General features: G+C 65.9%; 194 protein-coding genes, 2 tRNA genes, 3 pseudogenes and 2 riboswitches (1 of these 201 cut by a window edge). Of the genes and pseudogenes, 89 read left to right on the top strand and 110 right to left on the bottom strand.

Features of this window, described 5'->3' with window-relative positions; genetic code table 11:
• The 3 genes in view from amiB to PKB_RS25920 are tightly spaced (at most 26 nt apart) and all read right to left on the bottom strand, a layout consistent with a single transcriptional unit that may run on beyond the window.
• Positions 1-385 carry the 5' portion of an N-acetylmuramoyl-L-alanine amidase AmiB gene (gene amiB, locus PKB_RS25910; RefSeq protein WP_043255756.1) on the bottom strand. It extends 1,052 nt beyond the left edge of the window, so the window shows 385 of its 1,437 coding nt (coding positions 1-385); its start codon is at positions 383-385; its stop codon lies beyond the left edge, outside the window.
• A gap of 8 nt (positions 386-393) precedes the next feature.
• Complete coding sequence (tsaE, locus tag PKB_RS25915; protein ID WP_371370525.1) at positions 394-822, bottom strand: tRNA (adenosine(37)-N6)-threonylcarbamoyltransferase complex ATPase subunit type 1 TsaE; 429 nt, start codon at positions 820-822, stop codon at positions 394-396.
• 26 nt (positions 823-848) lie between these two features.
• On the bottom strand, positions 849-2,351 hold the full coding sequence (locus tag PKB_RS25920) for a bifunctional ADP-dependent NAD(P)H-hydrate dehydratase/NAD(P)H-hydrate epimerase (protein WP_043255760.1): 1,503 nt from the start codon (positions 2,349-2,351) through the stop codon (positions 849-851).
• Positions 2,352-2,433: 82 nt separating this feature from the next.
• Between PKB_RS25920 and queG the strand changes: the two genes are divergently transcribed.
• Complete coding sequence (gene queG / locus PKB_RS25925; RefSeq protein ID WP_043255763.1) at positions 2,434-3,501, top strand: tRNA epoxyqueuosine(34) reductase QueG; 1,068 nt, start codon at positions 2,434-2,436, stop codon at positions 3,499-3,501.
• Positions 3,502-3,575: 74 nt separating this feature from the next.
• Here queG and orn read toward each other — a convergent pair whose 3' ends face one another.
• Positions 3,576-4,118 carry an oligoribonuclease gene (orn, locus tag PKB_RS25930; protein ID WP_043255764.1) on the bottom strand — a complete coding sequence of 181 codons (543 nt, stop codon included), beginning with the start codon at positions 4,116-4,118 and terminating at the stop codon, positions 3,576-3,578.
• 90 nt (positions 4,119-4,208) lie between these two features.
• On the opposite strand from orn, the gene rsgA reads away from it, so the two are divergent.
• Positions 4,209-5,240, top strand: a complete 1,032-nt coding sequence (rsgA, locus tag PKB_RS25935) for a small ribosomal subunit biogenesis GTPase RsgA (protein WP_043255766.1) — start codon at positions 4,209-4,211, stop codon at positions 5,238-5,240.
• 12 nt (positions 5,241-5,252) lie between these two features.
• On the opposite strand, the gene motB is transcribed toward rsgA, so the two are convergent.
• Together motB and motA are read right to left on the bottom strand one after the other, a co-directional pair.
• The gene (gene motB / locus PKB_RS25940; protein WP_043255768.1) at positions 5,253-6,308 is read right to left on the bottom strand and encodes a flagellar motor protein MotB; all 1,056 of its coding nucleotides are present in this window, start codon (positions 6,306-6,308) and stop codon (positions 5,253-5,255) included.
• Between the two features lie 3 nt (positions 6,309-6,311).
• Positions 6,312-7,163, bottom strand: a complete 852-nt coding sequence (gene motA, locus PKB_RS25945; RefSeq protein ID WP_043255770.1) for a flagellar motor stator protein MotA — start codon at positions 7,161-7,163, stop codon at positions 6,312-6,314.
• Between the two features lie 120 nt (positions 7,164-7,283).
• Between motA and PKB_RS25950 the strand changes: the two genes are divergently transcribed.
• The 5 genes from PKB_RS25950 (at position 7,284) to PKB_RS25970 (ending at position 14,737) form a co-directional block, all read left to right on the top strand.
• A complete protein-coding gene (locus tag PKB_RS25950) occupies positions 7,284-8,813 on the top strand; it encodes an HDOD domain-containing protein (RefSeq protein ID WP_043255771.1) in 1,530 nt (509 codons plus the stop codon).
• 120 nt (positions 8,814-8,933) lie between these two features.
• Positions 8,934-9,749: a thiosulfate sulfurtransferase gene (gene rhdA / locus PKB_RS25955; RefSeq protein ID WP_043255773.1), complete on the top strand. Its 816-nt coding sequence runs from the start codon at positions 8,934-8,936 to the stop codon at positions 9,747-9,749.
• Positions 9,750-9,752: 3 nt separating this feature from the next.
• Positions 9,753-10,622, top strand: coding sequence for an archaetidylserine decarboxylase (asd, locus tag PKB_RS25960; RefSeq protein WP_043255774.1), 870 nt, complete (start codon positions 9,753-9,755; stop codon positions 10,620-10,622).
• A gap of 172 nt (positions 10,623-10,794) precedes the next feature.
• Positions 10,795-12,603, top strand: coding sequence for a hypothetical protein (locus PKB_RS25965; RefSeq protein WP_043255776.1), 1,809 nt, complete (start codon positions 10,795-10,797; stop codon positions 12,601-12,603).
• 61 nt (positions 12,604-12,664) lie between these two features.
• Positions 12,665-14,737 (top strand): GGDEF/EAL domain-containing response regulator, encoded by a 2,073-nt coding sequence (locus PKB_RS25970; protein ID WP_043255779.1) that lies wholly within the window; start codon positions 12,665-12,667, stop codon positions 14,735-14,737.
• Between the two features lie 69 nt (positions 14,738-14,806).
• On the opposite strand, the gene serB is transcribed toward PKB_RS25970, so the two are convergent.
• Complete coding sequence (gene serB, locus PKB_RS25975; protein WP_043255780.1) at positions 14,807-16,018, bottom strand: phosphoserine phosphatase SerB; 1,212 nt, start codon at positions 16,016-16,018, stop codon at positions 14,807-14,809.
• 203 nt (positions 16,019-16,221) lie between these two features.
• Here serB and PKB_RS25980 point away from each other — a divergent pair, with 203 nt between their 5' ends.
• On the top strand, positions 16,222-17,790 hold the full coding sequence (locus tag PKB_RS25980; protein ID WP_043255782.1) for an AhpA/YtjB family protein: 1,569 nt from the start codon (positions 16,222-16,224) through the stop codon (positions 17,788-17,790).
• A 67-nt stretch (positions 17,791-17,857) separates the two neighbouring features.
• On the opposite strand, the gene PKB_RS25985 is transcribed toward PKB_RS25980, so the two are convergent.
• From PKB_RS25985 to PKB_RS26035, 11 genes are all read right to left on the bottom strand, one after another.
• Positions 17,858-19,069: a metallophosphoesterase family protein gene (locus tag PKB_RS25985; protein ID WP_043255785.1), complete on the bottom strand. Its 1,212-nt coding sequence runs from the start codon at positions 19,067-19,069 to the stop codon at positions 17,858-17,860.
• 10 nt (positions 19,070-19,079) lie between these two features.
• Complete coding sequence (locus PKB_RS25990) at positions 19,080-20,738, bottom strand: ArnT family glycosyltransferase (RefSeq protein ID WP_422613518.1); 1,659 nt, start codon at positions 20,736-20,738, stop codon at positions 19,080-19,082.
• A 150-nt stretch (positions 20,739-20,888) separates the two neighbouring features.
• A complete protein-coding gene (locus tag PKB_RS25995; protein WP_043255786.1) occupies positions 20,889-21,605 on the bottom strand; it encodes a PqiC family protein in 717 nt (238 codons plus the stop codon).
• Between the two features lie 150 nt (positions 21,606-21,755).
• Positions 21,756-24,020, bottom strand: a complete 2,265-nt coding sequence (parC, locus tag PKB_RS26000; RefSeq protein WP_043255788.1) for a DNA topoisomerase IV subunit A — start codon at positions 24,018-24,020, stop codon at positions 21,756-21,758.
• 7 nt (positions 24,021-24,027) lie between these two features.
• Complete coding sequence (locus PKB_RS26005; RefSeq protein ID WP_043255790.1) at positions 24,028-24,552, bottom strand: retropepsin-like aspartic protease family protein; 525 nt, start codon at positions 24,550-24,552, stop codon at positions 24,028-24,030.
• Complete coding sequence (locus tag PKB_RS26010) at positions 24,549-25,550, bottom strand: esterase-like activity of phytase family protein (protein WP_043255792.1); 1,002 nt, start codon at positions 25,548-25,550, stop codon at positions 24,549-24,551. The genes PKB_RS26005 and PKB_RS26010 overlap by 4 nt, the downstream gene beginning before the upstream one ends.
• Entirely contained in the window at positions 25,550-27,448 is a 1,899-nt protein-coding gene (gene parE / locus PKB_RS26015; RefSeq protein WP_043255794.1) for a DNA topoisomerase IV subunit B, read from the bottom strand. Before parE ends, PKB_RS26010 begins: the two co-directional genes overlap by 1 nt.
• A gap of 24 nt (positions 27,449-27,472) precedes the next feature.
• Positions 27,473-28,081, bottom strand: a complete 609-nt coding sequence (locus PKB_RS26020; protein WP_043255796.1) for a YqiA/YcfP family alpha/beta fold hydrolase — start codon at positions 28,079-28,081, stop codon at positions 27,473-27,475.
• Positions 28,082-28,151: 70 nt separating this feature from the next.
• On the bottom strand, positions 28,152-28,964 hold the full coding sequence (gene cpdA / locus PKB_RS26025; RefSeq protein WP_043255797.1) for a 3',5'-cyclic-AMP phosphodiesterase: 813 nt from the start codon (positions 28,962-28,964) through the stop codon (positions 28,152-28,154).
• Positions 28,965-29,132: 168 nt separating this feature from the next.
• On the bottom strand, positions 29,133-29,591 hold the full coding sequence (locus PKB_RS26030) for a DUF1249 domain-containing protein (protein WP_043255798.1): 459 nt from the start codon (positions 29,589-29,591) through the stop codon (positions 29,133-29,135).
• Entirely contained in the window at positions 29,582-30,199 is a 618-nt protein-coding gene (locus PKB_RS26035; protein WP_043255800.1) for an NUDIX domain-containing protein, read from the bottom strand. Before PKB_RS26035 ends, PKB_RS26030 begins: the two co-directional genes overlap by 10 nt.
• A 197-nt stretch (positions 30,200-30,396) precedes the next feature.
• Between PKB_RS26035 and PKB_RS26040 the strand changes: the two genes are divergently transcribed.
• Positions 30,397-31,152, top strand: a complete 756-nt coding sequence (locus PKB_RS26040; RefSeq protein WP_043255803.1) for an RsiV family protein — start codon at positions 30,397-30,399, stop codon at positions 31,150-31,152.
• Between the two features lie 86 nt (positions 31,153-31,238).
• Here PKB_RS26040 and cytX read toward each other — a convergent pair whose 3' ends face one another.
• Positions 31,239-32,516: a putative hydroxymethylpyrimidine transporter CytX gene (gene cytX, locus PKB_RS26045; protein ID WP_043257816.1), complete on the bottom strand. Its 1,278-nt coding sequence runs from the start codon at positions 32,514-32,516 to the stop codon at positions 31,239-31,241.
• A 122-nt stretch (positions 32,517-32,638) separates the two neighbouring features.
• The gene (gene thiC, locus PKB_RS26050; RefSeq protein WP_043255804.1) at positions 32,639-34,519 is read right to left on the bottom strand and encodes a phosphomethylpyrimidine synthase ThiC; all 1,881 of its coding nucleotides are present in this window, start codon (positions 34,517-34,519) and stop codon (positions 32,639-32,641) included.
• 107 nt (positions 34,520-34,626) lie between these two features.
• Positions 34,627-34,734, bottom strand: a riboswitch (TPP riboswitch).
• A 182-nt stretch (positions 34,735-34,916) separates the two neighbouring features.
• On the opposite strand from thiC, the gene PKB_RS26055 reads away from it, so the two are divergent.
• Entirely contained in the window at positions 34,917-36,383 is a 1,467-nt protein-coding gene (locus tag PKB_RS26055; RefSeq protein ID WP_043255806.1) for a TolC family outer membrane protein, read from the top strand.
• A 168-nt stretch (positions 36,384-36,551) separates the two neighbouring features.
• On the opposite strand, the gene PKB_RS26060 is transcribed toward PKB_RS26055, so the two are convergent.
• Together PKB_RS26060 and PKB_RS26065 are read right to left on the bottom strand one after the other, a co-directional pair.
• Complete coding sequence (locus PKB_RS26060; protein WP_043255809.1) at positions 36,552-37,349, bottom strand: class II aldolase/adducin family protein; 798 nt, start codon at positions 37,347-37,349, stop codon at positions 36,552-36,554.
• Between the two features lie 77 nt (positions 37,350-37,426).
• Positions 37,427-38,470 (bottom strand): ABC transporter substrate-binding protein, encoded by a 1,044-nt coding sequence (locus PKB_RS26065; protein ID WP_043255810.1) that lies wholly within the window; start codon positions 38,468-38,470, stop codon positions 37,427-37,429.
• Positions 38,471-38,814: 344 nt separating this feature from the next.
• Here PKB_RS26065 and PKB_RS26070 point away from each other — a divergent pair, with 344 nt between their 5' ends.
• The 3 genes from PKB_RS26070 to PKB_RS26080 all read left to right on the top strand — a co-directional run bounded on the left by PKB_RS26070 (position 38,815) and on the right by PKB_RS26080 (position 41,908).
• Entirely contained in the window at positions 38,815-39,165 is a 351-nt protein-coding gene (locus PKB_RS26070; RefSeq protein WP_043255811.1) for an AraC family ligand binding domain-containing protein, read from the top strand.
• Between the two features lie 54 nt (positions 39,166-39,219).
• A complete protein-coding gene (locus tag PKB_RS26075; protein ID WP_043255813.1) occupies positions 39,220-41,169 on the top strand; it encodes an oxidoreductase in 1,950 nt (649 codons plus the stop codon).
• A gap of 145 nt (positions 41,170-41,314) precedes the next feature.
• Positions 41,315-41,908, top strand: a complete 594-nt coding sequence (locus PKB_RS26080; protein ID WP_043255815.1) for a helix-turn-helix domain-containing protein — start codon at positions 41,315-41,317, stop codon at positions 41,906-41,908.
• A 108-nt stretch (positions 41,909-42,016) separates the two neighbouring features.
• Here the strand turns inward: PKB_RS26080 and waaA are convergent, their stop codons facing one another.
• A complete protein-coding gene (waaA, locus tag PKB_RS26085) occupies positions 42,017-43,285 on the bottom strand; it encodes a lipid IV(A) 3-deoxy-D-manno-octulosonic acid transferase (RefSeq protein WP_043255817.1) in 1,269 nt (422 codons plus the stop codon).
• A 73-nt stretch (positions 43,286-43,358) separates the two neighbouring features.
• A complete protein-coding gene (locus PKB_RS26090) occupies positions 43,359-44,237 on the bottom strand; it encodes a LysR family transcriptional regulator (protein ID WP_043255820.1) in 879 nt (292 codons plus the stop codon).
• A gap of 109 nt (positions 44,238-44,346) precedes the next feature.
• On the opposite strand from PKB_RS26090, the gene PKB_RS26095 reads away from it, so the two are divergent.
• From PKB_RS26095 to PKB_RS26110, 4 genes are all read left to right on the top strand, one after another.
• Positions 44,347-44,679: a DMT family transporter gene (locus PKB_RS26095; RefSeq protein WP_043255821.1), complete on the top strand. Its 333-nt coding sequence runs from the start codon at positions 44,347-44,349 to the stop codon at positions 44,677-44,679.
• Between the two features lie 46 nt (positions 44,680-44,725).
• A complete protein-coding gene (locus PKB_RS26100) occupies positions 44,726-45,901 on the top strand; it encodes an NAD(P)/FAD-dependent oxidoreductase (protein ID WP_043255822.1) in 1,176 nt (391 codons plus the stop codon).
• Positions 45,898-46,701 (top strand): aldo/keto reductase, encoded by an 804-nt coding sequence (locus PKB_RS26105; protein ID WP_043255825.1) that lies wholly within the window; start codon positions 45,898-45,900, stop codon positions 46,699-46,701. The genes PKB_RS26100 and PKB_RS26105 overlap by 4 nt, the downstream gene beginning before the upstream one ends.
• 306 nt (positions 46,702-47,007) lie before the next feature.
• On the top strand, positions 47,008-47,913 hold the full coding sequence (locus PKB_RS26110) for a hypothetical protein (protein ID WP_043255827.1): 906 nt from the start codon (positions 47,008-47,010) through the stop codon (positions 47,911-47,913).
• A 70-nt stretch (positions 47,914-47,983) separates the two neighbouring features.
• Here PKB_RS26110 and PKB_RS26115 read toward each other — a convergent pair whose 3' ends face one another.
• From PKB_RS26115 to msbA, 6 genes are all read right to left on the bottom strand, one after another.
• On the bottom strand, positions 47,984-49,192 hold the full coding sequence (locus PKB_RS26115; protein WP_043255829.1) for an acyl-CoA dehydrogenase family protein: 1,209 nt from the start codon (positions 49,190-49,192) through the stop codon (positions 47,984-47,986).
• Positions 49,193-49,202: 10 nt separating this feature from the next.
• Positions 49,203-50,486 (bottom strand): acyl-CoA dehydrogenase family protein, encoded by a 1,284-nt coding sequence (locus tag PKB_RS26120; protein ID WP_043255831.1) that lies wholly within the window; start codon positions 50,484-50,486, stop codon positions 49,203-49,205.
• Between the two features lie 122 nt (positions 50,487-50,608).
• Positions 50,609-52,033, bottom strand: coding sequence for a bifunctional D-glycero-beta-D-manno-heptose-7-phosphate kinase/D-glycero-beta-D-manno-heptose 1-phosphate adenylyltransferase HldE (hldE, locus tag PKB_RS26125; RefSeq protein WP_043255833.1), 1,425 nt, complete (start codon positions 52,031-52,033; stop codon positions 50,609-50,611).
• A 75-nt stretch (positions 52,034-52,108) separates the two neighbouring features.
• Complete coding sequence (locus tag PKB_RS26130) at positions 52,109-53,524, bottom strand: PIG-L deacetylase family protein (protein WP_043255835.1); 1,416 nt, start codon at positions 53,522-53,524, stop codon at positions 52,109-52,111.
• Positions 53,525-53,583: 59 nt separating this feature from the next.
• The gene (locus PKB_RS26135; protein WP_408004208.1) at positions 53,584-54,486 is read right to left on the bottom strand and encodes a GNAT family N-acetyltransferase; all 903 of its coding nucleotides are present in this window, start codon (positions 54,484-54,486) and stop codon (positions 53,584-53,586) included.
• 2 nt (positions 54,487-54,488) lie between these two features.
• Positions 54,489-56,324: a lipid A export permease/ATP-binding protein MsbA gene (gene msbA / locus PKB_RS26140; protein WP_043255836.1), complete on the bottom strand. Its 1,836-nt coding sequence runs from the start codon at positions 56,322-56,324 to the stop codon at positions 54,489-54,491.
• A gap of 111 nt (positions 56,325-56,435) precedes the next feature.
• On the opposite strand from msbA, the gene PKB_RS26145 reads away from it, so the two are divergent.
• Positions 56,436-57,083 carry a lipopolysaccharide kinase InaA family protein gene (locus tag PKB_RS26145; protein WP_043255838.1) on the top strand — a complete coding sequence of 216 codons (648 nt, stop codon included), beginning with the start codon at positions 56,436-56,438 and terminating at the stop codon, positions 57,081-57,083.
• On the opposite strand, the gene PKB_RS26150 is transcribed toward PKB_RS26145, so the two are convergent.
• The 13 genes from PKB_RS26150 to glnE all read right to left on the bottom strand — a co-directional run bounded on the left by PKB_RS26150 (position 57,070) and on the right by glnE (position 73,745).
• Complete coding sequence (locus PKB_RS26150; protein WP_242411263.1) at positions 57,070-58,281, bottom strand: O-antigen ligase family protein; 1,212 nt, start codon at positions 58,279-58,281, stop codon at positions 57,070-57,072. The two genes, PKB_RS26145 and PKB_RS26150, sit on opposite strands and share 14 nt — an antisense overlap.
• Positions 58,282-58,295: 14 nt before the next feature.
• Entirely contained in the window at positions 58,296-59,159 is an 864-nt protein-coding gene (locus PKB_RS26155) for a glycosyltransferase family 2 protein (RefSeq protein WP_156958084.1), read from the bottom strand.
• A gap of 36 nt (positions 59,160-59,195) precedes the next feature.
• On the bottom strand, positions 59,196-60,152 hold the full coding sequence (locus PKB_RS26160; RefSeq protein WP_043255840.1) for a glycosyltransferase family protein: 957 nt from the start codon (positions 60,150-60,152) through the stop codon (positions 59,196-59,198).
• A 222-nt stretch (positions 60,153-60,374) separates the two neighbouring features.
• Complete coding sequence (locus PKB_RS26165; RefSeq protein WP_043255843.1) at positions 60,375-61,508, bottom strand: glycosyltransferase; 1,134 nt, start codon at positions 61,506-61,508, stop codon at positions 60,375-60,377.
• Complete coding sequence (locus PKB_RS26170; RefSeq protein ID WP_043255844.1) at positions 61,492-63,249, bottom strand: carbamoyltransferase family protein; 1,758 nt, start codon at positions 63,247-63,249, stop codon at positions 61,492-61,494. Before PKB_RS26170 ends, PKB_RS26165 begins: the two co-directional genes overlap by 17 nt.
• A gap of 78 nt (positions 63,250-63,327) precedes the next feature.
• Complete coding sequence (locus PKB_RS26175; protein ID WP_043255849.1) at positions 63,328-64,818, bottom strand: lipopolysaccharide kinase InaA family protein; 1,491 nt, start codon at positions 64,816-64,818, stop codon at positions 63,328-63,330.
• Positions 64,815-65,570, bottom strand: coding sequence for a lipopolysaccharide kinase InaA family protein (locus tag PKB_RS26180; RefSeq protein ID WP_043255863.1), 756 nt, complete (start codon positions 65,568-65,570; stop codon positions 64,815-64,817). Before PKB_RS26180 ends, PKB_RS26175 begins: the two co-directional genes overlap by 4 nt.
• Before the next feature lie 31 nt (positions 65,571-65,601).
• A complete protein-coding gene (rfaP, locus tag PKB_RS26185) occupies positions 65,602-66,408 on the bottom strand; it encodes a lipopolysaccharide core heptose(I) kinase RfaP (RefSeq protein ID WP_043255865.1) in 807 nt (268 codons plus the stop codon).
• A 105-nt stretch (positions 66,409-66,513) separates the two neighbouring features.
• A complete protein-coding gene (locus PKB_RS26190; RefSeq protein WP_043255867.1) occupies positions 66,514-67,635 on the bottom strand; it encodes a glycosyltransferase family 4 protein in 1,122 nt (373 codons plus the stop codon).
• The gene (waaC, locus tag PKB_RS26195; RefSeq protein WP_043255868.1) at positions 67,632-68,699 is read right to left on the bottom strand and encodes a lipopolysaccharide heptosyltransferase I; all 1,068 of its coding nucleotides are present in this window, start codon (positions 68,697-68,699) and stop codon (positions 67,632-67,634) included. Before waaC ends, PKB_RS26190 begins: the two co-directional genes overlap by 4 nt.
• Positions 68,696-69,730, bottom strand: a complete 1,035-nt coding sequence (waaF, locus tag PKB_RS26200) for a lipopolysaccharide heptosyltransferase II (RefSeq protein ID WP_043255869.1) — start codon at positions 69,728-69,730, stop codon at positions 68,696-68,698. Before waaF ends, waaC begins: the two co-directional genes overlap by 4 nt.
• A gap of 60 nt (positions 69,731-69,790) precedes the next feature.
• Positions 69,791-70,714 (bottom strand): branched-chain-amino-acid transaminase, encoded by a 924-nt coding sequence (ilvE, locus tag PKB_RS26205; protein WP_043255870.1) that lies wholly within the window; start codon positions 70,712-70,714, stop codon positions 69,791-69,793.
• 82 nt (positions 70,715-70,796) lie between these two features.
• Complete coding sequence (glnE, locus tag PKB_RS26210; protein WP_043255871.1) at positions 70,797-73,745, bottom strand: bifunctional [glutamate--ammonia ligase]-adenylyl-L-tyrosine phosphorylase/[glutamate--ammonia-ligase] adenylyltransferase; 2,949 nt, start codon at positions 73,743-73,745, stop codon at positions 70,797-70,799.
• 241 nt (positions 73,746-73,986) lie between these two features.
• Between glnE and aceE (PKB_RS30645) the strand changes: the two are divergent.
• The 5 genes and pseudogenes from aceE (PKB_RS30645) to msrA form a co-directional block, all read left to right on the top strand.
• Positions 73,987-74,838, top strand: a pseudogene (gene aceE / locus PKB_RS30645) (pyruvate dehydrogenase (acetyl-transferring), homodimeric type); the annotation flags it as partial.
• Between the two features lie 28 nt (positions 74,839-74,866).
• A pseudogene (gene aceE / locus PKB_RS26225) lies at positions 74,867-76,989 on the top strand (pyruvate dehydrogenase (acetyl-transferring), homodimeric type); the annotation flags it as partial.
• An 11-nt stretch (positions 76,990-77,000) separates the two neighbouring features.
• The gene (aceF, locus tag PKB_RS26230) at positions 77,001-78,641 is read left to right on the top strand and encodes a dihydrolipoyllysine-residue acetyltransferase (protein ID WP_043255874.1); all 1,641 of its coding nucleotides are present in this window, start codon (positions 77,001-77,003) and stop codon (positions 78,639-78,641) included.
• Positions 78,642-78,946: 305 nt separating this feature from the next.
• Complete coding sequence (locus PKB_RS26235) at positions 78,947-81,634, top strand: putative bifunctional diguanylate cyclase/phosphodiesterase (protein ID WP_043255876.1); 2,688 nt, start codon at positions 78,947-78,949, stop codon at positions 81,632-81,634.
• An 83-nt stretch (positions 81,635-81,717) separates the two neighbouring features.
• Positions 81,718-82,365, top strand: coding sequence for a peptide-methionine (S)-S-oxide reductase MsrA (gene msrA / locus PKB_RS26240; RefSeq protein ID WP_043255878.1), 648 nt, complete (start codon positions 81,718-81,720; stop codon positions 82,363-82,365).
• A gap of 137 nt (positions 82,366-82,502) precedes the next feature.
• On the opposite strand, the gene PKB_RS26245 is transcribed toward msrA, so the two are convergent.
• Positions 82,503-82,949 (bottom strand): MarR family winged helix-turn-helix transcriptional regulator, encoded by a 447-nt coding sequence (locus PKB_RS26245; protein WP_043255880.1) that lies wholly within the window; start codon positions 82,947-82,949, stop codon positions 82,503-82,505.
• A gap of 74 nt (positions 82,950-83,023) precedes the next feature.
• Between PKB_RS26245 and PKB_RS26250 the strand changes: the two genes are divergently transcribed.
• Positions 83,024-83,419, top strand: a complete 396-nt coding sequence (locus tag PKB_RS26250; protein ID WP_043255882.1) for a nuclear transport factor 2 family protein — start codon at positions 83,024-83,026, stop codon at positions 83,417-83,419.
• A gap of 94 nt (positions 83,420-83,513) precedes the next feature.
• Here PKB_RS26250 and PKB_RS26255 read toward each other — a convergent pair whose 3' ends face one another.
• A complete protein-coding gene (locus PKB_RS26255; RefSeq protein WP_043255883.1) occupies positions 83,514-84,356 on the bottom strand; it encodes a 23S rRNA (adenine(2030)-N(6))-methyltransferase RlmJ in 843 nt (280 codons plus the stop codon).
• A 132-nt stretch (positions 84,357-84,488) separates the two neighbouring features.
• Here PKB_RS26255 and PKB_RS26260 point away from each other — a divergent pair, with 132 nt between their 5' ends.
• From PKB_RS26260 to PKB_RS26295, 8 genes are all read left to right on the top strand, one after another.
• Entirely contained in the window at positions 84,489-86,306 is a 1,818-nt protein-coding gene (locus PKB_RS26260) for an acyl-CoA dehydrogenase (protein ID WP_043255884.1), read from the top strand.
• 250 nt (positions 86,307-86,556) lie between these two features.
• A complete protein-coding gene (locus tag PKB_RS26265; RefSeq protein WP_043255886.1) occupies positions 86,557-88,323 on the top strand; it encodes a potassium/proton antiporter in 1,767 nt (588 codons plus the stop codon).
• Between the two features lie 100 nt (positions 88,324-88,423).
• Positions 88,424-91,789 (top strand): mechanosensitive channel MscK, encoded by a 3,366-nt coding sequence (mscK, locus tag PKB_RS26270; RefSeq protein ID WP_043255888.1) that lies wholly within the window; start codon positions 88,424-88,426, stop codon positions 91,787-91,789.
• A gap of 55 nt (positions 91,790-91,844) precedes the next feature.
• The gene (gene selO, locus PKB_RS26275) at positions 91,845-93,305 is read left to right on the top strand and encodes a protein adenylyltransferase SelO (RefSeq protein ID WP_043255890.1); all 1,461 of its coding nucleotides are present in this window, start codon (positions 91,845-91,847) and stop codon (positions 93,303-93,305) included.
• 124 nt (positions 93,306-93,429) lie between these two features.
• The gene (locus PKB_RS26280; protein WP_043255891.1) at positions 93,430-94,707 is read left to right on the top strand and encodes a bifunctional O-acetylhomoserine aminocarboxypropyltransferase/cysteine synthase; all 1,278 of its coding nucleotides are present in this window, start codon (positions 93,430-93,432) and stop codon (positions 94,705-94,707) included.
• A gap of 52 nt (positions 94,708-94,759) precedes the next feature.
• Positions 94,760-95,194, top strand: a complete 435-nt coding sequence (gene trxC, locus PKB_RS26285) for a thioredoxin TrxC (protein WP_043255893.1) — start codon at positions 94,760-94,762, stop codon at positions 95,192-95,194.
• A 103-nt stretch (positions 95,195-95,297) separates the two neighbouring features.
• Positions 95,298-95,741 (top strand): YiiD C-terminal domain-containing protein, encoded by a 444-nt coding sequence (locus tag PKB_RS26290; RefSeq protein ID WP_043255895.1) that lies wholly within the window; start codon positions 95,298-95,300, stop codon positions 95,739-95,741.
• Positions 95,742-95,817: 76 nt separating this feature from the next.
• Positions 95,818-96,627 carry a universal stress protein gene (locus PKB_RS26295; protein WP_043255897.1) on the top strand — a complete coding sequence of 270 codons (810 nt, stop codon included), beginning with the start codon at positions 95,818-95,820 and terminating at the stop codon, positions 96,625-96,627.
• Between the two features lie 4 nt (positions 96,628-96,631).
• On the opposite strand, the gene PKB_RS26300 is transcribed toward PKB_RS26295, so the two are convergent.
• Both PKB_RS26300 and PKB_RS26305 read right to left on the bottom strand, forming a co-directional pair.
• Positions 96,632-97,399, bottom strand: a complete 768-nt coding sequence (locus tag PKB_RS26300) for a ParA family protein (RefSeq protein ID WP_043255899.1) — start codon at positions 97,397-97,399, stop codon at positions 96,632-96,634.
• 89 nt (positions 97,400-97,488) lie between these two features.
• Positions 97,489-98,382 carry a LysR family transcriptional regulator gene (locus tag PKB_RS26305; protein ID WP_043255918.1) on the bottom strand — a complete coding sequence of 298 codons (894 nt, stop codon included), beginning with the start codon at positions 98,380-98,382 and terminating at the stop codon, positions 97,489-97,491.
• A 182-nt stretch (positions 98,383-98,564) separates the two neighbouring features.
• Here PKB_RS26305 and PKB_RS26310 point away from each other — a divergent pair, with 182 nt between their 5' ends.
• A complete protein-coding gene (locus tag PKB_RS26310; RefSeq protein WP_043255920.1) occupies positions 98,565-99,887 on the top strand; it encodes an MFS transporter in 1,323 nt (440 codons plus the stop codon).
• A gap of 261 nt (positions 99,888-100,148) precedes the next feature.
• The gene (gene gabP, locus PKB_RS26315) at positions 100,149-101,543 is read left to right on the top strand and encodes a GABA permease (protein WP_043255922.1); all 1,395 of its coding nucleotides are present in this window, start codon (positions 100,149-100,151) and stop codon (positions 101,541-101,543) included.
• Between the two features lie 161 nt (positions 101,544-101,704).
• On the opposite strand, the gene hemE is transcribed toward gabP, so the two are convergent.
• The 11 genes from hemE to PKB_RS26370 form a co-directional block, all read right to left on the bottom strand.
• Positions 101,705-102,769 (bottom strand): uroporphyrinogen decarboxylase, encoded by a 1,065-nt coding sequence (gene hemE / locus PKB_RS26320; RefSeq protein WP_043255924.1) that lies wholly within the window; start codon positions 102,767-102,769, stop codon positions 101,705-101,707.
• Between the two features lie 111 nt (positions 102,770-102,880).
• On the bottom strand, positions 102,881-104,299 hold the full coding sequence (locus tag PKB_RS26325; protein ID WP_043255926.1) for an FAD-dependent oxidoreductase: 1,419 nt from the start codon (positions 104,297-104,299) through the stop codon (positions 102,881-102,883).
• Positions 104,300-104,326: 27 nt separating this feature from the next.
• The gene (gene gltB, locus PKB_RS26330; RefSeq protein ID WP_043255928.1) at positions 104,327-108,772 is read right to left on the bottom strand and encodes a glutamate synthase large subunit; all 4,446 of its coding nucleotides are present in this window, start codon (positions 108,770-108,772) and stop codon (positions 104,327-104,329) included.
• Positions 108,773-108,994: 222 nt separating this feature from the next.
• Positions 108,995-110,668: an AAA family ATPase gene (locus PKB_RS26335; protein WP_043255930.1), complete on the bottom strand. Its 1,674-nt coding sequence runs from the start codon at positions 110,666-110,668 to the stop codon at positions 108,995-108,997.
• A 6-nt stretch (positions 110,669-110,674) separates the two neighbouring features.
• Positions 110,675-111,781 carry a 3-dehydroquinate synthase gene (aroB, locus tag PKB_RS26340; protein ID WP_043255932.1) on the bottom strand — a complete coding sequence of 369 codons (1,107 nt, stop codon included), beginning with the start codon at positions 111,779-111,781 and terminating at the stop codon, positions 110,675-110,677.
• Between the two features lie 51 nt (positions 111,782-111,832).
• Entirely contained in the window at positions 111,833-112,351 is a 519-nt protein-coding gene (aroK, locus tag PKB_RS26345; RefSeq protein WP_043257824.1) for a shikimate kinase AroK, read from the bottom strand.
• A gap of 8 nt (positions 112,352-112,359) precedes the next feature.
• Entirely contained in the window at positions 112,360-114,447 is a 2,088-nt protein-coding gene (locus PKB_RS26350) for a type IV pilus secretin PilQ (RefSeq protein WP_043255934.1), read from the bottom strand.
• A 57-nt stretch (positions 114,448-114,504) separates the two neighbouring features.
• Positions 114,505-115,029 carry a type 4a pilus biogenesis lipoprotein PilP gene (gene pilP / locus PKB_RS26355; protein ID WP_043255936.1) on the bottom strand — a complete coding sequence of 175 codons (525 nt, stop codon included), beginning with the start codon at positions 115,027-115,029 and terminating at the stop codon, positions 114,505-114,507.
• Positions 115,026-115,706 carry a type 4a pilus biogenesis protein PilO gene (pilO, locus tag PKB_RS26360; protein WP_052355394.1) on the bottom strand — a complete coding sequence of 227 codons (681 nt, stop codon included), beginning with the start codon at positions 115,704-115,706 and terminating at the stop codon, positions 115,026-115,028. Before pilO ends, pilP begins: the two co-directional genes overlap by 4 nt.
• On the bottom strand, positions 115,703-116,302 hold the full coding sequence (gene pilN, locus PKB_RS26365; protein WP_043255938.1) for a type 4a pilus biogenesis protein PilN: 600 nt from the start codon (positions 116,300-116,302) through the stop codon (positions 115,703-115,705). The genes pilO and pilN overlap by 4 nt, the downstream gene beginning before the upstream one ends.
• Entirely contained in the window at positions 116,302-117,366 is a 1,065-nt protein-coding gene (locus PKB_RS26370; RefSeq protein WP_043255941.1) for a pilus assembly protein PilM, read from the bottom strand. The genes pilN and PKB_RS26370 overlap by 1 nt, the downstream gene beginning before the upstream one ends.
• Before the next feature lie 185 nt (positions 117,367-117,551).
• Here PKB_RS26370 and PKB_RS26375 point away from each other — a divergent pair, with 185 nt between their 5' ends.
• Positions 117,552-119,993, top strand: a complete 2,442-nt coding sequence (locus tag PKB_RS26375) for a penicillin-binding protein 1A (protein WP_043255943.1) — start codon at positions 117,552-117,554, stop codon at positions 119,991-119,993.
• Positions 119,994-120,184: 191 nt separating this feature from the next.
• On the opposite strand, the gene PKB_RS26380 is transcribed toward PKB_RS26375, so the two are convergent.
• From PKB_RS26380 to tkt, 8 genes are all read right to left on the bottom strand, one after another.
• Positions 120,185-120,676, bottom strand: a complete 492-nt coding sequence (locus tag PKB_RS26380) for a YgjP-like metallopeptidase domain-containing protein (protein WP_043257828.1) — start codon at positions 120,674-120,676, stop codon at positions 120,185-120,187.
• A gap of 63 nt (positions 120,677-120,739) precedes the next feature.
• Positions 120,740-121,510: a class I SAM-dependent methyltransferase gene (locus PKB_RS26385; protein WP_043255945.1), complete on the bottom strand. Its 771-nt coding sequence runs from the start codon at positions 121,508-121,510 to the stop codon at positions 120,740-120,742.
• A 41-nt stretch (positions 121,511-121,551) separates the two neighbouring features.
• Positions 121,552-121,977: a hypothetical protein gene (locus PKB_RS26390; protein ID WP_043255947.1), complete on the bottom strand. Its 426-nt coding sequence runs from the start codon at positions 121,975-121,977 to the stop codon at positions 121,552-121,554.
• A gap of 74 nt (positions 121,978-122,051) precedes the next feature.
• Complete coding sequence (fba, locus tag PKB_RS26395) at positions 122,052-123,116, bottom strand: class II fructose-bisphosphate aldolase (protein ID WP_043255948.1); 1,065 nt, start codon at positions 123,114-123,116, stop codon at positions 122,052-122,054.
• 91 nt (positions 123,117-123,207) lie between these two features.
• Positions 123,208-123,549 carry an MliC family protein gene (locus PKB_RS26400; RefSeq protein ID WP_043255949.1) on the bottom strand — a complete coding sequence of 114 codons (342 nt, stop codon included), beginning with the start codon at positions 123,547-123,549 and terminating at the stop codon, positions 123,208-123,210.
• Between the two features lie 99 nt (positions 123,550-123,648).
• Positions 123,649-124,812 carry a phosphoglycerate kinase gene (locus PKB_RS26405; RefSeq protein ID WP_043255951.1) on the bottom strand — a complete coding sequence of 388 codons (1,164 nt, stop codon included), beginning with the start codon at positions 124,810-124,812 and terminating at the stop codon, positions 123,649-123,651.
• Positions 124,813-124,846: 34 nt separating this feature from the next.
• Entirely contained in the window at positions 124,847-125,884 is a 1,038-nt protein-coding gene (gene epd, locus PKB_RS26410; protein WP_043255952.1) for an erythrose-4-phosphate dehydrogenase, read from the bottom strand.
• A 57-nt stretch (positions 125,885-125,941) separates the two neighbouring features.
• Positions 125,942-127,939, bottom strand: coding sequence for a transketolase (gene tkt, locus PKB_RS26415; RefSeq protein WP_043255953.1), 1,998 nt, complete (start codon positions 127,937-127,939; stop codon positions 125,942-125,944).
• Positions 127,940-128,024: 85 nt separating this feature from the next.
• Between tkt and PKB_RS30405 the strand changes: the two genes are divergently transcribed.
• The 5 genes from PKB_RS30405 (at position 128,025) to PKB_RS26435 (ending at position 133,015) form a co-directional block, all read left to right on the top strand.
• Positions 128,025-128,159, top strand: a complete 135-nt coding sequence (locus tag PKB_RS30405; RefSeq protein WP_277914511.1) for a hypothetical protein — start codon at positions 128,025-128,027, stop codon at positions 128,157-128,159.
• A gap of 46 nt (positions 128,160-128,205) precedes the next feature.
• Positions 128,206-129,207 carry an ArsR/SmtB family transcription factor gene (locus PKB_RS26420; RefSeq protein ID WP_043255955.1) on the top strand — a complete coding sequence of 334 codons (1,002 nt, stop codon included), beginning with the start codon at positions 128,206-128,208 and terminating at the stop codon, positions 129,205-129,207.
• A gap of 17 nt (positions 129,208-129,224) precedes the next feature.
• On the top strand, positions 129,225-130,415 hold the full coding sequence (metK, locus tag PKB_RS26425) for a methionine adenosyltransferase (protein WP_043255957.1): 1,191 nt from the start codon (positions 129,225-129,227) through the stop codon (positions 130,413-130,415).
• A gap of 142 nt (positions 130,416-130,557) precedes the next feature.
• Positions 130,558-132,219 (top strand): NAD-dependent DNA ligase LigB, encoded by a 1,662-nt coding sequence (gene ligB, locus PKB_RS26430; protein WP_043255959.1) that lies wholly within the window; start codon positions 130,558-130,560, stop codon positions 132,217-132,219.
• A gap of 52 nt (positions 132,220-132,271) precedes the next feature.
• Positions 132,272-133,015, top strand: coding sequence for a metallophosphoesterase (locus tag PKB_RS26435; protein WP_043255961.1), 744 nt, complete (start codon positions 132,272-132,274; stop codon positions 133,013-133,015).
• Here the strand turns inward: PKB_RS26435 and PKB_RS26440 are convergent.
• Complete coding sequence (locus tag PKB_RS26440) at positions 132,994-133,989, bottom strand: CE1 family esterase (protein ID WP_043255963.1); 996 nt, start codon at positions 133,987-133,989, stop codon at positions 132,994-132,996. The two genes, PKB_RS26435 and PKB_RS26440, sit on opposite strands and share 22 nt — an antisense overlap.
• Positions 133,990-134,171: 182 nt before the next feature.
• Between PKB_RS26440 and PKB_RS26445 the strand changes: the two genes are divergently transcribed.
• A complete protein-coding gene (locus PKB_RS26445; protein WP_242411265.1) occupies positions 134,172-134,525 on the top strand; it encodes a DUF1090 domain-containing protein in 354 nt (117 codons plus the stop codon).
• Positions 134,526-134,632: 107 nt separating this feature from the next.
• On the opposite strand, the gene PKB_RS26450 is transcribed toward PKB_RS26445, so the two are convergent.
• The 5 genes from PKB_RS26450 to PKB_RS26470 form a co-directional block, all read right to left on the bottom strand.
• A complete protein-coding gene (locus tag PKB_RS26450; RefSeq protein ID WP_043255966.1) occupies positions 134,633-135,091 on the bottom strand; it encodes a c-type cytochrome in 459 nt (152 codons plus the stop codon).
• Between the two features lie 135 nt (positions 135,092-135,226).
• A complete protein-coding gene (locus PKB_RS26455; RefSeq protein ID WP_043255968.1) occupies positions 135,227-135,613 on the bottom strand; it encodes an MAPEG family protein in 387 nt (128 codons plus the stop codon).
• Between the two features lie 97 nt (positions 135,614-135,710).
• Complete coding sequence (locus PKB_RS26460) at positions 135,711-136,541, bottom strand: EamA family transporter (RefSeq protein ID WP_043255969.1); 831 nt, start codon at positions 136,539-136,541, stop codon at positions 135,711-135,713.
• A 78-nt stretch (positions 136,542-136,619) separates the two neighbouring features.
• Positions 136,620-137,027: an acyl-CoA thioesterase gene (locus tag PKB_RS26465; RefSeq protein WP_043255972.1), complete on the bottom strand. Its 408-nt coding sequence runs from the start codon at positions 137,025-137,027 to the stop codon at positions 136,620-136,622.
• A gap of 104 nt (positions 137,028-137,131) precedes the next feature.
• Positions 137,132-138,040 (bottom strand): LysR family transcriptional regulator, encoded by a 909-nt coding sequence (locus tag PKB_RS26470; protein WP_043255974.1) that lies wholly within the window; start codon positions 138,038-138,040, stop codon positions 137,132-137,134.
• Between the two features lie 216 nt (positions 138,041-138,256).
• On the opposite strand from PKB_RS26470, the gene PKB_RS26475 reads away from it, so the two are divergent.
• The 6 genes from PKB_RS26475 to PKB_RS29770 all read left to right on the top strand — a co-directional run bounded on the left by PKB_RS26475 (position 138,257) and on the right by PKB_RS29770 (position 146,758).
• Positions 138,257-139,438 carry an acyl-CoA dehydrogenase gene (locus PKB_RS26475; protein ID WP_043255976.1) on the top strand — a complete coding sequence of 394 codons (1,182 nt, stop codon included), beginning with the start codon at positions 138,257-138,259 and terminating at the stop codon, positions 139,436-139,438.
• 68 nt (positions 139,439-139,506) lie between these two features.
• Entirely contained in the window at positions 139,507-140,730 is a 1,224-nt protein-coding gene (locus tag PKB_RS26480) for a CaiB/BaiF CoA transferase family protein (protein ID WP_043255978.1), read from the top strand.
• A gap of 159 nt (positions 140,731-140,889) precedes the next feature.
• Positions 140,890-140,994: riboswitch (S-adenosyl-L-homocysteine riboswitch) on the top strand.
• A 22-nt stretch (positions 140,995-141,016) separates the two neighbouring features.
• Positions 141,017-142,426, top strand: a complete 1,410-nt coding sequence (gene ahcY, locus PKB_RS26485; RefSeq protein WP_043255980.1) for an adenosylhomocysteinase — start codon at positions 141,017-141,019, stop codon at positions 142,424-142,426.
• A gap of 62 nt (positions 142,427-142,488) precedes the next feature.
• Positions 142,489-143,334, top strand: coding sequence for a methylenetetrahydrofolate reductase [NAD(P)H] (gene metF, locus PKB_RS26490; RefSeq protein WP_043255981.1), 846 nt, complete (start codon positions 142,489-142,491; stop codon positions 143,332-143,334).
• A 61-nt stretch (positions 143,335-143,395) separates the two neighbouring features.
• Positions 143,396-144,463 carry a hypothetical protein gene (locus PKB_RS26495; RefSeq protein ID WP_043255983.1) on the top strand — a complete coding sequence of 356 codons (1,068 nt, stop codon included), beginning with the start codon at positions 143,396-143,398 and terminating at the stop codon, positions 144,461-144,463.
• Between the two features lie 243 nt (positions 144,464-144,706).
• Entirely contained in the window at positions 144,707-146,758 is a 2,052-nt protein-coding gene (locus PKB_RS29770) for an RNA helicase RhlE2 (protein ID WP_043255984.1), read from the top strand.
• Between the two features lie 179 nt (positions 146,759-146,937).
• Here PKB_RS29770 and PKB_RS26505 read toward each other — a convergent pair whose 3' ends face one another.
• The 7 genes from PKB_RS26505 to pip all read right to left on the bottom strand — a co-directional run bounded on the left by PKB_RS26505 (position 146,938) and on the right by pip (position 155,496).
• Entirely contained in the window at positions 146,938-147,672 is a 735-nt protein-coding gene (locus PKB_RS26505) for an amino acid ABC transporter ATP-binding protein (RefSeq protein ID WP_043255986.1), read from the bottom strand.
• Positions 147,665-148,627, bottom strand: coding sequence for an amino acid ABC transporter permease (locus tag PKB_RS26510; protein ID WP_043255988.1), 963 nt, complete (start codon positions 148,625-148,627; stop codon positions 147,665-147,667). Before PKB_RS26510 ends, PKB_RS26505 begins: the two co-directional genes overlap by 8 nt.
• A gap of 72 nt (positions 148,628-148,699) precedes the next feature.
• Positions 148,700-149,497 carry a transporter substrate-binding domain-containing protein gene (locus PKB_RS26515; RefSeq protein WP_043255990.1) on the bottom strand — a complete coding sequence of 266 codons (798 nt, stop codon included), beginning with the start codon at positions 149,495-149,497 and terminating at the stop codon, positions 148,700-148,702.
• 228 nt (positions 149,498-149,725) lie between these two features.
• Positions 149,726-152,308: a glucans biosynthesis glucosyltransferase MdoH gene (gene mdoH / locus PKB_RS26520; protein WP_043255992.1), complete on the bottom strand. Its 2,583-nt coding sequence runs from the start codon at positions 152,306-152,308 to the stop codon at positions 149,726-149,728.
• Positions 152,301-153,875 (bottom strand): glucan biosynthesis protein G, encoded by a 1,575-nt coding sequence (locus tag PKB_RS26525; RefSeq protein ID WP_156958086.1) that lies wholly within the window; start codon positions 153,873-153,875, stop codon positions 152,301-152,303. Before PKB_RS26525 ends, mdoH begins: the two co-directional genes overlap by 8 nt.
• Positions 153,876-154,090: 215 nt before the next feature.
• Positions 154,091-154,528, bottom strand: a complete 438-nt coding sequence (dtd, locus tag PKB_RS26530; RefSeq protein ID WP_043255993.1) for a D-aminoacyl-tRNA deacylase — start codon at positions 154,526-154,528, stop codon at positions 154,091-154,093.
• On the bottom strand, positions 154,525-155,496 hold the full coding sequence (gene pip / locus PKB_RS26535; protein ID WP_043255995.1) for a prolyl aminopeptidase: 972 nt from the start codon (positions 155,494-155,496) through the stop codon (positions 154,525-154,527). The genes dtd and pip overlap by 4 nt, the downstream gene beginning before the upstream one ends.
• Before the next feature lie 109 nt (positions 155,497-155,605).
• Between pip and PKB_RS26540 the strand changes: the two genes are divergently transcribed.
• The 4 genes from PKB_RS26540 to PKB_RS26555 all read left to right on the top strand — a co-directional run bounded on the left by PKB_RS26540 (position 155,606) and on the right by PKB_RS26555 (position 158,284).
• Positions 155,606-156,040 (top strand): hypothetical protein, encoded by a 435-nt coding sequence (locus PKB_RS26540; protein WP_052355395.1) that lies wholly within the window; start codon positions 155,606-155,608, stop codon positions 156,038-156,040.
• Positions 156,037-156,510, top strand: coding sequence for an NUDIX domain-containing protein (locus PKB_RS26545; RefSeq protein WP_043255999.1), 474 nt, complete (start codon positions 156,037-156,039; stop codon positions 156,508-156,510). Before PKB_RS26540 ends, PKB_RS26545 begins: the two co-directional genes overlap by 4 nt.
• 47 nt (positions 156,511-156,557) lie before the next feature.
• Positions 156,558-157,019, top strand: coding sequence for a M23 family metallopeptidase (locus tag PKB_RS26550; RefSeq protein ID WP_084166843.1), 462 nt, complete (start codon positions 156,558-156,560; stop codon positions 157,017-157,019).
• A 314-nt stretch (positions 157,020-157,333) separates the two neighbouring features.
• Positions 157,334-158,284, top strand: coding sequence for an IS110 family transposase (locus PKB_RS26555; protein WP_043248478.1), 951 nt, complete (start codon positions 157,334-157,336; stop codon positions 158,282-158,284).
• Between the two features lie 22 nt (positions 158,285-158,306).
• On the opposite strand, the gene hutG is transcribed toward PKB_RS26555, so the two are convergent.
• The 6 genes from hutG to hutU form a co-directional block, all read right to left on the bottom strand.
• Positions 158,307-159,110, bottom strand: a complete 804-nt coding sequence (gene hutG, locus PKB_RS26560; RefSeq protein ID WP_043256003.1) for an N-formylglutamate deformylase — start codon at positions 159,108-159,110, stop codon at positions 158,307-158,309.
• Positions 159,103-160,311: an imidazolonepropionase gene (gene hutI / locus PKB_RS26565; protein WP_043256005.1), complete on the bottom strand. Its 1,209-nt coding sequence runs from the start codon at positions 160,309-160,311 to the stop codon at positions 159,103-159,105. Before hutI ends, hutG begins: the two co-directional genes overlap by 8 nt.
• Positions 160,312-160,326: 15 nt before the next feature.
• Positions 160,327-161,724 carry a purine-cytosine permease family protein gene (locus tag PKB_RS26570; protein ID WP_043256007.1) on the bottom strand — a complete coding sequence of 466 codons (1,398 nt, stop codon included), beginning with the start codon at positions 161,722-161,724 and terminating at the stop codon, positions 160,327-160,329.
• Between the two features lie 110 nt (positions 161,725-161,834).
• Positions 161,835-162,980 carry an acyl-CoA dehydrogenase family protein gene (locus tag PKB_RS26575; RefSeq protein WP_043256009.1) on the bottom strand — a complete coding sequence of 382 codons (1,146 nt, stop codon included), beginning with the start codon at positions 162,978-162,980 and terminating at the stop codon, positions 161,835-161,837.
• Positions 162,970-164,145, bottom strand: coding sequence for a CaiB/BaiF CoA transferase family protein (locus PKB_RS26580; RefSeq protein WP_043256011.1), 1,176 nt, complete (start codon positions 164,143-164,145; stop codon positions 162,970-162,972). Before PKB_RS26580 ends, PKB_RS26575 begins: the two co-directional genes overlap by 11 nt.
• 10 nt (positions 164,146-164,155) lie before the next feature.
• Positions 164,156-165,835, bottom strand: coding sequence for a urocanate hydratase (gene hutU / locus PKB_RS26585; RefSeq protein ID WP_043256026.1), 1,680 nt, complete (start codon positions 165,833-165,835; stop codon positions 164,156-164,158).
• A gap of 680 nt (positions 165,836-166,515) precedes the next feature.
• On the opposite strand from hutU, the gene hutH reads away from it, so the two are divergent.
• Positions 166,516-168,045 carry a histidine ammonia-lyase gene (gene hutH / locus PKB_RS26590; protein ID WP_043256028.1) on the top strand — a complete coding sequence of 510 codons (1,530 nt, stop codon included), beginning with the start codon at positions 166,516-166,518 and terminating at the stop codon, positions 168,043-168,045.
• 83 nt (positions 168,046-168,128) lie between these two features.
• Positions 168,129-168,872, top strand: coding sequence for a histidine utilization repressor (hutC, locus tag PKB_RS26595; protein WP_043256030.1), 744 nt, complete (start codon positions 168,129-168,131; stop codon positions 168,870-168,872).
• 189 nt (positions 168,873-169,061) lie between these two features.
• Here the strand turns inward: hutC (PKB_RS26595) and PKB_RS26600 are convergent, their stop codons facing one another.
• Entirely contained in the window at positions 169,062-169,649 is a 588-nt protein-coding gene (locus PKB_RS26600; protein ID WP_043256032.1) for a HutD/Ves family protein, read from the bottom strand.
• Positions 169,646-170,398: a histidine utilization repressor gene (hutC, locus tag PKB_RS26605; protein WP_043256033.1), complete on the bottom strand. Its 753-nt coding sequence runs from the start codon at positions 170,396-170,398 to the stop codon at positions 169,646-169,648. The genes PKB_RS26600 and hutC (PKB_RS26605) overlap by 4 nt, the downstream gene beginning before the upstream one ends.
• A 101-nt stretch (positions 170,399-170,499) precedes the next feature.
• Here hutC (PKB_RS26605) and PKB_RS26610 point away from each other — a divergent pair, with 101 nt between their 5' ends.
• A complete protein-coding gene (locus PKB_RS26610) occupies positions 170,500-171,864 on the top strand; it encodes a formimidoylglutamate deiminase (protein ID WP_043256035.1) in 1,365 nt (454 codons plus the stop codon).
• A 124-nt stretch (positions 171,865-171,988) separates the two neighbouring features.
• Here the strand turns inward: PKB_RS26610 and PKB_RS26615 are convergent, their stop codons facing one another.
• The 10 genes from PKB_RS26615 to thiI all read right to left on the bottom strand — a co-directional run bounded on the left by PKB_RS26615 (position 171,989) and on the right by thiI (position 185,885).
• The gene (locus tag PKB_RS26615) at positions 171,989-172,540 is read right to left on the bottom strand and encodes a lipocalin family protein (RefSeq protein ID WP_043256036.1); all 552 of its coding nucleotides are present in this window, start codon (positions 172,538-172,540) and stop codon (positions 171,989-171,991) included.
• A 1-nt stretch (position 172,541) separates the two neighbouring features.
• A complete protein-coding gene (gene bamE / locus PKB_RS26620) occupies positions 172,542-172,796 on the bottom strand; it encodes an outer membrane protein assembly factor BamE domain-containing protein (RefSeq protein WP_043256038.1) in 255 nt (84 codons plus the stop codon).
• A gap of 72 nt (positions 172,797-172,868) precedes the next feature.
• Complete coding sequence (locus PKB_RS26625; RefSeq protein WP_043256039.1) at positions 172,869-173,477, bottom strand: DUF924 family protein; 609 nt, start codon at positions 173,475-173,477, stop codon at positions 172,869-172,871.
• The gene (locus PKB_RS26630; protein ID WP_043256041.1) at positions 173,477-174,487 is read right to left on the bottom strand and encodes a class 1 fructose-bisphosphatase; all 1,011 of its coding nucleotides are present in this window, start codon (positions 174,485-174,487) and stop codon (positions 173,477-173,479) included. Before PKB_RS26630 ends, PKB_RS26625 begins: the two co-directional genes overlap by 1 nt.
• Positions 174,488-174,624: 137 nt before the next feature.
• On the bottom strand, positions 174,625-175,155 hold the full coding sequence (gene gloA / locus PKB_RS26635; protein ID WP_043256042.1) for a lactoylglutathione lyase: 531 nt from the start codon (positions 175,153-175,155) through the stop codon (positions 174,625-174,627).
• A 77-nt stretch (positions 175,156-175,232) separates the two neighbouring features.
• Positions 175,233-177,149 carry an esterase EstP gene (estP, locus tag PKB_RS26640; RefSeq protein ID WP_043256044.1) on the bottom strand — a complete coding sequence of 639 codons (1,917 nt, stop codon included), beginning with the start codon at positions 177,147-177,149 and terminating at the stop codon, positions 175,233-175,235.
• A 148-nt stretch (positions 177,150-177,297) separates the two neighbouring features.
• A complete protein-coding gene (locus tag PKB_RS26645; protein ID WP_043256045.1) occupies positions 177,298-178,665 on the bottom strand; it encodes a DUF3999 domain-containing protein in 1,368 nt (455 codons plus the stop codon).
• Positions 178,662-182,279 carry a DUF2339 domain-containing protein gene (locus PKB_RS26650; RefSeq protein WP_043256047.1) on the bottom strand — a complete coding sequence of 1,206 codons (3,618 nt, stop codon included), beginning with the start codon at positions 182,277-182,279 and terminating at the stop codon, positions 178,662-178,664. Before PKB_RS26650 ends, PKB_RS26645 begins: the two co-directional genes overlap by 4 nt.
• A gap of 164 nt (positions 182,280-182,443) precedes the next feature.
• The gene (gene typA, locus PKB_RS26655; protein ID WP_043256048.1) at positions 182,444-184,261 is read right to left on the bottom strand and encodes a translational GTPase TypA; all 1,818 of its coding nucleotides are present in this window, start codon (positions 184,259-184,261) and stop codon (positions 182,444-182,446) included.
• 169 nt (positions 184,262-184,430) lie between these two features.
• On the bottom strand, positions 184,431-185,885 hold the full coding sequence (gene thiI, locus PKB_RS26660) for a tRNA uracil 4-sulfurtransferase ThiI (protein ID WP_043256050.1): 1,455 nt from the start codon (positions 185,883-185,885) through the stop codon (positions 184,431-184,433).
• Between the two features lie 332 nt (positions 185,886-186,217).
• Here thiI and glnA point away from each other — a divergent pair, with 332 nt between their 5' ends.
• Positions 186,218-187,627: a glutamate--ammonia ligase gene (gene glnA / locus PKB_RS26665; RefSeq protein ID WP_043256051.1), complete on the top strand. Its 1,410-nt coding sequence runs from the start codon at positions 186,218-186,220 to the stop codon at positions 187,625-187,627.
• A 78-nt stretch (positions 187,628-187,705) separates the two neighbouring features.
• Here glnA and PKB_RS26670 read toward each other — a convergent pair whose 3' ends face one another.
• Positions 187,706-188,467 (bottom strand): bactofilin family protein, encoded by a 762-nt coding sequence (locus PKB_RS26670; RefSeq protein ID WP_043256053.1) that lies wholly within the window; start codon positions 188,465-188,467, stop codon positions 187,706-187,708.
• Between the two features lie 328 nt (positions 188,468-188,795).
• Here PKB_RS26670 and PKB_RS26675 point away from each other — a divergent pair, with 328 nt between their 5' ends.
• The 4 genes from PKB_RS26675 to ntrC all read left to right on the top strand — a co-directional run bounded on the left by PKB_RS26675 (position 188,796) and on the right by ntrC (position 192,591).
• Positions 188,796-189,338, top strand: coding sequence for a DUF4124 domain-containing protein (locus tag PKB_RS26675; protein ID WP_043256054.1), 543 nt, complete (start codon positions 188,796-188,798; stop codon positions 189,336-189,338).
• Positions 189,335-189,889, top strand: coding sequence for a DUF4124 domain-containing protein (locus PKB_RS26680; RefSeq protein WP_371364101.1), 555 nt, complete (start codon positions 189,335-189,337; stop codon positions 189,887-189,889). The genes PKB_RS26675 and PKB_RS26680 overlap by 4 nt, the downstream gene beginning before the upstream one ends.
• A gap of 191 nt (positions 189,890-190,080) precedes the next feature.
• A complete protein-coding gene (glnL, locus tag PKB_RS26685; RefSeq protein WP_043256056.1) occupies positions 190,081-191,157 on the top strand; it encodes a nitrogen regulation protein NR(II) in 1,077 nt (358 codons plus the stop codon).
• A 3-nt stretch (positions 191,158-191,160) separates the two neighbouring features.
• Entirely contained in the window at positions 191,161-192,591 is a 1,431-nt protein-coding gene (gene ntrC, locus PKB_RS26690; RefSeq protein ID WP_043256058.1) for a two-component system response regulator NtrC, read from the top strand.
• A 734-nt stretch (positions 192,592-193,325) separates the two neighbouring features.
• Here the strand turns inward: ntrC and trmL are convergent.
• Positions 193,326-193,787 (bottom strand): tRNA (uridine(34)/cytosine(34)/5-carboxymethylaminomethyluridine(34)-2'-O)-methyltransferase TrmL, encoded by a 462-nt coding sequence (gene trmL / locus PKB_RS26695; RefSeq protein ID WP_043256059.1) that lies wholly within the window; start codon positions 193,785-193,787, stop codon positions 193,326-193,328.
• On the opposite strand from trmL, the gene PKB_RS26700 reads away from it, so the two are divergent.
• Entirely contained in the window at positions 193,786-194,244 is a 459-nt protein-coding gene (locus tag PKB_RS26700; RefSeq protein WP_043256061.1) for a hypothetical protein, read from the top strand. The two genes, trmL and PKB_RS26700, sit on opposite strands and share 2 nt — an antisense overlap.
• Positions 194,245-195,022: 778 nt before the next feature.
• Here the strand turns inward: PKB_RS26700 and secB are convergent.
• Genes secB through PKB_RS26715 form a run of 3 tightly spaced genes read right to left on the bottom strand, consistent with a single transcriptional unit; the run spans position 195,023 to position 196,227 of the window.
• Positions 195,023-195,508 (bottom strand): protein-export chaperone SecB, encoded by a 486-nt coding sequence (gene secB, locus PKB_RS26705; protein WP_043256063.1) that lies wholly within the window; start codon positions 195,506-195,508, stop codon positions 195,023-195,025.
• Between the two features lie 40 nt (positions 195,509-195,548).
• Positions 195,549-195,803 (bottom strand): glutaredoxin 3, encoded by a 255-nt coding sequence (grxC, locus tag PKB_RS26710; RefSeq protein ID WP_043256065.1) that lies wholly within the window; start codon positions 195,801-195,803, stop codon positions 195,549-195,551.
• Between the two features lies 1 nt (position 195,804).
• On the bottom strand, positions 195,805-196,227 hold the full coding sequence (locus tag PKB_RS26715) for a rhodanese-like domain-containing protein (RefSeq protein ID WP_043256066.1): 423 nt from the start codon (positions 196,225-196,227) through the stop codon (positions 195,805-195,807).
• A gap of 146 nt (positions 196,228-196,373) precedes the next feature.
• Here PKB_RS26715 and gpmI point away from each other — a divergent pair, with 146 nt between their 5' ends.
• From gpmI to PKB_RS26735, 4 genes are all read left to right on the top strand, one after another.
• On the top strand, positions 196,374-197,909 hold the full coding sequence (gpmI, locus tag PKB_RS26720) for a 2,3-bisphosphoglycerate-independent phosphoglycerate mutase (protein ID WP_043256068.1): 1,536 nt from the start codon (positions 196,374-196,376) through the stop codon (positions 197,907-197,909).
• Positions 197,910-198,024: 115 nt separating this feature from the next.
• Positions 198,025-199,311: a murein hydrolase activator EnvC family protein gene (locus tag PKB_RS26725; protein WP_043256069.1), complete on the top strand. Its 1,287-nt coding sequence runs from the start codon at positions 198,025-198,027 to the stop codon at positions 199,309-199,311.
• 27 nt (positions 199,312-199,338) lie between these two features.
• A complete protein-coding gene (locus tag PKB_RS26730) occupies positions 199,339-200,646 on the top strand; it encodes a S41 family peptidase (RefSeq protein ID WP_043256071.1) in 1,308 nt (435 codons plus the stop codon).
• A gap of 3 nt (positions 200,647-200,649) precedes the next feature.
• Positions 200,650-201,414, top strand: a complete 765-nt coding sequence (locus PKB_RS26735; RefSeq protein WP_043256072.1) for a divergent polysaccharide deacetylase family protein — start codon at positions 200,650-200,652, stop codon at positions 201,412-201,414.
• Positions 201,415-201,510: 96 nt separating this feature from the next.
• Here the strand turns inward: PKB_RS26735 and PKB_RS26740 are convergent.
• The 7 genes and pseudogenes from PKB_RS26740 to hisB form a co-directional block, all read right to left on the bottom strand.
• Positions 201,511-202,268 (bottom strand): annotated as a pseudogene (locus PKB_RS26740) (substrate-binding periplasmic protein).
• 143 nt (positions 202,269-202,411) lie between these two features.
• A complete protein-coding gene (locus tag PKB_RS26745) occupies positions 202,412-203,158 on the bottom strand; it encodes a substrate-binding periplasmic protein (RefSeq protein ID WP_043256073.1) in 747 nt (248 codons plus the stop codon).
• A gap of 205 nt (positions 203,159-203,363) precedes the next feature.
• The gene (gene hisF / locus PKB_RS26750) at positions 203,364-204,134 is read right to left on the bottom strand and encodes an imidazole glycerol phosphate synthase subunit HisF (protein WP_043256076.1); all 771 of its coding nucleotides are present in this window, start codon (positions 204,132-204,134) and stop codon (positions 203,364-203,366) included.
• Positions 204,135-204,158: 24 nt separating this feature from the next.
• Positions 204,159-204,896: a 1-(5-phosphoribosyl)-5-[(5-phosphoribosylamino)methylideneamino]imidazole-4-carboxamide isomerase gene (gene hisA / locus PKB_RS26755; protein ID WP_043256078.1), complete on the bottom strand. Its 738-nt coding sequence runs from the start codon at positions 204,894-204,896 to the stop codon at positions 204,159-204,161.
• 41 nt (positions 204,897-204,937) lie between these two features.
• Complete coding sequence (locus tag PKB_RS26760; RefSeq protein WP_043256080.1) at positions 204,938-205,195, bottom strand: DUF2164 domain-containing protein; 258 nt, start codon at positions 205,193-205,195, stop codon at positions 204,938-204,940.
• A gap of 4 nt (positions 205,196-205,199) precedes the next feature.
• Positions 205,200-205,838 carry an imidazole glycerol phosphate synthase subunit HisH gene (hisH, locus tag PKB_RS26765; protein ID WP_043256082.1) on the bottom strand — a complete coding sequence of 213 codons (639 nt, stop codon included), beginning with the start codon at positions 205,836-205,838 and terminating at the stop codon, positions 205,200-205,202.
• Positions 205,838-206,431: an imidazoleglycerol-phosphate dehydratase HisB gene (hisB, locus tag PKB_RS26770; RefSeq protein ID WP_043256084.1), complete on the bottom strand. Its 594-nt coding sequence runs from the start codon at positions 206,429-206,431 to the stop codon at positions 205,838-205,840. Before hisB ends, hisH begins: the two co-directional genes overlap by 1 nt.
• A 150-nt stretch (positions 206,432-206,581) precedes the next feature.
• Between hisB and PKB_RS26775 the strand changes: the two genes are divergently transcribed.
• The 21 genes from PKB_RS26775 to PKB_RS26875 all read left to right on the top strand — a co-directional run bounded on the left by PKB_RS26775 (position 206,582) and on the right by PKB_RS26875 (position 227,645).
• Positions 206,582-206,980: an acetyl-CoA sensor PanZ family protein gene (locus PKB_RS26775; RefSeq protein WP_043256090.1), complete on the top strand. Its 399-nt coding sequence runs from the start codon at positions 206,582-206,584 to the stop codon at positions 206,978-206,980.
• 11 nt (positions 206,981-206,991) lie between these two features.
• Entirely contained in the window at positions 206,992-208,092 is a 1,101-nt protein-coding gene (locus PKB_RS26780; protein WP_043256091.1) for an NAD(P)/FAD-dependent oxidoreductase, read from the top strand.
• 61 nt (positions 208,093-208,153) lie between these two features.
• Entirely contained in the window at positions 208,154-210,385 is a 2,232-nt protein-coding gene (locus tag PKB_RS26785) for an AsmA family protein (RefSeq protein ID WP_043256093.1), read from the top strand.
• Positions 210,382-211,449, top strand: a complete 1,068-nt coding sequence (gene mutY, locus PKB_RS26790) for an A/G-specific adenine glycosylase (protein WP_043256095.1) — start codon at positions 210,382-210,384, stop codon at positions 211,447-211,449. The genes PKB_RS26785 and mutY overlap by 4 nt, the downstream gene beginning before the upstream one ends.
• The gene (locus tag PKB_RS26795) at positions 211,446-211,718 is read left to right on the top strand and encodes an oxidative damage protection protein (protein ID WP_043256096.1); all 273 of its coding nucleotides are present in this window, start codon (positions 211,446-211,448) and stop codon (positions 211,716-211,718) included. The genes mutY and PKB_RS26795 overlap by 4 nt, the downstream gene beginning before the upstream one ends.
• A 77-nt stretch (positions 211,719-211,795) precedes the next feature.
• Positions 211,796-211,871 (top strand) — tRNA-Phe (locus PKB_RS26800).
• Positions 211,872-212,174: 303 nt separating this feature from the next.
• Positions 212,175-214,499, top strand: a complete 2,325-nt coding sequence (locus tag PKB_RS26805; protein WP_043256097.1) for an LTA synthase family protein — start codon at positions 212,175-212,177, stop codon at positions 214,497-214,499.
• A 313-nt stretch (positions 214,500-214,812) separates the two neighbouring features.
• Complete coding sequence (locus PKB_RS26810) at positions 214,813-215,586, top strand: ABC transporter ATP-binding protein (protein WP_043256098.1); 774 nt, start codon at positions 214,813-214,815, stop codon at positions 215,584-215,586.
• A gap of 14 nt (positions 215,587-215,600) precedes the next feature.
• The gene (locus PKB_RS26815) at positions 215,601-216,353 is read left to right on the top strand and encodes an ABC transporter substrate-binding protein (RefSeq protein ID WP_043256100.1); all 753 of its coding nucleotides are present in this window, start codon (positions 215,601-215,603) and stop codon (positions 216,351-216,353) included.
• 57 nt (positions 216,354-216,410) lie between these two features.
• Positions 216,411-217,106: an ABC transporter permease gene (locus PKB_RS26820; RefSeq protein WP_043256102.1), complete on the top strand. Its 696-nt coding sequence runs from the start codon at positions 216,411-216,413 to the stop codon at positions 217,104-217,106.
• Positions 217,103-217,795 carry an ABC transporter permease gene (locus PKB_RS26825; RefSeq protein ID WP_043256105.1) on the top strand — a complete coding sequence of 231 codons (693 nt, stop codon included), beginning with the start codon at positions 217,103-217,105 and terminating at the stop codon, positions 217,793-217,795. Before PKB_RS26820 ends, PKB_RS26825 begins: the two co-directional genes overlap by 4 nt.
• A gap of 69 nt (positions 217,796-217,864) precedes the next feature.
• Positions 217,865-219,088, top strand: coding sequence for a methyltransferase (locus tag PKB_RS26830; RefSeq protein WP_084166740.1), 1,224 nt, complete (start codon positions 217,865-217,867; stop codon positions 219,086-219,088).
• Between the two features lie 404 nt (positions 219,089-219,492).
• Positions 219,493-219,963 carry a MarR family winged helix-turn-helix transcriptional regulator gene (locus tag PKB_RS26835; RefSeq protein ID WP_043256107.1) on the top strand — a complete coding sequence of 157 codons (471 nt, stop codon included), beginning with the start codon at positions 219,493-219,495 and terminating at the stop codon, positions 219,961-219,963.
• A 3-nt stretch (positions 219,964-219,966) separates the two neighbouring features.
• Positions 219,967-221,448, top strand: coding sequence for an efflux transporter outer membrane subunit (locus tag PKB_RS26840; protein WP_043256109.1), 1,482 nt, complete (start codon positions 219,967-219,969; stop codon positions 221,446-221,448).
• Positions 221,449-221,460: 12 nt separating this feature from the next.
• Positions 221,461-222,648, top strand: coding sequence for an HlyD/EmrA/EmrK family protein (locus PKB_RS26845; protein WP_043256111.1), 1,188 nt, complete (start codon positions 221,461-221,463; stop codon positions 222,646-222,648).
• A 13-nt stretch (positions 222,649-222,661) separates the two neighbouring features.
• Positions 222,662-224,197, top strand: coding sequence for a DHA2 family efflux MFS transporter permease subunit (locus tag PKB_RS26850; protein ID WP_043256113.1), 1,536 nt, complete (start codon positions 222,662-222,664; stop codon positions 224,195-224,197).
• A gap of 71 nt (positions 224,198-224,268) precedes the next feature.
• Positions 224,269-224,344, top strand: a tRNA-Thr gene (locus tag PKB_RS26855).
• Between the two features lie 166 nt (positions 224,345-224,510).
• Positions 224,511-225,683 (top strand): tyrosine-type recombinase/integrase, encoded by a 1,173-nt coding sequence (locus PKB_RS26860; RefSeq protein WP_043256114.1) that lies wholly within the window; start codon positions 224,511-224,513, stop codon positions 225,681-225,683.
• Positions 225,680-226,426 (top strand): hypothetical protein, encoded by a 747-nt coding sequence (locus PKB_RS26865; protein WP_043256116.1) that lies wholly within the window; start codon positions 225,680-225,682, stop codon positions 226,424-226,426. The genes PKB_RS26860 and PKB_RS26865 overlap by 4 nt, the downstream gene beginning before the upstream one ends.
• 107 nt (positions 226,427-226,533) lie before the next feature.
• Positions 226,534-226,749 (top strand): helix-turn-helix transcriptional regulator, encoded by a 216-nt coding sequence (locus tag PKB_RS29435; protein ID WP_043256118.1) that lies wholly within the window; start codon positions 226,534-226,536, stop codon positions 226,747-226,749.
• Entirely contained in the window at positions 226,749-227,645 is an 897-nt protein-coding gene (locus PKB_RS26875; RefSeq protein ID WP_242411197.1) for a hypothetical protein, read from the top strand. The genes PKB_RS29435 and PKB_RS26875 overlap by 1 nt, the downstream gene beginning before the upstream one ends.
• A gap of 252 nt (positions 227,646-227,897) precedes the next feature.
• On the opposite strand, the gene PKB_RS29775 is transcribed toward PKB_RS26875, so the two are convergent.
• Complete coding sequence (locus PKB_RS29775; protein WP_156958087.1) at positions 227,898-228,116, bottom strand: ribbon-helix-helix domain-containing protein; 219 nt, start codon at positions 228,114-228,116, stop codon at positions 227,898-227,900.
• A gap of 238 nt (positions 228,117-228,354) precedes the next feature.
• Here PKB_RS29775 and PKB_RS26880 point away from each other — a divergent pair, with 238 nt between their 5' ends.
• From PKB_RS26880 to PKB_RS30650, 4 genes are all read left to right on the top strand, one after another.
• Positions 228,355-228,570 carry a hypothetical protein gene (locus PKB_RS26880; RefSeq protein ID WP_043256123.1) on the top strand — a complete coding sequence of 72 codons (216 nt, stop codon included), beginning with the start codon at positions 228,355-228,357 and terminating at the stop codon, positions 228,568-228,570.
• A 25-nt stretch (positions 228,571-228,595) separates the two neighbouring features.
• Positions 228,596-228,964 carry a hypothetical protein gene (locus PKB_RS26885; RefSeq protein ID WP_043256125.1) on the top strand — a complete coding sequence of 123 codons (369 nt, stop codon included), beginning with the start codon at positions 228,596-228,598 and terminating at the stop codon, positions 228,962-228,964.
• 43 nt (positions 228,965-229,007) lie between these two features.
• Entirely contained in the window at positions 229,008-230,123 is a 1,116-nt protein-coding gene (locus PKB_RS26890) for a hypothetical protein (protein WP_043256128.1), read from the top strand.
• A gap of 108 nt (positions 230,124-230,231) precedes the next feature.
• Positions 230,232-230,570, top strand: coding sequence for an Nmad2 family putative nucleotide modification protein (locus PKB_RS30650; protein WP_422613519.1), 339 nt, complete (start codon positions 230,232-230,234; stop codon positions 230,568-230,570).
• The last annotated feature ends 116 nt before the right edge of the window (positions 230,571-230,686 follow it).

The following is a 230,686-nucleotide window of genomic DNA, read 5'->3' on the forward strand; positions in this document are numbered from 1 at the left end:
CGTACTGCTGGTTCGGCGGCAGCACGAAGCTTTTCGGCGTTACCTGAGCGGACAGGTCCAGCACCAGGCGCAGGTCGCTCGGCGAGCGTTGCGCGGTGCGCACCGAAGTAATCGGGGTGTTCTTCAGCTTGAGCGGATTGAGCGCACCGTTCAGGTGGGCGCCTGTGAGGTCGATGACGATGCGATTCGGCGCGCTGAGAGTGAACAGGCTGTGCTGTACCGGGCCCGACAGATCGAACACCAGGCGGGTGTTATCCGGGGCGCGCCACAAGCGCACGCTCTTGACCTGTGTGATTTGCGCGGCGGCAAGAACCTCGCCAGCACTAAACGCCAGCAGGACGAAAAGCCCGGCCAACAGCGCCCGCAGGCGCAACCCCCAACCCATGTTTTTTCTCATGCTCCGTTAGCCAGGACAGCGCACCATGCTTCGCCCCGCACCCCGTGCGGTTCGAGGCGCAGCACGCGGCCGCCCGCTTGCGGTGTAATGGTAATGTCCAGGTCTGCCTTTGGCAAAACGCCCGTACCGCGCTCGGCCCACTCGATCAGGCAAAGCGCGCCGCCCTCGAAGTAGTCGCGAATGCCGAGATATTCCAGTTCCTCGGGATCGGCCAGGCGGTAAAGATCGAAATGGTATGCGCGCTTCTCACCTATTTCATAGGGCTCGACCAGCGTAAAGGTAGGGCTTTTCACCGCACCGGAATGGCCAAGGCCGCGCAGGATGCCACGCGACAGCGTGGTCTTGCCCGCCCCCAGGTCACCATGCAGGTATATGACCCCCTCCCCCGCACTCACCTGGGCGATGCGAGCCCCCAGTTCGTACATGGCTTCCTCGCCATCGGCGAACAACTTCAGTTCAGGCACGGACTGATCTCCTCGAGCAACTGACGAACGGCAGACGACAAATCACTGGCCGCCAGGCCTCTCCCCTCGGCTCCCAAAGTTTCCCCAGCACGAGCGTGCAACCAGACGGCCAGGCAGGCGGCGTCGAAAGCGTCCATCCCTTGCGCCAGCAGCGCCCCAACGATGCCGGAAAGCACATCGCCCAACCCGGCGCCCGCCATTGCCGGATGGCCATGGGAGCACAGTGCCAAACGCCCATCGGGCGCAGCCACCAGACTGCCAACGCCCTTGAGCACGGCGACGGCGTTGTAGCGACGGGACAGTTCACGCGCAGCAGCAGGTCGATCGGCCTGCACCTGCGCAGTGGAGCAGCCGAGCAAACGTGCCGCCTCGGCGGGATGCGGGGTGATCAGCAGCGCTCCAGATGGCCGCCTTACTTGCCCTTCGGCCAGCAGGTTGAGCGCATCGGCGTCCCAGACCTGGGGCAATGCGAGACTTGCCGCCGCGCTCAGCAGGCAGCGCCCCCAAGCGTTGCGGCCGATACCAGGGCCAACCACCAGTACGCTGGCACGCTCGGCGGCGCGCAGCACTTCGGCGGAGGAAGACACGCCATGCGTCATCAACTCCGGGCGCCGGGCCAGCGCAGCCGGCACATGCTCCCGTCGAGTGACGAGGGAAACCAGGCCAGCACCGCAGCGCAGGGCCGACTCACCAGCGAGCAGCGCTGCGCCGCCCATGCCGTGTTCACCACCGAGCACCAGCACGTGGCCGAACAGCCCCTTGTGTGCGGCCTTGGCGCGCGGCGCCAGCTTCGCCAGGGAAACAGGCGCTAGCCGCGTGGCTTGAGAACTTGCGGGGAGCTGCTGCGGATCCGCATCAAGATCGTCGAAAATCAACTGACCGCAGTGGTCCGCTCCATCAGCAGTGAACAGGCCGAGCTTGAGGCCGATGAATGTCACCGTCAGGTCCGCACGCACCGCCACACCCAGCACCTGGCCGGTGTCGGCGCTTAGGCCGGAAGGGATGTCCACCGCCAGCACCGGCAGGCCGCTGTCATTGATGCGCCGGATCGCCTCGGCGTAGGGCGCGCGCACCTCGCCACCGAGACCGGTGCCGAGTAGCGCGTCGACCAGCACGCCATGCAATTCGGCATGCTCGTGCCAGGGCAGGATAGGTACGCCGGCGGCGAGCGCTTCCGCGTGAGCCAACGCAGCATCGCCGCCCAGGCGCGCCGGATCGCCAACTGCAAGTACGCGCACGTTCCAGCCAGCACGCTGTGCCAGCGCGGCGATCAGGTAACCGTCGCCGGCATTGTTGCCATGCCCGGCGAGCACGGTCGCCCGCGCGGCATCCGGCCAGCGTCGGCGCAGGGCACGCCAGGCGGCGTGGGCGGCACGCTGCATGAGTTCGAAGCCGGGCGTGCCGGCTGCGATCAGGCGCGCGTCCAGGTCGCGCACCTGCTGGGCGCTGTAAAGCGCGGTCGGCAGATTGTCGTGAGGGTGCGAGTTCATCGGGTATCCGCGGAGGATCGGGCGCCGGTCGGCGAGGTCTGGCAGAATTATACGCACCCCGTTCCCGCTTTCCCGCCCCCGCATGCACGATTCCAATCCTGACTACAGCGCCATTGCCGAACGCATCAAGGCCTGGGGCCGCGAGCTCGGCTTCCAGCAGGTGGGCATCAGCGGCCTGGACCTGGAAAGCCACGGCGAGCACCTGCAGCGCTGGCTGGCGGCCGGCTACCACGGCGAGATGGACTACATGGGCGCCCACGGCAGCAAGCGCTGGCGACCGGAAGAGCTGGTGCCCGGCACCCTGCGGGTGATCTCCCTGCGCATGGATTACCTGCCCGGCGACACGCAGATGGCGAAGGTTCTCGGCGAACCGCAGAAAGCCTACGTCTCCCGCTACGCCCTTGGTCGCGATTACCACAAGCTGATCCGCAAGCGCCTGCAGCAACTGGCCGAGCGCATCCAGCAGGAAGTTGGAACCTTCGGCTACCGCGCATTCGTCGACAGCGCCCCGGTGCTCGAGAAAGCCGTCGGCGAACAGGCTGGCCTTGGCTGGATCGGCAAGAACACCCTTCTGCTAAACCGCAAGGCCGGCAGCTATTTCTTCCTCGGCGAGCTCTTCACCGATCTCCCCCTGCCGGTGGACGAAGCCCACGGCACAGAGCATTGCGGACGCTGCACAGCCTGCCTGGATATCTGCCCGACCAACGCCTTCATCGGCCCGTACGTGCTGGACGCGCGGCGCTGCATCTCCTACCTGACCATCGAGCTCAAGGGCCCAATCCCGGAAGACCTGCGCGCCGGCATGGGCAACCGGGTGTTCGGCTGCGACGACTGCCAGATGGTCTGCCCGTGGAACCGCTTCGCTCGCCCCACCGAACAGGGCGACTTCCAGCCGCGCCATGGACTGGATAACGCCGAGCTGGCTGAACTTTTCCTGTGGAGCGAGGAGGAATTCCTCTCCCGTACCGAAGGCTCGCCGCTACGCCGCGCCGGCTACGAGCGCTGGCTGCGCAATCTGGCGGTTGGGCTGGGGAACGCGCCGTCGAGCATTCCGGTGATCGAGGCATTGAAAGCGCGCCGCGAATACCCGTCCGAACTGGTGCGCGAGCATGTCGAGTGGGCGCTTCGCCGACATGGAGTGGATCTGTAGATGCGACCTTGCTCACGAACGGCACCGCGATGTGGCAGTTCGCGAGCAAGCTCGCTCCTACGAATGACAGCGGTTCAGACCTTGATGAAGGTCTCGCGGTAGTAGCGCAGCTCGGCGATGGACTCGCGAATGTCGTCCAGCGCCAGGTGGGTGTTGCCCTTCTTGAAGCCGTCACGCAGCTGCGGTGCCCAGCGCGCGGCCAGTTCCTTGAGCGTGGAGACGTCGAGGTTGCGGTAGTGGAAGTAGGCTTCCAGCTTCGGCATGTGGCGGTAGAGGAAGCGGCGATCCTGGCAGATGCTGTTGCCGCAGATCGGCGAGGAGCGCTTGGGCACCCACTTCTCCAGGAACGCCAGGGTCTGCGCTTCGGCTTCGGCGGCGCTGATGGTGCTTTCGCGCACGCGCTGGGTCAGGCCCGACTGGCCATGCTGGCGAGTGTTCCACTCGTCCATGCCGGCGAGGACTTCCTCGCTCTGGTGGACGGCGATCACCGGACCTTCCTCGAGGATGTTGAGGTCGCTGTCGGTGACGATGGTGGCCATTTCGATGATCACGTCCCGGTCCGGGTCAAGGCCGGTCATCTCCAGGTCGATCCAGATCAGGTTCTGTGCGTTCTGCATGGTGCGGCTCCTTGGCTCAAGCCCCCTAGTTTAGCGGGAAGCGCTCGGACGCATGCTAAACTCGCCGGCGATTTTTCCCGTGGACTCAATATGGCCAAGCGTCATCTCACCCGCCGGCAGAGCTGGCGCATCGAAAAGATCCAGGAAGAGCGCGCCGCACGTGCCGCCAAGCGCGAGTCGCGCGCCATCGAGGAGCTCGAAGGTGGCGACCTCGGCCCGGAGCAGAACGGTCTGGTGATCGCCCACTTCGGTGTCCAGGTGGAAGTCGAGGCACTGGAAGGCGAGCATGCCGGCGAAGTGCTGCGCTGCCACCTGCGCGCCAACCTGCCGACACTGGTGACCGGCGACCGCGTGGTCTGGCGCCCGGGCAACCAGGGCATCGGCGTGATCGTTGCGCAGCTGCCGCGTACTTCCGAGCTGTGCCGCCCGGACATGCGCGGCGTGCTCAAGCCGGTGGCTTCCAATGTCGATCGCATCGTCATTGTCTTCGCCCCGCGCCCCGAGCCCCACGCCAACCTGATCGACCGCTACCTGGTGGCGGCCGAGCATGCCGGCATCAAGCCGCTGCTGCTGCTGAACAAGGCCGACCTGATCGACGAGCAGAACGCCGAACAGATCGACTCGCTGCTTAGCATCTATCGCGACCTGGGCTATCCGCTGCTGGAAGTATCGGCATTCAACGGCTTGGCGATGGACGCCCTGCGCGCCGCGCTGAATGAGCACGTCAGCGTGTTCGTCGGGCAATCCGGGGTGGGCAAGTCGTCGCTGGTCAACGCGCTGCTGCCGGGCGTCGACACGCGGGTCGGCGACCTTTCGGAGGTCACCGGCAAGGGGACCCACACCACCACCACGGCGCGGCTGTTCCACTTCCCCGCGGGTGGCGACCTGATCGACTCGCCCGGTATCCGCGAATTCGGCCTGGTTCACGTGAGCCGGGACGACGTCGAGGCGGGCTTCATCGAGTTCCACGACCTGCTCGGGCATTGCCGCTTCCGCGACTGCAAGCATGATCGCGAGCCGGGTTGTGCGCTGCTCAAGGCGCTGGAGGAAGGTCGGATCAGCGAACAGCGCATGGCCAGCTACCGGCACATCCTGGCCAGCCTGCCGACCGAGGAATACTGAGGTCGGCCCGGCTTACTGCTTCTTCAGCTCTTCGAGCTTGAGCTTGCCGCCGCCGTCGAACAGGTTGAGCTTTTCCTGCAGCTGCTGATCCGGCAGCGGTTCCGCTGCAGCCCCGGGCTGAGCCGGCGCCGCTGGCGTTGTTGGCGTTGCTGAGGGCGCGGCATTCGGCGCCGAACCTTCCGGCGCCTGCTGATCGCCGCCGCCCTGGCCTTCGATGGCGCGTTGCGCCCGCTTGGTCAGGACGATGATGTCGATGCGCCGGTTGACCGGGTTGAGCGGGTCCTTGCGATCGTACAGCTGCGAAGACGCGTAGCCGACCACCCGGGCGATCTGTCCATCCGGATAACCGCCGGCAACCAGCGCGCGACGCGCCGCGTTGGCGCGGTTGGCCGACAGCTCCCAGTTGCCGAACTCGTCGCCGGCGTAGGGCTTGGCGTCGGTGTGGCCGCTGACGCTGATCTTGTTCGGCACCTGCTTGATGGTCTCGGCCATGGCCAGCAGGATGTCTTCGAAATACGGCTGCAGACGCGCGCTGCCGAGATCGAACATCGGCCGGTTGGCGGCGTCGACGATCTGGATGCGCAGGCCGTCGCGGGTGATCTGGAACAGGATCTGGTCCTTGAACGGCTTCAGCTCAGGATTCGCATCGACCTTGTCCTGCAACTCCTTGAGCAACAGTTCCAGGCGCTCCTGCTCGATCTGCTCGGCCTGGCGCTCGGCGTCGGCAGGGTTGATCTCCTTTTCCGCCTGCGGGCTGATGCGCGTCTCGTCCGCTTCCGGCTGCGCCTGGATCTGCGGATTGAGGGTCTTGTCCGGCGCTGGTGTCGGCGTACCGCCCAGGTCGATCACGTATGGGCTGGCGCTCTCGGTGAAGCCGATCGGGTCCTGGAAGTAGCCAGAAATCGCCTTCTTCTGCTCGGGGGTCGCCGAGGACAGCAGCCAAAGCACCAGGAAGAACGCCATCATCGCCGTGGCGAAGTCGGCGAAGGCGATCTTCCAGCCGCCGCCGTGGTGGCCGGCGGCGTAGCGCTTGATGCGCTTGACGATGATCGGCTGGTTGTTATCCATTCCTTAGCGCCCGCGCACGGCCTGTTCCAGTTCAGAGAAGCTCGGACGGTGCGCCGGCAGCAGCACCTTGCGGCCGAATTCCACGGCCAGCGACGGCGGCATGCCGGAAGCCGAAGCCACCAGGCAGGCCTTGATCGATTCGTAGAGGTTCAGTTCTTCCTTGGCGTCGTGCTCGAGGGCATTGGCCAGCGGGCCGACGAAGCCGTAGGCGGCGAGAATACCGAGGAAGGTCCCCACCAGCGCGGCGGCGACGTGGTGGCCGATCTCCGCCTGGCTGCCCTGACCGAGCAGGGCCATGGTGATCACGATGCCGAGTACCGCGGCGACGATACCGAAGCCCGGCAGGCCGTCGGCAACGCGGGTCACCGCATGGGAGGGGTGCTCGAGTTCTTCCTTCAGGCTGCCCAGTTCCATGTCGAACAGGCCTTCCAGCTCGTGCGGCGCCATGTTGCCGGAGGACATGATGCGCAGGTAGTCGCAGACGTAGGCCGTCATGCGGTCGTCCTTCAGGACGGCCGGGTACTTGCTGAAGATCGGGCTGGCGGCGGGCTCTTCGAGGTCGGCCTCGATGGCCATCATGCCCTCGCGGCGGCTCTTGTTGAGGATCTCGTAGAGCATCCCCAGCACCTCCAGGTAGAAGGTGTGGGTGAAGCGGTTGCTGAACATCTTCGGCGCCTTCTTCAGCACCGTCATGAAGGTGCTGCCCGGGTTCGCCTGCAGGAATGCACCCAGCGCCGCGCCCCCGATGATCAGCAACTCGAAGGGCTGCACGATGGCCATGATCTTGCCGCCGGAAAGCAGGTACCCGCCGAGGACGCTGCCCAGAAGAACGAAGATGCCGATGATTTTTGCCATGGGTGACCGACTGGAACAGTGAACGGGACGAAGGCGCTCTCGCACGCCTCGCTGTTGTTATCGGAAAATCCGCGCAAGACTATAGGCTGACAACACTAAAAACCAGTTTGGCGCCTCCGCATGTCCTTGCAGACTCCCGATCCAGCCGTCCTCGATACCTGGCTCAAGCAACTGGAAGAGTTGCCGCTCCCGGTTCCCGCCGAGCAGCACGAACGCATTCGCCGGGCGCTGGGCGACAACCGCCGCTCGCTGCGCGATATCGCCGATCTGCTGCAGGACTGTCCGACCCTCGCGCTGGCCATCCTGCGCGAGGCCAACCGCGCCCGCATGGCCCAGGACAATCCGGCCGAAAGCCTGGAAGTCGCCCTCAGCCGCCTCGGCCTGACCCGCGCCCTGGGACTGCTGGAGCGCCTACCGCAGGTGCCTCGGGCGCAGATGCCGCCGGTTCTCGGGCAATTGCTGGTGATCAGCCGCCACGCCATGCAGCAGGCTGCCGGCCTGTTCGCCGTGCGCCTGGCTCGGCTCTGGCAGGAAATCCACTGGGGCAGCCTGTTCATCCTCTCTCCGCTGTGGGCACTGGGCGTCGCGCGCCCGGACCTGGTCGAGCAGTGGCAGCAACAGGTGCTCGTCGAAGGGCGGCCGACCGCCGAAGTGGAGCAGGAGCTGCTGGGCATGCGCCTGCTGCCGCTGTGCCGCGCACTGGCCGAACGCTGGCGCCTGCCGGACTGGATCGTCCAGGGCCTGCGCCTGCTCGGCGAGGACCATGAGCTGCTGGCCCGCGCCCTGCACCTGGCGCATGCCGAAAGCACGCCGCTGGCCCAGCAACAGCGCCTGGATGCCGACCCGGAACTGTCGCGCTGGCTGACCCGCCCAGCCAATACCATTCTCCTCGCCAACAGCCTGGCCATGGCCGCCCACCAGTCCTGGGGCGATGCGCACATGCAACGCTGGGAGCGCCTGACCGCCCTCTACCTGCAGATCCCCCTGGAAGACCTGCAGCAGCAGGTCCACGCACTCGCCGCCCAAAGCGCCCGACGCGACGCCGACCCACGCTTCTGGCATCCGGCCCAGGCCCTGCTATGGCCCTGGGACAGCCAGCGCTGGCGGGTCCACAAACCAGCACCTGCGCAGATCGCGGCGCGCCCTGGCAATGCCGAGCAGTGGAAACGCCTGTGCGCCGAACTGCTGCGCGCGCCATCGCCCTTCGGCAACCTGCTGCAACTGCTCGACACCGCCGCCGAGGCCATCAGCCTATGCGGCTTCGACCGCGGTGCCCTGCTGCTCGCCGATCGCCAGCAATCCGTCCTGCAGGCACGGCGCAGTTTCGGCCTAGCCCCAGCGGTCGAGAACCTGCAACTGCAGACAACCAGCAGCCAGCTGCTGCGCAAGCTGCTGGAGCGCCCAGCGCGCCTGCAATTGACGCCGACCAACATGGCCGACTACTCGGCCGTGCTGCCCGGCAAACTGAAGGAAGCGCTGCCCAGCGAACACCTGCTGCTGCGCTCGCTCGGCAGCCCTCAGCGCGTGCTGATGCTGGTGATTGCCGATCGCCAGGGCCAGCCCATCGGCGACACCCAGGCCCAGGCCTTCGACAAGACCTGCCAGTGCATCGAGCGCAGCCTCCAGCAGTTCATAGGCAATCGCGGCTGATGCGCCCAAGCACGGGAAAACCGCCCGCGCCACGCGCTTTCCGTTAAACTGCGGCGTTCCGCCGGCCGCAGCGGGCCCCTGCCCCGCCGCGACCGGCCAGCCCATTACGGAGACGCCGAGATGTCCGCCTTTTCCGCCCTGCCCCTGGTGATCGAGCCGGCCGAACTGGCTGCCCGCCTGAACGCCCCCGAGCTCATCCTGGTCGACCTGACCAGCCCGGCACGCTATGCCGAAGGCCACCTGCCCGGCGCGCGCTTCGTCGATCCCAAGCGCACCCAGTGGGGCCAGCCGCCGGCGCCCGGCCTGCTGCCGGCGAAAACCGATCTCGAGGCACTGTTCGGCGAACTGGGGCACAACCCCGATGCCGTCTACGTGGTCTACGACGACGAAGGCGGCGGCTGGGCCGGCCGCTTCATCTGGCTGCTCGACGTCATCGGCCACTCGGCCTACCACTACCTCGACGGCGGCCTGCACGCCTGGCTGGCCGATGGCCGCGAACTGAGCCGGGACATCCCCGCGCCCGTCGGCGGCCCGCTGCCGCTGACCCTGCACGACGAACCCACCGCCACCCGCGAATACATCCAGAGCCGCATCGGCGCCGCCGACCTGGCCATCTGGGACGCGCGCAACCCCAGTGAATACAGCGGCCAGAAAGTCCTGGCGGCCAAGGGCGGGCACATCCCCGGCGCGGTCAACTTCGAGTGGACCGCCGGCATGGACCCGGCCCGCGCCCTGCGCATCCGCACTGACATGCAAGAGATCCTGACGAGCCTGGGCATCACCCCGGACAAGGAAGTGATCACTCACTGCCAGACCCACCACCGTTCCGGCTTCACCTACCTGGTGGCCAAGGCCCTCGGCTATCCGCGGGTCAAGGGCTATGCCGGGTCCTGGTCGGAATGGGGCAACCACCCCGACACCCCTGTAGAGGTTTGAGGAATGTCGTTCAAAGACCGTTTGTTCATCCTGGCCCAGTACCTGCTGCCGCATCACCTGCTGTCGCGCCTGATCGGCTGCGCCGCCGAGTGCCGCGCGGCCTGGTTCAAGGACCGCCTGATTCCCTGGTTCGCTCGCCGTTACCAGGTCGACATGCGCGAAGCGCAAGTCGAAGACCTGCGTGCCTACGAGCACTTCAATGCGTTCTTCACCCGCGCCCTGAAAGACGGCGCGCGGCCGCTGGATGAAACCCCGGCCGGCGTGCTCTGCCCGGCCGACGGCGCGATCAGCCAGCTCGGCCCGATCGAACACGGCCGCGTCTTCCAGGCCAAGGGCCACAGCTTCAGCCTGACCGAACTGCTGGGCGGCGACGCCGAGCGCGCCGCGCCCTTCATGGGCGGCGAGTTCGCCACCGTCTACCTGTCGCCGAAGGACTACCACCGCGTGCACATGCCGCTGGCCGGCACCCTGCGCGAGATGGTCTACGTGCCCGGCCGGCTGTTCTCGGTGAACCAGCTGACCGCCGAGCAGGTACCCGAGCTTTTTGCTCGAAACGAGCGCGTCGTCTGCCTGTTCGATACCGAACGTGGTCCAATGGCCGTGGTGCTGGTCGGTGCCATGATCGTCGCCTCGATCGAAACCGTCTGGGCCGGCCTGGTCACGCCGCCGAAGCGCGAGCTGAAGGCCTTCGCCTACGACGAAGCGGCACGCGCGCCCATCCACCTGGAGAAAGGCGCCGAGCTGGGCCGCTTCAAGCTCGGCTCCACCGCCATCGTCCTGTTCGGACCGGAGCAGGTAGGCTGGGCTGAACAACTGGCCGCCGGCAGCCCGGTGCGCATGGGCCAACTGCTGGGCAAGGCCCGCCAGGTCTGATTGCAGTGCGGGGCGCATGGCGAATTGCCGGCGCCCCGAGGACCGCGCGGCACCATTCCCTGGGTGGGCTGTCACGAAAGATGGATACTGCTAGAGTTTCGGAAAAACCCGGCACCGAACCCAGCCGACCGGTCAGCCACAAGGCACAGATCGTGGAGCAACTCATCTGACCATGGACAATCCGAGTCCTTATCAATTGCTGCGCGTCCCTACCCCGACGCACGAGAGCCTGAGTTTCTGCAACGCCAATCCGCGTGACTTGAAGGACTGGCTCGACCACCTGCCCAAGGCCAACCTCGGGGAGACCGCGCGCCAGCTCTACCAGGGGCTGATCGAGCTGAACCAGCTCAAGCTCCCGGTGGAGGCGCGCCTGCAGCTGCTGGAGCTGTTCCGCCCGGAAGTGCACTCGGTCTGTCAGCACCTGGAGCGCCACTTCCTCAATCAGTCCATCGTCCTCGACGAGCGCCCGCGCAAGGTCGCCAACCTCTGCCAGGCCCTGCAGAACCACCTGGCGATCGGCTACAAGCTGGCGGTCGTCCGGGAAGCCCCGCGCTTCAGCCGCGAGCGCGCACAGATCCTGGTGCTGGCCCTGCAACGCGCGATCCGCAGCCTGTGCGGCCCGCTGGTGCGTGCCTCGCAACTCTACTGCCCGGTTCCGGAAAGCCTCTGGCTGGAACTCCACCAGCTTTACCAGCTGGCCCGCCAACACAGCGTCCAGGGCCTCGCGGTACGCGACGACCTGGTCCGCAACGGCAAGTCCATGAGCATCGAGCGCGCCTACCTGGTCGCCCTGCTGCTGGGCTGCGCGCGCTGCAACCAGATGCGCCAGAACAGCATCGCGCGCCTGGCCGAAGCCCTCGAATCCTGGAGCGAACAGGTCAAGCTGCAGCCAGCCAGCACGCCGGCCAGCCTGTTCGTGATTGCCCCGCAGGTAGACGGCCCGCCGCGCTACCGCTCGCTGTTCAAGGAAAGCGACCTGGCCGGCGCGTTGGGCATGGACCCACAGCAGCTGGTCGCATCGCTCAAGGAATACCTGCAGGCCACGCCCGAACAACGCCCTCAACTGCCGCTAAAAGTCATCGACGGCGTCAGCATCGACATGCTCCAGCACCTGGCGAGCGCCTGGGGCGACATCGCCGAGCGCACCTTCCAACGCACCCTGGGCCAGGGCCAGCTGACCCTGTGCATCGGCATGAGCGCGCTGCACTACTTCCTCGCCGGGCGCCAATCCTTCGCCGAGCTGCTCAAGCTGCCGGCACAGGAAGCGCCGACCTTCAAGCGCGAGATCAAGGACGCCTGGGCCAGCGCCTTCGACGCGCAGAAGATCAAGGACTGGGAGCCCGGCGCACCGCTCGAGGAAATCGAATACAAGCCGCTCAAGCCAGGCGAGGGCGACCGCACGGTTACGCCCGACGAAACGCTGTGCGACGAGTACCCGGTATTCACCTTGCCCATCGTCAACCACAGCCCCGGCGGCTACTGCCTGACCTGGCCGAAGGAAATCCCCAGCCAGCTGCAAGCCGGCGAGCTCCTCGGCATCCAGGACGCTCCCGAGCAAGGCTGGAGCATCGCTGTCGTGCGCTGGATTCGCCAAGTCCGTGGCGGCGGCACGCAGATGGGCATCGAGCTGATCGCCCCGCTCGCACAGCCCTGCGGCCTGCAACTGCTGCGCAAGACCGAGCAAGGTAGCCAATACCTGCGCGCCCTGCTGTTGCCGGAAATCGCCGCGATCTCGCGGCCGGCCACCGTGATCACGCCGCGCCTGCCCTTCCAGGAAGGCAGCCGCGTGCAGATCAACCAGCATGGCGACGAGCGTCGCGCGACCCTGGTCCGCAAGCTCACCGCGACCGCCAGTTTCAGCCAGTTCGAGTACCGCATCCAGGAGCTTGCCAAGGATGCTGGCGATAAGCCTGTCACAGCCTCGAGCAGCAAGGTGGCGCCGGGGGAGGAAGACTTTGACTCGCTCTGGAAGTCTCTGTAGATTCGCCCGGACTCCATTCGTCGCCACTTTGCTGCCGTCCGGCGCGGTATAAGCAGCCCCCATGGCCAATGAAAAGAAAACCATCCGCCTGCTGATTCTCGAAGACTCCCAGAACGAAGCCGAGCGGCTGGTCAGCCTCTTTCGCAATGCCGGACGCGCCACCCGCGTCCACCGCATCACTTCCAGTGACGACCTCAACGAAGCCCTCCAGCAAAGCTGGGACCTGCTGATTGCCGCTGCGGAAAGCAGCGCGATGGCACCGGGCGAGGCGTTGGCGAGCATCCGTCGGCAGGCCAAGGACATCCCCTTCCTGCAGCTGATCGCCGGCAACGACACCGACGACATCACCGAAGCCCTCGCCCTGGGCGCCCAGGACGCCGTGCCGCACGGCGAAGACGAACGCCTGGTGCTGGTGGCCAATCGCGAGCTGAGCAACCTCGAGGAACGTCGCGCCCGCCGTGCCGCCGAGGTCGCGCTGCGCGAAGCGGAGAAGCGCTGCCAGCTGCTGCTCGACAGCTCGGTCGACGCCATCACCTACGTGCACGATGGCATGCACATCTATGCCAACCGCGCCTACGTCGACCTGTTCGGCTATGAAGACGCCGAGGAGCTGGAAGGCTTGCCGATGATCGACCTGATCGCGCCCACCGATCAGGCCACCTTCAAGGACTTCCTCAAGGGCTACCAGAACAACGAAGGCAACGCTGAACTGCGTTGCGGCGGCATCAAGGTCGACGGCGCGAGCTTCAAGGCGCGCATGACCTTCTCGCCAGCAACCTACGACGGCGAACCTTGCATCCAGGTGGTGATCCGCGCCGACAGCGACAACAGCGAGCTGGAAGAAAAGCTCCGCGAAGTCAGCTGTCAGGACCTGGTCACCGGCCTCTTCAACCGTGCGCACTTCCTCGACCTGACCGATGCCGCGGTGGAACGCGTCATTACTGCAGGGCAGTCGGCGACCCTGGCGTACCTGCAACTCGATCGTGCACAGAACCTGCAGCTGACCCTGGGCATCGCCAACATCGATCTGCTGTTGGCCGACCTCGCCCGCCTGCTGCGCGAGCATTTCCCGGCCGGTGTGCAACTGGGCCGCTTCAGCGACGATGCCTTCAGCGTGCTGGTCAGCGGGCAGAACCCGGAACAGAGCAAAGCGCTGTTCGACGGCCTGCTGAAGAAGATCGAGGGCCACCTGTTCGACATCCACGGCCGCACTGCCCAGGTCACCCTGTCGATCGGCTGCGCCGGGCTCGACGAGAAGACCAGCCAGACCCAGGACGTCATCGAACGCGCGCACCGCTGTGCCGACGAAGTCGCGCAGAAGGGCGGTAACGGCGTCAAACTCTACGATCCGGCCGACGAGCTGGCCGCCGCCGCCAACCGCGGCGATCTGTTGGCAATCGTCCAGCAGGCCCTGGAGAAGAACAGCTTCCGCCTGCTGTTCCAGCCGATCATCAGCCTGCGCGGCGACAGCCACGAGCACTACGAAGTGCTGCTGCGCCTGATCAACCCGCAAGGCGAGGAAGTGCCGGCAGCGGACTTCCTCAACGCCGCCAAGGCCGGCGGGCTGGCCGAGCGCATTGACCGCTGGGTGCTGCTCAACTCCATCAAGCTGCTCGCCGAACACCGTTCCAAAGGTCACGAGACCAAGCTCTTCGTGCACCTCTCCGCGCCCAGCCTGCAGGACGCGGGGCTGCTGCCATGGCTAAACGTGGCGCTGAAAGCCGCGCGCCTGCCGGCCGACTCGCTGATCATCCAGATCAGCGAAACCGACGCCGTCGCCCACCTGAAACAGGCCAAGGCGCTCTGCGAAGGCCTGGCCGAGCTGCACTGCCAGGTCGCCCTCGGCCAGTTCGGTTGCGCGCTGAACCCGTTCAACACGCTCAAGCACATGAACGTCGACTTCGTGAAGGTCGACGGCTCCTACGTGCAGGACCTCAGCCGGGCGGAAAACCAGGAAAGCCTGAAGACCCTGATGGCCAGCCTGCACGCCCAGGCCAAGCTGACCATCGTGCCCATGGTCGAGAGCGCCAGCGCCCTGGCGACCCTGTGGCAGGCCGGCGCGAACTACATCCAGGGCCGCTACCTGCAGGGCCCGAGCCAGGCGATGGACTACGACTTCTCCTCGGAGGAGTGATCCCGCAAGGTGCAAGCCAGAACGAAAAAGCCCGCCCGAAGGCGCGGCTTTTTCGTTGGCGTTGAGACCTCAGCGTCCGTCACGATCGCGGAAGCCCAGCAGGTAGAGGATGCCATCCAGCCCGAGGGTGGAGATCGCCTGCTTGGCCGACTGCTTGACCAGCGGTTTGGCGCGGAAGGCCACGCCGAGGCCGGCCAGCCCCAGCATCGGCAGGTCGTTGGCACCGTCGCCCACGGCAATGGTCTGCTCCAGCTGCAGACCTTCCTTCGCCGCCAGCTCACGCAGCAGGTCGGCCTTGCGCTGGGCGTCGACGATCGGCTCGACGGCTACACCGGTGACCTTGCCGTCGACGATCTGCAGTTCATTGGCGAACACGTAGTCGATGCCCAGCTTGGCCTGCAGCTGGCGCGCGAAGTAGGTGAAGCCACCGGAGAGGATCGCGGTCTTGTAGCCCAGGCGCTTGAGTTCGGCGAACAGGGTTTCCGCCCCTTCGGTCAGGCGCAGCGAGGCGCCGATTTCTTCCAGCACGTCTTCGGAGAGTCCCTTGAGCAGTGCCAGGCGCTCCTTGAAGCTGGCGCGGAAATCGAGCTCGCCGCGCATGGCGCGCTCAGTGATCTCGGACACCTGCTCGCCAACGCCGGCGGCCTTGGCCAGCTCGTCGATGACCTCGGCCTCGATCAGCGTCGAGTCCATGTCGAACACCGCCAGGCGACGATTGCGACGGAACAGCGAGTCCTGCTGGAAGGCGATGTCGACGTTCAGCTCCTGGGCCACGCTGAGGAACTCGGCGCGCAGTGCGCCCGAATCGATCGGCTCGCCGCGCACGGAGAACTCGATGCAGCCCTTGCCGTGCTCTTCCGGCATGTCCAGCGGCATGCGCCCGGACAGGCGATCGATGTGGTCGATGTTCAGGCCGTACTTGGCCGTGATCGAGCTGACGCGGTGCAACTGCTCGGCGGTTACCCGGCGGGTCAGCAGGGTCACGATCTGGCGCGGCTTGCCCTGGCCGCCGACCCATTGCTGGTAGTCGGCTTCGGAGACCGGCGTGAAGCGCACCTGCTGGTCCAGCTTGTAGGCCGTGAACAGCACTTCCTTGAGCACCGCGGACGCCTGCTCGGTATCCGGGATCTCGACCAGGATGCCGAAGGACAGGGTGTCGTGGATCACCGCTTGGCCGATGTCGAGGATGTTCACCCCACCCTGGGCCAGCACGCCGGTGATGGCGGCGGTGAGGCCGGGGCGGTCTTCCCCGGTGATATTGATCAGGACGATTTCGCGCAAGGCGCAGTCTCCGCCATGGAAGAAAAGGCGCACATTCTACCGACTTTCCCGGCCCGCGCCTCGCCCGGCATGCGGCCAACCGCCGATCGGATTGCCGCGTCGCATCGAGCGACCCGCCGAAATGCAGGAGGTGCGGCGCTTTGCCCGCTTCCGGGGCGCCGTTATACTGCCCGGCAACTGTTCCTACAGAGACCGAGCCCGCTGTGACCCGGCCCACCTCCGTCAAGCCCGACAATTTCTTCCTGCTGCTCTACCACGCCCTGCGCCAGCGCCGGGTGCCCATCGCCCTGCGCATCGCCATGCATAGCCTGGTGCTGGTCGCCGCCGCGCTGGTCATCTACGCCTGGGTCATGGGCATGCAGTTCAAGCAGGCCATGCACCAGCAGGCCGATGCCGTGGGCCAGAGCCTGACCACGCAGACCGCCGCCTCGGCCACCGAGCTGCTGGTGTCGAACGACATCCTCAGCCTCAACGTGCTGCTGGGTAACCTGACCAAGAACCCGCTGGTGGCCCACGCGGCCATCTACAGCGCGGACGGCCGCACCCTGGCCGAGTCCGGCAACCGGCCGAAACAAGGCCTGCTGGGCAACACCGAGGGCGTGTACTCGACGCAGATCACCTTCCAGGACGTCATGGCCGGGCAGTTGCGCATCAGCCTGGACATGGAACAATTCCAGCAGCCGATGATGGTCAGCCTGCAGAGCATGGGACTGATCAGCCTGATCCTGCTGCTGCTCACCCTGACCCTCAGCCTGCGCCTGGGCCGCCACATCTCCACGCCGCTGCTGCAGCTGCGCGTCTGGCTGCGCGATCCGGATGACCCCGCCCCCGGTGCCGGCCTGCACAACGAAATCGGCGACCTCGCCCGCCAACTCCAGGCCCGCCTGGTGCCGGAGAAACCGCCCGCGCCCGAGCCCGCACCAGCGCCACCACCCGCGCCGCGCAAAACCGCACCCAAGCCAGCCGCCGCTGCACCGGCCAAGGCTGCAGAGGCTGCGCCGAAGCCGGTGCAGGACCCGCACATCGAGCTCGACGATGACATCGAGCCCAAGCTGGAACTGTCGGCGGACGAGCACGAATTCGACGAGAACATCTTCGACGACGGCGAACTGCCGCATGTCGAGGCCAGCGACGTGGAAGAGCTCGACGAGCCGCTGATCGAAGAAGAGCCTGAAGAAGCGGAGCTTGAGCCGGTACTGCCCAACCCGTGCGCCGTACTCGCCGTGCAGCTGGGCAATCAGGAGCAACTGCGACGCCTGCCGCGTAGCCGCCTGGTGGACCTGCTGGAGCGCTATCGCGATTGCCTGGAGCAGGCCGCGCGCCTGTACAAGGGCCAGCTGTTCACCCTCAGCGATGGCGGCAGCCTGATCCTCTTCCATGCTCGCGACGACGACGACTACCTGACCCACGCCCTGTGCTGCGGCGAACTGATGCGCGCCCTGGGCCACGCACTGCAGATCGAAGTAGTCGATAGCGGCATCACCCTGCAACTGCAGCTGGGCATGACCCACGGCGAGGAGCTGGCCGCACTGGCTCAGGCCGAGCTGCTGCAGGAAGCTGCCGTACAGAGCGCACTGAACCTCAGCCAGCACAGTCGCAACCTGCTTTTGATCGAGCGCTCCATCGCCGAGGACGAGCAGGTGCGCCAGCGCGCCCGCGTGCGCCCCATCGCCAACCCGGCGGAAGCCAGTTGCGTCGAATGGCTGAAAGAACCCTACCCGTCGATGCTCGAGCGCCAGCTCACCCGCATGCGCGCCCTGCGCACTTCCTGACGAGTCGAACCCAGCCCTGCCGCCCGGCAAGGCTGGCGTCAGCTTCCCAGTAAGCCCAGCGCCCCAATCACTCGATATTCAGCGAGCGCCGCAGCTGGCTCAGCAAGCCATCTTCCGCAGGGACGTCCTGCGCCACCTGGCGATAGCCGGCGAACGCCGAGAAGCGTTGGCGGAAGTCCACTTCGATGCTGTAGCGGTTGTCCCAACCCTTCTGCTCCGCCGGCCGCGGGGCGAGCTGATCGCAGTCGGAAAGACTCGAGGCGTCGCTGCAGGCGCGCGTCGCAGCTGGCAGATAGCGACTCTTCCAGAGCACCCAGGGCGACATCGTGAGCGCCTCGATGCGGTTGCCTGCCAAATCGAACTCCAGCAAACGCAGAAGGCCGTTCCCGCCCAGGTACTGCATCTGGTAGTCGAACTGCAGCATGTCGACGCTCAGCCCGTGGTCGTTGCTCAGGCGACGATGGCTCGACCCGTTCAGCTGGCTGCTGAGGGTCAGGAAGATCTGATCATTGCGCCGGATCAGCTTGTCCCACAGGCGCGCCTCCCCGTTGGGCGGCAGGGTTATGCCATGGGAAGCCAGGATCACCGGCGTATTCGGATGCTCGTCGAGTACGCGCTGGGCCCAGGCCAGGGTCGCGTCGCTCGGATTGCAGTCCAGCGCCAGCAGCAGGAAGTCCTGGTCACCGACGCGGAAACGGTGGTACTGGCTCAAGCCCAGCGGATCGCTGCCGGCATAGGTGGATTGCCAGGTCGCCCGTTGCGGCCCGAAGAACTCATCGAAGTGATCGCGTACCGAGCGATGGTCGTCGCCGGGCAGCTCGCCCTGGATATCCCGCGCACCGGTCATGATGCTGTAGGGCACGCCACCTTCCTCGAGCAGGCGCATGGCGCTGGAGGCGACTCGCCACTGGGTCAGGCTGCTGGCGTTCTGCACCACGTCCCCCAGGTGCACCACCAGCGGAATCTGCAGCGCGGTGGCGTTCTGCGCCAGCCAGTGAGTCTGGGCGAAAAAGGCCATCACCGGGTCGTAAGACAGGTTGTCGTAGCGCCGGGTCGTGCGGAAAAGCGAGCGCGCCTGGTGATTGTTCTCCGAGTAGTACTGGGTGTCGGGCAGCACCGCCAGCACGAAGTGTCCCGGGCGCGGCTCCAGCGCCAGCGGCGGCAGCGGGTGTTCGCGGAAGAACGCCTGGTCCCGGGCGATGTGCCGGCGCTCGCCAGGGCTGGCGCCACAACCGCACAACGACAGCAGGCAAGCAGCGAGGATGAGGAGACGTGTCATGCGCTGAAGGTCACTCGCGGGCCCCGCCGGGTGCAGGGAGATACAGCAGCACATAGGGATCATGATCGAAATCGGCAGCCACCACCGGGCGCAGCCCGGCCAATGGCGTCGCAGCAAGCGCACGCTCATGAGCGGCATCCATCACCAGGTAGAGCGGCCCCTGCAAACCTGCCAACTGGCTGTCCTGATCGACGAAGCGCGGCTGCAGGTCGTGATCGAGGTTGACCAGATACTTGATCGCCTTGGCGTCCTTGCCGAGCCCGACGAAAGCCACCGGCGCCGGCTTGGCGCTGATGGCGGCGTCCGCTGCGAGAGTGAATTCGCGGGTGCCGTAGAGGCCGCGTTCGATGGGCTCGAAAGCGACGATGTAGGCGGCCCACAGCGACAGAACCGCGCACCCGGCCAACGCCAGGGCACGCTGGCGCGGCTTCGCCAGCGCCCACAGCGCCAGCCCCTGGAACAGTAGAAGCAGCGCCAGAGCGCGATGCATGGCGTGGTGATAGTCGGCAAGCTGAGGTGAATGCCGCCAAGCGAACAGCAGCGCCAGGCTAAGTAGACCAGGCAAGGCAAACCACAGACTCTGAAGCACGATGCGCAGAATGGAAGCCAGACGGCTTCCAACGACGTGGAACGGATAGGCCGCGATGATCGCCGCATAGGGTGCCATCGCCAGGATGTAGCGGGCCTTCTTGGCCTGCGGCAGCGACAGGCCGATCATCACGACCAGAGCCGCCAGCGCACAGGCACGCAGGAGCACGCGCGTGCCCTGCTCCTCGGTGCGCCCGCCCTTGCCGAACAGCAGAGCCAGAGCCGGCAGCGCCAGCGGGAACGCAATGGCATAGTTGCCGGGCGCGCTGAGGAAGTAATAGAGCGGCGAGTTGGCGCCGGCGCTGCCGTCCAGGCGACCGACCACCTCCATCTGCAGGACCGAGTGGGCGAAGGCAGCGCCATCGCTCAGATCGGCCACTGCGAGCAATACCAGGCAACAGACCAGCAGCAATCCTGCGGCGAGCGGGGCAAAGGCCAGCAGACGCCGCCACTCCCCTGCCGCAACCCAGCAGGCACAGACCACGCCGGCGGGTATCACCAGGCCCAGCGGGCCACGAATCAGGAAGCCGACCAGCATCAGCACGCCCAGCCAGCCCAGCAGCCGTGGCAACGGCCGCTCGCGGTCGCGGTAGGCGAGATAGAAGGCGCCCAAGGCCAGGGCAGAGATCATCTGGTCCAGCGAGACCGCGCGGGTTTCGCTGACGAAAGTTGCTGTCAGCAGCAGGAGCGCAACGCTGAGCAACGCCCAGCGAACCGAGATCGGCTCCAGCAGGCGGTAGACCAGCGCGACGACCGCCGCCGAGGCGAGCGCCGAAGGCAACCAGGCGGCCAGGCTGTCCACCCGCCCGAACGGCAGCGACAGCAAGTAGATGAATAGCGTCGAGGTGCCCGGATAGTCCGGGTAGGCCTCGCCATAGGTCATGGGGAAGAAGCTGGGGCCGTGGCGCAGCATCTCCTGGGCGAAGAGCACGAAGCGCGAATCGAAGCCGATCACTTCGCGCCCCTGGGCCTGCATGCAGAAAAGCAACAGCGCGAGCGCCCCCAACAGCCAGGCGCGCGCGACCGGGCTCAGGCGCGCCAGCCCGAAAGGCAGGGAGGACGGGGAGATGGACGGCAGCACGGGTGCTCCTCCGCCAGACCATGACCGAAGGGATTCCGGTCACCGCGATTGGCAGATTCGCAGCCTTATTAGCACCGACGCAGTTAAGAAGTTGTTAAGTGCCGACGCCCGACAGAGAGCGGTTCGGGCGCGGCACGAGAGGAGCGGCAATTAGAAGCGGAAGACTTCTACATCGGTGCGGATGGGCACAACCAGCGGCATTTTCGGCCCTTCTTCCTTGGGCTTGGCCGCCTGTTCGGCAACTGCGGTCGGCTGCTTGCGCGGCGCCGGCGGCTGCTCGATCGCTACTGCCACAGGGCGTACGTCGCCGGCCAGCTGCTCAGCCAGGCGGCGCAACAGGTCGCTTTGCGCGCGGACCTGATCCTTGATGCTGCCGTCATGCTTCTCTTCCTGATGGAAGACACGGCTGTCGCGCAGCGCACCCTTCTGGTCGAGCAGGCGCCAGCGCGCATCGAGTACGGCGGGCTCTTTCGGACCAGAGTCGAGGCGACTGATGTCGAGCATCACTTGCACCTGCGGAGCGAATCCGGGCTTTTCCGGGAACAGCGCCAGGCGCGTGCTGTCCAGTTGACTGGAGAGCTGACGCAGCAGTTGCTGGCTCACGTTGGTTTGCAGGCTACCGGCCCAGCGCGCATCGCTGGACAGATTGAGGATGCCATCGGCCTGGCGCTGAACCATGGTTTCGCGCTGCAGGTAGTCGGCCAGTTGCACCGGCCCGAGAAGAACGGCCACGCCGTTGTCGCGGGTCGGCACCGAACTCGAACCGGTATCCAGCTGATATAGCTGGGCCGGTCGATTCACCGAACATCCCGCCAGCCCGAGCAGGCTGACGAGGGAAAGACATGCGAGGATGCGCAGAGCGCTCATCGGGCATCACCGTGTTTCGCCGAAGTTCGGCGATACTTGCTACAAATCGAAGAATTTAACGACAAAGGCGCCAAGGCGCCCCTGTCAAAGGGACCTATCATCCCCTAACCGGCGCCATAGCTCCAGAGGCAGAGTGTGTCGCGGGGCGTTTCAATCCTGAGACAGGGGCTCGACCAGCAGCGCATCGACCCGCTGGAAACCGCGCGGTAGCTTGTTGCCACGCCGACCACGCTCACCCTTGTAATGTTCCAGGTCATCGCCTTTAAGCGACAGGGTGCGCTTGCCCGCCTGCAGCACCAGGGTTGCGCCATTCGGTAGCACCGCCAGGTCCGTGAGGTACTCCTCGCGACTGGCAACACGCTCGCCCGGCACGCCGATGATCTTGTTGCCCTTGCCCTTGGCCAGCTGCGGCAGGTCGGCGACCTTGAACAGCAGCAGGCGACCTTCGGTGGTCACCGCCGCCAGCCAGTCCTGCTCGACGTCCGCAACCGGACGCGGCGCCATCACCTGCGCGCCGTTGGGCAGGCTGAGCAGCGCCTTGCCGGCCTTGTTCTTGGCCTGCATGTCCTCGCCCTTGACCACGAAGCCATAGCCCGCATCCGAAGCCAGTACGTAGAGCGCGCTGTCCTCCGGCAGGAGCACGCGCTCGAAGCTCGCCCCCGGCGGCGGGGTCAGGCGGCCAGTGAGCGGCTCGCCCTGCCCACGCGCAGACGGCAGGCTGTGCGCCGCCAGCGAATAACTGCGGCCGGTGGAGTCGATGAACACGGCGTACTGATTTGAACGGCCTGGAGCGGCAGCCTTGAAGCCGTCGCCGGCCTTGTAGGAAAGCCCGGTCGCATCGATGTCGTGGCCCTTGGCGCAGCGCACCCAGCCCTTCTCGGACAGCACCACGGTGACCGGCTCGGTCGGCATCAGTTCGGTTTCCGACAGCGCCTTCGCCTCGGCGCGCTCGACGATTGGCGAGCGACGGTCGTCGCCGTAGGTCTCGGCATCGGCCAGCAGCTCGTCACGTACCAGTTTGCGCAGCTTGGCGTTGGAACCGAGGATCGCCAGCAGCTTGGCGCGTTCCTTGGCCAGTTCGTCCTGCTCGCCGCGGATCTTCATCTCTTCCAGGCGCGCCAGCTGACGCAGGCGGGTGTCGAGGATGTAGTCGGCTTGCAGCTCGGACAACTCGAAGCGTTGCATCAGCACTGGCTTGGGCTGGTCTTCGGTGCGGATGATGTGGATGACTTCGTCGAGGTTGAGGAAGGCGACCAGCAAGCCTTCCAACAGGTGCAGGCGCTTCTCGACCTTGTCCAGGCGGAACTGCAGGCGACGGCGCACGGTGTCGGTGCGATAGGTCAGCCACTCGCTCAGCACCTGGCGCAGGTCCTTGACCTGCGGTTTGCCGTCCAGGCCGATGACGTTCATGTTCACCCGGTAGGAGCTTTCCAGGTCCGTGGTGGCGAACAGGTGGGTCATCAGCTCTTCGGCATCCACGCGATTGGAACGCGGAATGATGACGATGCGGGTCGGGTTCTCGTGGTCCGACTCGTCGCGCAGGTCGGCAACCATCGGCAGCTTCTTGGCCTGCATCTGGCTGGCGATCTGCTCCAGCACCTTGGCGCCGGACACCTGGTGCGGTAGCGCGGTGACCACGATGTCGCCGTCTTCCACGCGATACACGGCGCGCATGCGCACCGAGCCGCGGCCGGTTTCGTAGATTTTCTGTAGGTCGGCGCGCGGGGTGATGATTTCCGCCTCGGTGGGGAAATCCGGGCCCGGCACATGCTCGATCAGCTCACCGACCGTGGCGTCGGGCTGGTCCAGCAGACGAATGCAGGCCGCAGCCACTTCGCGCAGGTTATGCGGCGGGATGTCGGTGGCCATGCCCACGGCGATACCGGTGGTGCCATTGAGCAGCAGGTTGGGCAGGCGCGCCGGCAGCACGGCCGGCTCTTCCAGGGTGCCGTCGAAGTTCGGCACCCAGTCCGCGGTGCCCTGGCCCAGCTCGGAAAGCAGGGTCTCGGCGTAGCGCGACAGGCGCGCCTCGGTGTAACGCATGGCGGCGAAGGACTTGGGATCGTCCGGCGCCCCCCAGTTGCCCTGGCCATCCACCAGCGGATAGCGGTAGGAGAACGGCTGCGCCATCAGCACCATGGCCTCGTAGCAGGCCGAGTCGCCGTGCGGGTGGTACTTACCCAGCACGTCACCGACGGTACGCGCCGACTTCTTGTGCTTGGCGTCCGCGTCCAGGCCCAGCTCGCTCATGGCGTAGACGATGCGGCGCTGCACCGGTTTCAGGCCGTCGCCGATATGCGGCAGGGCGCGGTCCATGATCACGTACATGGAGTAGTTCAGATAAGCCTGCTCGGTGAAGTCGGCGAGGGAGCGACGCTCCACACCTTCCAGGCTGAGATCGAGGGTTTCGCTCATGCGTGCCTCACGGGGAAATGTTCTGGCGCAGCACCAGGGTGCCGTCGCGCTGGGAGAATTCGAGTTGTTTGAGGGCGCTCATGCCGAGCAGCACCTCGTTGCCGTCCATGCCCGGCGCAATCAGCGCCGGCACGTCGTGGAGCAGAATGTCGCCGAGTTCCAGGCGCTGCAGGCGCGTACGCCAGCCCTGGGTGCGACCGTTGGCGGTATCCAGGTCGACCGGCGCGCCACGCTTGAGCTGCAGCCGCTGGGCAAGGGTTTCCGGCACCGCCACGGCGCTGGCACCAGTGTCGAGCAGAAAGGTCGCCGGCGTGCCGTCGATCAGTCCATCGAACACGTAGTGACCCTGGCGATTGCTCAGCAGGCGCAGCTCGACGAAGCCGTCGCCGTGCAGCGACTGCGGTTGCACATTCGGGTTGTGCTGGCGCTGCTCCCAGAGACCGAAGAAGTGCGTGGCAAGGCCGATGCCGGCCAGCCAGGCGCCGATCATCATGGCCTTGCCGAGGCCGCGTCCGGGTTGTGCTTCGCTCATTGGCCACCCAGCCAGCCCTCCGCCGGTGCGGCGAAGCGCAGTACGTAGGGACGCAAATCACCATTGGCGCGAGGTGTGTCGCCGTTGTCCAGGCCGATCCAGGCGCCCTTGTCGTCGATCACCAGCGCCTCGGCCACCCCATAAGGCAGCGGATAACGCCGCTCAGGCGTCAGCGCGCCAGCGGCGAACGACCAGCAGCGCTCGACGGCGCCACTGTCGGCGTCGCGCCGGCAGATCTGGTGCAGCAGGCGCTCAAGGGTGAACAGCTTGCCCTGGTAAAGCGAGAGGTCGGCGAAGTCCAACGGCCAGGGCTTGTCGCTGTTCAAGGCCGCCGGCGGCATGGCGGTGCCGCCCTCGTTGAACATCACGCAGGCGCCGTCGCACTTCCAGGTGCCGTTGTCGTTGCGCAGGCGCAGCAAGCCACGGCGTTGGCGCTCGGCGGCGAGCCAGAGGCGCTTGCCGTCGGGATCGATGGCGATCCCTTCGTAGTAGGCGTTGTTGACCATCAGCAAGCCGCTGGCACGGGCCTGGCGCAGCAGCGACTTGGGCAGCGGCAGCCATTCCGGTTCGCCGGTCTGCGGCAGGCGCAGCACGCCAGCGTAGGCCTCGCTCACCAGATAGCGGTTGCCCGCGCGATCGCAGCTGATGCCTTCGAGATCCAGGGCACCTCCGCGCAGCAGGCTCATGCCCCAGGTACGCACTCGTTCGCCCCAGGACAAGCCGCTGTCCGGCAGCCCGGGCGCACTGAACAGCTCCGCCTTGGCCTGCCAGACACTGCCGGGCGTCTCGTCCGGCCGCAGGCTGTAGGCGCGGTCGTCGTCTCGGTCGGACACGGTCCACAGCTCGCCATCGCACAGCGCCAGCCCCGACAGGTTGCCGCCGCGCATGCCTTCGACGGCGTGCTCGCTGACGAACGCCAGCTCAGCGGGTGCAGGCGTGTCAGCGAGTGCAGTCGCGCAGCCCAGGACGGCCGCCAGGGCGGCCAGCCACAAGCGCATCAGGCCAGGACCTCGGCCAGGTTGCCCTTGGTCTCCAGCCAGGACTTGCGGTCGCCGGCGCGCTTCTTCGCCAGCAGCATGTCCATGATCTCCACGGTGCCTTCGGCGTCTTCCAGGGTCAGCTGCACCAGGCGCCGGGTGTTCGGGTCCATGGTGGTTTCGCGCAGCTGCGGCGGGTTCATCTCGCCCAGGCCCTTGAATCGGGTGACCTGCGGCTTGCCGCGGCGCTTTTCGGCCAGCAGGCGTTCGAGGATGCCGTCACGCTCGGCCTCGTCGAGGGCGTAGAAGACTTCCTTGCCCAGGTCGATGCGGTACAGCGGCGGCATCGCCACGTAGACGTGCCCGGCTTCCACCAGCGGGCGGAAGTGGCGGACGAACAGTGCGCACAGCAGGGTGGCGATGTGCAGGCCGTCAGAGTCGGCGTCGGCGAGGATGCAGATCTTGCCGTAGCGCAGCTGGCTCATGTCCGCTGCGCCCGGATCGACGCCGATGGCCACGGCGATGTCGTGCACTTCCTGGCTGGCCAGGACTTCGCCGCCATCCACTTCCCAGGTGTTCAGGATCTTCCCGCGCAGCGGCATGATCGCCTGGAATTCCTTGTCCCGCGCCTGCTTGGCCGAGCCGCCGGCGGAATCACCTTCCACCAGGAACAGCTCGGCGCGCATCGGGTCCTGGCCGGCGCAGTCGGCCAGCTTGCCGGGCAGAGCCGGGCCCTGGGTAATCTTCTTGCGCTCGACTTTCTTGCCCGCCTTCAGGCGGCGGCCGGCGTTGCTGATGGCCAGCTCGGCCAACTGCAGGCCCAACTCGGGGTTGGCGTTCAGCCAGAGGCTGAAGGCGTCTTTCACCACACCGGAAACGAAGGCCGCTGCCTCGCGGGAGGACAGGCGTTCCTTGGTCTGCCCGGAGAACTGCGGCTCCTGCAGCTTCATCGAGAGGACGAAGGCGATGCGCTCCCAGACGTCTTCCGGCGCCAGCTTCACGCCGCGCGGCAGCAGGTTGCGGAACTCGCAGAACTCGCGCATGGCGTCCAGCAGGCCCTGGCGCAGGCCGTTGACGTGGGTGCCGCCCTGCGCGGTGGGGATCAGGTTGACGTAGCTTTCCTGCAGCGACTCGCCGCCCTCGGGCAGCCACAGCAGCGCCCAGTCCACGGCTTCCTTGCTGCCGGCCAGGCTGCCGCAGAAGGGCTCTTCCGGCAGGCGCGGCAGATCGGCGACGGAGTCGACCAGGTAGGAGCGCAGGCCGTCCTCGTAGTGCCACTCGACGCGCTCGCCGCTGCTCTTGTCTTCGAAAGTGACCAGCAGCCCCGGGCAAAGTACGGCCTTGGCCTTGAGCACGTGCTTGAGGCGGCTGACGGAGAATTTCGCGGAGTCGAAGTACTTGGCATCCGGCCAGAAGCGCACGGTGGTGCCGGTGTTGCGCTTGCCGACGGTGCCGACGACTTCCAGGTCGCTGGACTTGAAGCCATCGGCGAAGGTCATGCGGTATTCGTTACCGTCACGCTTGACGCGCACTTCGACGGTAGTCGACAGCGCGTTCACCACCGAGATGCCGACGCCGTGCAGACCGCCGGAGAACTGGTAGTTCTTGTTCGAGAACTTACCGCCGGCGTGCAGCTTGGTGAGGATCAGCTCGACCCCCGGCACCCCCTCTTCCGGGTGGATGTCCACCGGCATGCCGCGGCCGTCGTCGATCACTTCCAGCGAGTTGTCCTCGTGGAGGATGACCTGCACGCTCTTGGCGTGACCGGCGAGGGCTTCGTCGACCGAGTTGTCGATGACTTCCTGGGCCAGGTGGTTCGGCCGCGTGGTGTCGGTGTACATGCCCGGGCGCTTGCGCACCGGATCGAGGCCGGAGAGGACTTCGATGGCTTCTGCGGTATAGGCGTTCTGCTGGGCCATGGGGTCCCTTTTCAGTCAGGAAATTCAGTCAAAGATGGAGAAATCGAGGTCGCGCCACAGGCCTGCCGGCACGCCGGCGAAGGCCAGAAGCGCCGGCAACTGGCGGGCAAAGCCCTGGAAACTGTGGTCGCCGCCGGCTTCGATGCGCAGTGCGCAGGCTCGGTAGAAAACCGCGGCCACCTTGTAATCGAGGGTTTCGTCGCCGGTCTGCAGCCACACCTGGTAGCGCGTCGCATCGACCGGCGGCGGTACTTCGAGCACCGCCAGGGCGTCGACATGCGCCTGGGTCAGCTCCCATTCCTCGCCGCTGTAATGGTTCTTCTGTGGGCCGAGGTAGCCGTCGAAGCGGCCATGGGGCAACACCGCCGGGTTGATCAGCAGGGCCTTGAGGCCATGCCGCTCGGCGAGGTGGGTCGCATAGTAGCCGCCCAGGGAGCTACCGACCAGCAATGGCCGGTCGAGTTCGCCGATGGCGGCTTCGAGCTGGGCCATGGCCTGTTTCGGGTGATGGTGCAACTCGGGGACGCGCAAATGATCCTGCAGGCCCAGGCGGGTCATGACGGCCTGCAGCTGGCGAGCCTTGTGCGACGCCGGCGAGCTGTTGAAGCCGTGGATATAGAGGATGTCGGTCATGGGGCGGGAGGCTACAAGCTGCGAGCGGCTGGCTGCAAGCGTCCGCGGTCAAGGGAATGCGAGGGAAGTCTCAGTAGCCCTTGACGCTGTAGTCGACCTGGAAATCGATGCCGGTGACCCGCGAAACGCCAGTCTCCAGCCGCCCATCGGGGTACAGCCGCAGCCAGCGGTAGCCGGGGGCCAGGCTGTCGACGCAGAAATCTTCGCTGCCGGGCGCGAACTGCACGCAGGTCGAGGGTGAGGCCAACAGCCGCACGTCGCCGCGCATCTGGTCGAACTCCTGGTGCACGTGGCCCCAGAGCAGGCAGCGCACCTGCGGATGGCGATCTAGCACCGCGAACAGGTCGTCGGGATTGCGAATACCGATGCGATCCATCCATTGGCTGCCGATAGCCACCGGGTGATGGTGGAAAGTGACGAGCACATGGCGGTCGCACGCCGCGAGCAGCGCCTCGTCGAGCAGGGCCAGCTGTTCCGCGGTCATCTGCCCGGGCACGGCGCCGGGAATGGTGGAATCGAGCAGGATGATGCGCCAGGCGCCCAGGTCGACCACAGCATCGAGCAGGTCAGCGTCACCGCAGACTTCGCGCATCGGCGCGAGTTCGTCGTGATTACCGGGGAACCAGCGCGTCGGCGCCGCAATCGCGCCGGAGATTTCCCTGAACTTCCTGTAGGACTCGACTGAGCCATCCTGCGAAAGGTCGCCAGTCGCGAGCACCAGATCGATTTCCGCCTGCTCGCCGAGCACCTGGCTGACCACCTGGCGCAGGCTGTCGGCCGTATCCATGCCCAGCAGACGACCGTCGGCCTCGGCGAAAAGATGGCTATCGGAAAGCTGCACGAGCAGCAGCGACTCTTGGGCGGAAGTGGATTTCGCAGGCAATGCGCCTTCTCCTGTCAGGCGAGGCGTCGTCGTTGGAGGGAAGTATGGTGACAGCCCGTGGATGGGGCAAACCGGGAAAGAGTCACAGTTCACACTTGCAGACGTCGCCCGGCGGGCAATTACCGGACGAGCGCGAGCATATCATGGCACCAGGCCATCACACAGACCTCAGCGCTGCAGCACCGGCTCCAACTCGTGGCCGCAGGCCAGGCAGTGGCTGAGCCATTCGCCGAGGAACAGGTTCAGCTGGTTCTTCTCGTCCGGCTGGTGCATGTCCTGGTTCGGATAGGGGTAGATGGCCAGCAGCCGGCGCGCCTGCTCGGCACCTATGACTTCGGCCATGCGCGCATCGTGGTAGACCCGCACTTCCAGACGCGGCGCCGGCAGCCAAGGCAGGCCGAGCTCCTGACGCACCTGCAGGGTGGTGGTGTACGGACAGGCTTCGATCACTTCCAGGGCCAGCACACCGAGCAGACGCTCGCCCTCGCTGAGTGCCACGCGCCGGGCCGTGCAATTTTCTCGCATGTCCGGGAGCAGGCGCATCAGGCGCAGGTAGTTGGCCTCGCAGGTGGCCTGCAATCCGACCAGGTCTACGCGATAACGCTCGCGCAGCAGGTTCACACCCATAAGCCTCGAACCTCGGCGCGGTTGAGCGCCAGCCATTGCAGGGCGAGCATGCTCGCCGCGTTGTTGATGCGTCCGTCGCGAACTGCCTGCAGCGCGTCCTCGAAGGGCAGCACATGCACGCGGATGTCCTCGCCCTCCTCGGCCAGGCCATGGATGCCAACGGCCTGGCTGCTGTCGCAGCGACCGACGAACAGGTACACCAGCTCATTGCTACCACCCGGCGAGGGCAGGTACTGCGCGATCGGCCAGAGCGCGCCCAGGGTGATGCCCGCTTCTTCCACCGCTTCGCGACGGGCGACTTCTTCGGGCTCTTCATCCTTGTCGATCAAACCGGCGACCAGCTCCAGCAGCCAGGGATTGACCCCCGCCTCCAGCGCACCGACGCGGAATTGTTCGACCAGCACCACTTCATCGCGCTGCGGGTCGTAGGGCAGCACGCAAACGGCGTCGTGGCGGACGAACAGCTCGCGGCTGATCAGCGGCCCCATGCCGCCGGCGAACTGGCGATGGCGCAGCTGCAACCGCTCGATGCGATAGAAGCCGCTGAAGCATTCCTCGCGCTCCGAGATCTCGACGTCGTCCGGACCGGCCTTGAAGATTTCCGACATCCCACTCAACTCGCTGATGGCTTGTACATTCGCGCAATCCTAGCGCGCCGCACCGCACCACGCAGCCTCTTTCACCCACCGCCCGGCGGGCAGACCGGCGACGCTGCTAAACTGCGCGGCGCGGCGAACCCCTCCCTCGCGACAGGGTCGAAGCCGCGCCGCCCGCGCGCGGCACCGGCCACGAGACAAGGATTCCCATGCACCTTCTGAAAATCGCCGCCCTGGGCGCCCTCTGCCTGATGCTTGGCGCCTGCCAGAGCCTTTTCGGGCCTGGCCTGGGCGAGCCACTGCAACCCGAACGCAAAGCCTTCGAACACCAGCAACCGGGCTGTACCGGAGAGCAGTGCCCGCTGTTCAATCTCGACACCCTGAGCTTCGCCGACGAGCCCGCACTGAACGCTGCCATCGACGCGCAACTGCTCGACCTCACCCGCGCCACGCCGGACGAAGCGCGCCCGGCCTCGCTGGAACTCTACGAGAAGCGTTTCCTCGCCGATGCCAAGCCCGGCTGGAGCAGCTATCTGCAAGCGAAGGTACGCGAGCAGCATGACGGCCTGGTGATCGTCGAGCTGTCCAGCTACGTCTTCACCGGCGGTGAATACGGCCAGCCGGGGCGCGCCTTCATCAATTATGACCGCCGCCTGCACAAGGTGCTGGAACTGCAGGACATCTTGCTGCCCGGCCAGGAAAAGGCCTTCTGGGACACCGCGCGCCTGGCGCACCAGGCCTGGATCGTGCAGAACAAGCTCCTCGAGCAGGACCCGAACTTCGTCAAGGACTGGCCGTTCCAGCCGACCCCGCACTTCGCCCTGACCTTCGGGGCGCTGACGCTCAAGTACGACATCGACCGCATCGCGCCGCACTCGGTCGGGCATCCGGAGTTGAAGATCCCCTACCCGCGTTTGAACGGCATCGTGAAGCCGTATTACTTCCCCGGACGCAGCGCGCAGTAAGAGATCGCGGGCATGGCCCGCTCCTACGTTAGTGCTTCCTGGAACCGTAGGAGCGGGCCATGCCCGCGATTCGGCCAACAGGCCGATCAGACCTTGCTGCCGACGCGCCCCAGCGCCATTTGCAGCACACCCGACACCAGCAGCGCCGGCAGGGTCGCGCCGAGGTTCGGCGCGTAGTTCGCCAGCAGGTGATAGACCACCACGCCGCCTGCCCAGGCCAGCAGCGAGCCCCAGCGCAGGCCCGGCTGAATCTGCGCGCTGGCGCGGCGGCGCAGCAGGAAGTGGTCGACCAGCACCACGCCGAACAGCGGGGCGAACACCGAGCCGATCAGCAACAGGAAGTTCTGGTACTGCGCCAGCGGCGCGAACCAGGCTATCAGGGTGCAGACGACGCCGATGACCAGCGCCAGGTGCTCGACTTTGAGCGGCACCAGGATGCCGCTGGAAACCGCCGCCGAGTGGATGTCGGCGAAGGCCTTCTCCGACTCGTCGAGCAGGATCAGCAGCAGCGGAATGCCCATGCCGGCACCGGCCAGCGCCAGCAGCAGCGCATTGGCGTCGCTGCCTTGGGCGAACGCCAGGGTGTAGGCAACGCCCAGGCCCATCAGCCAGAAGCAACCGATGAAGAAGCCGGTCGCCGCACCGCCGAATACCTGCCCGGCGTGCTTGCCGAAGCGCGAGTAGTCGGAGATCAGCGGCAGCCACGACAGCGGCATGGCGATGGCGATGTCGAAGCCCACCGCCAGCGGCATCGAACCGTCGCCCGCGCGCGCCCAGATGGCGGCGAGGTCGGCGCGCTTGAACAGGTCGATGGTCAGCCAGACACAAGCCGCCAGCAGCAACCAGATGCCCCACTTGCGCAGCACGCGGCGGACGAAGGCCAGCGGGCCGCTGACCGCGAGCAGGGTCGCCAGGGCGCCGAACACCAGGGTCCAGAGTGCCGGACTGGTCCACAGGCTGCCCTCGCCGAAGGCGCGCGCCGCCAGCAGGCTCGCGGCGTCGCGCATGACGATCACCTCGAAGGCGCCCCAGCCGATCAGCTGCAGCAGATTGAGAATCGCCGGCAACGCCGCGCCATGGCTGCCCAGAGACAGCTTGAGCGAGGCCATGGCGGCCAGCCCGGTGTCGCTGCCGATCACCCCGGCAGCAGCCAGCAGCAGAACGCCGACCAGGGTGCCGAGGAAGATCGCCAGCAGCGAGCCGGCCAGGCCCAGGCCGGGCGCCAGCAGCGCGCCGGTCTGCAGCACCATCAGGCCGATGCCGAGGGAGAACCACAGGGAGAACAGGTCGCGCAGGCCGAGCACGCGCTGGGCGGCGCCGACGGCGATGGCGGGTGAATAGTTGGTTGCGGTGGTGGTGGTCACGATGCGCAAGGCTCGAATGTTGTTGGAGTGAGAGTGCTTTTCGTAGGAGCGAGCTTGCTCGCGAACCGGCCCCGAGCTTGGGGTTGTTCGCGAGCAAGCTCGCTCCTACAGGGTGCTGCCGGTCAGACCTGCTTGTAGATCACCGATCCCTCGTCCTTGAAGCGCGCGGCCTGTTCCTGGAAGCCGGCTTCGATGGCCTGCTGTTCATCGCCCAGGCCATTCTCGCGAGCGTAGTCGCGGACTTCCTGGGTGATCTTCATCGAGCAGAACTTCGGCCCGCACATGGAGCAGAAGTGCGCGACCTTGGCCGAATCCTTCGGCAGTGTCTCGTCGTGATAGGCACGCGCCGTGTCCGGGTCGAGGCCGAGGTTGAACTGGTCTTCCCAGCGGAACTCGAAGCGCGCCTTCGACAGCGCGTTGTCGCGAATCTGCGCGCCCGGGTGACCCTTGGCGAGGTCGGCGGCGTGCGCGGCGATCTTGTAGGTGATGATCCCGGTCTTCACGTCATCCTTGTTCGGCAGGCCCAGGTGCTCCTTGGGCGTGACGTAGCAAAGCATGGCGCAGCCGTACCAGCCGATCATCGCGGCACCGATGCCCGAGGTGATGTGGTCGTAGCCCGGGGCGATGTCGGTGGTCAGCGGGCCGAGGGTGTAGAACGGCGCCTCGTCGCAGCACTCCAGCTGCTTGTCCATGTTCTCCTTGATGAGCTGCATGGGCACGTGGCCGGGGCCTTCGATCATCACCTGCACGTCGTGCTTCCAGGCGATCTTGGTCAGCTCGCCGAGGGTTTCCAGTTCGCCGAACTGCGCGGCGTCGTTGGCGTCGGCCACCGAGCCCGGGCGCAGGCCGTCGCCCAGCGAGAAGCTGACGTCGTAGGCCTTCATGATTTCGCAGATTTCCTCGAAGTGGGTATAGAGGAAGTTCTCCTGGTGATGCGCCAGGCACCACTTGGCCATGATCGAGCCGCCGCGCGAGACGATGCCGGTGACGCGCTTGGCGGTCAGCGGCACGTAGCGCAGCAGCACGCCAGCGTGGATGGTGAAGTAGTCGACGCCCTGCTCGGCCTGTTCGATCAGGGTGTCGCGGAAGATTTCCCAGGTCAGGTCCTCGGCGATGCCGCCGACCTTCTCCAGCGCCTGGTAGATCGGCACCGTGCCGATCGGCACCGGGCTGTTGCGCAGGATCCACTCGCGGGTCTCGTGGATGTGCTTGCCGGTGGACAGGTCCATCACGGTGTCGGCGCCCCAGCGGATGCCCCAGGTGAGCTTCTCGACCTCTTCCTCGATCGACGAACCCAGCGCGCTGTTGCCGATATTGCCGTTGATCTTCACCAGGAAGTTGCGGCCGATGATCATCGGCTCGAGTTCGGTGTGGTTGATGTTCGCCGGGATGATCGCGCGGCCGCGGGCGATCTCCTCACGGACGAACTCGGCGGTGATCTCCTGCGGAATGCTGGCGCCGAAGCTGTGGCCGGGATGCTGGTCCTTGAGCAGGCCGGCGGCGCGGGCTTCCTGCAGCTTCAGGTTCTCGCGGATGGCGATGTACTCCATCTCCGGCGTGATGATGCCCTGCTTGGCGTAGTGCATCTGCGTGACGTTGCGCCCGGACTTGGCCCGGCGCGGGGTGCGCACGTGGTTGAAGCGCAGGGCGTCGAGGCTGGCGTCGGCCAGGCGTGCCTGGCCGAATTCGGAGGTCAGGCCGGGAAGGATTTCGGTGTCACCGCGCTCGTCGATCCAGCGCGAGCGCACGTCGGGCAGGCCCTTGCGCAGGTCGATGCGTACATCCGGGTCGGTGTAGGGGCCGGAGGTGTCGTAGACGTACACCGGGGCGTTCTTCTCGCCGCCGAATGCGGTCGGGGTGTCGGCTAACGAGATTTCCCGCACCGGCACGCGGATGTCCGGGCGCGAACCGCTCAGGTAGACCTTGCGCGAATTGGGAAACGGCTGCGTCGACTGGCGGTCGAGCTGCTCGAGGCGGGTAACGGTGGTGTTCGGCTTGCTCATCCTGGCTCTCCTGGGGTGATTGTCGGAGGAGAACCTGGAGCAAGGAGGCGCGACGACAGCGCAAAGGACGCGTCCGGTTAGCGGGGGGCCGGCCGGAAAGCCACTGGGGACGCGGACTTCTTGTTCCCTACGCGGGTCTTAACCCGATCAGGTTCAACGGGATCCGGAACTATCCGATCTCAGCCCCTCGCAATGGGGCACCCCGACAAGAACCCGCGCAGTCTAATCAAGAGTCGGGCGCTTGGCCAATGGCGGCGGACCAAATGTCTTCGATACGACTTCGCGGTCACGTTCGGACAGCTACACTCCAGCAACCAAAACCTCGAACTGATTGCCTTGACCGACTTTCGAGGCCCCCTTAGCCTTGCCCCACCCGCACACTTTCTAGGACGAACGAATGCTGCGCAGACTTTCCCTGGCTGTCGCCGTGGCCGCCACTACCGGTTTCGTCTGGGCAGCCCAGCCCGCGTCGAATGCCGCTCCGCTGCCCTCCAAGACGGACCTGATCAGCGTTTACAAGGATGCCGTCGACAACAACGCCGACCTCGCCGCCGCCCAGGCCGATTACCTGGCGCGCAAGGAAGTCGTGCCGCAGGCACGCTCCGGCCTGCTGCCGCAGATCAACGCCGGCGGCAGCCTGGGCAACACCCGCACCTCGCTGGACGAGCCGGACGCCACGCTCAACCGCAACAGCGAACTGGTCCAGGCAACCCTCAGCCAGCCGCTGTTCCGCGCCGACCGCTGGTTCCAGCTCAAGGCCGCGGAAAACATCAGCGAACAGGCCCAGCTGGAATTCTCCGCAACTCAACAGCGGCTGATCCTGCAGACCGCCGAAACCTACTTCGGCGTGCTCCGTGCCGAAGACAACCTGGCCGCCAGCAAGGCCGAAGAAGCCGCCTTCAAGCGCCAGCTCGACCAGGCCAACGAGCGCTTCGACGTCGGCCTGTCGGACAAGACCGACGTGCTCGAGTCCCAGGCCGGCTACGACACCGCGCGGGCCAACCGCATCGTCGCCGAGCAAGCCGTGGAAGATGCCTTCCAGGCCCTGGTGACCCTGACCAACCGCGAATACAGCTCCATCGAAGGCATCCTCCACTCGCTGCCGGTGGTGGTACCGACGCCGAACGACGCCAAGGCCTGGGTGGACACCTCGGTGCAGCAGAACATCGCCCTGCAGGCCAGCAACTACGCGGTCAACGCCGCCGAAGAGACCCTGCGCCAGCGCAAGGCCGGCCACCTGCCGACCGTCGACGCCGTGGTGCAGTACCAGAAGGGCGACAACGACGCGCTGGGCTTTACCAACTCCGGTATTCCGGGCCAGCCGACCTATGGCAAGTGGGTCGACCAGACCAGCATCGGCGTACAGTTGAACGTACCGATCTACAGCGGCGGCCTGACCAGTTCGCAAGTGCGCGAGTCGTACCAGCGCCTGAGCCAGAGCGAGCAGCTGCGCGAAAGCCAGCGCCGCCAGGTGGTGCAGGACGCCCGCAACCAGCATCGCGCTGTGAACACCGACGTCGAGACGGTGAAGGCGCGGCGCCAGGCGATCATCTCCAACCAGAGCTCGCTGGAAGCCACCGAGATCGGCTACCAGGTCGGCACCCGCAACATCGTCGACGTGCTCGACGCCCAGCGCCAGCTGTACAGCGCGGTACGCGACTATAACAACAGCCGCTACGACTACATCCTCGACAACCTGCGCCTGAAGCAGACCGCCGGCACCCTCAGCCCGGCCGACCTGCAGGCGCTGAGCCGCTACCTCAAGGCCGACTACAACCCGGACAAGGACTTCCTCCCGCCGGACCTGGCCAAGGCCGCCGAGAAGCAGTTGGAAAGCAACAGCAAGACGCGGACCCAGCAATAAACAAGAAGCCCGGCAGACGCCGGGCTTCTTCGTTTCAGACGCGGGATTTCCCTGTAGGAACACCTGTCTTTTGGGCTCCCGCGTTCGCGGGAGTGACGTGATTGGGATGCGTTTTCTCCCGTGTCATCCCCGCGAACGCGGGGAACCGGATAACCACAAACGGCAGCCTCAATCCCGATAATCCGGCTGGGTGCGGTCGAGCATGCGCAACAGCGCTTCCCAAGCCAGCTCGATGCCGTCCGGATCGCTCAGCTCGCCCTCGGCCAATGGCCGCTGCGGTTCGTTGAACTGCCGCTCGGTGCGCCGGCAGACCTCGTCCGGCGGGATCACCAGCTTGCCGCCGCCGGCCTGGGCGGCGATCTGGATGTCGCAGGCTTTCTCCAGGTAGTACATGCGCAGGAACGCCTGCTTCACGCTCTCGCCCACGGTCAGCAGGCCGTGGCTGCGCAGGATCATCCCCAGGTGGTCGCCGAGGTCGCGCACCAGGCGCTGCTGCTCGTCGAACGACAGGGCGATGCCTTCGTAGTCGTGGTAGCCGAGGCGGCCGTAGAACTCCATGGACATCTGGTTCAGCGGCAGCAGCCCGTCGGCTTGCGCCGCCACCGCGCATCCGGCGCGGGTGTGGGTATGCAGCACGCACTGGGCATCCTCGCGCGCCGCGTGGATGGCGCTGTGGATGACGAAGCCGGCCGGGTTGACCTTGTAGCGCGTCGGCTCGACCGGATTGCCGGCCAGGTCGATCTTCACCAGGCTCGACGCGGTGATCTCGTCGAACATCAGGCCGTACGGGTTGATCAGGAAATGGTGCTCGGGCCCGGGCAGGCGCACGGAGATGTGCGTGAAGATCAGGTCGCTCATGCGGAAGTGGGCGATCAGCCGGTAGCAGGCCGCCAGCTCCTCGCGCAGTTTCCACTCTTCAGGGCTGCAGGTTTCACGGGACGGCACGCTGGCCGCGATGGCTGTCATTGTTGTTCTCCTTCGCCTCTACATGACCGAGGCCGGCGGCGCGTTTGCGCGCCGCCGGCCTGTACCGGGGATCTCGATTACTGCGCGGCCCAGGCGTTGAAGCGCTCTTCCAGCTCCTCGCCATGGTCGGCCCAGAACTCATCGTTCATCGCCAGGCCTACCGCCAGGTTGGCCGGCGCGGTCGGCACCCAGTGGGCGACGTCTGCAGGCAAGCGCTCGGCGGCCTGCTTGTTGGTCGGACCATAGGGGATGTTGCGCACGTAGTCGACCTGCGCATCGGCCTGGTTGGCGAAGGCGATGAAGCGCTTGGCCAGGTCGGCGTGCTGCGAGCCCTTGATGATCGCCCAGTAGTCCATGCCGTAGAGGCTGCCCGGCCAGACCAGGTCGAGGTTGCGCCCGGCCTTGTGCGCGTCGGCGATGCGCCCGGTGTAGGCGGTGGTCATGGTCACGTCGCCGGCGGCCAGCCACTGCGGCGGTTGCGCGCCGGCTTCCCACCACTGGATCGACGGCTTGATCTGGTCGAGCTTGGCGAAGGCGCGGTCGACCCCGGCCTTGGTCGAGAGCACCTGGTAGACGTCCGCTGCCTTGACCCCGTCGGCCATCAGGGCGAACTCCAGGTTGTACTCGGCGCGCTTGCGCAGGCCGCGCTTGCCGGGGAATTTCTGCAGGTCCCAGAAATCGTTCCAGCCGGTCGGCGCGGTCTTCAGCTTGTCGGCGTCGTAGGCGATGGCCACGCCCCACACCAATGCCGCCGAACCGCACTCCTTGGCCGAGTTGGGAATCAGTTGGTCGGAGCCGCCGACGGCCTTCCAGTCCAGCGGCTCGAACATGCCCAGGTCGCAGTTGCGCGCCAGGTCCGGCCCCTCGATCTGCACCACGTCCCAGTCGGTGTGGCCGGTGTCGACCATCACCTTGATGCGCGCCATCTCGCCGTTGTACTCGGCCTGGGTCAGCTTGGCCCCGCTGGCCTTGGCGAAAGGCTGGAAGAACGCGGCGTCCTGGGCTTTCTGCCCGGCACCGCCGTAACCGACCACGACCATGCTGTCCTGCGCCTGGGCGCTGGCCAGGCCGAGCCCCAGAAGCAGCAGCAAAGGTTGCATAGCGAACTTGCGCGAAATCATCAGGCGGACCCTCTTCGAGTGCGAGCCGTGGCCGACGCTGCGACACCACGGCAGGAGTGGTTCGGGCGTACCGGTACAACACTCGGAGGAAGGCGGCGGGCAGTTGGCGCCAGGCGCTCGCAGCGAAGCGGAATCGCTGGCGAACGGTAGCACCGCGAAAAGCGGTTCATACGCATCTCCTCTTGTAGTTGTTGTGGAGCACGTCGCGAGTTGCGCCGCCGTCGATGACGTCGGCGTGGAATGGAAACTACTCAGTCACTTTTAAAAAAACAAGTTGATTTTTTACTGGTGGTAAATTTTCATGAGGGCACGTTAGATCGCCATTGCGTGCCCAGGAGTCCCCCGTGTCCGAAGTCATCCACTTCCAGCGCTCCGCCCTGCAGTTCCAGCCCTACGGCGGCCAGCCCGTCGAACGGGCAGCCCTGTGCCGCCTGATCGGCGCGGCCGACAGCCAGACCATGGGCGCCGGCATCGCCTGCTTCGACGGCTGCTCGATCGAGTGGACGGTGCTCTACGACGAGCTGATCGTGGTGCTGGAAGGCCACTTCCGCCTGCGCCTGGGAGACCGCGTCGTCGAAGCCGGGCCGGGCGACGTGATCTGGGTGCCGGAACACACGGCGCTGGCCTATGAGGGCGAGCAGGCCCGCGTGTTCTACGCGCTCTACCCGGTGGACTGGCAGACCCGCAACGCCTGACAGCTCCCACGAACAAGCAGTCCAACAGAACGACAAGAAAGGACGAAGTCCGCGATGAATGCCTTCCCGCACCTGTTCAGCCCGCTCGAGATCCGTGGCAAGCGCCTGAAGAACCGCATCATGTCCACCGGACACGACACCTCGATGCCCACCGACAACCTGGTCAACGACCCATTGGTGGCCTACCACCAGGCCCGCGCCAAGGGCGGCGCCGGGCTGATCGTCATGCAGGTGGCGGGCGTCCACGACAGCGCGCGCTACACCTCGCATGTGCTGATGGCCACCGACGACGAGTGCATCCCCGGCTACCGCCGCGTCGCCGAGGCCTGCCATGCCGAAGGCACGGTGGTGCTGTCGCAGATCTTCCACCCCGGGCGCGAGATCATGGAGTCCGCCGACGGCCTGCTGGCCGTGGCCTACTCCGCCTCCGCCTCACCCAACGAGCGCTTCCGCGTGATGCCACGCGAACTGAGCCAGAAGCTGATCGACGAGATCGTCGCCGGCTACGCGGCCGCCGCGCGCCGCCTGTACACCGCCGGGCTGGACGGCGTGGAAGTGGTCGCCAGCCACGGCTACCTGCCGGCGCAGTTCCTCAACCCGCGGGTGAACCGCCGCAGCGACGGCTACAACGGCGACCTCGACGCCCGCCTGCGCTTCCTCCGCGAAGTGCTGGCCGCCGTGCGCGCCGCCACCGGCGAAGACTTCATCATCGGCCTGCGCATCTCCGCCGACGAACGCGATCCGGAAGGCCTGACCGAAGACGAATCGCTGCAGGCCGTGATGCGCCTGCAGGGCGAGTTGGACTACGTACACATAGTCGCCGGCACCTCCGCCTCCCTCGGCGGCGCCATCCACATCGTCCCGCCGATGGCCATCGAGGCCGCCTACCTGGCGAACGAGGCGGCGACCTTCAAGTCGCGCCTGGACATCCCGCTGTTCGTCACCGGGCGCATCAACCAGCCGCAGGAAGCGGAGCTGATCATCGCCCGCGGCCAGGCCGACGTCTGCGGCATGACCCGCGCGCTGATCTGCGACCCGGAGATGCCGAACAAGACCGAAACCGGCCATGTCGAGAACGTGCGCGCCTGCATCGCCTGCAACCAGGCGTGCATCGGCCACTTCCACCGTGGCTTGCCGATTTCCTGCATCCAGCGCCCGGAGACCGGCCGCGAGCTGCAGTACGGCCATATCGAACCGGCAGCCCGGCGCAAGCGCGTACTGGTGGTCGGCGGCGGCCCTGCCGGCATGAAAGCCGCGGCAGTCGCTGCACAGCGCGGCCATGAGGTGACACTGTGCGAGGCCTCCGCGCAACTTGGCGGCCAGGTCAACCTGGCGCAACTGCTGCCACGCCGCGCCGAATTCGGCGGCGCCTCGACCAACCTGCAGCGCGAGATGCAGCTGGCCGGTGTTGAAGTCCGCCGCAACACCCGCGTCGACCGCGCCCTGGTCGAGGCGGAAAAACCGGACGTGGTGATAGTCGCGACCGGCGCCAAGCCCTACTGGCCGCCCTTCGAGCGCGGCGGCGAATTGCAGGTGGTGGACGCCTGGCAGGTGCTGCGCGGTGAAGTGAAGGTCGGCCGCTCGGTGCTGATCTCCGACTGGCGCGCGGACTGGATCGCCCCGGGGATCGCCGAGCAATTGGTGCGCGCCGGCCACCAGGTGCAGCTCGCGGTCAACGGCACCCACGCCGGCGAGAGCCTACCGCTCTACGTGCGCGACCACATGGCCGGCGAGCTGCACCGCCTGGGTATTCCGATCACCACTTATGCGCGGCTGTACGGCTGCGACGACAGCAGCGTCTACCTGCAGCACACCGCCAGCGGCGAGCCGATGATCGTCGAGGACATCGACACCCTGGTGCTGTGCCAGGGCCACGAGCCGGTGGACGAACTGGCCGAGCAACTGGAAGGCCTGGTGGAGTTCCGCCGCATCGGCGACTGCCTGGCGCCACGCACCGTGGAGGAAGCCATCTTCGAGGGGCTCAAGGCCGGCTGGGCGATCTGAAGAACGGAAGGCATTCCCCTGTAGGAGCGCGCCATGCGCGCGATCGCGGGCAGGGCCCGCTCCTACAGGAACTGTGCGCGAACGTCCCAAGGCACAGCGCTTTGTTTAGAATGCCCGACGACCGAATCGCCAGGACCCTCGCCGCATGAGCCCGAAAGCCCCGCAGGAAGCACCCGCCAGCCCCGAAGCGCAGTTCCTCGGCACGCGCATCCGCGGCCTGCGCAAGCGTCGCGGCATGACCCTGGCCGAGCTGGCCGAACAGAGCCAGCTCACCGCCGGCTACATCAGCCAGCTGGAACGCAACCTGGCTTATCCGTCGATCCCGGCACTGTTCAACATCGCACGCAGCCTGGGCGTGACCATCCAGTGGTTCTTCGCCAGCGAAGTGCAGGTCGACCCGGCCGACGCCGGCTACGTGGTACGGCGCAATGCGCGCACCAGCGTGCATTACGAGGACGGCATCGTCGACGAGTTGCTCAGCCCGCAGCCCAGCCGCCAGCTGGAAATGATCCACTCGCGCTTCCCGCCGGGCGCGTACAGCCAGCAGAGCTACAGCCACGATGGCGAGGAAGCCGGCCACATCCTCAGCGGCACCTTCGAACTCTGGGTCGGCGACAGGCACTTCGTGCTCAACGAAGGCGACAGCTTCAGCTACTCGAGCCAGGAGCCGCACCGCTACGGCAACCCGGGGGACGTGGATACCGTGGTGCTCTGGGTGATCACCCCGCCGACGTTCTGAGCAGGCGCATTTTTCGCGGATAAGATCCGCTCCTACAGGATTGCGCGCTACACAGGTGACTCCCTGTGCGCGATCGCGGGCATGGCCCGCTCCTACAAGGAGCTGCGATCAGCCGATCTGTTTGGCCAATCCATCGAGCAGGCGGGTCAGTGCGCCCTGGTTGGCCCGCAGCACACCTAAGCCGGCCTCGACCATCTCGCGGGTGATCTCCGGCTGCTCCCAGAGCTGCCCGACGGCGACTGCCAGGGTCGGTGCATCCAGCACTTCGCGCAGCGCGCCGACTTCGCGCAATTGCGCGGCGATCTCGAGGAAGTTGAACAGCTGCGGGCCGGAGAGCACCGGTTTGCCCAGCGCCGCTGGCTCCAGCAGGTTGTGCCCGCCATTGGGCACCAGGCTGCCGCCGACGAAGGCGACATCGGCCAGGGCGTAGAGGAACAGCAGTTCGCCCATTGTGTCGCCGAGCAGTACCTGGGTCTGCGCAGACACAGGCTCGCCGGCGGAACGGCGCACGGTGGCGAGACCGGCACCGCGGCAGAGTTCGAACACAGCGTTGAAGCGCTCCGGGTGGCGCGGCACCAGGATCAGCAGCGCGGCCGGGTTCTGCTCCAGCAGCTTGCGATGGGCGGCGAGGATGATTTCGTCCTCGCCCGCATGGGTGCTCGCGGCGATCCACACCGGCCGCTGCGTGGCCTGCCACTCTTCGCGCAGGGCGGCAGCGCGGACCGGCAATTCGGGGGCGATGCTCAGGTCGAACTTGATCGAGCCGGTCACGCTCACGCATTCCGGACGCGCGCCCAGGCGGCGGAAGCGTTCGGCCTCGGCCTCGGTCTGCACAGCGAGCCAACTCAGTTCGCCGAGCATCGGCCGGGTCAGCCGCTCGAAGCGTGCATAGCCGCGCGCCGAACGCTCGGAGAGGCGCGCATTGGCCAGCGCCACCGGAATGCCACGGCGGGCGCACTGGTGAATGTGATTCGGCCAGAGTTCGGTTTCCATGATCACCGCCAGGCGCGGCTGCACCTTGCGCAGGAAGCGCGCGGCCGCCCAGGGCAGGTCGTAGGGCAGGTAGCAGTGCTGCACGCTGTCGCCGAACATCGCGCGGATGCGCTCGGAGCCGGTCGGCGTCATGCAGGTAACGGTGATCGGCAGCTGTGGATAACGCTGCTGCAGCTCGCGAATCATCGGCGCGGCGGCGATGCTCTCGCCCACTGACACCGCATGCACCCAGATGCCGCCGGGCTGCATCTTCGGCAGGCCGAAGGAGAAACGCTCGCGGATGCGCCTGGCATAGGCCGGCGCCTTGCGCGAACGCAGGAACAGGCGCACCGCGACCAGCGGCAGGCCCAGGTGGAACAGCAGGGTATAGAGGGTCCGGTTCATGGCGGCGGAGAGTAGCAAATAACGTCCGGACGTTCGCGGACGCGTGCCACGCATGCTCGCTCCTACAACCGCGTCATTCCTTCAAATGCTCGGCGAGCCATCCCCCCAGCCACTCCGCCGCCGGCCCCAGCGGCTCGTCGCGGCGCCAGACCAGCTCCACCACCAGCGGTGGCGGCGTCCAGTCGCTGTCCAGTTCCACCAGCAGCGACTGGTAGGCCGGGTACTGCGCCACGTGGCGCGGCAGCCAGGCCCAGCCGAGGTCGCGCATCAGCAGTTCGGCCATGGCGTAGAAGCTGTCGGCGCGCCAGACCAGCGGGCTGATCTGCTCGCCGCCGGGGTAGTGGCTGTCCTGCGGCGCCATCAGCAGCTGGCGGTGCCGCGCCAGCTCGCGGCGGTCCGCATAGTCCAGGCTGGCCAGGGCATGGCCGGCGCCGCATACGGTAACCATCTCGATGGTGCCCAGGCGCTGGCGTTCCAGTTCCTTCGGCATGCCTTCGTGGTGGAACAGCAGGCCAAGATCGGCGCGCCGTTCGAGGAGTTTGCGCGCCACGTCGCCCTGGGCGCCGCTGGCCAGTTGCACCTCGAGGGTGGGAAACGCCTGCGCCAGCGCCTGCAGGCTGGAAAGCACCGGCTGGTAGGGCATCGCCTCGTCCTGGGCCAGGCGCAGGCGCGCCTCCTGCCCGCGGACCAGGGCCATGGCGCGGCTCTCAAGGCGCTCGCATTGGCGCAGCACTTCGCGCGCTTCGTCGAGCAGCGCCCTGCCCTCCTGGGTCAACACTGGCTGGCGGCCGCTGCTGCGTTCGAACAGGCTGACACCCAGGTCGCTCTCCAGCATCGCGATGGACGAGCTCACTGCCGACTGCACGCGCTTGAGCTGTCGCGCCGCGGCGGAGAAGGACGACTGCTCGGCGACGCTGACGAACAGGCGCAACTGGTCGAGGTTCCACTGCATAGCCTATCTCCATATCAGATAGGCAATGACTTTATCCCATCATCCAGGCGACTAGAATGGCCTCCAGTTTCAACAGGGCCACCACAGCTCGCCCAGGGGAGGACAGAACATGCCCGGCTATCTCTATCTCGCCATCGCCATCGTCGCCGAAGTCATCGCCACCGCGTCGCTGAAGTCGGTCAAAGGCCTGTCCACGCCCCTCCCCCTGCTGCTGGTGATCGTCGGCTACGCGATCTCCTTCTGGATGCTGACCCTGGTGGTGCGCAGCATTCCGGTGGGCATCGCCTACGCCATCTGGGCGGGGCTCGGCATCGTCCTGGTCAGCGTCGCCGCGCTGGTGCTCTACCAGCAGAAGCTCGACACCCCGGCACTGCTGGGCATGGGCATGATCGTCAGCGGCGTGGTGGTGATCCAGCTGTTCTCGCAATCCGCCGGACACTGAGGCGGGTATACTGCGCGCTTCGTTTTTCCGCGAGGCGCGCCCTTCCATGACCCAATCCCTGAGCACCGACATCCTCGTCGTCGGCGGCGGCATCGCCGGCCTCTGGCTGAATGCCCGCCTGCGCCGTGCCGGCTTCTCCACCGTGCTGGTGGAGAACAAGGCGCTCGGTGGCGTGCAGAGCATGCGCTCGCAGGGAATCATCCATGGCGGCACCAAGTACGCGCTGCACGGCGCGCTGACCGGCGCATCCGAGGCCATCGCCGACATGCCCTCGCTGTGGCGCGAGTGCGTGGCCGGAACCGGTGAGCTGGACCTGCGCGGCGTGCGTGTGCTCTCCGACGCCCACTATCTGTGGTCGCCGGGCGGCCTGGCCGGCAACCTCACCAGCTTCTTCGCCAGCAAGGCGGTGCGCAGCCGCGTCGCCCAGGCCAAGGGCGACGAGCTGCCGCCCGCGCTGCAGGACAAAGCCTTTAAGGGCAAGGCCTACCGCCTCGCCGAAATCGTGCTGGACGTGCCGAGCCTGGTCGCCCGCCTGGCGGAACTAGCCGGCGACGGCCTGCTCGCCGGCGAACGTATCGAGCCATTGCGCGAGGGCGATGAACTGGTCGGCCTGCGCGTCGACGGCCGCGAGATCCGCGCCCAGCGCGTGGTGCTCGCCGCCGGCGCCGGCAACGAAGCGCTGCTGCGCGAGCTGGGCCTGGAGCAACCGTCCATGCAACGCCGCCCGCTGCACATGGTGCTGGTCAAGGCGCCGACCCTGAAACCGCTGTACGCCCACTGCGTCGGTGGCGGGCCGAAGCCGCGCGTCACCGTGACCACCCATCCGGCCGCCGACGGCCAGTGGGTCTGGTACCTGGGCGGCGACATCGCCGAAGCCGATGGCGTGGCACGCAGCGAATCCGAGCAGATCGCCGAAGCGCAGCGCGAACTGCACAAGCTGCTGCCCTGGATCGATCTCTCCGCCGCGCGCTGGGCCACCCTGCGCGTGGACCGCGCCGAGCCCGCGCAATCGGGCCTGCTGCGCCCGGACAGCGCCTTCCTCGCCGAGCAGGGCCGCCTGCTGGTCGGCTGGCCGACCAAGCTGGCACTTGCGCCGAACTTCGCCGATCGAGTGGTGGAAAGCTTGCAGAAGGACGGCATCCAGCCGATTCCGCACGAGCCGCTGCCGGCCCTTCCACGCCCCGCCATGGCTCGCCCAGTGTGGGAGGAGCTGCTGCCGTGAGCACTCTGCACTCCCTGCACCGCCCGCTGGGCAGCACCGGCCTGAACGTCTCGCCGCTGGGCCTGGGCACGGTGAAACTCGGCCGCGACCAAGGCGTGAAGTACCCCAATGGCTTCCGCATCCCCGATGACCGCGAAGCCGCCGACCTGCTGGCGCTGGCCCGCGAGCTCGGTATCAACCTGATCGACACCGCGCCGGCCTATGGCCGCAGCGAGGAGCGCCTCGGACCGCTGCTGCGCGGCCAGCGCCAGGACTGGGTGATCGTCAGCAAGACCGGCGAAGAGTTCGAAGACGGCCAGTCGCGCTTCGACTTCGGCGCCGCGCACACCCGCCTCTCCGTGGAGCGCAGCCTGCGTCGCCTGGAAACCGACTACATCGACCTGGTGCTGGTGCATTCCGACGGCAATGACCTGCAGATCCTGCAGCAAACCGAGGTCTACGCGACCCTCGAGAAGCTCAAGCAGGAGGGCCTGATCCGCGGCTTCGGCTTCTCCGGCAAGACCGTCGAAGGCGGCCTGCTGGCGCTGGAGCGCGGCGACTGCGCGATGGTCACCTACAACCTCAACGAGCAAACCGAGAAGCCGGTGCTCGACCAGGCCCTGGCCATGGGCCGGGGCATCCTGGTGAAGAAAGCCCTGGCCAGCGGCCACGCCTGCCTCGCCGACGGCCAGGACCCGGTGCGCGCCAGCTTCGAGCTGGTGTTCGGCCATCCCGGCGTCGCCGCCGCCATCGTCGGCACCATCAATCCGCAGCACCTGCGACACAACGTCGCGCTGGCCGCCGAAGTCCTCGGCGGATAAGGCTTCGACGCTGCGTCGCGCGGCGCGACCGTTGATCGGCAGTCACCCAAGGTTGACACAAGGGGCGCCTTCCTGTGCCATGCTCACTCTCCGCGGCGGAAAAGCCGCGGCACGCAAAATTGCCGTCAGTCGCTCTACGACAGGAATAAATCTCGGAAACCAAATCCTTTTCAGGGTTAGTCTCGAAATAATCGAGGGTTTTCAAGGCTCCCCGTCGACGCCGTAGCGCCTGGCACCCCGGAACGATCGGCCAGACCGCCCAGCCCCTCGGGCGGTCCGACGCGCCCTGTACGATGAGGACCGCACATGCCCCGTACGCTCGCCCGCAAGGACCCGACCACGTTCAAGACCCTGCCGCTGCTGGTCGAGGCCAGCGCCGACAGCCTGGTCTACCAGCCCTTCGGCCGTCCGCTGAACTTCTCCCAGGTGCTGGAGCGACGCCGGCCGATCGAGGTCGCCGACGACCAGCGCTTCACCGCCGAACTGGCCAACCTCGGGGTGTCCGTGCGCCTGACCCTGAACTGGCAGGGCCGCGACTACTGGGTGCTGGTGCGCCAGCGCCGCGCCGACCGCGGCGACACCGTGCTCAAGCTGATTTCCGGCTACGTACCGTCCCACGAGCTGAACCTGCCGCTGCTCACCGCGATCCAGGAAGTCGCCGAGGAATGCCTGGTGGAAACCGCCGACGGCTGGCTCGGCGGGCGCTTCGGCGACACCTGGCTGCCGACGCCCTACCAGGGCACCCTGCGTTACCGCGAGGCCAGCCACTTTTCCCTGACCCCGCTGTCCGGCGCCGCACGTCCGGTACAGGCCGGCGCCCTGCGCCTGCTGGAGCGGCCGCAGGCCTATGTGCACCTGCCCACCGCCTCGTTGCAGCTGGTCTACGACATGCGCATGGAGCTGCCGCGCGATATTCGCGACGTCAGCCTGTTCCACGTCGACGAGCGCCTGGAAAGCGGCCCGCTGGTGGCCCGCCTGGACCGCCGCCGCCCGGACCTCTACCTGCTGCCACTGCACCAGGGCGAGCCCACCGGCGAGCTGTTCACGCTGCTCAAGGGCGAGCTGTTCAAGGCCCCGACCCGCGGTGTCTGGCTCTCGGAAAGCTTCGCCCCGCAAAGCGGTTGGCTGGTGCGCGAGGAGCGCATCCGCTTCCGCGAGTGGGTCGCCCAGCTACCGCCGGCGAACGGCAACAAGGGCCGTCGCACCGCCTGACACCCCAACCATGTAGGAGCGGGCCATGCCCGCGATTCGCGCGCGTGGCGAGCTCCTACAGGTCGCGCCGTTATTTCAGCTGACTCGAGCTCTTGCCCAACAGCCTGCGCGCCACGATCAGCAGCTGGATCTGCTGGGTGCCTTCGAAGATGTCGAGGATCTTCGAGTCGCGCGCCCACTTCTCCAACAGCTCATCCTCGCCGTAGCCCAGGGCGCCAGCCAGCTCCACGCATTTCAGGGTGACTTCGTTGGCGACCCGCCCGGCCTTGGCCTTGGCTATCGACGCCTCCTTGGAGTTGGGCAGGCGGTTATCGGCCATCCACGCGGCCTTGAGGGTCAGCAGACGCGCCGATTCCCACTCGGCCTCCAGGCGATACAGCGTCGCCTCGGCATGGGTCACGCTCAGCAGCGGCTTGCGGTAATCGAAGCGGCAGCCGGCCCTTTTCAGCAGGTCGTGCGCGCGGTCCAGCGACGCCTTGGCCACGCCGATGGCCATGGCCGCCACCAACGGACGGGTGTTGTCGAAGGTTTCCATGACTCCGGCGAAACCTTTCTGCACATCGATCTCGGCATTGCCCAGCAGGTTCGCCGCCGGCACCCGGCAGTCGCTGAAGCTAATGGAAGCGGTGTCCGACGCCTTGATCCCGAGCTTCTTCTCCAGGCGGGTGACCGTCATGCCCGGCGTGCCTTTCTCGACCACGAAGGACTTGATCGCCGCGCGGCCCAGGCCGCGATCCAGGGTCGCCCAGACCACCACCGCGTCAGCGCGCGCTCCTGAGGTGACGAAGATCTTCTCGCCGTTGAGCACGTAATGGTCGCCATCGCGGGTCGCGGTGGTGCGGATCGCCGCCGAGTCCGAACCACAGCCCGGCTCGGTGATCGCCATGGCCGCCCAGGTGCCGCCGAAACGCTTGAGCTGTTCGTCGTTAGCCAATGCCGCGATGGCAGCGTTGCCCAACCCTTGGCGCGGCATGGCCAGCAGCAGGCCGACGTCGCCCCAGCACATTTCCATCACGCCCAGGCAGGCCGAGAGGTTGCCGCCGTTCTTCACGCCCGCCTCCACGGCCGCGCCCTTGCGCTTGCTCGCCGAGGTGGCGCCCACAGCGTCGGGCGAGCCGGCGTTCATGCCGTCGAGCAGCGCGGCGAGCAGGTCGAGTTCCTTGGGATAGGCGTGCTCGGACTTGTCGTACTTGCGCGAGATCGGCCGCAGGTAGTTCTCCGCCACCTGATGCGCCTGGTTGGCCAGGCCACGGAATTTCTTCGGGGTTTCCAGGTACATGGAGGATTCCTCAGAGGTGCAGGCCGCCGGCCAGGATGGCTACCGCGCGCAGGTCGCGATACCAGCGCTCGGCCGGATGTTCCTGGGTGAAGCCGTGGCCGCCGAGCAGTTGCACGGCGTCGGTGCCGATCTTCATGGCCTTCTCCGCACAAAGCAGGCGCGCCAGGTAGGCCTCGCGATGGAACGGCTGGCCGCGCTCGGCCAGGGCGCAGGCGCGCCAGACCATGAGGCGCATGGCATCCAGTTCGATGGCGATGTCGGCGACCATGAAAGCCACGCCCTGGCGATGGCTGATCGGTTCGCCGAAGGCCTCGCGCTCATTGCAGTAACCGATCACGTAGTCCAGCGCCGCTTGCGCGGTGCCCAGTGCCAGCGCGCACCAGGCCAGGCCGTTGAGGTCAAGGAAGGCCTGGTAGTCGAACTTCTCCGCCGCCAGGCGACGGCTGGCATCGACCTTCACGCCTTTCAGGCGAATGCGTGCGGTGCCGGCCGCCTTCAGGCCCATCGCTGGTTCGGCGCGACGCTCCACGCCCTTGGCAGTCGCATCGACGAGGAACAACGCCGGGCCGTCGGAAGCCTGCGCGGCGACCAGCAGCTGGCTCGCCTCGCGACCGCGGATCACCAGGCATTTCTCGCCGGAGAGCAGGTAGTGCCGGCCACGCTTGCGCGCGACGGTCTTGAGTTCACCCGGATCGGCCAGAAGTTGCGGCTCGCCCACGGCGATACCGATCAACGGCGGGCCCTCTTCGGCGACGAACGCCGGCAGCCACTGCGCCTGCTGTTCAGGACTGGCCCAGCGGCGGATGCAGTTGGCCGCCGACAGCGGCACCAGCAGCGCGGCAGCGAGGCTGAGGTCGCCGCGCGCCAGGGCTTCGGCGATCAGCGCATTGGTCACCACGGTGCGCTCGCCGGCCATGCCGCCATGCACTTCGCTAACGCCGTAGTGCGTCAGGCCAAGTTCGAGCGCCTGCTTGAGCAGTTCGGCGGGTAGGCCGGCGCTGGTGTCAGCATCATGCGCGGCCGGGCGCAACACCTCGGCGGCGAAGCCTTCCAGCATCTCCACCAGCATCTGTTGCTCGTCGGAGAGGGACAGGTCGAACAGCCCGTCCGGATCGGCCTTGCGCGGCTCCTTGGCCTGCTTGCCGGCACGCTGGCTGGCCAGGCGGAAGCCGGTGCGGCTACCGGTATAGAGCAGCTTCTCGAAGGGCTTGCGCAGCTTCAGGCGGTCCGGCCAGTCGGCCTGGGCCACCCGGTTGAGCACGGCCAGGGCGCGGCCCTGCACGTCGGTGGTCATGGCATCTCGCTCCACGCGGGGATGGGATGCCTGGGATCATGCGCCGGGAACCGGCGGGGGGACCATGACCGCTTTGCCGGAAAGCGCTGGCGCGACGGTCAGTTGATGGAGCGGATTGGAGTTCAGCGCTTCTCGCGGATCTTCTCGACGATGGCGGTGGTCGAGCTGTTCGGCACCAGGCCGAGCACCCGGACTTCGCCGCCATAGGAGCGGACGAAGTCGCCGCCGACCACCCCTTCCACGGAGTAGTCGCCGCCTTTCACCAGCACGTCCGGACGCAGTTGTTCCAGCAGGCGCTCGGGGGTGTCTTCGTTGAAGCTGGTCACCCAGTCCACCGCGCCAAGGCCGGCGAGCACGGCCATGCGCCGATCGACGCTGTTGATCGGCCGGCCGGGGCCCTTGAGGCGGGTAACCGAGGCGTCGCCGTTGATCGCCACGATCAGGCGGTCGCCCTGCGCGCGGGCCTGTTCCAGATAGCTGACGTGGCCGGCATGGAGGATGTCGAAGCAGCCGTTGGTGAAGACGATCTTCTCGCCGTGGGCGCGGGCGTCCTCGATGGCCAGCAGCAGTTGCTCCAGGCTCAGCACGCCGCGCTCGGAGCCCTGCTCGCGCTGCACGGCGCGGCGCAGTTCCGGTGCGCTGATGGCAGCGGTACCCAGCTTGCCGACGACGATGCCGGCGGCCAGGTTGGCCAGGGCCACGGCTTGCGGCAGGTCCTCGCCAGCGGCGATAGCGCCGGCCAGGGTGGAAATCACGGTGTCGCCGGCGCCGGTGACGTCGAACACCTCGCGGGCACGGGCCGGCAGGTGCAGCGCCGGATGGCCGGGGCGCAGCAGGGTCATGCCGTGTTCGCCGCGGGTGACCAGCAGCGCACCGAGGTCAAGCTCGGCGAGCAGGGCCAGACCTTTGGCGACCAGTTCGTTGTCGTCCTGGCAGCGGCCGACGATGGCCTCGAACTCGGAGAGGTTCGGGGTGATCAGGCTGGCGCCGCGGTAGATGGAGAAGTCCTTGCCCTTGGGATCGGCCAGCACGGGGATGCCGCGCTCACGCGCGGCCTGGATCAGCGCCTGGTGGTTCTGCAGGGCGCCCTTGCCGTAGTCGGAGAGCACCAGCACGCGGACCTGCTCCAGCAGCGCCTCGACGTCGGCGGCCAGCGCCGCGGCGTCGGTGCGGAAGGGTTCTTCGAAGTCCACTCGCAGCAGTTGCTGGTGGCGGCTCATGACGCGCAGCTTGACGATGGTCGGCTGCCCGGCGATGCGCTGGAAGCGGGTTGCAACGCCGACTGCATTGAGGCTATCGGTCAGGCTGCCGGCGGCCTCGTCCTCGCCGGTGACGCCGACCAGGTAGGCCGGTGCGCCGAGCGCGGCCAGGTTCAGCGCGACGTTGGCGGCGCCGCCCGGGCGGTCCTCATGCTGTTCGACCCGCACCACCGGCACCGGCGCCTCGGGCGAGATGCGCGAGGTCGCGCCATGCCAGTAGCGGTCGAGCATAACGTCGCCAACCACCAGCACGGGGGCCTGATCGAATCGGGGCATGGTCAGTTTCATGGGAACTCCGCAGGTCGAAATCGGCGCGGATAATACCATAGCCGCCGATCCGGCCTCGCGCCGGGAGGCATCCGCTCAGCGCAGCGAGCGGACCCAGAACAGCTCGTGGCGGCGCACTGCCTTGCGGAAGAATTCGTCCTCGCCGGAGGCCGGCCAGCGGCGCCCGGCCAGCGCACGCTGGATCAGCCGGCGCAAGCGCTTCTTGGCCGGCAGCGGCACCAGCAGGTCGTGCTGCATGGCCAGGGCCTGGGCCTTGTCGATGCGCTTGGCGGCATCCAGCGTCGGGCTCCACAGCACATCGGCCGGCAGCGGTTCGATGCACGGCGGCAGCGCGATACCACCGGCGGCCGGGCCCATTGGCCAGCGGTCGTTGTCGTGCAGGTGGTTGGCGTAGAACAGCAGCGTTTGCGGCTTCCACGCGCTGCGCTCGATGGCCTCCTGCAACGCGCGGGTGGCGTGCACGTGGTCGGCATGTGGATCGAGCTGCGGGTGCGGCGTGACCAGCACCTCGGGGCGGAAGTGTTCGAGCAGCGCGGCCAGATCGGCAACCAGGTTGCTCCAGCTCGGCACCCCGTCGGCATCGGCCGGCAGGCGCAACGGATTGTGCAGGCGCATCTCGCGGATGTCGCTTTCGCCGGATTCGCGCGAACCGAAGCCCTTGTCCGGCTCGCCGCACATCGCCGGCAGCTGCAGGCAGTAGTACCCGAGTTGCACGCACCGACTGGCGGGCACGCCGCCCCAGAGCGGCACGGCCAGGCTGTCCCAGACGCGCAGGCGGCCCTTCAGGCGCGCGGCGGCGGCCTTGTCCAGGCCAAGGCCCTGGTAGTGCTCGGCCTCGATCTCGCCCTGGGTCAGGGTGACGATGCTCACGTCCTGCGCACGGCTGTACAGGCCAAAAGCGGCCAGCTCGGCATCGTCGGCGTGCGGCGCGATGACCATCAGCGGGCGCTCGGCGTAGTCCGGGTTGCGGAAGGCGTGCAGCGTGGCCTGGTGATCCAGACGGCAATGACGACCGTGGATGCGCAGGTGGCCGCCACGCAGGGCTGCGCCCTGGCCGGACAGGTTGAGGTAGCGCACGCCATTGACGCCGCGCTCGAAGTCCTGGCGATCCACGCCATCGGCGCCTTCGATCAGCACCTGCGGATCGAGCCAGCGACCGAACAGTCCGGCCTTGATGCGCACCTGCAGGAATAGGCTCTCGTAGTCGTCGGGCAAGGTGTCCGCGGCGATGTGCAGGCCATGCGGGCCGAGGGAGGCTGGCAGGCTCAGCTGGCTTGCCGGGAAGTCGTAGCGGTAGTCATCGCGCGGCGAATAGAACAGGTGGTCGGCGAACCAGGCTTCATGGGCAACCCAGCCCAGAAGCACCGCCAACGGCACGCTCCACCAGGGCGCGAGCACGCCGAGCAGGACCAGCGCGACAAGCGCGGCCAGCAGCACCAGGCGCTTCTTGCGCCGATGTTCCTTCAGCAGTAGCTGCTTGCGTGCGCTCATGAGCTCTCCTAGGCCAATCGCGGACAAGGTCCGCTCCTACAGGGAAATGCCTGCTGCCATCACACCTGGAACACGGGCACCCGATGGCACCAGCGGTCCTTGTATTCGCGGTCGGCGCGGCCGAAGGAATAGCGTAGCGGCTTGCCCAGCGCCTCGGCCTCTTCCCAGGCCTGCTGGGTGTTTACGAAGCTGAGCACGCTGCCCGGGCTGAAGTCGCGGTTCTCCGGGGCCACGCCGCCGTTGATGTACTCGACGCTGACCCACTTCGGCGACTCGACGCGGTAGAGGATCTGGATCGCCACCGGCTCGCCGTCGAGCAGCACAAGCGAGCCGCGCATGAATTCGCGCATCAGCTCGAAGACTTCGGCCAGGCGCGCCTTGCCGGGCACCTCGAACTCCCAGCGGCGCTGGAACAGCTCGGCATAGATGCGCGCCTGCTCGGCCGGGCTCAGCTCGCTCATCGGCTGCAGCACACCGCCCGCCTCTTCCAGCAGGCGCAGTTCGCGACGCTGGTTGTAGCGGAATTTCTTCGAGAAGTCGGCGGGCGCGCGGTTGAGCGCCAGCTCTTCTTCCTGCGGTCGAATGTCGAGGATCTGCTCGCGGTTCAGTTCGGAGAGATAGCGCACGCGGTGACGCAGGGAAACGCGCGCGTCCTCGGCGATCGGCAGGATGATCTCGGCATTGCCCAGGTCGAACAGCGCCTTCTTGCCTTCGCGCTTGAGCACGTCCTTGGACAGCGCCAGGTGCCGGCCCCAGGTGGGAATTGCGGCCTTGAGCTGGCCGTCGACAATCCAGCCGAGGTAGCGCACCGGGATACCAGCCAGGCCGGCGAGGCGCTCGACCACCTGCGGGTGGGTCGCCACGCTGCCGCCGAAACGCTGCCAGGCCTCGGCATAGGCCGAGGCGTCAATCGGGGTCCAGCCACGCTCGCGGACGGCGCGGATGCGATCGAGCAGCGCCATCGTCAGGCGGACTCGCCGACACCGTCCTCGACGGGCTGGTCGGCCGGCTCGTCGTCGGCGAACTGCTTGGCGTGCAGCCGCGCGTAGTAGCCATTGAGGGCGATCAGCTCTTCGTGGCTGCCGCGCTCGACGATGTGGCCCTGGTCCATCACCAGGATCAGGTCCGCCGCCTCGATGGTACTCAGGCGGTGGGCGATCACCAGGGTGGTGCGACCTTCCATGACCTTCTCCAGGGCGCCCTGGATATGGCGCTCGGACTCGGTATCGAGGGCCGAGGTGGCCTCGTCGAGGATCAGCACCGGGGCGTCCTTGAGCAGCGCGCGGGCGATCGCCAGGCGCTGGCGCTGGCCGCCGGAGAGCATCACGCCGTTCTCGCCAACCTCGGTCTCGAAGCCGTGCGGCAGGCGGTCGATGAACTCGCGGGCGAAGGCGTCATCGGCGGCCTTCTCCACCGCGGCGCGCGGTTTGCTGGCGAGGTCGCCGTAGGCGATGTTGTTCAGCACGCTGTCGTTGAACAGGTTGACCTGCTGGGTCACCAGCGAGATGTGCTTGCGCAGGTTGATCAGGCGGTAGTCCTGCACGTCGACGCCATCGAGGAGGATCTTGCCCTCGCTGTGGTCGTAGAAGCGCGGGATCAGGTTGGCCAGGGTCGACTTGCCGCTGCCGGAACGGCCGACCAGGGCGACCATCTGCCCCGGCTCGACGCTGAAGCTGAGGTCGTTGAGCACGCGCTTGTCGCTGCCCGGGTAGGTGAAGCTGAGGTTCTGCACTTCCAGGCGGCCCTGGACCCGCTCGCGCTCCACGGTGCCGAGGTCGACCTCGGGCTTCTCGTCGAGCTGCTCGAAGATGCTCTCGGCGCCGGCCACGCCCTTCTGGATGGTCGAACTGACTTCGGAAAGCTGGCGGATCGGCTTGGGCAGCGAGGCCGCCATGGAGATGTAGGCCACCAGGTCGCCGACCGAGGCGTCGCCGCGCAGCAGCAGGACCAGGTACAGCAGCACAGCCATGGCGCTGAAGATCACCAGTTGCAAGGTCGGCGTGTAGACCGCCGAGGTCTTGTTCATGGTCAGGTTCTTCTTGGTGTTCGAAGAGCTCACCTCGTAGAAGCGCTCACGCTCGTAGGCCTCGCCGCCGAAGCTGCGCACCACGCGGAAGCCCTGGATGGTTTCCGAGGAGACGTGGGTGACGTCGCCCATGGCCACCTGGATCTTCTTGCTCTGCTTGCGGAACTTGCGGCTGGCGCTGGTCACCATCAGGGCGATGACCGGCAGGATGGCGACCATCACCAGGGTCAGCTTCCAGTTCATCCACAGCAAGGCGATGAACAGGAACACCACGGTCATGCCCTCGCGGATCACTACCTTGATGGCGTCGGTGGCGGCGCCGGTGACCATGGTCACGTTGAAGGTGATGCGCGAGATCAGGTGGCCGGAGTTGTGGCTGTCGAAGTAGCGGTTGGGCAGGGTCAGCAGGTTGTTGAAAAGTGCGACGCGCAGGTCGTGCACGAGGCTCAGCGAAACCTTGGCGATGTAGTAGTTGCCGAGGAAGGAACCGACACCCTGCCAGGCGGCGATCAGCACCATCAGCAGCGGCACCGCATAGAGCATCTTCAGGTCGCGCAGCCAGCCCCAGGGCGCCCAGGGGAACAGCGGTGCGTCCGGATTGTGCAGGCCATCGACGAAGAACTTGAGCATGCCGGCGAGCATCGGCTGGGTCGCGGCGAAGATCAGGAAGCCAAGGATGCTCAGGGCGAAGATGCCGATGTAAGGACGCACGTAGGACAGCAGGCGGAAGTAGATCCGCATGCTAGAGGGCGCTGTGGTTTCTTTGCCGGCCATGGAGAGATCGCAAGGTGAAAAGGGCGGCGATTATATCACAGGCCTCTCGTTTGCCCGGTGGCTGGGCTACTATACCCGCCCCGTTTCAGCGCCACCGATCAGGACGCCGGTATGCAACAGCTAGCACTCTCCGCCTACGAATCCTTGCGCGATGGCGCCGAGGTACTGGAGGCCGACCGCTATGGCGACAAGGTGCTGCACCTGGCCGATGGCAATTTCCTCAAGCTGTTCCGCCGCAAGCGGTTGATCTCCTCCGCCGCCCTATATCCCTACGCCCAGCGTTTCGCCGACAACGCGCAGGCGCTGCAACGCCTGGGCATACCTTGCCCGCAGACCATCGCTGTCTATCGCATTCCGGGTATCGCCCGCGACGCCGTGCACTATGAACCGCTGCCGGGCGACACCCTGCGCCAGCTGATCGCTGCCGGTGACAACGGCAATGAGCTGCGCGCGCAGTTGGGCGAGCTGATCGCCACCCTGCACGACAAGGGCGTGTACTTCCGCTCACTGCACCTGGGCAACGTGGTGCGGACTCCGGAGGGCCGCCTGGGGCTGATCGACATCGCCGATATGAAGGCCCGTCGCCGTCCGCTCAACCGCCTGCAGCGCAAGCGCAATTTCGCCCACATGCTGCGTTATGCGGCCGCCCGCCAATGGCTGCTGGCCGACCAGGGCGCCGCGCTCGCCGCAGCCTATCTGCGCACCAGCCCAGTGCGCTGGAAGGCGCAGGCGCTGGCGCAGATCCTCAGCGCTGGCTGAGTGCCGGCGTCTCGCGCTCCAGGCACAGCCCGAGCAGAAACACCACCCAGGGCATCAGCCACATGGCGCGGGTTCGCTCCCACAGGCTGAACACATCGAACTGCAGCGCCACGCTGGAGAACACCCACAGCAGCATCACCGCCAGCCCGAGTCGGCTGGCGCGGCACTGCCAGGCGCGCCAGCCGAGCATGCACCACAGCAGCATCCACACCAGCAGCGCCGGAATGCCGTACTGGATGGCAGTGTGCAGAAGGAAGTTGTGCGTGCTGCCGTGGAACTGACCGGACCAGCCCTCGACCGCATAATCAGTGCCCAGGCCAACGCCGATCCAGAAATGCTCCCGCAGTAGCGGTACGGCACTGCGCAGCAGCTCCAGGCGCTCCGAGTCGCCGCGCGCCACCAGATTCGGATCCAGCCGGACCAGGACGAAACCGCCAACCAGCAACAGCAGCGCCACCAGGCGCGCGCGCCAGCCGGGCAGCAGCACCAGGCAGAAGAGCGCCGTGGCCATGAGCGCCAGCAGCGCACCGCGGCTGCCGCACAACGCCACATAGATCAGCGGCGGAATCTGCAGCAGCGACCAGGTCAGCCGCGGCCAGCGGCCACGCGGCATCAGCGGCAGCGCCATGACCATGATGAAGGCGCAGGCGTAGCCGGCGGCATTGGGGTTGTCGAGGAATCCGCCGAAACCGTTCAGCCGGGTCGGATCATAGGCCGGCGCCCAGAGCAGCGCGGCCATGGCGTAGAAGCTGTTGACCAATCCCAGGGCCAGCAAGGTGCCGCGCAGCCGAGCCTCGTTCGCGCGCGCCCAGAGCAACCAGCCGAAGACCAGCAGGAGGAACAGGGTCGACTGCTTGAGGCGCGACATCCGCTCGAACTCGCCCGAAGACCAGAAAAGCGACAGGTTCGCCCAGGCGAACAGCAGGAGGAAAAGCCCGAACTCCTTGCGTTCGCGGATCAAGCGGCCCAGTTCGGACCATCGAGCGATCGTCAGCCAGAGCCCCGGCAGGTATACGAACAGCACGACCATGTTGTAGTAGAACTTCATGGTCGGCGTCAGCAGCACGCCGGCAATGGTCCAGAACACACCGATGCCGAGCATCGCCTCGGCCACCCGGCTGCCGCGAGACACCGCCAGTCCGTTCGATTCCTTCGCCGGACGCCACAGTTCCCAGGCGCCCTGGAACAACTCCTTCATACGCGACACGCTCATTACTCGTGGAACTTGAACAGCAGATGGCGCACGCGACGCCAGGTCACAGAGTTCCAGCGCAAGGGCGGCAGACGCAGCAGCAGCGACAGCGCGTATCCCTTGTCGTAGACCACTGACTGCTTGAGGGCCTTGTTGATTACGCAGGTCAGCGCCTGCGCGTAGCTCGGATGCTCCCGGTATGGCGCGATGGCCATCAGGTCGTAGTCGAGCTGCCGCTTGTATGCGGTCTTGGACATGTTGCTGGTGTGCCTCCGGTAGAGGGTCACATGGTCCGGCAGGACGTCCATGCAATAGCCCAGATGCGCAACCTTCAGGGTCATCTGGAAATCCTGGATGCGGATCGCCGGGTCGTAGCCACCCGCGCGATCCAGCGCCTCGCGCCGGTACATCGCCACCGGCGCGCCAATGGCGTGGGCGCTGGCGAGCAATTCATCGAAGCCGTAGCGACGGATGCCATTGGATTTTTCCGCCTTCAAGCGATTGCCTTGCTCGTCGACATAAACCACTTTTGCGCCCACACACCCCACCTCCGGATGCGCGTCCAGGTAGCTGGCCTGCAAGGATAGGCGCCCCGGCAGCATTACATCGTCGGAGTCGGGCGTGGCTATGTAGGTGCCGCGGGCATGGCTCAGCGCCGTGTTCAGCGCAGCGCTCACACCCTGGTTCTGCTGGCGGATCAGCTGGAAGTCGAAGCGCTGGCGCAACGCTTCGATCTTCTCGACGCTGGCGTCCTGGGAGCCGTCGTCGACCACGATCAGCTCGAAATTCGGGTAATCCTGCTCGAGGATGCTCAGCAGGGCCTCCTCGATATAGCGCTCGCGGTTGTAGCAAGGTACCAGCACGGAAACCAGCGGGTTACCCACGCTCACCTCCGGCGCCAAGGACAGTTGCCATGGCACTCATAGGCCCAGCACCTGGCGCAGGCGCTCGAACCTGCCCGGCTCGGGGCGCTCCCGCAGCGGCGGCCGCATGGTCTCGACGATGCGTGCGCCGATCTGGCCGAAACCGAAGCCACCCTGCGCCAGCGCACGGCCTTGCTCGGCGATGCGCGAGGCCAGCGCCGGGTCGTCGCGGAGCACCTGCAGCTTGCGGCGCAACTCCGGAATGTCGCGGTAGAGCACTACGGTCTGCATATCCACCAGGCCCAGCGCGCGGTTCTCTTCTTCGCCCTGGTCGAAGGCGAAGAGCACGCAGCCGCAGGCCATGGCTTCGAAATTCTTGATCATGTACTCGCCCATGCCAACGTCCGCGCTGACGAAGAAGCGGATGCGGTTGAGCGTGTTCAGGTAGTCCTCGCCGGACTTGGTCTTGGTGACCAGCAGGCTCTCCACCTGCGCCAGCTCGTCGAGCAGCGCCTTGCGCCCGCTGTAGGCGACGCTGCCGGTGCTGCCGACGAAGGCCAGTTCGATGTCGCGCTCGCGACCCAGGTCATGCAGCAGGTCCTGGTCGTAGCCCTTGGGCACGAAGACCGCGTCGAAGCCTTCCTGGCGCAGGCGCTCGCTGACCATGTAGCCGGAGCTGATCACCCGCGCCCAGGGCAGCCGCCGGTAGTAGGCGCTGAACTTACCGGTGTATTTGCAGGGGATGTAGTTCTGGTAGGCATCGTGCTCGAGGATCACCAGGTTCGGCACGCTGCGGATGAAGGAAACCTGGCGGATCTCCTTCTTGAAGCGCAGGAAGAACAGGATGCGGTCGTAGCGCGTGACGTCCACGTGCTCGCGGAAGTAGCGGCGCAGGTTCGCCTGCTCGTCGCTGCTCAGCCAGCGCAGATCGCAATCGCAATGCGCGGCGATGCCATCGTAGAGACGGTCGAGGATGGCGCGTTGTTCTTTTTGAACCAGAAACAGGACTTTCAAGACTCACCTTTCGCATCCCGGCCAGCGGGCAGTCTACTGTGCTTCCGACTCAGGTCAATGCGGGTTGTCGCCTGCCACGCCGGCATTCAGCCATGGCACGTAGGCCAGCCGCGAAGAGTAGGGGACGGCCGGCGAGACGGTCAAGGCAGGCGGCCGGGGCATACTCCGGCCCAAGGCGGGCACGCACCTCGACCTGACCAATGACAGACTTGCCGACGGGTACTAGGTGTCGCGTCCGATCAGGCTGCGCACCAGCGGCAGGTGCCAGAACTCGCGGCGCACCGCCTCGTCAGAGAAGCGCGTACGAAGGCGCTCGTCCATCAGACGAACGCAGGCTTCGCGCTGCTGGCGATCCAGCGCCGCCATATGCACCAGCCCCTCGGCCAGCGCGGCGTCATCGCGCAGCGGGAAGAGGATGCCCAGGCCTTCGACCACCTCACCCGCACCGCCACCGGCGGTAGAGATCAGCGGCACGCCGGCGGCCATCGCCTCCAGCAGCACCATGCCGAAGGGCTCGTGGTCGGAGCTCAGGGCGAAGACGTCGAACGCCTTGAAGTAGCGCTTTGCTTCCGCCACCTGACCGAGGAACAGCACCTGTTCGGCGATGCCCAGTTCGCGCGCGAGTTCCTTAAGGTCTTCCTCCAGGCGGCCCTTGCCCATGATCGCCAGCAGGCTTTCGCGCGGCAGGCGCGGCAAGGCCTTGGCGAAGCCGCGCAGCAGCGTGGCCTGGTCCTTGTCCGGATGCAGGCGACCGACGTTGCCGACGATCCAGGCATTCTCCGGCAGGCGCAGTTGCAGGCGCGCCGGATAGCGCTCCAGCTGGCTGGCCTGGAGGGCATCGACGTCGATGCGGTTGTACAGCGTCTCGATGTGCTCGACCGGCCAGGCCGGCAAGCAGGCACGCAGTTCGTCACGCACTGCATTGGATACGGCGAGCAGACGCAGGCGCTTGGCGAACACTTTGGCGAACAGCTTGCGGCCCAGCCGGCGGTAGTCGCCGAAGCCGTGGTGCACGCCGATCACCGGCAGTTTGGTGGCGAGCATCGCGACCCAGGTCGGCTTGAAGCGATGGGCGATGCAGAAGCGGAAATCACGCGAGCGGGCGATGTCGCGCAGGTCGCGGATTGCGCGCAGCTTGAGGCCGCGCACGTCCTTGGAGCTGTATTCGAGGAACAGCACTTCGTCGCTCGCGCAGGCGGCGGCGACTTCCGGATCGGGCGCCCCGGTGAGAAACACCGTGGTCACCCGGTAGCCGGTGCCGGCGAACAGGCTGGCGTATTGACGGGCACAGTCGAGGAACGGCCCGTCATAGCCGTGGCAGAACTGCAGGACGCGCGGTTCAGCCGAGCGAGTCATAAGGCGCGGCGCCCTCTTTCACGACCAGGATGTCCTGCATGATCAGGTACTGCAGGTCCGAGCCGTAGAACATGTTCAGGGCGTCGGTCGGCGAGCAGATCATCGGCTCACCGCGGCGGTTCAGCGAGGTGTTCAGCGCCACGCCGTTGCCGGTGAGCTTCTCCAGCTCCTTCATGAGGTCGTAGTAGCGCGGGTTGTACTCGCGCTTGAGCACCTGGGCGCGGGAGGTACCGTCCTCGTGCACCACTTCCGGCACACGGGTCTTCCACTCCTCGTTGACCTCGAAGGTGAAGGTCATGAAGGGCGCCGGATGGTCGATCTTGAACATCTGCGGGCCGACGGTATCCAGCATCGACGGGCAGAAGGGTCTCCAGCGTTCGCGGAACTTGATCTGCGCGTTGATGCGGTCGGCCACGCCCGGCACGCTCGGGCAGCCGAGGATGGAGCGACCGCCGAGGGCGCGCGGGCCGAACTCCATGCGGCCCTGGAACCAGGCCACCGGGTTGCCGTCGGCGAGCACCTTGCCGATCAGTTCCGGCACGTTGTCGATCTTGCGCCACTGCGGCTTGGACTCGTGGCGAGCGCAGGCGGCGATGACGTCCTCGTTGCTGTATTCCGGGCCGAGGTAGACGTGTTCCATCTTCTCCACCGGCACGCCGCGCTGGTGCGAGACGTAAGCGGCGGCGCCAACGGCGGTGCCGGCGTCGCTGGAGGCGGGCTGGACGAACAGCTCCTTCACTTCCGGACGCGAGATGATCTTCTGGTTCAGCTTGACGTTCAGCGCGCAGCCGCCGGCGAAGGCGATCTTGCCGGTCTCGCGGAGGATGTCGCCCAGGTAGTAATCCATCATCTCCAGCGCCAGCTTCTCGAACAGCGCCTGGATGCTGGCGGCGTAGTGGATGTACGGATCATCGGCGATGTCGCCTTCGCGCTTCGGACCGAGCCACTCGATCAGCTTGGGCGAGAAGTAGTAGCCCTTGCCCTTTTCCTTGTAGCGGCGGAAGCCGATGACGTTGACGTAGTCGGTGTTGATGATCAGCTCGCCGTTCTCGAACTTGGCCAGGCGCGAGAAATCGTACTTGCTGGCATCGCCGTAAGGCGCCATGCCCATGACCTTGAACTCGCCGTCGAGCATGTCGAAGCCGAGGTACTCGGTCAGCGCGCCGTAGAGGCCGCCGAGCGAATCCGGGTCGTAGAATTCCTTGATCTTGTGGATCTTGCCGTTTTCGCCGTAGCCGAAGAAGGTCGTGGCGTACTCGCCCTTGCCGTCGATACCGAGGATCGCGGTCTTCTCCTTGAAGCCGGAGCAGTGGTAGGCGCTGGAAGCGTGGGCCAGGTGGTGCTCGACCGGCTGGATCTTGGTCTTCTTCAGGTCGAAACCGAGCTGCTGCAGGCACCACTCGATGCGCTTGTAGTAGCGCTTGTAGCGGCGGTTGCCGAGCAGGATGGCGTCCAGCGCGCGGTCCGGCGCGTAGGCGTAGCGCTTGGCGTAGTGCCAGCGGGCCTTCTCCAGGATGCTGATGGGGGCGAAGGGAATGGCCACCACGTCGACGTCGGACGGCTTGATGCCGGCCTGCTCCAGGCAGAACTTGGCCGACTCGTAGGGCATGCGGTTCTTCGCGTGCTTGTCGCGGACGAAGCGCTCTTCTTCGACCGCCGCGACCAGCTTGCCGTCGATGTACAGGGCGGCGGAAGGGTCATGGCTTACGGCGCCGGACAGGCCGAGGATGGTCAATGCCACAGGTGTTGCCTCTTGGTAGAGCCTTGAGCCCCCCACCATGGGAGCTCGGCGATGATCTTCGGTGGCTCGTCGGAGCCTTTAGTGATTGCTGTCGGCCTGCGCCGCGCTGCAATCCTTGGGTATGCGTTCGTCCAGCAGCCGGTGGAGGGCGCTGTCCTGCGGCCAGTTGCGCAGGAAACGTGCGCGGTCGCGGGCGTAGGCGCGCTCGAAGCTGGCCTGGCCGTGGTGCTTGTGCATGGCGTCGAGGTCGATCAGTGCCCAGCGTCCCCCGGTGGCGCCGCCCTGCCAGAACAGGTTGTGGCCCTTGAGGTCGCCGTGGCTGATGCGCTCGCGCAGCAGCGCCGCGAACAGGTTGTCCAGGGCCTTGAGCTCGGCCTCCGGCGGCATGCCGGCCCCCTCCGGATCGTCCAGGTGGGGTTTGAAACGGGCGATTATATCCTGCCCTTCCAGGTAATCGGTAATCAGGAACGCCGGACCGCGCAGCCACAGCCAGCGCCGCTCCAGCATAGCCAGGGGTTTGGCGGTGGCGATGCCGAGGTATTCCAGGCGGTTGCCCTCGCGCCACGAAGACCAGGCCCGACTGGGCCGCCAGAAGCGCTTGAGCCAGTGCAGCAGGTTCTTGATGTTGTAGCGCTTCACGACCAGCGGCCGGCCGTTCAGTTCGACCTTTGCCACGGTAGCCGCACCGCCGGTCTTGTAGACATGTCCCCGGTCAATGAAAGCGTCGGGATTGGCCAGCAGCGGCTCTAGACCGCTCTCTTCCTCGCGACGCACCGCACGCAGGCCGAAGGCGCCGCGGCGCACGCTGAACAGGCTGCAGTCACGGCCGATCTTCTTCAGCAGGTCGGCCACGCGCCAGCGGCGCACCCGGGCGATCTCCTTCTGCAGCGCTTCCAGCGGCAGGGCGTGCTCGCCGTTGGCCAGCAGGTAGTGCACCAGCAGCTCCTCGATGAAAGGGTCGAGGTCATGGGGCAGCTGGGCGAAGAACACCCCGAGGTTTTCCAGCACGTGCTTGCGCGACAGCGGCTGGCCGGGCGTTTCGGCGCGGATGCCGGCGCCGTCGATCAGGTACAGGCGCCCGTCGTGGCGCAGCAGGTTGTCCAGGTGCAGGTCTTCCTGCCAGAGCCCTTTTGCATGCAGCGCGGCGATGGCAGCCAGGGCTTCGCCAAGCACGGCCTGCTGGGCGTCGGAAAGCGCGGGCTCGGCCTCCACCGCGCGCCAGGCGTCACCCAGGCTCTGGGCGCCGTCGAGGAACTCGAAGAGCAGCCAGCCGCCCTCGCCTTCGCGCAGTCCGTCGACCAACAGCGCAGGCGTGGTCAGCCCCTGTTCGGCGAGCAGGCGCACACCGTCCCGCTCACGCTGGAAATGCCGTGCGGCGCTGCCGCCGACCAGCAGCTTGGCCAGCACCTGGCGGCCTCGCCAATTGCCTTCGCCGACGTAACGCTTACCCGGCAGCACGCGCAGCAGGCTGTCCAGGCGCAGTTCGGCAGGGCCGGCACCGTCGGCCAGTTCGAGACGCAGCGGCAGGGCCGGCTGGCGGCCGGTGCCACGCAGTTCGCCGAGTTTCACCCGCGCTTCTCCTTCTTGCGCCGCCGCGAGCCGAGGCGCTTGTACCAATGATCGACTTCCGCGCCACTGGCCGAGTTGCCCAGGTAGGCCGCGAGCAACTGGCGCACGTCGACCTCGCTCCAGTCCGGCGCACGGCGCAACAAGGGCTCGAGGTCCTTGACCCGATCACGGGTGCCGAACCACAGCGGACGGGTCTTCTCCAGGTCGATCAGGCAAGCCTGGAACTCGTCGTCGACCGCCTTCAGGAAGATGTGCTTGGGATAGAAGCAACCGTGCATCTGCCCGGCCTCGTGCAGGCGGCGGGCTAGCATCCCGCAGGCGTGCAGGATCGCCTGGCGGCGCTCGACGGGCAGGTTCGACCATTCCTTGAGCCAGGCGTCGAGGTCGCGCCAGCCGTCCAGGGCGCGAGTCAGCAGGATCGCGCGGCGCTCACCGTCGACTTCGCGCATGCCGAAGAAAGCGGCTTGCAACGCGGGAATACCGAGTTGCTGGTAGCGCAGGATGTTGCGCAGCTCGCGGGCGAAGGTCGGTTCGCCGCGCGGACGCCGCAGGCTGCGGGTCAGGTGGTTGATCTGGCGCTTGAGGTAGTAGGCGCGGCCCTCCAGTTCGAGACGGGAAACGCTGCTCCAGCCACCGCGCTCGGTGTTGGGTTCGTCCACGGCCTGCAGCTGCAGTGCCCAGAGCGCGTCGAAGTCGGCCAGGCCCTGGCGTTCCAGGCACTCGCGGTCGTCGTCGGCGATGAAGTCGTTCACTCGCGTCCCTCGGAGAAATGGGCGGTGTGCGTCACAGCAGATCACCATAGCGCTGCTTGCGGTCGTACAACTTCGCAGCCTTGCGCTCCATCCAGGCGAGAAGCGGCGCTTCGTCACGCAGGATGTCGCGCAGCGGCTTGCCGAAGTAGCCGCGCAGGAAGCGCAGCTTGTCGCGCTCGGTCAGGCCGATGTCCAGCGCGGAGAAGTAAAGCGCGGCCAGGTCCTTGTCGCGCCAGCGCTTGGGCGTGGCGGCGCGGGTCTGCGCGCGATGCAGGTCGATCACCGACAGGCGCAGGTCATCGGCCGTAGGCGCGCGGTCGGTATGCAACAGGAAATGGCAGATGTAGCAGTCCCGGTGGTTGACCCCGGCGCGGTGCATGGTGCCGACCATCTTCGCCACTTCGGCGATCAGCGCGCGCTTGAAGCGCGGCTCGGGCGGCTGCTCGCGCCAGTTCAGCGAGAGCTGTTCGAGGTCGGTGGTGGGCGCCAGTTCCTCGGTGACGATGAAGGAATGCTGGTTTGCCGGGTCACTGCCACGCTCGCCGTAGGCCACCGAGGTCATGGTGGCCACGCCGGCCTGGTGCAGGCGTTCCAGGGCGCGCTGCTCCTGGCCGGCGCCGAGCACCGGGAGCTTGGCGCTGAGCAGGTTCTTGAAGATCTCGCCCCAGCCGATGCCACGGTGGATCTTCACGAAGTAGCCGCGCCCGTCGACTTCGGTGCGCAGGGTGCGGCGGCCTTCCAGCTCGCGGTAGACCTTGCCCTGCAGGCGCTCGACTTCGGCGAAGGGGTCCTTGCCGGCCCACAGAGTCGTGAACGGCTCGTGCATCTCAAGCTTCATGGAGATCGCCTTCGTAGGAGCGAGCTTGCTCGCGAACCCGCTTGACGCCGTGGTCCTCAGGAAAAGAGTTCGCGAGCAAGCTCGCTCCTACAGGTGACCGGCTTGTCATGGGCGCTCCGCGAGAATCACGTCTGCCGCGTGCTGCGGCATGGAATACAGGTCCGCCGTGTCGGCGAAGGCCAGGCCGTTGCGCGACCAGGCGGCACGGGCCTCAGCATCCCCGAGCATCTGCACCAGCATGCGGTTCAGGTTGTCCTGCTCGAAAGGCGAAGGCACCACGCGGCCGGCATCGGCCTCGGCGATGTAGTGGGCGTAGCCGCAGACGTCGGTGACCAGCACCGGCAGGCCGGCGACCAGCGCCTCCAGCAGCACGGTGCCGGTGTTCTCGTTGTAGGCCGGGTGGATCAGCAGGTCGGCGCCGAGCAGGAAGCGCGGGATGTCGCTGCGCCCCTTGAGGATCTGCACGTTGTCCGACAGGCCGAGAGCCTTCACCTGCAGCAGGAACGGCTTGGGATCGTCCTGGCCGATGGCGATCAGGCGGGTGCGCTTGCGCAGCTCGCGCGGCAGCGATGCCAGCGCCTTGAGGCTGCGGTCCAGGCCCTTGGTCTTGAAGCCGGAGCCGATCTGCACCAGCAGCAGGTCGTCGTCGCCCAGCTTGAACTCGCGGCGGAAATCGGCGCGGATCTCGGCGGCATTGGCCGGTGCGCGGCGGTCCTGGGCGATGCCCGGCGGCAGCAGGTGGAAGCGCCCGGCCGGGGTGCCGTAGTGCTTGACGAACAGCGGCTGCTGGACCTCGGAGATCATCAGGATCTCGGTCTTGGACTGCGGCGAGAACACTGCGCGCTCGTAGTCGGCGAAGTGCTTGTAGCGGCCCCAGCGGCGATAGATCGGGTTGCGCAGCGTCTGCGCCTTGTCCTCGAAGCAGCCGTCGGCGGCGTAGTACACGTCCAGCCCCGGCATCTTGTTGAAACCGATCACCCGGTCGACCGGATCGCGCGCGAGGTCGGCGTCCAGCCAGGCGCTGAACTTCTCGTTGCGGCGATGGTTGAACAGCGCCTTGATCGGCGCGACGCGCACGTCGAAACCAGCGGGCACTTTGCCCTCCCAGATCGGCGTGTAGACGCGAATCGCGTGTCCGCGCTTCTGGCACTCCAGCGCAATGCGCATGAAGTCGCGCTGCAGCCCGCCGAACGGGAAGTATTTGTAGAGAACGAAAGCCAGGTTCATCGAAGCGTCTCCGGGGCCAGCAGCAGGGCCTCCAGCTGGGTGGACACGCGCTGCGGATTCAGGCGCGTGAAGCACAGCGGTTGCTCTTGCCGCAGGTCGAACTGGCGCTTGTCGTCGGCCGTCGGCTGGTAGGTGCAGGTTTTCTGCAGGCAGGGGGCGCACGGCCAGTCGCTGCCCAGGTGCACCTGCGAGCGCCCGTAGGCGCCGGTGAGTCCGGGGTTGGTCGGGCCGAACAGCGACAACGTCGGCACGTCCAGGGCGGCTGCCAGGTGTCCGAGCCCGGTGTCCACCGCCACGCAGGCCGAAGCGCCAGCCAGAACCTTGGCCATGCCCGCGAGGGATAACTTGGGGAGTACCGAGGCGTTTTCCAAGCCATCGGCAATGCGCTCGGCTCGCGAACGCTCTATTTCATTGCCCCACGGCAGACGAACCGACCAGCCGCGCTCGCCCATGCGCTCGGCGAGTTCGCGCCAGTACTTCTCGGGCCAGTGCTTGGTGACCCAGGTGGTGCCGTGCAGGAACACCAGGTAAGGCGCGCCGGCGCTGTCGTCGAGCAGGCGGCTGCGGTCCAGGCCGTAGTCGCCGGTGCCTTGCGGCAGCGGATAGTCGAGCGCCTGGGCGAACAGCTGGCGCACGCGCTCAACGGCGTGCTGGCCCCAGGCGACCGCATAGCCGCGATCGTAGAAGCGGCTGGCCGCCGGCTCGCGCGCCGACTCCTTGTCCAGCCCGGCGACCGGCGTCTTCTTCGCGTAGCGGGTCAGCCAGGCGCTCTTGAGCAGGCCCTGGGCGTCGATCACCAGGTCGTAGTCGACCTCGCGCAGGCGCTTCTTGAAGCGGCGCCATTCGCCGCTCTTCAGGGTCTGCCAGAGGTTCTTGCGCCAGCGTCGGATGGCCACGGGGATGACCTGCGCCACCGCCGGATGCCAGGCCGGGATCTCGGCGAAGCCCTCCTCCACCACCCAGTCGAACTGGATGCCGGGGATGGCGCGGGCGGCGTCGGTGAGTGCCGGCAGGGTATGGATGACGTCGCCCAGGGACGACGTCTTGATCAGCAGAACCCTCATTCCACGTCGACCGGGTCCGCGACCAGGCGGTCGAGCGCGGCCAGCACCGGCTGCGGCTGCAGCTCGCGCAGGCAGTTGTAGTGGCCGAAGCGGCACACGCGATCGAAGCAGGGGCTGCAATCCAGGCCCAGGCGCACGATCTCCACGGCCTCGGCCAGCGGCGGGGTGAACTGCGGCGAGGTGGAGCCGTAGACCGCCACCAGCGGGCGGTTCAGCGCCGCGGCCACGTGCATCAGCCCGGAGTCGTTGGTGACCACCGCGGACGCGCAGGACATCAGGTCGATGGCCTCGGCCAGCGCGGTTTCACCGGCGAGGTTCACCGACTCCTCGCGCAGGCCGGGAATCAGCCGCGAACGGATGTCCTCGCCGCCGGGATGGTCGTTCTTCGAGCCGAAGATCCAGACTTGCCAGCCGGCGCGGATCTTCGCTTCGGCGACCTTGGCGTAGTACTCGGCCGGCCAGCGCTTGGCCTCGCCGAACTCGGCGCCCGGGCAGAGCGCGAGCACCGGGCGATCCAGGCTCAGGCCGAACTTGGCCAGGGCGGCGTCGCGGGTCGTCGGGTCGATCGACAGGCGCGGCTGCGGATAGGGCTTGGCCAGTTCGGCACCGGGCTCGTAGGCGAGCGCCATGAAGCGCTCGATCATCAGCGGGTAGCGCTCCTTGTCGAGCGTGCGGATGTCGTTGAGCAGGCCGAAGCGCATCTCGCCCTTCCAGCCGGTGCGCTTGGCGATGCCGGCGAAGAACGGCACCAGTGCCGACTTGAGCGAGTTGGGCAGCAGGATCGCCTGGTCGTACTGACCGGCCAGCGACTTGCCGATGCGCCGCCGCGCGGCGATGTCGAGCACGCCGTGGCCGAGCGGGAAGCTCAGCGCCTGGCGCACTTCCGGCATGCGCTCGAGGATCGGCCGGCTCCACTCGGGTGCCAGCACGTCGATCTGGCACTCGGGGTGCTGCTGTTTCAGGCAATGGAACAGCGTCTGCGCCATCACCATGTCGCCGACCCAGGACGGCCCTACGATCAGAATTCTCATGTACCTTCCAGAAACGATCGGGGAGGCTCAGCGCCTCCCCGTCATGCCCTTGACTGAAGCTTACTTGACCAGGGTGCGCCATTCCGGATGGGCGCTGGTCTTGCCGCTGACCAGGTCGAAGTAGGCCTTCTGCAGCTTCTCGGTCACCGGGCCGCGGCGGCCGATGCCGATGGCGCGGCCGTCGACCTCGCGGATCGGGGTCACTTCAGCGGCGGTGCCGGTGAAGAAGGCCTCGTCGGCGATGTAGACCTCGTCGCGGGTGATGCGCTTCTCGACCACCTTGAGGCCCAGCTCGTTGGCCAGGGTCAGCACGGTGTTGCGGGTGATGCCGTTCAGGCAGGCGGTGACTTCCGGGGTGTAGATCACGCCGTCCTTGATGATGAAGATGTTCTCGCCGGAGCCCTCGGCCACGTAGCCTTCGGGGTCGAGCATCATGGCCTCGTCGGCGCCGCCGGAGATGGCTTCCTGCAGGGCCAGCATCGAGTTGATGTAGGCACCGTTGGACTTGGCGCGGGTCATGGAGATGTTCACGTGGTGGCGGGTGAAGGAGCTGGTGCGCACCTTGATGCCCTGCTCCAGGGCGTCGTCGCCCATGTAAGCGCCCCAGTGCCAGGCGGCCACGATGACGTGGACCTTCAGGCCGGATGCGCGCAGGCCCATGCCTTCGCTTCCGTAGAACACCATCGGGCGGATGTAGGCGCTTTCGAGGTTGTTCTCGCGGACGGCGGCGCGGGTCGCCTCGTTAATTTCTTCCTTCGAGTACGGCATCTTCATGTTCATGATGTGCGCCGAATCGAAGAGGCGGTCGGTGTGCGCCTGCAGACGGAAGATCGCGGTGCCTTCAGGGGTGTTGTAGGCGCGCACGCCCTCGAACACGCCCATGCCGTAGTGCAGGGTATGGGTCAGCACGTGGGTGGTCGCATCGCGCCACTGCACCAGTTCACCGTCATACCAGATCACGCCATCACGATCAGCCATCGACATCGTTGCCAGCTCCTCACAGAAATTCGTCGTTCGGTCGCCGCGCAAGTGCATTGCGCCAGCGACCGGTGCGTACTGCCCGGGATCAGGCGAGCTCGAGCTCGCGCCAGATCCGCATCACTCCGCGGCGTTCGCCATGGAAACGGTCGCCACTCACTACGCCCGGCTGTTTCTGCAGCGCCAGGCGGTGCGCGGCTGCGCGATAGGCCTTGTAGGCCTCCTGCAGGAAACGGACGTCCTCGCTGGCGATCAGGCCAGCCCGCTCCAACCCTTCCAGAATGCGGATGTTGTCGGTGAACTGCAGCAACTCGGGGTGCTGCCACGACCAGGCAAGGGCCGCATATTGCACCATAAATTCGATATCGACGATACCACCGGCATCCTGCTTGAGATCGAAGTCAGCCGCGGCTTCGAAGGCATTCGCCGCCGTTCCCGCCGCGGTCGCGGGGGTGCCGAGGTTGTCGCGCATCTTCGCGCGCATCTCGCTCACTTCGCGGCGCAGCTCGCCCAGATCGCGCTGCCGGCCGAGCACCGCAGCCCGAATGCCTTCGAACTCGCGCGCCACCCGCGAGCAGCCGGCGAGCACGCGGGCACGCACCAGGGCCTGGTGCTCCCAGGTCCAGGCTTCGTTCTGCTGGTACGCCTGGAACGCTGCCAGCGAGCTCACCAGAAGGCCGGCTGCGCCGCTCGGCCGCAGGCGCATGTCCACTTCATAAAGAGCACCGGAAGTGGTCTGGGTCGTCAGGAAGTGGATGATCTTCTGCCCCAGGCGGGTGAAGAACTGTGAGCCGTCGATGGACTTCTCGCCATCGGTCTCGCACTGCGGATCGCCGTCGTGGATGAACACCAGGTCGAGGTCCGAGCCATGCCCCAGCTCCAGGCCGCCGACCTTGCCGTAGCCGACGATGATGAAGTCCGGATCGCACGGTGTGCCATCGGCCCGCAGCGGCCGGCCGTGCTTCTGCACCAGCTGGTGCCAGGCCAGCGCCAGGACCTGTTCGAGGATCGCCTCGGCAAGCCAGGTCAGGTAGTCGCTGACCTTCATCAGCGGCAGGGTGCCGGCGATCTCCGAAGCCACCACGCGCAGGCCGTGGGCCAGCTTGAAGTGGCGCAGGGTCTCCATCTGCTGTTCGAGGTCGTCCTCGGGAATGCGCATCAGCCGCTCGCGCAGCTCCGCATTCAGCTCCGGCGCCAGCGGCGGGCTCAGCAGCCGGCCTTCATTGAGCAGTTCGTCCAGCAGGATCGGGAACTTGGCGATCTGCTCGGCCACCATCGGGCTGGCCGCACAGAGGGTCAACAGGCGCTCAAGCGCGCCGGGATTCTCGGTGAGCAGCACCAGGTAGGCCGAACGCCGCGCCACCGCTTCCACCAGCGGCAGCACGCGCTCCAGGGTCAGGTCCGGCCTGTCGTGCTCGGCGAGCATGTTCAGCAGGCGCGGAATGAAGGCGTCCAGGCGCTCGCGCCCCAGGCGTTGCATGGCGCGCACCTGGTTGCCGTGACGCAGGTCGATGAGCCTTTTGAAGGCCGCCTCCGGCGCGGCGAAACCCGCATCGGCCAACTGCCGGCAAGCGGACTCCTCGTCCACCTGTTCTTCCCACAAAGGCAGCCATTCGCCGCCGATACAGGCGCCTTCGGCCTCGCCGCTCTCGTCCTCGTCGGGGTCGGCGATCACCTGGCGGAAATGCCAGTCGATGCGCTCGCGCCAATGATTGATCGCCTCATGGAAGGCCGACCAGTTGGCGAAGCCCATGATGAAGGCGACGCGAATACGCGCCACTTCGTCCTCCGGCAGCATCTGCGTCTGCCGGTCATCGATGGCCTGCAGGGCATGCTCGGCATAGCGCAGGAACTCGTAGCCCTCGCGCAACTCGCCGACAACCGCTGCCGGCAGGTAACCCTGCCCTTCCAGGGTCGCCAGCACGCGCAGCAGCGGGCGTTGCTGCAGGCTGAGGTCGCGGCCGCCGTGGATCAGCTGGAAGGCCTGGGCGATGAACTCCACCTCGCGGATGCCGCCGGCGCCGAGCTTGATGTTCTCGCTCATGCCCTTGCGCCGGACCTCCTGCTGGATCAGCTGCTTCATGTTGCGCAGCGCCTCGATGGCAGAGAAATCCAGGTAGCGCCGATAGACGAAGGGCCGCAGCAGTTCCAGCAGGCGCTGGCCTGAGTCCTGGTCGCCGCCGACCACCCGCGCCTTGATCATCGCGTAGCGTTCCCAGTCGCGCCCCTGGTCCTGGTAGTACTGCTCCAGGGCGGCAAAGCTGTGCACCAGCGGACCGCTGGAGCCATAGGGGCGCAGGCGCATGTCGACGCGGAAGACGAAGCCCTCGACGGTGATGGCATCCAGCGCCTTGATCAGCCGCTGCCCCAGACGGGTAAAGAACTCCTGGCTGTCCAGCGCGCGGCGCGCGCCTTGGGTTTCGCCGCCCTCCGGGTAGCCGAAGATCAGGTCGATGTCCGAGGACAGGTTCAGCTCGCCGGCGCCCAGCTTGCCCATGCCGAGGATCACCAGGTGCTGCGGCAGCCCGGAGCGGTTGCCCATCGGCGTACCGAACTGCTGGCAATGCCGCGCGTACAGCCATTGATAAGCCAGATCGATGCAGGTGTCCGCCAGATCACTGAGATCGCGGCACGTTCCCGCCAGATCGCTGCTGCGGGTCAGGTCGCGCCAGACGATGCGCACCTGCTGACGCCGGCGGAAGCGGCGCAGCCGCCGCCCCAACTCGTCCTCATCGGCGCAATCGGCCAGCAGTGCATCCAGCTGGGCGCGCATTTCGCCGCCGGCCAGAGGCCGATCCAGCAGGCCGCTGGCGACCAGTTCGAGGAAGGCCTGCGGGTCGCGGGCCGCCTGCTCGGCAACGAAGTCGCTGGCCGCACAGACGTGGGCGAAGTCGGCATGCCGCTCGGCGGACCACTGTGAATAGAAGGAGGCGATTTCAGCGGGAAGGGAGGAGACGGCAGTTGCGAAATTCTGCCCCGCGCGCTCGGCGAGGGGCTTCAAGGTGGCCGGCAAAGCGGCCCGGGACGGCAGAGTCATGCATCGTTCCTGATGAACGGCACCCCGCGGAAGCCCCGCCATTCGGGCGCCTGTAGTTTTACTACTAACTTTTTTTCGCGGAGGGCTGTATCCGAAAAGGTTTTGTAGTAAAACTACAACCCGCCGGAAACACCCCCGGTGTACTTCCAAGAATTCGCCGCGCCGCCCACGAAGCCGGCGCCGCTATCGGCAACGATCACTGGCTTTCGATTCTGGAAGCCTTTCCGCCCTGGAGCAAGCCATGCAAGACCTCGATCCCATCGAAACCCAGGAGTGGCTGGACGCCCTGGAGTCCGTGCTCGACCGCGAAGGCGAGGACCGCGCTCACTACCTGATGACCCGCATGGGCGAGCTGGCCAGCCGCTCCGGCACCCAGCTGCCTTACGCCATCACCACGCCGTATCGCAACACCATCCCGGTCACCCACGAAGCACGCATGCCCGGCGACCTGTTCATGGAACGCCGCATTCGCTCGCTGGTGCGCTGGAACGCGCTGGCCATGGTGATGAAGGCGAACAAGAACGACCCGGACCTGGGCGGTCACATCTCGTCCTTCGCCTCCTCGGCGACCCTGTACGACGTCGGCTTCAACTACTTCTTCCAGGCCCCGACCGAAGAACACGGCGGCGACCTGGTGTTCTTCCAGGGCCACGCCTCCCCCGGCGTCTATGCCCGCGCCTTCCTCGAAGGCCGCATCAGCGAAGACCAGCTGAACAACTTCCGCCAGGAAGTGGACGGCAACGGCCTGTCCTCCTACCCGCACCCCTGGCTGATGCCGGACTTCTGGCAGTTCCCGACCGTATCCATGGGTCTGGGCCCGATCCAGGCGATCTACCAGGCGCGCTTCATGAAGTACCTGGAAAGCCGCGGCTTCATCCCCGCCGGCAAGCAGAAGGTCTGGTGCTTCATGGGCGACGGCGAGTGCGACGAGCCGGAATCCCTGGGCGCGATCTCCCTGGCCGGCCGCGAGAAGCTGGACAACCTGATCTTCGTCATCAACTGCAACCTGCAGCGCCTCGACGGCCCGGTTCGCGGCAACGGCAAGATCATCCAGGAACTCGAAGGCGTGTTCCGTGGCGCCGAGTGGAACGTCAACAAGGTGGTCCTACCCGCACCCCTGGCTGATGCCGGACTTCTGGCAGTTCCCGACCGTATCCATGGGTCTGGGCCCGATCCAGGCGATCTACCAGGCGCGCTTCATGAAGTACCTGGAAAGCCGCGGCTTCATCCCCGCCGGCAAGCAGAAGGTCTGGTGCTTCATGGGCGACGGCGAGTGCGACGAGCCGGAATCCCTGGGCGCGATCTCCCTGGCCGGCCGCGAGAAGCTGGACAACCTGATCTTCGTCATCAACTGCAACCTGCAGCGCCTCGACGGCCCGGTTCGCGGCAACGGCAAGATCATCCAGGAACTCGAAGGCGTGTTCCGTGGCGCCGAGTGGAACGTCAACAAGGTGGTCTGGGGCCGCTTCTGGGACCCGCTGTTCGCCAAGGACACCGCCGGCCTGCTGCAGCAGCGCATGGACGAGGTCATCGACGGCGAGTACCAGAACTACAAGGCCAAAGACGGCGCCTATGTGCGTGAGCACTTCTTCGGTGCCCGTCCGGAGCTGCTGGAGATGGTCAAGGACCTCTCCGACGAGGAAATCTGGAAGCTCAACCGTGGCGGCCACGACCCCTACAAGGTCTATGCGGCCTACCACCAAGCGGTCAACCACAAGGGCCAGCCGACCGTCATCCTGGCCAAGACCATCAAGGGCTACGGTACCGGTTCGGGCGAAGCGAAGAACATCGCGCACAACGTCAAGAAGGTCGACGTCGAGTCGCTGAAGTCGTTCCGCGACAAGTTCGACATCCCGATCAAGGATGCCGACCTGGAAAACCTGCCGTTCTACCGCCCCGAGGAAGGCAGCGCCGAAGCCAAGTACCTGGCTTCCCGCCGCGCCGCCCTGGGTGGCGTGATGCCGGTTCGCCGCGAGAAGAGCTTCCAGGTTCCGGTTCCCCCGCTGGAAACCCTCAAGGCCATGCTCGACGGCTCGGGCGACCGCGAAATCTCCACCACCATGGCCTTCGTGCGGATCATCTCGCAGCTGGTCAAGGACAAGGACCTCGGCCCGCGCATCGTGCCGATCGTGCCTGACGAAGCCCGTACCTTCGGCATGGAAGGCATGTTCCGCCAGCTCGGCATCTACTCCTCGGTGGGCCAGCTGTACGAACCGGTCGATAAAGACCAGGTGATGTTCTACCGCGAGGACAAGAAAGGTCAGATCCTCGAGGAAGGCATCAACGAAGCCGGCGCCATGTCCAGCTGGATCGCCGCGGGTACCTCGTACTCCACGCACAACCAGCCGATGCTGCCGTTCTACATCTTCTATTCGATGTTCGGCTTCCAGCGTATCGGCGACCTGGCCTGGGCTGCCGGCGACAGCCGCGCGCACGGCTTCCTGATCGGCGGCACCGCCGGCCGTACCACCCTGAACGGTGAAGGCCTGCAGCACGAAGACGGTCACAGCCACCTGCTGGCGGCGACCATCCCGAACTGCCGCACCTACGATCCGACCTACGCCTACGAACTGGCGGTGATCATCCGCGAAGGCTCGCGCCAGATGATCGAAGAGCAGCAGGACATCTTCTATTACATCACCGTGATGAACGAGAACTACGTCCAGCCGGCCATGCCGAAGGGCGTAGAGGAAGGCATCATCAAGGGCATGTACCTCCTCGAGGAGGACAAGAAGGAAGCCGCTCACCACGTGCAGCTGCTGGGCTCCGGCACCATCCTGCGCGAGAGGTGGAAGCGGCGGCGAAGATCCTCCGCGAGGACTTCGGCATCGGCGCCGACGTCTGGTCGGTACCGAGCTTCAACGAACTGCGTCGCGACGGCCTGGCCGTGGAGCGCTGGAACCGCCTGCACCCGGGCCAGAAGCCCAAGCAGAGCTACGTGGAAGAATGCCTGGGCGGCCGCAAGGGCCCGGTCATCGCCTCCACCGACTACATGAAGCTATACGCCGAGCAGATCCGCCAGTGGGTTCCGAGCAAGGAATACAAGGTCCTGGGCACCGACGGCTTCGGCCGCAGCGACAGCCGTCGCAAGCTGCGCGACTTCTTCGAAGTCGACCGCCACTGGGTGGTCCTGGCCGCGCTGGAAGCCCTGGCCGACCGTGGTGACATCGAACCGAAAGTGGTGGCCGAGGCCATCGCCAAGTTCGGCATCAACCCCGAAAAACGCAACCCGCTGGACTGCTGAGGAGAGGCACGATGAGCGAACTGATTCGTGTACCCGACATCGGCAACGGTCAGGGTGAAGTGATCGAACTGCTGGTCAAGGTCGGTGACAAGGTCGAGGCCGATCAGAGCCTGCTGACCCTGGAGTCGGACAAGGCCAGCATGGAAATCCCCTCGCCGAAAGCCGGCGTGGTGAAGAGCCTGAAGGTCAAGGTGGGCGACACCCTGAAGGAAGGCGACGAGATCCTCGAGCTGGAAGTCGAGGGCGGCGCCGCTGCCCCCGAGGCCCCGGCAGCCAAGACCGAAGCCCCTGCTGCAGCGGCGCCCGCGCCGGCCGCAGCTCCGGTTGCCGCTCCGGCGGCGCCGGCCGCTGCCGCCAGCGTCCAGGACATCCACGTCCCGGACATCGGCTCGGCAGGCAAGGCGAATGTCATCGAAGTCATGGTGAAAGCCGGCGACACGGTCGAAGCCGACCAGTCGCTGATCACCCTGGAATCGGACAAGGCCAGCATGGAAATCCCCTCGCCGGCTGCCGGCGTGGTGGAAAGCGTATCGATCAAGATCGGTGACGAAGTCGGCACCGGCGACCTGATCCTCAAGCTCAAGGTCGCAGGCGCCGCGGCTCCGGCCGCCGCCGAGCAACCGGCTGCCGCTCCGGCACCGGCGGCAGCTCCGGTTGCAGCCGCTCCGGCCGCCGCACCGGCTCCGGTCAAGGACGAAGGCCCGGCGCCGGTCGGCGCCCCCAGCCGTGACGGCGCCAAGGTGCATGCGGGCCCTGCCGTGCGCATGCTCGCTCGCGAGTTCGGCGTCGAGCTGGCCGAAGTGAAGGCGACCGGTCCGAAAGGCCGCATCCTCAAGGAAGACGTGCAGCTCTTCGTCAAAGAGCAGCTGCAGCGCGCCAAGTCGGCTCCGGCCGGCGCCGCGGTCAGCGGTGGCGCGGGCATCCCGCCGATCCCGGAAGTCGACTTCAGCAAGTTCGGCGAAGTGGAAGAAGTGGCCATGACCCGCCTGATGCAGGTCGGTGCCGCCAACCTGCATCGCAGCTGGCTGAACGTGCCGCACGTCACCCAGTTCGACCAGTCCGACATCACCGACATGGAAGCCTTCCGCATCGCGCAGAAAGCCGCCGCGGAGAAGGCCGGGGTCAAGCTGACCGTACTGCCGATCCTGCTCAAAGCCTGTGCGCACCTGCTCAAGGAACTGCCGGACTTCAACAGCTCCCTCGCCCCCAGCGGCAAGGCGCTGATCCGCAAGAAGTACGTGCACATCGGCTTCGCCGTGGACACCCCGGACGGCCTGCTGGTGCCGGTGATCCGCAACGTCGACCAGAAGAGCCTGCTGCAACTGGCCGCCGAAGCCGCGGAACTTGCGGAAAAGGCGCGCACCAAGAAGCTCTCGGCCGACGCCATGCAGGGCGCCTGCTTCACCATCTCCAGCCTCGGCCACATTGGCGGCACCGGCTTCACGCCGATCGTCAACGCGCCGGAAGTGGCGATCCTCGGTGTGTCCAAGGCGACCATGCAGCCGGTGTGGGACGGCAAGGCCTTCCAGCCGCGCCTGATGCTGCCGCTGTCGCTGTCCTACGATCACCGGGTGATCAACGGCGCCGCCGCCGCGCGCTTCACCAAGCGCCTGGGCGATGTGCTCGCCGATATCCGCACCCTGCTGCTGTAAATGCATCGGCCCCCATTCGGGGGCCGATTCGTTTTTACCAACGAGCACGCCACGCTCGTTCTCTCCAGCCCCGTCGGATGACGGGGCTTCTTTTTGCCCGCCGCTCTACCACCGCGCACTTCATGGCAAACCGCCAGCATCCGTGGCATCCTCCGATCAACGGTCAGCCTTTTCCTCAATCGATGCCCGACCGCGCCGATAAAGGCTTTGCTTGTCAGACATTTCTGCATCATGCACCCTTGCCTGAGCCATCAGAAGTCGGCCGAGGCAAAGCACCTCGCCCAGAACTGGAAAAACCGCCGAGCATGAAGAGTCATCCCGATCCCGCCAACCGTCCGGCGGTCGAGGCTGTCACGCAGCTCCCCGTCCCTTCGCGGCTGGGGTTGTTGCGCTTCGAGCGGTTGAACGAGCCGAGCTGGACACTCCTGTACCTCGACGCTGCCTGCGAACGCAGCCTCGGAGTCGCCGCCGCCGATCTTTGCAGCCTGCTCGATTCGCCCTATGCCAGCCTGATGGAGCCGGAAGCGCGCCACCGCCTGCACGAGCAGATCCAGCAGCAGCTACTGCAGAACGGCCGCTACCAGGTGCGCTACAGCCTGCACACGCCCCGTGGCGCGCTCAGCCTGCTGGAGATCGGCGAGGCCGTGCAGCAGCGCGGCCGACAGTTGCTGCAGGGCTATCTCGTGCATGACGACTCCTCCGCAGAGCAAGCCGCACCAGGCGAGCTGGAGGAGCAGAACATCCGCCTGAAGATGTCCCTGGAGATGTACCAGCGCTCCCAGGACGAACACCTGCAGCACCTGGTGCGCTCGCGCGCCCAGCAGAACCTAATCGTGCGTCTGGCGCGCCATCGCTACCAGTCCGACGACCCGCTACTGGAAGCCGCGCAGTTGATCGCCCAGGCCGCCAGCGAGGCCTACGAAGTGGCCCGCGCCGGCATCTGGCGACTGACCAAGGACAACGTCCTCGAGCCGATCGCCATCTACCGCCGCGACATCGACCAGTTCGAATTGCCGCGCAGCTTCGACGCCAGCCGCTTCCCGAACTACCTCGAAGCCATCAACAGCGGTCGTGCAATTGACGCACACAACGTCCTGCAGGACCCGCGTACCCGCGAGCTCGCCGAGCATTACCTGCGCGCGCAAGGCATCAGCGCGATGCTCGACGCGACCATCCGGGTCGGCGGCGAGGTGGTCGGCGTGCTCTGCCTGGAGCACATAGGCGAAGTGCGCCTGTGGCAGAGCGACGAAGTCGCCTTCGCCGGCGAGCTGGCCGACCAGTACGCCCAGGTGGTGATGAACCACGAGCGGCGCAGTGCCTCCAGCGCCCTGCACCTGTTCCAGCGGGCGGTCGAGCAGAGCGCCAGCGCCTTCCTGCTGATCGAACGCGAAGGCGTGATCGAATACGTCAACCCGAGCTTCACCGCCATCACCCAGTACGGCGCCGACGAAGTGCGCGGCCGCCGCCTGTCCGAAGTGCCGGCCCTGGCCAACCTCAGCGACCTGCTGTTCGACGCCAGCTCCGCGCTGCTCGCGCAGAACAGCTGGCAAGGCGAATTCCGCAGCCGGCGCAAGAACCTCGAGCCTTACTGGGGCCAGCTGTCGCTGTCCAAGGTCTACGCCGACGACGGCGAGCTGACCCACTACATCGGCATCTACGAAGACATCACCCAGAGCAAGCTGGCCCAGCAGCACATCGAGAAGCTCGCCTACCGCGACAACCTCACCGGGCTGGCCAACCGGCACTACTTCATCAATGTCCTCGAAGAACGCCTGCACGCCGGCAGCCAGACACCGCTGAGCCTGCTGCTGGTGGACATCGACAATTTCAAGCGGATCAACGACAGCCTTGGCCACCAGACCGGCGACAAGCTGCTCGCCAGCCTGGCGCGGCGTCTGCGCAGCAGTCTTTCCGACGGCACGACGCTGGCGCGCTTCGCCAGCAACGAGTTCGCCGTGCTGCTCGAGGAGTCCAGCGCCGGCCGTGGCGAGCGGGTGGCCGCGCAGATCCTCGACGTGCTCGACAAGCCGCTGTTCGTCGACAACCAACTCATCAACATCACCGGTTCGGTCGGGCTGGCCTATGCGCCGCAGCACGGCCAGGACCCACAGACGCTGATGAAGAACGCCGGCCTCGCGCTGCACAAGGCCAAGGCCAACGGCAAGCACCAGCTGCAGACCTTCACCGAGGCAATGACCGCCGAGGCCAGCCACAAGCTGTTCGTCGAGAGCAACCTGCGCCGCGCGCTGGTGCATAACGAACTGGCAGTGCACTACCAGCCCAAACTGTGCCTGCGCAGCGGCCAGCTGCTCGGCCTGGAAGCCCTGCTGCGCTGGGAGCACCCGGAGCGCGGCATGATCCGCCCGGACCAGTTCATCAGCGTGGCCGAGGAAACCGGGCTGATCATCCCCATCGGCAAGTGGGTGATCCGCGAGGCCTGCCGCCAGGGCCGCGAGTTGATGGAAAAGGGCCTGGGACCGCTGAACATCGCGATCAACCTGTCGCCCAAGCAGTTCAGCGACCCCGACCTGGTCGGCTCGATCGCCGCGATCCTCCACGAGGAACAGGTACCGGCCGGACGCCTGGAGCTGGAACTCACCGAAAGCCTGCTGCTCGACGCCACCGCCGACACCAAGCAGCAGCTGGAACGCCTCAAGCAGCTCGGCCTGACACTGGCCATGGACGACTTCGGTACCGGCTATTCGTCGCTGAGCTACCTGAAGAAATTCCCCATCGACGTGATCAAGATCGATCGCAGCTTCATCAAGGACATCCCGGACAACCAGGACGACATGGAAATCACCTCGGCGGTGATCGCCATGGCCCACAACCTCAAGCTGCAAGTGGTCGCCGAAGGCGTGGAGACCGCGGCGCAGCTGGCTTTCCTGCGGCGCAACCGCTGCGATATCGGCCAGGGCTACCTGTTCGACAAACCCATCCCCAGCGCCGAGCTGTCCGCCAGCCTGCAACGCTATCCCTGCCGCAGCGACTGAAAAATCCCACGCCCTAGGCAAAATCTGTAATCTCCGGGGTCTACGCGCGTCTATCCGCATCCCAGCCAGAGGAGACGAATGCCATGACCCTGCGTTCCCAGATTCTCGTCCACAAGCACGAACTGCCCAGCCAAGCCCAGGCCCTGCCCGGCCGAGAGACGCCTATGCCGGTGCCCGAGACCCACTACGTCAACGGCCACACCCTGTGCCCGCCGTACCCGGCCGGCCTGCAGCAGATCGTTCTAGGACTGGGCTGCTTCTGGGGAGCAGAGCGGCGCTTCTGGCAGCAGCCGGGCGTGTGGGTCACCGCGGTCGGCTACGCCGGCGGCCTGACCCCGAACCCGACCTACGACGAAGTCTGCTCCGGCCTGACCGGCCACACCGAAGTCGTGGTGGTGGTCTTCGACCCGCAGCAAACCAGCCTGGAGAAGCTGCTCAAGGTGTTCTGGGAATCCCACGACCCGACCCAGGGCATGCGCCAGGGCAACGACACCGGCACCCAGTACCGCTCGGCCATCTACTGGACCAACCAGGCGCAGAAAGCCGTGGTGGAAGCCAGCCGTGCGGCCTTCCAGAAGGAACTGAGCGCCAACGGCTACGGCGAGATCACCACGGAAATCCGCGAGGTGCCGCCGTTCTACTACGCCGAGGCCTATCACCAGCAGTACCTGGCGAAGAACCCCAACGGCTACTGCGGCCTGGGTGGCACCGGGGTTTGCCTGCCGGCATGAGGTAGACGCGCCCTGGCGCCAGGACCTGCAAAGGTCATCACCGCGTAACGCAGAAGCCCCGGCACCGCCGGGGCTTCTTGCATTCTGCGATCCGCTCGACGCGGCTCGCCGGAAAGCATCGCTCCGGCGCAAAGCCTCTAGCGCGGACTCCAACGCCCGTGGAGACGTTCGAGGATGCGCCGCAGCTCGTGCGCATCCGCCTCCCCCAAGGTTACGGCCAGCCCCTCTTCTGCCTGCGCGGACAACTCCAGCGCCCTTGCGTAAAGGCGTTCCCCGCTTGCCGTCAGCTGTACCCGCTTGGCCCGGCCGTCGTTGGGGTCGGCGGCGACACGCAGGTAACCCAGCTCGCATAACTGCTCCACCAGATAGGCCATGCTCTGCTTGGTCATGCCGGCGCGCGCCGCGAGATCGACCACTCGACTGCCGCCGCTTTCCAGACCGCGCAGCACAGCACTGTGCGGCAGGCGCACGCCAGGAAACTCCTCGCCCAGGCGGCCATAGAGCCAGTCGGCAAGCAGTTCGTAGGGATAGCGCAGCAGCACACCCAGGGATTTTCGATTCGGATCGACGAGAGGACTGTTCATCGGCTCAGCTTGAACAAAGTCAGTTTATCTGTCTATTTTAGACAGACAAACTGACTTTGTTCCAGGAGACAGCTATGAGCTCGATCACCCGCAACCTCGAAGTCGTGGATCGGCATATCCGCGACGAAGCCCGCGATGTCGATGCAGTGCTCGACCTCTATACCGACGACATAGTGCTGAGCATCCCCGGCCGCGGCATCGAACTGCATGGCAAGTCGGCCATCCGCATCATGTACCTGCGACTGTTCGGCGCCATGGGAGAGATCGAGCTGGAACCGCTGGACCGCTTCGCTACCGAGGACAGGGTGGTGGATGACATGCGCGTGCGCCTGCGAATCACCGCCGAGGGCATCGACAACTGTCCGCTTCCGGTGGGCAGCCGCGCCGAGCTGCGGCTGGTGCATCACTTCCGCATGCGCGATGGGCTGATCGCGCGGGAAGAAGTCTTCGAGACCTGGACGGCGCTTTGAAGTCGCAGCAGGAGAGCTTGCACGCGAATCCGCTTGATGCGTGTGCCCCGGAAAGCGTTCGCGAGCAAGCTCGCTCCTACAGGGAATGCGGGCCTCAGGCGCCCTCGGCCACCAGCCAGTCCAGGCGCCAACTGCCTTCGCTCTGCGCCAGCACCTGCGCCAGCCACGGCAGCAGCTCGCGCAGTTCGTCCTCCAGCGGCCACGGCGGGTTGACGATGGCCAGGCCCGAGCCGTTGAGGCGCTCGGCAGTGTCCGAAGGATGCACCAGCAGTTCGGCGCGCAGCAGCTTGGGCGCGTTGCTTCGCTCCAGCCCCTGGTAGAAGCGCTTGAGCTGGCGCTCGTCCTTGATCGGATACCAGATCACCACCACCGTCTGGCGCATCCGGGCGATGGCTTCGCCCAGGGCGGTAACGCAGCGCTCCAGCTCATCGGCCTGCTCGAACGGCGGGTCGATCAGCAGCACTGCACGCTTTTCCGCCACCGGCAGCAGCGCTCGCGGCAGCAACCAGCCGTCGTTCTGGTGCACGGCGATTCGCCGCTCGCCGCCCATGTTGGCCTTGAGCAGGCGACCGTCCTCTGGGTGCAGCTCGTTCAGGTGCACACGGTCCTGGGAACGGGTCAGCCGCCGCGCCAGCTCGGGCGAGCCGGGGTAGTACTGCAATTCGCCGTCCGGGTTCATCGCCTGCACCAGCGCCATGTAATCGGCGGTCAGCTCCGGCAGGTCGTCGCGCTGCCACAGGCGGCCGATGCCCTGCTCCCACTCGCCGGTGCGGCTGGCCTCGTCGCCCAGCAGGTCGTACAGGCCGATGCCCGAGTGGCTGTCGAGGAAGGCAAAGGGCGTGTCCTTGCGCGCCATCAGGGCGAAGATCCGCGACAGGACGATGTGCTTGAAGACATCGGCATGGTTGCCGGCGTGGAAGGCGTGACGGTAGTTCATGAACGGCAGGCTCCTTGGGGGCAAGCATTTTAGTGCATGGGCGATGTTTTGGGCCTCTATCACGCTCATGGATGTTAGTGGGCGCCCTTAATTCACCAGATTAGACTGCTGTCACCCATCTGGAGGCCGACCATGTCCGAGACCCTGCTCAGCTCCCGCAACCTCGCCTTCGAGCTCTACGAAGTGCTCGACGCCGAAGCCCTGACCCAGCGCGAGCGCTTCGCCGAGCACAACCGCGAAACCTTCGACGCGGCCATTTCCACCGCGCGTGGCATCGCCGAAGAGCTGTTCGCCCCGCACAACCGCAAGAACGACGAGCACGAACCGCAGTACGTCGACGGCGCCGCGGTGCTCATTCCCGAGGTCAAGCCGGCGGTGGACGCCTTCAACGAGGCCGGTTTCCACAACGCCTCGCGCAGCTTCGAGCAAGGCGGCATGCAGCTGCCGCACCTGCTGTCGCGCGCCTGCTTCGCGCACTTCCAGTCGGCCAACATCGCCACCTCGTCGTACCCGATGCTGAGCATGGGCTCCAGCCACCTGATCGAGTCCTTCGGCAATGACGAGCAGAAGCGTCTGTTCCTCGAGCCGATGATCGAAGGTCGCTTCTTCGGCACCATGGCGCTGACCGAGCCGCACGCCGGCTCGTCGCTGGCCGACATCCGCACCCGCGCCGAACCGCACGCGGACGGCAGCTACCGGATCAAGGGCAACAAGATCTTCATTTCCGGTGGCGACCACCCGCTGTCGGAAAACATCGTGCACATGGTCCTGGCCAAGCTGCCGGACGCACCGGCCGGGGTGAAGGGCATCTCGCTGTTCATCGTGCCGAAGTTCCTGGTCAATGCCGACGGCTCCCTGGGCAAGCGCAACGACGTGACCCTGGCCGGCCTGTTCCACAAGATGGGCTGGCGCGGCACCACCTCCACCGCGCTGAACTTCGGCGATAACGGCGACTGCGTCGGCTATCTGGTGGGCAAGCCGCACCACGGCCTGGCCTACATGTTCCAGATGATGAACGAGGCGCGCATCGGCGTCGGCATGGGCGCGATCATGCTCGGCTACGCCGGCTACCTGTATTCGCTGGAATACGCCCGCGAGCGTCCGCAAGGCCGCCCGGTGGACGCCAAGGACCCGACTTCGGCGCAGGTCTCGATCATCGAGCACGCCGACGTCAAACGCATGCTGCTGACCCAGAAGGCCTACGTCGAAGGCGCCTTCGACCTCGGCCTGTACGCCTCGCGCCTGGTCGACGACTGCGAGACCCTGCCGACCGAGGATGAGCGCAAGCAGGCCCACGAACTGCTCGACCTGCTCACCCCGATCGTCAAATCCTGGCCCTCGGAGTTCTGCCTGAAGGCCAACGAACTGGCCATCCAGATCCTCGGCGGCCACGGCTACACCCGCGAATATCCGGTGGAGCAGTACTACCGCGACAACCGCCTGAACCCGATCCACGAAGGCACCCACGGCATCCAGTCGCTCGACCTGCTCGGCCGCAAGCTGACGCAGAACAACGGTGCCGGCCTCAAGCAACTGACCCGCCTGATCCACCAGGCCTGCGAGCGCGCCAGTGGCTACCCGAGCCTCGACGCCCTGCGCCAGCCGCTGGAGCAACTGCTGGCGCGCCTCTCCGAAGTGACCCTGGCGCTGCTCGGCGACCTGATGCAGGGCAAGGTCGCCCAAGGCCTGGCCAACTCGGCGCTGTACCTGAAGGTGTTCGGCCACACGGTGATCGGCTGGCGCTGGCTGGAGCAGGCGATCCGCGCCGAGGAAGGCCTGGCGCTGATCAATAAAGGCGAGGGCAACGCCGCCGACGAGGACTTCTACCGCGGCAAGCTGCAGGCCGCGCGCTACTTCCTGACCTGGGAAGTACCGTCCTGCCACCACGAGCTGGCGCTACTGGAGGCCCGCGACAACACCTGTTCGAGCATGCGGGACACCTGGTTCTAGTTCCCGCCTGCGTTCTTCAGCCCCGGTCACGTCCGGGGCTTTTTTATGTCCGCGTGCCGGAGCGCCGTTCGCAGGAGCGAGCTCGCGAACACATCCTGCCGGGGCTCGTCCGCGAGCAAGCTCGCTCCTACAGCAAGCGGCAATTAGCCTTTGACAGCCTTGCAAATCCGCGGGTTAGAATCCCTTGGCATGCGGCCTGCATCCTTTCCGATAGCCTTGCCGTTCCCTATCTGCCAGGAGGCCCGACACCTTGGATGCCGTTTCGATCAACACCTATTTCCTGATCGGTGCGGTACTGGTCGGCATGAGCATCCTGGTGAGCTCGCTGTCGTCGCGCCTCGGCATCCCGATCCTGGTGATCTTCCTCGGCGTCGGCATGTTCGCCGGCACCGACGGCCCCGGCGGCATCGGCTTCTCCAACTATCCCGTCGCCTACCTGGTAGGCAACCTCGCGCTGGCGGTGATCCTCCTCGACGGCGGTTTGCGTACGCGCGTGTCGAGCTTCCGCGTGGCGCTCTGGCCGGCGCTATCGCTGGCCACCGTCGGCGTGCTGGTGACCGCCGGGCTGACCGGCATGGCCGCCGCCTGGCTGTTCAAGCTGAGCTGGATGGAAGGCCTGCTGATCGGCGCCATCGTCGGCTCCACCGACGCCGCGGCGGTGTTCTCCCTGCTCGGCGGCAAGGGCCTCAACGAGCGGGTTACCGCGACCCTGGAAATCGAATCAGGCAGCAACGACCCGATGGCGGTGTTCCTCACCGTCACCCTGATCGACATGCTCTCCCGCGGCGAGCACGGCCTGAGCTGGAGTTTCGCCGCGCACCTGCTGCGCGAGTTCGGCATCGGCTCGATCCTCGGCCTGGCCGGCGGCTGGCTGCTGCTGCAGGTGATCAACCGCATGCACCTGGCCGGCGGCCTCTACCCGCTGCTGGTGATCAGTGGCGGGCTGCTGGTGGTGATCAGTGGCGGCCTGCTGATCTTCGCCGTGGCCAACGCCGCCCACGGCAGCGGCATCCTCGCCATCTACCTGTGCGGCCTGGTCCTGGGCAACCGGCCGATCCGCTCGCGCCACGGCATCCTGCACATGCTCGACGGCATGGCCTGGCTGGCGCAGATCGGCATGTTCCTCATCCTCGGCCTGCTGATCACACCCCACGACCTGCTGCCCATTGCCCTGCCGGCGCTTGGCCTGGCGCTGTGGATGATTCTCTTCGCCCGCCCCATGTCCGTGCTGCTCGGTCTGATCCCGTTCCGCGCCTTCCACGGTCGCGAGAAAGCCTTCATCGCCTGGGTCGGCCTGCGCGGCGCGGTGCCGATCATCCTCGCGGTGTTCCCGCTGATGGCCGGCCTGCCGAACGCCCAGCTGTTCTTCAACGTGGCCTTCTTCATCGTCCTGGTCTCGCTGCTCGTGCAGGGCACCAGCCTGCCCTGGGCCGCGCGCCTGCTGCGGGTGATAGTGCCGCCGGACCCGGCGCCGATCTCCCGCGCCGGCCTGGAAGTACACCCGACCAGCGAGTGGGAGCTGTTCGTCTACCACCTGAGCAAGGAAAAGTGGTGCATCGGCGCCGCACTGCGCGAGCTGAAGATGCCGGAAGGCACGCGTATCGCCGCGCTGTTCCGTGGCACCCAGCTGCTGCACCCCTCCGGTAGCTCCATCCTCGAGGCCGACGACATCCTCTGCGTGATCGGCCATGAACACGACCTGCCGGCCCTCGGCAAGCTGTTCAGCCAGGCGCCGGACCGCGGCCTGAGCGCGCGCTTCTTCGGCGACTTCGTGCTCGAAGGCGACGCCCAGCTGTCGGCGGTCGCCTCGCTCTACGGCCTCAAGCTCGAAGGGGTCGACGGCGAGCAGCCGCTGGGCCGCTTCATCGCCCACGAGATCGGCGGCCAGGCGATCATCGGCGACCAGGTGGAATGGAACGGCCTGACCTGGACCGTGGCCGCCCTGGACGGGAACAAGATCCGCAAGGTGGGGGTCAAATTCCCCGAAGGTCGTCCCGGTCCGGGGCTCTTCCTCTAGCGCCCCACCGCTCGCCCGGCAGCCCATCGTTCGACCTTGCCGCTGCCGTCGGCTGCGCACTACGCTCACTGCAACTTTTCGAGAACCACCGACCGCGACCATGCCTTCGTATCTGCGCAACCTGCTCGCCGCCCTCCTCCTGGGCGGAGCCCTCGCCGCCCTGCCGGTTCACGCCGACACCAACCAGCCGCCTTCCGCCGAAGCCGTCCAGCAGAGCCTCGACGGCCTGTCCGCGCGCAAGCTGACGGATCCCGACATGCAGGCCGCCAAGGCCAGCCTGGAGCGCACGCTCAAGCTGCTCGGCACGCGCGACGACAATGTGAAGCAGCTGGACGAACTGAAAACCAGCCTGGCCGACGCGCCCCGGCAGATCATCGAGAACCAGCGCAACCTGGCGCGCCTGAAGGCAACCCCGGACAAGCCGGCGACCCAGCGCTACGCCGGCGAGAACGTGAGCCGCCTGGAGTTGCTGCTCAACGACCGCACCACCCAGCTCACCGACTGGCAGAAACAGCTGCTCGACGCGAAGAGCCAGTTCATCACCGCGCAGACCCGCCCCGAGCGCGCCCAGGCCGACATTAGCAATGCCCAGTCGCGGGTACTGGAAATCGGCAACCTCCTCAAGGCGGGCAAGGAGACCGGCAAGTCGATCTCGCCGGAGCGCCGTAACGAACTGCTCGCCGAGCAGGATTCGCTGAACGCGCAGGTACAGCTGCTGCGCCAGCAACTGGCCGGCAACAACCTGCTGCAGGACCTCGCCAACAGTCGCCGCGATCTGCTCAGCGAGCAGATCGCCCGCGCCGAGCACGAGACCCTCGAACTGCAGACGATGATCAGCGACAAGCGCCGCCAGCAGTCGGAAAAGACCGTCGCCGAGCTCGCCAAGGACAGCAGCCAGAGCACCGGTAGCGACAGCCTGCTGAGCCAGGAAAACGCCACCAACCTGCGCTTCTCGGACTATCTGCTGCGGACCACCGACCGCCTCAACGATCTGACCCGGCGCAACCTGGAGGCCAAGCAGCAGCTCGACACCCTGACCCAACTCGACCAGACCCTCGACCAACAGATCAATGTGCTGCGCGGCAGCCTGCTGCTGTCCAAGGTCCTCTACCAGCAGAAACAGTCGCTGCCCAAGATCAAGACCGACCAGGAGCTGGCCGACGAGATCGCCGACTTGCGCCTGTACCAGTTCGAGCTGAACCAGAAGCGCGACGAGCTGGCCAACCCGCAGATGTACATGGACAAGCTGCTAGCCCAGCAGCCGCAGGAAACCGTGACGCCGCAGCTGCGCCAGGACCTGAGCAACCTGGTGGACACCCGCAGCGAGCTGATGGAGCGCCTGAACCACGAGCTCAATGCCTTGCTCAACGAGGCCATCACCCTGCAGCTCACCCAGAAGCAGCTCAAGGACACCAGCGACAACCTGCGCGCCACGCTCGACGAGCAGATGTTCTGGATTCCCAGCAACCGCCCGCTGGACCTGTCCTGGTTCAAGATGACCCCGACCCTGCTGCAGAACCAGTTGGCGCAGGTGCCCTGGGGCTCGGCCGTGGTCGAAGTGGGTGAAGGCCTGATCGACCGGCCGCTGCTGTTCCTGCCGCTGCTCCTGCTGATCGCCGGCCTGCTGTGGAAGCGCCGCTTCCTCTACGACAAGCTGGCCTCGCTGAACGACGACATCGGCCACTTCAAGCGCGACGGCCAGGCACACACCCCGCTGGCCCTGCTGCTGGCGGTACTGCTCGCCCTGCCCGGCACCCTGGCCCTGGCCATCGCCGGCCTGGCGCTGGTACTCGACGCCCGCGGGCAGAACGCCACCCTCGGCGCCGCGCTGCTGCAGATGGCCGAGGTCTGGCTGGTGTTCTACACCGCCCACCGCATCCTCAGCCCCGGCGGCATCGCCGAGCGGCACTTCCACTGGAGCCAGGCGCAGGTGCGCTTCGCCAGCAAGATGATCCGCCGCCTGGGCGCCGTGGTCATGGCCCTGGTCGCGGTCTTCACCGTGGCCGAGCACCAGCCCGGCAGCCTGGCCGACGACGTCATCGGCATCGCCGTGGTGCTCTCCGGCTATGCAGTGATGACCACCCTGCTCGGACGCATCCTCTTCGCCAGCCCGAGCACTTCGCGTCCGTCAGCGATCAAGATGATCGTCGGCGTGCTCTTCACCGCGCTGCCGGTGCTGCTCTTCATCGCGGTCTGCTTCGGCTATTACTACACCGCGCTGCGCCTGAGCGACCGGCTGATCGACACCCTGTTCCTGCTGATGATCTGGGTGGTGATCGAGGCCACCTTCGTCCGCGGCCTGAGCGTGGCCGCCCGGCGCCTGGCCTACCAGCGCGCGCTGAGCAAGCGGCAGAACCCGCCCAAGGAGAACGCCGATGGCAGCGAAGCGGTGGAAGAGCCGACGCTGAACATCGAAGAGATCAACGAACAGTCCCTGCGCCTGATTCGCCTCGGCCTGCTGATCGTCTTCGTGGCGGTGCTGTACTGGATCTGGGCCGACCTCATCAGCGTCGCCTCGTACCTCAACGACGTAACGCTCTACCAATACACCACGGGCACTGGCGACAACCTCAGCAGCTCGCCGATCAGCCTCGGCGACGTGCTCATGGCGCTGGTCATCGCCGCCGTTACCACGGCCTTGGCGCGCAACCTGCCCGGCCTGCTGGAAGTGTTGGTGCTGCAACGCCTGACCCTGGCACAAGGCAGCGCCTACGCCATCACCACACTGCTTTCCTACGCCATCAGCGGCGTCGGTATCGTCAGCGCGCTGTCCACCCTCGGCGTCAGCTGGGACAAGCTGCAATGGCTGGTCGCTGCACTCTCCGTCGGTCTGGGCTTCGGCCTGCAGGCGATCTTCTCCAACTTCGTCTCCGGCCTGATCATCCTCTTCGAGCGCCCGGTACGGATCGGCGACACCGTGACCATCGGCAGCCTCTCCGGCACGGTCAGCAAGATCCGCATCCGCGCCACCACCATCACCGATTTCGACCGCAAGGAAATCATCGTCCCCAACCAGACCTTCATCACCGGGCAACTGGTGAACTGGTCGCTGAGCGACACCGTCACCCGCGTCACCATCAAGATCGGCCTGGCCTACGAGTCGGACCTGGCGCTTGCACGCAAGCTGATGCTCGAGGCCGCACGCAACAACCCGCGCGTGCTGCGTGATCCGGAGCCGTCGCTGTACTTCCTGTCGATCAGCGCCAGCACCTTCGACTACGAGCTGCGCTTCCACGTGCGCGAACTGGGCGACCGCAACCCGGCAGTGGACGAACTGCTCACCGCCATCGCCCTGAGCTTCCGCGAAAATGGCGTGGAGATGGCCTTCAACCAGCTCGACGTCTACGTGAAGAACGGCGAAGGCAAGGAAATCCACCTGGCACAGAAGATCCCCCAGCTGCCCCTGGCCCTGCCCGGCGTACCGGTGAAGGACCAGGACCCGCCGCTGCCGGGCAGCAAGCCCTGAGTCTGGACGGCTCCGGACAAGTCCGAGCACAATGCTCGGACTTACCGGAGTCAGCATGAAAGCCCTCGACGAACTCTCCTTCGACAATCGCTTCGCCCGCCTGGGCGACGCCTTCTCCACCGAAGTCCTCCCCGATCCCATCGCCAACCCGCGTTTGGTCGTCGCCAGCCGCGCCGCCCTGGCGTTGCTCGACCTCGATCCGGCGGTGACCGAGGAGCCGGTGTTCGCCGAGATCTTCGCCGGGCACAAGCTGTGGTCCGAGGCCGAGCCGCGGGCAATGGTCTACTCCGGCCACCAGTTCGGCGCCTACAACCCGCGCCTGGGCGATGGCCGCGGCCTGCTGCTGGGCGAAGTGGTCAATGACGCCGGCGAACACTGGGACCTGCACCTCAAGGGAGCCGGGCAGACGCCCTACTCGCGCATGGGCGACGGCCGCGCCGTGCTGCGCAGCTCGATCCGCGAATTCCTCGCCAGCGAGTACCTCTACGCCCTTGGCATCCCCAGCAGCCGCGCGCTCTGCGTGACCGCATCGGACACCCCGGTGTGGCGCGAGCAGAAGGAAAACGCCGCGATGCTGCTGCGCATGGCGCCCAGCCACGTGCGCTTCGGCCATTTCGAGTACTTCTACTACACCCAGCAGCACGACAAGCTGAAGGAGCTGGGCGACTTCGTCCTGGCCAACAGCTTCCCCGCCTGCCTGGAGCAGCCGCAGCCCTACGCGGCCTTCTTCCGCGAAGTGGTCGAGCGCAACGCCGAACTCATCGCCTACTGGCAGGCCTACGGCTTTTGCCACGGAGTGATGAACACCGACAACATGTCGATCCTCGGCATCACCTTCGACTACGGCCCCTACGCCTTCCTCGACGACTTCGACGCCAAGCACATCTGCAACCACTCCGACGACAGCGGGCGCTACAGCTTCAACAACCAGGTGCCCATCGCCCACTGGAACCTGGCGGCGCTGGGCCAGGCGCTGACGCCCTTCGTCGAGGTGGACGAATTGCGCGAGGCGCTCGGCCTGTTCCTGCCGCTGTACCAGGCCCATTACCTCGACCTGATGCGCCGCCGCCTCGGCCTGACCACGGCCGAGGAAGGCGACCTCGAACTCGTGCAACGTCTGCTGCAGGTGATGCAGAGCGGCGCGGTGGACTACAGCCTGTTCTTCCGCCGCCTCGGCGAGCAGGCGCCGGAACAGGCGCTGGCCACGGTCCGCGAGGATTTCGTCGACCTCGCCGACTTCGATGCCTGGGCCGCCGAATACCTCGCTCGCACCGCGCGCGAAGGCGGCAACCAGGACGAGCGCCGCGCGCGCATGCATGCGGTGAATCCGCTGTACGTGCTGCGCAACTACCTGGCCCAGGAAGCCATTGCAGCTGCCGAACAGGGCGACTACTCGGTGGTGCGCCAGCTGCACGAGGTGCTGAGCAAGCCCTTCGAGGAGCAGCCGGGCGTGGAACACCTGACCCGCCGCCCGCCGGACTGGGGCCGCCACCTGGAGATCAGCTGTTCCTCCTGAGGCGGTTATAAGCTCAGGCGAAATCGATCTGGCGGCGCCCTGCGACAATTGCTCCCGGTCATTGACCGGGCCGCGGCGCCGCTCGCATCCTCAGGGCCTTTCTGCCCACAAGGATGCAAGCGCGATGAAACCGGAAACCCTGGCCGTCCATGCCGGCTACAGCCCCGACCCGACCACCAAGGCCGTGGCCGTGCCGATCTACCAGACCACCTCCTACGCCTTCGACGACACCCAGCACGGCGCCGACCTGTTCGACCTCAAGGTCGCCGGCAACATCTACACGCGCATCATGAACCCCACCAACGACGTGCTGGAGCAGCGCGTCGCGGCGCTGGAAGGCGGGGTCGGCGCGCTCGCCGTGGCCTCGGGCATGGCCGCCATCACCTATGCCATCCAGACCGTCGCCGAGGCCGGCGACAACATCGTCTCGGTGGCCAAGCTCTATGGCGGTACCTACAATCTGCTGGCGCACACCCTGCCGCGCTTCGGCATCCAGACCCGCTTTGCCCCGCACGACGACATCGCTGCGCTGGAAGCGCTGATCGACGAGCGCACCAAGGCAGTCTTCTGCGAATCCATCGGCAACCCGGCGGGTAACATCGTCGATCTCCAGGCCCTGGCCGACGCCGCGCACCGCCACGGCGTGCCGCTGATCGTCGACAACACCGTCGCCACGCCCATCCTCTGCCGGCCCTTCGAGCACGGCGCGGACATCGTGGTGCACTCGCTGACCAAGTACATCGGCGGCCACGGCACCAGCATCGGCGGCATCGTGGTCGACTCCGGCAAGTTCCCCTGGGCGCAGCACAAGGAGCGCTTCCCGCTGCTCAACACGCCGGACCCGTCCTACCACGGCGTGACCTACACCGAAGCCTTCGGCCCGGCGGCCTTCATCGGCCGCTGCCGCGTGGTGCCGCTGCGCAACACCGGCGCGGCGCTCTCGCCGTTCAACGCCTTCCTCATCCTGCAGGGCCTGGAAACCCTGGCGCTGCGGATGGAGCGCCATTGCGACAATGCCCTCGCGGTCGCCCACTACCTGCAGCAACACCCGCAAGTGGCCTGGGTGAAGTACGCCGGCCTGCCCGATCATCCGGAACATGCGCTGGCGCAGCGCTATACCGGCGGCAAGCCCGCGTCGATCCTCTCCTTCGGCATCCAGGGCGGCCAGGAAGCCGGCGCGCGCTTCATCGACGCGCTCAAGCTGGTGGTGCGCCTGGTCAACATCGGCGACGCCAAGTCGCTCGCCTGCCATCCGGCCTCCACCACCCACCGCCAGCTCAACGACGAAGAGCTGGAGAAGGCCGGCGTGCCGCGTGACATGGTGCGTCTGTCGATCGGCATCGAGCACCGCGACGACATCATCGCCGACCTGGAGCAGGCGCTGGCCGCCGCCGCGGCTTGATATCCGGCGGGCGCGGCTCCAGATTGGGGGAAGCCATATCCGGAGCCGCGCCATGACCGATCCCCTGCTGATTCCCTGCCCACACTGCGGCGGCCTCAACCGCCTGCCGAGCGAACGCCTGAGCGACCATCCCCGCTGCGGCCGCTGCAAGAACGAAGTGCTGCCGGGCACGCCCTTCGCCGTCGCCGACGCCGGCTTCGCCGCGCAACTCAAGGGCGACCTGCCGCTGCTGCTGGATGTCTGGGCCGACTGGTGCGGCCCCTGCAAGGCGTTCGCGCCGACCTTCGAGCAGGCCGCCGCTCGGCTGAACGGCAGATGCCGCCTGGCCAAGCTCGACAGCGAAGCCAACCAGCACCTCGCCGGGCGCCTGGGCATCCGCTCGATCCCCACGCTGATCCTGTTCAAGGATGGTCGCGAAGTTGCGCGGCAGAGCGGTGCCATGCCGCTTCCGCAACTGCTCGACTGGCTGTCGCGCCAGGGCGTCTGATCCGCCGTGACCGCTTCGGTCAGCCCGGCTGAGCGAAGCGGTCATTGCCGCCATTGGCGGCGCGGCTAGGCTTTCGGAAATCCCATGAGAGCGAGGCCGCCCCATGTATTTCCCCGAAGACTACGTCCGCCAGCTGACCGAGGAGCACATCGCCTTCGTCAAGCGCACCGGGCTCAAGGCCGAACTCCTCGAGCGCGGCCACGTGCGCCTGCGCATGCCCCTCAAGGGCAACGAGAACCACCTCGGAACCATGTACGCCGCTGCACTCTTCACCCTGGCCGAAATCCCCGGAGGCGTCCTGCGCCTCACCTGCTTCGAAAGCCACAGCTATTACCCGATCGTCAAGGAAGCCAGCCTGCGCTTCCTCCGCCCCGCCACCAGTGACGTGCTGGTCGACGCCCGTCTGAGCGACGCCGAGATAGACCGCATCGCCGAAGAGGCAGCGAGCAAAGGCAAGTCCGAGTACGTGCTGGACCTGCAACTCAAGGACACCCAGGGCGTGGTGGTTGCCGAGAGCCACGCCGTCTATCAGCTGCGTAGCCGCTGATCAGCGTCACTTGCGTTGGATCAAGATGCCTTCACGGGGATGGACCAAAGTGTCCTGACCTGTGGAGGACGCCCCTATGCCCAAGCTCATTCTGGTCGCCCACGACCTTAGCGTGGAGGCCGATGTAGCCGTGCGCCGCGCCGCGCAACTGGCCGCCGAGCACGACGCCGAAGTCTGTCTGCTGCACGTCATCAAGAGTTCCCCGACCGCCGAGCTGCTTGGCAGGACCCGGCAAACCGCCGAAGCCGCCTTGCGCGACAGCGCTCAGGCAGCGGGACTGCAACGCTGCGAACTCCTGATCGGCGAAGGGTTGCCGGCAACGGTGATCGCCAGCACCGCCGAAGAAATGCAGGCCGACTTGCTGGTGACGGGTGCACACCATCCCCAGGTGGTGGAGCACTTTGACGGCACCACCCTGGAGCAGATCCTGCGCTGCTGCCGAGTGCCGGCACTGCTGGCGCTGGACGACCAGCTCCAGCCCTACCAGCGGGTGCTCAGCGCCCTGGACTTCTCGGTGGCCGCCTGCAACGCCTGGCGCGCGGCCTGCTGCTGGCTGCCGCCGCACAGCGAACTGCTGGCCGTGCATGCCTACGACACCGGTTCGGATAACAGGCGGGTGCAAGAACGCCTGGAGGAGCAGCAGGCTCTTCTGGAGCAACTCATGCAGGACGAATGCGCCCAGGTCGGCGAAGCCCTGCCGCATCGCAAGAGCCTGGTGAGCTCGCTGAATATCCGCGTCCTGCTCGACCAGAGCCTGGCCGACTGGCAGCCCCAGCTGCTGGTGCTCGGCAGCCGCGGACGCGCCGCATTGCAACAGGCCCTGCTGGGCAGCACGGCACGCTACTACCTGCGCCGCCCGCCCTGCGACCTGCTGGTCAGCGCCTGAGGCCTCAGGCCTCGAGCAGGTTGTGCAGTTCGACGAACTGCTGGGTCAGCTTGTGCCGCGGGTCGAGGAAGATCAGCGGCTTACACTCCTGGTGCGACTCGCGCATCTTCACCGAGCTCATCAGGTAGACCGGCAGCACCGGCAGCTCCTCTTCCACCAGTTCGTCGAGCAGCTGCTGCGGCAGGCTGGCGCGCGGCTGGAACTGGTTGACCACGATCCCCTCCACTTCGAGGTCCTCGTTGTGGTCTTCCTTGAGCTCTTCGATCTCGCGCAACAGGCCGTACAGCGCCTGGCGGGAGAAGCTATCGCAGTCGAAGGGAATCAGGCAGCGATCGGCAGCGATCAGCGCAGAAACCGTGTAGAAGTTCAGCGCTGGCGGCGTATCCAGGTAGATCCGGTCGTAGTCCTCTGCCAGCTCGTCGAGCAACTTACGCAGCTTGTTGATCTTGTGCTTGGCCTCGAGCTTGGGCTGCAGATCGGCCAGCTCGGCGGTGGCGGTGACCACGTGGAGGTTGTCGTACGGGGTCTCGTAGATGTCGACCTTGCCCTTGCGCGCGAAGGGGCCGCTGGCCAGGGTCTGCTTGAAGAAGTCGGCGATGCCCATGGGCACGTCCTCGCCGGTCAGACCGGTGAGGTAATGGGTCGAGTTCCCTTGCGCATCAAGGTCCACCAGCAGCGTGCGGTAGCCTTCGGCGGCGCTCACCGCGGCCAGGTTGCAGGCGATGCTGGACTTGCCCACGCCACCTTTCTGATTGAAAACCACGCGACGCATCGGGCATCCCTCCTGCCGTTTAGGAGTCTCGGATTCTATGCAATGGCCATGACGAGGGCGAGCACTTGCGCGCGCCGTCGGTCATGCATTCAGGCGGTCACGCTGCGGGTCACCAGGTCGATGAAGCTGAGCGCTGCCGGCGCGCTTTCGTTGCGCCGTCGTACCAGCCAGACCGAGCTGCAGGCTCCGGGGTCGAGCAGGGTGCGGTACACCACGCCGTCGACCCGCGTGCGGCGGAACGAAGCCGGCAGCATGGAGACGCCCAGGCCTGCCGCGACCAGGCCGATGATGGTCATGGCCTCGCCCGCTTCCTGGGCGATGCGCGGGGTGAAGCCGGCCTGGCGGGCCAACGCCTGCAGCTGGTCGTAAAGACCGGTGCCGTAGCTGCGCGGGAAGAACACGAATGGTTCGTCGGCCAGTGCCTCCATCTTCAACCCTTCGACCGATTCGGCGGCCAGCGGATGGTCGGCGCGCAGGATGGCGACCAACGGCTCGCTGAACAGCTCCACCGCCTCCAGCGACTCGGGCAGTGCAAAAGAGCGGATCACCCCGACGTGCAGGCGCTCTTCGAGCAGCGCCTCGACGACCTGCCGGCTGCTCATCTCCTGCAGGTCCAGATGCACCTCCGGATAGGCCTGGCGGAAGGCATGGATGCTGCGCGGAATGGTCGAGGTGAAAGGCGCCGAGGCCGTGAAGCCGATGCGCAGTTCACCCAGTTCGCCCTGGTGCGCCCGCCGCGCCAGCAGGACCGCGCGATCGACCTGGGCGAGCACCTGCCGCGCCTCGTCGAGGAACAGCCGCCCGGCCTCGGTCAGCGCCACCCGACGATTGGTGCGCTCCAGCAGGCGCGCGCCAATCTCCTCTTCCAGCGCCTGGATCTGCTGGCTCAGCGGTGGCTGGGAGATGCCCAACGTCTCTGCCGCGCGGCCGAAGTGCAGTTCTTCCGCAACAGCAATGAAGTAACGCAGGTGACGCAGCTCCATACCCGCCTCTTTGATTCGAAATACATATCAAACGTGTCGAACAATATATTGGAGATAATAAATCCCTGTCCTTATCCTTGCCGCACAAGCCCAAGAACAACTTCCCCACTCTTTCTGCCAGCCGCCTGTGCAAGCGCTCTTCGCTCGCCCGCGGCGCATCCCATCCAGATTCGAGGTGAGTTGTGAGTCACTCCGCCCTGCGGGCTTCCGCGGAACCCGAGCCCGCCGTCATCAAGGCCGCCCAGGAGACCAACCGAGCGCTGTCCGGCGCCCTCGGCGAGATCGAAAACTATATCGAGAAAGGCACCCCGGCCTTCCTGCGCACCTCGCTGGCGCTGTTCGCCGGCGGCTTCGCCACCTTCGCCCTGCTCTACTGCGTGCAACCGATGATGCCGGTGCTGTCGCAGACCTATTCCCTTACCGCTGCGCAGAGCAGCCTGGTGCTGTCCATCGCGACCATCATGATGGCCTGCGGGCTGCTGGTGACCGGGCCGATTTCCGACGCCATCGGCCGCAAGCCGATCATGGTCGCCTCGCTGATCCTCGCCGCCCTGTTCACCCTCGGCAGCGCGGTGATGCCCAGTTGGCATGGCGTGCTGGCCATGCGCGCACTGGTCGGGCTTTCGCTCAGCGGCCTGGCGGCGGTGGGCATGACCTACCTGAGCGAGGAAATCCATCCACAGCACCTCGGCTTGTCCATGGGGCTGTACATCAGCGGCAACGCCATTGGCGGCATGAGCGGCCGGCTGATCACCGGCGTGCTGGTGGACTTCGTCTCCTGGCATGCCGCCATCGGCATCCTCGGCGCACTCGCGCTGGTCGCCGCCCTGGTGTTCTGGCGCATCCTCCCGGAGTCGCGCAATTTTCGCCCGACCCAGCTGAACGTGCGGCAATTGGCCGACGGCTTCGCCTCGCACCTGCGCGATGCCGGCCTGCCCTGGCTGTTCCTCGAGGCCTTCCTGCTGATGGGCGCCTTCGTCACCCTGTTCAACTACATCGGCTACCGCCTGCTGGCCGATCCGTACCACCTCAGCCAGTCCGTGGTCGGAGTGCTTTCGCTGGTATACCTGGTCGGCATCTACAGCTCCGCCTGGGTCGGCTCGCTGGCTGACCGACTCGGTCGGCGCAAGGTGCTGTGGGCGGTGATAGTGCTGATGCTCAGCGGCCTGCTGCTGACTTTCGCCAGCCCGCTGCCGCTGATCGTCGCCGGCATGCTGCTGTTCACCTTCGGCTTCTTCGCCGCGCATTCGGTGGCCAGCAGCTGGATCGGCCGCCGCGCGCTCAAGGCCAAGGGCCAGGCCTCGTCGATCTACCTGTTCTGCTACTACCTGGGCTCCAGCGTGGCGGGCACCACCGGCGGGGTCTTCTGGCACCACTTCGGCTGGACCGGCGTTGGCCTGTTCATCGCCGCCCTGTTGGTCGCCGCCGTGCTGGTTGCCCTGCATTTGGCACGCCTTGCAGTGTTACCGCGCAGCATTCCCGCACCGAGCGCGACACGCGCATGAGTAGTTTCTACACACCACATACCAAAGACGTCGGCGACTGATACGCCATCGTCGCCGACGGATATGCCTGAAATGCCACCACAACGCCCGCGCCAGCGGGCGTTGTGCGGTTTTTACCCACGCAACAGCTTTCTACGACCAAAGTCGTAACAGAATGTGGCGCGCATCTTGCGTTCACGTCCCCCGCTTAATTCGCTGGATTCTCAAGACAGCCTCGGCTGCGCAGGACGCAATTCCCTTCCTTTTCGCTGTAGGTAATTCATGAGCAGTACCCCTTCCGCCGGTCTGGCCCAAGGCCTGAAAAACCGTCACGTCACCATGTTGTCCATCGCCGGGGCCATTGGCGCCGGCCTGTTCGTCGGCTCCGGCCACGCCATTGCCGAAGCCGGCCCCGCCGTCATGGTGTCCTACCTGGTCGCCGGTCTGCTGGTGGTCCTGGTGATGCGCATGCTCGCCGAAATGGCTGTCGCCCAACCCGACAGCGGCTCCTTCTCCACCTACGCCGACCGCGCCATCGGCCACTGGGCCGGTTTCACCATCGGCTGGCTGTACTGGTGGTTCTGGGTCCTGGTGATCCCGCTGGAAGCCAACGCAGCAGCAGCCATCATCCACGCCTGGATTCCCGGCGCGCCGATCTGGATCCTGGCCTTCCTCATCACCAGCGCCCTGACCGTCACCAACCTGTTCAGCGTGAAGAACTACGGTGAGTTCGAGTTCTGGCTGGCGCTGATCAAGGTCAGCGCGATCATCGCCTTCCTGATCCTCGGCTGCGCCGCCATTTTCGGCGTCTCGCTGAACCCGGAAGTCAGCGGCATCAGCCACCTCTATGCCGACGGCGGCTTCATGCCCAAGGGCTGGGGCGCCGTGCTGGCTGCCCTGCTGACCACCATGTTCTCCTTCATGGGCTCGGAAATCGTCACCATCGCCGCCACCGAGTCGAAGGACCCGGCGCAGCAGATCACCCGCGCCACCAACTCGGTGATCTGGCGTATCGCCCTGTTCTACCTGCTGTCGATCCTGATCGTGGTCTGCCTGGTGCCGTGGAACGACCCGCGCCTGGTGAGCATGGGCTCCTACCAGACCGTGCTGAACCAGCTGAACGTCCCGTACGCCAAGCTGATCGTCGACATCATCGTCCTGGTTTCGGTGACCAGCTGCCTGAACTCGGCGCTCTACACCGCCTCGCGCATGATGTATTCGCTGAGCAAGCGCGGCGACGCCCCGCGCATCGCCCAGGTGACCAGCGTCAGCCGCACCCCGGTGTACGCCGTGCTGCTGTCCACCGCCATGGCTTTCGCCTGCACCTTCGCCAACTACCTGGCCCCGGCCGCGGTATTCGACTTCCTGCTGGCCAGCTCCGGCGCCATCGCCCTGCTGGTGTACCTGGTAATCGCGATGTCGCAGCTGCGCATGCGCAAGAAGCTGCTCGCCCAGGGCCACCAGCTGAAGCTGAAGATGTGGCTGTTCCCCTGGCTGACCTGGGCGGTGATCGTGTTCATCGTCGCCGCCCTGGTGATCATGCTGATCATGCCGGACCACCGCATGGAAGTGGTCGCCACCACTCTGCTGAGCATCGTGGTCGTCTGCTCCGGCCTGCTGGTCTCGAACCGCCGCAAGGCCCAGCGCGCCAATGGCCTGGTTGCCGACGCCGCCTAAGCGTTCGCACCGGACATGAAAAAAACCCCCCCCCCCCGGGGCTTTTTCGTTTGGGAGGGATTGCCCTCGTAGGAGCGGACCTTGTCCGCGAAAACCGAACCCACCAGCGCGATTCGCGGATGAGATCCGCTCCTACAGGAGCGGCGCTACGCCACAATCCCTCAGTGATACTGCGCCGACAGCTCGTGCACCGCCTCGAAGAAGGCGCCGGCATGGGCCGGATTGACCTCCGGCGTGATGCCGTGGCCAAGGTTGAACACGTGCCCAGTGCCATTGCCGTAGGCGGCGAGGATGCGCGCCACCTCGGTGCGGATCGCTGCCGGGTTGGCGTAGAGCACCGACGGGTCCATGTTGCCCTGCAGGGCGACCTTGTCGCCGACGCGGGCGCGGGCGCTGCCGATGTCGCAGGTCCAGTCCAGGCCCAGCACTTCGGCGCCGGTCTCGGCCATCGACTCCAGCCACAGGCCGCCACCCTTGGTGAACAGGATCACCGGTACGCGGCGACCGTCGTGCTCGCGGATCAGGCCGTCGACGATCTTCTTCATGTAGGCCAGTGAGAACTCCTGGTAGGCCGCGGACGACAGGCTGCCACCCCAGGAATCGAAGATCTGCACGGCCTGGGCGCCGGCGCGAATCTGCCCGTTGAGGTAGCTGGTCACCGACTGCGCCAGCTTGTCGAGCAGCGCATGCATGGCCTGCGGATTGTCGTAGAGCATCGCCTTGGACTTGCGGAAGTCCTTGCTGGAGCCGCCCTCGACCATGTAGGTGGCGAGCGTCCAGGGGCTGCCGGAGAAGCCGATCAGCGGCACGCGGCCGTTCAGCTCGCGGCGAATGGTGCGCACGGCATCCATCACGTAGCCCAGGTCCTTCTCCGGATCGGGGATCGGCAGCGCCTCGATGTCGGCCAGGCTGGAGACGACCTTCTTGAAGCGCGGACCTTCGCCGCTCTCGAAGTACAGGCCCTGGCCCATGGCGTCGGGGATGGTGAGGATGTCGGAGAAGAGGATCGCGGCGTCCAGCTGCGGATAACGATCCAGCGGCTGCAGGGTGACCTCGCAAGCCAGCTGCGGATTCATGCACAGGCTCATGAAGTCGCCGGCCTTGGCGCGGGTGGCGCGGTATTCCGGCAGGTAGCGGCCGGCCTGGCGCATCATCCACACCGGGGTGACGTCGACGGGCTGCTTGAGCAGGGCACGGAGGAAGCGATCGTTCTTCAGGGCGGTCATGGCGGCATCCGGCAGAAAAGTGCCGGCATTTTCGCAAAGCCCAAAGCAAAAGGCACGGCGGGTGCCGTGCCTTTTGTCATTCGCGGCAGAATGCCGCAGCCGTGGGCGCGATTACACGCCCAGGTAGTCCAGGATGCCTTCGGCAGCCGTGCGGCCCTCGAAGATCGCAGTCACCACCAGGTCGGAACCACGGACCATGTCGCCACCGGCGAAGATCTTCGGGTTGCTGGTCTGGTGCTTGAACTGCGCGGCGGCCGGGGCGATGACGCGGCCCTGGCTGTCGATTTCCACCTGGTGCTGGTCGAACCACGGTGCCGGGCTCGGACGGAAACCGAAGGCGATCAGCACGGCTTCCGCCGGGATGATTTCCTCGGAGCCCGGGATCGGCTCGGGGCTGCGACGGCCGCGGGCGTCCGGCTCGCCGAGACGGGTCTCGACCACCTTCACGCCTTCCACCTTGTCTTCACCGACGATGGCGATGGGCTGGCGGTTGAAGAGGAACTTCACGCCCTCTTCCTTGGCGTTCTTCACCTCTTTGCGCGAGCCGGGCATGTTCTCTTCGTCACGGCGGTAGGCACAGGTAACGGCCTTGGCGCCCTGGCGGATAGAGGTGCGGTTGCAGTCCATCGCGGTGTCGCCACCACCCAGGACCACCACGCGCTTGCCCTTCATGTCGATGAAGTCTTCCGGCGACTTCTCGAAGCCCAGGTTGCGGTTCACGTTGGCGATCAGGAAGTCCAGCGCGTCGGTCACGCCGGGCAGGTCCTCGCCGGGGAAGCCGCCTTTCATGTAGGTGTAGGTGCCCATGCCCATGAAGACTGCGTCGTACTCGTCGAGCAGTTGCTGCATGGTCACGTCCTTGCCGATCTCGGTGTTCAGGCGGAACTCGATGCCCATGCCGGTGAAGACTTCGCGGCGACGGCTCATCACCTGCTTCTCGAGCTTGAACTCGGGGATGCCGAAGGTCAGCAGGCCACCGATTTCCGGGTTCTTGTCGAACACCACCGGAGTCACGCCGTTGCGCACCAGCACGTCGGCGCAGCCCAGGCCGGCCGGACCGGCACCGATCACGGCAACGCGCTTGCCGGTCGGCTTGACCTTGGACATGTCCGGGCGCCAGCCCATGGCGAAGGCGGTGTCGGTGATGTACTTCTCCACCGAGCCGATGGTCACCGCGCCGAAGCCGTCGTTCAGGGTGCAGGCGCCTTCGCAGAGGCGATCCTGCGGGCACACCCGGCCGCAGACTTCCGGCAGGGTGTTGGTCTGGTGCGACAGCTCGGCGGCGGCCAGGATGTTGCCTTCGGAGACCAGCTTCAGCCAGTTGGGGATGAAGTTGTGCACCGGGCACTTCCACTCGCAGTACGGGTTGCCGCAACCCAGGCAGCGATGCGCCTGGTCAGCCGCCTGCTGCGGCTTGAACAGGTCGTAGATCTCCACGAACTCGCGCTTGCGTTGGCGCAGGAGCTTCTTCTTCGGATCCTTGCGCCCGACTTCGATGAACTGGAAGTCGTTATTCAGACGTTCAGACATTTCAAGACCTCTTTCGACTTCAGGCACTTATTGCGGGTTGGCACGGGTGCTGGTCAGCAGGGAGCCGAGGCTCGCTGCCTTGGGTTTGACCAGCCAGAAGCGACGCAGGTAGTCGTCGAGGTTTTCCAGCAGGTTCGCACCCCACTCGCTCGCCGTTTCCGCAACATATTCCACCAGGACCTTGCGCAGGTGACTGCGGTAGGCCTCCATCGCTTCACCGCTGATCCGCTGGATTTCCACCAGCTCATGGTTCACGCGGTCGACGAAGGTGTTGTCCATGTCGAGGACGTAGGCGAAGCCACCGGTCATGCCGGAGCCGAAGTTGTAGCCGGTCTTGCCCAGTACGCAGACGAAACCGCCGGTCATGTATTCGCAGCAGTGGTCGCCAGTGCCTTCCACGACCGCGTGAGCACCGGAGTTACGCACGCCGAAACGCTCGCCCGCGGTGCCGGCGGCGAACAGCTTGCCGCCAGTGGCGCCGTACAGGCAGGTGTTGCCGACGATGGCCGACTCCTGGGTCTTGAACGGGCTGCCCTTGGGCGGGGTGACGACCAGCTTGCCGCCGGTCATGCCCTTGCCCACGTAGTCGTTGGCGTCGCCTTCCAGGTACAGGTTCAGGCCGCCGGCGTTCCACACGCCGAAGCTCTGACCCGCGGTGCCCTTGAAGCGGAAGGTGATCGGCGACTTGGCCATGCCCTGGTTGCCGTGGCGCTTGGCGATTTCGCCGGACACGCGGGCACCGATGGAACGGTCGCAGTTGCAGATGTCCAGCTCGAACTCGCCGCCGGTGGCGCCTTCGATGGCCGAACGCGCCAGGTCGATCATTTTCTCGGCCAGCAGGCCCTGGTCGAACGGCGGGTTCTTCTCGACTTCGCAGAACTGCGGCTTCTCGGCCGGAATCAGGTCGCTGCCCAGCAGCGGAGTCAGGTCGAGGTTGCCCTGCTTGGCGGTTTCACCCGGCAGGACTTCCAGCAGGTCGGTGCGACCGATCAGCTCGGCGAGGCTGCGCACGCCCAGCTTGGCCAGCCATTCGCGGGTCTCGCTGGCGATGAAGGTGAAGAAGTTCGTCACCATCTCGACCGTGCCGATGAAGTGGTCCTTGCGCAGCTTGTCATTCTGGGTGGCTACGCCGGTGGCGCAGTTGTTCAGGTGGCAGATGCGCAGGTACTTGCAGCCCAGGGCGATCATCGGCGCGGTGCCGAAGCCGAAGCTCTCGGCGCCGAGGATGGCCGCCTTGATCACGTCCAGGCCGGTCTTCAGGCCGCCGTCAGTCTGCACGCGGACCTTGCCGCGCAGGTCGTTGCCGCGCAGGGTCTGGTGCGCTTCGGCGAGGCCCAGCTCCCACGGGCTACCGGCGTACTTGATGGAGGTGATCGGCGATGCGCCGGTACCGCCGTCGTAGCCGGAGATGGTGATCAGGTCGGCGTAAGCCTTGGCCACGCCGGCGGCGATTGTGCCGACGCCAGGCTCGGACACGAGCTTCACCGAAACCAGCGCCTGCGGGTTGACCTGCTTGAGGTCGAAGATCAGCTGGGCGAGGTCTTCGATGGAGTAGATGTCGTGGTGCGGCGGCGGCGAAATCAGCGTCACACCCGGCACCGCGTAGCGCAGGCGAGCGATCAGGCCGTTGACCTTGCCCCCCGGCAGCTGGCCGCCCTCGCCGGGCTTGGCGCCCTGGGCCACCTTGATCTGCAGGACCTCGGCGTTGACCAGGTATTCCGGGGTCACGCCGAAGCGGCCGGTGGCCACCTGCTTGATCTTCGAGCTTTTCAGCGTGCCGTAGCGCGCCGGGTCCTCGCCGCCCTCACCGGAGTTGGAGCGACCACCCAGGCGGTTCATCGCCTCGGCCAGGGCCTCGTGGGCTTCCGGCGACAGCGCGCCAAGGGAAATGCCGGCGGCATCGAAGCGCTTGAAGATGGACTCCAGCGGCTCGATCTCGTCGAGGCTCAGCGGCTGCGCGGCGGTCTTCACCTTCAGCAGGTCGCGGATCATCGACACCGGACGCTTGTCCACCAGCGCGGTGTATTCCTTGAACTTCTCGTAGTCACCTTGCTGCACGGCGGCCTGCAGGGTGTTCACCACGTCCGGGTTGTAGGCGTGGTACTCGCCACCGTAGACGAACTTCAGCAGGCCACCCTGCTGGATGGTCTTGCGGTTGTTCCAGGCTTCGCCGGCGAGCAGCTTCTGCTCGTTCTCGATGTCGAGGAAGCGCGCGCCCTGGATGCGGCTCGGCACGCCCGGGAAGCACAGGTCGGTGACTTCGTCGGCCAGGCCAATGGCTTCGAACAGCTGGGCGCCACGGTAGGAGGCGATGGTGGAGATGCCCATCTTCGACAGGATCTTCATCAGGCCCTTGGAGATGCCCTTGCGGTAGTACTTGAACACCTCGTAGAGGTCGCCCAGCACTTCGCCGGTACGGATCAGGTCGGCCAGCACCTCGTAGGCGAGGAACGGGTAGACCGCGGACGCACCGAAGCCGACCAGCACCGCAAAGTGGTGCGGGTCACGGGCGGTGGCGGTTTCCACCAGGATGTTGGAATCGCAGCGCAGGCCGGTCTGCACCAGGCGGTGGTGTACGGCGCCGACAGCCAGGGCCGCATGCACCGGCAGCTTGCCGGGGGCGATGTGGCGGTCGGAGAGCACCAGCAACACCTTGCCGGCGCGCACGGCCTCCTCGGCCTGGTCGGCGATGTTGCGCACCGCCGCTTCGAGGCCGACGGACTCGTCGTAGTTCAGGTCGATGTGGTGACGATCGAAGCCCGGACGATCCAGGTTCATCAGGCTGCGCCACTTCGCCGGGGAGATCACCGGGGTGGTCAGGATCGCCTGGTTGGCGTGGTGCGCCGACTCTTCGAAGATGTTCTGCTCGACGCCCAGGCAGGTTTCCAGGGACATCACGATCGCTTCGCGCAGCGGGTCGATCGGCGGGTTGGTCACCTGCGCGAAGACCTGGCGGAAGTAGTCGTAAGGCGAACGGATACGCTTGGACAGCACCGCCATCGGGGTGTCGTCGCCCATCGAGCCGACCGCTTCCTGGCCCTGCTCGGCGAGCGGGCGCAGTACCTGGTCACGTTCCTCGAAGGTGACCTGGAACATCTTCATGTACTGCTTGAGCTGGTCGCTGTCGTAGCTGGCAGCGCCCTGGTCGTCGTCCAGCGACGCCTGGATGCGCAGCGCGCTCTGACGCAGCCACTGCTTGTACGGGTGGCGCGACTTCAGGCGGTTGTCGATGTCCTCGGTCTGCAGCAGCTGGCCGGTCTCGGTATCCACCGCGAGGATCTGGCCCGGGCCGACGCGGCCCTTGGCCAGGACGTCCTCGGGCTGGTAGTCCCACACGCCGATTTCCGAAGCCAGGGTGATGTAGCCGTTCTTGGTGGTGACCCAGCGCGCCGGGCGCAGACCATTACGGTCGAGCAGGCAGACGGCGTAGCGGCCGTCGGTCAGCACCACGCCGGCGGGGCCGTCCCACGGCTCCATGTGCAGCGAGTTGAATTCGTAGAACGCGCGCAGATCGGCGTCCATGGTCTCGACGTTCTGCCAGGCCGGCGGAATGATCATGCGCAGGCCACGGAACATGTCCATGCCACCGGTGACCATCAGCTCGAGCATGTTGTCCATGCTCGAGGAGTCCGAACCCACGCGGTTCACCAGCGGGCCAAGCTCGTCGAGGCTCGGCATGTACTCGTTGGTGAACTTGCTGCGACGGGCCTGCGCCCAGTTGCGGTTGCCGGTGATGGTGTTGATCTCGCCGTTGTGCGCAAGCAGGCGGAACGGCTGGGCCAGCGGCCATTTCGGCAGGGTGTTGGTGGAGAAGCGCTGGTGGAAGACGCAGATGGCGGTCTTCAGGCGCTCGTCCGAGAGGTCCGGATAGAAGGCGGCGAGGTCCGCCGGCATCATCAGGCCCTTATAGATGATGGTCTTGTGCGAGAAGCTGCAGACGTAATGGTCGGCGTCGGCGGCGTTGGACACCGAGGAACGGCGACGCGCGCAGAACAGCTTCACGGCGAAATCCTGGTCGGACAGGCCTTCGCCGCCGACGAACACCTGCTCGATCTGCGGCAGGCGCTCCAGGGCCAGGCGACCGAGCACGCTGGTGTCGATCGGCACCTTGCGCCAGCCGACCAGCTGCAGGCCTTCGGCCTCGATCTCGCGGTTCATGTTCGCGCGAGCGGCCTCGGCTTTCACCGGGTCCTGGTTGAAGAAGACCATGCCCACCGCGTACTGGGCGGGCAGATCGGTCGCGAATTCGGCTTTCGCCACCGCACGCAGGAACTCATCGGGCTTCTGGATCAGAAGGCCGCAGCCGTCCCCGGTTTTCCCGTCCGCGTTGATCCCACCTCGGTGGGTCATGCAGGTCAGTGCTTCGATGGCGGTTTGCAGAAGCTCATGGCTCGGCTCGCCCTGCATATGGGCGATCAGGCCGAATCCGCAGTTATCCTTGAACGTCTCAGGATGGTACAGACCTGCTTTCATAGGGAACTCTCACCGGCAAAACTTTTTTAATTCAGCGACTTCACCTGTCTTCTCGCTCAAGCGGCAAGTTTCCGACAGGCAAAGGGAGGCCATTGTACATAGCTACATTGCGTGTCACAAATTTTTGGCGACAGACTGAAATTCAATGTCGCATCCATGAAAGAAAAAACCCGTGTCAGTCGTGATCTCGACTGACGGGTTTTCATTTTTGCGACAGCCGGATCAGTGGCTGCCAGCGATGTCCTGCTGGATGCTGGCGAAGGTGCGCGGCCAGGGTTTGGCTGCCTGCACCTTGGCCGAAAGGCCCTTGACCGCTGCCTGGGCGGCAGCGCGACTTGGGAAGCTGCCGTAGGTGACCACGTAGATCGGCTTGCCCTGCAAGGTCTTGCGGAAGTAGCGGTACTCGCCGCCGCCTTGCTGGCTGATGAAGGCCTTGGCATTGGCTTCCGAAGCGGTGCCCAGCACCTGCACCGCATAGTGCGCGGCCGGCTGCGAACGATACCACTGGCTGCCAGCGCCGCCACCACTGGCGACCGGCGCCTTGGCAGGAGCCGCCGCCTTGGCGACAGGCTTGGACTCTGCCGGTTTGCTGGCCGGTTTGGCAACTGGTTTGGCAACTGGCTTGACCGGCTCTGCCTTGGCAACCGGCGCAGGCTTGCTTACCGGCTCGGGAACCGGAGCGACCGGCTGCACAGGCTGGACGGGCGCACTGCTGGCAATGGCAGCGGTTGGCGCCGGCGGAACCGGATTGAGCGGCTGCGGAGCGGTCTTGCTGGCGAGCGGCGTCACCGGCGGCGCGGAGGTCGTCACGGTCGGCGGAACGTCAGCGGACGGCATGCCGCCTTCGTCGGCGTCTTCCTGCCCACCAGCCTGCGCCATGGACTCGCGAATCACCGGCTGCGACTGGCCTACCAGCGGCAGCGGCACCGGCTGGTTGGAGCCAGCGAACTCTACCGACGGCCCCGAACCATTGGCAGCCGGCGCCTGAGCACCCGGCTGCGCCTGGCTGGAAGCCTGGGCAGGCGCCTCTGGTTTGCTGGTGCGAGCCTGCATGAACCAGGCCGCAACCACGCCGATGGCAACCACACCCAGCACCAGCAGGTGCTTCTTCGGCAGACGCACGGGGGAAGTGGCAGCCGCCTTGCGGGCACCGCCACGGTCGGCCAGCATCGCCTCGATCAAGGCGTCGCGCGCCACCTGGTTGATCGAGCCCGGCCAGCCGCCGGACTGCTCCTGAATGTCGGCCAGCAAATCGTCGGAAATCAGCTCCCCCCCCTGACCAGCACCCTCAAGGCGCTGCGCCAGGTACTCGCGGGTTTCTTCCTCCGTGTAGGGCTGCAGCTCGATGGCGTGGAAGCGCTCCTCGCCCTCCGAAAGCCCTTCGAGGCGGGAAAGCAGCTCCGGCTCACCGAAGAGGAACACATGCAGGCGGGCTTCGCTGTTACCGGCAGCCAGCAACAGGAGCACCTCGAGCGCGCCGTCGCGTAGCTGCTCGGCATCATCCACCAGCAAGTAGACGTCCTGCCCGGTGATGGCGAGCTGAGCCACCTTGGCAAGAGTCGCCTCGATGCTCACCTGGGTGATGCCCAGGCCCTGCGCCAGCTGACGCATCAGGGTGGCTTCGTCGGCCGCCGAACGACCGGAGATCACCACACTGGAGACGGCATCCTTGTTCGTGCTGGCGACCAGCGCCTGGCGCAGCAGCGTCTTGCCGCTACCCAGTGGACCGGTCACCGCTAGCAGCAGGTGGCTGTAGCGGGCCAGGTGATGCAGCTGACCAAGCACCGGCTTGCGCTGCGCCGGGAAGAACTTGAAGCCGGGCACCCGCGGAGCGAAGGGGTCGTGGCTGAACTGATAGTGGGCCAGGAAGGCCTCATCGGCATGCAAGCTGGACATGGGACCTCAATGTTCTCCTAACTGATCGGCCAGGGCCTGATAATCAGTACGCAGCGTTTCTTCCAGAATTTCACGGGGGAATTCGGCCGTGACCACTGCAGCCCCCATCCCTTGCAACAAGACCAGACGTAGCCGGCCATCGAGTACTTTCTTGTCTACCGCCATGTGCTCAAGGAAATGCTCGACTGTCATTTCCTGCGGCGGCACGATCGGCAACCGCGCTCGACGCAGCAGGCGGATACCGCGGTCGCGCTGCTCGACACTGAGCCACCCTAGACGATGCGACATCTCCAGTGCCATCACGGTTCCGGCAGCCACGGCCTCGCCGTGCAGCCAGACGCCGTACCCCATGTGCGTCTCGATGGCATGGCCGAACGTGTGCCCCAGGTTGAGGGTCGCACGCACGCCGGATTCACGCTCGTCTGCCCCGACGACACGCGCCTTGGCGGCGCAGGAGCGCTCGATAGCTTCGCTCAGTGCGGTAGGCTCGAGCGCCAGTAACTGTTCGATATTCGCTTCCAGCCAAGCCAGGAAGGGCTCGTCGCAGATCAGCCCGTACTTGATGACCTCGGCCAGGCCAGCGGACAGCTCACGCGGCGGCAAAGTGCGCAGCGAAGCGGCATCGATCACCACAGCCTGCGGCTGGTAGAAAGCACCCACCATGTTCTTGCCCAGCGGGTGGTTGATGCCGGTCTTGCCGCCCACCGAAGAGTCCACCTGGGACAACAGCGTGGTCGGCACCTGAATGAAGTCGACACCGCGCTGGTAGCAGGCGGCTGCGAATCCGGTCATGTCACCGATGACACCACCGCCCAGAGCGATCAGCGTAGTCTTGCGGTCATGCCGAGCTTCGAGCAACGCGTCGAAGATCAATTGCAGGGTTTCCCACTGTTTGTACGCCTCGCCATCCGGCAGCACCACGGCGATCTGCGCATACCCTGAAAGCGTCTTCTGCAGGCGCTCCAGGTACAGCGGCGCAATGGTCTCGTTAGTGACGATCGCCACCTGCTTGCCACGAATGTGCGGCGCGAAGTAATGCGGGTCGTCGAGCAGCCCCTCCCCGATGTAGATCGGGTAGCTGCGGTCGGCGAGATCGACAGTCAGTGTGCGCATGAAGCCCCCAGGCAAGAAAGGGCATTAGGATAACGCAGAACCGGGCGGCCTTTAATGGCGCTCCAGCCTGCGCAGACGATCGAGTATCTCCAGAACCACCAGGCGCGGCGGCCGCTCGTCGGTTTCCACCACCACGTCGGCGACTTCCCGATAGAGCGGATCGCGCTGAGCCATGAGGTCTCGCAGGATCTGCCCGGGATTCGGCTTCTGCAGCAGGGGCCGATTCTTGTCGCGCGCGGTACGGGCGATCTGCTGATCGACAGACGCATGCAGGTAGATGACCTTGCCGCCGGTCTTCAGCGCCGCGCGGTTGGCCTCGCGCAGGACGGCACCGCCACCCGTGGCAATCACCATCCCGCTGCTGGCACAGAGCTCGGCGAGCATCGCCTGTTCCCGCTCACGGAAACCGACTTCGCCTTCGACATCGAAGATCCAGGGGATATTGGCACCGCAGCGCTGCTCGATTTCCTTGTCGGAATCCTTGAAATCGAGGTGCAGCTCCTTGGCAAGAAGACGCCCGATGGTGCTTTTTCCAGCTCCCATCGGGCCAACCAGAATCAGATTAGGCACGGCATTGATCAACGATCGATAGCAATGGCCTGATTATTCATGATCCGGGGAGTGAGGAAAACCAGAAGCTCGTTCTTGGTGTCCGTCACGTAGTCATTCTTGAACAGGCGACCGACTACCGGCACATCACCCAGGAACGGTACCTTCGCGGTCGTCTTGGTCTGAGTGTTGGAGAACACACCACCGATAACGATGGTCTCGCCGTCATTGACCAGGACCTTGGCATTGACCTCGTTCTTCTTGATCGGCGGAACGCCGAGCAGTGCGTTCTGGTAGTCCGGCTCGTCCTTGTTCACCTTGACCTGCATGATGATGCGGTTGTCAGGGGTGATCTGCGGAGTGACTTCCAGAGACAGTGCGGCCTCCTTGAAGGAAACCGAGGTCGCGCCGCTGGAGCTCGCTTCCTGGTACGGAACCTCGGTACCTTTCAGGATCTTCGCGGTTTCCTTGTCCGAGGTGACCACCTTGGGCTGCGATACCACTTCACCGTTACCGGTCTTTTCCATCGCGTTGAGCTGAAGATCGAGAACGGTGTTGTTGGTCACGAAGCCGATGCCGATACCGGACGTCGGAGTAGTAGTGCTCACGCCCAGGTCAACGAAGGTCTGCGAGGTGCTGTCGGTGCCACCGGAAACGTTCCAGTTGCCACGATTGCTCAGCGATCCGCTCCAGTTCACACCCAGCTCCTTGGTGTAATCGACGCTCGCCTCGACGATACGAGCCTCGATCATCACCTGGCGCACAGGAATGTCGAGCTGCGAAACGATGCGGCGCAGCTCATCCAAGCGGTCCTGAGTCTGATAGGCGATGATCGAGTTGGTGCGATCATCCACGGTGATCGAACCGCGGTTATCGGTGTTCGCGGTCGCGGCCGAAGCACCACGACCGGTAGCGCTACCGGTGACCGACTGGAACAGCTTGGCAATATCAGACGCTTTGGCGTAGTTCACCTGGATCAACTCACGACGCAGGGGCGCCAGTTCGGCAATCTGTTTCTGCGCTTCCAGCTCCTGGCGCTCGCGAGCGGCGATCTCGTCAGCCGGCGCCACCAGAAGCACGTTGCCGATCTTGCGCTTATCCAGGCCCTTGGTCTTGAGCACCAGATCCAGCGCCTGGTCCCAGGGCACGTTCTGCAGGCGCAGGGTGATGTTGCCCTGCACAGTATCGGAAGCCACCAGGTTCAGGTCGGTGAAGTCTGCGATAAGCTGCAGGACGGAGCGTACGTCGATGTCCTGGAAGTTCAGCGACAGCTTCTCGCCGGTGTAGGCGAAGGTGTCCTTCTTACGCTTCTCGGCATCACCGGCACTGAGCGGCTTGATGCTCACGGTCATGCGGTTGTCAGTCTGATACACCAGATAATCGAACAGACCGCTCGGCTCGATGTTGATGGTGGCGTTTCCACCCGCTTCCGAAGCGTTGACGAACTGCACCGGAGTGGCGAAGTCCTTCACGTCCAGGCGCACACGCAGGCTTTCAGGAAGCTGGGTCTTGGGGAAATTCAGGCGAATCTTGCCGCCTTGCTCCTGAATATCCGGGCTGACACCAGGATCGGAGAGGTCGATGACGACATTGCCTTCACCCTGATCACCGCGCTGGAAGTCGATGTTGCGAATCGCCTTGCCGGCCGGAATGTAAGGCTTGGGCTGCGCCGGACGAGCCGAAGAGGCATAGCTGGTCGCCGCTGGCGCAGCAGTGGCCACGGGTGCGGAAGCTCCAGTGCCCTGGCCGACGAGAATGAACAGATTGTTGCCCTGGGTCCGGGTCGAATACGGCACCAGCGTGCCCAAGTTGATGATCAACCGGGTTCGATCCTTGGCCTCGACAACCGTCACGCTGCGGGCGTTACCCACGCCCAACTCGCGGTTCTTGCTGCCCAGTTTGTTCTGCACACCAGGCAGATCCAGCGCGATACGCGCGGGTTGCTCGATGGTATAGCCGCGCGGCGCCACCACTGGCTGGTCGAAGCCGAGCTTGAGCTCCACGCGATCGCCCGGCAGCGAGGCCACGTCAAGGCTCTGCAGGTCGGCCGCAAGCAGATGCGGTGCAAAAAGGCCTACCAGCAGGGCAACGCCCAGGCGGGTCATCGTTCTGTTCATCGTCGTCTGAATCCGTCGCGCAGACAGCAGTTTGTAATTCATGGTCATCCCCGCCCCTTAGGACCTTTCCTTGAGCGTCAGGGAGCGCGGCCGTTCCAGCCAGCCCCCCTCTCCGTCAGGAACGATCTCGACTACATCGATCTTGCCTTCGCTGATGGATACGATCTTTCCATCATTACGCCCCAGGTAGTCCCCAACCCTCACCCGATGCACCCCTCCGGCACCGCGAACGAGGCCGAACATGCCTTGCGGATTCGACAGCGTACCCACCATCTCGAAAGTTTCGATGTTGAAGCCTTCGAGGAACTGCTTGACCCGGGTCTCGTCAGGCTTGACCACCTTCGAGCCCTTCTGCTTAACCGCCAGGTCGATCTTCACCGGTGGCTGGAACGGGCTGCGCAGCGACGAGGCGTTATAGGTAAATGCTTCGTAAGGCTGGAACTTGGGCAGCGGCTCGATCGCACCCTTGGGCTTGGCGCGCACTTGATCCATATAGGCCTGCAGGTCAGCGTAATCGCCGCCGGCCCCGCAACCAGCCAACATCAACGTAACCAAGCCGCTCAGTATCAGGCGAGTCTTCATTGTTTGGCCCCCGCCGAAGCTGCCGGTTTACCTGCAGCAGGTTTGCTGCCCGGCTTGGCCTGTACCGTCTTGTCGTTATAGCGATAGGTCTTAGCCACGATTGTCATGCGCAGCTTGCTGGTGCTGTCCGCGCTCGCAGGCTTGATCTCGAAATCATGCAACGTGACGATTCGCGGCAAGCTCGATACACCGCTGACGAATGTCGCCAAGTCGTGATAGCCGCCCACCACGCTGATCTGTATCGGCAGTTCGATGTAGAACTGTTGCGTCGCCTCAGGCAGAAGCTTGATCTCTTCGAACTCGAGACCGCTACCCAGACCGGTACGGGTAATGTCCTCCAGCAGCCCAGGCACCTCGGTATCGCTGGGCAGCTGGCGCAGCAGAGCGCCGAAGGACTCTTCCATCTCCTTCATCTGCGCCTTGTAGGCATCCAGGTTGGCCGCCTGGAACGCCTTGCTCGCGAACTGCTGCTTGAGGGTTTCTTCCTCGGTGCGGCGCTGATCGAGCTGGTCCTGCATGTCCTTGAGGTGGAAGTTGTATCCCAGCGCCAGCACCACAGCCATCAGCAGCGCACCGGCGATCACCTTCACCGCAACCGGCCAGGAGCCGAGGTTGTTCAGGTCCAGTTCGTTGATGTCGATCTTGCGCAAGCTTTCAAGGGATTCGGCCAGACTCATTTCTTGGCTCCTTGCGCGGCCACTTTCTTCTCTTGCTCCTGAGCCTTCTCGCTCGGCTGCGTCTGCTGGACGGTCAGCTGGAAGGTGTTGGCCTGGTCGACAGCGCCCTGGGTCACCGCCTTGACCTCTGTGAGGTTCGGCGCGGTCAGCCACTCGGAAGCGTCCAGGTTGCGCATCAGGTTGGAAACCCGGTTGTTCGACTCGGCAGCGCCTGCGATGGCGATGCTCTTGCCGCTCATTTTCAGGTCCGTGTAGTACACGCCGTCGGGCAGCGTACGCACGAGCTGGTCGAAGATGCGCCCGATGATCGGTCGGTTACCCTGCAGGTCCTGGATGATTTTCATCCGCTCAAGCAATTGCTGGCGACGGGTCTTGAGCTCGCTGATTTCCTTGATACGCGCATCGAGGACACTGATTTCCTTGCGCAGGAAGTCGTTACGCGCAGTCTGGTTCTCGATCGCCGAGCTGAAGTACTGGTCGCCCAGGAACACCAGGCCGGCGGACACCAGCAGGACACCACCGAGTGCCACCAGGAACCGCTGCTTGCGCTCCTCGCGGAGCTGTTCGCGCCACGGCAGTAGGTTGATGCGTGCCATCAGTCGAAACTCCTCATCGCCAGACCGCAGGCAATCATCAGCGCGGGCGCATCACTGGCCAGCGCCCCGGCATTCACCTTGTTGCTCAGGGCCATGTCGGCGAAGGGGTTGGCTACCAGGGTGGGCGTGCCGATCTTCTGCTGGATCAGGCGATCCAGATCTGGGATCGAAGCCGTGCCACCGGCGAGCAGGATGTAATCGACGTCGTTGAACTGACCTGCGGCGAAGAAGAACTGCAGGGAACGGGAGACCTGCTGAACCACCGCATCCTTGAACGGCTGCAGCACTTCGCTTTCGTAGTCGTCCGGGAGCCCGCCCTGTTTCTTCGCCAGGCCAGCCTCTTCGACCGACAGACCATAGCGACGCTGGATCTCTTCGGTAAGTTGGCGCCCGCCGAACAGTTGCTCACGGGTATAGATAGTGCGGCCGTGGTGCAGCACGCTCAGGGTCGTCATGGTCGCGCCAATGTCGACCACAGCGATCGTCAGCTCATCGGCGTTACCGCCCAACTGGTCACCGAGCAGACCGAAGGCGCGCTCCAGGGCGTAGGCCTCGACATCGACCACCTTGGCGGTCAGCCCTGCAAGCGCCAGCGCAGCTTCGCGCACCTCGACGTTTTCCTTGCGGCAGGCCGCCAGGAGCACATCGACGCGCTCAGCGTTGCGAGCCGATACCCCCTGGACCTCGAAGTCGATGGCGACTTCCTCCAGGGGGTAGGGGATGTACTGGTCCGCCTCGATCTTGAGCTGGTTTTCCAGCTCGTCCTCGGAGAGGCCAGCATCCATCTCGATGGATTTGGTGATGACCGCCGATCCGGCGACGGCGACGGCGGCGGTTTTCACGCCGGTGCGCGCCTTGGCGACCACGCGCGACAGCGCCTGGCCGACCCCCTCCAGTTCGGCGATGTTCTTTTCTACCACCGCGTTCGGGGGCAGCGGCTCGACCGCGTAAGCCTCGACCTTGAAGCGGCCACCGGAGCGGCTCAACTCAAGGAGCTTGACCGAAGTCGAACTGATGTCGATCCCCAGCAGTGTGTTCGCTTTCTTATTGAAGAGCCCTAGCACGACTGATTTCCTATCAGCATCCGAGACTTACGGACGATTTATGTTTTTTGACATTAGATACCAGACTTGACACCCGCGCAAATAGCTCGCTGGCAAAAAAACTGCTTATAATGTGAACAGCTTTTCCCTTTTCGCCGCGCGTTTCGCTTAACTCTTTCTTTTCCCTGGAAATCCAAGACCTTCCAATGCGCCTGCTGAAGTTTCTGTGGTGGACTTGCGTCGCCATATTTTGTGGAGTGCTGCTCAGTTTAAGCGGCGCTTATCTCTACCTCAGTCCCAACCTGCCCTCGGTAGACGCCCTGCGTAACGTGCAGCTGCAGATCCCGCTGCGCGTTTACAGCAGTGATAACAAATTGATAGCAGAGTTCGGTGAGATGCGCCGGACGCCCATTCGCTTCGCGGACATTCCCCCAGACTTCATTCACGCCCTGTTGTCCGCCGAGGACGATAATTTCGCCAATCATTATGGCGTGGACGTGAAGAGTCTGATGCGCGCTGCCGCGCAATTATTGACGACCGGGCACATCCAGACTGGCGGCAGCACGATCACCATGCAGGTCGCGAAGAACTACTTCCTGACCAACGAGCGCAGCTTCTCGCGCAAGATCACCGAAATCCTCCTGGCCTTGCAGATCGAGCGCGAGCTGACCAAGGACGAGATCCTCGAGCTCTACATCAACAAGATCTACCTGGGTAACCGTGCCTACGGCATCGAGGCCGCCGCTCAGGTCTACTACGGCAAGTCGATCAAGGAGCTGAGCCTGGCGCAGATGGCGATGATCGCCGGCCTGCCCAAGGCGCCTTCGCGCTACAACCCGCTGGCGAACGTGGCGCGCAGCATGGAGCGGCGCAACTGGATCCTCGAGCGGATGAACAAGCTCGGCTTCATCGACCAGGCCCGCTACCAGGCCGCCATTGCCGAGCCCGTGGCCGCGTCCTACCACGTGCCGAGCCCCGAGCTGAATGCCCCCTATATCGCCGAGATGGCCCGCGCCGAAATGGTCGGCCGCTACGGCAGCAACGCCTATACCGAGGGCTACCGCGTCTACACCACCGTGCACAGCGACTTGCAGAGCAACGCCAACGATGCCCTGCGCGACGGTCTCCAGGAATACGACCAGCGCCACGGCTACCGCGGCCCGGAAGCTCGCCTGCCCGGCAAGTCCATGGACGCCTGGCGCCAGGCAATCGCCCAGCAACGCCCGCTCGGCGGCCTGGAGCCAGCCATCGTCACCCGCGTTGAAAAAAGCGGCGTCATGGTCCTGCTGCGCGATGGCAAGGACGAGACCATCAGTTGGGACAACATGAAGTGGGCCCGCCCCTTCCTCAGCAGCAACAGCATGGGCCCGGTACCTCGCCAGCCCAGCGATGTGCTGCAGGCAGGCGACGTGATTCGCGTGCAGCGCCGCGACGACGGCAGCCTGCGCCTGACCCAGGTGCCCGCCGCGCAAAGCGCCCTCGTTTCGCTGAACCCGCGCAACGGCGCCATCATGGCGCTGGTCGGTGGCTTCTCCTTCGAGCAGAGCAGCTACAACCGCGCTGCCCAGGCCAAGCGCCAACCCGGCTCCAGCTTCAAGCCGTTCATCTACAGCTGCGCGCTGGACAATGGCTTCACCGCCGCCAGCCTGGTCAACGATGCGCCCATCGTCTTCGTCGACGAATACCTGGACAAGGTCTGGCGACCGAAGAACGACACCAACACCTTCCTCGGCCCCATTCCGCTGCGCGAGGCGCTCTACAAGTCGCGCAACATGGTGTCGATCCGCGTGCTGCAATCGCTCGGTGTAGAGCGCGCGCGCAACTACATCAGCCGCTTCGGCTTCGACGTCCAGGAGCTGCCGCCCAACCTGTCCATGGCACTGGGCACCGCAACCCTGACGCCGCTGGAAATCGCCGGCGCCTGGAGCACCTTCGCCAACGGCGGCTACAAGGTCAGCCCCTACATAGTCGACCGCGTCGAGAGCCGTGACGGCCAGGTGCTGTTCCAGGCCAATCCGGCCAGCGTACCGGTCGACGACACTGCCCAGGTCGCCGGCCAGGGCCAGGCCACCGCGCAGCCGACCGCCGCGCCCGCCGAGGACAACGATCCGGCACACGCCAAGACCACCTACGAGCCAACTCCGGCCGAACGCATCATCGACGCACGCACCGCCTACATCATGACCAGCATGCTGCAGGACGTAATCAAGCGCGGCACCGGCCGCCGCGCCCTGGCGCTGAAGCGTGACGACCTGGCAGGCAAGACCGGCACCACCAACGACTCCAAGGACGCCTGGTTCTCAGGCTTCAACGCCGACTACATGACTACCGTGTGGGTTGGCTTCGATCAGCCGGAAAGCCTCGGCCGCATGGAGTTCGGCGGCAACGTCGCACTGCCGATCTGGATGCGCTACATGGGCGCCGCACTGAAGGACAAGCCATCGCATGTGCTGCCCGAACCGCCGGGCCTGGTCAGCCAGCGCATCGATCCGGTCAGCGGCCGCGCCGCGCCGCCGGGAACGCCGGGGGCCTACTTCGAACTGTTCAAGGCCGAGGACACTCCGCCGCCGATGAACGAGCTGGCTCCCGGCACCTCGCCCGGCTCAGGCATGCCGGCTGACGAAGGCACGCCGATGGACCTGTTCTGATCCACGCAAAGCCCCTCTCCGGAGGGGCTTTTGCTATGCCCGAGAAAATTTCTCAAGGTTTGATAGCAATCTGCCAAGCCTTTGATTAACCTCGGGATGCGGCGGAAAGCAGCGCCTGTGCAATCGACCCCATCCGATTCGCCGGGCGCTGCCCGCAGCAACCTTCCGAAGGCGCGCAATGCGCCGCGCGATCAGCCCAGTTCGCGCCAGGTCAGATAGACGCGCAGGTCGAATTCCAGCTGGTGATAGCTGGGCAGCATGTATTCGCAGAGCTGGTAGAACGCCTTGTTGTGATCGCGCTCGCGCAGGTGCGCGAGCTCGTGAACCAGGATCATCTGCAGAAACTCCGGCGCCGCCTCCTTGAACAGCGAGGCCACACGGATTTCCTTCTTCGCCTTCAGCTTGCCGCCCTGCACCCGCGAGATCGCAGTGTTCAGCCCGAGCGCGCGCTGCACCACATCCAGCTTGTTGTCGTAGAGGACCTTGTCCACCGCCGGCGCGTTGCGCATGTGCTCCTGCTTGAGCTGCATGGCATAGGCGTACAGCGCCTTGTCGCTCTGCACTTCGTGGCGCCCGGGATAGCGCTTTTCCAGGTATTCGCCCAGGCGCTCTTCGGCGATCAGCTGGCGCACCTGGTCCTGCAGATGTTGCGGGTAAGCCTGGAGATAACGGAGCGGTTGCATGGACATGGCGAGGAAGGCGAAGGGGCGCGCAGTCTAGCCGATCCGCGCGCCGCCAGGCAGCGCTCAGCCCAGCGCGACCGACGAGTAGGCCTCGGTGCGGTAGGGGAAGGCGACCTGCTGCTGCCCACGCAGGGCTGGGTGATTGTCGATAAGGTCATGCAGGCGCTGCTCGACCCGCGCCTTCTGCTCCGCCGGCAAGGCCGCGATGAAGCTGATGGACAGGGTTCGCGCCACAATCACCTGCTCCGCCGGACCAACGTGCTGGTGGCTGAACTCGCGCAGCTGCAACGGCCCGAACGGCGCACCGGCGAAGGCTCGGCGCCATTCGCCGGTATGGAAGCGCGGGGTGCTGCCCTCGTAGGGCGCGACTATGTGGGTCAGTTCGGCGACCCAGTCGACGCGCTCGTCGCGCACGTTCCACACCAACCCCAGATGTCCGCCCGGGCGCAGCACGCGATGAATCTCGCGCAGCGCAGCCGCACTGGCGAACCAGTGGAATGCCTGCGCGCAGAGCACCGCATCTTGGCTCGCATCGGCCAGCGGCATGCCCTGGGCGGTGCCTTCCAGAACGCGCACGCCGGGCAACTCCTCGGCCAGCTTGTCGCGCATGGCCGCCACCGGCTCGATGGCGCAGACTTCAGCACCGCTGCGCAACAACAGGCGAGTGAACTTGCCGGTGCCCGCACCGAGATCGACCGCCTTGCTTCCTGCAGTTATCCCCAGGCGCTCGTGCATCCATTCGAGCAACTCGTCGGGGTAGTCCGGGCGCCCGTGGGCGTAGGTCTGGGCCTCCAGGCCGAAGCCCTGGCGGGCGCTGGCATGCACGTTTTCCATGGAACCACTCTCCGCTGCGGAATCGCCTCGGTATAGCACAGTCAGCGCAGGCGGCAGGCCTTGCCGTCGAGGTAGTCGCGGTAGCAGGCGAGCAGCCTGGCATCACTGATGTGGCAGCGCTTCTGCCGGCATTCGCTCTGGAAGTCGAAGCGCCCACCGTCAGGATCGGCCAGCTGGATGCGCAAGGCCGGCCAGCCGTTGCGGGGGGCCTTCTCCGGCGTGGTCAACAGACGCCCTTCGCTTTGCACCAGGGCGCCGCCGGCAGCGGCGTAGTCGAAGACGAACAGCAGGGTACGCGAGGTCTTCAACGTGCACTCGGTATGGCTGAGGCAGTTCTGTGCGTCGGCAGGCAGGCTGACCGCTGGCGCCCGCGGCGGCGCGACTTCGGCGGGCGGCGCCTCGCTGGACGGGTGACCGGCGCAACCGGCGAGCAGCAGGACCAGCAGGGGAAACAGCCAGCGCAGCATGGGCGACCTCTCTTCTCGGGGCTCGGATATGAAAGAGCCCCGCAGGGGCGGGGCTCTTCAGGTGCGGGGCCGGATCAGTTGATCTTCGGCTCCAGCTCACCTTTGGCGTAGCGCTGGAACATGCCTTCCAGGGAGATCGGCTTGATCTTCGAGGCATGGCCGGCGGTGCCGAAGGCTTCGTAGCGGGCGATGCAGACATCGCGCATGGCTTCGATGGTCTTGGCGAAGTATTTGCGCGGGTCGAACTCGCTCGGGTTCTTCGCCAGGAAGCGACGAATGGCGCCGGTGGAGGCCAGGCGCAGGTCGGTGTCGATGTTCACCTTGCGCACGCCGTACTTGATGCCTTCGACGATTTCCTCGACCGGCACGCCGTAGGTTTCGGGGATCTCGCCGCCGAACTCGTTGATGATCGCCAGCCAGTCCTGCGGAACCGAGGAGGAGCCGTGCATCACCAGGTGGGTGCCGGGGATGCGCGCATGGATCGCCTTGATGCGGTCGATGGCGAGGATGTCGCCGGTCGGCGGCTTGGTGAACTTGTAGGCGCCGTGGCTGGTGCCGATGGCGATGGCCAGGGCGTCGACCTTGGTCTTCTTCACGAAGTCGGCGGCTTCTTCCGGGTCGGTCAGCAGCTGGCTGTGATCCAGAACGCCTTCGGCGCCGACGCCGTCTTCTTCACCGGCCATGCCGGTTTCCAGCGAACCCAGGCAGCCCAGCTCGCCTTCCACGGACACGCCGCAGGCGTGGGCGAAAGCCACGGTCTGCTGGGTCACGCGGACGTTGTATTCGTAGTCGGCCGGAGTCTTGCCGTCTTCCTTCAGCGAGCCGTCCATCATGACCGAGCTGAAGCCCAGCTGGATGGAGCGCTGGCAGACGTCAGGGCTGGTGCCGTGGTCCTGGTGCATGCACACCGGGATGTGCGGGAATTCTTCGATGGCGGCCAGGATCAGGTGGCGCAGGAAGGGCGCGCCGGCGTATTTGCGGGCACCGGCGGAGGCCTGCACGATCACCGGGGAGTCGGTCTTGTCGGCCGCTTCCATGATGGCGCGCATCTGCTCGAGGTTGTTGACGTTGAAGGCCGGAACGCCGTAGCCGAACTCGGCGGCGTGATCCAGCATTTGGCGCATGCTGATGAGTGCCATGTTTTCACTTCTCCCAGAAGTTGGGCTCGATCTGTGGTTCGAAAGCCTGCCCCAGGGGCAGGCCGTATTCAAGTCTCTTGCGCCGCGCGGCCTAGCGGGCGTGGCAATCGCGGCCGATCAGGTCGTTGCTTTCCACCCAGTACACCACTCCGCGGTCGCCATTGATGCTGAAGCCGACCAGTCCGTCGCTATAGAAAGCGCCGGAACCGCCGGGTTCCTCTTCGAGGTGGTGGACCACGTCGTCCTCGCCCAGGCGCAGATCGACGACCGCCGAGCGCGACGAGCCCTCGACATAGCGCCAGATCACCTGCGCATTGGTGTCGCAGACCCAGTGGTTCCAGCCGCTGCCCTTCACCGAACCGGCGCTTCCGGACGGATGACTGGAGCAGCCGGCCAGCACGGCGAGCAGGGCCAGGGCGTAACAAGGCTTCATCGGGCAACTCTCCCTATCGGCGGCAACAACGGTGCCCGTCTTGCGGCCGAGCTCTCGCCTGACGCGGCGAACCGTAGCAACGGCCGCCGCGTTCGATCCTTACTGCTTGGCGCGCTGTTCCAGCACTTCCACGGCCGGCAGGACCTTGCCCTCGACGAACTCGAGGAAGGCGCCGCCACCGGTGGAAATGTAGGAGATCTGCTCGGCCACGCCGTACTTGTCGATGGCCGCCAGGGTGTCGCCACCGCCAGCGATGGAGAACGCCGGGCTTTCGGCAATGGCCTTGGCCAGGGTCTTGGTGCCTTCGCCGAACTGGTCGAACTCGAAGACGCCGACCGGACCGTTCCACAGGATGGTCTTGGACGACTTCAGCAGCTCGGCGAACTGGGCGGCGGTCTGCGGGCCGATGTCGAGGATCATGTCGTCGTCGGCAACGTCGGCGATGGCCTTGACGGTGGCAGCGGCGCTTTCAGCGAATTCCTTGGCCACGACCACGTCCACCGGCAGCGGCACGCTGACCTTGGCGGCGATGGCCTTGGCGGTGTCGACCAGGTCGGCTTCGTACAGCGACTTGCCGACTTTGTAGCCAGCAGCAGCCAGGAAGGTGTTGGCGATGCCGCCGCCAACGATCAGTTGGTCGCAGATCTGCGCCAGGCTGTTCAGCACGTCGAGCTTGGTCGACACCTTGGAGCCGGCGACGATGGCGGCCATCGGGCGGGCCGGGTTGCCCAGGGCCTTGCCCAGGGCGTCCAGCTCGGCGGCCAGCAGCGGGCCAGCGGCAGCGACCTTGGCGAACTTGGCCACGCCGTGGGTCGAGCCCTCGGCGCGGTGGGCAGTGCCGAAGGCATCCATGACGAAGACGTCGCACAGGGCGGCGTACTTCTGCGCCAGCTCGTCGGCGTTCTTCTTCTCGCCCTTGTTGAAGCGCACGTTCTCGAACAGCACGACTTCACCGGCTTTCACTTCGACGCCGTCGAGGTAGTCCTTGACCAGCGGCACTTCACGGCCCAGGGCCTTGCTCAGGTAGGCGGCGACCGGCTGCAGGCTGTTCTCCTCGGAGTATTCGCCTTCGGTCGGACGACCCAGGTGCGAGCAGACCATCACCGCCGCGCCCTTCTCCAGGGCCAGCTTGATGGTGGGCAGGGAGGCCAGGATGCGAGCGTCGCTCTTCACCACGCCGTCCTTCACCGGCACGTTGAGGTCCTCGCGGATCAGCACGCGCTTACCTTGGAGGTCGAGGTCGGTCATCTTCAAAACGGTCATGACGTCAGTCCTGTCTGGGCTGTTTGAATTGCGTTCATTGGGCGACCCGCAGGAAATGCCCCGCGGTGTCGAGCATACGGTTGGCGAAGCCCCATTCGTTGTCGAACCAGGCCAGCAGGTTCACCAGGCGCGGACCGGAAACTCGGGTCTGGCTGCCGTCGACGATCGCCGAATGCGGGTCGTGGTTGAAATCGCAGCTGGCGTGGGGCAGTTCGGTGTAGTCCAGCAGGCCCTTGAGCGGCCCGTGGTTGGCGGCTTCGCGCAGCACCTTGTTGATTTCCGCGGCGGAAGTGTCGCGGGCGACCTGCAGGGTGATGTCGAGCGCCGAGACGTTCACCGTCGGCACCCGCACGGCTTTGGCCTGGATACGCCCGGCAAGTTCCGGCAGCAGTCGCTCGATGCCGCGCGCGAGGCCGGTCGACACCGGAATCACCGACTGGAAGGCCGAGCGCGTGCGGCGCAGGTCTTCGTGGTGGTAGGCGTCGATCACCGGCTGGTCGTTCATCGCCGAGTGGATGGTGGTGATGGAGACGTACTCGATGCCCACCGCCTCGTTCAGCAACTTGAGCAGCGGCACGCTGCAGTTGGTGGTGCAGGAGGCGTTGGACACCAGCTTCTCGGCGCCGCTCAGCTGCTGCTGATTGATGCCGAAGACCACGGTGGCGTCGATATCGGTCTCGCTGGCCATCGGCTGCGAGAACAGCACGCGCGGTGCGCCGGCAGCCAGGAAGCGCTCGCCATCGGCACGGGTGTTGTAGACACCGGAGCACTCCAGCACCAGGTCGATGTCCAGCGCGGCCCAGTCGATGGCCTCGGGCTCGGCCTGGCGCAGCACTTTCACGCAATCGCCGCCGACATGCAGGCAACCGTCGGCCACGCGCACCTCGCCGGGGAAGCGGCCGTGGGTGGAGTCGAAGCGGGTCAGGTATTCCAGGCTGGGCAGGTCGGCCAGGTCGTTCAGCGCGACGATGGAAAAACCGGCGGCGGCGCCACGCTCATGCAGGGCGCGGAAGACGCAGCGGCCGATGCGGCCGTAGCCGTTGAGGGCGACTCGGTAAGGGCGCTTGGACATTGTTATCCCTTGGCGATCACCGCCGGGGCGCGGGCCCCGGCGGATGCGGACGCGCTATCAGGCGTCGAGCAGTTCGGCGGCCACTTCCAGCACGTTCTCGACGGTGAAGCCGAAGTGCTCGAAGAGCGCGGCGGCCGGAGCCGACTCGCCGAAGGTGGTCATGCCGATCACGCGGCCTTCCAGGCCGACGTACTTGTACCAGTAGTCGGCATGCGCGGCTTCGATGGCGATGCGCGCACCGACCTGCACCGGCAGCACGGCCTGCTTGTAGCCGGCGTCCTGCTGCTCGAAGACGCTGGTGGACGGCATGGAAACCACGCGCACCTTGCGGCCTTCGGCGATCAGCTTGTCGTAGGCCTGAACGGCCAGGCCGATTTCCGAACCGGTGGCGATCAGGATCAGCTCCGGCTCGCCGTCGCAGTCCTTGAGCACGTAGCCGCCACGGGCGACGTTGGCCAGTTGCTCGGCATCGCGTGCCTGGTGCGGCAGGTTCTGGCGGCTGAAGATCAGCGCGGACGGGCCGTCGTTGCGTTCGATGGCATATTTCCAGGCCACCGCGGACTCGACCGCGTCGGCCGGGCGCCAGGTGTCCAGGTTCGGGGTCAGGCGCAGGCTGGCCAGCTGCTCGATCGGCTGGTGGGTCGGGCCGTCTTCGCCCAGACCGATGGAGTCGTGGGTGAACACGTACAGCACGCGCTGCTTCATCAGGGCGGACATGCGCACTGCGTTGCGGGCGTATTCCATGAAGATCAGGAAGGTCGCGCCGTAGGGGATGAAGCCGCCGTGCAGGGCCACGCCGTTCATGATGGCGCTCATGCCGAACTCGCGAACGCCGTAGAACACGTAGTTGCCGGAAGCGTCTTCCGGGGTCACGCCCTTGCAGCCTTTCCACAGGGTCAGGTTGGAGCCGGCGAGGTCGGCGGAGCCGCCGAGGAATTCCGGCAGCAGCGGGCCGAAGGCGTTCAGCGCGTTCTGGCTGGCCTTGCGGCTGGCGATGGTTTCGCCCTTGGCGGCGACTTCGGCGACGTAGGCAGCGGCCTTCTCGGCGAAGTCAGCCGGCAGCTCGCCAGCGACGCGGCGCTGGAACTCGGCGGCAAGTTCCGGATGGGCGGCCTGGTAGGCGGCGAAGCGCTGGTTCCACTCGGATTCGCGGCTGGCGCCGGCTTCCTTGGCGTCCCACTCGGCGTAGATGTCCGCAGGGACTTCGAACGGCGCGTGGTTCCAACCCAGCGCGGCGCGGGTGGCGGCGATCTCGTCGTTGCCCAGCGGCGCGCCGTGGCACTCTTCCTTGCCCTGCTTGTTGGGCGAGCCAAAGCCGATCACGGTCTTGCAGCAGATCAGGGTCGGGACGTCGCTCTTGCGGGCGGTCTCGATGGCGGTCTTGATCTCGTCGGCGTCATGGCCGTCGACATTGCGGATCACCTGCCAGCCGTAGGCTTCGAAGCGCTTCGGAGTGTCGTCGGTGAACCAGCCGTGGACTTCGCCATCGATGGAGATGCCGTTGTCGTCGTAGAAGGCGATCAGCTTGCTCAGGCGCAGGGTGCCGGCCAGCGAGGCGACTTCATGGGAGATGCCTTCCATCATGCAACCGTCGCCCAGGAAGGCGTAGGTGAAGTGGTCGACGATGTTGTGGCCGTCGCGGTTGAACTGCGCGGCCAGCACTTTCTCGGCCAGGGCCATGCCCACGGCGTTGGCGATGCCCTGGCCGAGCGGACCGGTGGTGGTCTCGACGCCAGCGGTGTAGCCGTACTCCGGGTGGCCCGGGGTGCGCGAGTTGAGCTGGCGGAAGTTCTTCAGGTCATCGACGGTGACGTCGTAGCCGGTCAGGTGCAGCAGCGAGTAGATCAGCATCGAGCCGTGGCCGTTGGACAGCACGAAGCGGTCGCGGTCGGCCCACTGCGGGTTGCTCGGGTTGTGCTTCATGTAATCGCGCCAGAGCACTTCGGCGATGTCCGCCATACCCATGGGGGCGCCAGGGTGGCCGCTGTTGGCTTTCTGCACGGCATCCATGCTCAGTGCGCGGATGGCATTGGCTCGCTCACGACGGCTGGGCATCGCTGAATCTCCTGCGGGGTGCTTCGAATGATCGAAGGGGATGAAAAAAGGCGGCTATTTTCGCCCAGCCGGACACCCCGGGGCAATGATGATCGACAAGCTGCACGCGCCGCGGCCTCCCACCACGCGGCGCGGGGCTCGCCGCGATGCCCGCGATGCCCGCGATGGCGGCGGCATCCCATGGCTGGCGCAGTTCGTCAGCAATATCAAAACTTTTTGATACAGCTATTGCCCACCCCGGACCCCGCGACTAGACTGCGCGACCTATGAGTCTGCGCATGCCCGAAATCCGCCACGACGAGTGCGACCAGCTAGCTGCCCTGTGCAAGGCCGGCGGCGACCCGCTGCGGCTGAACGTGCTGCGCGCCCTGGCAAACGATTCGTTCGGCGTGCTGGAGCTGGCGCAGATCTTCGGCATCCGCCAGTCGGGGATGAGCCACCACCTCAAGGTGCTGGCCCAGGCCGGGCTGGTCGCCACCCGCCGCGAAGGCAACGCGATCTTCTATCGCCGCGCCCTGCCCCAGGCCGACAGCCTCGGCGGCACGCTGCACGGTGCGCTGCTGGAGGAAGTCGACGAATTGGACCTGCCGGCCGACGTCGCGGCGCAAATCGCCGCGGTGCACGCGCAGCGCGCCGCCGTCAGCCGCACCTACTTCGCCCGTAGCGCGGAGAAGCTGCAGGCCACGCAGGACCTGATCGCAGGACTGCCGCAATACCGTGAAAGCGTGCTGGCGCTGCTCGACTCGCTGAGTTTCGACGGCGCCTCCACGGCCCTGGAAGTCGGCCCCGGCGACGGTGGATTCCTCCCCGAGCTGGCCCGGCGCTTCGCGCAGGTCACCGCCCTGGACAACAGCGCGGCCATGCTCGAACTGGCGCGGCAACGCTGCGCCGACGAAAGACTGGGCAACGTCCGGCTGCGGCTGGCCGATGCCCTGCAGGACGCCGAAGACGCGGCGGACTGCGTGGTACTGAACATGGTGCTGCACCACTTCGCGGCACCGGCGGATGCCCTGCGCCAGCTGGCGCGCCTGGTCAAACCGGGTGGCAGCCTGCTGGTGACGGATCTCTGCAGCCACGACCAGAGCTGGGCCAGGGAGGCCTGTGGCGATCTCTGGCTGGGGTTCGAACAGGAAGACCTGGCCCGCTGGGCCGACGCCGCCGGGCTCGCGCCCGGGGAGAGTGTTTACATTGGTTTGCGTAATGGCTTTCAGATCCAGGTTCGGCATTTCGCCAAGCCGGATTCGCGAAGCGTCCTCACCCACCGGTAATGAATAGGAACCGTTAGATGAGCGAATATTCTGTTTTCACTTCTGAATCCGTATCCGAAGGCCATCCCGACAAGATCGCGGACCAGATCTCCGATGCCGTGCTGGACGCCATCATCGCCAAGGACAAGTACGCCCGCGTGGCCTGCGAAACCCTGGTGAAGACCGGCGTTGCCATCATCGCCGGCGAAGTCACCACCTCTGCCTGGGTCGACCTGGAAGAGCTGGTGCGCAAAGTCATCATCGACATCGGCTACAACAGCTCCGACGTCGGCTTCGACGGCGCCACCTGCGGCGTGCTGAACATCATCGGCAAGCAGTCCGTGGACATCAACCAGGGTGTCGACCGCGCCAAGCCGGAAGACCAGGGCGCTGGCGACCAGGGCCTGATGTTCGGCTACGCCAGCAACGAAACCGACGTGCTGATGCCCGCGCCGATCTGCTTCTCCCACCGTCTGGTCGAGCGCCAGGCCGAAGCGCGCAAGTCCGGCCTGCTGCCGTGGCTGCGTCCGGATGCCAAGTCGCAGGTCACCTGCCGCTACGAAAACGGCAAGGTCGTCGGCATCGACGCCATCGTGCTGTCCACCCAACACAACCCCGAGGTCAGCTACAAGGACCTGCGCGAGGGCGTGATGGAGCTGATCATCAAGCACGTGCTGCCGGCCGAGCTGCTGCACAAGGACACCCAGTTCCACATCAACCCGACCGGCAACTTCGTCATCGGCGGCCCGGTGGGCGACTGCGGCCTGACCGGCCGCAAGATCATCGTCGACTCCTACGGCGGCATGGCTCGCCACGGCGGCGGCGCCTTCTCCGGCAAGGACCCGTCCAAGGTCGACCGTTCGGCTGCCTACGCCGGCCGCTACGTGGCCAAGAACATCGTTGCCGCCGGCCTGGCCGAGCGCTGCGAGATCCAGGTGTCCTACGCCATCGGCGTGGCCCAGCCGACCTCCATCTCGATCAACACCTTCGGCACCGGCAAGATCGGCGACGACAAGATCATCCAACTGGTCCGCGAGCACTTCGACCTGCGTCCGTACGCGATCACCAAGATGCTCGACCTGCTTCACCCGATGTACCAGCCGACCGCGGCTTACGGTCACTTCGGCCGCAACCCGTTCGAGATGACCTACGGCGACGATACCTTCACCGCCTTCACCTGGGAGCGCACCGACAAGGCCGCTGCCCTGCGCGACGCCGCCGGCCTGTAAGGCTCCAGCGTCACGAAGAAGAAGCCCTGCCCATGCGGGGCTTTTTCATGGGCGTTGCGGAAAGCTCCCACGCCCGCCCCGGCGCCTTCCCAGCCGCCGTCCTCCTAGCCTGGAACGCCCTTCCGGACGCGAGGACACCGCCATGCGCCACCTGCCGCTCACCTGCCTGCTGCTCTGCCCCGCCATCGCCGTGGCCTGCCCGGACTGGCCGGAACCGCGTGCGCGTGTCGAACTCGACAGCCTGCGCCTACAGATATCCAACTGGGACCGGGCCTATCACCTGCACGGCGAATCGCCGGTCGCCGACGAGCTCTACGACCAGTCGCGCCGCCAGTTCAGCGAGCGGCAGCGCTGTTATCCACAGCTGCACATCGAGCTTCCACCTCCTCTGCAGGGTGCCGCCGGCAAATTGCGCCATCCCGTTCCACACACCGGCCTGGACAAAGCGCCCGACGAGCAAGCGGTGAGCCACTGGCTGGAGGGTCGCGGCGACCTCTGGGTCCAGCCGAAGGTGGATGGCGTCGCGGTCACGCTCATCTACCAGGATGGCGAGCTGCGCCAGGCGATCAGCCGCGGCGACGGCCTGGCCGGCCAGGACTGGACCGCCAATGCCCGCCAGGTGCCGGGCATTCCACAGCGGCTGCCCGGCACGGGACGGCTGGTCCTGCAAGGCGAGCTGTACTGGCGCCAGCCCGGTCACGTGCAGGCCCACGACGGCGGGCAAGGCGCGCGCGGCAAGGTGGCCGGGCTCATGGCCCGGCAATCCATCGGTGAGCAGGCGCAAGGCATCGGCCTGTTCGTCTGGGAGCTGCCGCTCGGGCCACAGGACATGCCCGAGCGCCTGCAGGCGCTGCGCGAACTCGGTTTCAGCTATAGCGCGGCGCTCACCGAACCGGTTCGCAGCATCGACGACGTGCGCAAATGGCGCGAGCGCTGGTACCGCAGCGCCCTGCCCTTCGCCAGCGACGGCATCGTCATCCGCCAGGGCCGGCGCGCTTCGGGCAGCACCTGGCGCGCGCAGCCGGCATCCTGGGCCATCGCCTGGAAATACCCTTATCGACAGGCTTTGGCGGAAGTCCGCGCGGTGCAATTCAAGGTGGGACGCAGCGGGCGCATCACACCCCTCCTGCAACTACAGCCGGTCGAGTTGGATGACCGCCGCATCGCCCAGGTGAGTCTGGGCTCGCTGCGGCGCTGGGAGGCGCTGGACATCCGCCCCGGCGACCAGGTCGCCGTCGCCCTGGCCGGCCTGACCATTCCGCGCCTGCAGGCGGTGGTCCGCCGCTCGCCGCACCGCGTGCCCGTCCAGGCACCGGCGGCCGGGCGCTATCACGCGCTCAGTTGCTGGCGGTCGGACGAAGGCTGCGAGGAACAATTTCTCGCCCGCCTCGCCTGGCTGGGCGGCAAGCAGGGGCTCAAGCTGCAGGGCGTAGGTCCGGGCACCTGGCGAACGCTGCTGGAAGCCGGTCAGTTGCAGGGTTTGCTGGACTGGCTGGACCTGCCCGCCGACCAGCTAGCAGCCTTGCCAGGCATTGGCGAACGCAGCGCGCAACAGCTGCAGCAGCAATTCGAGACTGCGCGCAGCCGTCCCTTCCGCCAGTGGATACGGGCGCTCGGCGCTCCGCAGGCCGACAGCCTGCCGGATGAGCGCTGGACCGAGCTGTCCGCCCGCACCGTCGAGGACTGGCAGCGCCTGCCCAACATCGGCCCGACGCGCGCCCGGCAACTGCAGGCTTTCTTCGCCGATGCCGAGGTGCGAGGCCTCGCGGAGCAGCTTCGCCGTGCGGGCATAGCGGGTTTCTGAATGCGCCGGGCAGGCGCACAATTGCGCTCCCTTCTCAGCCGATAGCATCGCCATGCGCATTCGCGTCCTGTCCGACCTGCACCACGAACACTTCGACGGCCGCCGCGAACTGCCCGAGGTCGAAGCCGATCTCGTGGTGCTGGCCGGCGACATCCACGAGCACCTCCAGGGCCTGCACTGGGCCCGCGAGGCCTTCCCCGACACGCCGGTGGTGTACGTCTCCGGCAACCACGAGTTCTACGACTCCGACCTGCCGGACCTGACCCAGGCCATGCGCAACCTGGCGCGCGCCCTGGATATCCACTTTCTGGAAAACGACGCGGTGGTCATCGAGGGCGTGCGCTTCCTCGGCGCCACCCTGTGGACGGACTTCCGCTTGTACGGCGAAGACAACCGGGACCTGACACTGCAACGCGCGTTGCAGCTGATGCCGGACTTCAGCTGCATCGACTGGTTCACCCAGCCCTACACGCCGGCGCTCAGCCAGCAGTTGTTCCAGGCTTCGCGCGACTGGCTGGCGGCGCAGCTGGCCGAGCCTTTCGCCGGGCCGACCGTGGTGGTCAGCCACCACGCACCCAGCGCGCGCTCGATCCCGCCGCAGTATGTCGGCGACAGCCTGTCGCCGGCCTTCGCCTCGGACCTCGAAGCGCTGGTCGAGCAGTGCGACCTGTGGATTCACGGCCACGTTCACGATGCCCTCGACTACCGCATCGGCTGCGGCCGGGTGGTGTGCAACCCGGGCGGTTATCCCCGGGAACGGGGCGGCTTCGATCCCTACTGCGTCGTCGAGGTCTGAGCGGCCGGCGGCAGGCTCTGGCTGAAGAAGCGCCAGATCTCCGCGGGCCCGTCCAGTTCCGGGTCGCCCGCGCCGAGCAGGCGCGGCGGACGATAGCCCGGCTGCGACAGCAGGTGACCGCCGCCATGCACGCTGACCAGCTCGACAGGCGGTGCGCCTGCAGCCTGCCAAATACGGCGTTCGGACCAGATCGGCCCCGGCCGGGTCAGTTGTTCGGGCTCGCCGGCGGCATCAATGCCATTGCGCTTCGCCTGCGCGGCGGCAGCATCCTCACTGCCCAGCACGTCTCCGCGATCGCCAAAGCCGAACAGCCGCACGCGTCCACCGGCGAAGGGGTTGATCGGATCGCGCGTGCCGTTCATCAACAGGGTCGCCAACGGCTTCTCCAGCGGCCGGCAGTCATCGTTCTCCGGCGTCGGCGGACTGGCCGCCACCAGGGCGATGCCGGCCAGCGGCAGCTTTCCTTCGGCAGCCATGCGCAGGGCCATCTGCCCACCGTTGGAGTAGCCAGCAACGAAGATTTGCTGCGGGTCGACCTGACGCTCGCGCTGCACGCGGCGGATCAGCCGGCTGAGGAAGGTCACGTCGTCGATGTGCTCTGTCCGCGCGCTGTAACTGGCGGCCTTGCGGCAATCGTTCCAGTGGCCCTCGTAACCGTCGGGATAGAGCACCAGGAAGCCGTAGCGATCAGCCAGCGCATCGAAGCCGTAACCGCTGTCTCGACGCATGCCTTCGCCATTGCTCTGCGAGGCGTGCAACACCACCAGCAGGGCCGGATTGGGCGCCAGCTTCTCCGGCACGTAGAGGACGTAATAGCGGCGCATGCCGCCGGTGCGCAGCGAGCTGTCCTCGCTCACGCCGGTCAACGCCGGCTCGCGCAATCGCTCACCCGGCAGCAGATACCAGGCACCAGCCAGCAATGCTGCCAGCAGCAGGAAAATGAGCCCCTGCACCAGGCGAATCGCGATACGCATCCAGCCTCCCCGCTCCGTGGCCCGGAGCACGCCCAGTGGATCGGATCGAGCAGCGACCTGCCGCAAGACAAGGTCATCCCGCGCGCTTAATGGCAAACTCTAGCCCTTCGCCCGCGCGGCATTCCCTTTTGGTAACGCAGGACCCGAGAATGTTCCGATCCCTCTCCCTCAACCTCGCCCTCATGCTCTGCGGCAGCGCCTTCGCTGCACCGACGGAGCAACCCCTGACCGGCTGCGCGGCGAAACGGGCGGAAATCGCTGGAAAACTGGAAGAAGCCCGGGCGCGCGGCGACCAGAACGCTGTCGCCGGGCTGCAGACCGCCCTGGATAAGTCCAAGGCCAACTGCACGGACGACGGTCTGGCACAGCAGCGCGCCCAGCGCGTCATCGATGCAGAGAAGGAAGTCAGCCGCCGCGAGAAGGACCTGCGCAAGGCGCTGGACAAGGGCGACGCGGAGAAGCTCGAAAAACGCAAGACCAAGCTTGCCGAGGCCCGTGCCGAGCTGGAGCAGGCCAAGCGCGAGCTGGCGGAATAGAGCTCGCGGCTGAATAGACGGCATAAACCTGTAGGAGCGGACCTTGTCCGCGATTTTCCTAGCACCGATGGCGCAGGGAATCGCGGATGAGATCCGCTCCTACGGCGTTAAAGCGCGCGGAATTTCTTGTGGCAGGCTTCGCAGGCGTCTTCCACGGCGGCGAAATCCTTGCGCACGCCTTCGGCAGTCGGAGTCGCTGCGCGGGTGTTGGCCTCCAGCGCAGTGACGGCCTGCTGGAAGGTCTTGGAGTCGGCCTGGAATTCCAGCTGGCGCTGCCAGAGCTCGTCCTTGGCGCGGCTGTCACCGCCTTCGTCGGTCGGCTTGCTGGTGGGGAAGTACTGCCAGGGCTGGCCGGCCAGCTCGTTGAGCTTCACCGAATCGGCGCGGAATTTCTCGGCATCGAAGACGATACGCCCGCGCAGCATGCCGCCCATGTCCTCGCTGGCGTGCAGCATCTGCTTGAAAACGGCCTGGCGCTTGGCCAACGGCGAATTCGGATCGAGGCGGTGGCAACCGGCCAGGGCGACGCCGGCCAACAGCAGAACGGACAGGGTCTTCAGCTTCATCGAGCGGACTCTTGTGGGGATGGGCCAGACACGGGGAGCGCCGGATTATCCGCTCGCCCCGAGCAATGTTCCAGTCCGCCGGCCAGCCACTGCGGCCATCGGCCGCAGTGAATTCGTCCTTCGTTCAGCCGCCGTTCAGGCAGAGACAACGAAGAAGGACGCGATCAGCGCCATGCCGATGAACCACACCAGCGAGCGCAGCATCGCCAGGTCGGCGAGGTAGCAGATCATGTAGATCAGGCGGCTGATGATCCAGGCCATGGCCAGGCGGTCGATGGTCGTCGGTTCTGCATTGCCCACCACGTAAGCCACCATCACGGCGATGGCGAAGGCCGGCGTGACCTCGAAGCTGTTCAGCTGGAAGTTGTGCGCGCGCCGGCGGTAGCCCGCCAGCCCCTCGAGGAAGGAGCGCGGGTCGCGGTTCTGCCGCGGGCCGAAATCGCGGCCGGCGAACTTGGCGAGGCCTGTGCCCAGGTAGGGCAGGAACAGGGCGATGAGGATGCACCAGAAGGCGATAGGCATGTCTGAGGACTCGTCGAAAAGAGCGCGCCAGACTGCCGCAAGCCCATTCGGTCGTCCATGACCGGCACGCAAAAAACGCGCGCAGCCACGGCCAATCTCAGAGCTTCATCACCAGCATGCCGGCCAGTACCAGGCTGCAGGCCAGCAAACGCGGCAGGCCGAAGGGTTCCTTGAGGAAACGCATGCCGAACAGCACCACCAGCAGCACGCTGGTCTCGCGCAGCGCCGCCGCCTCGGCGATGGAACCCAGCTGCATGGCCCAGAGCACCAGGCCGTAGCTGGCCATCACGCAGACGCCGACGCAGAGGCCGAGCCTCCATTGGGTTTGCCAGAAGCGCGCGAAAGCACGGGTGCGCGCGCCAACGGCGATCACTGGGAAAGGCAGTCCCGAGAGCAGCGTCAGCCAGACCAGGTAGTCCAGCGGCTGCGGCCAGCGCTTGAGGGCGTTGCCGTCGGTCCAGGTGTAACTGCCGATGCAAAGCCCCATCAGCAGCACGACCGGGAAGGCGATCCACGGCAGCTTCGATCCGCCGCCGCCCTTGAGCAGGCAGAGCATGCCCAGCGGGATCAGCAGGATGCCGAGCACCTGCCGGTCGCTCAGCGTCTCGCCGCCGGCCAGCAGGGTCAGCGCCAGCACCACCAACGGGGAGAGGCCACGCATCAGCGGATAGACCAGGCCGAGGTCGCCGACCTTGTAGGCCTGGATCAGCAGCACCCGGTAAACCAGCTGCAACAGCACGGCCGTGCCCAGCCAGGGCCAGACCTCGGCAGGTGGCAGGCTGATCCAGGGCAGCAGTGCGAGGGCGACGACCAGCCCGACGAGGTCCATGCAAGCCACCACCAGCAGGCGGTCGGCGCTGAATTTGACGAGGGTGTTCCAGGCCGCATGGAGCACGGCGGCGAGCAGGACCAGCGTGGTGGCGAACAAGGCGGGAATTCCTGGTATAGACCAGATGAATTCTACCCTCGCCACCCCCGGCCCGGGCAAGCCCGCCCGGCGGCCCGGTCAGACCTCGGAATCTTCCTCGTCCTTGAACTGGTCCTTGATGTAGGTGATCTCGGTCTTGCCGTGGGGCGCCGGCACGCCATCCGGGCCCATGTTGACGAAGACCATCTTGTCGATGGTGAGGATGCTCTTGCGGGTGATCTTGTTGCGCACGTGGCAGGTCAGGGTGATCGAGGTGCGGCCGAATTCGGTGGCGGTGATGCCCATCTCGATGATGTCGCCGGTACGCGCCGAGCTGACGAAGTTGATCTCGGAAATGAACTTGGTGACCACGCGCTGGTTGCCCAGCTGGATGATGGCGTAGATGGCTGCCTCCTCGTCGATCCACTTCAACAGGCTGCCGCCGAACAGCGAACCGTTGGGGTTGAGGTCTTCGGGCTTGATCCATTTACGGGTGTGGAAATTCATGGAAACTCCATAGGTGCGGATGCGCCTTGTGGGCGCGATGACGGGGGAAGCCCCGCCGGCTATGCAAGTCAGGCGCCATCCGGCACGCGGCACCGTGCTGCGGGTCAGCCTAAACCGGCTTCGCTGCGGTAGACGCGCGCCTCGTCGAGCAGCCAGTCGCGGAAGGCCCGGACACTGGCCGACTCCACCTTGCGCTCGGGAATCATCAGGTAATAGGCGTTCTCGCTCAAATAGGCATGCTGCATGGCGACGATCAATCGCCCCTCGGCCAGCTCGCGCTGGATCAGCATCGGCGGGATCAGCGCCACGCCCATGCCGAGCATCGCCGCCTGGGCGAGCATGGAGAAAAGCTCGTAGCGCGTGCCGTTCATGTCATGCGCCACGCTCATGCCGAGCGAACCGAACCACTGGCGCCACGCGTAGGGCCGAGTGGTCTGCTGCATCAGCGGCAGCTCGGCGATTTCCGCGGCGCTCAGCCCGTTGCGTCCGCCCAGCAGCTCCGGGCTGCACACCGGCAGCGGGTCCTCGTGCATGAGGAAGTGCGAGACGGTGCCTGACCAGGCACCATCGCCGAAATACAGCGCGCAGTCGAAGTCGGTGTCGGCGAAGAGGAACGGCCGTGTGCGGTTGGTCAGGTTGACCGTGATCTCCGGGTGCAGCCCCTTGAAGGTGCGCAGGCGTGGCAGCAGCCATTGGGTGGCGAAGGTTGGCACCACCGCCAGCTCGATGCTGCCGCCGCCTTGCTGGCCCATCACCGCCAGGGCGTCACGCTCCACCGCATCCAGCTGAGCAGCGACGCGGCGGCTGTAGCCCAGGCCCGCCTCGGTGAGCTTGACCCCGCGTCGCGAGCGGCGGAACAGCTCGACACCGAGGAACTCCTCGAGCCCTGCGATCTGCCGGCAGATCGCGCTCTGGGTCAGCGACAGTTCTTCGGCCGCCTTGGTGAAGCTCTCGTGGCGCGCAGCGGACTCGAAGCTGACCAGCGCTGCCGTGGTGGGAATCTTGCGCCGCATCGAATGCCTCTTGGGAATCTCGTAATTCGAATAACCGCTCAAAACCACAAATCAAACGCGCGTTTCACGTGCCTTCGAGCAATCACGGAGTGAGAAATTAGCACAACAGAGTGCGAATTAGTCGGTTGCCGCACCGGTCGGCGGCTGACTAGGATCGGCCGCACTCCGTCCGCCTAAACTGGAGCGGACACCCTGTCACTGCCCCGAGGTAACCCGATGGCCACCAAAGCAAGCTTCAACTGGGAAGACCCGCTGCTGCTGGATCAGCAACTCACCGAAGAAGAGCGCATGGTGCGCGACAGCGCCTACCAGTTCGCCCAGGACAAGCTGGCCCCGCGCGTGCTGGAAGCCTTCCGCCACGAGCAGACCGACCCGGCGATCTTCCGCGAGATGGGCGAAACCGGCCTGCTCGGCGCGACCATCCCCGAACAATACGGTGGCAGCGGCCTGAACTACGTGTGCTACGGCCTGATCGCCCGTGAAGTCGAGCGCATCGACTCCGGCTACCGCTCGATGATGAGCGTGCAGTCCTCCCTGGTGATGGTGCCGATCAACGAATTCGGCAACGAAGCCACCAAGCAGAAATACCTGCCGAAACTGGCCAGCGGCGAATACATCGGCTGCTTCGGCCTGACCGAGCCGGACCACGGCTCCGACCCGGGCTCGATGATCACCCGCGCCAAGAAGGTCGACGGCGGCTACCGCCTGACCGGCGCCAAGATGTGGATCACCAACAGCCCGATCGCCGACGTCTTCGTGGTCTGGGCCAAGGATGACGAAGGCCAGATCCGCGGCTTCGTCCTCGAGAAAGGCTGGGAAGGCCTGTCCGCCCCGGCGATCCACGGCAAGGTCGGCCTGCGCGCGTCCATCACCGGCGAGATCGTGATGAACAACGTGTTCGTCCCGGAAGAGAACGCCTTCCCCGAAGTGCGCGGCCTGCGCGGCCCCTTCACCTGCCTGAACTCGGCACGCTACGGCATCTCCTGGGGCGCCCTGGGTGCCGCCGAAGCCTGCTGGCACACCGCCCGCCAGTACACCCTGGACCGCAAGCAGTTCGGCCGCCCGCTGGCTGCCAACCAGCTGATCCAGAAGAAACTGGCCGACATGCAGACCGAGATCACCCTCGCCCTGCAAGGCTGCCTGCGCCTGGGCCGCATGAAGGACGAAGGCACCGCCGCGGTGGAAATCACTTCCATCATGAAGCGCAACAGCTGCGGCAAGGCCCTGGACATCGCCCGCATGGCCCGCGACATGCTGGGCGGCAACGGCATCTCCGACGAGTTCGGCGTGGCCCGTCACCTGGTCAACCTGGAAGTGGTGAACACCTACGAAGGGACCCACGACGTCCACGCGCTGATCCTCGGCCGCGCACAGACCGGCATCCAGGCCTTCTTCTGATGCCCATTGCCGGCGGCCACACGGCCGCCGGCAGCTTCCCGCCTGTCCTTCGCTGCCAGGAGTCCTCCATGTCCGGCGCCCTCTCGCATATCCGCGTACTCGACCTCTCCCGCGTCCTGGCCGGTCCCTGGGCCGGGCAGATCCTCGCCGACCTCGGCGCCGAAGTGATCAAGATCGAACGTCCCGGCAGCGGCGACGACACCCGCGCCTGGGGCCCGCCCTACCTGAAGGACGCCGAAGGCAGAGACACCACCGAGGCCGCCTACTACCTGTCGGCCAACCGCAACAAGAAATCCGTCACCGTCGACTTCACCCAGCCCGAGGGCCAGCGCCTGGTGCGCGAGATGGCGGCCAAGGCCGACATCGTCCTGGAGAACTTCAAGGTCGGCGGCCTGAAGAGCTACGGCCTGGACTACGAGTCGCTGAAGAAGATCAACCCGAAGCTGATCTACTGCTCGATCACCGGCTTCGGCCAGCACGGCCCCTACGCCAAGCGCGCCGGCTACGACTTCATGATCCAGGGCCTGGGCGGCCTGATGAGCATCACCGGCCGCTCCGACGCCGAGGAAGGCGCAGGCCCGGTGAAGGTCGGCGTGGCGCTGACCGACATCATGACCGGCCTCTACTCGGCCACGGCGATCCTCGCCGCCCTCGCCCACCGCGATGTCAGCGGCATCGGCCAGCACATCGACATGGCCCTGCTCGACGTGCAGGTCGCCTGCCTGGCCAACCAGACCCTGAACTACCTGACCACCGGCATCCCACCGCGTCGACTGGGCAACGCACACCCGAACATCGTGCCCTACCAGGACTTCCCCACCGCCGATGGCGACATGATCCTCACCGTCGGCAACGACGGGCAGTTCCGCAAGTTCTGCGAACTGGCCGGGCACCCGGAATGGGCCGACGACGAACGCTTCGCCAGCAACAAGGCGCGCGTGGCGCATCGCGATGTGCTCATCCCGCTGATCCGCCAGGCCACCGTGATGCGCACCACCGCCGAGTGGATCGCCGTGCTGGAAGAGGCCAGCGTGCCCTGCGGGCCGATCAACGACCTGTCCCAGGTATTCGCCGACCCACAGGTGATCGCCCGCGGCCTGCGCGTCGACCTGCCGCACCCGCTGGCCGGCAGCGTGCCGCAGGTGGCCAGCCCGATCCGCCTGTCGGAGACCCCGGTCGAATACCGCAACGCCCCGCCGACCCTCGGCCAGCACACCGAGCAGATCCTCGAAAGCGTGCTCGGCCTCGACGCCGCCGCCATCGACAAGCTGCGCGCGCAGGGCGTGATCTGAACCCGTCGCCCCGCGCCAGGGTTTTCACGGCCCCTGGCGCGGGCAGCGGCGGGCCCGGCCGTCGCAGCGCAGAAGACGGAAAACCTTTGGCTTGCCGCCGCTCGCCGCTATAATCCGCAGGCTTCAAACGGCCGGCACCGCTCCGGTCGCTCCCGCCACCTGTCCGAGGGGCGCTGCAGCAAGCGAAAGCTTGTCAGGCTCGGACGGGGCGCGTCCCGCTCGGCATCCGCCGCGCGCACTACGCATCAACGGCGCCCATTCGCAGACAACGAATGGAGAGTTACGCATGAGCGCTGTCATGACGCCTGCCGGTTTCACCGACTTCAAAGTCGCCGACATTTCCCTGGCCGCCTGGGGCCGCCGCGAGCTGATCATCGCCGAGTCCGAAATGCCGGCTCTGATGGGCCTGCGCCGCAAGTACGCCGCCAGCCAGCCGCTGAAAGGCGCGAAGATCCTCGGTTGCATCCACATGACCATCCAGACCGGGGTTCTCATCGAGACCCTGACCGCGCTGGGCGCCGAAGTGCGCTGGTCGAGCTGCAACATCTTCTCCACCCAGGACCAGGCCGCTGCCGCCATCGCCGCTGCCGGCATCCCGGTATTCGCCTGGAAAGGCGAGACCGAGCAGGAGTACGAGTGGTGCATCGAGCAGACCATCCTGAAAGATGGCCAGCCGTGGGACGCCAACATGGTGCTGGACGACGGCGGTGACCTGACCGAGATCCTGCACAAGAAATACCCGCAGATGCTCGAGCGCATCCACGGCATCACCGAAGAGACCACCACCGGTGTGCACCGTCTGCTCGACATGCTCAAGGCCGGCACCCTGAAAGTCCCGGCGATCAACGTCAACGACGCGGTCACCAAGAGCAAGAACGACAACAAGTACGGCTGCCGCCACAGCCTGAACGACGCCATCAAGCGCGGCACCGACCACCTGCTGTCCGGCAAGCAGGCCCTGGTGATCGGCTACGGCGACGTGGGCAAGGGCTCGGCCCAGTCCCTGCGTCAGGAAGGCATGATCGTGAAGGTTTCCGAAATCGACCCGATCTGCGCCATGCAGGCCTGCATGGACGGCTTCGAGCTGGTTTCCCCGTACAAGAACGGCATCAATGACGGCACCGAGGCCAGCGTCGACGCCGCGCTGCTGGGCAAGATCGACCTGATCGTCACCACCACCGGCAACGTCAACGTCTGCGACGCCGGCATGCTCAAGGCCCTGAAGAAGCGCGCCGTGGTGTGCAACATCGGTCACTTCGACAACGAGATCGACACCGCCTTCATGCGCAAGAACTGGGCATGGGAAGAGGTCAAGCCGCAGGTGCACAAGATCCACCGCACCGGCGCCGGCGACTTCGATCCGGCCAACGACGACTACCTGATCCTGCTGGCCGAAGGCCGCCTGGTGAACCTGGGCAACGCCACCGGCCACCCGAGCCGCATCATGGACGGCTCCTTCGCCAACCAGGTACTGGCGCAGATCTTCCTGTTCGAGCAGAAGTACGCCGACCTCTCCGCCGAGAAGAAAGCCGAGCGTCTGACCGTCGAAGTACTGCCGAAGAAACTCGACGAAGAAGTGGCCCTGGAAATGGTCAAGGGCTTCGGTGGCGTGGTCACCCGACTGACCCCGAAACAGGCCGAGTACATCGGCGTCACCGTCGAAGGTCCGTTCAAGCCGGATACCTACCGCTACTAAGGCCCGCACGGGAACCGGCGGCGCACTGCGCCGCCGGCTGCCTGTAGCGCGAAGGAAAGTCTATGTCTCAAGAACGCCGCTTCAGCTTCGAGTTCTTCCCCGCCAAGACCGAAGCCGGGCATGAAAAACTGCTGGCCACCGCGCGCCAGCTGGCCGGTTACAAGCCGGACTTCTTCTCCTGCACCTACGGTGCCGGCGGCTCGACCCGCGACCGTACCCTGCAGACCGTGCTGCAACTGGACGGCGAGGTGAAAGTTCCCACCGCACCGCACCTGTCCTGCGTCGGCGACAGCAAGGCCGAGCTGCGCGCCCTGCTGGCCCACTACAAGGACGCCGGCATCCAGCGCATCGTCGCGCTGCGTGGCGACCTGCCGTCGGGCATGGGCATGGCCAGCGGCGAGCTGCGCTACGCCAACGAGTTGGTGGAGTTCATCCGCGCCGAGACCGGCGATCACTTCCACATCGAAGTCGCCGCCTACCCGGAAGTCCACCCGCAGGCCCGCAACTTCGAGAGCGACCTGGCCAACTTCGTGCGCAAGGTGAAAGCCGGCGCCGACAGCGCCATCACCCAGTACTTCTTCAACGCCGACAGCTATTTCCACTTCGTCGAGCGCGCGCAGAAGCTGGGCGTGGAAATCCCGATCGTGCCGGGCATCATGCCGATCACCAACTATTCCAAGCTGGCGCGCTTCTCCGACGCCTGCGGCGCGGAAATCCCGCGCTGGATCCGCAAGCAGCTGGAAGCCTACGGGGATGACATTCCCAGCATCCAGGCCTTCGGCGAGCAGGTGATCACCGAGATGTGCGAACGCCTGCTCGAAGGCGGCGCGCCGGGCCTGCACTTCTATACCCTGAACCAGGCCGAACCCAGCCTGGCACTGTGGAATAACCTGCAGCTGCCGCGCTGAGCCTGACCGGACCGCCGCCCACAAGGCGGCGGTTCGACCTCATGGACGAACGAGGTGGCGCATGGTCGACACGACCCACACCCTGATCTACCTGGTCTACGGCCGGGACAGCTATCACGAAGAGGCGCTGTTCAGCATCGCCAGCGCCTTTGCGCGCTTGCGCGAGACGCCCGGGCAGACGCTCGACGTGCTGGTCGTCACGGACAACAGCGAGCCTTATGCCGGTCTGCCGGTGCGCATTCATCGGCTCGACCCGACCACCCTCGCCCGCTGGCGCGGCCCGCACGACTACCACTTCCGGGCCAAGCACATCGTCCTGCGCGAAGCTCTGGACGAGCGCCCGAGCGCAGTCCTGATTGACACCGATACCTTCTTCCGCGTATCGCCCGTGCAGTTGTTCGAGCGAGTGCGCCAGGGCGCCCTGCTGTGCAACGCCATCGACGGACCGCTGGCCGACACCCCGTCGCCGGTTTACCGGGGGATGATCGAGTACCTGAAAGAGCGCGGGCTCGCCGACGAACGGACGCCGCTAGTCAACTCCGGGGTCATCGGACTGACGCGCGAGGACCGGGAAATCCTCGACCGTTCGTTGGAATTGATGGATGACCTCTATCCAATTGCCCGCGGGGCCTATACTCTTGAACAGTTTGTTCTCGCCCTGGCCGCTTATGGACGGTTGGAACCGATAGGCTGCACCGACCTGCTCCACCACTACTGGAGCCGCAAGCAGCTGTTCCGCGCGAAGATCCAGGCCTGGCTGAGCAAGCACCGAACGTCCCTTCTCAGCACGCCGGCCCTCGATGACACCTTGCTGGTGACCGATCGCCTGCCACGTCCACCACGTGCCTCGCGCCTGTTGTACAAGCTGAGAACCCTGTCGCTGCCGGCATCGATGCGCCAGTTCAGCCTGGAGCTGTTCTACGGTTGCCATCACTACGACAACGAGTTCGACCGGGCCTGCGGCCCCGTCTGGTGGGAAAAAGCCGCGACCAATGCCATCGAGCGCCACCCGGACCAGGCGGTGGAAGAACAGCTCGGTGACTGGCTGAATCACAAGGTGTTGCGCGCACTCCTCGGCCCTAGGCTCGAGGATATTCGTCAGCACCTACGCCAGCAGGACCTGCTCTGAACGGCAGCCCTCCTCTGGCAGCGCCTTCCCCCCGGGGCCGGGCGCACCCCCTGGCCGCCAGCTTCGCCGGCGGCCCCCGGTGGAGCCCACATGGGCACCTGCTAGTAGACCGGCGCAGCGCCAACGGGCAGCGCGCCGGCCGCCCCCTCCTTTCCGACGCGGGAACGAGGGCACAGAGGAGTTCTACGAACTTGGTGATTTCACATTCGCTGGCCTGCGGCCAGCTCATATAGGAATACCCGCATGTCCTTTTCCTCCCTCGGTCTGTCCGAGGCGCTGTCCCGCGCAGTAGAGGCTGCGGGCTATAGCCAACCCACTCCGGTCCAGCAACGCGCCATCCCCGCCGTGCTGCAGGGCCGTGACCTGATGGTCGCGGCGCAGACCGGTACCGGCAAGACCGGTGGTTTCGCCCTGCCGGTGCTCGAGCGCCTGTTCCCCGAAGGCCACCCCGACCGCGAACACCGCCACGGCCCGCGCCAGGCGCGCGTCCTGGTGCTGACGCCGACCCGCGAACTGGCCGCCCAGGTGCATGACAGCTTCAAGGTCTATGCCCGCGACCTGCCCATGAAGAGCGCCTGCATCTTCGGCGGCGTCGGCATGAATCCCCAGGTCCAGGCCATGTCCAAGGGCGTCGACATCCTGGTCGCCTGCCCCGGCCGCCTGCTCGACCTCATCGGCCAGGGCAGCGTGGACCTCTCCCGCGTGGAGATCCTGGTCCTCGACGAAGCCGACCGCATGCTCGACATGGGCTTCATCCACGATGTGAAGAAGGTTCTCGCCAAGCTGCCGCCCAAGCGTCAGAACCTGCTGTTCTCGGCGACCTTCTCCCGCGACATCACCGACCTCGCCAACAAGCTCCTGCATAACCCGGAGCGCATCGAGGTCACCCCGCCGAACACCACCGTCGAGCGTATCGAGCAACGCGTGTTCCGCATCTCCGCACCGCAGAAGCGCGCCTTGCTCGCGCACCTGGTGACTGTAGGTGCCTGGGAACAGGTGCTGGTCTTCACCCGCACCAAGCACGGCGCCAACCGCCTCGCCGAATACCTGACCAAGCACGGTCTGCCGGCTGCCGCGATCCACGGCAACAAGAGCCAGAACGCGCGCACCAAGGCCCTGGCCGACTTCAAGGCCAACGACGTGCGCATCCTGGTCGCCACCGACATCGCCGCCCGCGGCCTGGACATCGACCAGTTGCCCCACGTGGTCAACTACGAGCTGCCCAACGTCGAGGAAGACTACGTCCACCGCATCGGCCGTACCGGCCGTGCCGGGCGTAGCGGCGAAGCCATCTCGCTGGTCGCCCCGGACGAGGAAAAGCTGCTCAAGGCCATCGAGCGCCTGACCAAGCAGCAGATCCCCACCGGCGACATGCAGGGCTTCGACCCCAATGCCGCACTGCCGGAAGTCGCCCAGCCCGAGCCGCGCGAGCAGCCCCAGCGCCAGCCGCGCAAGGACAAGGCCAAGCGCAGCGAGCGTAGCGAGCGCAAACCGAAAGAACAGCAGCAGGCCCAGCCCGCCGCCGCCGAAGGCGCGCCTGTAGAAGATGAAGCAGCCCAGGGCGACAAGCCGGCCGGCAAGCGCCGTCGTCGTGGCGGCCGCGGCAAGAACAAGGGCGAAGGCCAGGGCCAGCCGCAAGGCGAGCAACAGGCCCAGCGCGGCGACAACCAGCCTCGGCAGCCGCGCCAACCGAAAGCCCCGCGCCCGCAGCAGGCAAATTCCGCGGATCGCGACCCCGAGGAATTCCTCGACGACGATTTCGACAACTTCGGCAACCGCGCCGACTACGTCAGCCCTTACCCGGACAAGGACCAGCAGCGCGGCCAACGCCGTCGTGGCGGCCAGGGCCAGCAAGGCCAGGGTCAAGGTCAGGGCCAGCCCAAGCAGGGCCAGCAGCGCGCCCGCGGGCAAGGTCAAGGCCAGGCTCAGGGCCAAGGTCAAGGTCAAGGTCAAGGTCAGGGCAAGCAGGGTCAGAAAGGCGCCGGCCAGGGTGGTCGTGGCAAGAACGCCAACGGTCAGCAACGCGGTGGCCAGGGTGGCCAAGGCGGCAACGCTCAGGGCAAGCAACGCGCCGCACGCAACAAGCGTGGTGGCAAGGGCGCGCCCTCGCTGATGAGCGACGCGCCGCTGCGCGAGCCTAGCGAATACGGCGCGGCCAAACCGACCCGCCAGCCGGTGGTGATCAACAAGCGCGACCTGGTGAAGGGCGACCGCTTCCCCACCGCCGAGCAACTGGAAGAGCTGGAACCGCGCCGCAAGGGCGAACGCCCGGCGCTGCTGACGCGCAATCGCTGATCGACGCTGCATGAGAAACCGCCCTTAGGGGCGGTTTTTTCTTGCCTGCCTGATTGCCGGCAATGCGCTTTAGAAGCGAGCTTGCTCGCGAATCGGTGCGAGGGTTCGCGAGCAAGCTCGCACCTACGGAAAGCAAAAACGAAAAAGCCGCCCGAAGGCGGCTTTCTTTTGTCGATCGCTCAGAGCACCTGACGCAGGAAGCTCTGTGCGCGCGGGTCGCTCGGCTGTTCGAAGAACTGCGCCGGCGACGCATCTTCCAGCAGCTTGCCATGGTCGAAGAACAGCACGCGATCGGCCACTTCGCGGGCGAAGCCCATCTCGTGGGTCACGCAGACCATGGTCATGCCTTCCACCGCTAGCGCCTTCATCACGTCCAGCACCTCGCCGACCATTTCCGGGTCGAGCGCCGAGGTCGGCTCGTCGAACAGCATCACTTTCGGTTCCATGCACAGTGCGCGGGCAATGGCCACGCGCTGCTGCTGCCCGCCGGAGAGGCGCGACGGATACTCGTTGGCCTTTTGCTCGATGCCGACCTTGGCCAGCAACGCCCGGGCCTTTTCCTCGCGCTCCTTCTTGCCGCGCTTGCGCACGACCTTCTGCGCCAGGCAGAGGTTCTCCAGCACCGTCATGTGCGGGAACAGGTTGAAGTGCTGGAACACCATGCCGACTTCGCGGCGGTAGGCGTTGATGTCGGTCTTCGGGTTGGCGAGGTCGACGCCGTCGATGCTCACCGAGCCGGAGTCGAACTCCTCCAGGCCGTTGAGGCAGCGCAGGAAGGTGGACTTGCCCGAGCCGGACGGCCCGATCACCACCACCACCTCGCCCTTTTCCACGCGGGTGGTCACGTCGTCCACCGCGCGCACCACATGGCCGCGGGTGTCGAACACCTTGGTCAGGTTGCGGACTTCAATCACTTTGTCCGAGCCTCCGTTCCAGCCGGCTCGCCAGGTGCGACAGCGGCAGGTTGATGACGAGGTAGAGGGCGGCCACGCAGAACCAGATCTCGAAGGTCGAGAACGAAGTGGTGATCGCCTCGCGGCCGCTCTTGGTCAGTTCGGTGATGGCGATCACCGACACCAGCGAGGTGTCCTTGACCAGGCTGATGAACTGCCCGGCCAGCGGCGGCAGCACACGCTTGAAGGCCTGCGGCAGGATCACGTGGCGCATGGCTTGAGGCGCACTGAGGCCGAGCGAACGCGCCGCCTCGTTCTGCCCGCGGGCGATGGACTGCACGCCGGCACGGACGATCTCGGCCACGTAGGCGCCGGTGAACAGCGCCAGCGCCGCCACCCCGGCGAACTCGCGGGACAGGTTGAGCACGGTGCCGATGAAGAAATAGAAGATGAAGATCTGCACCAGCAGCGGCGTGCCGCGCACCAGCTCGACGTAGAGGGTCGACAGGTCGTGCAGTGTCGGGTTCTTCGACAACCGGCAGAGCCCGGCGAACAGCCCGATGAACAGGCCGATGGCGCCGGACACGACGGAAATCCACAGCGTCGTCCACAGACCCCAGAGCAGCGGGCCGGCGGTCCAGTGGCGCTGCACGCCGACCACGTCGCCTTCGTCGACATCATCGTTCTCGGAGAACTGCAGGCTGTCGCTGGCCACGCTCAGCAGTTGCTGCTTGCCATCCTCGGCGACCAGGGTGACGTGAGCGCTGCGGCCGCCCTGTTCGATCTTCTCCACCCGCGACACGCTCTCGGCGCGCTGCGCGTCCTCGGCCTGGAAGGCGAAGTACTGCGGGACGCGGTTCCAGCGCCACTCGTAGGAGATCAGCGAGGTGGAATACCAGAGGCCGACGCCGATCAGCAGGAGGATCAGCGCGGTCAGCCCGTGCCAGGGCCAGGTGGGGCGTTTCGTTCTAGACACGAATCTCTACCGTGAAAATGCGAACGCGCAGGCCGGGGCCTGCGCGTCGGGGCGACACATTCGGGACGTGGATTATTCCATGTCCTTCAGCCAATCGGTGCTCTTGAACCACTTGTCGTGCAGGCGATCGTAGGTGCCGTCTTCGTGGATCTGCTTGAGGAAGTTGTTGATGAAGTTGATCGAGTCGTAGTCGCCCTTCTTCAGGCCGAAGGCCAGCGGCTCGTAGGTGAACGGCTGGTCGAGGAACACCAGCTTGCCGGCGCCGAACTTGCCGACCGCGACCACGTTGTAAGGCGAGTCGTAGATGAAGGCGTCGGCCTTGCCGTTGACCACGTCCATGACCGCCTCGGGCTCGTTGTCGAAACCGTGGTACTGGGCCTTGGCGATCTGCTTCTTGGCGACGAACTCGCCGGTGGTGCCGACCTTGGAGGTGATGCGGTACTTCGGATCGTTCAGGTCCTTGTAGGACTTGATGGTGCCTTCCAGCTCCTTGCGGATCAGCAGGGTCTGGCCGACCACCGCGAAGGGTTCGGTGAAGTTGATGCGCAGGTTGCGCTCCTGGGTCAGCGTCAGGCCCGAGCCGATCATGTCGAACTTGTCGGTCAGCAGCGCCGGGATGATGCCGTCGAGGCCCGTGGAGACCAGTTCCAGCTTGACGCCCATGGACTTGGCCATGGCCTTGAGGATGTCGACTTCGAAGCCGACGATCTGGCCGCGCTTGTTGGTCATCTCGAAGGGCATGTAGGTCGGGTCCATGCCGACGCGCAGTGTGCCGCGCTTGGCCGCCTCGTCGATCGCGCCGGCTTGTGCCGCGCCCACGCCGACCAGGGCGCAGACGCCCATCAGCAGCGATGCCAGATACTTCTTCATTCCCCGAACTCCTAGGCAGTCGAAAAGGTGCGTGCGCCCAATCGCCGAGCGAGGTGGCGTCCTGGGACGCGCGATGGCCGCTGCAGGCGCACGAAAGGGCGCGCATGGTACCAGAGGACGGCGGCGAGGAGGCTTTTCAGGTTGTTGCGAAGGTTGGCAGCGGCCCCGCATCGGGGAGAACCGGCTGCCGTGCCGCACCCCGCCGAGCGACGGGGTGCGGCAGGCGGGTCAGGCGGTGGGCAGGGTCGCGCCGCCGCCGGCCTCGGTCGCTGCCAGGGGCAGCGCCGGCGAATGCTGGTCGGCCTGCAGCGACTTGCGCCACACGCCCAGCCAGTTGTCGTGACCGCCCTTCCAGACCTGCAGGTGCAGGCGCGACAGCGCAACCGGATCGCTGAGCAGGGCCAGGCGAGCCTCGCCAACCGTCTTCTCCGGCCCTACTTCCAGCGCTTCACGCACACGGCGCTCGCGCATCGCCTCGATGGCCGGGGACTGCGCGTGGCGCGCGGTACCCATGGCGCAGGCCAGGGCGTTGAGCAGCGGGTCAGTGACGCTGCGCACGAAGCCGTCCTTCAGCGCCTGCCAGCGGTTCTGATAGGTGTATTCGTCGGTGGAACGCAGCTCGCGCGGGGTGTCGTATTCCTCGGGGATGAGGAACAGCTTCTCGTCACGCGAACGCAGGCCGAGGTTGACCCGGCTGGTGATCACCGACACCGGGATCGACAGCATCAGCGAACCGACGATGGGCGACAGCCACCACAGGAAGCGCGGGTTCAGCCACACGACCAGCAGCGCCCAGCACAGGCCCAGCAGGGTCTGCATGCCGTGCCGGCGCAGCGCTTCGCTCCACGGAGTGGCGTCGTCGTCACGCTGCGGCGACTTCCACTGCGCTTCCCAGCCGAGGAACGCGGCGAGCACGAAGCGGGTGTGGAAGAGCATGCGCACCGGCGCCAGCAGCACCGAGAAGAGCATTTCCAGAAGCATGCTCAGGGTGACTTTGATCACCCCACCGAAGGCCTTGGCGCCCTTTGCCCAGATCAGCATGACGCTGAGCAGCTTGGGGAGGAACAGCAGGGTCAGGGTGGTGGAGAACAGCGCGATGGCCTTTTCCGGATGCCACTGCGGCCAGATCGGGAACAGCTGGCGCGGCTCCAGGAAGTACTGCGGCTCCATCAACTGGTGTACCGCCAGCAACGCTGTAGACAGCACCAGGAAGAAGAACCACAGCGGCGCCGACAGGTAGGACATCACACCGGTGAGGAACACCGCACGGTGTACCGGGTGCATGCCCTTGACCAGGAACAGGCGGAAGTTCATCAGGTTGCCGTGGCACCAGCGACGGTCGCGCTTGAGCTCGTCGAGCAGGTTCGGCGGCAGTTCCTCGTAGCTTCCTTCCAGGTCGTAGGCGATCCACACACCCCAGCCGGCACGGCGCATCAGCGCGGCTTCGACGAAGTCGTGGGAAAGAATGGCCCCGGAGAAGGAACCCTTGCCGGGCAACGGCGCCAGGGCGCAGTGCTCGATGAAGGGCTTCATGCGGATGATTGCGTTGTGCCCCCAGTAGTGCGACTCACCGAGCTGCCAGAAGTGCAGGCCGGCGGTGAACAGCGGGCCATAGACACGAGTGGCGAATTGCTGCATGCGCGCATACAGGGTGTCCATGCCCGACGCCTTGGGCGCGGTCTGGATGATCCCGGCTTCCGGGTTGGCTTCCATCAGCCGCACCAGTTTGGCCAGGCAGTCGCCGCTCATCACGCTGTCGGCGTCCATCACCACCATGTACTTGTACTGGCTGCCCCAACGACGGCAGAAGTCGTCGATGTTGCCGCTCTTGCGCTTCACCCGGCGGCGACGGCGGCGGTAGAACAGCTTGCCGAAGCCCTTGGTCTCCTGGCACAGCTCGATCCACGCCTGCTGTTCGGCGACGGCGATATCGGCCTGGTAGGTGTCGCTGAGCACGAAGAAGTCGAAATTCGCCAGCTCGCCGCTCGCGGCTACCGACTCGAAGGTCGCCCGCAGACCCGCAAAGACGCGCGGTACGTCCTCGTTGCAGATCGGCATGACGATGGCGCAGCGCGCATCGGCGGCGATCGGCTCGGTGCCGGCACTGCTGCCGGAGATGCGATAGCGGTCATGACCGCTGAGCAGCTCCCAGAAGCCCATCAGCGCGGTCCAGAAACCGGCCGAGACCCAGCAGAAGAGGATGGCGAAGAGCAGCAGCACGCCGAACTGGATCAGATACGGCAGCACCTGCTCCGCGGTCTGCAGGAAGGTCTGGCGATTGATCTCCTCGAGGTCGATCAGCGCCCAACCCTGGTAGGGCAGGATGCCCTTCATGTAGTAGGTGGCGATGCTGGTCTGGCCGAGCATCAGCAGCAGCAGGATCATCCGACGCAGCGAGCCAACCCTCTGCCAGCGCGCCTTGGGCAGGTCGCGAGCCGGTTTGGACGGGTTGCTGCGGCCTGTCAGGCGACGCCAGCCACGCATCAGCGGATTGGTCCGCCAGGGCTCGGGAAGCACCTTGGTGCGCTGGATCGGCGGCGCGGCCTTGAGGTAGGCGCGGCCGTTGTCGTCCATGCCGAGCATCTCGCCGTCGTCCGGCGTAGGGCCATAGCCAAGCTGCAGTCGCGGGCCGATGGACGCCAGCGCGGCGTCCCCGGCAGCAGCCGGCGCCTGGGCGGCTTGTGCCGCCAGGCGCTGGTGCAGGTCTTCGAAGGAGCCGCTGCCGGCCAGTTCCTCGCGCGCCTGCTCAGAAAGCGGCAGGTGCTCGAGGTACTCGGCCAGCGGGGCCTTGGTAGAGGTCGGGTTATTCATCGGCGGGCAGCTGGTAGCTCCAGGTTTCGGACAGGGTCTGTCCATCTTTGACCAGCGCGGCACGCATCTCCGTCGGCTTCTTCGGATCTTTCACCTTGATCCGCAGAGTCAGTCGCCAACCCTGGGTCACCGGGTTGTAACGCAGGGCGTTTTCCTTGACCTCGGCGTTGCTGTCGGTGCTCACCTGGGTGGTGACCGACGCATCCGGCGGCAGGACCTTCAGGTTCGCACCCTCGAAGTCCACCACCAGGGCGGTGCTGCCGTCGGGCTGGCGAATCAGGTTGGCCTGCTTCACATCACCCACGGAGCGCATGGTCTGCTTGACCTGGGCGATCTTCTGCGAATGCAGGGCATCCTCGTCCATGGTCCAGTGCAGGCGGTAGGAGAAGTCCATCGACTGGCCCGGCTCCGGGCGCTTCTCCGGGTTGAAGAAGGCGACGATGTTGTCGTTGGTCTCGTCCGGGGTCGGAATCTCGACCAGCTCGATGCTGCCCTTGCCCCACTCGCCGCGCGGTTCGATCCAGGCGCTCGGGCGCAGGTCGTAGCGATCGTCGAGGTCTTCATAACGGCTGAACTCGCGACCGCGCTGGAGCAGACCGAAGCCTTTCGGGTTCTCCACGCTGTAGCTGCTCACCGCCAGGTGTTTCGGGTTGTTCAGCGGGCGCCAGATCCACTCGTCGTTGCCGGCGAGGATCTGCAGGCCGGCGGAGTCATGCAGCTCCGGACGGTAGTTGTGCTGCGCCGAAGGCTGGTTGGAGCCGAACAGGTACATGCTGGTCAGCGGCGCGATGCCGAGCTTGCTGACCTTGTCGCGCAGGAAGACCTTGGCCTGGACATCGACCACGGTGTCCTTGCCCGGACGGATGATCAGGCGATAGGCGCCGGTCGCACGCGGCGAATCCAGCAGGGCGAAGATCACCAGGTGCTTGTCCTGGGGCTTCGGACGCTCGATCCAGAATTCGCGGAAGCGCGGGAACTCTTCGCCGGACGGCAGCGCGGTGTCCAGCGCCAGGCCGCGGGCAGACAGACCGTAGGCCTGACCCTTGCCGACGACGCGGAAGTAGCTCGCGCCGAGGAAGGTCGCGATCTCGTCGAGCTTGTCGGCCTTGTTGATCGGGTAGAGCACGCGGAAGCCGGCGTAGCCGAGATCCTTGGTGGCATTGGCATCGAACTGCAGCGAACCGAAGTCGAAACGCGAAGGATCGTATTTGATCTCACTGACGCCAGTGGCCGTCACTTCATTGATCTTCACCGGGGTGTCGAAGTGCATGCCCTGGTGATAGAAGCTCAGCTTGAACGGCGTCTTCTGGTCGGACCAGTAGGCCTTCTCGGTGCGGAAGCGAATCTGCTGGTAATCGGCGAACTTCATTTCGCTGAAGACCTTCGGCAGGTTGCTGGTCGGCGCGCTGTACTTCTCGCCGGCGAGCGTCTTCGCCTGAGCGGCGACGTCATCGATGTTGAAGGCCCAGGCCTGGCTGGCGCCCATGGCCAGAATGGCCGAGCCGACCAGCATGAGGTCGCGCAGGAAATTACGGGATGCGGGTTGCTGAACGGAACGGAAAATCACGAGTCCCCCTCGTCCGTGAACTTACATAAACCAAAGCCGGCCTGGACGATGCCAAGTGCCGGCGATTGAGATACGACCCCGGTGAGCCCGGATGATTCCCCGTTACGTTCGGGGAACCCCTGTCCGGCCCGGTGGCCGGCGCTCCCGGGGAGCCATTGTTGTGCTTGCATGCGCGTTACCATCATCCTACGGCCCGGTTACAGGCTGCCGTGCGTTCAAGCCTCCAGAAGAAAGGTCACCGGCCCGTCGTTGACCAGGTGAACCTGCATGTTGGCGCCGAAACTTCCGGTGGCGACCAGCGGATGACGGGCTCGTGCCTGCTCTACCAGGTAATCGAACAGCGCGGCGCCCTGTGCCGGGGGCGCCGCGCTGGAAAAACTCGGCCGCAGACCCTTGCGGGTGTCGGCGGCCAGGGTGAACTGCGAGACCAGCAGCAGGCCGCCGCCAACATCGCCAAGAGAAAGGTTCATTTTACCTTCAATATCGGCGAACACTCGATAGTTAAGCAGCTTGTGCAACAACCGCTGGGCGCCCGGTTCGTCGTCTTGCGGCTCCACGCCGACCAGCGCCAGCAGGCCCTGATCGATGGCGCCGACGATTTCCCCGTCGACTTCGACGCGCGCCGCGCTCACCCGTTGGATCAGCGCCTTCATTCAGCCTCCGGCGGGAGGTTCAGCAGGCGTCGACCGATTTCATTGGTGGCACGCACCAGCGCATCGGCGATACCCGGCTCGCTGGCGGCGTGGCCGGCGTCGCGGATGATCTGCAGCTCGCTGTTCGGCCAGGCCTTGTGCAGCGCCCAGGCATTGTCCAGCGGGCAGACCACGTCGTAGCGGCCGTGGACGATCACGCCAGGCAGATGGGCAATGCGATGCATGTTGCTCAGCAACTGGTCCGGCTTGAGGAACGCGCCGTTGATGAAGTAGTGGTTCTCGATGCGGGCGATGGACAGTGCGCGGTGCGGATCGCTGAAGCGATCGACCACCGCCGGGTTCGGCCTCAGGGTGGCGGTGCGCCCTTCCCACACCGACCAGGCGCGCGCGGCGTGCATCTGGGCGATCTGGTCGCTGCCCACCAGGCGCTTGCGGAACGCCTGCATCAGGTCGCCGCGTTCGTCGGCGGGAATCGGTGCCAGGTAGTCCTCCCAGTAATCGGGGAACATGTGGCTGGCGCCTTCCTGGTAGAACCACTGCAGATCTTGCGGGCGGCAAAGGAAGATGCCGCGCAGGATCAAGGCATGGACGCGCTCGGGATGGGTCTGGGCGTAGGCCAGCGACAGGGTCGAACCCCAGGAGCCGCCGAACAGCACCCACTTCTCGATGCCCAGGTGCTCACGGATGCGCTCCATGTCCGCCACCAGGTTCCAGGTCGTGTTGTTGTCCAGGCTGGCGAAGGGCGTGGAGCGGCCACAGCCGCGCTGATCGAAGGTGACGATGCGGTAGAGGTTGGGATCGAAGAAGCGTCGCGACAGCGCATCGCAACCCGCACCCGGACCGCCATGCACGAACAGCACCGGCAGACCGTCCTGGGTGCCGCTCTCGTCCACATAAAGGACGTGGGGCTCTTCGACGGCCAACTGGTGGCGGGCGTAAGGCTTGATTTCCGGATACAAAAGTTGCATGGCGCACTCCCGAATCTGCACGTGCGGTCGTCCTTCGACCGGATACCATCCCTAGGTTGTCGGGCATGATACCTGCGCCCGCGAAAAACCGATAAGGAGTTCATGCAGCATGCGAAGGAAGTTGTATCTTTGCCTGTTGTTCGCCACTTGTCTGCTCGCCGGATGCGGCAGCGACACCCCGCAGGACCAGTTGGGCGACGCGGTGCGCCAACTCAAGCGCAACCTCGATGCACATGCCACCCAGGCGGTGCTGGAACAGTTGCACCCGAACTTTCGCGCCCAGGGCGGCTACGACCGCGACTGGGCGCACCGTACCCTCGGCCAGGTATTCGCCGAGCAGCAGGGGATGCGCTTCATCGCCCTGGGCAAGAGCACCCGGGTCGACCGCCTCTACGACGGCATCGGTCGCACCCAGGTGGAACTGGCGGTCACCGGCGGCGCCGGCCTGCTGCCCGAACGCCGGCGCAACCGGCCCTACAGCGTCAGCCTGGAATGGTGGCGCGACGGCTACACCTGGAAGCTGGCGAGGCTCGACTGGCGATGAATCCCCTGCAGCACCGTATCCGCGCCGCCGGCCTGCTGGTCCGCGAGCAGAGCATTCTTCTCGTGCGCCACGAAGTGGACGGCGACATCTACTGGATTCCCCCGGGCGGCGGCTTCGAGTCGCAAAGCGACCGATCGACGCGCGACACGGTGAAGCGCGAGTACCGCGAGGAAACCGGCCTGGAGGTCGAGGTCGGCCCGCTGGTCTACGTCCGCGAATTCGCCGAGCCACTGGCCGGGCGCTTCCACATGGAGCTGTTCTACCGCATCGACGCCTGGCGCGGCGAACTCAGCCTGGACAACCTGATCGGCCTGGGCGGCGACGAGCACGACATCCGCGAAGTGGCCTGGGTGGCGCGCGACGACCTGACGCGGCTGCCCTCCTTCTACCCCGCCGAATTGCTCGACGACGTCTGGGACCGCCTGGCCGCCCCCATCCCGCCGATCCGCCACCTGGGCCTGCAGGTTTGAAGCGCCGGCGCATCCTCGCCCTGCTGGCCGTGCTGATCGGCGCGCCCATGTTGCTTCCCGAGCATCCGCAGATCCCGGTACAGGGCGCGCGCAGCCGCGACTGGAATTCGCGTTCCTTCTGGTACGAGCCCTGGGGATTATCCGGCGTGCACAAGGGCATAGACATCTTCGCCGACTCCGGCACGCCGGTCGTCGCGCCCGTGTCGGGGCTGGTGCTGTACCGCGGCGAACTCAGCCTCGGCGGCAAGGTGGTGGTGCTGCTCGGCCCGAAATGGCGCCTGCACTACGTGGCGCACCTGCAGGACACGAGCGCCTCGCCGCTGGAGCCGGTCAGTCGTGGCGAAGTGCTCGGGACGGTGGGCACCAGCGGCAACGCCAATGGCCGGCCGCCGCACCTGCACTATTCAGTGCTGTCGCTGCTGCCGCGCCCCTGGGCGATGACCCGGGAAAGTCAGGGCTGGAAGAAGATGTTCTTCATCGACCCGGGTGCCTATCTCCAGGCGCCCTGACCACGGGCTTTGTAGGAGCGGATCTCATCCGCGAAATCCCAGCACCGAAGCTTCCCTGTAGGAGCGCGCCGTGCGCGCGATTCGCGGACAAGGTCCGCTTGTATGGCGTTAGGGTAGGAACCTGTCGGGGTGTGGAGGGACAAGATCCGCTTCTGCAAGCCAGACGGTAGGAGACTTCCCCCACCCACCCGCTCACGACAAGCGCCGATAAGGAATCCATCGGATTGAGTAGCCGCTCAAACCGACAATACCGGCAAGCCTGCGCCAATGTGAGCTCCCGACAGGTTGGACCATCTTCACTGTCGGAGAACCCCATGACAAGCCAAGTTCCGGTTATCGGTATCGATGTCGCCAAGGAGTCGCTGAGCCTCTGCGATACACGCTCGGGCGAGGTATTCGAACTGGCCAATGACGTCCGCACTATCAAGGCCTGGCTGAAAACCCTCCCTCCCTGCTGCGCCATCGCGATCGAAGCGACCAGCACCTATCACATGGATGTTGCGACCCTGGCGCATGCGCGGGGACATCGGATCTACGTCATCAATGGCTTTCGCCTGAGCAACTACCGCAAGGGGATTGGTGGGCGAAACAAGGATGATCGCAGCGATGCCCTGCTGCTGGCCCGTTACCTGACCCACGAACAAGCGCAACTGGAGCCTTGGCAGCCGCCGAGCAAGGCCTACTGCCGCCTGCAGACACTGCTGCATCGGCGTGCTGCACTGGTCCGTAGCGCCATCTCGTTGCGCCAGAGCTTTTCCCAGGATCGCTCCTTGGCCAAGGCGCTAAAGCCTGTTCTCAAGCAAATGGCCACACTGGAGTCACGCCTGGAGAAAGAGATTCAACAGGCGCTGCGAGAGGCTGGCCTAATGGAGCAAAGCAAGCGCTGCCAGGCCATCGAAGGGATCGGACCGCTGACGGCAGCGGCCCTGAACCTGGCATTTCTGCGGGGACGTTTTCGCAATAGCGATGCCTTCATCGCCTTTATCGGATTGGATGTGCGGCTCAAGGAGTCCGGCCGCTATAGCGGCCGACGAAAGCTGACCAAGCAAGGGGACCCTGAAATCCGTCGGCTGCTCCACAACGCGGCCATGGCGGCAGCGCGCACGCAGCGCTGGCAGGCCCTTTACCAAAGCTACCTGGCGCGCGGCCTGAAGAAGATCGAGGCCCTGACTATCCTCGCCCGCAAATTGGCCCGAATTGCCTTTGCCCTGATGCAATCCCAGACCAGCTACCAGCCTCCAAAGCAGGAGCCGTCATTGACATAGAATCTCCTACAGGTGCAGTCGATCAGCGCCCGTAACGCTCCCGCCCCCAGGCGAGGAAGCTCTCGAGCATCTGCCGCAACACCGCGCGGGTCGGGCCAGCCAGTTCCTCGCGGTAGTCGAAGGGCGCTATCTCGTTCATGTAGGTGCACTGCGACAGTTCGAGCTGCACCGCGTGCACGTCTTGTTGCGGCTGGCCGTAGTGGCGGGTGATGTGGCCGCCCTTGAAGCGACCGTTGAGCACATGGCTGTAGCCCACCGCCTCGGCGCAGACTGCCTGTAGGCGCTCGGCGATTTGCGGATCGCAGCTGGCGCCGGCGAAGGTGCCGATGTTGAAGTCCGGCAGGCGGCCGTCGAACAGGTGCGGGATGTGCGAGCGGATCGAGTGCGCATCCCACAGCAAGGCGTAGCCGAACTCGGCCTTCAGCCGCGCCAGCTCCTCTTCCAGGGTGCGGTGGTAAGGCGTCCACACTTCCGCCAGGTAGCGCGCGCGCTCTTCCTTCGACGGAGTTTGGCCTTCCTTATAAAGAGGGCGGCCGTCGAACAGGGTTTCCGGGTACAGGCCGGTGGTGGCGCTGGCGTACAGCGGCTGGTCGTCGGCCGGGCGGTTGAGGTCGATGACGTAGCGCGAATAGTTGGCCGCCAGGGTGCTGGCGCCCAGCTCCTCGGCGAAGTCGTACAGGCGCGGAATGTTCCAGTCGGTGTCGGCCAGCTCCTGCGCCTCGTCGACCAGGCCGGCGGCCACCGCCGGGGTCAGGCGCACGCCCGGGTGCGGCATGCTGATCAGCAGCGGTACGCGGCCGCGGCTGAAGCTCAGGACGTTATCCACAGGTGATTTCCTCTGCGTGGCGAATGATGCGCTTGGGCAGGTCGCCGCCGAGCCAGTAGGCCAGTTCGGCCGGGCGCTGGATGTCCCAGGCGACGAAGTCGGCGAGCTTGCCCGCTTCCAGGCTGCCGTGGTCGGCTTCCAGGCCAAGCGCACGAGCGGCGTACAGGGTCACGCCGGCCAGCGCTTCTTCCGGGGTCAGGCGGAAGGCGGTGCAGCCCATGTTCAGCATCAGGCGCAGCGACAGCGCCGGCGAGGTGCCGGGGTTGAGGTCGCTGGCCAGGGCGATGGCCACGCCGTGCTTGCGCAGCGCGTCCATCGGCGGCAGCTGGGTTTCGCGCAGGACGAAGAAGGCACCCGGCAGCAACACGGCAACGGTGCCAGCGGCGGCCATGGCAATGGCGTCTTCCTCGGTCATGTATTCCAGGTGATCGGCCGAAAGCGCCTGGTAGCGCGCCGCCAGGCTCGAACCGTGCAGCGACGACAGTTGCTCGGCGTGCAACTTGACCGGCAGGCCGAGGGCCTTGGCGGCCTTGAACACCCGATCGACCTGCGCCGGGGAGAACGCCAGGTGCTCGCAGAAGGCGTCCACCGCGTCGACCAACCCCTCGGCGGCAAGCGCCGGGAGGATTTCGCTGCAGATCAGGTCGATGTAGTCGTCGGCGCGCCCGGCGTATTCCGGCGGCAGCGCGTGGGCCGACAGGCAGGTGGTGCGCACCGTCACAGGCAGCACTTCGCCCAGGCGGCGGGCGACGCGCAGCATCTTGCGCTCGCTGGTCAGGTCCAGGCCGTAGCCGGACTTGATCTCCAGCACCGTCACGCCGTCGGCCAACAGCGGCCGGGCGCGGCGGACCGCGCTGCTCAGCAGGTCGTCCTCGCTGGCCTCGCGGGTAGCGCGCACGGTGCTGGCGATGCCGCCGCCGGCAGCGGCGATCTCGGCGTAGCTGGCGCCTTCCAGGCGCATCTCGAACTCGGCGCTACGGTCGCCGCCGAACACCAGGTGCGTGTGGCAGTCGATCAGCCCCGGCGTCAGCCAGGCGCCGTCCAGGTCGTGGCTGCGCTGCGCGTCATGTGCCGGCAGCTCGGCGCGCGGGCCGATCCAGCTGATCCGCTCGCCGTCGGTGAGGACGGCCGCATCCTCGATGATCGAGTACTTGCCGCCGACCATGGTCGCCGCGTGGCAGTTGTGCCAGAGCTGTTTCATCGTTACCTCTCGTCGTCAGGCCTGGCTCGGCAGGACCATCTGCGCCGGAACCTGGCGCTTGCTGCCGCGAGCCAGGAAGTAATAGACCAGCGCCGGCAGCGCCAGGCCGACCAGCCAGGAAATGTCCACGCCACCGAGCTTCTCGACCATCGGGCCGCTGTAGAAGGCGCTGTCGATGAACGGCATCTGAATCAGCACGCCGAAGACGTAGACGCCGATGCCGATCCAGTTCCAACGACCGTAACGGCCGTCCGGATCGCCCAGGGCCGGTACGTCGTAGCGCTCACGGGTGATGCCGTAGTAGTCCACCAGGTTGATCGCGCTCCACGGGGTGAAGAACGCCAGGAGGAACAGCAGGAAGGACTTGAACGCCGCCAGGAACGAATGCTGTCCGGCCAGCGCCAGGCCGGTGGACAGGCCGACGATGCACAGTACGAACACCAGGCGCTGGGCGCGGCTGATGGTCAGCTGGCCGCGGAAGCCGCTGATGATGGTGGCGATGCACATGAAGCTGCCGTAGGCGTTGAGAGTGGAGATGGTGGTCTTGCCCAGGATCACGCTGAAGAACAGCGCCGAAGCCAGCAGGCCGCTGGCGCCGAGACCGACGATGAAGGCCACCGGCTGGCCGGAGAAGGCCTTGCCGGCCAGCGCCGCGGCGAACACGCCGAGAACCATCGAGGCCTGCGAGCCCAGCACCGAGCCGACGCCAACGGCGAGGAAGGTCTTCAGCGACGAGGTGTGGCTCGGCAGGTAGCGCGAGTAGTCGGCGACGTAGGGGCCGAAGGCGATCTGCCAGGAGGCCGACAGCGACACCGCCAGCAGGAAGCTGCCCCAGGCAAAATGGCGGTTGTCCAGCAGCACACCGACGTCATTGGTCGACAGCAGGCGCACGAACAGATAGGCGAAGGCGGCCACGCCGATCACGCTGGCCGCCTTGCCCAGGATGTGGATGACCCGGTAGCCGCAGACGGTGAGGACCACGATCACCGCGGCGAAGATCAGGATGCCCGCTGTCTCGCTCACGCCCAGCAGGGAGCTGACAGCCTGCCCGGCAAGCACCGCACCGGTGGCGTTGAAGCCGACATACATGATGCACACCAGCACCAGCGGGATCACGGCGCCGAACACACCGAACTGCACGCGGCTGGAGATCATCTGCGGCAGGCCGAGTTTCGGCCCCTGGGCGCCGTGCAGCGCCATGACCGCGCCGCCGAAGACCTGGCCGATGAACAGGCCGATCAGCGACCAGAACACGTCGCCGCCCAGCACCACGGCCAGGGCCCCGGTGACGATGGCGGTGATCTGCAGGTTGCAGCCGAACCACAGGGTGAATTGGCTGAGCAGGCGGCCGTGCCGCTCTTTCTCGGGGATGTAGTCGATGGAACGGGTTTCGATCAGGGACTTACCAGCCATGAAGCTCTCCTCGCTCGCGGCCGTTCACGGCGACCGCGCCATTGTTTTTATGCACAGCGAATCCTGATTCCTCGCGGAGGCGGCGCAAGCACCGCCCCCTCCCCCTGCCGTCACTGGCGGGCGGCCTCCAGCACGGCTCTCGAGATGATGATCTTCTGCACTTCCGAGGTGCCCTCGAAGATCCGCAGGATGCGCGCGTCACGCACGAAGCGCTCCAGCGGCAGGTCGCGGATGTAGCCGTAGCCGCCGTGCAGTTGCAGCGCGGCATCGGTGATGAAACCGCAGGCCTCGGCAGCGAACAGCTTGGCGGTGGCCGACTCCAGGCTGAAACGCTGGCCGCTGTCGCGCCGGGCCGCAGCCTTCATGGTCAACAGGCGCGCGGCCTCGAACTGCGCGTGCATGTCGGCGATGCGCCACTGGGTGCCCTGGTAGGCGGACAACGGCTTGGGGCCGATCTGCCGCTCGTCCACCCACTTGAGCGCGTATTCCATGGCCGCGCGGGCGATGCCCAGCGACATGGCGGCGACCTCCACGCGACCGCGGTCGAGCACTTCCATCGCCGTGCGGAAACCGTGGTTTTCCTGGCCCAGCAGCGCCGACGCGGGCAGCCAGCAGTCCAGCGCCAGCTCGTAGATGGTGCTGCCGCGCAGGCCCATGGTCTTCTCCGGGTTGGAGAAGGTAACGCCCTCGGTGCCCCGGGGAATCATGAAGGCGCTGATGCCGCGGGCGCCCGCTTCCGGGTCGGTCTTGGCGTAGAGGACGATGAAGTCCGCCTCGCGGGCATTGGTGATGTAGTGCTTGCTGCCGCGAATGCGCCAGCCATCGTTCTCGCGCACGGCACGGGTACGCATGTCCGCCGGGTTGGAGCCGGCGGCCGGTTCGGTGAGGCCGAAGGCACCCAGCAGTTCGCCGCTGGCGCAGCGCGGCAGCCATTCCTGGCGCTGCGCCTCGGTGCCGCCGATGAGGATCGAGTCGGTGGCGAGGAAGTGCGCGGTCAGCGCCGAAGCGGTGGAGGCACAGGCGGCGGAGACAGCCTCGACCACCGCGCTCATCGCCAGGCTGCCGATGCCGAAGCCGCCGTACTGCTCGGGCAGGTTGATCCCCATGAAGCCCAGCTCACCCAGGGCCTTCAGGCTTTCCGCGCAGAAGCTCTCGGTTTCGTCGTAGCGTTGCGCGTTGGCCGCCAGCACTTCACGGCAGACACGCTCGGCGGCGTCGACGATGGCCTGCTCGGTGGCGTCGATTTCAAAGTTCATTCACAGCTCCAGCAACATCGTTGAGGCCGAACGCCGCATTGCCTTCGCCGAGGCGCGGCGCGCGGGCCGTGACATGGGGCTTGCGCCCGTTGAAGAACACCGGCTGCGGCACCAGCGGCGGTTCGCCGTCGCCGACGTCGAGCAGCAGTTGGCGCACCTGCGCCTGCTCGCTGCCGGTGGCCTCGGCGAGGTTCCACACCGGCGAGGCCGGCACGCCGGCGTCGAGCAGCAGGTCGCAGGCCTGCTCGACGCTGCGCTGGCCGGTCCAGGCCTCGATCTCGGCGCGCAGCGCCTGCTCGTGGCGGGTGCGCGACGGGTCGTCGGCGAAGCGCGGGTCGTCGGCCAGCTCGGCGCGCCCGATGCTTTCGCAGAAGCGCCGGAACAGCTTGTCGCTGGCCACCGCGATCACCACCAGGCCGTCGGCGGCGCGGTAGGTGTCGAAGGGCGTGGACACCGGGTGGCGGTTGCCCACCAGGCCCGGCGCGCGACCGTTGGCGAAGAGGTTGGACAGCCCGGTCATCTGCAGGCTGACCAGCACGTCGAACATGGCCACGTCGATGTACTGCGCGCTGGCGCCGCGTTCGCGGGCGAAGAGCGCGCTACTGATCGCCCAGGCCGCGTAGACCCCGGCGCAGAGATCGCCCAGGGCCTCGCCGCTGCGGGTCGGGCCCGTCTGCTCGAAGCCGGTGACGCTCATCAACCCGGACATCGCCTGCGCGACTATGTCGTAGGCCGGGCGCCGCGACAGCGGGCCGTCCTGACCGAACCCGGAGATGCTCGCGTAGATCAGCCGCGGGTTGTGCGCCTTGAGGCTGTCGAAGTCGATGCCCAGGCGCTGGGTGACGCCGGGGCGGAAGTTCTCCACCACCACGTCGGCGTCGGCCACCAGTTCGTAGAAGCGCAGCAGGTCGGCGCTGGCCTTGAAGTCCAGTTCGACGCTGCGCTTGCCGCGGTTGATCAGGCCGAAGTAGACGCTCTCGCCGTCCTTGAAGGGGCCGAGATGGCGACTGTCGTCGCCATGCCCGGGCACTTCGAACTTGATCACCTCGGCGCCCAGGTCGGCCAGCATGGCAGTGCAGTGCGGACCGGCGAGCACGCGGCTCAGGTCCAGCACCCGCACGCCCTGCAGCGGCCGTGGAGCGGGGTTATCGGTCAGGGGGTTCATCGTCCGGGCCTCACTTGCCGGTGATCATCGGCAGGTTCAGGCCCTGCTCCTTGGCGCAGTCGATGGCGATCTGGTAACCGGCATCGGCATGGCGCATGACGCCGGTCGCAGGGTCGTTGGTCAGCACGCGGGCGATGCGCGCGGCGGCCTCGTCGGTGCCGTCGCAGACGATCACCACGCCGGAGTGCTGGGAGAAGCCCATGCCCACGCCGCCGCCATGGTGCAGCGAAACCCAGGTGGCGCCGCTGGCGGTGTTCAGCAGGGCGTTGAGCAGCGGCCAGTCGGAGACGGCGTCGGAGCCGTCCTGCATGGCCTCGGTTTCACGGTTGGGGCTGGCCACCGAGCCGGAGTCCAGGTGGTCGCGGCCGATCACCACCGGCGCGGACAGCTCGCCGGAGCGGACCATCTCGTTGAACGCCAGGCCCAGCTTGGCGCGCAGGCCCAGGCCGACCCAGCAGATGCGCGCCGGCAGGCCCTGGAAGCTGATGCGCTCGCGGGCCATGTCCAGCCAGCGGTGCAGGTGGGCGTCGTCCGGGATCAGTTCCTTGACCTTGGCGTCGGTCTTGTAGATGTCTTCCGGATTGCCCGACAGCGCGGCCCAGCGGAACGGACCGACGCCACGGCAGAACAGCGGGCGGATATAGGCCGGGACGAAGCCGGGGAAGTCGAAGGCGTTGGCCACGCCCTCTTCCTTGGCCATCTGGCGGATGTTGTTGCCGTAGTCGAAGGTCGGTACGCCCTGCTTCTGGAAGTCGAGCATGGCTTTCACGTGGACGGCCATGGACTGCTTGGCGGCTTTCACCACGGCAGCCGGATCGGTCTTGGCGCGGTCGCGGTACTGGTCCCAGGTCCAGCCGATCGGCAGGTAGCCGTTGAGCGGGTCGTGGGCGGAGGTCTGGTCGGTGACCATGTCCGGACGCACGCCACGGCGCACCAGTTCCGGCAGGATCTCGGCAGCGTTGCCGTGCAGGGCGATGGAGATGGCCTTGCCTTCGGCGGTGTACTTGGCGATGCGCGCCAGGGCGTCGTCCAGGTCGGTGGCCTGCTCGTCGACGTAACGGGTCTTCAGGCGGAAGTCGATGCGGCTCTGCTGGCACTCGATGTTCAGCGAGCAGGCGCCGGCAAGGGTCGCGGCCAGCGGCTGGGCGCCGCCCATGCCACCGAGGCCGGCGGTGAGCACCCAGCGACCGGTCAGGTTGCCGTTGTAGTGCTGGCGACCGGCTTCGACGAAGGTTTCGAAGGTGCCCTGGACGATGCCCTGGCTGCCGATGTAGATCCAGGAGCCGGCGGTCATCTGGCCGTACATGGCCAGGCCCTTGGCATCCAGTTCGTTGAAGTGTTCCCAGGTCGCCCAGTGCGGCACCAGGTTGGAGTTGGCGATCAGCACGCGCGGGGCGTCGCGGTGGGTCTTGAACACGCCGACCGGCTTGCCGGATTGCACCAGCAGGGTCTCGTCGTCGTTCAGCTCTTTAAGGGTGGCGACGATCTTGTCGTAGCACTCCCAGTTGCGCGCGGCGCGGCCGATGCCGCCGTACACCACCAGTTCCTTCGGGTTTTCGGCGACATCCGGGTCGAGGTTGTTCATCAGCATGCGCAGCGGCGCTTCGGTCAGCCAGCTCTTGGCATTCAGCTGGGTGCCGCGCGGGGCACGGATTTCGACATCGCGGAATTTGGTGTTCGAGTTGCTCACGGGATGGCTCCTGACTCGGGTGACTGTTGGGCCTTCTAGGCGACCGGGTTAGCGGTGCGGCCGCCTGGACGTCCGCACACATATCTACTTGTACATACAAGCATATGCATGACTAGGGCCAACATGGCAGGACAGGCTGCGAAAAAATTCACCCAGCCTGTCTAGCACGCGGCCAGCGGGGATTTCAGGGCCGACGAAGACAGCCCGATGGACGAGGATGCAAGGCGCCCAAGGTGTTACCCAGCCCTACAGCGGTGACACTTTCTGGAGCATGACGCCCCATTGCGGGGCGAACCGGTAACAGACAATTACTTGCCTTCCTGCATGAGCAGCCCCCTTGGCCCCCACAGGCGCCATCGCCCTGGCGCAGGCTCGACCAGCGTATCTGTATATACAGCTACAACAGCACGAACCTTCCCTCTTCAGCGGCTCGCCTTCGCGCCACCGCTGCGCCCGCGCGCATCCGCTCAGCCTGAGCAGGCGCTACACAGGCCGCCGCACGCGCTGGCACTTTCGGTGACACCCCGGCGCCGCACCGGAGCCCGCCGATTCCGGCGCAGCGCTCTAGCCCGCCGCCGGGCATTTCCTGGCCCACTAATTGCCTAGCTGTATATACAGGCATGTATGCCACCGACATCCCCTCGCGGCAGAGTCCGCCCCCACTGCCAGGTAACACTTCCATGACCAACAGCGTCCGCATCCTTCCCGGCCACTTCACCCTCGACCAGCTGCGTCAGATCCACCAGCAGGGCGCCCACTTCGATCTCGATCACAGCTGCCTCGTCGCCGTCCAAGCCAGCCAGCGCACGGTCCACGAGATCATCGCCAACCAACGCACCGTGTACGGCATCAACACCGGCTTCGGCCTGCTGGCGCGCACCTCCATCCCTGGCGACCAGCTGACCAAGCTGCAGCGCAACCTGCTGCTGTCGCACTGCACCGGCACCGGCCCGCTGCTCGACGACGCCACCGTCGGCCTGATCATGGCGCTGAAGGCGGCCTCGCTGGCGCGCGGCTTCTCCGGCGTGCGCTGGGAAGTCATCGAGGGGCTGCGCAAGCTGCACCAGGCCGGGGTCTTCCCGTGCATTCCGTCGCAAGGTTCGGTGGGCGCCTCGGGCGACCTGGCGCCGCTGGCGCACATGTCCGCCGTGCTGATCGGCGTTGGCCAGGTGCGTCATGAAGGGCGCATCCTCGAGGCGGTCGAAGGCCTGGCCATCGCCGGCCTGGAACCCTTGGAGCTGGGGCCGAAGGAAGGCCTGGCGCTGATCAATGGCACCCAGGTATCCACCGCCCTCGCCCTGCGTGGCCTGTTCGCCGCCGAGAAGCTGTTCTCCGCTGCGGTAGTCGCCGGCAGCCTGACCGTCGAGGCGCTGAAAGGCTCCTACGTACCCTTCGACGCACGCATCCAGGCGGTGCGCGGCCAACCCGGGCAGATCGACGTGGCCGCGCTCTACCGCGGCCTGCTGCACGACAGCCAGATCAACCAGTCGCACATCCACTGCAAGCGCGTGCAGGACCCGTACTCGCTGCGCTGCCAGCCGCAGGTGATGGGCGCCTGCCTCGACCACCTGCGCTTCGCCGCCGGCGTGTTCCTGCGCGAGGCCAATGCGGTTTCCGATAACCCGCTGGTGTTCAGCGCCGATGGCGACGTGCTCTCCGGCGGCAACTTCCACGCCGAGCCGGTAGCCATGGCCGCCGACGTGCTGGCCCTGGCGATCGCCGAGATCGGTGCGCTGTCCGAGCGCCGCGTGGCGCAGCTGGTCGATCCGGCGCTGTCGGGCCTGCCGGCATTCCTGGTGCGCGAGGGCGGGCTGAACTCCGGCTTCATGATCGCCCAGGTCACCACCGCGGCCCTGGCCTCGGAAAACAAGACCCTGGCGCACCCCGCCTCGGTGGACAGCCTGCCGACTTCGGCGAACCAGGAGGACCACGTGTCCATGGCCACCTTCGCCGCGCGCCGCCTGCTGGACATGGCCGGCAACAGCTCGGCGGTGGTCGCCGTGGAGCTGCTCGCCGCGGCCCAGGGCGTGGACTTCCACCTGCCGCTGCAGACCTCGCCGAAGCTGGTCCAGGTAATGAACATGATCCGCGCCGAGGTACCGGGCTACGACGAGGACCGCTACTTCGCCCCGGACATCGCCGCCGCGCGCGCCTGGGTCGAGGGCGGCGCCTTCGCCCGCTGGCTGCAGCCCGACGCGCTGTACGCCTGAGCCCGCACCGGCCAGGGGCGCGAAGCGGGTTACACTCGCCGACCGCCCCGCCCGATTCGCCGCAGCCACGGAGCCGTTGCGCCATGAATGCCAAGTCCACCGCCCCGCAAGCCCTGTACCGCCAGGCCAAGTCCTACGTCGAGGACCGGCTGCGCTCCGGCGAGTGGCAGCCCGGCGACCTGATTCCCTCGGAGAACCGCCTGGTGACGGAGCTGGGCATGTCGCGCATGACGGTAAACCGCGCGCTCCGCGAGCTGACCGCCGAGGGGCGCCTGGTGCGCCTCTCCGGCGTCGGCACCTTCGTCGCCGACCGCAAGCCGCAGTCGAACCTGCTGATGATCGCCAACCTCGCCGACGAGGTCCGCGCCCGCGGCCACACCTACGAATGCCGGCTGATCACCCTGACCCGCGAGGCGGCCTCGATGCCGGTCGCGGCCGCGCTGTCACTGCCCACAGGCAGCTCGGTGTTCCACGTCACCTGCGTGCACTGCGAGGAAGGCGTGCCGGTGCAACTGGAAGACCGCTACGTGAATCCCGAGCTGATTCCGGAGCTGCTGCTGCAAAGGTTCGACAACGACCTGCAGCCGTCCCAGTACCTGCTTAACACCATCGCACCGGACGAGATGGAGCACATCGTCGACGCCGTGCTGCCCACACCGGCGGAAGCGGAACTGCTCGAACTGGAAGGCAACGAACCCTGCCTGGTGCTGATGCGCCGGACCTGGGTGCAGAACAAGGCGGTGACCTATGTGCGCTTCGTCCACCCGTCGTCGCGCTACCGCCTGGGCAGCCGCATGCCGGTGAACGGTGTCAATCGCGCGGGATAGCGCCAGACCCGCCCGGCGTAGGAGCGGATCTCATCCGCGAAAACCCTCGCGCCGATCCACCCGTAGGGCGCATAACCGCGTTCGCGGTTATGCGCCGCCAACCGGTACGACCACGGCGGATAACCCCTTCGGGGTTATTCGCCCTACGGGGTCGGAATTCGTGCCGTACGGTGGAAGCGCGGCGCGAAATCAGCCCCGCGCGCTGAGCTCGATCAAGCAGCAATTCACCGGCCCGTCCGACTCCAGGCACAGTTCGGCGAGCCCATCGACGCCTTCGACGCGCAGGCAATCGTGCTGCCCGAGCACACCGCAGTCATGCCCGTCGAGGCTGACGCGCAGGCCATCGCCGCAACTGAACAGCAGCCAGACGCCAGGCGAGGAGAACAGCCGCTGTTCGCCATCGACGCGCAGCCATTGCAGGCGCGCGTCGTAGCGGGCCGGCGAGTAGATCAGGTTGAAGTCGCGGATCGCTCCGCCCAGCAGGGTGCAGTGCACGCGGCTGTCGCCGCTGAAGGCGAAGGGATCGAGTGGCAGCAGCGGCCGCGAGTCCACGCCATCGACGCACAGGGACATGCCGGCGCCTTCGAGCACCGTGATGACCCGCTGGTAGCCGTTGAAGGCCGAGAAACCGCCGGACTCGCCGACGTCGGCGATCGACAGGCGCCAGCCGAAGCCCTCTAGCCCCGCGCCATCGTCGCGGGTGATCTCCAGGGTGGTCCCCGCCCCGTTCTTCCAGGGCATGCGGGGATAGTCCGCGGCGCGCAGCAGGTCGATCATTGTTCGAATTTCCCCTCGAGTCGGTAACGGGTGCCCGGATACAGCAGGCGGGTGCTGGACACCACCTGACGGCCGGACCAGGTGCGACGACGGATCAGCAGGCAGGGCTCGCCGCGCTCGATCTTCAGCAGCTTGCATTCGGCGGCCGTGGCCAGCACGGCTTCGACCACGTGCTCGCCCTCGGTCATCGGCGCCAGCGCCATCAGGTACGCGTTGGGCGTGTCGCGGGTGAAGTCCTGATCCAGGTAGTGCGGCGCGACCTGCGGATTGACGTAGCGCTCCTCTATCTGCACCGGCACGCCGTTCTCGAAGTGCACCAGCAGCGAGTGGAAGAGGCGCTGGCCTTCGCGCAGGTCCAGGGCCATGGCGCGCTCCGGCGTCGCCTTGACCTCATCGAGGACGATGACCTCGGCGCGGTGGCTGTGGCCACGGCTGGCGATCTCGTCGGCGATGTTGTGCACCTCGAACAGCGCCGCCTGGCCCTTGGGTTCGGCGACGAAGGTACCCACGCCCTGCATGCGCACCAGCAGGCCATCGGCGGTCAGCTCGCGCAGCGCGCGGTTGATGGTCATGCGGCTGAAGCCCAGCTCGGCGACCAGCTCGCTCTCGGAGGGCACCCGGTGATGCGCCGGCCAGGCGCCGCTGGTGATCTGCTGGGTGATCATCTGCTTGACCCGCGCGTACAGCGGCGCCGGCGTTTCCCCGAGCTGCGCAGCCAGCGGCGTGGACGAAGGGTGTGAATTCGGCATCGGAGCGCTCCTTGGCGGGATGACCTCAACGGCAGTTTACGCAGCCCATGAACGTCTGTATATGTATATACAAATAAATCCATGCGTGCAGGAGCATGATTATGCCCGCCTATTACGCCGAACGCGCCCTCCTCCCCACGGGCTGGGCCGACGCCGTCCGCTTCGAGGTTTCCGCCCAGGGGCTGATCGCCCAGGTCCAGGTAGGCGCCAGCGCCGAAGGCGCGCAACGCCTCGCCGGCCCGGTGCTGCCGGGCATGCCGAACCTGCACTCGCACGCTTTCCAGCGCGCCATGGCCGGCCTCGCCGAAGTGGCGGGCAACCCCAACGACAGCTTCTGGACCTGGCGCGAGCTGATGTACCGCCTGGTCGGCCGCATCACCCCGGAACAGCTGGAGGTCATCGCCCGCCAGCTGTACATCGAGATGCTCAAGGCCGGCTACACCGGCGTCGCCGAATTCCACTACGTGCACCACGACGGCAACGGCCGCCCCTACGCCAACCCGGCGGAGCTGTCGTTGCGCATCAGCCAGGCCGCCCGCGAAGCTGGTATCGGCCTGACCCTGCTGCCGGTGCTCTACTCCCATTCCGGCTTCGGCGGCCAGGCCCCGAGCGAGGGGCAGCGGCGCTTCATCAACGGCACCGACGCCTACCTCGACCTGCAGGCGAACCTGCGCAGCCGTCTTGCCGGGCAGCCGGCGCAACGTGTCGGCCTGTGCTTCCACTCGCTGCGCGCGGTGACCCCGCAACAGATCACCGACGTGCTGGAGTCGGACTTCAGCGAAGGGCCGATCCACATTCACATCGCCGAGCAACAGAAGGAAGTCGATGACTGCCTGGCCTGGAGCGGCCGCCGCCCGCTGCAGTGGCTGTACGACAACATCGAAGTGGACGAGCGCTGGTGCCTGGTCCACGCGACCCACGCGGTAGCCGACGAAGTCCGCGCGATGGCCGCGAGTCGAGCGGTCGCCGGCCTGTGCCTGACCACCGAAGCCAACCTCGGCGACGGCATCTTCCCGGCGGTGGATTTCCTCGCCCAGGGCGGCCGCCTGGGCATCGGTTCGGACAGCCACGTCTCGCTCAGCGTGGTCGAGGAACTGCGCTGGCTGGAGTACGGCCAGCGCCTGCGCGACCAGCGCCGCAACCGCCTTTACCGCGAGAAGCAGCCGAACGTCGGCCAGACCCTCTACGAAGCCTCGCTGCTCGGCGGCGCCCAGGCCCTCGGCCAGCCGGTGGGCCAGCTCGCCGAAGGCCAGCGCGCCGACCTGCTGGTGCTCGACGGCCACGATCCCTACCTGGCGACCGCGGGGAACGACGCCCTGCTCAACCGCTGGCTGTTCGCCGGTGGCGACCGCCAGGTGCGCGACGTGATGGTCAACGGCCAATGGGTGGTGCGCGAACGCCGCCACGCGCTGGAAGAAAGCAGCGCCGAGGAATTCACCACGGTGCTGCGCCAACTGCTGGGCTGATCGACACACACCTGTAGGAGCGAGCTTGCTCGCGAACCAACCCCGCTGCGGGGCCTTTCGCGAGCAAGCTCGCTCCTACGAAGAGCCCCATATGCAAAACGCCCCTTTCGGGGCGTTTTGCATTTCAGGGCTTGCCGATGGCGCTGTCGTCGCTGCGCCAGATCAGGTCGGCAGTGTCGTAGCCGCGCCGGTTGGCCTCGGCCAGCAGGCGCCGCAGGACGGGCTCGGGCAGGCTCGGCTGGCGCGACAGCAGCCAGAGGTAGTCGCGGTCGCGGCTGCCGACCAGCGCGGTCTGGTAGGCCGCATCGACGTAGAGCACCTGGTAGTCGCCGCGCACCAGGTCGGGGAAGAGCCGCGTCGGCCAGTTATCGAAGCGCACCCAGAAGGCGTCGGTGCGGCCGGGCACCTGTGGCGTCGCCGTGCCGACCACCTGCTTCCAACTGCCGTCGTCCGTGCGGCAGCGATTGAGCACCTCGAGGCTGCCGTCGGCGCGCAGGCTGTAGTGCGCCTCCGATTGCCGGCAGGCGCGCTGGAAGATCATCGGCTTGCGCGCCAGCTCGTACCAGGTGCCCTGGTAGCGCTGCGGATCGACTTGGACCGTGGCCGGCGGCTCGGGCGAGTGTCCGGCGCAACCGGCCAGCGCGGCGCCCAGCACAAGCAGTGTCAGGGCGCGCATGTCACTTGAGTCCTTCGCCGGAGAACATCAGCACCTTGTCGCCGGCGTACTGCACGCTGATGTAGGTTTTCTGGTCGCCCCAGGTGCAGCTGGCGAAGCCCAGCGCGCCGGCGCACTCGGTGGGCTTGCCGAGCAGCTTCTCGACGTCCGCCTTGGTCATGCCGGCCTGGAGCTTGGAATAGTTTTCCTGGTTGATCTTGCTGCAGGCGCTGATGGCGATGCAGAGAGCAAGCAGGGCGATACGGCGGAAGGTCATGGGCAACTCCTTGGCAGATGGGGGCCGCCGGTCAATCTTGGCACAGGCCAGGCCCGAGGCGCTGCCTTGGAGTCAGAAACGTGAGCCGGGTTCCGTAAGGAATTGCACTTCTTCGGCGCTGGATTCGCGGCCCAGAATCGCATTGCGATGGGGGAAGCGGCCGAAGCGCGCGATCACCGCGCGGTGCCTTTCGGCATAGTCAAGGAAGTCGGCGAACAGCGGCTTGTCCTGCTCGTCCGCTGTCTCGTGCAGCTCGGCGAAGCATTGCACCGCCTGGTCCTGCAGGGCGAGGTCCTCGGCGTGCTCGAGCACTATGTAGACGAAGACCCGCTCGATCGCCTGCAGCTGGCGGTCCAGCCCGGCGGCAATGCCCTTGCGCACCAGGGCCTGGGCGCGCGAATCGCCGGCGAAAGCGCGCGGCGAGTCGCGGAAGATCATCCGCGGCAGTTGGTCCAGCAGCAAGATCAGCGCCAGCCAACCTTGCGCCGAGCCAGCCCAGTCGGCCAGCCCGCCATCGAGGGCCTGGCGCGTCGGACCGCCGAATCGCAGGTCCGAGGCCACGTCCTCGCAGGCGCTCTTGCCGAACCATAGGCCGTGGCGCTGGGCGGCGACGTCACTGGCGCTCAGGGCGTCGCCGAACCACCAGTCCAGCAACGCCTGCCAGGCGGGTACCGAGGTCATCAGGCCTGGTGGTAGCCGGTGACGCGCTCGACTTCTTCCTTCGAACCGAGGAAGACGGCGACGCGCTGGTGCAGGCTTTCCGGCTTGATGTCGAGGATGCGCTGGGTGCCGTTGGTAGCGGCGCCGCCGGCCTGCTCGATGATGAAGGACATCGGGTTGGCTTCGTACATCAGGCGCAGCTTGCCGGGCTTCTCCGGCTCGCGGGCGTCACGCGGGTACATGAACACGCCGCCGCGGGTCAGGATGCGGTGCACGTCGGCCACCATCGAGGCGATCCAGCGCATGTTGTAGTTCTTGCCCAGCGGGCCTTCCTTGCCGGCCAGCAGCTCGTCGACGTAGCGCTTCACCGGGGCTTCCCAGTGGCGCTGGTTGGACATGTTGATGGCGAACTCGGCGGTGCTGGTCGGCACGCTGATGTTCTCGTGGGTCAGCACGAAGCTGCCCAGCTCGCGGTCCAGGGTGAAGCCCTTCACGCCGTTGCCCAGGGTCAGGATCAGCATGGTCTGCGGGCCGTAGATGGCGTAGCCGGCCGCGACCTGCTTGGTGCCAGGCTGGAGGAAGGCTTCCTCGCTCAGGCTGTCGTTCTGGCTCAGGTGCTCCTGCGGGCAGCGCAGGACCGAGAAGATGGTGCCGACCGAGACGTTGACGTCGATGTTGCTGGAGCCATCCAGCGGATCGAAGACCAGCAGGTAGGCGCCCTTGGGATAGCGGCCGGGGATCTGGTAGGGATGGTCCATTTCCTCGGACGCCATGCCGGCCAGGTTGCCGGCCCACTCGTTGGCTTCGAGGAGGATTTCGTTGGACATCACGTCCAGCTTCTTCTGCACCTCGCCCTGCACGTTCTCGGTGCCCATGCTGCCGAGCACGCCGCCGAGGGCGCCCTTGGACACGGCATGGCTGATTTCCTTGCAGGCGCGCGCCACCACCTCGATGAGGAAGCGCAGGTCGGCCGGGGTGTTGTGACTGCGGGTCTGCTCGATCAGGTAGCGGCTCAGGGTAACGCGGGACATGGACGGCTCCGAGGGAGAAGTAGGAAAAAAACAGCGCGCATTCTAGCGTGGAATCGATCGCGCCGCCTCCTGTGCGGCGCGACCAGCCCCTGCTTGGAGCCCACGGCTGACGCGCGGTTCCCTGCTTCCCGCGGCCGTCAGTCGCGGCCGATGGCGCCGTTCAGGTCGGCCTGGACGATTTCGATCCAGTAGCCGTCCGGATCGGCGATGAAGGCGATGTTCTTCATGCCGCGGTCCAGCGGCTTGACGAAGGACACGCCGAGCGCCTCGAAGCGCGCGCAGGCGGCGTGGATGTCCGGCACCGCGAAGCAGATGTGGCCGAAACCGCGCGGCTCGCCGTTGCCGTTGTGGTACTGGCTGTCGTCGCTTTCCGTGCCCCAGTTGTGCGTCAGCTCGAGCACCGACTGGCGGCCGAAGGTGTAGCGCTGGCGTTCGGACACATCCTCGGGCACCTGCTCGCCGCGGGTGTGGGCGAGGAAGTACAGGGAGAAGCGCGCCTCTTCGAAGTCCAGGCGGCGCAGCAGGCGCATGCCCAGCACACGGCTGTAGAAGTCCAGCGACTTCTGCGGGTCCTTGACGCGCAGCATCGTGTGGTTAAACACGTAGTCCTGGGTGACGGCGTCCGGCTCCGCGCAGATGCCGGGTTGCAGCTCGGTGGTGAAGCTCATGCGGAAGGTCCTCGTGAAGCGGGCGGCCATTCTAGCGACGCGCCCGCCTCACGGGGTAACAGCGGACTACTACCGGGTCAGAAGTCCAGGCTCAGGGCCAGGTTCACGCCCTGCTGCAGGTTGTCGTCGCTACGGTGCGCGCTGTAGCCGCCGCGCAGCGACAGCTCCGGGGTCAGCTTCTGGTCGAAGCCGAGGGTCGCGTGCTGCATGTGGCTCTGCGGGGTGTAGCCCTGCAGGGTGAAGTCGAGCGTCGACAGGCTGGTGAGGTTCATGCCGATGTTCTGGGTATCGTCGGCGTATTCGCGCTCGACTCCCACCTCACCGAACAGCCGGGTTTCGGCCGAAAGGTCGTACTTGCCCTGCAGACCCGCACCCAGGCGCCGCGAGTAGCGGTTCTGCTCGTCGAACGAGATCGCCTCGGCATCGCCACTGCCTTCGGTGTAGCCATCGACCTTCACCCGCGCCCAGTCGGCGCTCACGAAGGGCGACAGGTGCCAGTTCTCGCCGCCCTGGGCGATGTCGTAGCCGAGACGGCCGCTGAAGGCGATCAGGTTGCCGTTGGTGTCGGCCTTCTCCTCGACGGTGCGCTTGTAGATGGCGAACTTGCGGTTGGCGTCCGCGTAGTCGAGATACCCGGCGCTGACTGCTGCGTCGGCCCACCAGCGATCCTGCTGGAACTGCGCGAACAGGCTGCCGAGGTAGCTGTTGAGCTTGTAGTCGGAGTCCTCGGGGCCGGCTTCCAGCTTCTGCCCGTAGATGCCGGCGGCGACGCCGATGCGCCAGGCCTCGTCGAGGCGGTAGCTGCCGCCGAGGTTCAGGTTGTAGCCGAAGCCGTCGCCATTGGCGGCGCTGTCCTGGTCGTCGTAGTCCAGGTGCTGGCCGCCGCCGCTGATGAAGCCGCGCCACTGGCCGACGCGCTGCCACTCGCCCCAGTCGGCCAGCCACTGGCTGGGGCGGGGGGGCTGGAAGGTATTGAGGGTGCCCAGCGCCATCTCCGGCAGCAGGCTCGCCTCCCAGGGCGCGGACAGGATCGAGTAGGCGTAGTCGGCGATGATCGTCTGCCCGGCGATGGTCGGGTGCACGCCGTCGTTGAAGATCAGCTTGGTCGGATCGGGGCTGGCGCCGTGGCGGCCGTAGGTGGCGTTCTCCGGGCAGCTGTTGCCGCTGAAGCAGGTGCCCACCAGGTTCTGCCCGGTGGCCAGGCCATAGGCGCCGGGGTCGGCCAGCACTTCGCCGAGCATTTTCGGGATGTTCAGCGGAATGACGTTGGCGCCGCTGGCGGACAGCTCACTCACCAGCTCTTCGTTGAAGATGCCGCTGAGCTGGGTGCCGAACGACTGCAACGCAGTGCCATTGGTGGCCGGGGTCAGGCCGAGGTCGGGCAGAAGCCAGACCATGATGTAGCGCGCGCCGGCTTGGTTCAGGGCGTTGACGCTGTCCACCAGGCGTCCGGCGGCGGCGCGTGCGGTCGGATCGTTGGTGATCCTCAGCTGGAGGAAGTCGTTGCCGCCGCCGGTGAGGTAATAGAGCGCGTTCGGGTCGGCGCGACGGCCGACCAGGTAGCCGTCGCGGGTACGGGTCTGGCCGTTGGCGCTGACCACCGAGCCGCCCGGCGCGGTGATGGAGTCGTAGATCTGGTCGGTGCGGTAGCCACCCACTGCCCAGTTGTTGCCGTCAGGCAGGCCGTTGGCGGCATTCACCAGCGAGGTCGAGGGGCCACGGTCGGCGGCGGAAACGCCTAGGCGGCCACCGATGATCATGGCCGCGGTGGGGCCGAAGATCTCGCCGCTGCCGTCCAGGTAGGTCGGGCCGACGCGGTTGGTGAAGCGGGTGGAGGCGCCGGCCGGGCCGCCAGCGTCGGGGAACTGCCCCGCATCGCTGAGGCTGTCGCCGAAGATCACCATGGTCGAATACGGGGAGGGGGAAGCCGAGGCTTGGCCGGCGATGCCGAGCAGGCAGGCGGCGGCCAGGGGCGTGAGCACCTGTTTGATCATTCTGCAGACTCCGTGCTTGTTCTTATTGGTAGTGCACAACGCGAATTACAGTATCAGAAGATTCACGCAGAGTAGCGTTCTTGACGCTTTTCCCTACATAAGCTGGCGTGATTTCCCCGATTCCTTCGCTTTTCGACGCAAAAGCCGCTCAGGCGCTCGTCTTGCCCCCACGCAGCAGGCTGTACGCCATGCCCCCGAGCAGCGCCACGCCGGCGAGCAGCACCGCCCACAGGCCGATGCGCTTCCAGTTGCCCTCGCCTACCGCCTGCGCTGCTGCACTGGCGCCCTGCAACGGGCTTGCGAGGCTGGCTTGGCCAATCGGTGCAGGCTTCTGCGCGTCATAGCCGGGGATCAGCACGCTCAGCGGCAAGCTGGCCGAATGTGCGTCCGCCTTGCCCAGCGCAAGGCTGTAGGGCGCACTGCCACGAGCCAGGAACACCAGCTCGCTGGCGCGCATCGCCACGCTCAGGCTCGGCGCCGCAGAGCCCAATCCGGTGCCGCGCTCGTCGGTGACCAGGCGCAACTGGCGCACCGGGCTGCCCGCCAGCGTCAGCTCGTCCTGGCGAACCTGGCGCCCCTCCATCGGCAGGTCGTAGAGCACGCCGCGGGCCAGCGGATACCAGCCCTCCTGCTCGCCCTGCCCCTTGTCGGCGCGCCCTGACAGCGCCACCGGCGCCATCAGGTGCTGCTGCGCCGGATCGAGGCTGAAGCGCACGCGCTCCAGCGGCAGCGCCAAGGGCAGGTCCCAGCGGAAGCTGCCGTCACTCTCGCGGCGCCCGGCAAGCGGCTCCGACCACACCAGCGGCGTCGCGGCGGCCATGTCGGTTCGGCCCTGCAGGCGCGCGCCCTTCAGCTCGACCGCTTCCTGCCCGCTCGCCCAGAGCAGGCGCAGGTAGCGGGCCTTCTGGCCGGGCAGCGGTATGTCGCTGACGTCCATGCGCTCGCCGTTGAAGCTCAGCCGCGCGAGCTGGCCGTCGCCCCAGGGGCGCCAGTGCTGCAGGTCGTCGCTGGCTTCGATGCGGAAGTGCTGGAAGCCCTCGGCGCTGCTGTTCCAGTCCAGCGCCAGGCGTTCGAAGGGGAAGTCAGCGTCGCCTGCATCCAGCAGCCAGCCGCTGCGCCTTTCGCCCGTCGCCGGCGGCGTATCGGGCAGCACTTCCACCACGGTGCCGACGGTGCTGCGCTGGATGCGCAAGCCGGGTTGCTGGCCGGGATCGGCCGCCGCGCCGTAGAGCGGGAACAGTCGCGCCGTAGCGCTGTGCTCGGTGCTGCTGGCCTGTGCGGAAACCACGTTCAGCGCATAGGGCAGCGCCTCGCCTTCCTTGTCGAAGACGCGCAGGTCGCGCAGGTCGGCATGCTTCGCCGCCAGCTGCACCGCCATCGGCACCTGAAGGCGATACCAGGGGCCCTCGCCTTGCAGCGTGAGCGGTGCCTGCTGCGGATAATCGGCGGGGTTTTCCGCGGCGCTGGCGAATCCGGTCGCCAGGCCGAGGAAGCAAACGAGTGTGTGAAGCTTCATGCCGGGGGTAACTCCTGTTCCGCACGGCGCGGCGGCAAGGGGGCGAAGTAGCCGACGACCAGCAGCAGCACGCCGACGCCGATGAAGGAAACGATGCGCTCCAGGCTGCCGCTGTTGCCCAGTTCGATGAAGAACAGCTTGATCACCACCACGCCGATCAGCGCCGCGCCGACCATCCACAGGTCGCGCCGCGCGCGCAGGTGGCCGCCGACCATCAGGCCAAGGGCGATCAGCGTCCAGACGATGGACAGCCCGGCCTGCACCAGCATCGAATCGAGCAGCGCGTCCGCCGCGAAAGGCACGCCGCCCCAATGGTGCGCAGTGCGGCACACAGCCATGGTCAGCAGGGCGAACAGCGAGGCACCGAGCACGGCCTGCACCGGCAGGCGAACGCGCTCCAGCGCCAGCCCGAGTGGCGGCAGGCCCTCGCGGCTCCAGCGGAAGATCGCTGCCAGGACGATCAGCATGCCCAGCTCCAGCGGGTTGAGCAGCGGCAGGTAAGGCAGGGGCTGCGCCGCGCCGTCGCTGAACAGGTTGACCAGCCAGAACCAGCCGAGCAGCACCACGGCGACCGGCGCAGCAGCAATGCTGCGGTATTCGCGGGGGAAGGCCGCCACCGGCCAGGGCAGGCGCGGACGGGTGCCGACCAGAACGAGGTAGGCGCTCGGCACCAGCGCCCAACCCAGCCAGCGCCAGGCGTTGTAGTGCTCGGCGAGGGTCAGGAAGGCGTAGCGCAGTTCGAGCGCCAGCACCGTCAGCAACAGCCAACAGCCGAGCACGTGAGCGGCACGCAACGGCGGCAGCGGCAACAGCGGCTCAAGCTTGCGCAGCGACCACAGGTGCGCGGCGAACAGCGCGCCCCAGCCCAGCCAGCCAAGCGCCGCCAGCGGCTGGGACTGCAGGTGGAAAGCGCTCGCCAGAGCGAACACGCCCAGAGGCGTCAGGGCCAGGCATGCCAGCGCCAGCGCACGCCATTGCTCGCGGCGCGCAATCAGCGTCCACAGCACCACACTCAAGGCAGCGACCAACACCGCCACATGCTCACGCATGGCCGAAGGCACGAAGCGAGTGATCTCGCACAGCGCGGTCAACGCCCACCAACCAGCGCCCCAGGCGAGCAAGAGCTGCGACAGGCGCTCGAGGGTCAATACTCCCAGGTCCATCGGATCATCCGCCTGAGCGGCACGATGCAAGCGCCAGGCGCCGACCAGCGCCGCCAGCGCCAGCACCGCCGGGCACCAGAAGCCGCTGTGGGCGAAAGGCGTCAGGCCCTCGCCAGAGAGACCACCCAGCAACGCCTGACCGCTGAACAGCAGCGCCGCGCCACCCAGCACCTGCAGCACAAGACCGAAGACGAAACTGGCGCGCTGCTGCAGGACCAAACTCAGCCAGAGGATCAGCAAACCGCTGCCGGCCCACACCGCCGCTGCACTGCGCCAGGGCAGGACGAACAGCACCGCCAGGTTGACGAAGGCCAGACCGGCGAGCAGCACGCCGCTGAGGCCGAGCATCAGCCTGCGGTCGTCGCGCACCAGCGGGTCGCGCGCAGCCAGCAGCATGCCAACGATCAGCGCGAGGCCGATCAGGCTGGCGCCGAACAGGCCGGTCCAGCCGCTGCCCAGCACGCCGCTGCCGGCGTCCGCCGCACGCAGGTTGGCAAGGAAGAGCGCACCGCCGAGCAATTGCACGGCGAAGGCGCAGAACAGGAAGGTCCGCGAACGCAGGCGCAGGCCGGCGAGCAGCGTGGCCAGGCCGGCCAATGCCCAGCACATCGCAGTACCCGGCACGGCGAAGCACAGGGGCGCAATCAGGTAGACGAACGCCAGGCCGAACACCGCCAGTACCGGCTGGCAGCGCGACTCCCAGTCGAACAGGCCGACAGCGCCCTGGCGACGCAGTTGCCAGTAGCTGAACAGCAGCGCCGCACCGAGCATCAGCGCGCCCAGCGGCGCGCCGTCGAGCAGGTTATCCACACCCGCACGCAACGAGCCGAGGAAGGCGATGGCCGCACCAGCCTGCAGCAACAGCGCGAATGCGCGCGCCAGCCAGCGACCCTGGCGCAGGCCGAGCCAGTAGATGCCGGCGCCTTCGACAGCCCAGGCCGCCGAGGTCCAGCGCGCGTCCAGGCCCAGGGGAATGGCCAGGGTGCCGAAGATCACTCCCAGCGCCAGGCAGGCTTCCACCAACAGCAAGGCGCGACCGGCGCCGCGACCGGACAGCGAGCGCGCCAGCAGCATGTAGAACAGGCCGAGGATCAGCGCGCTGAACGCCGGGCCGAACTCCAGGTGGCGGATCACCGCGTACTGCAGGCCGAAGCCAATTAGCGGTGCGCCGAAGAAAACAGTGCCGTCGACATAGTCGGTCTGCCGCATCGACCAGCGCAGCGTCTCGCCGCGATCCGCGTCATCGGCAAGCCCCGCGGCCTCGCGCAGGCGGCGACGGGCGAAAAGCAGGCCGATGCCCACGTACATCAGGAAGAACAGCAGCAGGAACGGCTCGGTGCTGGCGAACAGCTCCGGCGTATAGGAGCGCAACCCCCAGGCGAAGCCGATGCCGAAGGTGCCGAAGAAGCCGATCAGGTTGAGCAGGCGCCAGGCACGGAACCAGGCGATGGCGAAGATGCCGCCGTTGAGCAGCGCGAAGTAGCTGAACAGCGCGACATGGTTGCCGGCGCCGGTGGAGGTGAGGATGGGCGCGGCGAAGCCGCCGAGCGCCGCAGCAGCGGCAAGTCCAAGGGCATCCTGCAGCACGGCGAGCATCGCCGAGAATACAGTAACCGCCACCAGCAGGCCGAGCGCCTGGCCCGGGCTCAGCAGCGGATGCAGGCGCATCGCGGCGAACACCGTCAGATAGAGCACCGCGATACCGGTGCCCTGCAGCAGCAAGGCGTAGGTCGCGCGCTTGTGTCGCAACCACCAGCCCAGCCCGAGCAAAGCGATGGCGGCAGCAGCCACACCCATGTAGCGCAGTTCGACCGGAACGACGACGCGCTCGGAGGCGTAGCGCAGGAGGAAAGCCAAGCCGAGGAACAGCAGCAGCACGCCAATGCGCAGCACGGTGTTGCCGCCGAACAGCCAATCGCGCGCCGCACCCAGGGCGCGGTCGAACCAGGACGGACCGGCAGGCGCGGCGGGCTCGGAGGTCCAGGCGGAGGCGCTGTCGACCTCTGGCTCGGCCTTGGCGACCGCTTGCTCGGCGGGTTCTGGCCGCTCCACCGGCTGCAGCGACCACTCCGGCTCCGGCGCGCTCGGCGCGGGCGCCGGGGCAGCGGGCAGCTCGATGTCCCAATCCAGTTCGGTTTCGACCGGGGTTGCCGGCTCGGCGACCGCTTCGACCGTGGGTGGCGCAGCCTCTTCCGACGCGGGCGCGACCGGTGCAACGCCGCCTTGCTCCAGCTTCAGTAGGCGCTGGTAGAGCGCCTCGGTGCCGGTTTCGAAGCGCGCGGCGAACTGCTCCAGCTGCTGGCGCAGCCTGTTGTTCTGCCGCTGCAGGCCGTGCAGCGCCAGGGCCTGGCCGAGCAGCAGGCCGAGTCCGGCGCCGAACAGGGCTCCTTCGATCGACTCGTCCCAGCCGATACCCAGGACCAGGCCGACCAGCATGAGGATCCATTGCATGGGATACATCCTTGAACAGGGAGGGCGCGCCCCATCCAGCGGACGCGTGATTGCAGAGTATATCGGCCCCGGCCAACAGCGCTTTTGCCTACGCCACACTGCGAAGAATCAGACGCCTCAGCCCCGCCCGCCGCCACACGGACGAAAAAAAGCCCCCCCCGGTCTTAGACCTTGCTGCGCTCGTAGCGCTTGCGGTCGTTCTCGTTAAGCATTTTCTTGCGCAGACGGATGGACTTCGGCGTCACTTCCACCAGCTCGTCTTCGTCGATGAACTCCAGCGCCTGTTCCAGGGTGTACTTCAGCGCCGGGGTCAGCTGGATGGTCTCGTCCTTGCCGGAAGCGCGCATGTTGTCGAGCTTCTTGGCCTTGGTGGGGTTGATCACCAGGTCGTTGTCGCGGCTGTGGATACCGGCCAGTTGGCCTTCGTAGACTTCGTCGCCCGGGCTCAGGAACAGCTTGCCGCGATCCTGCAGGGTTTCCAGGGAGTAGGTCAGCGCGGTGCCGGTGGCCATGGAGACCAGCACGCCGTTCTGGCGGTGGGCGACGTCGCCGGCCTTCACCGGACCGTAGTGGTCGAAGGTGGAGGTCAGGATGCCGGTGCCCGAGGTCATGGTCAGGAAGGCGTTACGGAAGCCGATCAGGCCGCGGGCCGGAATCACGTATTCCAGGCGGATGCGGCCCTTGCCGTCGGGGATCATGTTGGTCATGTCGCCCTTACGCAGACCCATCTGCTCCATCACGGGGCCCTGGTGCTGCTCCTCGATGTCGATGGTGACGTTCTCGTACGGCTCCTGCTTTTCGCCGTCCTTCTCGATGATCACCACTTCCGGGCGGCCCACGGCCAGCTCGAAGCCTTCACGGCGCATGGTTTCGATCAGAACCGACAGGTGCAGCTCGCCACGGCCGGAAACCTTGAATTTCTCCGGGCTGTCGCCTTGCTCGACGCGCAGGGCCACGTTGTGCAGCAGTTCCTTGTCCAGACGCTCCTTGATGTTGCGGCTGGTGACGAACTTGCCTTCGCGGCCGGCGAACGGCGAGTCGTTGACCTGGAAGGTCATGCTCACGGTCGGCTGGTCGACGGTCAGCGGCGGACGGGCTTCGACGTGCTGCGGGTCGCACAGGGTGTCGGAGATGAACAGCTCGTCCATGCCCGATACGCAGACGATGTCGCCAGCTTCGGCTTCGGCGACTTCGACGCGCTGCAGACCGGAGTGACCCATGATCTTCAGGATGCGGCCGTTACGCTTGGTGCCGTCGTCGCTGATGGCCACGACCGGGGTGTTGGTCTTGACCTTGCCGCGAGCGATACGGCCGATGCCGATCACGCCGAGGAAGCTGTTGTAGTCCAGCTGCGAGATCTGCATCTGGAACGGACCGTCGACGTCGACGTCCGGGACCGGAACGTGGTCGATGATCGCCTGGAACAAGGCGTCCATGTTGTCGTCCATCTTCTCGTGGTCCATGCCGGCGATGCCGTTCAGGGCACTGGCGTAGACGATCGGGAAGTCGAGCTGCTCGTCGGTGGCGCCGAGGTTGTCGAACAGGTCGAAGATCTGGTCGATGACCCAGTCAGGACGCGCGCCCGGACGGTCGATCTTGTTCACTACCACGATCGGACGCAGGCCGGCCTTGAAAGCCTTCTGGGTCACGAAACGGGTCTGCGGCATCGGGCCGTCCTGGGCGTCGACCACCAGCAGCACGGAGTCGACCATCGACATCACGCGCTCTACCTCACCGCCGAAGTCGGCGTGGCCGGGGGTGTCGACGATGTTGATGTTGTAGCCGTTCCACTTGATCGCGGTGTTCTTCGCCAGGATGGTGATGCCGCGCTCTTTTTCCTGGTCGTTGGAGTCCATCACGCGCTCGTTTTCCGCTTCTTTGCGGTCGAGGGTGCCGGACAGCTTCAGCAGCTTGTCCACCAGGGTGGTCTTGCCATGGTCGACGTGGGCGATGATGGCGATATTGCGGAGTTTTTCGATCACGGTGTCAGTCTCGATAGTGAGTCTTCGGCTGCCTCTGCGGCAGCGGGTGCCGGGCCTGGGCGCGGCGATGCAAAACGTCGGAGCGTAAGGCTACGCGCCGATTGTGTCGGGTGGACGATGGCGGATGCTGCCGCCGAACAGTCCGGGCTGACGGCGTTCGCCGATGCCCTTATTGCGGGCGGTAAACGCGCACATTGGTGTGCCCTTCGTTGACCAGGTGGTGAGCATGCAGGCGGCTCATCACGCCCTTGTCGCAATACAGGAGGTACTGGCGGTTCGGGTCCAGTTCCTTGAATTTGCTGTTGATCGCGTAGAACGGCATGGGCAGCACTTCGATGCCTTCCAGCTCCAGCGGTTCATCTTCCTGCGCATCCGGATGACGGATGTCCACGACGATCTGGCCGGGCAGCACTTCGCCGACCATTTCTACCGGCAGGTCCTTGCCCAGCTCGTCGATCACCCGGTCCACGGTCATCTGCGTGGCGCGTTCCAGGGCGCGGTCGAGCACGGCCATGTCGAACTTGGTCTCTTCGTGCTCGACGCGGTAGGGCTTGGCCTGGGTGGTCGGGTTCACCGAGATCACGCCGCAGTACTCGGGCATGTGCTTGGCGAACTCGGCGGTGCCGATCTGCGTGGCGGTATCGATGATGTCCTGCTTGTGGCTGGCGATCAGCGGGCGCAGGACCAGGGTGTCGGTCACCCGGTCGATCACCGAGAGGTTCGGCAGGGTCTGGCTGGAGACCTGGGAAATCGCCTCGCCGGTGACCAGCGCGTTCAGCTCCAGGCGCTCGGCCACACGGCTGGCAGCGCGCAGCATCATGCGCTTCAGGGTCACGCCCATGTAGCTGTCGTCGACCTTGGTGAGAATCTCGCCGACCACTTCCTCGAAGGGCACGCTGACGAAGAGCACGCGCTGCGAACGGCCGTACTTCTCCCACAGGTAGTGGGCGACTTCCATCACGCCCAGCTCGTGGGCGCGGCCGCCGAGGTTGAAGAACACGAAGTGGCTGATCAGCCCGCGGCGCATCATCTGGTAGGCGGCGACGGTGGAGTCGAAGCCACCCGACATCAGCACCAGCACCTGCTCCAGGGCGCCGAGCGGATAACCGCCGATGCCATTGTGCTGGGCGTGGATGACGTACAGGCGGTCGTGGCGGATTTCCACGCGCACTTCCACTTCCGGGTTCTTCAGCGATACGCCGGCCGCACCGCAGTGCTGGCGCAGGCCGCCGCCGACATAACGCTCGACGTCGATGGAAGTGAAGCTGTGATGGCCGGCGCGCTTGCAGCGCATCGAGAAGATCTTGCCCTGCAGCTTGTCGCCGAAGTGCGCCTTGCACTTCTCGAGGATGTCGTCGAAGTCGCCCAGCGGGTATTCGTGCACTTCCAGGAAGTGGCCGATGCCCGGCACGCAAGTCAGGCGCTCGATCATCTCGCGCAGGACTTTGGGCTCGGTGACCTTGGTCTCGACGTCCAGGTTGTCCCATTCGCCCTCGACCCGCAGCTCCGGATCCAGGTCGCGCAGCACGGTGCGAATGTTCTTGGCCAGCTGGCGGATAAAGCGCTTGCGCACCGGCCGGCTCTTGATGGTGATTTCCTGGAAGACCTTGACGATGAGTTTCATGCGTGAAAAGGCGCAAGCCCGAAGGGACGAAAAAAAGGGGCGGAATTATACTCGAAATTGCTCAAGACTTGAGCAAATTCCCGCAGATTCTTTTTGGTGCACCAAAATCGATCTTGCGCACCATGGCAGAGCACCATACTGGTGCAACATTCGCGCAATAATCTCCGCCCCGCCCGCGAAAACCCTCGCCAGACGGGCCTCTACCCAAAAACGAGCACTGGCACGCAACTTGCTCCCTTGTGAGGCAGGTTGCCCTGACGGAGTATTCCGGCCGGCATCACCCGACACTGGGGCACAGAAGTTCCCAGCTCTAATCCCTCCTGGAGGACAGCATGTCGTACAAGTCGCACCAACTGATCAAAGACCATGACGTGAAGTGGGTAGACCTGCGCTTCACCGATACCAAAGGCAAGCAGCAACACGTCACCATGCCGGCCCGCGACGCGCTGGACGATGACTTCTTCGAAGTCGGCAAGATGTTCGACGGTTCCTCCATCGCCGGCTGGAAAGGCATCGAAGCCTCCGACATGATCCTGCTGCCGGACGACACCACCGCCGTCCTGGACCCGTTCACCGAAGAGCCGACCCTGATCCTGGTCTGCGACATCATCGAGCCGAGCACCATGCAAGGCTACGAGCGCGACCCGCGCAACATCGCCAAGCGCGCCGAGGAATACCTGAAGTCCACCGGTATCGGTGACACCGTATTCGTCGGCCCGGAGCCGGAGTTCTTCATCTTCGACGAAGTGAAGTTCAAGTCCGACATCTCCGGCTCGATGTTCAAGATCTTCTCCGAGCAGGCTTCCTGGAACACCGACGCCGACATCGAAACCGGCAACAAAGGCCACCGTCCGGGCGTCAAAGGCGGCTACTTCCCGGTACCGCCGGTCGACCACGACCACGAAATCCGTACCGCCATGTGCAACGCCCTGGAAGAAATGGGCCTGGTGGTCGAAGTTCACCACCACGAAGTTGCCACCGCCGGCCAGAACGAAATCGGCGTGAAGTTCAACACCCTGGTCGCCAAGGCTGACGAAGTTCAGACCCTGAAGTACTGCGTGCACAACGTTGCCGACGCGTACGGCAAGACCGTGACCTTCATGCCGAAGCCGCTGTACGGCGACAACGGCTCGGGCATGCACGTACACATGTCCATCTCCAAAGATGGCAAGAACACCTTCGCTGGCGAAGGCTATGCCGGCCTGTCCGATACCGCCCTGTACTTCATCGGCGGCATCATCAAGCACGGCAAGGCCCTGAACGGCTTCACCAACCCGTCGACCAACTCCTACAAGCGTCTGGTCCCGGGCTTCGAAGCTCCGGTAATGCTGGCCTACTCCGCCCGCAACCGTTCCGCCTCGATCCGTATCCCGTACGTTTCCAGCCCGAAAGCCCGCCGTATCGAAGCGCGCTTCCCGGACCCGGCTGCCAACCCCTACCTGGCCTTCGCTGCCCTGCTGATGGCCGGCCTGGACGGTATCCAGAACAAGATTCACCCCGGCGATGCCGCCGACAAGAACCTGTACGACCTGCCGCCGGAAGAGGCGAAAGAGATCCCGCAGGTTTGCGGCAGCCTGAAAGAGGCGCTGGAAGAACTCGACAAGGGCCGCGCGTTCCTAACCAAGGGCGGCGTGTTCACCGACGAGTTCATCGATGCCTACATCGAGCTGAAGTCGGAAGAAGAGATCAAGGTGCGCACCTTCGTGCACCCGCTGGAATACGACCTGTACTACAGCGTGTAATCCGCGAAGACCAATAATCAGCTGCACCATTAAGGCCTCCCTCGGGAGGCCTTTTTTATGCCTGCGCTTCCTGTTCCGTCAGAGCGGTTCGACCAGGTCTTCGATGCGCGCCAGCGGCTTCACCTGGGCGCCGCCTTCGGCCGAAATCTGCCCATGTACCCGGCAGCCCTCGATGATCCGAAGGCTGCTCGCACTGATCCGGGTCGGCACCTGCGGCGCGCCTATCACGCATTCGCGCGCCAGGCTCAGGTTGCGCCCGACCATCAAAGGTCCGGCCACCCGCGAGCGCCGGCCGACCCGTACAGAGCCGCGGGCGATGATGGCGCCGGCGACTTCCGCGCCCTCGTCCATCCACACGCCGCCTTCCACCTGCACCGAACCGCGCACCGTGGAATAGCGCCCCAGATAGAGGTCGCCATGTACCTGCAGGTCGCCGTTCACGCAATCGCCGGCGGCCACGCGATACTCGCCCTCCTCCACGTGACGCCCGGCGGAACTCACCGCGGCCACGCCCAGCGGCGCCCGCGAGCAATCGCCGAAGCGGATCTCGTTGGCGCTCAGGCTCCAGAAGCGCAGCGGCGGGCGCACCCGCAGCAGCCCGCTGATTTCCACGGCGCCATGCACCTGGCGATCGGCCGGGTGCAGCCCCAGCGGCAGGGAGAGCAGATTATCCGGCGGCATTGCGCGCTGCGGCTCGGACGCCGCCGTCACCTCAGGCAGCGGCCTCACCGGCATCTCGTGCAGGGCCGGCGGCTCAGGCAGCGCCAGCGCCGGACGCGGCAGCAACCTGGGCAAGGCCATCAGCAGCAGGCAGACGGCCAGAACTAAAAGCGCGGTCATGGGGCGCTCCTCCCTCTTCAAAGCAAGCCTGCCCCGGCTTTCTCGCGTGCGGCCCGGCAGGGGCGGCGACAATCCGGGGCGGCGGATTCATTCATTGCCGGAGGCGCGTCCTTTGACCGCATCCGAGTGGGGGTAGGCCTATTCGATACCACCAGGGCCGTATCCCCATTGACATCTGTCAGACATTTCTCCGATCCGCTGCCTCTGACCCTTCATCGGCTGCGGACACTGTTAACCCTTGCGCAAAGACGCCAAGCCGAGCGCGTTTCACTTGCCTCCCGACGTGCGCGATGCAAGGCTTAGCGCATCGTTTCCCGGGAGACCGCGCATGCGCGTGCCAGTCCTCTGCCTGATGCTCGCCGTGGCCGGCTCGGCCAGCGCGCAGATCTATTCCTACACCGACGCCAACGGCAAGACCGTCTACACCAACCAGCCGCCTGCCAACGTAGGCGCCAAACCGGTGCAACTGCCGCCGACCAACAGCATCGGCCCGCAGAAGCCGGTCGCCAGCCCAGGCAACGGCGCCGGCAACCCGAGCGCACCCTACGCCATCCTGGCCATCGGCAACCTGCCCGACGAAGAGGCCATGCGCGCAAACAACGGGACTTTCGACATCGAAGTGATCATCCAGCCGCAACTGGCACCGGGGAGCAGCCTGCAACTGCGCCTGGACGGCCAGCCTTACGGCGCGCCGAGCACTTCCACGCACTTCACCTTGGATAACATCGACCGCGGCGACCACAGCCTGTCGGTCGACGTGCTGATGGGCGATCGCGTGGTGCAGTCCAGCGCCCCGGCCAACTTCACCATCCAGCGCATCAGCACCAACAGCCCGGCGCGCACCAAGCCGACGCCGAGGGCGGGCGGTTGATGAGACACCTGATCTGCGGCCTGCTGCTCCTGGCCAGCTTCGGCACGAGCGCGGAGGTTTATACCTACATCGATCACGATGGCAACCGGGTCTTCACCGACCAGCCGACGCGCGGTAATGCCCAGCGTCTGAATCTGGCGCCCCCCAATGCCATGCCGAAGATGCCCGCCCCGCTCTACGCGCCCGCCGCCCCCGCGGAAGCGCCGGCGCCGCCGCTCTACCAGGTGCTGCGCATCCTGGTGCCGGAGCCCGACGCGACCATCCGCGCCAACGACGGCGAGCTGATCGTCAGCATCTCAAGCGACCCCAACCTGCTGCCCGGGCACTTCTACCGGCTCTACCTCGACGGCGTGCCGGTCGGAAAGCCCAGCCACAGTCCGGTCTTCCCGCTCCACAACCTGGATCGCGGCACCCACCAGTTGTCTGTGGAAATCCTCGACCAACGCGGCCAGACCCTCGAACAGACGCCGAACCAGCCCTTCCACATGGTCCGTGTTTCCGTCGCCGACAATCCGCCGAGCCCGGCGCCCTTGGTCGCGACCCACCCCTGAGCGAAGTCGCGCACCATATTGGTGCTTTAGCCTGCACCACTTTCTATACTCTCCCCATTTCAGGTCACGCCAGGCGCGCAGCATCCCGCCACTTTCGCCATATTTCCGCGCAATACGCCGCACGGCGCGACTTTTCAGGGCTTGGTTTGCTTTTTGCATTTCCCTGCACAACCTTGGAACCTCTGTCCGCCATGCCAACAGAATCCCAGCTCCGACTGCTCCTCGATAACCTCACCACGGCGGTGATTCTGCTCAACGCGGAACTGCGCCTGGAATACATGAACCCGGCCGCCGAGATGCTCCTGGCCGTCAGCGGGCAACGCAGCCACGGGCAGTTCATCAGCGAGCTCTTCACCGAGTCGCAGGAAGCCCTGCAATCGCTGCGGCAGGCGGTGGAAGAAGCCCACCCCTTCACCAAGCGCGAAGCGACCCTGACCTCCATCACCGGCCAGAGCATCACCGTCGACTACGCGGTGACGCCCATCCTCAGCCGCCGCGAAACCCTGCTGCTGCTCGAAGTGCATCCGCGCGACCGGCTGATGCGCATCACCAAGGAAGAGGCGCAGCTGTCCAAGCAGGAAACCACCAAACTGCTGGTGCGCGGCCTGGCCCACGAGATCAAGAACCCCCTGGGCGGCATCCGCGGCGCGGCCCAGCTGTTGTCCCGCGAGTTGCCCGACGAGGCGCTGAAGGACTACACCAACGTCATCATCGAAGAAGCCGACCGCCTGCGAAACCTGGTGGACCGCATGCTCGGCTCGAACAAGCTGCCGTCGCTGTCGGTGACCAACATCCACGAGGTGCTGGAGCGCGTCTGCAGCCTGGTGGATGCCGAGACCCAGGGCAGCATTCCACTGATCCGCGACTATGACCCGAGCATTCCCGACCTGCTGCTCGACCGCGAGCAGATGATCCAGGCGGTGCTCAACATCGTGCGCAACGCCATGCAGGCCGTTTCCTCGCAGAACGAGCTCAAGCTCGGCCGCATCACCCTGCGCACCCGTACCCTGCGCCAGTTCACCATCGGCCACACGCGCCACCGCCTGGTGTGCAAGGTCGAGATCATCGACAACGGCCCGGGCATCCCGGCCGAGCTGCAGGACACCATCTTCTATCCCATGGTCAGCGGTCGCCCGGACGGTACCGGGCTGGGGCTGGCCATCACCCAGAACATCATCAGCCAGCACCAGGGGTTGGTCGAATGCGAGAGCCATCCCGGGCATACCGTGTTCAGTCTGTTCCTGCCCCTGGAACAAGGAGTGCATTGACCCATGAGCCGTTCAGAGACCGTCTGGATCGTCGACGACGACCGCTCCATCCGCTGGGTGCTGGAAAAAGCCCTGCAGCAGGAAGGCATGACCACCGTCAGCTTCGAAAACGCAGACAGCGTCATCCATCGCCTGGGCCGGCAGCAGCCGGACGTGATCATCTCGGACATCCGCATGCCCGGTTCCAGCGGCCTCGACCTGCTGGCGCAGATCCGTGAGCTGCACCCGCGCCTGCCGGTGATCATCATGACCGCGCACTCCGACCTGGACAGCGCGGTGGCCTCCTACCAGGGCGGCGCCTTCGAGTACCTGCCCAAGCCGTTCGACGTCGACGAAGCCGTCTCCCTGGTCAAGCGCGCCAACCAGCACGCCCAGGAGCAGCAAGGCCTGGAAGCCCCGGCCAACCAGACGCGCACCCCGGAGATCATCGGCGAAGCGCCGGCGATGCAGGAGGTGTTCCGCGCCATCGGCCGCCTGAGCCACTCCAACATCACCGTGCTGATCAACGGCGAATCCGGTACCGGCAAGGAACTGGTCGCCCACGCCCTGCACCGCCACAGTCCGCGCGCGGCCGAGCCATTCATCGCGCTGAACATGGCGGCGATCCCCAAGGACCTCATGGAATCCGAGCTGTTCGGCCATGAGAAAGGCGCCTTTACCGGCGCCGCCGCGCAGCGCCGCGGCCGCTTCGAGCAGGCCGACGGCGGCACCCTGTTCCTCGACGAGATCGGCGACATGCCGGCCGACACCCAGACCCGTCTGCTGCGCGTTCTGGCGGACGGCGAGTTCTACCGGGTCGGCGGCCACACCCCGGTGAAGGTCGATGTGCGCATCATCGCCGCGACGCACCAGAACCTGGAAAACCTGGTGCGCGAAGGCAAGTTCCGCGAGGACCTGTTCCACCGCCTGAACGTCATCCGCATCCACATCCCGCGCCTGGCCGACCGCCGCGAAGACATCCCGGCGCTGGCCCGGCACTTCCTCGCCCGCGCCGCCCAGGAGCTGGCGGTGGAGCCCAAGCTGCTCAAGCCGGAAACCGAGGAATACCTGAAGAACCTCGGCTGGCCAGGCAACGTGCGCCAGCTGGAGAACACCTGCCGCTGGATCACCGTAATGGCCTCCGGCCGCGAGGTGCACATCGACGACCTGCCGCCGGAGCTGCTCACCCAGCCGCAGGACAGCGTGCCGGCGGCGAACTGGGAACAGGCCCTGCGCCACTGGGCCGACCAGGCCCTGGGCCGCGGCCAGTCGAGCCTGCTCGACACCGCCGTGCCGGCCTTCGAGCGGATCATGATCGAGACCGCCCTCAAGCACACCGCCGGCCGCCGCCGCGACGCCGCCGTGCTGCTGGGCTGGGGCCGCAACACCCTGACGCGCAAGATCAAGGAACTGGGCATGAAGGTCGACGGCCCGGACGACGAAGGCGACGACTGAAGCGCCACCAGAACAGCGAAGGGGCCTGCGGGCTCCTTTTATGCCTGCAGGAGCGGCAGCACCGCGCGTCTCTCGCTCCTGCTGTTAGTCTTCCAGAGAAACATCCGCGCACTCCGGACTGCCCCTTACAGGAGGCCGAGCAAAGCCCACGCAGAGGAGGTCATGCGACATGGATGTCGCAAGAGCCGTCGTGAGTACAGGGACGTGCTCTCGACGGCGGGCCTCCGGGTGCGTGGGAATGTGCGAGGGAAGTCCGGCTCTGCCGGACCCGTATGTCGGGGCAAGACCTTTGGTTACTTTCTGGCGTTTGAGAAAGTGACCCGCCCGAGGGGGCGGAACAAGAAACATCCGAACACGCCAAAGCGGCGCGCTACACCGAACCAAAGTTTCTGGGTGACTCGCTCCGCTCGCCCTTCGGGCCGCGCTAAAGCGCGTTCAGCGCAAGCGCTGTCCCGCGTTCGCGGGGACGACGGCGGTGGAAGCGAAGTGCGGGGCCGGGTCGAAAGCAAGGCTATTGCGCAGATACCCCCAGAACCTGTGGACAACCCTGTGAACAGCGCGGGGAACGATCGCCCCGCAGCCCTGCAGCGGCGGGCTTCGGCGCTGTGACGGATTTCTGTGCAAAGCCACATGCCCTTGCCCACAACAACTGTGCGCCCGCCTGTGGACAACCTTGGGATGGATGGCTGCAGCGCAGGCCCGGCCAGCGCTACAGCGGACTGATCAATCCGTACTCAGTCCATGGCGAAGCCGAGCTGGCGCCAGGCTTCGTAGACAGTCACGGCCACGCTGTTGGACAGGTTCAGGCTGCGGCTGTTGGGGCGCATCGGCAGGCGCAGGCGCTGTTCCGGCGGCAGCGCGTTGCGCACTTCCTCGGGCAGACCTCGGCTTTCAGGGCCGAACAGGAAGGCGTCGCCACGCTGGTACTCGACCTCGTTGAACGGGTGCGAGCCTTTGGTGGTGAAGGCGAACAGGCGCGGGTGGCCGAGGCTTTCCAGGCAGCTCTGCAGATCGGCGTAGCGCTTCACCTGGGCGTACTCGTGGTAGTCCAGCCCGGCGCGGCGCAGGCGCTTGTCGTCCAGCTCGAAGCCCAGCGGCTCGATCAGGTGCAGGCTGCAGCCGGAATTGGCGCAGAGCCTGATAATGTTGCCGGTATTCGGCGGAATTTCCGGTTGGAAAAGGATGACGTGGAACATGCAGCGCTCCGGGCCTGAGAACGGCCGGCATTCTACCCCCATGGCGGAGGAAGTGCGGCCCCGTCCGTGGCTGCGCGTGATTTCGGCGCTGGCGATCGGCGGCTTGATGATCGGGCTGATGATCGGCCGCGTGCTGGGCCCGACGCCCGGCGATCCGCGCCTTCTGGGCGCGCAGGAAGAGAACGGCGATCTGGTGGTGCGCTTCGACCAGCCGGCGAACGTACGCGCCGGCCAGCTGGAAGGCGCCCTGCGCCTGCAGGTGCGTGCCAGCGGCAGCCCCGCCGAAGGCCTGATGCGCCTGGACGGCCAGCCGCTGCGTTGGCGCATCGAGCCGCACGAGTCGGAATTGTGGATAACCCTGATCGCCACGGGCGCCTTGGTCGGCACCTGGGATAGCGAGGAAGCTCGGGGGGAATGGCGCCTGCGAATTCATCCACAGCTGCGCCCGGCGAAGTAAAGAAGGGGATTCCCCGGCCTGCCTGAACCGAGAGCCCCTGAAAGGGGCGGAGGCCGCATGGACCTCCGGGAATAAAATGGGGGTTTCCCCGGCCTGCCTGTACCAGGACCCCCGAACCGTCTGCGCCATCCACCGCCTCGATGTGCCGTGGCACGCGCCTTGTAAAAGAGGGGATTCCCGGCCTGCCTGTACCAGGGCCCCTGAACCGTCTGCGCCATCCACCGCCTCGACGGGCCGTGGTACGCGCCTTGTAAAAGAGGGGATTCCCGGCCTGCCTGTACCAGGACCCCTGAACCGTCTGCGCCGCCGTCGGCTAGAAGAGCCGTGGCACGCGCCATGTAAAGAGGGGATTCCCCAGCCTGCCTGTACCGAGGCCCCCGAAAGCGTTGGTAACTGGTCTATTGCAGGGGCTGTGCCAATTTCACGGAAACGCTCTCCAACAGCCCGCCCTAGAGGCTGCAGGCCAGAATTCACGCGGCCTTCAGCCCAGCGTCAGGCATGCCGCCCGCGCTGCCGGCGGTGGCAGAAGCGTCCGCAACGAATGGCCGAAAAGGCGCCCTGCTAGTGCACGCGCACCAAATTCGTACGCGCTAGAAGGCGGAGATACCCACAGCCTGCTTTCCACAGATGGGCTGGAGAAGCCTTGGGACGGCCTGTGGATGAATGGCTGGAAGCCCGGTGGGGCAAGGCCCGCAGCGCCCTGATCAAGAACGGCCCAGGGCAGAACGCAGGCAAAAGAAAAGGCGCCCTGGGGCGCCTTTCTTGTTCGCAGCGGACCTTACTGGACCGAAGGAATCTCGCCGGAAGCCTGCATGCGGGCGATTTCCTGGGCGTAGAGGGCGTCGAAGTTCACCGGCGAGAGCATCAGCGCCGGGAACGAACCGCGTACCACCAGGCTGTCCAGGGTCTCGCGGGCATACGGGAAGAGGATGTTCGGGCAGAAGGCGCCGAGGGTGTGGCTCATGCTGGAGGCATCCAGGCCACTGATCAGGAAGATGCCGGCCTGCTGCACCTCGACGATGAAGGCGGTCTCTTCCTTGTTCTTGACGGTCACGGAGACGGTCAGCACCACTTCGTAGAAGTCACCGTCCAGCTGCTTCTGGCGGGTGTTCAGGTCCATGCTGATCGACGGTTGCCATTCCTGGCGGAAGATTTCCGGAGCCTTGGGCGCTTCGAAGGACAGGTCGCGCACATAGATGCGCTGCAGCGAGAACTGCGGAGCGTTTTCTTGTTCGTTGGCGACGTTGCTAGCTTGCTCAGTCATTTCAGGACCTTCTTATGGCTCGTTTGCAGTAGTGATGGGATCACGCCGAAAGCAGCGTATCCAGCTTGCCCGCGCGTTCCAGCGCGTAGAGATCGTCGCAGCCACCGACGTGGGTGCTGCCGATCCAGATTTGCGGTACCGAGGTGCGACCGGCCTTGCGGCTCATTTCCGCGCGCAGGTCGGGCTGGCCGTCCACGCCGATCTCTTGGTAGGCCACGCCCTTCTTGTCCAGCAGCGCCTTGGCGCGGATGCAGAACGGGCACCAGGCCGTCGTATATATCAGAACCGCCTGCATTTCACTTCACCAGGGGCAGATTGTCGCCGCGCCAGGTGCTGATGCCGCCGGACAGCTTGGCCACGGTGTAGCCGGCCTTCGCCAGCACGCCGCACCAGGTGCCCGAATGCTGGCCCATGGAGTCGACCACGATGATGGTCTTGCCCTTGTGCTTGTCCAGCTCGCTCATGCGGCTGTTCAGCTTGTCCGAGGGAATGTTCAGCGCGCCGGAAATGTGGCCGCTGGCGAATTCCTTGGCGGCACGGATATCCAGAACCACGGCCTGCTCGGCGTTCACCATCGCGGTCAGCTCGCGGGTGCTCAGGGCACGGCCGGCGCGGCGCATCTCATGGACAGCCAGCAGGACGAGAATACCCAGCAGGGCACCGACCAGCAGGTAGTGGTGGGTGGCGAATTCGATCAGACGGGGGAGGAACGAAGGCATGGCGCAGGGCATCCACAGGTCAAAAATGCCGGCCAGTATACACGCGGCCTCCTGACGGCTGAACCCCGCGAAACATGGCGCCCGTCGCCCCCAGAAGGTAAAATGCCGCTCCTTTTCTGACCCCCGTTTTGGAAAGAGCCGCCCCTATGACCGCATCGCCCAAACCCCTGGTCCTGATCATCCTGGACGGCTTCGGCCACAGCGACAGCCCCGAGTACAACGCCATCTTCGCCGCGAAGAAGCCGAACCTCGACCGCCTGCTGGCCACCCAGCCGCACGGCCTGATCTCAGGTTCCGGCATGGACGTCGGGCTGCCGGACGGGCAGATGGGCAACTCCGAGGTCGGCCACATGAACCTCGGCGCCGGCCGTGTCGTCTACCAGGACTTCACCCGCGTGACCAAGGCCATCCGCGACGGCGAGTTCTTCACCAACCCGGTGCTGACCGGCGCTGTAGACAAGGCGGCGGGCGCCGGCAAGGCGGTGCATATCCTCGGCCTACTCTCCGAGGGCGGCGTACACAGCCACCAGGACCACCTGATCGCCATGGCCGAACTGGCCGCCCAGCGTGGCGCCGAGAAGATCTACCTGCACGCCTTCCTCGACGGCCGCGATACTCCGCCCAAGAGCGCCGAGCCCTCGCTGAAGCTGCTCGACGACACCTTCGCGCGCATCGGCAAGGGCCGCACCGCGAGCATCATCGGCCGCTACTTCGCCATGGACCGCGACAACCGCTGGGACCGCGTCGAAGCCGCCTACAACCTGATCACCGAAGGCACCGCCGAATTCTCCGCGGCCAACGCCGTGGAAGCGCTGAACGCCGCCTACGAGCGCGGTGAGAGCGACGAGTTCGTCAAAGCCACCCGTATCGGCGACGCCGTAAAGGTGGAAGACGGTGATGCCGTGGTCTTCATGAACTTCCGCGCCGACCGCGCCCGCGAACTGTCGCGCGCCTTCGTCGAGGCGGACTTCAAGGAATTCCCGCGCCAGCGCGCCCTGAAGCTGGCCGAGTTCGTGATGCTCACCCAGTACCAGGCGAGCATCCCCGCGCCCAGCGCCTTCAAGCCGGAGTCCCTGGACAACGTGCTCGGCGAATACCTGGCGAAGAACGGCAAGACCCAGCTGCGCATCGCCGAGACCGAGAAGTACGCCCACGTCACCTTCTTCTTCTCCGGCGGCCGCGAAGAGCCGTTCGAGGGCGAAGAGCGCATCCTCATCCCGTCGCCCAAGGTCGCCACCTATGACCTGCAGCCGGAAATGAGCGCCCCCGAAGTGACCGACCGCATCGTCGAGGCCATCGAGAACCAGCGCTTCGACGTGATCATCGTCAACTACGCCAACGGCGACATGGTCGGCCACACCGGCGTGTTCGAGGCCGCGGTCAAGGCCGTGGAGTGCCTGGACACCTGCGTCGGCCGCATCGCGGCCGCGCTGGAGAAGGTTGGCGGCGAAGCCCTGATCACCGCCGACCACGGCAACGTCGAGCAGATGGAAGACGCCATGACCGGCCAGGCGCACACCGCGCACACCTGCGAGCCGGTGCCCTTCATCTACGTCGGCAAGCGCAAGCTGAGCGTCCGCGAAGGCGGCGTGCTGGCCGACGTGGCGCCGACGATGCTGACCTTGATGGGCCTGCCGGTGCCGGCGGAGATGGGCGGCCACTCCATCATCACCCTGGAGTGACCCGCAGCACGGCACGGGCGGCGTGACGCTTTTCACTCGCCGCTCGCGCCGTGCAGCTTGTAACCAATTTTTTATGCATACTAGGCCGACCTTTTCTCCAGGTGCCCGCCACCCCATGCATCGCGCCCTCTCCTCCCTGCTGCTGATCTGTCTGCTGAGCCCGCTGGTAGCCTTCGCCGACGACCGCGCCGACACCCAGCGGCAGATCGAGCAGACGCAGAAAGACATCGCCGAGCTGAAGAAGACCCTCAGCGGCATCCAGGAAGAGAAGTCCGGGGTGCAGAAGCAGCTCAAGTCCACCGAGACCCAGATGGGCGACCTCGAGAAGCAGGTCAAGGCCCTGCAGGACGAGCTGGAGAAGAGCGAAAAGGAGCTGCAGCGCCTGGACGAGGAGAAAAAAAAACTCCAGGGCGCGCGCCTTGAACAGCAACGACTGATCGCCATCCAGGCGCGAGCCGCGTACCAGAGCGGGCGCCAGGAATACCTCAAGCTGCTGCTGAACCAGGAACATCCCGAGAAGTTCAGCCGCACCCTCAACTACTACGACTACATCAACCGCGCGCGCCTGGATCAGCTGAAGGAATTCAACGAGACCCTGCGCCAGCTGGATAACGTCGAGCAGGACATCGCCAGCCAGAAGAGCCAGCAGCTGGCCCAGCAGCAGGACCTCGAAGCCCGTCGCCAGCAACTGGCCGAGGCCCGTAAGGAGCGCCAGGAAGCCCTGGCCAAGCTGAACAGCGACTACAGCAGCGGCGACAAGAAGCTCAAGGACCGAGAGCAGGCCCAGGCCGAGCTGAACAAGGTCCTCAAGACCATCGAGGAAACCCTCGCCCGCCAGGCCCGCGAAGCCGAAGAGGCGCGCCAGAAGGCCCTCGCCGCGGAACGCGAGCGCGCCCGCCTGGAGCGCGAGAACGCCAAGAACGACGCCGACGTGAAGCCGAGCAAACGCGCCGACTACAGCGGCCCGCTGGTGGCCAGCGGCGCCGGTTTCGGCGGTGCCTTCGACTCGGCGCGCGGCAAGCTGCCCTGGCCGGTCAACGGCCGCATCCTGGCGCGCTTCGGCAGCCCGCGTGGCGACGACCCCCGGGCGACCTGGGACGGCGTGCTGATCGGCGCCAGCTCCGGCAGCCCGGTCCGGGCCGTGCACGGCGGACGCGTGGTATTCGCCGACTGGCTGCGCGGCGCCGGGCTACTGGTGATCCTCGACCACGGTGGTGGATACCTGAGCCTTTATGGTCATAATCAGAGTCTTCTGAAGGGCGCTGGCGACACGGTCAAGGCTGGCGATCCCATCGCCACGGTCGGCGCCAGCGGCGGACAGAACACTCCGGCGGTGTATTTCGCCATTCGTCATCAGGGTCGCCCGACGGACCCAACCATCTGGTGCCGCACGCAGGGATAGGCCGCGGACACGCCTTAGGAGCCCAACATGTCGCAACGCTTCCGTCTCATCACCCTGGCCCTGCTGCTCGGCGTCGGAGCGGCCCAGGCCGCCGGGACGCCGCCCGCCGCAGCGCCAGCCGCGGCCAACGGCAAGGAGGCGCCGCTGCCGCTGGATGAGTTGCGCACATTCGCCGAAGTGCTCGACCGGGTGAAAGCCGCCTACGTCGAACCGGTGGACGACAAGACCCTGCTGGAGAATGCCATCAAGGGCATGCTCAGCAACCTCGACCCGCACTCGGCCTACCTCGATCCGGAAGAGTTCGCCGACCTGCAGGAAAGCACCAGCGGCGAGTTCGGCGGCCTGGGCATCGAAGTAGGCACCGAGGATGGATTCATCAAGGTCATCTCGCCGATCGACGACACCCCCGCAGCAGCAGCCGGCATCCAGCCGGGCGACCTGATCGTGCAGATCGATGGCAAGCCGACCAAGGGCCAGTCGATGAACGAGGCGGTCGACAGCATGCGCGGCAAGGCCGGCTCGCCGATCACCCTGACCATCGTGCGTGGCGGCGGCAAGCCGTTCGACGTGCGCCTCAAGCGCGCCATCATCAAGGTCAAGAGCGTCAAGACCCAGCTGCTGGAGTCGAACTACGGCTACCTGCGGATCACCCAGTTCCAGGTCAACACCGGCGACGAAGTGGTCAAGGGCCTGGCGCAGCTGAAGAAGGACAACAAAGGCAAGCTCAAGGGTCTGGTCCTGGACCTGCGCAACAACCCCGGCGGCGTGCTGCAGTCCGCAGTGGAAGTGGCCGACGCCTTCCTCACCAAGGGCCTGATCGTCTACACCAAGGGCCGTATCGCCAACTCCGAGCTGCGCTTCAGCGCCGACCCGGCAGACCCAAGCGAAAACGTACCGGTGGTGGTGCTGATCAACGGTGGCACCGCCTCGGCGGCAGAAATCGTCTCCGGTGCCCTGCAGGACCAGAAGCGCGCGATCCTCATGGGCACCGACAGCTTCGGCAAGGGCTCGGTGCAAACTGTGCTGCCGCTGAACAACGACCGCGCCCTGAAGCTCACCACCGCGCTCTACTACACCCCCAACGGCCGCTCCATCCAGGCCCAGGGCATCGTCCCGGACATCAAGGTCGAGCGCGCCAAGGTGACCCGCGAGCAGAGCGACTTCGAAGGCTTCAAGGAAGCCGACCTGCAGGGTCACCTGGCCAACGGCAACGGCGGCAAGGACCGTCCGACCCAGCCCGGCAAGGCCCCGGAAGCCGCGCCGCAGGACAGCGACTTCCAGCTGAGCCAGGCCCTCAGCCTGCTGAAAGGACTCAGCGTCAGCCGCGGCAACTGACCCATGCGCCAGGCACGGCTGCTGTTCGGCCTGTGCCTGGCCGCCCTCCTCGGCCCGGCACAGGGCGTCGCGCAACCGCTACTCAGCGTGGTGATCGACGACCTCGGGCAAAACCTTCCCCGCGACCGCCAGGTCTTCGACCTGCCCGCCCCGGTGGCCATGGCGATCATGCCGGACACCCCGCACGCCGCCGAACTGGCCCGCGAAGCGCACCAGCGCGGACGCACGCTGCTCCTGCACCTGCCGATGGACCCGGCCGGCGGCCCCTACGCCTGGCGCCCGGAACTACCGCCCGCGGAACTCTCCCAGCGGCTCGCCGCCGCACTGGCGGCAGTGCCCTACGTGCAGGGTGTGAACAACCATGAAGGCAGCCGCATGACCGCCGACCGCGCCGGCATGGGCCTGCTGATGCAGGACCTGCAGCAGCGCCATCTGTTCTTCCTCGACAGCCGCACCAGCGCCGCCACCGTGGCCGCCGCCGAAGCGCAGAAAGTCGGCCTGGCGAGCCTGTCGCGCGACGTGTTCCTCGACGACCAGCCAGACGAAGCGGATGTCGCCCGCCAGCTACAAGTCGGTATCGAACTGGCACGCAAGCAAGGCACGGCCCTGCTGATCGGCCATCCGAAGCCGGCCACCCTCAAGGTACTGGCGCGCGAGCTACCGAAGCTGAAGGCCGCCGGCGTGGAACTCGTGGAGCCGAATCTGCTGATCGCCGAGCGCGGCAACCGCGCCATGGCCGCGCACGGGAAGAACGGCATCTACCGCTGACGCCCGCGAAACGCCTTTCCTGTAGGAGCGAGCTTGCTCGCGAACCAACCCCGCAGCGAGGCCGTTCGCGAGCAAGCTCGCTCCTACAAAGGCGCCTTAGAGGTAGTTCTTGGTGATCTGCTCGACGACTCCCTCGGCGCGCATCTGGTCGAGGGCCTTCTGCAGGCGCTGCACCACCTCGTCGGGAGTGTCCTTGTTCAGTGCGAGGTAGAGTTCGCCTCGTTGAAGCGCAGCACCGTCTGCAGTCCGGTCACGCCTTCCTGCTTGGCCAGGTAGCGGCCGACGGGATCGGTGGTGGCCCAGAGGTCGATCTGCCCGTTCACCAACTTCTGCACGTTCTCCTGGTCGCGCAGCGCGTTGAGTACCGGGATGCCCTGGCTCTCCAGCGACTGGCTGACGGCATCGTTCTTGTAGGCGCCGAGCTTGTAATGGCCGGCTTCCTTGATGTCTTTCAGCGCGGTGATCTTGCTACCCGGCGCGGCAAGCACCACCCAGCCGGTCTTGGCCAGCGGCCCTACCCACTTGAACAGCGGCACCCGCTCGGGGGTGTAGGTAGTGGAGAACAGCCCGTAGTCCGGCCGATCGAGGGTCAGCTTGTACAGGCGGTCCCAGGGAAAGCGCAGGCTCAGGGTGTAGCCGATGCCGGCGCGCTTGAACATCTCGCGGACGATATCGGCGCTGATGCCGTCGATGCCGTCGTCGCGGGCGAAGTTCTTGTCGTCCACCGCCATGTTGAACGGCGGGAAGTTCTCGGTGAGCAGCACCACCTTGTAGTCGGCGGGCAGCTCGGCGCGGGCCGAGGCGGCCCCCAGCAGCAGCCCCAGGAAGAGGCCGCAGGTCTTGAGTTTCAGCATGGTCATACCGCTCGCTTGGTTATCGTTATGGCTAGCGGCATCCCTGCAGGTTGGACGTACTTCCCGACTCGTCCACCATCCCTGGAACAGCACCGGCAACGCCGGCTTTCGAGGCGCCGCTCCCCACGAGCGGCGCCGGCGAATCACAGATAGCTCTTGAGCACCTCGTCGACGTAGCCTTCGGCGCGCATCTTGTCGAGCGCGGCCTGCAGCTTCTGCACGACCTCGTCGGGGGTTTCCTTGTTCAGTGCCAGGAACAGCTGGTCGCTGTTGAAACGCAGCGCAGTCTTCAGGCCGCTGACGCCCACCTGCTTGGCGAGGTAGCGCCCGGCCGGATCGCCGCTGGCCCAGAAGTCGATCTCGCCGCTCTGCAGCTTCGTGGCGTTCTCCTGGTCGCGCAGCACCAGTTGCGGCTCGAAACCGTGCTGCTTGAGGTACTCGGCCATGGCGTCGCCCTTGTAGGCGCCGATCTTGTAGCGCTTGGCCTCGTCCAGGGTCTTCAGGGCAATGGTGCTGTCGCCGCGGGCCAGCAGGACCCAGTCGTCAGGGCCGATCGGGCCGACCCACTTGAAGGCGCTCTCGCGCTCGGGCAGGCGCGCGGTGGAGAACACGCCGTAGCCGGGCTTCTCCAGCGCCAGCTTGTAGATGCGGTCCCAGGGGAAGCGCAGGGTCATGCTGTACTTGATGCCGGCGCGCTTGAACATCTCGCGGACGATGTCCACCGCGATACCGTCGATGTTGTCTTCCTGGGCGAAGTTCTTGCCGTTGATGGCCATGTTGTAGGGCGGGAAGTTCTCCGTCAGCAGCACCATGCTGTAGTCGGGGTCCACGTCCGCGTGCGCTGCACCGGCCAGCAGCAGCGAGCAAGCCAGCAGAAGGCGTTTCAACATCGAGAAAAGTCCTAAGAGAAATCCGAAGGCGCGAAGCTTATCGCAAGTTTGCCAGCATTGACGCTTGCATCTTTCGGACCGCGTCACGCCTTGCGCAACGCTCTGCCACGCCCATTGCGGGAAGTGGAAAGACACGGGGCCCGGCCGCCTTGCAGCAGACCGGGCCCCGGTCGAAGATTGCGCGCCGACAGTGCGGCGGCAGCCCTCAGCGCACCACGATACCGCGGCTGGCCAGGTAGGCCTTGGCCTCGGGAACGCTGTATTCGCCGAAGTGGAAGATGCTCGCGGCGAGCACCGCGTCGGCCTTGCCTTCGAGGATGCCGGCCGCCAGGTGCTCGAGGTTGCCGACGCCGCCGGAGGCGATTACCGGCACGTTCACCGCTTCGCTGATGGCACGGGTGACACCCAGGTCGTAGCCGCTCTTCACGCCGTCCTGGTCCATGCTGGTCAGCAGGATTTCACCGGCACCCAGGCCTTCCATCTTCTTCGCCCACTCCACCGCGTCGAGCCCGGTGGGCTTGCGGCCGCCGTGGGTGAAGATCTCCCAGCGCGGCGTTTCGCCAGGGCCGGAAACCTTCTTGGCATCGATGGCGACCACGATGCACTGCGAACCGAAGCGCGCGGCGGCTTCGCCGACGAACTCCGGGGTGAACACCGCGGCGGTGTTGATCGAGACCTTGTCCGCACCGGCGTTGAGCAGGTTGCGGATGTCCTGCACGGTGCGCACGCCACCGCCCACGGTCAGCGGGATGAACACCTGGCTGGCCATGCGCTCGACGGTGTGCAGCGTGGTATCGCGGCCGTCGACGCTGGCGGTGATGTCGAGGAAGGTGATCTCGTCGGCACCCTGCTCGTCGTAGCGGCGAGCGATCTCCACGGGGTCGCCGGCGTCGCGGATGTTCTCGAACTTGACGCCCTTGACCACGCGGCCGTTGTCCACGTCGAGGCAGGGGATGATGCGTTTTGCCAGTGCCATGTCAGTGCTCCCGCGGGTTCAGGCTCAGCCCTTGAAGGCGTCGCAAAGCGCCTGGGCTTCGGCGACGTCCAGGGTGCCTTCGTAGATGGCACGGCCGGTGATGGCGCCAACGATGCCCGGGGTGCGGGCGTCGAGCAGCTTCTGGATGTCGCCCAGGTTGTGGATGCCGCCCGAAGCGATCACCGGGATGCGCGTGGCGTTGGCCAGGGCGGCGGTGGCTTCGACGTTGCAGCCCTGCATCATGCCGTCCTTGGAAATGTCGGTGTAGACGATGGCGGAGACGCCGTCGGCCTCGAAACGCTTGGCCAGGTCGATCACCTGCACTTCGCTGACTTCAGCCCAGCCGTCGGTGGCGACGAAACCGTCCTTCGCGTCCAGGCCGACGATCACCTTGCCGGGGAAGGCGCGGCAGGCTTCGCCGACGAATTCCGGCTGCTTGACCGCCTTGGTGCCGATGATCACGTAGCTGACGCCGGCGCGGACGTAGTGCTCGATGGTCTCCAGCGAACGGATGCCGCCGCCGATCTGGATCGGCAGGTTCGGATAGCGCTTGGCGATGGCGGTGACCACCTCGCCGTTGACCGGCTTGCCTTCGAAGGCGCCGTTCAGGTCGACCAGGTGCAGACGGCGGCAGCCGCCCTCCACCCATTTGGCAGCCATGGATACCGGGTCGTCGGAGAAGACAGTGGCGTCTTCCATCAGGCCTTGGCGCAGACGCACGCAGGCGCCGTCCTTCAGATCGATTGCGGGGATGATCAGCATCGGTTGAACCTGCTCGAATCCAAGTCGTGAATAGGGTCGGGTCAGCTCTTCTCGAGCGCCCACAAGTCGCTTTCGATGCTCTCGAACCTGTCTTTCAGGTGCGCCTGCACATCGACGATCGCCTTGTTGTAGAACAGCGGGCCGAACTCGCGCATGAAGTAGTCCAGCGCTTCCTCGGCCTCGAACGCGCCCAGCTCCAGCTCGAAACGATCCTCGAGAAAGCGCTTCAGCGCCTGGCTCGCCGCCTGCCGCTGGGCGGCGTCGAGTTCGAGGATCGACGGCTTTTCGCGGCGCGCCATGGAATTACCAGCGGCCATCCCAGGCCACGAAGTTCTGCAGCAGCTGCAGGCCGTGGGTATGGCTCTTCTCCGGGTGGAACTGCACGGCGAAGCGCGAACCTTCGGCCAGCGCGGCGGCGAAATCACGCCCGTAGTGACCGCGACCGACCACCTGGCGCGGATTGCCGGCCTCGATGTAGTAGCTGTGCACGAAGTAGAAGCGCGCTTCGTCCGGGATCTCGTGCCACAGCGGATGGTCGAGGGTCTGCTTGACCTGGTTCCAACCCATGTGCGGCACCTTCAGGTGCTCGCCGTCTTCATGCAGGTCCTTGCCGAAGAAGCGCACCTGGCCGGGAAACAGGCCGATGCAATCGACACCGTCGTTCTCTTCGCTGCGCTCCATCAGCGCCTGCATGCCGACGCAGATACCGAGGAAGGGGCGGTCCTGGCTGACTTCGCGCACCAGGCTGTCGAAGCCCAGGCGCTTGATCTCGGCCATGCAGTCGCGGATCGCGCCGACGCCGGGGAAGACCACACGGTCGGCCTCGCGAATGGTCGCGGCGTCGCTGCTCACCAGCACGCGACCGGCGCCCACGTGCTCCAGCGCCTTGGACACCGAGTGCAGGTTGCCCATGCCGTAGTCGATGACGGCTACCGTCTGCATTACAGGCACCCTTTGGTGGACGGCATCTGGCCGGCCATACGCTCGTCCAGCTCGATGGCCATGCGCAGCGCGCGGCCGAAGGCCTTGAACACGGTTTCGATCTGGTGGTGCGTGTTGTGCCCACGCAGGTTGTCGATGTGCAGGGTTACCTGGGCGTGGTTGACGAAGCCCTGGAAGAACTCCATGAACAGGTCGACGTCGAAGCCGCCGACGCTTGCGCGGGTGAAGGGCACGTGCATCTGCAGGCCGGGACGGCCGGAGAAGTCGATGACCACGCGCGACAGCGCTTCATCCAGCGGCACGTAGGCGTGGCCGTAGCGGCGGATGCCCTTCTTGTCGCCGATAGCCTTGGCAAAGGCCTGGCCGAGGGTGATGCCGATGTCTTCGACGGTGTGGTGATCATCGATATGCAGGTCGCCCTTGCACTCGATGTCCAGGTCGATCAGGCCGTGACGGGCGATCTGGTCCATCATGTGCTCGAGGAAGGGTACCCCGGTATCGAAACGGGCCTTGCCCGTGCCATCCAGGTCGATGGACACCTTGATCTGGGTTTCCAGGGTGTCGCGCGCGACTGTCGCCTTGCGTTCGGCCATCACCAGCTCCACAGCTAACACAGCACTTAATTATAAGAGGGGCCGCATTATAGGCGCGGCGGGCGCCGCGCGGCTATGGGCGATGGTCGGTGGACTGGCCGCGCGCCGGCGCTTGTCCTTACACTGCCCGCCCCCATCGAGGAAGCCGCCATGCCTGTGATCGTCGAAGCGCCCGCCCAGCTCTCTGCCCAGGACCGCCAGGACCTGCTGCGGATCTACGCCGAGGCGCCGGCCGAGCTGCTCGCGCCCTTCGCCAACGGCGAAGCGCTGATCGATGCCGCGCTGGCCGCCGGCACCCTGATCACCGGCCGTTTCAACGACCGCCTGCTGGGCGCCGCCTGGCTGCAACGCGATGCCGATGCCTGGCGCCTGTCGCGCTTGTGCGTGCGCAAGGTCACGCGTGGCCGCGGCGTCGCCCGGCGCCTGCTGGAACAGACGCAGCAGCAGGCGGTACTGAATGGCCGCCCGCTGCGCCTGCAGGCCCCCGCCGGCTACGAGACGGCGCAAAGCCTGGCGACGCACCTGGACCTGGCCCTGGAAAACCACTGAGCGAGGCCGCCATGAACGATATCGACATCCTGATCATCGGCGCCGGCGCGGTCGGCCTGGCCTGTGCTGCACGACTGGCCGCTCCGGGGCGCAGCGTGCTGGTGGTCGAGGCGGAACGCCTGGTCGGCAGCCACACCTCCAGCCGCAACTCCGAAGTCATCCACGCCGGTATCTACTACGCGCCCGGCTCGCTCAAGGCCGAGCTGTGCCTGGAGGGGCGTGAGCGCCTGTACGCCTGGTGCGCCACCCACGATGTGCCGCACAGCCGGATCGGCAAACTGCTGGTGGCGGTGGAGGACGCCGAACTCGGCAAGCTCGAAGCCCTAGACGCCAATGCACGAGCAAGCGGCGTCCACGACCTGCAGCCGCTCGACTCCGCGCAACTGCACGCCATGGAGCCTGCCGTACGTGGAGTCGCTGCGCTGCTCTCGCCGAGCACCGGGATCATCGACAGCCACGCCTACATGCACTCGCTGCAGACGGTCGCGGAAAACAACGGCGCGCATCTGGTCCTAGACACCCGCATCGATCGCCTGCATCGCGCCGCAGACGGCTGGATCGCCGAGGGTGTCAGCGTTGGCGAGCCCTTCAGCCTGCAGGCCGCGCAGGTGATCAATGCCGGCGGACTGTTCGCCCAGCAGCTGGCGGCGAAGACCGAGGGCCTGAGCGATATTCCGCCGCTGCATTTGTGCCAGGGCCGCTACTTCACCTACAGCGGCCGCTCGCCGTTCAGCCACCTCATCTACCCGATGCCAGAAGCCAACACCGCCGGACTCGGCGTGCACGCCACCCTCGACTTAGGCGGCCAGCTGCGCTTCGGCCCGGACGTGCGCTATCTCGACGCCATCGACTACCAGGTCGACGAGCACCTGCGCGAACCTTTCGCCCAGGCCATCCGCCGCTATTTCCCCGGCCTCGACGCGCAGCGCCTGCAAGCGGGCTACGCTGGCATCCGGCCGAAACTCAGCGCCGCCGGGGAACCGGCCGCCGACTTCGTCATCCAAACCGTCTCCGATCACGGCCAGAACGGCCTGATCAACCTGTTCGGGATCGAATCGCCGGGGCTCACCGCCAGCCTGGCCATCGCCGAACGTGTTGCCGCAGCCTGCTGAGCAGGCGTGGCGCATTGATATACTCCCGCCTACTCCACCGCGCCTGAACAAGGACCCGTCCATGAAAGCGTTCGGCAAGATCCTGGGCCTCGTCGTCCTCGCCCTGCTGCTCCTGGCAGTCGCCGCCGGCTTCATCCTCACCCACTTCTTCAACCCGAACGACTACAAGGATGAGATCCGCCAGTTGGCCCGCGACAAGGCCAACCTCGAACTGAACCTGCGCGGCGATATCGGCTGGAGCCTGTTCCCCTGGCTCGGCCTGGAGCTGCACGACGCCAGCGTGGCCAGCCTGCGCACCCCGGACAAACCCTTCGCCGACCTGCAACTGCTCGGCCTCTCGGTACGCGTACTGCCGCTGCTGCGCCGCGAACTGCAGATGAGCGACATCCGCGTGCAGGGCCTGACCCTGACGCTGAACCGCGACAAGACCGGCAAGGGCAGTTGGGAAGACATCGGCAAACCGGTGCAGCCCGCCGCTGGCGCGACCACCGCGCCAACCCCGACCGAGCAGCCGAGCGCACCGGCCAAGCCGATGGCGCACGACATCGCCTCGCCGATGAAGCTCGACATCGACAGCCTCAACATCACCGATGCCCGCGTCGACTTCAGCGACGAACAGAACGGCCGCCAGTACACCGTCGAAGGGCTGAACCTGAACACCGGCGCCATCCGCGAAGGCAGCGCCATCCCCTTCAAGCTCACCGCCTACCTGGGCACCAACCAGCCGGTGACCCGCGCCAAGACCGAGCTGACCGGCAACCTGCGCTTCGACCGCGCGCTCAAGCGCTACCAACTGGAAGACGCCAAGCTCGCCGGCGAACTCTCCGGCGACCAGCTGCAAGGCAAGACCGCGACCTTCTCGGCCCAGGGCCAACTGCTGCTCGACCAGGCCGCGCAAGTCGCCGAATGGAACGGCCTGAAACTGTCGATCAACCAGCTGCGCGCGCTGGGTGAGCTCAAGGCCCGCAACCTGGACAAGGACCCGCAGTTCAGCGGCGGCATCTCCATCGCCCAGTTCAACCTGCGCGAATTCCTCGACGGTCTCGGCCAGAAGTTGCCGGCGATGGCCGACGGCAACACCCTGACCCGCCTGGAACTGGCCGCCCGTGTCGACGGCAGCAGCAACAGCGTCACCCTCAGCGACATCCACTTCAAACTCGACGACAGCAGCTTCACCGGCAACCTCGGCCTCGCCGACATCGCCAAGCAAGCCGTGCGCGCCCAGCTAAGCGGCGACCGCCTGGACCTCGACCGCTACCTGCCGGCGAAAGCCGCCAAGGCAGCCGAAGCCACCAGCAGCGCCCGCAAGTCGGAAGTCGAGGCCACTGCGGCCAGCGCCAGCAAAGGCAATTCGCCGCTGCCCAACGCACCGACCCAGCAGGCCTGGAGCGACACCCCGGCGCTGCCCCTGGTACGCCTGCGCGCGCTCGACCTGGACGTCGGCCTGAACCTCGGCCAGCTGACCCTCGACAAGCTGCCGATCGACAACGCCGTGCTCAAGCTGCACGGGCAGAACGGCCAGCTCAGCCTCGACGACCTGCGCGGCGAGCTGTACGACGGCCGTTTCAACGCCAAGGCAAGCCTCGACGTGCGCCAGGACGTGCCGCTGCTCGCCGTGCAGAAGCACATCGCCGGCGTACCCGTGGAGAAGCTGCTCGAAGCCCAGGGCCAGAAACCGCCGGTCACCGGCCTGCTCGACCTGGACGCCGACCTGACCACCCAAGGCAACAGCCAGAAGGCTTGGGTCGACAACCTAAACGGCTCCGCGCACTTCGCCCTGAACAAGGGCGTGCTGCTCAACGCCAACCTGGAAGACCAGCTGTGCCGCGGCATCGCCACGCTCAACCGCAAGGACCTGAGCGGCGACCACAGCGGCAAGGACACGCCCTTCAACGACCTGCGCGGCAGCCTGACCTTCCGCAACGGCGTGGCCAACAACCCCGACCTCAAGGCCAGTGTCCCCGGCCTGACGGTCAAGGGCGACGGCGACATCGACCTGCGCGTGCTGGGCATGGACTACCGCGTTGGCGTGATCATCGAAGGCGACAAGAGCGACATGCCCGACCCCGCCTGCGAAGTGAACAAGCGCTACGCCGGCATCGAATGGCCACTGCGCTGCCGCGGTCCGCTGGAACTGGGCGCACGCGCCTGCCGCCTGGACCAGGAAGGCGTCGGCAAGATCGCCGGGCAACTGGCCGGCCAGCGCCTGAACGAAAAACTCGAAGAGAAATTCGGCGACAAGGTCAGCCCCGACCTGAAAGACGCGCTGAAGAACCTGCTGAAGAAGAAATGACCCCCGAACGCTTCAACTCGACCGTGCTCGACTGGTTCGACCGCCACGGCCGCCATGACCTGCCCTGGCAGCGCGACATCACGCCCTACCGGGTGTGGGTCTCGGAAATCATGCTGCAACAGACCCAGGTCGCCACCGTGATGGGCTACTACGACCGCTTCATGGCCGTGCTGCCCACGGTCGCCGACCTGGCCGCCGCGCCGGAAGACGAAGTCCTGCACCTGTGGACCGGGCTCGGCTACTACAGCCGCGCACGCAACCTGCACAAGACCGCCAAGCTGGTCATGGAGCAGCACGGCGGCGAGTTTCCGCGCGACGTCGAGCAGCTCACCGAACTGCCGGGCATCGGTCGCTCCACCGCCGGCGCCATCGCCAGCATCTCCATGGGCCTGCGGGCGCCGATCCTCGACGGCAACGTCAAGCGCGTGCTTGCTCGCTTCCTCGCCTGCGACGGTTATCCAGGCGAGCCGAAGGTAGCTAAGCAGCTGTGGGAAGCCGCCGAGCGCTTCACGCCGGCCCAGCGTGCCAACCATTACACCCAGGCGATGATGGACCTGGGCGCCACCCTCTGCACCCGCAGCAAGCCGAGCTGCCTGCTCTGCCCGCTGCGCGAGGGCTGCCGCGCGCACCTGCTAGGCCGCGAGAGCGAATTCCCGGTGCCGAAGCCGCGCAAGGAATTGCCGCGCAAGCGCACGCTGATGCCGATCCTCGCCAACCGCGACGGCGCCATCCTGCTCTATCGCCGCCCCTCGACCGGTCTCTGGGGTGGCCTGTGGAGCTTCCCCGAACTGGACGACCTCGATGCACTCGACCCGCTTGCCGAGCGCCACGCCCTGCGCCTGGGCGAGCGCCGCGAGCTGCCCGGTCTGACCCACACCTTCAGCCACTTCCAACTGGCCATCGAACCCTGGCTGGTGCGCGTGGAGGACGCGGCGCCCGCCGTGGCCGAGGGCGACTGGCTCTGGTATAACCTCGCCACCCCGCCGCGGCTCGGTCTCGCCGCGCCGGTCAAGAAGCTGCTGAAACGGGCAGCCGACGCTTTGAATGCAGGAGAAATGTCATGACCCGACTGGTGATGTGCCGCAAGTACAAAGAAGAGCTGCCCGGCCTCGATCGCCCGCCCTACCCCGGCGCCAAGGGCCAGGACATCTACGAGCACGTCTCGAAGCAGGCCTGGGACGAGTGGCAGAAGCACCAGACCATGCTGATCAACGAGCGTCGTCTGAACATGATGAACGCCGAGGATCGCAAGTTCCTGCAGGCCGAAATGGACAAGTTCCTCACCGGCGAGGAATACGCCCAGGCCGAAGGCTACGTCCCGCCCAGCGCGTAAGTTTCGGTATTAACTGAAAATTTTTTCGCGGCACGCTTGACACCCCAACGCAAAACCCTTTTAATGCGCGCCACGTTGCCCAGGTAGCTCAGTTGGTAGAGCAGGGGATTGAAAATCCCCGTGTCGGCGGTTCGATTCCGTCCCTGGGCACCACCTTCAAGTTTCAGGTGGTGCAAGATCACCTGAAGCGATTAAAAAACCGGCCCTAGCGCCGGTTTTTTTATTGCCCGCGATTTGCCTCCCGCCTGCCGTATCGCCCGTTTTACACAGCCTCCGCAGCCAACTGCCTTGCGTCTCCCACCCCACGCCGCTGGTCGCCTGCCCGGCGAAAGCCCCTGTGCGCCGTTGTCTACTGGCGCGTAGCACGGGCATCTTTCAGAATGATGACGCTGCTTCAAGAATTCCGACCAAAGGACGGGTTAACGTCCCCACCTGATGCTCGTAAACGGAGTGCCTGTGCATCCTCTCAATCGCTGGTGGCAAGCGCGCGGTAACCTTGTCACTCTCGCCGCGCTGTTCCTGCTGATTCCGTTGGCCAGTCGCTACCTGCTGGGCTGGGGCAACCTGTATGGCTACCTCTCGGACCTCGCCATCGGCAGCCTGCTGATCCTCCTCCTGCACAAGCGCCACCTGCTGCTGGCGCTGCCGGTGATGGTCGTGTGGATGCTGATGTATGTCGGCAACGCCGAGCTGGTCAGCGCGGTCGGCCGCATGCCCGACCCGAGCGACCTGCACTTCCTCGCCGACCCGACCTTCGTTGGCAACTCCACCGAAGGCGGCGGCATCTCGCATCCGTGGCTGGCCGGCATCCTCGGCGGCACAATCTTCCTCGCCGCCCTGCTCTGGCGCCGCCGCGAGCAACCGCTGCCCCGCTATGCCTATGCCCTGCCAGTGGCCCTGCTGGTGGCGCACTTCGGCATGCAGTTCGTGATCCCCGCAGACGCCGACGTGTGGAAGCAGTACAACCTGCCGCACCGGCTGATCGCCGGCGTCGCCAGCCAAGGCCAACTGGCGGTCGAAGACTGGCTGGCCGGCGACCAGACGGCCACCCCGCCGGACGTTTCCGGCCTGAACCAGCAGGACCTCTCCGGCACTCCGCTGCTCGCAGGCCCAGGCGCCGCGAAGAACGTGCTGATCATCACCATGGAAGGCATCCCCGGCGCGTACGTGGAGACCAACCGCGCCGCGCTCAGCAGCAGCTACGACGAGTCCATGATGCCCAAGCTCAGCACCTGGGCAACCCGGGCCATGGACACTCCCGACTACGTGACGCACAGCCACCAGACCATCCGTGGCCTCTACGCGATGCTCTGTGGCGACTTCAGCGAGCTGAACAACGGCACGCCCAAGGCCGTCGAGCTGCTGTCGAACCCGCGCCGCGCCTCCGAGTGCCTGCCCTCGCAACTGCACAAGCACGGCTTCACCACGCACTTCCTGCAAGGTGCCGGCCTGCGTTTCATGGCCAAGGACAAAGTGATGCCCGCCATGGGCTTCGACACCACCCTCGGCCGTGACTGGTTCAAGAAGCCGCCCTACCTGGAATTCGCCTGGGGCATGGACGACAAGGCCTTCTTCGAAGGCGCGCTCGATTACATCGGTGAGCTGCGCAAGGACAAGAAGCCCTGGATGCTGACCCTCCTTACCGTCGGCACCCACCAGCCCTATTCGGCGACCCCGGAATACCTGGCCAAGTACCCGACCGCCCGCAAAGCTGCCGTGGCGTACCTGGATGACGCCGTCGACGCCTTCCTCGCCGGCCTGGAGAAACAGGGCGTGCTCAAGGACACCCTGGTGATCGTCACCTCCGACGAATCCCACGGCATCGACAACGTACGCCTGGCCTCATCCTGGGGCATGAACCTGGTGCTCGCCCCCGAACAGGCTGCGCTGCCGCCGGTGAAGGATGGCGTGTACGGCCACGTCGACCTGGCCACCTCGATCCTCGACTACTTCGGCTTCGCACCGCCGAAGGACATGGCCGGCCGTTCGCTGTTCCGCGAGTACGACAAGGGCCGCGAGATGGTGTCCTTCACCAATGGCATGCTGCGCTTCCACGACGGCAAGCACACCTTCACCGAGTGCGACTTCCAGCAGGTCTGCCGGCGCTACGAGAGCGATGGCTTCATCGCCGACAGCGCGCGCTTCATCGGTCGTTTCAGCGGCCGCGAAGCACGCATGCTGGCCGCCCGCGCGGACATCCTCGACCACTCGGTATCCGGTAGCAACGGTGCACTGGGCCAAGAGCTCCAGTTCGCCACGCGCGAGCACATCCAGCTGAAGCCGAAGGTGACCAACGAGTACACCGACAACCTGATCGGCGCCCAGTACCTGGAATTCCCGGCCGACAGCCGCACCACGGTGACCATGAAGATCCGCGCGCTGCAGATGGACGACAAGGGCGCCCGGGTGCAGCTCCACACTCGGGAGTTCGAGAAGCTGGTGCCGGTGCCGATCCCCGAATTCCCGCTGCTCACCCGCGACAAGCCGCTGGAGATGACCTTCTCCTTCGACAACGAGCGGGCACGCAAGGCGTTCTCCTTCCACCTGATCGCCGAAGGCCAGGGCACCATCGAGATCACCGATTTCCATGTGCAGACGCAGCCGCGCAAATCCACCATCGACGCCCGCCAGGTCGCTCCGACTCGCGTCGCCGGCAGCAACGCCCTTCCCGGCCCGCGCATCGGTGGTCGCCCGGCACTGATGGCCGGACAGCTGGACGAGCTCGACCAGGAAAGCAGCGACGGCCAGAGCAGCGACACCGACGCGCCCCTCACCCAGTAAGCCCCGCCCTCTCCCTGCTCCCGCCCGGCGTCCTGCCGGGCGGGAGCGCGGTCTTTCCCATCGCCCCCGAAGCTGGCACTATCGCGCGCTTCGCTCGCCCCCACCCCGGGCGCGAGCCGATGGCGCAGCGCGTCCCGCGACCCGGCGATCCCGGTGTTCAGCCCAGGCGACAAGGCACTTCGGCAATGCGACAACTTGTCACTACTCCCCCTGCGACCCTGCAGATCGCGTGATAGGTTGCGCTTCGCCAGAAAGGCCCCACCCCCTGCAGCGGTCCGCCGCCAGGCACCCAATAACAAGAGAGGAGCCCCTTATGGCCGAGGCCATACCCGCCCTGGAAATCCGTAACCTGCACAAGCGTTACGGTGACCTGGAAGTGCTCAAGGGCATTTCCCTGACCGCCCGCGACGGCGACGTGATCTCCATCCTTGGCTCCTCCGGTTCCGGAAAGTCGACCTTCCTGCGCTGCGTCAACCTGCTGGAGAACCCGCACCAGGGCCAGATCCTGGTGGCCGGCGAAGAGCTCAAGCTGAAGAAGGCCAAAGACGGAGCACTGGTCGCCGCCGACAACCGGCAGATCAACCGTCTGCGCAGCGAACTGGGCTTCGTCTTCCAGAACTTCAACCTCTGGCCGCACATGAGCATCCTCGACAACATCATCGAGGCGCCGCGCCGTGTGCTGGGCAAGACCAAGGCCGAAGCCACCGAGATCGCCGAGGCCCTGCTGGCCAAGGTCGGCATCGCCGACAAGCGCCACAGTTTCCCCGCCCAGCTTTCCGGCGGCCAGCAGCAGCGCGCCGCCATCGCCCGCACCCTGGCCATGCAACCGAAGGTCATCCTCTTCGACGAGCCGACCTCCGCGCTCGACCCGGAGATGGTCCAGGAAGTGCTCAACGTGATCCGCGCCCTCGCCGAGGAAGGCCGGACCATGTTGCTGGTCACCCACGAAATGAATTTCGCCCGCCAGGTTTCCAGTGAGGTGGTGTTCCTCCACCAGGGCCTGGTCGAGGAGCAGGGAACGCCCGAGCAGGTCTTCGAGAACCCGCAATCGGCCCGCTGCAAGCAGTTCATGTCCAGCCACCGCTAATGGAGCTATTTCACGTGAAGAACTACAAGAAGATCCTCCTCGCCGCCGCTGCCACCCTGGCCTTCGGCGCCCACGCGGTCGCCGCCGAGAAGCTGCGCATCGGCACCGAAGGCGCCTACCCGCCCTTCAACGGCATCGACGCCAGCGGCCAGGTGGTCGGCTTCGACATCGACATCGCCAAGGCGCTGTGCGCCAAGATGAAGACCGAGTGCGACGTGGTCACCTCCGACTGGGACGGCATCATCCCGGCCCTGAACGCCAAGAAGTTCGACTTCATCGTCGCCTCCATGTCGATCACCGACGAGCGCAAGCAGGCGGTCGACTTCACCACCCCGTACTACACCAACAAGCTGCAGTTCGTGGCCCCCAAGTCGGTTGACTTCAAGACCGACAACGCCGCGCTGAAAGGCAAGGTGATCGGTGCGCAGCGCGCCACCATCGCCGGCACCTGGCTGGAAGACCACCTCAACGACGTGGTCACCATCAAGCTCTACGACACCCAGGAAAACGCCTACCTGGACCTGTCCTCGGGCCGCCTGGACGGCGTGCTGGCCGACAAGTTCGTGCAGTACGACTGGCTGAAGAGCGACGCTGGCAAGGACTTCGAGTTCAAGGGCCAACCGGTCTTCGACAATGACAAGATCGGCATCGCCGTGCGCAAGGGCGACCCGCTGCGCGACAAGCTGAATGCCGCGCTGAAGGAAATCGTCGACGACGGTACCTACAAGAAGATCAACGACAAGTACTTCCCCTTCAGCATCCAGTGATGCCGACCCGGCGCGCCGCCTGAACCGCGGCGCGCTCCCTGCCCAGGCGTGACTCCCATGATTTTCGACCTGCACGGTTTCGGCCCGCAGCTGGCGGCCGGCACACTGATGACGCTCAAGCTGTCGCTGGCGGCGGTCTGCCTCGGCCTGCTGCTCGGCCTGCTCGGCGCCATCGCCAAGACTTCGAAGAACCCCGCCCTGCGTATGCTGGGCGGCACCTACACCACCATCGTCCGCGGCGTCCCGGAAACCCTCTGGGTGCTGGTGATCTACTTCGGCAGCGTGGCCGGCCTGAATGCCCTGGGTGCGCTGTTCGGCAACCCCGAACTGGCCCTCAGCCCGTTCGCCGCTGGCGTCTGCGCCCTCGGCCTGTGCTTCGGCGCCTACGCCACTGAGGTGTTCCGGGGCGCGCTGTTGGCGGTACCCAAGGGCCACCGCGAAGCCGGACAGGCACTGGGCCTGTCTGCCCCGCGAATCTTCTGGCGCATCGTCCTGCCGCAAGTCTGGCGCGTGGCGCTGCCGGGCCTGGGCAACCTCTACCTGATCCTGCTCAAGGACACCGCGCTGGTGTCGCTGATCACCCTCGACGAGATCATGCGCAAAGCGGCAGCGGCGACCAACGCGACCAAGGAACCCTTCACCTTCTACATGGCCGCAGCGCTGATCTACCTGAGCCTGACCGTCTTCGTCATGGCGGCCCTGCATTACTTCGAAGGCCGCGCAGGACGTGGCTTCGTGAGGAACGAGCTATGAGCGTGTGGGAACTGCTGCTGAAGTGGACGCCGAAGATGTTCGAGGGCGTCCAGCTGACCCTGGAGCTGCTGGCCATCGCCGTGGTCGCCGGCCTGGCCCTCGCAGTGCCGCTGGGCATCGCCCGCGCCTCGCGGCACTGGTACGTGCGCGCGCTGCCCTACGCCTACATCTTCTTCTTCCGCGGTACGCCGCTGCTGCTGCAACTGTTCATCGTCTACTACGGCCTGGCGCAGTTCGACGCGGTCCGCCAGGGCCCGCTCTGGCCCTACCTGCGCGATCCGTACTGGTGCGCGCTGGTGACCATGACCATGCACACTGCTGCGTACATCGCGGAGATCCTGCGGGGCGCCATCCACGCGATTCCGGTCGGTGAAGTGGAAGCTGCGCGCTCGCTGGGCATGTCCAAGCGCCAGGCACTGCTGCACATCATCCTGCCGCGCGCCGCGCGCATCGCCCTGCCGGCCTACAGCAACGAGATCATCCTCATGCTCAAGGCCAGCGCCGTGGTGTACACCGTGACCCTGTTCGACATCATGGGCGTAACCCGCACCATCAACGCGCGCACCTACGAGAACATGCTGTTCTTCTGCTACGCCGGTGCGCTCTACCTGCTCATCACCCTGGTGCTCACTCGCGGCTTCCGCCTGGCCGAACGCTGGCTGCGCGTCGAGGCCATGCAAGGCCGCTGACCGGCGCTCCCCGGGACGGCGGTGGCGCCGCTATAATCGCCGCCCCGCCGCTTCCCTCCAGCACCTGCCGTGGCCGAACCGACAATCCCCTGCCTGACGGGCGACGCCCTGCTCCAGCGCTTCGAAGCGCTGGATGGGTTCCTGCTCGCCCATCAGCAGCTCTGGCGGCCGAAGCCCTTCACCGAGCTGACGCTGCCCTGGGAAGCCGAACATCCCGCGCTGGCCGCCTGGCTGCGCCGGCGCAGCCTCGAAGAGGCGGATGCCGCGCACAACCATCCGCAGCATCTACCCGCGCCCGCACCTTTCCCTGAACTGGCAGCCCAGGCTGCGCGCCTGGCGGAAGTCGGCGAGTTGCCCGAGCAGCCCCTGCCGAAGCTGCCAGCGCAATTCCAGGTCGACGTGCCCGGGCGCAAGTGGCAGCAGATCGAAGCCTTCGCCAGCCGCCTGAACTTCTCCACGCCGCCAGTGCAGTGGCTCGACTGGTGCGCCGGCAAAGGGCACCTGGGACGCCTGCTGGCCCACGGCGGAGAAGCGCTGCTGAGCCTCGAGCGTGACCTCGCGCTGGTCAACGATGGCCAGCGCATGAGCGATCGCCTCGGCCTGCGCGCCATGCACGTCGAGCAGGACGTCCTGGCCGAAGGCGCCAGCCGCTACCTGCAACCCGGGCAGACCGCCGTGGCCCTGCATGCCTGCGGCGACCTGCATGTCACCCTGCTGCGCCAGGCCGTCGGCCGAAACTGCCGTCAACTGGCGGTGGCACCCTGCTGCTACAACCGGATCACCAGCGAGGACTATCAGCCGTTATCCACAAGCGCCGGCGCCTCGGCACTGCGCTTGAACCAGGACGACCTGCGGCTGCCCCTCACCGAAACCGTCACCGCCGGCTCCCGCGTGCGGCGCCAGCGCGACGCCTCCATGGCGCGGCGTCTGGCTTTCGATCTGCTGCAGCGGGAACTGCGCGGTGAGGACTGCTATCTGCCCGTGCCCTCCGTGGCACCGGACTGGCTGCACAAACCCTTCGCCGACTACTGCCGCGACCTGGCTGCCCTGAAGGGCTTGCCGACGCCGAGCGAACGCGACTGGGCCGCCCTCGAGGCGCGAGGCCGTCAGCGCCTGGCCGAAGTGCGCAACCTGGAACTGCTGCGCGGGCTTTTCCGCCGCCCGCTGGAACTCTGGCTGCTGCTGGACCGTGCGCTGTTCCTCGACGAACAGGGCTATCGCGTGCGTTTAGGCGCCTTCTGCTCAGCAAGCCTCACCCCGCGCAACCTGCTGATCATCGCCGAGCGCGCCTAGTACAAGCGTTCCAAAACGTCACCCACAAAAGCTGTGGATAACTCTGTTGAGAAAAACGGGATATCGCTTGCCGAAGCCCGTCCTCACGCCCCTCCGCTTGACCTGCTCATTTTTTGAGCGCTAAAAAATTAATCCTTTAAAAACAATCGGTTATCTATTATTGCGAAGTCGGTCAAGATTTTCCGGCAATAGCCGGGCGTGCTCGCCCCAGGCTTGTGCATAAGCCCCGAAATCGCTCGCCTCCACGCACATCGAACGAGCACCCTGGCGTTTCACCTGCGGATCGAAGAGGCGCAAAAGGAATTTATTGTTGCTCACTTGCAACAATCAGCTATTTGCCAATAGCTGTCTGGGCAGTATTATTTCGAAACACATTAGCTGCCTAGACAGTAATTAGCCTTGCCATGGATCACTATCGTGCTTCGGACTTCCCATTCAAGGGGTCTATCGGCCAACTGCTCGCCCACGCCGCGATCCTGAAGGACCGCCTGCTGGACAAGCACCTGGCACACCTGGACATCACCGCCGCGCAATTCAAGGTGCTGTTCTTCGTCGGTCACAACCGCGCTAATACGCCGGCCGAGCTGTGCCGCGAGCTCTCCATCGACAGCGGCTCGATGACCCGCATGCTCGACCGCCTGGAAAAGAAAGAGCTGCTGCTGCGCAACCCGTGCCCCAACGACCGCCGCAGCGTGCGCCTGCACCTCAGCCCGGCCGGCGAGGCAGTGAATGCCGAGGCGCCGCAGATCGCTTCCCAGGCGATGAATGAGTTGGTCGGCTGCCTTTCCAGCGAGGAACTGCAGACCCTGACCCACCTGCTCGACAAGATCCTGCGCAGTCATGACGCCGCGACCTGCGCGGCGCAGGAGAACTGACCCATGCCAGCCCTTCGCCCCCTCGGCCGCGCCTATGCGCTGGCCATGCTGAGTGCTGCGGCCCTCACCGGTTGCGTCAGCTCCGCGGGCCTCGCGCCCAGCGGCAAGACCCTCGATCCGGCGCACCTGCAGGCAGGCCGCAGCCTCGACGGCACTCCGCTGTCCAACGCCGCCTGGCCGCGCCAGGACTGGTGGTCGAGCCTGAGCGACCCACAGCTCGACAGCCTGATCGGCGAAGCCCTTAAAGGCACCCCGGACCTGCAGATCGCCGATGCCCGCGCTCGCCAGGCAGCCGCCGCCGCCAACGCCGCCGACGCCGAACGCATGCCGACGTTGAACGCCAAGGCCAGCTACGCCGGCATCCGTGCACCGACCAGCGTCGTCCCGTCGCCCATCGGCGGACACTACGCGGCAGTGAAGTACGGTGCGCTCAGCTTCAACTACGACCTCGACCTCTGGGGCGGCCAGCGCGCCGCCTGGGAAGCCGCACTCGGCCAAGCCAATGCCGCCGAGGTGGACCGTCAGGCCGCGAGCATCAATCTCTCCGTGAATGTCGCCCGTGCCTACAGCGAACTCGGCCACGCCTTTATCGTTCGCGACCTGGCCAAGGACGAACTGGACCGCTCGCAGCGCCTCTTCGAGCTGAGCAAGAAGCGCATGGATGCGGGCCTGGACAGCAAGGTGCAGCTGCAACAGACCCAGACCCAGGTCGCCAGCGCCCGTGAACAACTGGCCGCCGCCGAGCAGCAAATCGCCAGCGACCGCATCTCGCTGGCCGTGCTCCTCGGCCAGGGCCCCGACCGCGGACTGGAACTGCAACGCCCACGCGCACTGCAAGCCAACGCCCTGAGCCTGCCGTCGAACTTGCCCGCCGAGCTCCTCGGCCGGCGTCCGGACATAGTCGCGGCACGCTGGCGCGTGGAGGCTGCGAACAAGGACATCCAGTCGGCGAAGACGCAGTTCTATCCGAACATCAACCTGGGCGCGATGATCGGCCTGGCCAGCATGCACAGCAGCGATCTGCTGTCGGCGCCGAGCCGCTTCTACCAGATCGCCCCGGCCATTTCCCTGCCGCTGTTCGACGGCGGCCGCCTGCGCGCCAACCTGGCGGGCAAGGACGCCGACTACGACCTGGCCGTCGCGCAGTACAACAAGACCCTGGTCAACGCCCTCGGCGAGGTCAGCGACGACCTCAGCCAGCTGCGCTCCCTGGAGCAGCGCCTGGTCGACCAGCGCGAGGCGCGCGACATCGCCAAGTCCAACTTCGAACTGGCCATGCGTCGCTACGGCGAAGGCGTGGGCAACTACCTGGACGCCCTGAGCGTGCAGCAGCAGTTGCTCGTCGCCGAGCGCGAACTGGCCAATCTGGACGCCCAACGCATCGACCTGTCCGTGCAACTGGTACAGGCCCTCGGCGGCGGTTTCCAGGCCGACTCCACCCCTTCCGCCCCGCTCGCCCAGGCGGGCGCAGCTGCCGTGCACTAAGAGGCAACCGCCATGACCACCGATACCCAAGAAACCACCGGCGGCAATCCCCAGCGCAAGCGCTGGCTACTGATCCTGACCGTCGTCGTCATCCTCGCCGGCATCGCAGCCGCCGCCTGGGAGTTCCTCTATGGCCGCTGGCACGAAGACACCGATGACGCCTACGTAAACGGCAACGTCGTGCAGATCACCCCGCAGATCACCGGCACCGTGGTCAGCATCGGCGCCGACGACGGCGACCTGGTGCAGAAAGGCCAGGTGCTGGTGAAATTCGACCCCAGCGACGCCGACGTCGCCCTGCAGCAGGCCGAGGCCAATCTCGCCCGCAGCGTCCGCCAGGTGCGCGGGCTGTACAGCAACGTAGACGGCTACAAGGCCGACGTAGCGGCGAAGAAGGTCGCCCTGGCCAAGGCCGAGGCGGACTTCAAGCGCCGGCAGAACCTGGCCAATGACGGCGCCATCTCCCAGGAAGAGCTGGCCCACGCCCGTGACGCCCTGGACACCGCACGCAGCTCCCTGACCAGCTCCGAACAACAGCTCGACACCAATCGCGCGCTGGTCGACGACACCGTCATTTCCTCCCACCCGGACGTCAAGGCAGCCGCCGCCAAGCTGCGCCAGGCCTACCTCGACGACGCCCGCGCGGTGATAGTCGCGCCGGTCACCGGCTACGTCGCCAAGCGCACCGTGCAGGTCGGCCAGCGTGTGCAACCGGGCGCCGCGCTGATGGCGGTGATCCCGCTGGACCAGGTGTGGATCGACGCCAACTTCAAGGAAACCCAGCTGCAACACATGCGCATCGGCCAGCCGGTGGAGATCCGCTCCGACCTCTACGGCAGCTCGGTCCAGTACCAGGGCTCGGTGGAAAGCCTCGGCGTCGGCACCGGCAGCGCCTTCTCCCTGCTGCCGGCGCAGAACGCCACCGGCAACTGGATCAAGATCGTGCAGCGCGTCCCGGTGCGCATTCGCATCGACGCCAAGCAACTCGAAGAGCACCCGCTGCGCATCGGCCTGTCGATGGACGTGAAGGTCGACCTGCACGACCAGAGCGGCCCGGCGCTGGCTCAGCAGTCGCCCCACGAAGCGGTGTTCTCCACCGACGTCTATCAGCAGCAACTGGCCTCGGCGGACCAGCTCATCGAGCAGCTGATCCACGCCAACATGGCCGACGGCCGCAGCCGCAGCACCGCCGCGCGCTGAGCCAGGAAGCATCATGAGCGAGAACAGCAACGGCGCCTTCAGCCCGCCCAGCCTGGTGATGGCCACCATCGGCCTGTCCCTGGCGACCTTCATGCAGGTGCTGGACACCACCATCGCCAACGTCGCCCTGCCGACCATCTCCGGCAACCTCGGGGTGAGCGCCGAGCAGGGCACCTGGGTGATCACCTCGTTCGCGGTCAGCAACGCCATCGCCCTTCCGCTCACCGGCTGGCTCAGCCGCAAGGTAGGCGAGGTGCGGCTGTTCATCGCGGCGACCATCCTCTTCGTGATCGCCTCGTTCCTCTGCGGCGTCGCGCAGCAGATGGGCATGCTGGTCGGCTTCCGCGCCCTGCAGGGCTTCGTCGCCGGGCCGCTGTACCCGATCACCCAGACCCTGCTGATCTCCATCTACCCACCAGCCAAACGGGGCATGGCCCTGGCGCTGCTGGCGATGGTCACGGTGGTGGCGCCCATCGCCGGGCCGATCCTCGGCGGCTGGATCACCGACAGCTACAGCTGGCCGTGGATCTTCTTCATCAACGTGCCCATCGGCCTGTTCGCCGCGATGGTGGTCTACCAGCAACTGAAGAAGCGCCCGGTGGTGATCAAGCACGCACCGATGGACTACATGGGCCTGGCGATGCTGGTGATAGGCGTAGGTGCGCTGCAGATCGTGCTCGACAAGGGCAACGACCTGGACTGGTTCGAGTCGAACTTCATCGTCGGCGGCACCGTCGTCTCGGTCATCGCCCTGGCGGTCTTCGTGATCTGGGAACTCACCGACAAGCACCCGATCGTCAACCTGCGGCTCTTCGTGCACCGCAACTTCACCTTCGGCACCCTGGCGCTGGTGGGCGGATACGCGGCCTTCTTCGGCATGAACCTGCTACTGCCGCAGTGGCTGCAAACCCAGATGGGCTACACCGCCACCTGGGCCGGCCTGGCTGCGGCGCCGATCGGCATCCTGCCGGTGTTCCTCTCGCCGCTGGTCGGCCGCTACGCCAACAACTTCGACCTGCGCGTGCTGGCCGGCGTGGCATTCCTGGTGATGTCCGCCAGCAGCTTCATGCGGGCCAGCTTCACGACCGACGTGGACTACTTGCACATCGCGCTGGTGCAAATGTTCATGGGCCTGGGCGTGGCCTTCTTCTTCATGCCGATCCTCAGCATCCTGCTCTCCGACCTGCCGCCGGACCAGATCGCCGACGGCTCGGGCCTGGCCACCTTCCTCCGCACCCTCGGCGGCAGCTTCGCAGCCTCGCTGACCACCTGGATCTGGAACCGCCGCGCCACCCAGCACCACGCCTACCTGACCGAGAACCTGAGCACCTTCGACCCAGCGACCCGCGACGCGCTGCACAACCTCGGCGGCAACAGCCAGCACGGCGCGGCAATGCTCGAGCGCATGGTGGAAAGCCAGGCCTACATGATCTCGACGGTGGACTACTTCACCCTGCTCGGCTGGACCTTCCTGGCCCTGCTGTTCGTGATCTGGATGGCCAAGCCCCCCTTCGGCGCCAAGCCCGGAGCCGCCGCCAGCGCTCACTGACCGATCGAAGGGACGCAGGAAAATCAGTGGTTTACACCGACAGGCACGTCGCTATAATGGCGACCCTCCTTGCCGGTATAGCTCAGCTGGTAGAGCAACTGACTTGTAATCAGTAGGTCCCGGGTTCGATTCCTGGTGCCGGCACCATTAAATAGATTCAGGCGGTGCCAAGCAGTGTCATGAATCCGCCACAAAGCCCGCCTCGCGCGGGCTTTGTGTTTCATGCAGTGCCATCCAGCCTCATCCAAGCGCTTGCCATTTGAGTACCCGTGTAAGTACCTTTAGATTGTTCAATTATCTATGGGTACTCAGCATGCCTCTGACGGCCTTGCAGGTGAAGAACGCCGCGCCACGCGAAAGCGACTATGGCCTTGCTGATGGTGGCGGTTTATTTCTTTGGATTCGCGCGGCAGGTGGCAAGTCTTGGCGCTTCCGATTCCGCCTGGATGGCAAGCAGTCTCATATTTCCCTTGGCACCATCGACAAGGTAACGCTCGCGCAGGCTCGGCAGCTGGCCTCGGATGCTCGCCAGCTTGTGGCGCAGGGGCGGCACCCCGGGCTTGAGCGGAAGGTAATGCGAGCTCAGGCGGCAATATCTCGCGCCAATACCTTCAAGAATCTTGCGCTGGAGTGGCATCAGCACAAGGCACCTCGCTGGTCGGCCGGGTACGCCGATGATGTAGTGGAAGCCTTCGAGCTGGATATTTTCCCTCAAGTGGGAAACCTGCCGCTAACTGACATCAAGCCGATGCAGTGGCTGCAAGTATTTCGCCGCATTGAGTCGCGGGGCGCTCTAGAGAAGCTGCGCAAGGTTCGACAGCGCTGCCAGGAGGTGTACCGTTTCGCGATTGCCACTGGTCGCGCCGAGTACAACCCTATTGCCGATATTGGCGGAGCACTGCAGACGCCTACCTCACGGCATTACCCCTTCTTGCCCATTGCTGAAATCCCGGCACTGATACGCAGTATTCAGGGGTGTCCAGGACATGACGCAGTGAAGATCGCCACTCGCCTGCTGATCCTGACCGGAGTGCGCACAGCTGAACTGCGTGGCGCCCCGTGGTCGGAGTTTGACCTCGACAAAGCGCTCTGGCTGATTCCTGCAACGCGCATGAAGATGCGCCGCGCCCATCTAGTCCCACTCTCCCAGCAGGCGGTGGCCGCACTGCGCGAGTTGGAACGCATTACTGGCGGCTACACGCTTGCATTCCCTGGCCGTAACGACCCGGCAAAACCCATGAGCGAGGCCGCCATCAACCAACTGCTGAAACGCTCCGGCTACGACGGGCGTGCCACAGGTCATGGATTCCGCCACACAATGTCTACCACTCTGCACGAGCAGGGATATCCCAGTGAGTGGGTCGAGACTCAGTTGGCTCATGTGGACAAGAACAGCATTCGTGGTACCTACAACCACGCCCAGTATCTGGAGGGGAGGCGAGAGATGCTTCAATGGTATGCCGATCACTTGAGTTGCCTTAAATGACCAGCTCCCAGCCTAAACGCTATGTGCGACGCCATCTCGTTATGCGTGATACCCCAGTTCGGCTGAGCGAATTCGTTGATGAATACAGGCAGGAGCTAAGGTGTAGTCGCGAAGAGGCAGCCTTTGCGTCTGCTGATATTTTCCGCCCTCTCATGGCCGGCCATACAGTCCTCAGCGTAGAGACCTGCAGGGTTGCAAATGTGCTTGATCATGAGGCTCATCGAGATACAGGGGGCCTACAGGCCGTGAGGCTCATTAGGTACTTCGAGCTCCAAGCGCTCAGCAAAAGCAAGCGCGAGCCGTTTATCTTGGTTGAAGACGACTCAGGCATAGAGCTCCCCGTGTCTGATGCTGCTATCTACTTCTCACCATCACTCCTGACCAGGCTAATCGAGGAGCATTTGGGGCCACAGACACCCCACTTCATCTGCAATGGCGACTTTTACAAGAAGCAAGGTGGCGATGCCCCGGCGACAGAAAAAGAGCAACTCCGACTGCGGGAAATCCACACGGTACAACGGCTTACCGGGGCACTTGTTGCAATGGTCGCCGCTGCTGCCAGGCAAGATGAGGCGTGCCGTGTAATTTTGAACTCGAAGATTTGCGAGAAGGACTCCGCAGGCAAAGGGCCTTACGCGATCGCTGAAAGCCTCGCATTTATCGCTGATCGATTAGGCATCAGCGATTTCCCCGACACTGATACGGTGGCGAGGTATCTTCCGCTGAAGCGGAAAGGAGCGTAAGCAAACGCCACTGTTTCAGGTGCATCTGTTTTCCCGAATTCGGTTTTTATTGCCAGCGCGTGCCATTCAATCCAGAGCCATCGCAACAGGACTCATGGAGACCTCGAATGGCACTGGTATCACCCGTAACTCCTGCACTTCTGCGTTTGCCCGGTGTTTGCACCCAGGTTGGCTTGAGCAAGTCGCAGATCTACCGACTCATCCGTAGTGGCGAGTTCCCGCCCCCGGTACGGCTTGGCCCGAATTCGGTCGCCTGGCCTGCTGAGCATGTCCATGCCTGGATCGCAGACAAGGTTCTCGCGTCATCTGGGCAAAGGCCTTGATGAGTCGTTATGAGGAGCGCATTGCAAAGATTCGTCGCGGGCCCGGAAACGCTGCCAAATCAACGCTGGTAGCGCCCCGCTCACGCCAAGAGAGCTCTCATGACGGGAAGGAAGAAGCTGCTTCCCGCCACATGTTTTTGCCCGGTTTTGCCATCGGGGCTTTTCCGAACCACCTCAATCGGTCGAGCCTGATTGCTCCGATCGCTCGCAGTGAACGCAAACAACACTCGAAGACCAAGATGGTAACGCGCCGAGATTGCGTCTTGGAGTACAGCGGTGAGCAGCTGGATGAAGCCGATGGGGACCTGATCATGGCGCTGATCGCCTTCGCGCAACCGTTTCCGCTAGGAGACCCCGTTCGACTGAATCGCAAACAACTGCTTAGGAAGATCAAGCGCGGGGCCATCGGCAGTTCGCAGTACGAATGGCTTTATCGAAGCATGAAACGTTTGCGCGAGGCGACGCTGTTCCTCGAGGCGCTTAAGCCAAATGGCTCTACCCGATACACAGTGGGCAAGATGGAGTCATTCAGCATCCTGAAGAGCCTCAGCTATGACAGCGAGACCTACCGCTACACACTCGACCCGCACTGGATCTTGATGTTCGGAAATCGGGAGTACAGCCTGATTGACTGGGAAAAGCGCTTACAGATCCGACGCGGGCTGGACATGGCCAAAACGCTGCAGCGGCTGATCGCCACGTCCTCTGACCGAGTGCAGCGTTACGCACTTGAGGGACTCATGGCCCAAATGGCGTATGGCGGGCGTCTGCGAGACTTCCGTGGCAGCCTTGGTCGAGCTGTATGCGAGCTGGAGCGTCTGGAGATCATCACCAGGGGCAGCATTCAGGAAAGCAGTAGAGGCAAGCCGCAGCTGGTTCTTTGGCTTATTCCGTAGTGTTGTGCCGCGGTGGCATAGCCTCGCGTTGTTGATGGCATAGCGTCGCTCTTTGGTGGCATAGCACCGCGCCGCAGTGGCATAGCCTCGCAGAGATAATCCGCAATTTATTGATTTTGTTATAAAAAACACAGAACGATAGGCTTCTACCTTATATCTACCGTACTTCTACGCGCAGAGCCTGTGAATAACCCATTGCGCCATCAGCCCCATGCTTACCCAAGGCGCAATCATGGGGTTGCAAGCATGCGGCTATTCGCGCCGCACCTTATCCAGCAGGGCCACGACCTGCTCTTCCGTCATTTCTGCCAGGGCCGCTACACCGGCACGAACAACGTCTGAGCGAGAGGCTCGGAATCCACGCGGGATCAGGCTGATGCGATCAATTTCCTCACTGATTTGGTCTGTCAGCGAGAAGGTGACACGCTTAAAAACCGCCGCACTCTGTGCTGGGGTATTCGGTTTGAGCATCGTTTGTCCCGGATTGTTATTTAAGAGCTGCAACTTACGTAAGCGAGATACCCTTTTCAACCCCGTGAAGGATTTGGCGCGATTGATCGCACTGCGGCGGCCTGGCTTCAGGTCAGACGGACATCATGCTGAAAATCAATATTACGTAAGTTGCTTAAGTTAAGCGTATCGCCTATGATTTCCCCACAGCAGGCCGCCCACGCCTGCTCGCCGGAATCTGCTCGCCAGGAGGCGCGTCATGGCTATTGCTGAGTTCACGCTGGATGCAGGGCTCGTCGTGTCGAGTGAGCTGCCGATCCTGGATGAGGGTGAGTCGATCATTTTCCGCCGGTGCAGCTACAGAGGTCAGGCGTCGCTGCTCATCGAGATACTGAGTGATGGTCGCGTAGCAGACGCGATTGTCTTTCCGGGATTGGTCACCGGCCGGTTGCCGATAGAGCTGGCCCGGCTGTAGACACGCTGGCTATGTGGAGCAGTCGGTGGCCCTGAATTCGCAGTTTCATAACGTCTACCTGTCCATGCCGATGGAAGCCAGCTTGCTGCCTGAGCTCCAGGGCTTGCCGTATTGGGGGCGGGCAGTTCACGAGATTCTCCAAGAGGTAAATCCGCTCCTTATGCGCCGGCTGGCGGAAGGCCAGAGGTTGAAGGCCTATATCGAGCGGAAGCAGGACTATCTCCAGGGGGAGGCTGCGCGACTTGAACGTGAGTGGCGACGGCTAAACCCGCTGGGTGCTGATACCGGCTACCTGGCTCGCGCCAATTGGCAACGGCACTGCAAGCTGGCGGTGCGGGAACTGCTGATTGATGAGCTCGCCAAGAGCCTAATCGGCAGCACTGCAGATCTGTAGGAATCGATCGTTCAGAGCCAGTGATGGCAAAGGAGTTGCAGCTATGTCGGCAGTCAGATCTTTCCTGGGAGCGGTTTGGTCGTATGGCGTTTCTCTGCCGCTGTACGTGATGTGGAGCGTTGTCCTCAGTTCTGTAAGAGCCGCTTTCGACTTCTTCTATCCGCGCGGCTACAGGTCATGCAATGAACTGGCAGATGTGTTCGTCGAGGAGTGCGCCAATCGCCCTGCCGGGCAGTCCGTCCGCCTGCCTTGGGTGGATAGCTCGGCAACGCATTCACTGGTGATGAACAACACTGGCCGCCTGCTTTCCTATGTGGCCATCGCCAGCGGCTGGTTCGGTGTGGCAGTGAAGGACTCCGGCACCAGGTACCGGCCCGAGCGCACCTATCGCTACTACTACCGCCGCAGCCTGACCGGCAACTGGTTTGCCGAAATATGGTCGGTGCCGAAGTCCGGCTTCATTGCTGCCGCGCTGGCCATCCCGTTCGTGGATATGGCGCGGGACGTGATGAAGGGGCGCATCTACGCGAACGGTGAGTTTGTGGCTCTCCCTGGGCATGAGGGGCTGATGCTACTGGTGGCTGGGTTGCTGCTGGTGGTCTGCTTCCTTCCCCGTGCAATCCTGGGGCGGGGTACTCACTTCGCGGCGATAGCGCCGATCAATGGCGGTGCTTTCGGCGGCTATGGCTGTGCCCAGGTCATCAACTGGGGCGCAGCAATGGCCGGGCTGTCCTACCTTTGGCTGGCAATGGGGACCGAGTGGAATTTCCCCGCTGCGCTTAACTATTGCGCCGACGTGCTTGCGAAACTGTGGTGGATGACCGGCAACGGGTACAAGCAAGATGGCTTGCTGATGACCTTGTTGATGACACCGGTAACGCTGCTGCTGGGGGCGATATTAGGATCGGCTTGCACGGTGATCCCGGCAGCGGCTTTCTGGTATGTCTCCCTGCGTTTCATCGCTGCGCGCAACGCCAAGGCTCAGCTTGAGGCCCTGCCGTTCAACTCGATTCAGGCCGCTATGTATCGGGGCAGCGATTTTGAGAGAGCCGCCGAGCTAGTCGCCCCGCAGGTAACCCTTGGCTACTTGGTCTACATCGGACTGACAGTTGGCATCATCCTCTATCCCATCCAGGTATGGGTGCGGTCACTTTTCTGATCTCCTCCAGACGCGCTATGTGATGAAGCCCCGTACCCGGGGCTTTGCCCCGACTAACTACCCCGGAAAGTCAGCGCCTCAACCGCTGGCAGCCACTGGCCAGACGCTATGCGAGTTCACACGTATGTGATCGCCACGGACGCAGGCTCAGCGCCAAACTACGATCCGCCGGCCGTTACGCTGGCTGTCTGCAAGCCGCGCATCCGCAAGAAGGCGAAGGTTGGCGATCTCGTGCTCGCATTTGCAGGTTCAACGGTGAATCCCCTCTCAGGCCACAGCGTCGTCTGGGCCGGCATCGTCTCAGAGGTGCGTAATCGCATCGCACTTGACCGCCCAATTGCATTGCCGCTGACCACCGTTTGCATCCGACTTGACCAGTCACGCCGAAGAGGCGACAGGCAGAAAACGGCCAATAGCTGCCCTTCCGGTTACCCTGGTTCGTCTTAGCAAGACGAACCATTATCCGCAATTGACAGCCGATATCTGCCCGCCGCGAAGAGCCACTCCCGCGCAAAAATGCTAAAGCCCAAGGCCCAATTGAATGCCACTCCCCCCGCTGGCGC

It is taken from the genome of Pseudomonas knackmussii B13 (assembly GCF_000689415.1).
GTDB lineage: Bacteria > Pseudomonadota > Gammaproteobacteria > Pseudomonadales > Pseudomonadaceae > Pseudomonas > Pseudomonas knackmussii.

Coding starts and splice junctions, on each gene's coding strand:
- PKB_RS26615 (WP_043256036.1), bottom strand. CDS start 172,540: ATGCGCGCCCTGACACTGCTTGTGCTGGGCGCCGCGCTGGCCGGTTGC.
- PKB_RS26450 (WP_043255966.1), bottom strand. CDS start 135,091: ATGAAGCTGAAGACCCTGTCCGTTCTGCTGTTGGCCGGCGTCGCCCTG.
- PKB_RS26865 (WP_043256116.1), top strand. CDS start 225,680: ATGACCAGCTCCCAGCCTAAACGCTATGTGCGACGCCATCTCGTTATG.
- motA (WP_043255770.1), bottom strand. CDS start 7,163: ATGGCAAAAATCATCGGCATCTTCGTTCTTCTGGGCAGCGTCCTCGGC.
- ilvE (WP_043255870.1), bottom strand. CDS start 70,714: ATGTCGATGGCTGATCGTGATGGCGTGATCTGGTATGACGGTGAACTG.
- waaC (WP_043255868.1), bottom strand. CDS start 68,699: ATGAGGGTTCTGCTGATCAAGACGTCGTCCCTGGGCGACGTCATCCAT.
- PKB_RS26435 (WP_043255961.1), top strand. CDS start 132,272: ATGCGCATTCGCGTCCTGTCCGACCTGCACCACGAACACTTCGACGGC.
- PKB_RS26675 (WP_043256054.1), top strand. CDS start 188,796: ATGCGCGTGCCAGTCCTCTGCCTGATGCTCGCCGTGGCCGGCTCGGCC.
- PKB_RS26785 (WP_043256093.1), top strand. CDS start 208,154: ATGAAAGCGTTCGGCAAGATCCTGGGCCTCGTCGTCCTCGCCCTGCTG.
- dtd (WP_043255993.1), bottom strand. CDS start 154,528: ATGAAGGCGCTGATCCAACGGGTGAGCGCGGCGCGCGTCGAAGTCGAC.
- PKB_RS25920 (WP_043255760.1), bottom strand. CDS start 2,351: ATGAACTCGCACCCTCACGACAATCTGCCGACCGCGCTTTACAGCGCC.
- PKB_RS26090 (WP_043255820.1), bottom strand. CDS start 44,237: ATGCAGTGGAACCTCGACCAGTTGCGCCTGTTCGTCAGCGTCGCCGAG.
- PKB_RS26245 (WP_043255880.1), bottom strand. CDS start 82,949: ATGAACAGTCCTCTCGTCGATCCGAATCGAAAATCCCTGGGTGTGCTG.
- hutI (WP_043256005.1), bottom strand. CDS start 160,311: ATGAAACAGCTCTGGCACAACTGCCACGCGGCGACCATGGTCGGCGGC.
- PKB_RS26400 (WP_043255949.1), bottom strand. CDS start 123,549: ATGAAGCCTTGTTACGCCCTGGCCCTGCTCGCCGTGCTGGCCGGCTGC.
- PKB_RS26075 (WP_043255813.1), top strand. CDS start 39,220: ATGAATGCCTTCCCGCACCTGTTCAGCCCGCTCGAGATCCGTGGCAAG.
- PKB_RS26610 (WP_043256035.1), top strand. CDS start 170,500: ATGCCCGCCTATTACGCCGAACGCGCCCTCCTCCCCACGGGCTGGGCC.
- PKB_RS26005 (WP_043255790.1), bottom strand. CDS start 24,552: ATGAGCGAAGCACAACCCGGACGCGGCCTCGGCAAGGCCATGATGATC.
- ntrC (WP_043256058.1), top strand. CDS start 191,161: ATGAGCCGTTCAGAGACCGTCTGGATCGTCGACGACGACCGCTCCATC.
- PKB_RS26135 (WP_408004208.1), bottom strand. CDS start 54,486: ATGGCGCTGCTCGATCGCATCCGCGCCGTCCGCGAGCGTGGCTGGACC.
- PKB_RS26100 (WP_043255822.1), top strand. CDS start 44,726: ATGACCCAATCCCTGAGCACCGACATCCTCGTCGTCGGCGGCGGCATC.
- fba (WP_043255948.1), bottom strand. CDS start 123,116: ATGGCACTCATCAGCATGCGCCAAATGCTGGATCACGCCGCCGAGTTC.
- PKB_RS25995 (WP_043255786.1), bottom strand. CDS start 21,605: ATGAGCGCTCTGCGCATCCTCGCATGTCTTTCCCTCGTCAGCCTGCTC.
- PKB_RS26300 (WP_043255899.1), bottom strand. CDS start 97,399: ATGCGTCGCGTGGTTTTCAATCAGAAAGGTGGCGTGGGCAAGTCCAGC.
- PKB_RS26375 (WP_043255943.1), top strand. CDS start 117,552: ATGCGCCTGCTGAAGTTTCTGTGGTGGACTTGCGTCGCCATATTTTGT.
- PKB_RS26760 (WP_043256080.1), bottom strand. CDS start 205,195: ATGGCGCGCCGCGAAAAGCCGTCGATCCTCGAACTCGACGCCGCCCAG.
- PKB_RS26145 (WP_043255838.1), top strand. CDS start 56,436: ATGCAACAGCTAGCACTCTCCGCCTACGAATCCTTGCGCGATGGCGCC.
- PKB_RS26235 (WP_043255876.1), top strand. CDS start 78,947: ATGAAGAGTCATCCCGATCCCGCCAACCGTCCGGCGGTCGAGGCTGTC.
- metK (WP_043255957.1), top strand. CDS start 129,225: ATGAGCGAATATTCTGTTTTCACTTCTGAATCCGTATCCGAAGGCCAT.
- PKB_RS26260 (WP_043255884.1), top strand. CDS start 84,489: ATGTCCGAGACCCTGCTCAGCTCCCGCAACCTCGCCTTCGAGCTCTAC.
- PKB_RS26380 (WP_043257828.1), bottom strand. CDS start 120,676: ATGCAACCGCTCCGTTATCTCCAGGCTTACCCGCAACATCTGCAGGAC.
- PKB_RS26825 (WP_043256105.1), top strand. CDS start 217,103: ATGAGCGTGTGGGAACTGCTGCTGAAGTGGACGCCGAAGATGTTCGAG.
- waaF (WP_043255869.1), bottom strand. CDS start 69,730: ATGAGAATTCTGATCGTAGGGCCGTCCTGGGTCGGCGACATGGTGATG.
- PKB_RS26890 (WP_043256128.1), top strand. CDS start 229,008: ATGTCGGCAGTCAGATCTTTCCTGGGAGCGGTTTGGTCGTATGGCGTT.
- PKB_RS26065 (WP_043255810.1), bottom strand. CDS start 38,470: ATGATTTCGCGCAAGTTCGCTATGCAACCTTTGCTGCTGCTTCTGGGG.
- PKB_RS26305 (WP_043255918.1), bottom strand. CDS start 98,382: ATGGAGCTGCGTCACCTGCGTTACTTCATTGCTGTTGCGGAAGAACTG.
- orn (WP_043255764.1), bottom strand. CDS start 4,118: ATGCAGAACGCACAGAACCTGATCTGGATCGACCTGGAGATGACCGGC.
- gltB (WP_043255928.1), bottom strand. CDS start 108,772: ATGAAAGCAGGTCTGTACCATCCTGAGACGTTCAAGGATAACTGCGGA.
- pip (WP_043255995.1), bottom strand. CDS start 155,496: ATGCAACTTTTGTATCCGGAAATCAAGCCTTACGCCCGCCACCAGTTG.
- pilP (WP_043255936.1), bottom strand. CDS start 115,029: ATGAAGACTCGCCTGATACTGAGCGGCTTGGTTACGTTGATGTTGGCT.
- PKB_RS26290 (WP_043255895.1), top strand. CDS start 95,298: ATGTATTTCCCCGAAGACTACGTCCGCCAGCTGACCGAGGAGCACATC.
- PKB_RS26875 (WP_242411197.1), top strand. CDS start 226,749: ATGAGTCGTTATGAGGAGCGCATTGCAAAGATTCGTCGCGGGCCCGGA.
- mutY (WP_043256095.1), top strand. CDS start 210,382: ATGACCCCCGAACGCTTCAACTCGACCGTGCTCGACTGGTTCGACCGC.
- gabP (WP_043255922.1), top strand. CDS start 100,149: ATGAGCAGTACCCCTTCCGCCGGTCTGGCCCAAGGCCTGAAAAACCGT.
- PKB_RS26295 (WP_043255897.1), top strand. CDS start 95,818: ATGCCCAAGCTCATTCTGGTCGCCCACGACCTTAGCGTGGAGGCCGAT.
- gpmI (WP_043256068.1), top strand. CDS start 196,374: ATGACCGCATCGCCCAAACCCCTGGTCCTGATCATCCTGGACGGCTTC.
- mdoH (WP_043255992.1), bottom strand. CDS start 152,308: ATGAATAACCCGACCTCTACCAAGGCCCCGCTGGCCGAGTACCTCGAG.
- PKB_RS26440 (WP_043255963.1), bottom strand. CDS start 133,989: ATGCGTATCGCGATTCGCCTGGTGCAGGGGCTCATTTTCCTGCTGCTG.
- mscK (WP_043255888.1), top strand. CDS start 88,424: ATGCCTTCGTATCTGCGCAACCTGCTCGCCGCCCTCCTCCTGGGCGGA.
- PKB_RS26030 (WP_043255798.1), bottom strand. CDS start 29,591: ATGGGTGTGAACCTGCTGCGCGAGCGTTATCGCGTAGACCTGGTCGGA.
- PKB_RS26780 (WP_043256091.1), top strand. CDS start 206,992: ATGAACGATATCGACATCCTGATCATCGGCGCCGGCGCGGTCGGCCTG.
- grxC (WP_043256065.1), bottom strand. CDS start 195,803: ATGCAGGCGGTTCTGATATATACGACGGCCTGGTGCCCGTTCTGCATC.
- epd (WP_043255952.1), bottom strand. CDS start 125,884: ATGTCCAAGCGCCCTTACCGAGTCGCCCTCAACGGCTACGGCCGCATC.
- PKB_RS26725 (WP_043256069.1), top strand. CDS start 198,025: ATGCATCGCGCCCTCTCCTCCCTGCTGCTGATCTGTCTGCTGAGCCCG.
- asd (WP_043255774.1), top strand. CDS start 9,753: ATGTCGTTCAAAGACCGTTTGTTCATCCTGGCCCAGTACCTGCTGCCG.
- hisA (WP_043256078.1), bottom strand. CDS start 204,896: ATGCTGATCATCCCCGCAATCGATCTGAAGGACGGCGCCTGCGTGCGT.
- PKB_RS26555 (WP_043248478.1), top strand. CDS start 157,334: ATGACAAGCCAAGTTCCGGTTATCGGTATCGATGTCGCCAAGGAGTCG.
- rsgA (WP_043255766.1), top strand. CDS start 4,209: ATGGCCAAGCGTCATCTCACCCGCCGGCAGAGCTGGCGCATCGAAAAG.
- glnE (WP_043255871.1), bottom strand. CDS start 73,745: ATGACTCTGCCGTCCCGGGCCGCTTTGCCGGCCACCTTGAAGCCCCTC.
- PKB_RS25950 (WP_043255771.1), top strand. CDS start 7,284: ATGTCCTTGCAGACTCCCGATCCAGCCGTCCTCGATACCTGGCTCAAG.
- PKB_RS26820 (WP_043256102.1), top strand. CDS start 216,411: ATGATTTTCGACCTGCACGGTTTCGGCCCGCAGCTGGCGGCCGGCACA.
- PKB_RS25970 (WP_043255779.1), top strand. CDS start 12,665: ATGGCCAATGAAAAGAAAACCATCCGCCTGCTGATTCTCGAAGACTCC.
- pilN (WP_043255938.1), bottom strand. CDS start 116,302: ATGGCACGCATCAACCTACTGCCGTGGCGCGAACAGCTCCGCGAGGAG.
- PKB_RS26545 (WP_043255999.1), top strand. CDS start 156,037: ATGAATCCCCTGCAGCACCGTATCCGCGCCGCCGGCCTGCTGGTCCGC.
- PKB_RS26840 (WP_043256109.1), top strand. CDS start 219,967: ATGCCAGCCCTTCGCCCCCTCGGCCGCGCCTATGCGCTGGCCATGCTG.
- metF (WP_043255981.1), top strand. CDS start 142,489: ATGTCTCAAGAACGCCGCTTCAGCTTCGAGTTCTTCCCCGCCAAGACC.
- PKB_RS26165 (WP_043255843.1), bottom strand. CDS start 61,508: ATGACTCGCTCGGCTGAACCGCGCGTCCTGCAGTTCTGCCACGGCTAT.
- glnA (WP_043256051.1), top strand. CDS start 186,218: ATGTCGTACAAGTCGCACCAACTGATCAAAGACCATGACGTGAAGTGG.
- waaA (WP_043255817.1), bottom strand. CDS start 43,285: ATGAACCGGACCCTCTATACCCTGCTGTTCCACCTGGGCCTGCCGCTG.
- aroB (WP_043255932.1), bottom strand. CDS start 111,781: ATGCGCACACTGACTGTCGATCTCGCCGACCGCAGCTACCCGATCTAC.
- hutH (WP_043256028.1), top strand. CDS start 166,516: ATGACCAACAGCGTCCGCATCCTTCCCGGCCACTTCACCCTCGACCAG.
- thiI (WP_043256050.1), bottom strand. CDS start 185,885: ATGAAACTCATCGTCAAGGTCTTCCAGGAAATCACCATCAAGAGCCGG.
- tkt (WP_043255953.1), bottom strand. CDS start 127,939: ATGCCCAGCCGTCGTGAGCGAGCCAATGCCATCCGCGCACTGAGCATG.
- PKB_RS26405 (WP_043255951.1), bottom strand. CDS start 124,812: ATGACCGTTTTGAAGATGACCGACCTCGACCTCCAAGGTAAGCGCGTG.
- thiC (WP_043255804.1), bottom strand. CDS start 34,519: ATGAGCAAGCCGAACACCACCGTTACCCGCCTCGAGCAGCTCGACCGC.
- PKB_RS26035 (WP_043255800.1), bottom strand. CDS start 30,199: ATGTCGGAAATCTTCAAGGCCGGTCCGGACGACGTCGAGATCTCGGAG.
- PKB_RS26390 (WP_043255947.1), bottom strand. CDS start 121,977: ATGCTGCGCTGGCTGTTTCCCCTGCTGGTCCTGCTGCTCGCCGGTTGC.
- PKB_RS26630 (WP_043256041.1), bottom strand. CDS start 174,487: ATGTCCCGCGTTACCCTGAGCCGCTACCTGATCGAGCAGACCCGCAGT.
- PKB_RS26550 (WP_084166843.1), top strand. CDS start 156,558: ATGTTGCTTCCCGAGCATCCGCAGATCCCGGTACAGGGCGCGCGCAGC.
- queG (WP_043255763.1), top strand. CDS start 2,434: ATGCACGATTCCAATCCTGACTACAGCGCCATTGCCGAACGCATCAAG.
- PKB_RS26730 (WP_043256071.1), top strand. CDS start 199,339: ATGTCGCAACGCTTCCGTCTCATCACCCTGGCCCTGCTGCTCGGCGTC.
- pilO (WP_052355394.1), bottom strand. CDS start 115,706: ATGAGTCTGGCCGAATCCCTTGAAAGCTTGCGCAAGATCGACATCAAC.
- trxC (WP_043255893.1), top strand. CDS start 94,760: ATGACCGATCCCCTGCTGATTCCCTGCCCACACTGCGGCGGCCTCAAC.
- PKB_RS26540 (WP_052355395.1), top strand. CDS start 155,606: ATGCGAAGGAAGTTGTATCTTTGCCTGTTGTTCGCCACTTGTCTGCTC.
- selO (WP_043255890.1), top strand. CDS start 91,845: ATGAAAGCCCTCGACGAACTCTCCTTCGACAATCGCTTCGCCCGCCTG.
- PKB_RS26115 (WP_043255829.1), bottom strand. CDS start 49,192: ATGTACCTGGAAACCCCGAAGAAATTCCGTGGCCTGGCCAACCAGGCG.
- msbA (WP_043255836.1), bottom strand. CDS start 56,324: ATGGCCGGCAAAGAAACCACAGCGCCCTCTAGCATGCGGATCTACTTC.
- PKB_RS26860 (WP_043256114.1), top strand. CDS start 224,511: ATGCCTCTGACGGCCTTGCAGGTGAAGAACGCCGCGCCACGCGAAAGC.
- PKB_RS26350 (WP_043255934.1), bottom strand. CDS start 114,447: ATGAACAGAACGATGACCCGCCTGGGCGTTGCCCTGCTGGTAGGCCTT.
- PKB_RS26455 (WP_043255968.1), bottom strand. CDS start 135,613: ATGCCTATCGCCTTCTGGTGCATCCTCATCGCCCTGTTCCTGCCCTAC.
- PKB_RS26600 (WP_043256032.1), bottom strand. CDS start 169,649: ATGATCGACCTGCTGCGCGCCGCGGACTATCCCCGCATGCCCTGGAAG.
- hutC (WP_043256033.1), bottom strand. CDS start 170,398: ATGCCGAATTCACACCCTTCGTCCACGCCGCTGGCTGCGCAGCTCGGG.
- PKB_RS26850 (WP_043256113.1), top strand. CDS start 222,662: ATGAGCGAGAACAGCAACGGCGCCTTCAGCCCGCCCAGCCTGGTGATG.
- PKB_RS30650 (WP_422613519.1), top strand. CDS start 230,232: ATGCGAGTTCACACGTATGTGATCGCCACGGACGCAGGCTCAGCGCCA.
- parE (WP_043255794.1), bottom strand. CDS start 27,448: ATGGCCCAGCAGAACGCCTATACCGCAGAAGCCATCGAAGTCCTCTCC.
- bamE (WP_043256038.1), bottom strand. CDS start 172,796: ATGACCTTCCGCCGTATCGCCCTGCTTGCTCTCTGCATCGCCATCAGC.
- PKB_RS26325 (WP_043255926.1), bottom strand. CDS start 104,299: ATGTCTGAACGTCTGAATAACGACTTCCAGTTCATCGAAGTCGGGCGC.
- PKB_RS26335 (WP_043255930.1), bottom strand. CDS start 110,668: ATGTCCAGCTTGCATGCCGATGAGGCCTTCCTGGCCCACTATCAGTTC.
- PKB_RS26880 (WP_043256123.1), top strand. CDS start 228,355: ATGGCTATTGCTGAGTTCACGCTGGATGCAGGGCTCGTCGTGTCGAGT.
- PKB_RS26130 (WP_043255835.1), bottom strand. CDS start 53,524: ATGAGCGCACGCAAGCAGCTACTGCTGAAGGAACATCGGCGCAAGAAG.
- PKB_RS26475 (WP_043255976.1), top strand. CDS start 138,257: ATGGCCACCAAAGCAAGCTTCAACTGGGAAGACCCGCTGCTGCTGGAT.
- PKB_RS26715 (WP_043256066.1), bottom strand. CDS start 196,227: ATGCCTTCGTTCCTCCCCCGTCTGATCGAATTCGCCACCCACCACTAC.
- rfaP (WP_043255865.1), bottom strand. CDS start 66,408: ATGAAGCTTGAGATGCACGAGCCGTTCACGACTCTGTGGGCCGGCAAG.
- PKB_RS26420 (WP_043255955.1), top strand. CDS start 128,206: ATGAGTCTGCGCATGCCCGAAATCCGCCACGACGAGTGCGACCAGCTA.
- ligB (WP_043255959.1), top strand. CDS start 130,558: ATGCGCCACCTGCCGCTCACCTGCCTGCTGCTCTGCCCCGCCATCGCC.
- PKB_RS26845 (WP_043256111.1), top strand. CDS start 221,461: ATGACCACCGATACCCAAGAAACCACCGGCGGCAATCCCCAGCGCAAG.
- PKB_RS26060 (WP_043255809.1), bottom strand. CDS start 37,349: ATGACAGCCATCGCGGCCAGCGTGCCGTCCCGTGAAACCTGCAGCCCT.
- PKB_RS26670 (WP_043256053.1), bottom strand. CDS start 188,467: ATGACCGCGCTTTTAGTTCTGGCCGTCTGCCTGCTGCTGATGGCCTTG.
- PKB_RS26020 (WP_043255796.1), bottom strand. CDS start 28,081: ATGACCGACATCCTCTATATCCACGGCTTCAACAGCTCGCCGGCGTCG.
- hisF (WP_043256076.1), bottom strand. CDS start 204,134: ATGGCACTGGCAAAACGCATCATCCCCTGCCTCGACGTGGACAACGGC.
- PKB_RS26470 (WP_043255974.1), bottom strand. CDS start 138,040: ATGCGGCGCAAGATTCCCACCACGGCAGCGCTGGTCAGCTTCGAGTCC.
- PKB_RS26250 (WP_043255882.1), top strand. CDS start 83,024: ATGAGCTCGATCACCCGCAACCTCGAAGTCGTGGATCGGCATATCCGC.
- PKB_RS26495 (WP_043255983.1), top strand. CDS start 143,396: ATGGTCGACACGACCCACACCCTGATCTACCTGGTCTACGGCCGGGAC.
- PKB_RS26190 (WP_043255867.1), bottom strand. CDS start 67,635: ATGAACCTGGCTTTCGTTCTCTACAAATACTTCCCGTTCGGCGGGCTG.
- parC (WP_043255788.1), bottom strand. CDS start 24,020: ATGAGCGAAACCCTCGATCTCAGCCTGGAAGGTGTGGAGCGTCGCTCC.
- hisB (WP_043256084.1), bottom strand. CDS start 206,431: ATGGCCGAACGCAAGGCGACAGTCGCGCGCGACACCCTGGAAACCCAG.
- gloA (WP_043256042.1), bottom strand. CDS start 175,155: ATGAGCTTCACCACCGAGCTGCAACCCGGCATCTGCGCGGAGCCGGAC.
- PKB_RS26120 (WP_043255831.1), bottom strand. CDS start 50,486: ATGACCACCGACGTGCAGGGCCGCGCCCTGGCCGTGCTCAACCGGGTG.
- PKB_RS26385 (WP_043255945.1), bottom strand. CDS start 121,510: ATGGAAAACGTGCATGCCAGCGCCCGCCAGGGCTTCGGCCTGGAGGCC.
- PKB_RS26280 (WP_043255891.1), top strand. CDS start 93,430: ATGAAACCGGAAACCCTGGCCGTCCATGCCGGCTACAGCCCCGACCCG.
- glnL (WP_043256056.1), top strand. CDS start 190,081: ATGCCAACAGAATCCCAGCTCCGACTGCTCCTCGATAACCTCACCACG.
- PKB_RS29435 (WP_043256118.1), top strand. CDS start 226,534: ATGGCACTGGTATCACCCGTAACTCCTGCACTTCTGCGTTTGCCCGGT.
- PKB_RS26010 (WP_043255792.1), bottom strand. CDS start 25,550: ATGCGCTTGTGGCTGGCCGCCCTGGCGGCCGTCCTGGGCTGCGCGACT.
- PKB_RS26650 (WP_043256047.1), bottom strand. CDS start 182,279: ATGCAATGGATCCTCATGCTGGTCGGCCTGGTCCTGGGTATCGGCTGG.
- PKB_RS26465 (WP_043255972.1), bottom strand. CDS start 137,027: ATGAATTTCCACACCCGTAAATGGATCAAGCCCGAAGACCTCAACCCC.
- hutC (WP_043256030.1), top strand. CDS start 168,129: ATGAATGCCAAGTCCACCGCCCCGCAAGCCCTGTACCGCCAGGCCAAG.
- hldE (WP_043255833.1), bottom strand. CDS start 52,033: ATGAAACTGACCATGCCCCGATTCGATCAGGCCCCCGTGCTGGTGGTT.
- PKB_RS26700 (WP_043256061.1), top strand. CDS start 193,786: ATGCAGCGCTCCGGGCCTGAGAACGGCCGGCATTCTACCCCCATGGCG.
- PKB_RS26575 (WP_043256009.1), bottom strand. CDS start 162,980: ATGAACTTTGAAATCGACGCCACCGAGCAGGCCATCGTCGACGCCGCC.
- PKB_RS26515 (WP_043255990.1), bottom strand. CDS start 149,497: ATGAAGAAGTATCTGGCATCGCTGCTGATGGGCGTCTGCGCCCTGGTC.
- PKB_RS26480 (WP_043255978.1), top strand. CDS start 139,507: ATGTCCGGCGCCCTCTCGCATATCCGCGTACTCGACCTCTCCCGCGTC.
- PKB_RS26110 (WP_043255827.1), top strand. CDS start 47,008: ATGCCCCGTACGCTCGCCCGCAAGGACCCGACCACGTTCAAGACCCTG.
- PKB_RS30405 (WP_277914511.1), top strand. CDS start 128,025: ATGATGATCGACAAGCTGCACGCGCCGCGGCCTCCCACCACGCGGCGC.
- PKB_RS26745 (WP_043256073.1), bottom strand. CDS start 203,158: ATGTTGAAACGCCTTCTGCTGGCTTGCTCGCTGCTGCTGGCCGGTGCA.
- tsaE (WP_371370525.1), bottom strand. CDS start 822: ATGTACGAACTGGGGGCTCGCATCGCCCAGGTGAGTGCGGGGGAGGGG.
- PKB_RS26810 (WP_043256098.1), top strand. CDS start 214,813: ATGGCCGAGGCCATACCCGCCCTGGAAATCCGTAACCTGCACAAGCGT.
- rhdA (WP_043255773.1), top strand. CDS start 8,934: ATGTCCGCCTTTTCCGCCCTGCCCCTGGTGATCGAGCCGGCCGAACTG.
- ahcY (WP_043255980.1), top strand. CDS start 141,017: ATGAGCGCTGTCATGACGCCTGCCGGTTTCACCGACTTCAAAGTCGCC.
- PKB_RS29775 (WP_156958087.1), bottom strand. CDS start 228,116: ATGCTCAAACCGAATACCCCAGCACAGAGTGCGGCGGTTTTTAAGCGT.
- estP (WP_043256044.1), bottom strand. CDS start 177,149: ATGATCAAACAGGTGCTCACGCCCCTGGCCGCCGCCTGCCTGCTCGGC.
- PKB_RS26445 (WP_242411265.1), top strand. CDS start 134,172: ATGCTCTGCGGCAGCGCCTTCGCTGCACCGACGGAGCAACCCCTGACC.
- PKB_RS25965 (WP_043255776.1), top strand. CDS start 10,795: ATGGACAATCCGAGTCCTTATCAATTGCTGCGCGTCCCTACCCCGACG.
- PKB_RS26080 (WP_043255815.1), top strand. CDS start 41,315: ATGAGCCCGAAAGCCCCGCAGGAAGCACCCGCCAGCCCCGAAGCGCAG.
- secB (WP_043256063.1), bottom strand. CDS start 195,508: ATGACTGAGCAAGCTAGCAACGTCGCCAACGAACAAGAAAACGCTCCG.
- motB (WP_043255768.1), bottom strand. CDS start 6,308: ATGGATAACAACCAGCCGATCATCGTCAAGCGCATCAAGCGCTACGCC.
- PKB_RS26735 (WP_043256072.1), top strand. CDS start 200,650: ATGCGCCAGGCACGGCTGCTGTTCGGCCTGTGCCTGGCCGCCCTCCTC.
- PKB_RS26095 (WP_043255821.1), top strand. CDS start 44,347: ATGCCCGGCTATCTCTATCTCGCCATCGCCATCGTCGCCGAAGTCATC.
- trmL (WP_043256059.1), bottom strand. CDS start 193,787: ATGTTCCACGTCATCCTTTTCCAACCGGAAATTCCGCCGAATACCGGC.
- PKB_RS26570 (WP_043256007.1), bottom strand. CDS start 161,724: ATGGCTGGTAAGTCCCTGATCGAAACCCGTTCCATCGACTACATCCCC.
- PKB_RS26645 (WP_043256045.1), bottom strand. CDS start 178,665: ATGAAGCTTCACACACTCGTTTGCTTCCTCGGCCTGGCGACCGGATTC.
- PKB_RS26150 (WP_242411263.1), bottom strand. CDS start 58,281: ATGAAGGAGTTGTTCCAGGGCGCCTGGGAACTGTGGCGTCCGGCGAAG.
- hisH (WP_043256082.1), bottom strand. CDS start 205,838: ATGCAGACGGTAGCCGTCATCGACTACGGCATGGGCAACCTGCACTCG.
- PKB_RS26835 (WP_043256107.1), top strand. CDS start 219,493: ATGGATCACTATCGTGCTTCGGACTTCCCATTCAAGGGGTCTATCGGC.
- PKB_RS25985 (WP_043255785.1), bottom strand. CDS start 19,069: ATGACACGTCTCCTCATCCTCGCTGCTTGCCTGCTGTCGTTGTGCGGT.
- aceF (WP_043255874.1), top strand. CDS start 77,001: ATGAGCGAACTGATTCGTGTACCCGACATCGGCAACGGTCAGGGTGAA.
- PKB_RS26040 (WP_043255803.1), top strand. CDS start 30,397: ATGCACCTTCTGAAAATCGCCGCCCTGGGCGCCCTCTGCCTGATGCTT.
- PKB_RS26255 (WP_043255883.1), bottom strand. CDS start 84,356: ATGAACTACCGTCACGCCTTCCACGCCGGCAACCATGCCGATGTCTTC.
- PKB_RS26625 (WP_043256039.1), bottom strand. CDS start 173,477: ATGACCTCGGTACCCGCCTGGCAGGCGTTGCTGGACTGGTGGTTCGGC.
- PKB_RS29770 (WP_043255984.1), top strand. CDS start 144,707: ATGTCCTTTTCCTCCCTCGGTCTGTCCGAGGCGCTGTCCCGCGCAGTA.
- PKB_RS26775 (WP_043256090.1), top strand. CDS start 206,582: ATGCCTGTGATCGTCGAAGCGCCCGCCCAGCTCTCTGCCCAGGACCGC.
- PKB_RS26795 (WP_043256096.1), top strand. CDS start 211,446: ATGACCCGACTGGTGATGTGCCGCAAGTACAAAGAAGAGCTGCCCGGC.
- msrA (WP_043255878.1), top strand. CDS start 81,718: ATGACCCTGCGTTCCCAGATTCTCGTCCACAAGCACGAACTGCCCAGC.
- PKB_RS26055 (WP_043255806.1), top strand. CDS start 34,917: ATGCTGCGCAGACTTTCCCTGGCTGTCGCCGTGGCCGCCACTACCGGT.
- PKB_RS26580 (WP_043256011.1), bottom strand. CDS start 164,145: ATGAACCCCCTGACCGATAACCCCGCTCCACGGCCGCTGCAGGGCGTG.
- hemE (WP_043255924.1), bottom strand. CDS start 102,769: ATGACCGCCCTGAAGAACGATCGCTTCCTCCGTGCCCTGCTCAAGCAG.